Source organism: Cellulosimicrobium sp. PMB13 (genome assembly GCF_051294865.1).
Taxonomy (GTDB): domain Bacteria; phylum Actinomycetota; class Actinomycetes; order Actinomycetales; family Cellulomonadaceae; genus Cellulosimicrobium.
Genome location: NZ_CP145910.1, coordinates 4,130,955 through 4,361,640, shown reverse-complemented (window position 1 = coordinate 4,361,640; position 230,686 = coordinate 4,130,955). Strand labels below are relative to the sequence as shown.

Below are 230,686 nucleotides of genomic sequence, written 5' to 3'. Positions count from 1 at the left end.
GATCGCGCTGCCCGGGAAGCGGTACGTCGCGCTGTACGGGTCGCCCGGTGCTCCCGTGCTCGGCGTCCTCGGCGAGCAGGACGTGCCCGCGACGATCGCCCGCGCGCAGGAGCACGCGGCGCGCTACGAGGCGCTGACGGGCGAGCCCGTGGTCCCGACGCTGGAGATCATCACGACGGTGGCGTCCGGCTCGGCGGGCGGCGACGGGAACTACTCCAACGAGCGGTCGGCCGACCTCGTCCGGCCCTACGTGGACGCCGCGCGGGACGCGGGCGTCTACGTGGTGCTGGACTTCCAGCCGGGCCGGACGGACTTCCTCACGCAGGTCCGGGCGTACGAGGACCTGGTCGTCGAGCCGCACGTCGGCGTCGCGCTGGATCCCGAGTGGCGGCTCGGGCCCGACCAGGTGCACCTCGCGCAGATCGGCTCGGTGGGCGTCGACGAGGTGAACGCCGTGGGCGACTACCTCGCCGGTCTGGTCCGCGAGCGGCGTCTGCCGCAGAAGATCTTCCTGCTGCACCAGTTCCGCCTGTCGATGGTCGCCGACCGCGTGCGGCTCGACACCGCGCACCCCGAGCTCGCGACCGTGATCCACGCCGACGGGCAGGGCGGCCAGGAGGCGAAGGCGGCGACGTGGGCGAACCTGCACCGGGACGCGCCCGCGGGCGTGTTCTGGGGCTGGAAGAACTTCTACGACGAGGACGCACCGATGCTCACGCCGGAGCAGACGTGGGTGGTGCGGCCGACGCCAGACTTCGTCAGCTACCAGTGACTCAGATCCAGCTCGGCAACCACATGTGCAGGTGCCAGAACCAGTACGGCACCTGCATCCCGGTCCAGACCGGGTAGAAGAACACGCTCACGGCGGCGATCGTCGTGAGGAGCACGGTGATGCCGACGCGGACGCGCGACCGCGCCGCGCGCGAGTGCTCCGTCCGTTCGAGCGCGACGGTGAGCACGTACACGAGCGTCAGCACGACCCACGGCGTGAAGGCGATCGAGTAGAAGGTGAAGATCGTCCGCTCGGGGTACGCGAACCACGGCACCCAGCCGGCGAGGAGCCCGCTGAGGACCGCGAGCGCGCGCCAGTCCTTGAGCCGCAGCAGCAGGACGACGGTGACGACCACGGCGAGCGCCGCCGCCCACCACAGCACCGGGTTGCCGAGCGACGTGATCGCCCGCGCGCAGCGCTCGACCTCGCAGCCCGCCTCGCCCGCGTCCTGGGAGCGCCAGTAGAACGACGTGGGGCGCCACTGCACGATCCAGCCGAGCGGGTGCGACTCGTACGGGTGCTCGGAGGAGAGACCGGTGTGGAAGTCCCACATCTTCAGGTGGTACTCCCACAGCGAGCGCAGCGCGGGCGGGAGCCACGGCACGCCCTCGCCGGGGTTCTCGAGCGCCCACTGCCGCATGTACGACGCGGGCGTGCGGAACCACGAGGTCCACGTCGCGAGGTAGGCGAGGGCGGCCGTCGGGAGCATGACGAGCGCCGCCGGGATCGCGTCGACGAGCAGCGCGTCCTCCCACCAGCGCCGGATGCCGACCGTCCGGCGCGCCGTCGCGTCCCACAGCACCGAGAGGAGCGCGAACACCGCGAGGAAGTACAGGCCCGACCACTTGACGCCGCACGCGAGGCCCAGCGACACGGCCGCCGCGAAGCGCCACCAGCGCCAGCCGAGGTGCGGCCCGTACCGGCCGATGCTGCCCCCGGCGTCGAGGATCGCGCCGCACCGCTCGGCGAGCCGTCGCCGCGCCTGCTCGCGGTCCAGGAGCAGGCAGCCGAACGCGACGAGCACCCAGAGCATGAGCATGTTGTCGAGCAGGCCGGTCCGCGCGTGGACGATCGCCACGCCGTCGACGGCCATCAGGCCGCCCGCGACGATCCCCATCGCCGTCGACGCGAAGAGGCGGCGGGCGATGCGCGCCACGAGCACCACGGCGAGCACGCCGACGACCGCCGACGCGATGCGCCACGACCACGGGTTCTCCGCGCCGCCGAACGCCTTCATGCCGAGCGCGATCATCCACTTGCCGAGCGGCGGGTGGACCACGTAGTCGGCCGTCGGGAGGAAGGTGTCGACGTCGCCGGCCTCGAAGGCCGGGTTCGGCTCCTCCGGCCAGTCGGCCTCGAACCCGACCCGCAGGAGCGTGTACGCCTGCTTGACGTAGTAGGTCTCGTCGAACACGAGCGTTCCCGGGCGGCCCAGGTTCCACAGGCGCAGCACCGCGGCCACCACCGCGACGATCGCGACGCCGAGCCAGCCCCACAGCCGGTCGTGCGCCGTCGCGCCGAGCGCCAGACGACGCGGGCCCAGCAGCGCGAGCAGGAGGCGCTCGCGGTGCGTCAGCTCCGGGGCGTCGCCGGCCTCGCCGGGGCCGGCAGGGTCACCGACGGCCCCGGGAGCTCCGTCGTCTTCGTGTCGCGGGGCGTCGTCGGGCACGGGTGCGGGGGACGTCGACCCGGGGTGCGCGTCGACGGGCGGCTGGGACACGACGCCATGGTAGGGGTTCCGCGTGTGGAACCCTGGACGTCATGACCCCCGCGACCGACCTGCCCGACGACGCAGCCGCACCTCGCGAGGCGGGTCACCTCGTGCTCGCGGGCACGCCGATCGGCAACGCCGAGGACGCGAGCCCGCGCCTGCGTCGTCTGCTGGCCGAGGCCGACGTCGTCGCGGCCGAGGACACGCGCCGACTGCACGGCCTCGCGGGCCGGCTCGGCGTCCAGGTCACCGGACGCGTCGTGAGCTTCCACGAGCACAACGAGTCCGAGCGCGCCGACGACCTGCTCGACGTGGTCGAGGGCGGGGGCACCGTGCTCGTCGTGTCCGACGCCGGCATGCCGAGCGTCTCCGACCCCGGGTTCCGCGTCGTGGCGCGCGCGGTGGAGCGTGGCGTCCCGGTGACCGCCGCGCCCGGGCCGAGCGCCGTGCTCACCGCGCTCGCGCTGTCCGGGCTGCCGACCGACCGGTTCTGCTTCGAGGGCTTCCTGCCGCGCAAGGCGGGGGACCGGTCCCGCACCCTGGCCGCGCTCGTCGACGAGCCGCGCACGCTCGTGTTCTTCGAGGCGCCGCACCGCGTGGCGGAGGCGCTCGCGGCGATGGCCGACGCGTTCGGCGCGGACCGGCCCGCGGCCGTCGCGCGCGAGCTGACGAAGACCTACGAGGAGGTCCTGCGCGGGACGCTCGGCGAGCTCGCGGAGCGGGCGGGGGCCGAGCAGCTGCGGGGCGAGATCTGCGTCGTCGTGGGCGGTGCCCCCGCGCGGGGCCCGGTCCCCGTCGTCGAGCTCGTCCCGGCCGTGCTCGCGCGCGTCGACGGCGGGGAGCGGCTCAAGGACGTCGTCGCGGACGTCGCGACGGGCTCCGGGGTGCCCAAGCGCGACCTGTACGCCGCGGCGCTCGAGGCCCGCAAGGGGTGAGCGCCGCGGCGTGGGTCCTGCGGGTGATCAGCGTGACCGACCGCTGATCAGCCCGCGATGCCCTCGAGGGTGCCGGTGACCGGCTCGAGCTCGCCGTGGTACACGAGGCAGAGCACCTCGCGGTCGCCCTGCGCCCAGCTCTCCGACGTGGGGTACATCGGCCAGTAGTCGTAGACCGAGTCCTCGTACGCCGTCCCCACGAAGCCCGCGAACGCGTCGTAGCAGTGCGTGTCCGCGGACTCCAGCACGGCGTCCTCGCCGGGGTAGTCGCCGTCGGGGAGCATCGTGGACGCGTAGACCTCGTTGTCGTGCGGCTCGGCGCAGGGCACCACGGGGACGGTCGTGACCTCCGCGGCCTCGGTGCCCACGTCCTCCGGGTCCGTGGTGCAGTCGCCGACGGTCAGGCTGAAGACGTCCGCGTCCGTGTCGGCCTCCGTGATGGCGCCGGAGTCGTCGCGCACGGGCTCCGAACCGGGAAGGAGCCCGCACGCGCTCGTGCCGAGCACGGCGAGACCGAGGAGGAGGGCGGCGGGGGTGCGCAGGGACAAGCGCGGCATGAGGTCGCTCCGGTGATCAGGGGCGTCGGCACGGTGCCGACGACAGCACGCCGAAGAGTAGCGGTACCCGCCGACGCGCCACGACGGGAATGTTCGCCACGTGCTCAGGCCGCGCCGCTCTCCTCGAGCGTGACGCCCGCCGCCGCGAGCTCCTCGCGCGCCGCCGCGCCGAGCTCGGGCGTCACCGGCACGGTGAGGTCGGTGATCACCCGCGTGCCCAGGCCGAGCGCGTGGGCGTCGAGCGCCGTCGCGCGCACGCAGTGCGACTCGGCGATGCCCACGACGTCGACCGCGCCGATCCCGGCGTCGCGCAGCACGTCGGCGAGCGCGCGACCCGCGTCGTCGACCCCCTCGAAGCCCGAGTACGCGGCCTGGTACTCGCCCTTCTTCACGGACACGTCCGGCGCGAGGTCGGCGAGCGCCGGGTGGAGCTCGGCGTTCGCGGACCCCGCGATGCCGTGCGGCGGCCACGTGTCGACGAAGTCGGGCGCAGCGCTCCAGTGCTCGCCCGGGTCGACGTGCCAGTCCTGGGTCGTGACGACGAGGTCGTAGCGGTCGCGGTGCTCGCGCGCGTGGTCGGCGATGCGCTGCGCGACGGCGTTCCCGCCCTCGACCCCCAGCTCGCCGCCCTCGCAGAACGTGGGCTGGACGTCGACGACGATCAGGGCGCGGCGCGGCGCCCGCGTGCTCTCGCTCATGCGCCCACTCTGCCACCGTCCGCACCGCTGCGGGACGCCGGGCGCCGCGTGCCCGGTGGTGCCACAGTGGGAGGACGCCCGAGCACCGCGTGGAGGACCGCATGACGACCGACCGCCCCATCGGCTACTGGCTCAAGCTCGTGGACCGGCTCATCGACGAGAGCTTCGACGAGGTGTTCCAGCACACCGGTCTCACGCGTCGGCACTGGCAGGTGCTCAACACCATCCGCGACGGCGTGAGCGAGGAGACCGCGGTCGACGGCGTGCTCTCGCCGTTCACGGGCGCGGGCGTTGGCGGGCACGCGGCGTCGGTCAGCGCCGAGGTCGAGGACCTGGTCCGGCGGGGCTGGGTGGCGCGCTCCGACGCCGGGCTGTCGGTCACGCTCGCCGGCAACCACGCTTACCACGACCTCCTCGACGCGGTGTCGCGGTCGCGCGAGCGCGTCGCCGAGGGAATCTCGCCCGAGCGGTACGCGACGACGGTCGCGACGCTCCAGCAGATGGCCCGCAACCTCGGGTGGTCGTCCGGCGCGTGAGCGCCGCGCCGGAGCGCATCGCCCTGTCGGGCGTCGGCGCGCGGCGGTCAGCGGACCGGCGACTCGAGCGCCCACCGGTGGCCGAACGGGTCGACGATCCAGCCGCGGCGCTCCGCGCCCTGGTCGCTCGGCTCGCGGTCCGGCGTCGCGCCCGCGGCGACGGCGGCCGCGTAGGTCGCGTCGACGTCGTCCACCCCGAGGACGACGGCCACGGTCGAGTGCCCGACCGTCGCGGGGGCGTACGCGCCCACCTCGCGGTACTCGTCGGAGACGAAGAACGGGTCGCCGCCGACCTCGAGCGCGGCGAAGCCGACGCGGCCGTCGTCCTCGACGTAGCGCTCGCCGGTCTCCCGGGCGCCCAGCGCGCGGGCGTAGAAGTCGATCGCGGCGGCGGCGTCGTGCACGGTCAGGTAGGGCACCAGCATGGGAGCTCCTCGGTCGTGGGTCGTGGGTCGGGCGTCCTCGACGACGTCGCCGTCGCGACTGCTCTCCACGGTAGGGCCCGCGCGACGCGAGCGACAGGGCGGCCGACGGCGTGGACGCGGGAGCAGCCTCGCGGCGCACGGGCGTACGCTGCCGGGACCCGAGTCCCGCGCACCGCGGGCACGCCCGAACGAGCAGGAGCACTGCGATGGAGTTCCGCCGGATCCCCGGTCTGCCGCCCTACGTCTTCACGATCATCGACGGGCTCAAGATCGAGGCACGCCGAGCAGGGCGCGACGTCGTGGACCTCGGCTTCGGCAACCCGGACCTGCCGAGCCCGCAGATCGCCGTCGACAAGCTCGCCGAGGCGGCGCAGAACTCCCGCAACCACCGCTACTCCGCGTCGCGCGGCATCCCCAAGCTGCGCGAGGCCGTCGCCGGGCTCTACCAGCGCCGGTTCGGCGTGAGCCTCGACCCGGACACCGAGATCATCTCGACGATCGGCGCCAAGGAGGGGTTCAGCCACCTCATGTGGGTGCTGCTCCAGCCGGGCGACGTCGCGCTCGTCCCCACGCCGAGCTACCCCATCCACATCTGGGGCCCGTACTTCGCGGGCGCCGACGCACGCCAGGTCCCCATCGGCGACGGGACCGACGCCGCCGGGTACATCGACCGGATCATCGAGGCCTGGGAGCTGGGCTGGCCCAAGCCGCGCGTCGTCGTGCTGTCGTTCCCGCACAACCCGACGACCACGGTCGCCACCAAGGAGGACCTGCAGCGCCTGGTCGACTGGGCCCGCGACAAGGACGTCGTGCTCGTGCACGACCTCGCCTACGCGGACATGACGTTCGACGGGTTCCGCCCGCCGTCGATCATGGAGTGCGACGGCGCGCGCGAGGTCGCGGTCGAGCTGTACTCGATGACGAAGTCGTTCTCCATGGCGGGCTGGCGCGTCGCGTTCCTCGTGGGGCGCCGCGACGTGGTGGGCGCGCTGGCGAAGCTCAAGAGCTACCTCGACTACGGCACGTTCCAGCCGATCCAGATCGCGGCGACCGTGACGCTCAACGAGGCGACCGAGTTCCCGCAGGAGATCTCGTCCGTCTACGCGTCGCGCCGGGACGCCCTCTACGACGGCCTGCAGCGCATCGGCTGGGACATCCACAAGCCCGGCGGCACGATGTTCGCCTGGGCGCGCATCCCCGAGCCCTACCGCGACATGGGCTCGATCGAGTTCGCGACGCACATCGTCGAGGAGTGCGACGTCGCCGTGTCGCCCGGCGTCGGCTTCGGTCCGGGCGGCGACGAGTTCGTCCGGTTCGCGCTCATCGAGAACGAGCACCGCATCGGCCAGGCGGTCCGCGGCCTCAAGCGCGGCCTCACCCGCCTGCAGTAGCACCTGCGAGATCGACCCGTGCGTCGTGACGTCGACCTCCTGAGGGTCGACCTCGGCGCGTACGGGTCGATCTCGCGGGCCGACGACGCGCGTGCTGGCCTCCCGGCCGCGACCATGGGGTCATGGCGGCTTCCCACGGCACGACGACGCGGGCGCACCGCGCCGCGGCCGTGGCGGTGCTCGTCGGGCTCCTCTGCGCCTGCACGGGTGACGACCCCGCGCAGCCCTCGCCCGCGTCGTCGGGCACGCCGAGCACGGGACCGACGACCCGGGAGCCCGCGCCCGAGCCGACCGCGTCCGACGCGCCCGCGCCCGCCCGTCTCGTCGTGCTGCCCGAGGTGGGCGTCCAGGTCGCCGAGGTCGCGACCGGGCTCGACGCGCCGTGGGGCCTCGCGCCGCTGCCCGACGGGACGCTGCTCGTGTCGCTGCGCGACGAGCGCGCGCTCGTCGTCGTGGACCCTGCGACGGGTGAGGTCTCGCCCGTGGGCGGTCCCGGGGCGGACGAGCTGCGGGACGGCACGGTGACCGGGGGAGAGGCAGGGCTGCTCGGCGTCGCCGTCGGGCCGGCCGACAGCGACGCGCCGGGCGAGGTCTTCGTGCACCGCACCGCGGGCACCGGCAACGAGGTGCTGCGCGGCACGCTCTCCGGCGGGCAGCTGTCCGGGCTGACGCCCGTCGTCCAGGGCATCCCCGCCGCGTCGACGCACGACGGCGGCCGGCTCGCGTTCGGGCCGGACGGCCTCCTCTACGTCGCGACGGGGGACGCCCAGCAGCGTGGTGCGTCCCAGGACCCGGCGTCGCTCGCCGGCAAGATCCTGCGCGTGACCGTGGACGGCGCCCCCGCGCCCGACAACCCCGACCCGGCGTCGCCCGTGTGGAGCCTCGGGCACCGCAACGTGCAGGGTCTGGCGTGGGACGCGACGGGACGGATGCTCGCGAGCGAGTTCGGGCAGGACACGTTCGACGAGCTGAACGTCGTGGAACCGGGCGGGAACTACGGCTGGCCGGACGTCGAGGGCACGGGCGGCGCGGGCGCCGGGTTCGTCGACCCGGTGACGACGTGGTCGACCGACGAGGCGTCGCCGAGCGGGCTCGCGGCCACCCGCGAGGGTGTCTACCTCGCCGGCCTGCGGGGCGAGGCGCTGTGGCGCGTCCCGTTCGCGTCGCCCGACGGCGGGGCGTCGCCCGACGCGTTCGGCGCACCGCGACGGGTGCTCGCGGACGTGGGCCGGTTGCGGACGGTCGTCGTCGACCCGGCGACACCGCCCGGCGACGACGGGAGCTCCGTGCTGTACGTCCTGACGAACAACACCGACGGACGAGGCGAGCCGCGCGACGGCGACGACCGGCTGCTGCGCGTGACGATCACGCCGGCAGGCTGAGCACGAGATCGACCCGGGCGTCGCGAGATCGACCTTCAGAAGGTCGACGTCGCGACCGACGGGTCGATCTCGCGAGTCCCGTGCGACGACGTAGCCGCTCACGGCGAGGTGGCCTGCGGGTTTGGTCCCTGATAACGAATCGGTTACGGTCGGGTGTCCCGTTGTGCGGTCGACCCCTCCTGGGTGTATGCGGCCAGACCGGGACGCGGCCGTCGCTCAGCTGTTCGTGAGCGACGACGCCGGAGGACCGCCGGATCGGCGGGTCGACCTCGGTGACGCCCGTGCCACGGCACGCCGGTGCCCGAGAACGCGCTGCCTGCGCACCGTCGACCGCTCGTGCCCGGGACCCCTGACGACTGGACCAGCGTGCAGAACCCCTTCCGCCCGCGCACGAGCGCGCCCGCGAACCCGACCGACCCGACCGAGAGCCCGAGCGCGTCGCCCTCGCCCGACGCCCCCCGTCCCTCCCGGACGGCCGCCCGCGCAGCGCGCACGCAGCGTGCCACGCGCCGCCGCCGCCTGACCACCATCTCCGCCGTGACCGCCGTGACCCTCGTCGGGTCCGGCGCCGTCGCGTACGGCGAGGCGCAGAAGACCGTGACGCTCGACGTCGACGGCGAGATCCGGACGGTCACGACCGTCGCCGGGTCCGTGCAGGGCGCGCTCGACGCCGCGGGCGTCGACATCGACTCCCGCGACCTGGTCGCCCCCGAGGCCGACGCGTCCCTCGAGGACGGCGCCGAGGTGGTCGTCCGCCTCGGCAAGCAGGTGACCGTCCAGACCGACGGCGAGCAGTCCGACGTCTGGCTCACCGCCCTCGACGCCGACGAGGCGCTCCAGAGCCTCTCGGAGCGCGGCGGCGACGTGCGGCTCGTCGCGTCCCGCTCGGGTGACCGCGCCTCCCTCGACCTCGACCTCGACACCGACGGACCGGTGAACGTCGTCGCCGACGGCAAGACCACGGTCGCGCCCGACGGCGGCGTCGGCGTCGACGCCCTCCTCGCGGACCGGGGCATCGAGCTCGGAAAGCTCGACCGCGTGAGCGTGCAGCGCGTGTCCGCACAGAGCGCGGACGCCGACGCCTCGGCGACACGCGACGCCGCCGCCGAGGCACCCGCCGCCGACACTCCCGCGGTGTCGCTCGTCGTGCAGCGCGTCGTCGTCGAGCGCCAGGAGAAGACCACGCCCGTCGCGCACAAGACGGTCGAGAAGACCGACGCCGCGCGCTACGTCGACGACCCCGTCGTGGTCGAGCAGGAAGGTCGCGACGGCGTCATGACCACGGTCACCGACGTCACGCTCGTCGACGGTGCCGAGTGGCTGCGCGAGCCCGTGTCGGAGGAGGTCACCACGGCCCCTGTCGACGCGGTCGTGGTCCGCGGCACCAAGGAGCGTCCGAAGGACCCGCGCACGATCGGCCAGCTCATGGCGGCCGAGCGCGGGTGGACCGGCTCGCAGTGGCAGTGCCTCAACTCCCTGTGGACCAAGGAGTCGAACTGGAACCCGTCGGCGGACAACCCGACATCGAGCGCCTACGGCATCCCGCAGTCCCTCCCGGGCTCGAAGATGGCGAGCAAGGGCGCCGACTGGGCCACCAACCCCGCGACCCAGATCGCGTGGGGCCTCGACTACATCGCGGGCTCCTACGGCACCCCGTGCGGCGCCTGGTCGCACTCCCAGGCCGTCAACTGGTACTGAGCCGGTACTGGGCCGACGCACGGCTCCTCGCGGGCCCGCGACCTCTCCGGAGGTCGCGGGCCTGCCGTCGTCTGCGGCGGAGTCCGCGCGGTCGTGGTCGCGTCCGCGATCCTGCACCGAGGGGGCGCGGTCTTGGTCGCGCGATCGTGGTCGCGTCCGCGGTCCTGCCCCGAGGGGGCGCGGGTCTACCATCCGCCGCTCGTTCCTCGCGGCTCCCGCCAGACCCGCCACGACCCGCGCCCCCTCGGCTCCGGCCCGCTCGTCCCGCACCTCGCCGAGGCGACCCGGCCGCACGAGCCGCCAGACGGCGTCGGGCACGACGGAGCGCGCGGGGTACGCGGGGGTGACGCGACCGCCGAGGTCGGGACGGGGGATGAGGCGGCGGGCCGTGGTGGGTCTGGCGGGAGCCCGCGAGGAACGAGCGGGCGGATGGTAGGCCCGCCGCCTCATCCCCTGGCACGACCGGACGTGACCGGTCGAGACGACGGACGCCTGACCGACCCTCTGGAGCGGCCGACTAGGATCGGGCCCCATGACCCACATCCTCTCGGCCGTGGCGTGGCCGTACGCGAACGGCCCGCGCCACATCGGTCACGTCGCAGGTTTCGGTGTCCCGTCGGACGTCTTCAGCCGGCACATGCGGATGGCGGGTCACGACGTCCTCATGGTGTCGGGCACCGACGAGCACGGCACGCCGATCCTCGTCCAGGCGGACAAGGAGGGTGTCAGCGCGCAGGAGCTCGCGGACCGGTACAACCGCGTGATCGTCGAGGACCTCCAGCAGCTCGGGCTGAGCTACGACCTGTTCACGCGCACCACGACGCGCAACCACTACGCCGTCGTGCAGGAGATGTTCCGCACGGTGCACAAGAACGGCTACATGGTCGAGCAGACGACGATGGGCGCCATCTCGCCGTCGACGGGCCGCACGTTGCCGGACCGCTACATCGAGGGCACGTGCCCCATCTGCGGGTACGACGGCGCGCGCGGCGACCAGTGCGACAACTGCGGCAACCAGCTCGACGCGATCGACCTCATCAACCCGAAGAGCCGCATCAACGGCGAGACGCCGAAGTTCGTCGAGTCGAACCACTTCTTCCTCGACCTGCCGGCGTTCGTCGACGCGCTGGGGAACTGGCTGCGGACCCGGACCGCGTGGCGCCCGAACGTCCTGAAGTTCTCCCTCAACCTGCTCGACGACGTGCGCCCGCGCGCCATGACGCGCGACATCGACTGGGGCATCCCCGTCCCGCTCGAGGGCTGGGAGGACAACCCGAGCAAGCGCCTCTACGTGTGGTTCGACGCGGTCATCGGGTACCTGTCGGCGTCGATCGAGTGGGCGCGCCGGACGGGCGACCCGGACGCGTGGCGCGCGTACTGGAACGACCCGGAAGCCCGCTCGTACTACTTCATGGGCAAGGACAACATCACGTTCCACTCCCAGATCTGGCCGGCCGAGCTGCTGGCCTACGACGGGCGCGGGAACAAGGGCGGGGCGCCGGGCCCGTACGGGAACCTGCAGCTGCCGACCGAGGTGGTGTCGAGCGAGTTCCTCAACGTCGAGGGGCAGAAGTTCTCGTCGTCGCGCGGCGTCGTCATCTACGTGCGCGACATGCTCGCGCGCTACCAGCCGGACGCGTTCCGCTACTACGTGGCGTCGGCCGGTCCGGAGACGCAGGACGTCGACTTCACGTGGGCCGACTTCCAGCGCCGCACGAACGACGAGCTCGTCGCGGGGTGGGGCAACCTCGTGAACCGCACGGCGAGCATGGTGCACAAGAACTTCGGCGAGATCCCGACGCCGGGGGAGCGGCACCCGATCGACGAGGGCGTGCTCGCGACGACGACCACGGCGTTCGGCCGGGTCGGCGACCTCATCGCGACGCACCGCCAGCGCGCCGCCGTGGCCGAGGCCATGAAGACCGTCGGCGAGGTGAACAAGTACGTCTCGGACACCGAGCCGTGGAAGCTCAAGACGGACCCGGAGCGCCTCGGGACCGTGCTGCACACGGTGACGCAGGCCGTGAGCGACCTCAACACGATCCTCTCGCCGTTCCTCCCGCACTCGGCGCAGCAGGTGCACGAGGCGTTCGGCGGCACCGGCACCTTCGCGCCGCAGCCGCGCATCGAGGAGGTCACCGACCTCGACGACGACTCGCGGCACTACCCGGTGATCACCGGGGACTACCGGAGCGGGCAGGGTGGTGAGGGCGTCCCGTCGTGGGAGCCGCGCGCCGTCGTGCCCGGGACGCCGGTCGGCAAGCCGACGCCGATCTTCACGAAGCTCGACGAGTCGATCGTCGAGGAGGAGCTCGACCGCCTGCGCGAGGACGCCTGACCCGTGGCGAAGCAGCGTGAGCGGGGGTGGCCGCCGGACCCGGAGGCGCTGCCCGTCCCCGTCGTCGACAACCACACGCACCTGGACTCGATCGCGGACGTCCTGCCCGACGACGTCCCGCCCCCGAGCGTCGCGGCGCACCTCGAGCGCGCGGCCCGGGTGGGCGTCGAGCGCCTGGTGCAGGTCGGGTGCGACCTGCCGTCGGCACGCTGGACCGACGCTCTCCTGCGCGGAGACGCGGCGGACGGTGGGGCGGCCGATCTGCGGAGCCTGCTGGGCGCCGTCGCGATCCACCCCAACGAGGCGGTGCTGCACGGCGGCGTGCGAGAGGTCGGGCCGGACGGGCTGGAGCCCGACCCGCGGCCGCACCACGCGACGTCGCTCGACGACGCGATCGCCGAGATCGCGCGCATCGCCCGGGACAACGAGCGGGTCCGGGCGATCGGCGAGACCGGGATGGACCTGTTCCGTACAGGTCCGCAGGGTGAGCGTGTACAGCGCGAGTCGTTCCGGGCCCACGTCGCGCTCGCGAAGGAGCTCGGGCTCGCGCTCCAGATCCACGACCGCGACGCGCACGCCGAGGTGCTCGAGGTCCTGGCGCGCGACGGGGCCCCCGAGCGGACGGTCTTCCACTGCTACTCGGGCGACGCCGAGATGGCGCGGTTCTGCGCCGCGCAGGGCTGGTACCTGTCGTTCGCGGGCCCGGTGACGTTCCGCGCCAACGACGAGCTGAGAGCGGCGCTGCGGGAGGTCCCGCTCGGCCAGGTCCTCGTCGAGACGGACGCGCCGTACCTCACGCCGCACCCGTACCGCGGTCGCCCCAACGCCCCGTACGTGCTGCCGGCGACCGTCCGTACCGTCGCCGAGGTGACCGGCGTACCGCTCGCCGACCTGTGCACCCGGGTGGCGGCGACGTCGGTCGAGGTCTACGGGCCGTGGTGACGGGCTCATGACACCTGTCGTCGGCTCTTCGGCACGAACGGGAGGTTTCGCCCACGGTCACGTTTCGGCTACGGTCGGGTCCGTGCGTCGTCCGCGCTCCGCCGACGACGCCCCGAACCTCGTGCCCGGCGCTCGCCGGACGCCCGGCCCGCCGAGAAGGGACCGCCCGCGTGCTCGCACCTGACGGAACGACACGCCGCCGCGTGCAGCGGTTCGTCGCCCGGGGAGTGGTCGTGGTGGGCCTCGTGGGGGTGACCGGCGCGTTCGCGACGCTGCACAAGAGCGTGACCCTCGACGTCGACGGCACGCTCTACGACGTCTCCGCGTACGGGCGGACGGTCGGCGAGGTGCTCGACTACCAGGACGTCGGTGTCGCGCCGGAGGACCTCGTCGAGCCCGCGCTCGGCTCGTCGGCGCCCGACGGTGGGACGATCGTCGTCCGCACGAGCCACGACGTCGTGGTCGAGATCGACGGCCAGGAGCAGACGATCGCGACGACGGCGCGGACGGTGGGCGAGCTGCTCGCCTTCCTCGGACCGCGTGCCGAGGGTGCGGTGACGGACGTGTCGCGCTCGGCGTCGCTCGGGCGTCAGCCGGTGCGCGTGTCGACGCTCAAGACCGTGCACATCGCGGTCGACGGCGTGGTCATGCCCATCACGACGGCCGAGGCCACGGTGCGGGGCGTGCTCCAGACCGCGGGGATCGTGCTGGGCGAGGAGGACGACACGTCCGTCCCGCTCGACGCCGCCGCGGTGGACGGGATGCTCGTCCTCGTCAGCCGGGCGGCCGCGACGTCGGACACGCTCACGGAGGTCCTGCCGTTCACGACCGAGGAGGTCGAGGACCCCAACCTGCCGAAGGGCCACCGGGTCGTCGTGCAGTCGGGACGCGTGGGCGAGGCGGTCACGACGTACGCGGTGCAGACGCTCGGCGGCGCGGAGGTCGCGCGCACGGTGCTGACGCGCACCGTGACGACCGAGCCGCGCAACGAGGTCATCAAGATCGGGACGATGGACATCTCCGTCTCGGTGGACCCGGGCTCCGCGCGCGCGATCGGGCAGTCGCTCGCCGCGCAGCGCGGGTGGGGTGACGACCAGTTCGTCTGCCTCGACAAGCTGTGGACCAAGGAGAGCAACTGGCGCGTCGACGCCGACAACCCGAGCTCGTCCGCCTACGGGATCCCGCAGGCGCTGCCGGGGTCCAAGATGGCGACCGCGGGCGACGACTGGCGCACGAACCCGGCGACCCAGATCACCTGGGGCCTCGGCTACATCGAGGGCCGGTACGGCACACCGTGCTCGGCCTGGTCGCACTCGGTCGCCAAGGGCTGGTACTGACCGGCCGGGTCACCGGCGGAGCATCTCCAGGTAGTGCGGGTTCTGCATGATGCCCAGGACGTTGCCGAAGGGGTCCACGACGGACGCGGTGACGAAACCCTCGCCGTTCCCGCGCTCGACGACGCCCTCGTACTCGGTCGCGCCGAGCTCGAGGAGCCGGGCGAAGGCGGCGCGGACGTCGTCGACGTGCCAGTTCACGATCGCGCCGCCCGGTGACGCGGGCTGGGGCCGCGGCGAGTACGAGCGCGCGATGATCCCCAGCTCGTCCTCGTGGTCCCCGACGCGGAACTCCACGTAGCCGCCCGGGACCACGTAGTAGGGCTCGGTCCCGAGCACGGTGGTGTACCAGGCCGAGGCGGCCTCCAGGTCGTCGGCCCACAGGTTCAGCGTCGCCATACCTCGCAGCATGATGGTCGTCCTCTCGATCGGCGGAGCGGTCGTCGGGCGGTGCCCGGCGTCCCGTCGTGCGCGACCCCGGTGGGGCCGACACGAACGACGCTACGGCGCATCGAGGAACGTCCGGTTCCGCATTCGCCGCCGAGCGCGCAAGACTGGGGCGGTGCTCGACACCTCCGTCCGCCTCCTGCGGCTCCTCGCCCTGCTCCCGGCGCGCGCGACCTGGACGGGCAGGGAGCTCGGGGAGCGGCTCGGAGTGACGACGCGCACGGTGCGCAACGACGTCGAGCGGCTGCGCCTGCTCGGGTACGAGGTCCGCTCGACGCCCGGCGTCGCGGGCGGCTACCGCCTCGGGGCCGGGTCGGCCTTGCCGCCGCTCCTGCTCGACGACGAGGAGGCGACCGCCGTCGTCCTCTCGCTGCGCGCGGCGAGCGGGACCGTCGCGGGGAGCGAGGAGGCCGCGCTGCGCGCGCTCGTCAAGCTCGACGCCGTCCTGCCCGCACGTCTGCGCTCGCGTGCCGACGCGCTGCGCGCCGCGGTCGTGAGCGTCCCGGCGGGCGGGCCGACCGTCGACCCGCAGGTCCTCGCCGACGTCGCGGCGGCGGTGCGCGACCGGACGGGGCTGCGGATCGAGTACCGCGGCCACGACGGGGCGACCAGCCGTCGCGCCGTCGACCCCTACCGCCTCGTCCACGTCGGCAGGCGCTGGTATCTCCTCGCGTTCGACACCGACCGGGACGACTGGCGCACGTTCCGCGTGGACCGGCTCCGGCTGCGCACACCCGGCGGTGCGCGCTTCGTGCCACGGGAGGTCCCGGGTGGCGACGCCGTCGCCCACGTGCTGCGCGGCGTGGGGGCGACGGCCTGGCCGCACACCGCGCGCGTGCGCCTGCACGCCCCTGCGGCGGTGATGGCGGAACGGCTGACGCCAGCCGCGGGGGTGCTGTCCGACGACGGCCCCGACGCGTGCGTGCTCGAGACCGGTGGGTCGTCGATGGCGAACCTGGTGGGCATGCTGCTGTCGCTCGAAGTCGACCTCACGGTGCTGGACCCGCCCGAGCTGCGAGCCGTGCTGGCGCGAGCGGGGGAGCGGGCCGCGCAGGCGGCGGCGCGGAGCGCGTGAGGCCCGTCGGGTCGTGGGTCCCGCGCGTGAGGACTGCGTGGAGGGCCCACCGACATTCATGGAGAAATTCGGACAGAGCCTCCCATCCTAGATCCGTTCTGCTTGGAGTTCGATAACAGATCGGTTACGGTCGATCGTCGCTCGTGCGTCAGCCGTGCCGTCGTCCGTCCCTCTCGGGTCGGGTCGGGGCCGGCCGACGCCCGGGCGGTGCGCCGCCGTCGGGCCCTGGGGAAGGGGTGTCGAGGAGGCGCCGGCAGCCGGATCGGCCGCTCGAGACCTGCGGGTCGCACCACGGTGCGTCCGCCGTGAGGTCGCACGCCCGCGTGCGCCCCGCGCCCGCAGGTGGTGCACCCGCGCCGTCGAGCCTCCGTGCCCGGGAACCACGACGACTGGACCCGAGTGAACAACCCCTTCCACCGGACCGCTGACGTGGCCGGAGCGCCCGACAGCGCCGACACCACCCAGCCCTTCGACCTCTCCGACACCTCTGCCGCCGAGGGCTCCACGAGCCCCGCGGCCACGACGGCCCGGCGCCGTCGCCGCTGGCCCCTCGTGGCCGGCGCGACCACCACCGTCCTCCTCGCCACCGGCGCCGTCGCGTACGGCACCGCGCACAAGACCGTCGAGCTCGACGTCGACGGCAAGATCACGACCGTCAGCACCTTCGCCGGCTCGGTCGACGGCCTGCTCGAGGAGCAGGGCGTGACCGTCGGCGAGCGCGACCAGGTCGTCCCCGCCGCCGACGCCGCGCTGCGCGGCGGGAGCGACGTCGTCGTCCGCTACGGGCGCGAGGTCCCCGTCCAGGTCGACGGCACCCAGTCCTCCGTCTGGCTCACCGCGCTCGACGCGGACGAGGCCCTGACGACCCTCGCCTCGCGCGGCAGCGACGTGCGCCTCGTGGCGTCCCGCTCCGGCGAGCGCGCCTCGCTGCCCATCCGCCTCGACGCGGACGGCCCCGTGGCCGTCGTGGCCGACGGCGAGACCAAGGTCGCGCCCGACGGCAGCATCGGCATCGACGCGATCCTCGACCAGCAGGGCGTCGTCCTCGGCGAGCTCGACCGCGTGCACGTCGCCCAGACCGACGCGGTCGCGGCGACCGACGAGAAGGCTGCCGACGAGAAGGCTGCCGACCAGAAGGCTGCCGACGAGAAGGCCGCCGACGAGAAGGCGACCGATGACGAGGTGGCCGACGCCGAGGTCTCGCTCGTCGTCCAGCGTGTGAAGGTCGAGGAGGTGCCCACCACCAAGGGCGTGCCGTTCGAGACCACCACGGAGCAGGACCCGAACCGCTTCGAGGACCTGGACCCGGTCGTCAAGCAGGAGGGCGTGGAGGGCGTGCACACGACCGTCCACCGCGTCACGACGGTCGACGGCAAGGAGGAGTCGCGCGAGCTCGTCTCCGACGGCGTCACGACCCCGCCGGTGACGAAGATCCTCGTGCAGGGCACGAAGGAGCGCCCGGCGCCCGAGCCGGAGCCCGCGGCGACGCCGCGGTCCTCCGGGTCGCGGTCCTCGGGTGCGGCCCCGGCCCCGGCGCCGGCCCCCGCTGCCGACCTCGGCTCGGCGCCCGCGGGCGTCTGGTCCGCGCTCGCCCAGTGCGAGTCCGGCGGCAACCCGGCGACGAACACGGGCAACGGCTACTACGGCCTGTACCAGTTCTCGCTGCCGACGTGGCAGGCGATGGGCGGCTCCGGCCTGCCGTCGGAGGCCTCGGCCGCCGAGCAGACGCAGCGCGCGCAGGCGCTCCAGGCCCAGTCGGGCTGGGGCCAGTGGCCCGCGTGCGCCCGCAAGCTCGGTCTCCTCTGACCGACCTGCGCTGACCGGCCCGCGGCCGGTGCGGCATGACGACGCCGGAGGGCGGGGTGCGCGAGCGCCCCGCCCTCCGGCGTGTCGGTAGGCTCTGGGCTCATGAACGACACCCGAGGCGCCCTGCTGGGTCCGGCCGAGATCCGTGACCTGGCAGGGCGCCTCGGCGTGCGTCCCACCAAGACGCTGGGCCAGAACTTCGTGCACGACGGCGGCACGGTCCGCAAGATCGTCCGCGCGGCCGACGTGCGGGCGGGGGAGCGCGTCGTCGAGATCGGGCCGGGGCTCGGGTCGCTGACGCTCGGGCTGCTCGAGGCGGGCGCGAGCGTCGTGGCCGTCGAGATCGACCCCGTGCTCGCGCGCCAGCTCCCGACGACCGTCGCGGCCCACGTGCCCGACCTCGGGGACCGGCTCGAGGTCGTGGGCGCCGACGCGCTCGACGTGACGTCGCTGCCCGGCGAGGCGCCGACCGCGCTCGTCGCGAACCTCCCGTACAACGTGGCGGTCCCGGTCCTCCTGACCTTCCTCGAGCGCTTCGACTCGCTCGAGCGTGTGCTCGTCATGGTGCAGGCCGAGGTCGCGGACCGCCTCGCGGCGCCGCCCGGGAGCCGGACCTACGGCGTGCCGTCGGTGAAGGCCGCCTGGTACGCGTCGGCGCGCCGCGCGGGCACCGTGGGGCGCGCGGTCTTCTGGCCGGTGCCCAACGTCGACTCGGCGCTCGTCGCGCTCGACCGTCGCGAGCCCCCCGTCACGACGGCGACGCGCGAGCAGGTGTTCGCGGTCGTCGATGCCGCGTTCGCCCAGCGCCGCAAGATGCTGCGCTCCGCCCTCGCGGGGATCGCGGGCTCGTCGGCGGCGTCGGCGGCCGCGCTCGAGGCGGCCGGCGTCGACCCGCAGGCGCGAGGCGAGACGCTCGACGTCGTCGCGTTCGCGCGCATCGCCGAGCACCTGCCCACCGTCACCGGCGGTCGCACCTCGCCGCGCGCGGCCGGCGGGCGACCTGGCACAGTGGACGCGTGAGTCCCCCGCCCCCGACGAGCATCGCGCTCGCGCCGCCGCCCCGGGTCCGGGTGCGTGCGCCGGGGAAGGTCAACCTCTCGCTGCGCGTGGGCGCGCTGCAGGACGACGGCTACCACCCGCTCGTGACCATCTTCCAGGCGGTCGGGCTGAGCGAGGAGGTCGTCGCGCACGAGGCTCCGCGCGGCTCCGGGATCTCGGTGTCCGTCGAGGGCCTGCAGGCCGACGTCGTGCCGACCGACGCGACGAATCTCGCGTGGCGGGCGGCCGAGGCGCTCGCGCAGCACGCCGGGGTGGACCCCGACGTCCGTCTCCAGGTCGTCAAGGGCGTGCCGGTCGCGGGCGGCATGGCGGGCGGGTCGGCGGACGCCGCCGCGACGCTCGTCGCGTGTGACGCGCTGTGGGAGACGGGCCTGTCGCGGGCGGAGCTGGTGCGGCTCGCGTCGGGGCTCGGCGCCGACGTCGCGTTCGGTCTCGTGGGGCACACCGCGGTCGGGACCGGTCGCGGGGACCAGCTCACCCCCGCGATGACGCGTGGGGAGTTCCACTGGGTGTTCGCCGTGCAGGCCGAGGGGCTGTCGACGCCCGAGGTCTACCGTGCGTTCGACGAGACGGTCGGCGGGCCGGCCGAGCTCGACCTCGCCGACGACACCACGCTCATGCAGGCGCTGCGGGCCGGTGATCCCGTGGGGCTCGGGCAGGCGCTGCGCAACGACCTCGAGGGTCCGGCGCTCGCGCTGCGGCCCGAGCTCGAGCGCACGCTCGCCGTCGCGCGCGAGGCGGGCGCGCTCGGCGCGGTCGTCTCCGGCTCGGGGCCGACGGTCGCGGCCCTCGCGCGCAGCCGCCAGCACGCGCTCGCGATCGGCGCGACGTGGACCGCGGCCGACGCGTGCGACAGCGTCTGGTGCACGACGGCGCCCGCGGGCGGCGCGCGCGTCGTCGCCCACTGAGAGTCGGCCGGTCAGGCGCCGGCGTGCGCGCGGAGCCAGGCGCGCTGCTGCGCGAACCGGTAGCCCTGGCCGCCCTCGTGGTCGTTGTACCGGTAGACGTCGATCTGCCGTGCGACGGGACCGGCCTGCGCGTCGGCGGCCGCAGCCTTCGCGCCCCAGCCGTTGAACGCCGCGTACACCGTGGACGGCGGGCACGTCGCGTCCATGAGCGCGACGGAGAACAGCGCGGGCGCCGTGGCGCGGCGGGCCAGCAGGGCGACGTCGAGGTAGGACAGCGTGCGGAACACGGTGTCCTCCGCGTCGCGGTGCACCGCGAGGTACTGCCGGATCTCGCCGTACGGGTCGCGGTCGGTGATCTCGACCGCGCGGCGGAAGTGCGAGAGGAACGGGACGTCGGGCATCGCCGCGACGAGACCGTCGGCGAGCCCCGCGACGGCGATCGTGATGCCGCCACCCTGGCTCACGCCTGCCACGGACACACGCTCCGGGTCGATGCCGGGGATCGCGCGCACGGCGTCGACGGCGCGCACCCCGTCGGTGTAGACCCGCCGGTAGTAGTGGTCGTGGGGGTCCTCGATGCCGCGCGTCATGAAGCCCGGCGTCGCCGGACCCGAGCCGACCGGGTCCGGCGTCCCGCCGCCCGTGCCCCAGCGGCTGCCCTGGCCGCGCGTGTCGACGACGAGGTGCGCGAACCCCGCGGCGGCCCACACGAGGTGCTCGTGCGCGAGCCCACGGCCGCCGCCGTACCCGATGAACTCCACGACGGCGGGAAGCGGGGCCTCGGTGCGGGCCGGCCGGACCAGCCACGCCTTGATCGGGTGGCCACCGAACCCGGGGAACGTCACGTCGTCGACGACGACCAGGTCGAGCCCCGTGTCGACCCGCTCGAGCCGCACCGTCTCGGCCAGGTCGCCGCCGGCCTCTCGCGACTCCGCGAGCGTCGTGGCCCAGAAGGCGTCCAGGTCGTCGGGCTCGTCGAGGGTCGGCGCATAGGTCTCGAGCTCGGCGAGCGGCAGGTCGAAGAGCGACATGCGGGCACCCTACCGCCCGCCCGAGTCCGGGATGTCCGCTGTCTCGAAGCGCTTCGACGGCCCGTGTTTTCCGCACCCGCGACGCGGCGCCTACGCTCGGTGCGTGGCTCATCTCCTCGGGGCCGACGGTATCGCGCTGACCGTCGGCACCCGCACCCTCCTCGACGACGTCTCGCTCGGCCTCGACGACGGCGACCGCGTCGGCATCGTCGGCCCCAACGGCGCCGGCAAGTCGACCCTCCTGCGCCTGCTCGCGGGCACGCAGCAGCCCGACGGCGGTCGTGTCACCCGCGTGGGCGGGCTGCGGGTCGGACTGCTCGACCAGCGCGACGACGTCGGCACGGGCGCGACGATCCGCGACCTCGTGCACGGCGACGCCGCGACGCACGCGTGGGCGTCCGACGCTGCCGTCCGCGGCGTGCACGACGGCCTGCTCACCGACCTCGACCTCGACGAGCCCGCCGACACGCTGTCCGGCGGGCAGCGGCGGCGCGTGGCGCTCGCGGCCCTGCTCGTCGCCGACCACGACGTGCTGTTCCTCGACGAGCCCACCAACCACCTCGACGTCGAGGGTGTGGCGTGGCTCGCGGAGCACCTGCGCGAGCGGTTCGCGCGGCCGGGGGCCCGGGGCGCCCTGGTGGTCGTGACCCACGACCGCTGGTTCCTCGACGCCGTGTGCTCGCGCATGTGGGAGGTGCGGGGCGACGGCTCCGGCGAGGTCGAGGGCTACGAGGGCGGGTATGCCGCCTACGTGCTCGCGCGCGCCGAGCGGCAGCGGACCGCGGCCGTCGCGGCGGAGAAGCGCGACAACCTGCTGCGCAAGGAGCTCGCGTGGCTGCGCCGGGGCGCGCCCGCGCGGACGAGCAAGCCCAAGTTCCGGCTCGACGCCGCGGCCGCCCTCATCGCCGACGTCCCGCCGCCGCGCGACTCGATGGAGCTCACGCGCACGGCGACGAAGCGGCTCGGCAAGGACGTGCTGGACCTCGAGGACGTCACCGTGAGCGTGCCGGGCCGCCCGGGCGACGACGACGGGCCGCGCCGCGTGCTGCTCGACGACGTCACGTGGCGCCTCGGGCCGGGCGACCGCTACGGGGTCGTGGGCGTCAACGGCGCGGGCAAGACGACGCTCCTCGCGCTGCTCGCCGGGCGGCGCGAACCCGACTCGGGCCGGGTCAAGCGCGGCAAGACGGTGGCCGTCGCGGAGCTGACCCAGGACGTGGACGAGCTCGACGACATCGCCGGGCTGCGCGTCGTCCAGGTGATCGAGTCCGAGAAGCGGTCGGTCGTCGTCGACGGCAAGGAGCTCACGGCGTCGCAGCTCGTCGAGCGCCTCGGCTTCACGCGCGAGCGCTCGCAGACGCTCGTGCGCGACCTCTCCGGTGGCGAGCGGCGTCGGCTCCAGCTCCTGCGCCTGCTCGTCGCCGAGCCGAACGTGCTCCTGCTCGACGAGCCGACCAACGACCTCGACACCGACACGCTCGCCGCGCTGGAGGACCTGCTCGACGGCTGGCCGGGGACGCTGATCGTCGTCTCGCACGACCGCTACCTGCTGGAGCGCGTCGCCGACCGTCAGGTCGCGCTGCTCGGCGACGGGCGGATCCGGGACCTGCCGGGCGGGGTCGAGCAGTACCTCGAGCTGCGCCGAGCGGCGATCGCGAGCGGGGAGACCGGTTCGGCGCTGCGCGCGCCGGCCGCGGCCGCCGCCTCGGGCGGATCGTCGGGCGCGGCGTCGAGTGCGGCGTCGGGCACAGGTGGCGACGGCGCGCCGGCCGGTCCCGCGGCGCCCAGCGCCGCCGAGGTGCGGGCGGCGAAGAAGGAGATCAACAGGATTGAGCGCCGGCTGAGCAAGATCGCGGAGCTGGAGGCGCGGCTGCACGACAAGCTCGCGGCGCAGGCGACGGACTACGCCGCCGTCGCCGGGCTCGACGCCGAGCTGCGGGTCCTCGCCGCCGAGAAGGACGAGCTCGAGGCCGCCTGGCTCGAGGCCGCGGAGGTCGCGGGCTGACGAGGGCCGCACGGGGTCGGTGGGGCCCGCGGACGGCGCGCTGCCGCACGGGCCTCAGCGGCGGCGGAAGCCCATGCGGTCGTCGGGGTCGACGCGCTCGAGGATCGCGCTCGCGATGTCGTCGAGCTGGGTGACCTGCTCGTCCGTGAGCGCGTCGACGACGTGGTCGCGGACGGTCGCGACGTGTCCCGGGGCGGTCGCGACGACCTTCTCCCAGCCGTCGTCGGTGAGGTGCGCGTTGGTGGCGCGACGGTCCTCGGGGCAGGGCAGGCGCTCGACGAGCCCGCGCTTCTCGAGCCGCGCGACGACGTGCGACAGGCGCGGGAGCGTCGCGTTGGTCGCGGACGCGAGGTGCGTCATGCGCAGCGTGCGGTCCGGCGCCTCCGAGAGCATCGCGAGGACGTAGTACTCGAAGTGGCTGAGGTCGGCGTCGCGCTGGAGCTGCGCGTCGAGGACCCCGGGCAGGAGCTCGACGACGGCGACGAGACGCTTCCACGCGTCGAGCTGGGCCTCGTCGAGCCAGCGGGGCTCGCTCATGGTCTCCTCCTCCGGGACGTGACCGGGAGCACTCCGGCAACAGTTGACGCTACAAGTATACCGGTCTAGATTGTTACTTGTAGCAACAACCAATGCCGACCGTCGGCCGGCGTGCGAAGGGAAGTCACCATGAGCAGCATCACCATCATCGGCGCCGGGAAGATGGGCTCGGCCATCGCGTCGCTCGCCCTCGCGGCGGGCAGCTCCGTGCAGGTCCTCACCCGCGAGCCCGTCGAGGTCGACGCACGGACCACCGCCGGCACGATCGGCGACACGATCACGGGCGACGTCGTCGTGCTCGCGCTCCCGTACCCGGCCGTCGCCGAGGTGCTCGACGCGTACGCCGGCCGCCTCGACGGCACCGTCCTCGTCGACATCACCAACCCGCTCGACTTCGCGACGTTCGACGCGCTCGTCGTCCCGGCGGGCTCGTCGGCCGCGGCCGAGATCCAGCAGCGCGTGCCGGGCGCCCGCGTGCTCAAGGCGTTCAACACGAACTTCGCCGCGACGCTCACCTCCGGCCAGGTCGGCCCGCTCCCGACGACGGTCCTCGTCGCGGGCGACGACGCGGACGCCAAGGCCACCCTCGCCGGAGCGGTCGCGGGGGTGCGCGTCGTCGACGCGGGCTCGCTGAAGCGCGCGCACGAGCTCGAGGCCCTCGGCTTCCTGCAGCTCACGCTCGCCGCGGCCGAGAAGACCTCCTGGACGACAGGGTTCGCGCTCGCGGAGTGAACGACCCTCGCGTGATAGCGATCAGCCGCGCGCCTTCTCCACGGCGGCCCGCGCCGTGTCGCGCTCGGCCCGCTGCGCCTCCCGCAGCGCCTTCTCGAGCTCGCGCACCTTCTTCTGCGCCTCGCGGAGCCGCCGCTCGGCGTCGCGCCGCTTGAGCGTCGCCTTCTTGACCTTCGGGTCGCGGACGTGGACGGCCACCTCGACCGGCACGGCGCCCGTGTCACGGGCCGGGGCGTCCTCGACATCCCCCTCGGCGCCGGCCGCTCCTGCCACGGCGCCGTCGGCCGCGGTGCCGCCGGGTGCGGGACGGAAGTCGCGCCCTGCTCCGGGGGCGCCCGCCAGTCGCGCGTCGACGTACACCTCGAGGCCGTCCAGGATGCGCTCGAGGCCCCATGCCGTGTCGTCGATCTGCCCCTCCGCGCCGTACGCGCCCGAGACGACGAGCGGACGCAGGTAGGGGAAGCGGACCTCGTCGACGAGGCCGCGCAGCGCCACGGCGAAGGGCGAGCCCTCGACGGTGGCGCCCCCACCGCCCTCGCCGACCGCCCGCGCGAGGTCGGACTCGAGCCGGGCCGCGTTCCGCGCGTACCCGCTGAGGAGCAGGATGACGGACATGCTCTCCTCCTCGTCGAGCGGCGTCGAGCGCAGCGCCCGGAGCCCGGCGTCGGCGCCGCGGAGGTTGTTCGGCGTGAGGGGTGCTCCGGTGATCGGGATGTCGAGGAACCACGGGTGGGAGAGGAACACCGCCGTCGTGAACTGGGCCCACTCGCGCAGCTCGGCGCGCCAGTCCGCCGGGTCGTGCGGCGGCGGGTACTCGACGTCGAGGACCGCCTCCTGCATGAGCAGGAGGAGGTCGTCCTTGCTCGTCACGTACCGGTAGAGCGACATCGTCGTGAAGCCGAGGCTCTGCGCGACCTTCGCCATCGAGACGGCGGCGAGCCCCTCGGCGTCCGCGATCTCGATCGCCGCGTCGACGATGCGCTCGATGCTCAGCTCGCGCTTCGGCGCGCGCTCGGGGCGCTCGGCCACACCCCATGCGAGGGCGATCCTGGCCGGGAGGTCGGGTGCGTCCGTCATGCCCTCATCCTCCCCGAGATTCCCGTCCACCGGGCCATGGGTCCTGCGCGCGCCGGCCACCCGGGGCCGAGCATGCGGACGCCGCCCGACCTGGCACCAGGACGGGCGACGGCCGCATGCTCGACACGTGGGTCAGCGGGCGGTCCGGCGGCGGTAGAGCACCGCGCCGGCGACGCAGCTCACCACGAGGAAGCCGACCAGCCAGGCGATCGCGGTGAGGATCGTCGTCGCGTCCGGGGTGCCGCTGAGCAGGCCGCGGAACGACTCGATGATCGGCGTGAACGGCTGGTTCTCCGCGAAGCCGTGCAGCCACGACGGCATCGTCTCGATCGGCACGAAACCCGAGCTGAGGTAGGGGACGAACAGGAAGATGAAGTTCACCGACTGCGACGCCTCGACGCTCAGCACGAGACCGAGGACCACGCTGAGCCACGTGAAGGTCAGCACGGAGAGCACCGCGAAGGCCACGAGCCCGATCCAGTCGCCGAGGCCGGCGTCCGCCCGGAAGCCGAGCGCGTAGGCGACCCCCACGACGACGACCGCGGACGCGAGGTTGCGGCCGATGCTCGCGACGACGTGCCCCCACAGGGCGGACGGTCCGAAGATCGGCATGGTCTTGAACCGGTCGATCGTGCCCGACGTCATGTCCTGCGCGACGCCGACGGCGGCCGTCGCGGACCCGAAGCCGAGGCACATGACGAGCACGCCGGGGACGACGTAGTCGATGTAGTCGTCGCCGGAGATCGCGCCGCCGAAGATGACGACGAACACGAGCATGATCATCACCGGCAGGACGAAGGCGGTGATGAGCCCGTCGATGCTGCGCAGCTGGCGCCGCGTCTCGCGCACGACCATCGTGCGCACGTCGCGCACGGCGGTCGCGGGCGACTGCCCACCGCGGACGGCCGGGTCGCGCCGGGCCGGCCGCGCGGGCAGCGTGGTGGTGGCTGTCGTGGTCATCGTGCGGACTCCTTCGAGGTCAGGGCGAGGAAGACGTCGTCGAGCGTGGGCTTGACCACGCTGACGCCGCTCACCGCGAGGCCGTTCGTGTCGGCCGCGGCCAGGACGTCGCGGATCGTGCGGACCGGGTCGTCGCTCGCGGCCGTGAGGGAGAGGTCCTTGTCGTCGGTCCCGGTGGTGGTGATCCCGAGCTGGGCGGCGAGCCCGACGGCGGTCGCGAGGCTCGCGTGGTCCTCGAAGGCGACGCGGACGTGGTCGCCCGCGACGAGCGCCTTGAGCTCCGTGGCGGTCCCGCGCGCGGCGACACGACCGTCGTTCAGGACGGCGATCGAGTCGGCGAGGCGGTCCGCCTCCTCGAGGTACTGCGTGGTGAGCAGGACCGTCGTGCCGTCGGCGGCGAGCCCGCGCACGACGTCCCAGAGCTGGGAGCGCGACGCCGGGTCGAGGCCCGTGGTCGGCTCGTCCAGCACGAGGACGGACGGGTCCGCGACGAGGCTGATCGCGAGGTCGAGCCGACGACGCATGCCGCCGGAGTAGGTCCCGACGCGGCGGTCCGCCGCGTCGGTCAGGTCGAAGCGCTCGAGGAGCTCGGCGGCGCGGCGGCGCACCGAGCGGGGCGGCAGGTGCGCGAGGTTCCCCATCATCACGAGGTTCTCCGCACCGGTCTGGAACTCGTCGACCGAGGCGTACTGGCCGGTCAGCGCGATGACCTCGCGCACGCGGCCGGGGTCGCGCAGCACGTCCGCCCCGGCGATCGTCGCGCTCCCGGCGTCGGGCCGGACGAGCGTCGTGAGGATGTTGACCGTCGTCGTCTTGCCCGCGCCGTTGGGCCCGAGCAGCGCGAAGATCTCGCCGCGCCGCACCGTGAGGTCCACGCCGCGCAGGACGTGGTGGTCGCCGTAGGACTTCTCGAGCCCGCGGACGGCGATCATCGGTTCGTCCATCGCCTTCTCCTGTCGTTCGGTGTGCGTCGCACACGAGGTGTAGACCGCACGCGCTGTGTATGAAGCAAACTGTGTGTACACCATAAACACCTGGTGGCGACGAGGTCAACAGGTCCGGCGAGGTCGGTCGCTAGCTCGCGCGCGGACGCGGGGCGCCCGTGAGGACCGCACCGATCGCGGTCATCGCGAGCAGGCCGCCGAGCACGACCGCGACGGGCGTGGTCCACGTGCCGGTCGCGGTCTGCAGCGCCCCGGCCGCCGTCGGGGCGGCGGCGGCGAAGCAGTAGCCCACCGACTGCACGGTCGCCGACGCCTGGCGGCCCTGCCGGACCGTCGGGAACCGCTGCGCGACGAGCGTGAAGATCACGACGAAGTTCGCCGCCTGCGCGACGCCCGCCGCCGACGCCCACACGACCCACGCTCCCGGCGCGACCAGGAGGCCGACGGGCAGCGCCAGCCACAGCACGGCGACCACGACGAACGTCGTGCGCATCGACAGGCGGCGCGTCGCGAGCGGGACGGCGAGCCCGCCGAGGATCGCGAACCCCTGGAAGAGCGACGCGGCACCCCCGGAGGCGCTGCGCGGGATCCCCGCGAGGTCCTCGAGGATCAGGGGGAGCCACGCGGTGAGCGCGTAGAAGCTCGACGACTGCAGCGCGAACATCGCGCACAACCACCACGTGAACGGGGTCGCGAGCACGTGGCGCTCGCGGGCGGCCGTCGGGTCCGTCCCCGTCACCCCCTCGGCCGCCGCCGTCGCCAGGGCCGGGTCCTCCGCGGGCGCGCCGAGGTCCCGTTCGCCCGGGGACGTCGTCGTGCCCGACGGCGACCCGGCCCGCGCACGGGCGGCTCGCCCCGCGGCCTCGCGGGGGACCGCGCGGAGCCACCACACCAGCGCGACGACCGCGAGGACGCCCCACGACGCGAGCGCCCAGCGCCAGCCCACCGCGTCCGCGAGCGGCGCGGTGAGCGCCGTCGTCGCCACGGTCCCGACGTTGATCGCCGCGGTGTACAGGCCGGTCACCGTCCCCACGTGCCCGGGGAAGTCGCGCTGGGCGATCATCGGGACGGCGAGGTTCGCCGTCGTGATGCCCAGCCCGAGGAGCACCGTCCCCGCGAACGTCCCCGCCGCGACCGGCCCCGCGACGCCCGACAGGTCGGCCGAGCGCAGGAGCGTCCCCGCGAGCACGAGCAGCAGCGCGACGCCGATCGCCGTGCGCAGCGACGAGCGGCCGAGGATCCCGGCCACGGCGGGCGTCGCGAGGGCGAAGCACAGGACGGGGATGCCGGTGAGCAGCCCTGCCGCGGCGGCCGTGAGGTGGAGGTCGGCCGCGACGTCGGACACCACCGGCGGGAGCGCGGTGAGCGGGGCCCGCAGGTTGACGGCGACGAGGAGGACGGCGACGAGCAGCACCCCGTCGATCCCGCCGCGGAACGCGCGAGCGGGCGTGGCCATGTGTCCTCCGGGTCCTGGGGTGGCCGCGCGCGAGGACGCGTCAGGGTCGCCCGGCCCGCGGATCAGTCGTCGAACTGCCCCACGACTGTACGCAGGAGCGCGGCGAGCGCGGGTCGTTCGGCCGGCGCGAGCGTGTCGAGGATGCGGGCCTCGACAGCGAGCAGGTCCGTCATGGCGGTGTCGACCCGGTCGAGGCCGTCCGGCGTCAGCTCGACGAGGATCCCGCGGCGGTCGTCGGGGGAGCGCCGGCGCTCCACGAGACCGCGCGACTCCAGCCGGTCGATCCGGTTCGTCATCGTCCCGCTCGTCACCAGGGTCTGCGTGACCAGGGCGCCGGGGGAGAGGCGGTAGGGGTCTCCCGCGCGGCGGAGCGCGGAGAGGACGTCGAACTCCCACGTCTCGAGGTGCGCGTGCGCGAACGCGGTCCGCCGGGCGCGGTCGAGGTGGCGCGCGAGGCGGTCCACGCGCGAGAACACCGTGAGCGGCTCGAGATCGAGGTCCGGCCGCTCGCGCTGCCAGGCCGCGACGATGCGGTCGACCTCGTCGCGCCGCGCTCCGGGCCGCGCGCCGCGCCGCGCGGCGTCGTCCCCGGACGGGCGCGCGTCGTCGTGCTGCTGCTCCATGACGCGAGGGTACTCGACGTGTCTCGACGTCAAGACTCTTGACGTGCGCAACCTGCCGAACCCCGGGTCGTGCGCCGATCGTGCGGTCGATCGGACGACAACCCGGGGTTCGGCGGTATCAGGAGGCGCGCAGCGCGTCCTTGAGCTTCACGCGGGCGCCCGTGCGCAGGACCGCGTTGGAGTAGATCTTCGCCGCGAGCCACACGAGCACCGGGACGAGCGCGACCGAGAGGCCCAGCGCGAGCAGCACCTCCCACGTCTCCGCGCTGCCGAGCGCGATGCGCACCGGCATGAGCAGCGGCGAGCACAGGGGGACGTACGACAGCCACACGACGAGCGGGTTGTCGGGCGCCCACGGCGCGACCGAGACGCCGACGATGTACGGGACGACCATGAGGAAGGTGACCGGGGTGGTCACCGCCCCCACGTCCTCCTGCCGCGAGACGAGCGCACCGAGCCCCGCCATGAGGAGCGCGTAGCTGACGAACCCGACGACGAACCACACGAGAGCCCACGCCGCGGCCGCGCCCAGGTCGATCGTCGCCGTGTCCACCAGCCCCAGGCCGAGCGCCGTCCCGACCCCCGCCACCACGACGAGCGCCACCTGACCCAGCCCGACGAGCCCGATCCCGAGGACCTTGCCCGCCATCAGCTGCCACGGGCGCACCGTGGACAGCAGCAGCTCGACGACGCGGCTCGTCTTCTCCTCGACGACGCCCTGCGCGATGAGCTGGCCGCTGATCATGATGGACATGAAGAGCAGGACCCCGGTGACGAGGCCGGTGACGTAGCGGGTCGGGTCGAACTCGCTCGGCTCGCCGATCGTGCGCACCGTCGGCTCCGCCGTCGCGACGTCCCCCGCGACCTGCGCGGGGTCGCCGCCGAGAGCGGTGACGGCGTCGGCGAGCGCGGACTGCTGCGCCAGCGTGGTGAAGACCGCGGTGAGCCCTGTGGAGAGCTCCGACTCGACCACGACCGTGAGGTCGTCGGCGGAGCCGGTGACGAGCGCGTCGAGGTCGCCGTCGCGGACCTGCTGCTCGCCCGCGGCGTCGTCGGAGACCTCGACCGTCTCGATCTCGGTGCCGAGCGCCTCACCGGTCGCCTCGAGCGCGTCGGCGAGGCCCGCGGTGGACGACGTCACGCCGACGCGCTCGGCGGTCGGTCCCGAGGAGCTCGCCGCGTTGAGGACGACCCCGCCGAGGACGACCGCCGCGACGAGGATCACGGTCAGCCACACGAACGACTTCGAGCGCAGGCGCGTCGTGATCTCGCGGCCGGCGACGAGGCGGATCGCGCCCCACGACGACAAGGAGGTCGCGCCCCGCTCGGCGACGGCGCCCTCGGCCCGGTCGGTCGGTCGGCTGGTCCGGGTCGTGGTCATGCCGGCACCTCCTGGCTGGTCGACGCGGAGGCCTCGTCCGCGGGTGAGCTGACGACGTCGCGGTAGAGCTCCGTGAGCGACGGGCGGACGAGGGAGAACTCACGGACGGGTCCTGCGGCGAGCGCGGCGCGCAGCACGGCCTGCTCGCGCCCGGCGTCGCCGCCTGCACCCGCGGTGCCGTCGGTCCAGGCCGCGCCCTCGGTACCCGTGAGGCCCGTGAGCTCGATGACCGTGCGCGACCCCTCGAGGCTGACGGCCCGCGCGTCGGGCACCGCGCCGATCCACGTGGCGCCGGGTGGGCCGTCGACCACCCATCGTTGCGTCTCGGTCCGACGCAGCTCGTCGATCGTGCCGACCTCGACCATCGCGCCGTCCTTGATGATCCCGACCCGGTCGCACAGCCGCTCGACGAGGTCGAGCTGGTGCGACGAGAAGACGACGGGGACTCCCGCGGCGGCGCGGTCGCGCAGCACGCCGCTCATGACGTCGACCGCGACGGGGTCGAGGCCGGAGAACGGCTCGTCGAGCACGAGGAGGTCCGGGTCGTGTGTCAGCGCGGCGGCGAGCTGCACGCGCTGCTGGTTGCCGAGCGACAGCTTCTGCACCTCGTCGTCCCGACGTCCCTCCACGCCGAGCGTCTCGGTCCACCGCTCCATCGCGTCGTGGGCGTCCCGGCCGGACAGCCCGTGCAGGCGTGCGAGGTAGGTGAGCTGGGAGCCGACGGGCATGCGCGGGTACAGGCCGCGCTCCTCGGGCATGTACCCGATGCGGCGTCGCGCCGCCAGGTCGATCGGGCGGCCGTCCCAGCGGACCTCGCCGCCGTCCGCCGCGAGCACGCCGAGCACGATCCGCATGGTCGTCGTCTTGCCGGCCCCGTTGGAGCCGACGAAGCCGAAGATCTCGCCGTCGCGCACGTCGAACGACGTGCCGCGCAAGGCGTGGACCGTGCCGTACGACTTGGTCAGGGAGTCGATCTCGAGAGTCGGCATGGCACCAGACAACCACCGGTCACCAGGTGTCGCCCGGGACATTCGTCACGACCTGGCCCCGCGGCGCGTCACGCGTCGTGGGCGCGCAGGAAGGCCGTGACGCGGGGGAGCACCACCTCGGGAAGCTGCCACAGGAGGCCGTGCCCGCCCCCCGGGACGAGGTCCACGACGGCGTCCGGCACGTTCTCGGTCACGCGTCGGCCCGCAGCGACCGGGTCGCCGAGCCGGCTCTGCGCGCCGAAGAGGGCGAGGGTCGGCGTCGTGATCGCGCGGAGCTCGGCGTCCGTGAGGGGGCTCGGCCAGGGCGTGCGACGGCGGAACCGCATCGCGGCGCGGGCGACGGCGCGGTCCTCCGCGGTCGACGCCGCACCGGGGCTCAGCCAGGCCTCGAGCCGTGCGAGGCGTCGGTCCGTCGGCAGGGCGCCGGCCGCGAGGATCCGTGCGAGCGCGCCCGCCGACGGCCTGGTCAGGGCGGTGATGCCCTCGCCCAGCGTGAGGCTGGCGAGCCGGTGCGGCACCCGGGCGGCGACGAGCGCGGCGAGCCAGGCGCCCTCCGAGTAGCCGAGGAGGTGGGCGCGCTCGAGGCGCAGGCCGTCGAGCAGCGCCTCGCCCCACGCCGCGTAGTCGGCGGGTCCCGTCAGCGGGGCGGTCTGCCTGCTCCGACCGGCCGTGCCCACGACGTCCGGCGCGAGCACCACGCGGTCCGCCGCGAGCTCCGAGACCACGGCGTGCCAGCTCAGGCCGTTGCCGTTGAGGCCGTGGAGCAGCACGAGCGGGGTCCGGTCCCCGGTCCCGGAGCGCCGGACGGACGTCGGCCCGTACGGCGTCGGCACGTCGAGGACCGTGGACGGGAGCGGCCACCGCGCCTCGAGCGCGCGGTCGGCGCGCTCGTACGCCTCCCGTGCGGCGTCGTCGAGAAAGTCCCCGGTCTTCGTCGGCATGATGCCCTCCTCGCCATGGTGATATGACCGTACCATCAACGTGGTATGGGCATATCATCGTCCGACGGCGGACGCCCCGCCGACAGGGAGGAGGTGACCGTGCCACGACTGGTCGACCACGACGAGCGTCGGCGGCAGATCACGGGTGCCGCCCGCCGCGTCGTCGCGCGCGACGGCCTCGAGGCCGCGACGTTCCAGGCGGTCGCCGCGGAGGCCGGGGTCTCGGTGCGGCTGGTCCAGTACTACTTCGGGAACAAGGAAGGGCTGCTCCTCGCGACCCACCGCGCGGTGATCGAGGACGCGGCCGCGCGCTTCGGCGGCGGTCCCGGACAGCGGCCCGCCGGCGGCCCGCGCGACGTGCTCCGCGGGATCCTCGCCGCGCTCCTCCCGCTCGACGCCGAGCGCCGCGCCGACGCCGTCGTCCTGGCGGCCTTCCACGCCGCGGCGCTGACCGGCTCCACGGTGGAGGCCCGGGCGATGCTCGGCGCGCCGCGCGCTCTCGTCGACGTCGTCGCGGCGCTGCTCCTTGGCGCTCGGCCGCCGGGCGGGGACACCCAGGACCCCGCCGAGGACCCCGCGGAGGACGACCGCGCGGGGACGGCGCTGGACGCCGAGCTCGTCCTGGCCACGGCCGCGGGCCTGGTGCAGGGCGTGCTCGCCGGTCACTACACGCCCGACGCCGCCCTCGCGCTCGCCGACCACCTGCTCGACCGGGTGCTGGGCCCGGTCAGTCCGTCTTCGTCAGCGTCGGCTTCTTGACCATCCCGGAGAGCCCGTTCCACGCGAGGTTCACGAGGTGCGCCGCGACGTCGGTCTTCTTCGGGCTGCGCGCGTCGAGCCAGTACTGGCCGGTGAGGGCCACCATCCCGACGAGCATCTGCGCGTAGAGGGGCGCCGTCCTCGGGTCCAGGCCGTTCGAGCGGAACTGGTCCGCGAGGAGGTGCTCGACCTGCGTCGCGACGTCGCCGATGAGGCTCGAGAACGTCCCCGTGGCCTGCGCGACGGGCGAGTCGCGCACGAGGATGCGGAACCCGTCCTCCGACGCCTCGATGTACGACAGGAGGGCGAGCGCCGTGTGCTCGAGCAGGACCTTCGGGTGCCCGCCGCGGTCCAGCGCGCCGGACAGCGCGGCGGTCAGCGCCTGCACCTCGCGGTCGACGACGACCGCGTAGATGCCCTCCTTGCCACCGAAGTGCTCGTACACGACCGGCTTCGACACCTCCGCACGGGCGGCGATCTCCTCGACGCTCGTCCCCTCGAACCCCTTCTCCGCGAAGAGCCCGCGGCTCACGGCGAGCAGCTGCTCGCGCCGCTGGCTCGCGGTCATGCGGGAACGGGGGGTGCGTCTGGACTCGGCCACAGGGTCCATCATGCCGTGCCACGCCCTCCGGCCTGCGGCGCCGCGTCTCTGCTGGACCGTCCCCGTGTGGCGCGGCCCACGCCAGGCCGCGGGTGCGGAACGCCACGAGTCGGGCACGGGCGGCGTCGGGCACGACCGCCGACCTGGCAGACTGTTCCCGGACCACCTGCCGCCGCGGCCCCGGGCGCGATGCCCGGACCGGTGCCCGACCGGCAGGCGACCGGCAGGCGACCGGTACACGACCGGCACTGCCTGACGGTCCGTTCCGCCTTGGTGTAATCGGCAGCACAAGGGTTTTTGGTGCCCTTGGTCCAGGTTCGAGTCCTGGGGGCGGAGCTCGAGCCACCGATCCCGAGGGGTACATCCATGGAAGCTCAGCAGGGCACCGACACGACCGTCGCCCCCGCTGCCGTGATCGTCCTCGCCGCCGGCGAGGGCACGCGGATGAAGTCGTCCACCCCGAAGATGCTGCACGCGATCGCGGGCCGCAGCCTGCTCGGTCACGTGCTCGTCGCGGCCCGCTCGCTCGACCCGGAGCTGCTCGCGGTCGTCGTGCGGCACGAGCGCGACCGTGTGGCCGAGCACGCGCTGGGCGTGGACGCGGGGGTGCTCGTCGTCGACCAGGACGAGGTCCCCGGGACCGGCCGGGCGGTGCAGTGCGCGCTCGCCGCGCTCGACGCGAAGGCGCACGCGCTGGCCCTCGTGCACGGCGTGCCCGACGGCGAGGAGGGGCGCGGTCTCGGCGACGGGCTCGAGGGCCCCGTCGTCGTCACCGCGGGCGACACCCCGCTGCTCGACGGCGGCACGCTCGCCCAGCTCCTCGCCGCGCACGTCGCGGACGGCAACGCCGTCACGATGCTCACGACGGAGCTCGCGGACGCCACCGGGTACGGGCGCGTCGTGCGCGACGCCTCGGGCGACGTCGCGCGGATCGTCGAGCACAAGGACGCGTCCGCGGACGAGCTGGGGATCCGGGAGGTCAACGCGTCGATCTACGTGTTCGACGCCGGGGTGCTGCGCCGCGGCCTCGGCACGCTCGGGCGCGACAACGCGCAGGGCGAGGTCTACCTGACGGACGTCGTCGCGGCGGCGCGCGCCGAGGGCGGCGTCGTGCGCGCCCTGCTGTCGGACGACCCGGCAGTCGTCGAGGGAGTCAACGACCGCGTGCAGCTCTCGGTGCTGCGCGCCGAGCTGAACCGCCGCATCCTCGAGGACTGGATGCGCGAGGGCGTGACGGTCGTCGACCCGGCGACCACGTGGGTCGACGTCGACGTGGAGCTCGCGCGCGACGTGACGCTCCTGCCGGGGACGCAGCTCCACGGCGCGACGGTCGTCGCGGAGGGCGCGACGGTCGGGCCGGACACGACCCTCACGGACACCGAGGTCGGCGCCGGCGCGACGGTGACCCGCACGCACGGCACCCTCGCGGTGCTCGGCGCCGGCACGAGCGTCGGCCCGTTCGCCTACCTGCGCCCCGGCACGGTCCTCGGCGCGCAGGGCAAGATCGGCACGTTCGTCGAGACGAAGAACGCCGAGATCGGCGAGGGCTCGAAGATCCCGCACCTGTCCTACGTGGGCGACGCGACGATCGGCGACCACACGAACGTCGGGGCGGCGTCGGTGACCGTCAACTACGACGGCGTGCACAAGCACCGCACGGTGATCGGCTCGCACGCGCGCACCGGCGCGGACAACATGTTCGTCGCGCCCGTGACCGTGGGCGACGGCGCGTACACGGCCGCGGGCTCCGTGATCCGTCGCGACGTGCCCGCGGGCGCCCTCGGCGTCAGCGGCGGGCAGCAGCGCAACATCGAGGGCTGGGTCGAGCGTCGCCGACCGGGCACGGCGGCGGCGCAGGCCGCGGCCGCCGCGCGCGCGACCGACCCCGAGGCACCGCCCGTCGGCGCCCAGGCGCAGGCTCAGCTCGCGGACCACTCCGCGGCCGCGACGGCGGACCGCCCGACGCCGCCCGCACCCGGCCCCGACCTCGAGAGCGCGCTCGACGCGCTGCGCAGCGCGCGCCCCACGGACTGACGCGGCAGACTCAGCCGCACGAGCGTCCGTCCCCGCACCCCGCCCGACCCCACCCGGACACCGAAGGAACGCACCGCATGAGCAGCACGATCGCCGGAAACGGGGACAAGTCCCTCGTCCTCGCCTCGGGACGCGCACACCCCGAGCTGGCCAACGACGTCGCGCGCGAGCTGGGGATCGACCTGCTCCCCACCACGGCGTACGACTTCGCCAACGGGGAGATCTACGTCCGGTTCGGGGAGTCGGTCCGCGGCGCGGACGTCTTCATCCTCCAGAGCCACACGGCGCCGATCAACCAGTGGATCATGGAGCAGCTGCTCATGGTCGACGCCGCCAAGCGCGCCTCGGCGCGCACGATCACCGTCGTGCAGCCGTTCTACGGGTACGCGCGCCAGGACAAGAAGCACCGCGGCCGCGAGCCGATCTCGGCCCGCCTCATGTCCGACCTGTTCTCGTCCGCCGGGGCCGACCGCCTCATGAGCGTCGACCTGCACGCCGCGCAGACGCAGGGCTTCTTCGACGGCCCGGTGGACCACCTGTGGGCCATGCCGATCCTCACGGACTACGTCCGCACGCGCGTCGACACGTCGAACGTCACGGTCGTCTCGCCGGACGCGGGCCGCATCCGCGTCGCCGAGCAGTGGGCGGCGAAGCTCGGCGGCGGACCGCTCGCGTTCGTGCACAAGACGCGCGACATCACGCGCCCGAACCAGTCGGTCGCCAACCGCGTGGTCGGCGAGGTCGAGGGGCGCGACTGCGTGCTCGTCGACGACCTCATCGACACGGGCGGCACGATCGCCGAGGCCGTGCGCGTCATCCTCGCCGCGGGCGCGAAGTCGGTCATCGTCGCCGCGACCCACGGCGTGCTGTCCGACCCGGCGGCGCAGCGCCTGTCCGAGAGCGGTGCGAGCGAGGTCGTCATCACCGACACGCTCCCCATCGTCGCGGAGAAGCGGTTCCCGCAGCTCACGGTCCTGTCCATCGCGCCGCTCGTCGCGCGCGCCATCCGCGAGGTGTTCGACGACGGGTCGGTCACCTCGCTCTTCGACGGCAACAGCTGAGCGCTCCGCGGAGCGAGGGCGGGAGACGGGCATGGGCACCTCCGGCGTGACGACCACCGGCCAGGGCGCGGCGACGGCGGCGCCCGACGTCGCCGTCGTCGAGCTCGGCGCGGAGGCCTCGGCGACCGGCGTCCAGGAGGCGCTGGACCGCGCGAACGCGGGCCTCGGCGCTGCGCGCGACGCCCTCCTCGCGGCGGGCGTCGCGGCCGCGGACCTGCGGACGTCGCAGACCTCCACGTGGACCGAGCAGCGCGAGGACGGCCTGCGCACGACGGCGCGGCTCACCCTCCGCGCGACCGTGCGGGACGTCGCGGCGTCGGGAGAGGTCGTGCGCGCCGCGCTCGACGCGGCCGGTCCCGTCGCGCGGCTCGACTCGACGAGCCTCGCCGTCGGCGACCCCGGCCCGCTCGCCGCCGCCGCGCGCGACGACGCGTTCGCCGACGCGCGCGCCCGCGCCGAGCAGTACGCGCGCCTCGCCGGGCGGTCGCTCGGGCCCGTCGTCGAGATCCGCGAGGACCTCGGCGGACCGGCACCCGTGCCCCGGCTGATGGCCGCGAAGGCGACCGGCGACGCGCTCGTCGTCGAGCCGGGGACGCTCGAGGTCCGCGCGAGCGTGACCGTGCGGTGGGAGCTCGCGGACTGACGCAGGGGCCGTGGCACACGGATGACATTCCGCACCTGCCGCCCGCGACGCGACCCTCCTACCGTGGAGGCATGCTGATCCTCGAGGACTACCTCCTGCTGACGCTGGACGACGAGACGGGCAAGACCGTCGTCGGCTCCGCCTCCCGCGAGCACGTCGCAGCGGGTGCGCTGCTCGTCGAGCTGGCCCTGCTCGGGCGGGTGGACCTCGCGGGCGACGGCGAGGGCGGCCGCGTCGGGCGGATCGTCGTCCGGGACACCACGCCCACGGGGAACGACCTGCTCGACGAGGCGCTCGACGTCGTGCGGTCCAAGGAGGGGTCGAAGCCGAAGACGCTCGTCCCGCTCCTCGCGAAGCGCAGGCCCGCGGAGCGGGCCGTCGCCGCGCTCGCCGGCCGGGGTGTGCTCCGGCGCCAGCCCGGTCGGATCCTCGGCATCTTCCCGACGACCCGGTGGCCCGCCGCCGACAGCCGGCACGAGGACGCGGTCCGCAGGCTGCTGTGGCGGGTGCTCGTCGACGGTGGGCGGCCCGACGAGCGCACCGCGGCCCTCGTCGGCATCCTCTCCGCGACCGGCCAGGCCGGGCAGGCGCTCGCCGCGGGCGGGGCGCGCGGGGCCGGGCCCGTGGTGGAGGGCGACGAGCGCTGGACGCTGCGCCGGCGGGCCGACGTCGACCGGCGGGCGCAGGAGGTCGCCGCGGGCAGCTGGGGGAGCGCGGCGCTCAAGGCGTACCTGGACGAGGTCGTCGCGGCGGCGGTCGTCGGGGCCACGGTCGCCGCGACGACGGCAGCGGTGACGTCGGGCTGAGCGCGACGAGGTCGGCGGCCCACCGCACGGTGCGGGTTTCGTCGAGGCCGGAGACCCGGGTACAGTAGCCAGGTTGCCTCGGCGAGGGACGTCTGACGGCCGGCGAACGCGCACCACCCGCGAGGGGGAGCGCGAACCGGAGAGTCAGCCAGACCTGTTGGATCTCCGTAATCGACTGGGCGGTCGTCCTTCGCGCGCCCGTCACGTGTCCCGCGCCGACGCAGCCGCCCGTCCGGGAGGCCCTCTCACCGTCCGGACAGCCGACCGCTCCCCACTGGTGGCCGGCCCGCAACGTTCTTCCAGGAGTGATCCACGTGTCCGAGATCAAGCTCGTCGCCGAGGCCCGCACCGAGTTCGGCAAGGGTGCCGCTCGCCGCATCCGCCGTGCCGACAAGATTCCCGCCGTCCTCTACGGTCACGGCAGCGACCCGCTCCACGTGACCCTCCCGGGCCACGCGACGATGCTGGCGCTCAAGCACTCGAACGCGCTCTTCTCCATCGAGTTCGAGGGCACGTCGCAGCTCGCCATCACCAAGGACGTGCAGCGCGACCCGGTCCGCAACGTCATCGAGCACGTCGACCTCCTCATCGTGAAGAAGGGCGAGAAGGTCGCCGTCGACATCCCCGTCGTCGTGACCGGCGAGTCCGCCCCCGGCACGATCCACCTCGTCGACCTGCAGACCCTCGCGGTCGAGGCCGAGGCGACGCACCTGCCCGAGTCGATCGAGGTCTCGATCGAGGGCCTCGAGGCGGGCTCGCAGATCCTCGCGGGCGACGTCCCGCTCCCCACGGGCACGACCCTCACCGCCGACGCCGAGCTGCTCGTCGTCTCCGTCACCGAGCCGCAGGCCGAGGCGACCGAGGGTGAGTCCGCGGAGTCCGCCGAGGAGGCGCCGGCCGCCGAGGCCGCCGCGGAGTGACCCTCCCCGTCGCGGGCTGACGCCCGGACGACCTCTGCCGGACGCCCGGTACCGTGACGGTGCCGGGCGTTCGCGCGCCCGCAGGGCTCCACAGACAGGTGAAGGACGAGGTGACATGACCGACCAGCCCTGGCTCGTCGTCGGGCTCGGCAACCCCGGGGACCGCTACGCCGCCAACCGGCACAACCTGGGCCACATGGTCCTCGACGTGCTCGCGGGGCGGGCGGGCGTGCGCTTCGCGCGGCACCCGCGCGCGCAGGCCGCCGTCGCCGAGGGCCGGATCGGCATGCTCCCCGGCGGTCGGCCCGGGCCGCGCGTCGTCCTCGCCAAGCCGTCGACGTACATGAACGTGTCCGGCGGGCCCGTGTCCGGCCTGGCGTCCTACTACGGCGTCGACCCGGACCACGTGCTCGTCGTGCACGACGAGGTCGACATCCCGTTCGGCGCCGTCAAGCTCAAGATCGGTGGCGGCGAGGGCGGGCACAACGGGCTGCGCGACATCACCAAGGCCCTCGGGACCAAGGACTATGTGCGCGTGCGCGGGGGCGTCGGCCGCCCGCCGGGACGCATGGACACCGCCGACTACGTGCTGAAGAACTTCTCCGGCGCGGAGGCGAAGGAGCTCCCGTTCCTGCTCGACGACGCCGCCGACGCGGTCGAGATGGTCCTCACGGACGGGCTTCTCGCCGCCCAGGGGAAGTTCCACACGAAGGTCTGACGGGTCCCGTCGCGCCTGTTTCACCCGGGTGATGTCCCGATTCGCCCCCGTTGTCCCCGCAGTGCCGACCTAGGCTGGTCGAGCCGGGCCGAGCCAAGCACGGCCACGGCGGGGAGGTGCCATGACGGAGGGTGTCGCCCTCGCGCACGACTACGCGACCCAGCGTGGCGGCGCCGAGCGGGTCGCGCTGCTGCTCGCCGACGCGTTCCCCGGCTCACCGATGTACACGACGCTCTACGACCCCGCCGGGACCTTCCCGGAGTTCGCCGACGTCGACCTGCGCACGTCCGGGCTCGACCGCGTGGGGCTGCTGCGCCGGCACCACCGGGTCGCGCTCCCGCTGCTCGCGCCCGCGGTGGACCGCCAGCGCGTCGTCGAGGCCGACGTGCTGCTCGCGTCGTCCACCGGCTGGGCGCACGGCTACCGCGGCGCAGGCCGGACCGTCGTCTACTGCCACGCGCCCGCGCGCTGGCTCTACCAGCGGGACCGCTACCTCGGGCCGGACGCCGGGAGCGTCGTGGACCGGGCCCGACGCCGCGTGGCGGGCGCCGCGCTCGGCCTCGTCGCCCCGGCACTGCGCCGGTGGGACACCGCCGCGGCGTCGCGCGCCGACGTCTACCTCGCGAACTCGACCGTGACGCAGCGCGCGATCCGCGACGCCTACGGGATCGACGCCGAGATCCTGCCACCGCCCCCCGCGATGCTGCCCGCCGGCCCGGAGCGCCCGGTGCCGGGCGTCGAGCCCGGGTTCCTCCTGTGCGTGGCGCGCCTGCTCCCGTACAAGAACGTCGACGTCGTCGTCGAGGCCGCCCAGGAGACGGGCCGCGAGCTCGTCGTCGTCGGCGACGGCCCGGACCGAGGGCGCCTCGAGGCGCTCGCCGCCCGCTCCGCGTCGTCCGGCGGGACCGCAGGACGCGTCCGCCTGCTCGGCCGGGTCGACGACGCGACGCTGCGCTGGCTCTACCGGAGCACGGCCGCCCTCGTCGCGGCGTCGTACGAGGACTACGGCCTGTCGCCGCTCGAGGCCGGGGCCTTCGGGCGACCGAGCGTCGTCCTGCGCGACGGCGGGTACCTCGACACGGTCGTCGACGGCGTCACCGGGGTGTTCTTCGACGCGCCGGAGGTCGCCGCCGTCGCAGCGGGAGTCGAGGACGCCGCCTCGCGTGCGTGGGATGATGACGCCGTGAGGCAGCATGTGGCGGGCTTCGGACGGGAGCGCTTCGTCGAGCGGCTCCGCGACGTCGTCGCGGTCCACCGCGACGCGGTCCGGAGCGTCTCGACCGCGAGCCGGACCTTCACGGAGAGGGCCGAGCGATGACGATCCGCGAGTTCCTGCGCACGGTGTGGGCCGGCAAGTACTACGTGCTCGTCGCCGTGCTCGTCGTGATGATCGGGGCAGCGCTCTACGTCGAGCGCCAGGACCCCGTGTTCGAGGCGACGGCGACCGTGCAGATCGTCGCCGCGGAGTCCGTGCCCGGGGCGAACCAGCAGGCCGCGTCGGTGACGGTCGACACGGACCCGGAGGCGGTCCGCGCCCCCGACGTCGTCGAGCCGGCCGCGGCCGCGCTGGCCGACGGGACCGACCCCAGGACGCTGGCGGGTGCGGTCCAGGGCTTCTACAACGCGGACCTCCTGACCATGGACGTCATCGCGCAGGCCGGGGACGAGGCGAGCGCCGTCCGGCGCGCCAACGCCGCCGCCCAGGCCTACATCGCCTACCTCCCCACGATCCTCGACACCCAGATCGCGGCGCTCGACGAACGCCGGGACGCGCTGCGCGCGCAGCTCGACGCGATCCAGGGCGGCCTCGCGGCCACACCGGACGACCCTCTCGCGCAGGCGGAGCGCGACACCATCGTGGGGCAGTACCAGGCGATCTCCGCGCTCCACAGCACGTACGAGTCCATCGTGACGCCCGGGGTCCTCGTCGACCCCGCGACGTCCGCCGTCCCGCTCGGGATGCCGACACCTCTCGTCCTCGCGATCGCCCTGCTCGCGGGGCTGGTGGCCGGGGTCGGGCTCGCGTTCGCGCGCCGGGGGCTCGACCTGCGGGTCCGCACGACCGCGGAGGCGGCGGTCCTCGCCGGCACCCCCGTGCTCGCCGAGCTGTTCGACGTGCGAGGCGCCGACAAGGAGTTCCGCCGGACCGGCAACCTCCCGGTGTCCAGCCGGCACGCCTCGCCGTTCACCGAGTCCGTCCGCGAGCTGCGGACCGCCGTGCGCGTCTCGCTCGGCGACGCGCCGCACGCGGTCGCGGTCGTCACGGCCGCGGACCCGCACGCGCCGCGCGCGTTCATCACCGCCAACCTGGCGGCGTCGTTCGCGCTCAGCGGGCGCCCCACGATCGTGCTGTGCGGCGACCTGCGCCGCCCGCAGCTCGCCGACCTCCTGCCGGCACCGGCGGGCTGGGACGGGTCGCCGCGCGAGCTGCGGCCGACCAGGATCCCCAACCTGCGCCTCATGCCCGTGCACGACGACGAGATGGACCCCGCCGACTTCCTCGCCACCGCACGCGTCCGCGCGCTCGTGGAGGGTCTGCGCGAGAAGGCGGCGATCGTCGTGATCGACGCACCCCCGGTGCTCGCCGCCGCCGACGCGACGATCCTCGGCGGCTACGCCAACGGCGTGGTCCTCATCGCCTCGGTCGAGAAGACCGATCGCGCCGTGCTCCAGGAGGCCGCGGAGCGGCTGCGGATCAACAACGTCCCGCTGTCGGGGATGGCGCTGTCGGGCGTCAAGGGCGACCGCCGCATGACGTACGCGTCGTCGTACGGGACCGACGCGCCGCTCACCGCGGCCGCGGAGCAGGAGCGCGCCGACGAGTCCTTGGAGAGCGCCCCGCCCGCGGTGGCGACCGACGCCGCCGCGCCGGAGAACACCGCCGACGTGACGGAGAACGCCGCCCCGGAGAGCCGCGCGGCCACGCGGACGCGCAAGGAGAGCACGCGCGAGGCCGCCCGGCGGCTCGAGCCGCAGTGGGCGAAGGTCCCGCCGTCGGATGCCGAGAGCATCGACGGCGAGGACGCCGAGGAGGACGCGCCGAACATCCGCCGCCGACCGTTCCGCTGGTGAGCCCGGGCGAGCGTCCGGTGCGCGTGCTCGTCCTGGACCACACCGCGAAGCACAGCGGCGCCGAGCTCGCGCTCGTCCGGCTCTGCGAGGCGCTCGACGCGTCGGTCGACGTGCGCTGCGTCCTCTTCGAGGACGGGCCGCTCGTCGCGGCGTTGCAGGAGCGCGGCGTCCCGACGACGGTCCTGCCGCTCGACCCGGCGGTCGCCGGCGCGTCGCGCGACGCCGTGGCCCGACCGGCGGGCGGGCTCGTGCGGTCCGTCGTCCGCACGCTGCGCTTCGAGCGGGACCTCGCACGCCTCGTGCGCCGGGCGGCGCCCGACGTCGTGCACACGACGTCGCTCAAGGCGGACCTCCTCGCGCTCGTGCCCGCGGCCCTCACCCGACGACCGCTCGTCTGGTACGTGCACGACCGCATCGCGGAGGACTACCTGCCGCGGCCGCTCGTGGCGCTCGTCCGGCTCGCCGCCCGGCTGCCCCGTGCGGTGATCGCCAACTCGGAGGCCACGGCGGCGACGCTGCCGCGCGCGGCGGTCGTCGCCTACCCGGGGCTGGCACCCGCTCAGGTGCTCACGACGCGACGGGTCCCGCCGGCCGGACCGCCCGTCGTCGGGATGGTGGGTCGCATCGGCCCGACGAAGGGGCAGCGCGAGCTCGTGCGCGCCGCGCCGGAGATCCTGCGGTCGCACCCGGACGCGACGTTCGTCGTCGTCGGGGCGGCCACGTTCGGCGAGGACGTGTACGCGGCCGAGGTGCGCGGCGAGGCCGAGCGGCTCGGTGTCGCGTCGCGCTTCACCTGGACCGGCGCCGTGCCCGACCCGACGCCGCAGGTCGACCGCCTGAGCGTCGTCGTGCACGCGTCACCGGTGCCCGAGCCGTTCGGTCAGGTCGTCGCCGAGGCGATGGCGCGCGGCGTGCCCGTCGTGGCGACGGACGCGGGCGGCGTCCCGGAGATCGTGGGGCGTGGTCCCGACGCGCTGGGCACGCTCGTGCCGCCGGGCGACGTGGCCGCGCTCGCCGCGGCGGTCGTCGGCGTGCTGGACGACCCGGCCGGTGCTGCCGAGCGCGCCGAGCGCGCGCGCGTCGCGGTCGCCGACCGCTTCTCCGCGACGCGGACGGCCGCCGTCGTCACCGGGGTGTGGCGACGTGCCGCGCGGTCCGGTCGACGACCGCGGCCATGAGCGCCGCCTGACCGCGCCAGGTCGGCACGTCCTGCCGGTCGGACGCGGGCACGGGCTGTTCGAGGGCGTCGTGGACCGCCCGGGCGAACGCGGTTCCCTCGGCCACCACGACGCGGTCGTCGTCGACGTCCCGGAACCCGGCGACCGGCGTCGCCACGACGCGGCGGCCCACCGCGCGGTACTCGTAGGCCTTGATGGGGTCGAGGCTGTCGGTGAACGCGTCGAGCACGTGCGGGACGAGCAGCACGTCGGCGTGCTGGAGGTACGCGGGGACCTCCGACCACGGTCGCGCACCGAGGACCACCACACCGGCGGCGTCCAGGGCCAGCAAGGAGTCCTGGCCGACGTCGACCACGGGGCCGACCAGGACCACCGTGCCGGTCCCTGCCGCGGCGCGCGCCGTGTCGAGGAGGAGCGGCACGTCGAAGCGGTCCGGGTGGACCGTGCCGGCGTAGAGCGCGACGCGACCCTGCGGCAGGTCGACCGGTCGTGCGTGCGGTGTCCGGTAGCGCTCGAGGTCGACGCCGTTCGTCACCAGCGTCACGTCCCGCCGGGCGCCCTTCGTGCGCTCGAGCCCGGGCGAGCACACCACGACCTCGGCGCACCGGGACAGGAGCAGCTCCTCGTCGTCGACCAGGCGCCGGTGCTCGTGCGGGCTGCGGTCGGCGGCCAGCCAGTCGTCCGTGACGTCGTACAGGGACGGCCAGGCCGTCCGGTCGAGGACGCTCGCCGCCGACGGGTCGTTGATCCACAGCACGGGCCGGTCCATGCCCAGCCGGCGCGCCGCGCGCGTCGTCGCGCGTGCGAGGCGGCGGTCCGCCCACGGGTCGACGCGACGGGGGAGAGCCTTCGTCGGCTGGAACAGCCAGAGGCGGCCGTCGGGGAACCCGGGCAGGGACGGGCCCGGTCGGAGGCCGCGTCCGCCGCGCGGCACCGCGCGGCGGCTCAGCGTGTGCAGCGGGTCGGCGGCCGGCTCGACGAACAGCACCCGGAGGGTGGGGTCCGCGCGGAGCAGCTCGGTCACGAGGTACTGGTTGCGCCGCCAGACGGCGTCCCACGCCTCGAGCGACATCACGACGAGGTCCGTCACGCTCCCTCCAGGACCCGGCGGTAGACGTCGCGCGTCGCGGCGACCTGCGCGGCAGGCGTGTAGTGCGTGCGCTGACGCTCCTGCTCTCCCCGGGCGACCTCGTCCCGACGTGCCGGGTCCGCGGCGAGCGCGGCGAGCGACCGCCCCGCCGTCACGGCGTCCGTGGGCGCGTAGAGCTGGTGCGCGTCGAGGCCCCCGAGCAGCTCGGCGTGGCCGCCCGCGTCGGCGGCCACGACCGGCAGCCCGGCAGCCATCGCCTCGAGCACGCTGAGGCCCAGCCCTTCGACGGGGCACGGCGCGAGCAGCACCGCGGCAGACGCCATGAGGTCGGGGACGTCGTCGCGGCGCCCGAGGAACCGCACCGAGCCGTCGAGGCCGAGCTCGGCGCTGAGCGCCTCGAGCTCGGGGCGCAACGCGCCGTCGCCCGCGACGTCGAGACGCCATCCGGCCGCCGCGAGGCCCGACGCCTGGAACGCGCGCACGGCGACGTCGGTGCGCTTCTCCGGCTCGAGCCGCTGGGCGACGAGGACGACCTGGTCACGGTCGGCGGCGGACCGCGGAGCGTGCGGCCCGTCCGCCACGCCGGGAGGGACGACCACCGTCGGGCCGTCGACCGCCTCGGCGACGTACCGGCTGATCGCGATCTGCGCGGCCAGCGGCCGGCGCGCGAGAGCCGCCACGACCGGGCCGAACCGGCCCGTGCCACGACGCCGGGCGAAGTGACGGGTCGTGACGACGGGACCGACACCCGGCCTCAGCACGGTGGCGACGGAGGCTGCGAGCTCTGCCGCCGTCATGTGCACGTGGACGACGTCGGCACCCGGGCCGAGGCGCACGAGGGCCGCGAGCACGTCCCGGGTCGTCGCCGCGGGCACGTGGCGGACCGGCTCGGGCGCGAGGTCACGGCGCACCGGGCCGGCCGCCCCACCGACCACGACGACCTCGTCGCCCTCCGACGACTGGGCGCGCGCGAGGCGGGCGACGTGCCGCTCCACGCCGGCGAACCCGTCCGAGCGGACCGCGTGCAGGACCCTCATCGAGCCTCTTCTCCGTGACGTCCGCGCAGGATCTCGTCGAACAGGTCCAGGTAGCGCGCCGCGACGACGTCCCAGTCGTGGGCCTCCGCGGTGGCGCGGGCAGCGGCGGACAGTCGCGCCCGCCCGGCCTCCGTCTGCGCCCCGTACCGGTCGAGCGCGTCGCCCACCGAGCCGGCGTCGCTCGCGACCACGAACCCGTTCTCGCCGTCGACGACGATGTCGGGGACGTAGCCCACCGGGGTCGCGACGACCGGGAGCCCGCAGGCCAGGGCCTCGAGCACGACGAGTGCGTTCGCCTCGTACGCGCTCGGCAGGGCGAGGAGGTCGGCGGCGCGGAACCACGGCGTCGGGTCGTCCACGGTCCCGGCGAGGTGCAGCCGGCCGGACGACGTCAGCTCGGCCGCCTCGCGCCGGAGCTCCGCCAGCATCTCCGGGCTCCCGCCCACGACGGCGACGTGCACGTCGGCACGGGAGCGCGCGGCCGCGACGAGGAACCGGAGGCCCTTGCGGCCGAACTCGTGGCCGACGAACAGCGCGACGAGCGCGTCCGCGGGGATGCCCAGCGCGTCCCGGGCGTCCTGCCGCTCGCGCTCGCCCGCCGGGCGGAAGCGCTGGGTGTCGACACCGTTCGGGATGACGACCGTCCGCGGCCGGACCCTGCCGTAGGTGCGGCGCAGCGTGGCCTCCTCCGCCCGGGTCAGGCTGGTGACCACGTCGTGGACCCGGGTCGTGTAGCGCAGCCGGTCGCGCGCCGCCGTGAACAGGTGCAGGGGGTTGCGCACCATCCGCCAGGCGTATCCCCCGCGGGCGCGCATGGCCTCGCTGAGGATGCCGTGGTTCACGTAGACGTCACCGAAGAGGACGTCGTTGTGCGTGACGACGACGCTGCCCCGGCCGTCCCGGCGCGACGCCGCGCGCGCCCGCCAGGTGCCGACGGTCGTGAACCACACGACCCGGACCGCCAGGACGACCTTGCCGCGGACCCCGCCCTCGGGACGCGGCAGCCAGGCGCCCGCTGCGTCGTCCATCGTGAAGCGGCCGGTCTCGACCCCTCGTCGCCGCCACGCCTGCTCGAGCGCGTACGCGACGCCTCCGACGCCGGAGCCGGGCGCGATCTCCGGCGCGATCTGGACGACTCTCATCGACGCGTCGCCTCCATCTCGCGGATCGAGGGCAGGTCGCGGTCCGGGTCGAGCCCGACCAGACCCTCCCGGAACGCCTCGCGCGAACGGGCGTACGCCTCGGCTCCCACACAGATCCCGACGACGACGAAGGGCACGGAGACCACGATCGACGTCCAGAACAGGTCGAACTGCCCCTGGACGAACCGCGCCAGGATCACGGCGAACGCGAGGGTGCCGAAGCGCGGGTTCAGCCGCCACAGCACGACGAGGGTCCCGCCGAACAGGACGAGGAAGCCGAACAGGCCGACGACTCCCGCCGACGACAGGACCTCGAGCTCGGCGTTCGGTGGCTGGAAGACGTAGTCCGTGCGTCCTGCGGTCCACCACCGCAGCCCGACGCCGAACCACGGGCTGGTCCGCCAGACCTCCAGCGCCTGCTGGTACCAGGTGAGGCGCTGGTTGGCCGAGTTGAACTCGTTGTCCGACGAGAGCTGCTCCTGCACGGCCAGCCAGACGAAGTACACGGCGGGGATCGCCGCGAGCAGGATGAGCTTCGAGCGCTTGCGGTCCGGGTCGGCGCGCAACGTGATGAGCATGATGCCGATGGCGAGACCGACGAGCGCCTGCCGCGCCTGGGAGGCGACCACGGCGACGGTGCAGAGCCAGAACGACGCGTAGGCGAACCACCGCGGCCAGCCCACCCACCACGGGCGCGCGTAGGCGACCAGGGCTGACGTGCCGAGCAGGCAGCCGATGAGGTTCTTGTGCATGGCGATCGGCCAGTCCAGGTAGACCGGGCCGGTGTTGCCGGACGAGAGCTGTTCGACGGCGCCGACGCACGTGAGGACGGCGATGAAGAGGCACGGGATCATGAAGAGCGTCAGGCCCACCCGGGCGCGCCCGGCTCGGCCGACGGCCCATCCCAGGACGAGCGCGCCGGCCGTCGACAACCACGCGTGGAACCACTCGACGGTGTTCGCCAGGTAGGGGTTCGCGACGACGGTGAAGAGCGTGGCGACCTGGTAGAGGGCGGTGAGCCAGAGCAGCGCGCGCAGGGGCGGCGAGAACGGCCGCGGACCGAGCACGAGGGCTGCCCAGAACGCCGCGAAGAGCGCGAAGTCGCTCATCGAGAGGTCGACGCTCCCGCCGCCGACGCGCTGGACGACGACGAGTGCCGGCATCGCCAGGATGGGCAGCGCGACGGGCTCGTAGACCGTCATCCCGACGACCAGCACGGCCGCGGCGGCGCCCACCGCGAAGGGCGTGTACACAGGGACCAGGAAGCCGATCAGCGCGAGGACCGCCGTGACGGCGACGGTCCCGACGAGCCACGCGGCGGAGCGCCGGATCACGGCGACCCCGTGGGCCGCAGGCGTCGCTCGGCGGCGGCGGGCCCGGCGAGGTAGAGCCGGAGCCGGGAGCGGGCGGCGCGGCGCGCGTCACCGCGTGCCGCGACCGACCGGGCCGCGGCCCCCACGACGGCGCCGGTCCGCGCGACCGACCAGCCGAGCGTGCCGAAGTGCTTGCGCTGGAAGTGCTCCTGGGAGGCGTAGAAGTGGGTGTCGCGACGGGTCGCGTCCGCGCTCGTCGCCCCGCCGAGATGGACGGCGACCACGTCGTGGTCCACCACGTGCCGCCAGCCCACCACGTTCGCGCGGTACGCCCAGTCGGTCTCCTCGGCGTAGAGGAAGAACCGCTCGTCGAACGGTCCGACGACCGCGAGCGCGTCGGCGGACAGGAGGAGCACCGAGCCGACGACGAAGCTCTTGTCGGCCGGCGTGCGGCGCAGGCGGCCGAGCCCGACGGCCTCGACCCACGTCGCGAGCGGGGACGGGTACGGCCAGACGACGCGCGCCGGGTGGCCGTCGCCGTCGACCTGGACCGGTCCGACGCTCGCCGTCCTGGGCTCTGCGTGGAGTGTGCGCTGGAGGTGGAGGACGTCGTCCGCGCTCACGACCGCGTCCGGGTTGAGCAGCAGGACGTCGCTGCCCGGCGCCTGCCGGTGCGCGAGCGCGTGGTTGACGCCCGCGGCGAACCCGCCGTTGCGGCCCGGGTCGAGGTAGCGCCCCCCGGAGAGCTCGACGATCTCGCGGATCTCGGCCAGGGAGGAGTTGTCGACGACGGTCAGCGGGAACTTGCCCACCAGGGGTTCGAGAGCCGTGCGCACGAGGTCCGGGGACCCGTACGCGACGAGCACGACCTCCGGCACGGCCACGTCCTGCGAGGCGTCGGCGTCCTGCGTGACGGCCGCGTACACGTCGAGGTACCGGCGGGCCACCTCGGACCACGTGCACCGCGCGGCACGACGCAGCCCCGCCTCGCGCAGGGACCCGGCGAGACCCGCGTCCGACGTCACGCGCACGAGCGCGGCGCGCAGGGCGTCGGCGTCGTCGGGCGGCACGAGCACGCCGGCGTCCGCGACGACGTCGGGCAGCGCGCCCGTCCGGGTGGCGACGACGGGGACGCCGCACGCCATGGCCTCGACCGCGACCCGGCCGAACTGCTCGACCCATCCGGCCGTCTCCCTGGAGGGCACCGCCAGGACGTCGAGCGTCCGGTAGAAGTCGGCCAGGGCCTCGCCGTCGAGCGTCCCGACGAAGCGCACGCGGTCGCCGAGCGGCTCGGCACGCGCGCGCAGCTCGTCGCGCTCGGGCCCGTCGCCCGCCACGTGCAGCTCCAGCCGGTCGTCGTCGGCGATCGCGTCGAGCAGGACGCTCACGCCCTTGTGCGGCGCGAGCCTCCCGACGTAGCCGACGACCGCGCGACCCGTGCGCGGGTGCCCGGCCGTCTCGTCGGTGGATCCCGGGCCGGGGGAGAAGGCGGTCGGGTCGATCCCGAGCGGGATCGTCTCGACGGTTCCCCGTGCTCCCTTGCGTCGCACGATGCGACCGGCCTCGTCGTTGCACACGGAGACTGCCGCGGCGTGCCGCAGTGCCAGGGCCTCGAACCAGCGGAACGGCCACGGGTAGCGCTTGTCGAGGTTCTGCGCGGAGTACAGGACGTAGGGCGCGAGCGGTGCGACCTCCCGGCCGCGGACCCGGTCGACGGCACGGCGCAGCCGACGCAGGGCCAGGATCTCCGCCGTCGCGAGCGCGAACGGTTCCTCGTGGAGGTCGAGCACGTCCCACGGCTCGCCCAGGGCACGCCACAGGGGGCGCGGGTCGTAGAGGAACAGCGCGGGGTGGGTGCCGAGCGTCGCGACCCCGGCGACCGGCTCGCCCGGCCGGGGGTCCAGCCGGACGCGGGCACCGCCCTCGTCCCACGCACGCGCCGAGAGGAGGCGGACGTCCACGCCGGCCCTGCGCAGGTGCCGCTCGCGCTCGCGCCACGCCGTCACGACGGCGCTGTGGGAGACACGGAGGACCTTCACGCTGCGATTCTTCCCCAGGCCACCCCTGCTGCGGTCGCCTGCGGGCGGATATCACCCGGTCGATCTGCGCCGCTCCGTGCGATTCCGCCGCGCTCGTGTGAATTCCACCCGCTCGGGGGCTTCCGCCGCGCTCCAGGGTGAGTAAGTTCGGTCCCGACCTGCCAGTGCGATGCCAAGAAGACTGCAGTGAGATGGGGGAGTGCCGTGCGCGTGCTCGTCGACGGTGACCGCGGGTATGTCGGAGCGGTACTCGTGCCGTTCTTCCGGGCCGCGGGCCACGAGGTGGTGGGGCTGGACGTCGGCTGGTACGACGGCTGCGACTTCGGGGCGCCGGTCTCGGGCTACGAGCAGCGCACCGGGGACATCCGCGACGTCACGCCGCAGGATCTCGAGGGCTTCGACGCCGTGGTGCACCTCGCGGCGATCTCGAACGACCCGCTCGGCCACCTCAACCCCGACGCGACGTACGCGGTGAACGCGCACGGTGCCGTGCACATGGCGCGCACCGCCAGGGCGGCGGGCGTGGGGCGGTTCCTCTTCTCGTCGTCGTGCTCCCTGTACGGCGCGGGCGGCGACGCGCCCGTCGCCGAGGACGGCGCGTTCCACCCGGTCACGCCGTACGGCGAGAGCAAGGTCATGGCGGAGGAGGGCATCTCGGCGCTCGCCGACGACACGTTCTCGCCCAGCTACCTGCGCAACGCGACCGCGTACGGGTCGTCACCGCGCCTGCGGGCCGACATCGTCGTCAACAACCTCACCGGCACCGCGTTCACCCGCGGCGAGGTCCGGCTGCAGTCCGACGGGTCGCCGTGGCGGCCGCTGGTCCACGTGGAGGACATCGCCCGGGCGTTCCTCGCGGTGCTCGAGGCCCCGGCCGACGTGGTCCACGACCAGGCGTTCAACGTGGGCCGCGACGAGGACGTCGTCCAGGTCCGGACCATCGCGGAGCAGGTCAGCGAGATCACCGGGGCGCCCGTGTCGTTCGCCGCGGGGGCCGGTCCCGACAAGCGTGACTACCGCGTCGACTTCACGAAGGTCCGCGAGACGCTCCCGGCGTTCGAGCCGCGATGGACGGTGCCCGACGGCATCCGCGAGATCTGGGCGCACGCCGGTGAGCGCGGGCTGACGGTCGAGGACTTCGAGGGCCCGCGGTTCGTGCGTCTGCGGCGCATCGAGGAGCTCGCGGCGACGGGGCGGCTCGACGTCAGCACGCTGCGCCTCACCGACCCCGCGGAGGTGCCGGCATGACCGTGCGCCGCTGCCGCCTCTGCGACGCCGAGCTCGTCACGACGTTCGTCGACCTCGGCATGAGTCCGCCCGTCCAGAGCTTCGTCCCCGCCGAGCGGGTCGACGAGCCCGAGACGTTCTACCCGCTCCACGTGCGCGTGTGCGACCGGTGCCTGCTGGTGCAGCTGCCCACGTACGTGCCGGCCGAGGACATCTTCACGGACTACGCGTACTTCTCGTCGTTCTCCGGCTCGTGGGTCCGGCACGCCGAGACGTTCGTCGAGGGTGCCGTCGACCGGCTCGGTCTGGGCGCCTCGTCGTTCGTCGTCGAGATCGCGAGCAACGACGGGTACCTCCTGCAGCACGTCGTGGACCGTGGCATCCGGTGCCTGGGCGTCGAGCCCGCGGCGAACGTCGCCGAGGCGGCGGTGGCCCGGGGCGTGCCGACGGAGGTCGAGTTCCTCGGCCGCGAGACGGGCGCGATGCTCGCCGAGCGGCACGGGAGGGCCGACCTCGTCGTCGCCAACAACGTCATCGGCCACGTCCCCGACGTGCGGGACTTCGTCCAGGGTCTGCGCGAGCTGGTGGCCGACGACGGGTGGCTGGCGATCGAGATCCCGCACCTGCCGCGTCTCATCGCGGGCAACGAGTTCGACACGATCTACCACGAGCACTTCCAGTACTACACGCTCCTGACGATGCAGCGCGTGCTCGCGGTCGCAGGGCTCGAGGTCGTCGACGTCGAGGAGCTGCCGACGCACGGTGGCTCGTTCCGCACCTGGGCCCGTCCCGCGGAGAGCGCGGGCCCGCCGTCCGCCGCGGTGGACCGTGTCCTCGCGGCCGAGCGCGAGGCGGGCCTGCACGAGCTGTCCGGCTATGCCGGGTTCGCGTCGCGGGTCTCGCGCGTGCGCGACGACCTCGTCCGGTTCCTCCTCGACCGTTCGGCCGAGGGCGCGACCGTCGCCGCGTACGGCGCGGCGGCGAAGGGCAACACCCTGCTCAACTACTGCGGTGTGCGCCAGGACCTGCTCGCCTTCTGCGTCGACCGGAACCCCGTCAAGCAGGGCACGTTCCTGCCCGGCACGCGGATCCCCGTGCTCGCCGAGGAGGCGCTCGCCGACGCCCGGCCGGACTACGTGCTGATCCTCCCGTGGAACCTGCGCGACGAGATCGTGCAGCAGCTCTCCTACGTCGAGGACTGGGGCGGCCGGCTCGTGGTCGCGCTGCCCCGGCTCGAGGTGCTCGACCCCGTCCGCGCATGACCGCGGCGCCCCCGGTCAGCGTCTGCCTCCCGGTCTACAACGGCGAGAGGTACCTCGAGGAGACGCTGCTGTCCGTGCGCGAGCAGACCTTCGGGGATCTCGAGATCGTGCTGAGCGACAACGCCTCGACGGACGCCACCACGGAGATCTGCCGGTCCCACGCCGCCGACGACCCGCGCATCCGGTACGTCCGCCACGACGTGAACCGCGGCGGGCTGTGGAATTTCAACGACGCGATGCGGCGCGCCCGGGGACGGACCGTCAAGCTCGCCGCCGCGGACGACGTCTTGCGGCCCCGTTTCCTCGAGGCGTGCGTCGACGCCCTCGAGGCCGGCGGACCGGGCGTCGTGCTCGCGTACCCGCGCACGCAGATCATCGACGGCGACGGCCACGTCACGGAGGACCTGAACGACGCCGACCTGCGGGGGGACCGCTCGACGCCGCACGAGCGGATCGCCGAGTTCCTGCGCGCGCAGGCCGCGCACCTCGTGTTCGGCCTCTACCGGGCCGACGTGCTGCGCACCACGCGCGGGCTGCGGCCGACGATCGGGAACGACGTCGTGATCCTCACGGAGATGGCGTGCCGCGGACGGTTCGCCCTGGTGCCGGAGCAGCTGTTCCTGCAGCGCCGGCACGCGACGCAGTTCTCGGCGCAGGGCGCGCGGCAGGTCCAGTTCCACGCGCCCGGCAAGGACGTCCGGTTCGACTTCCCGCACGCGCGCCTCGCGGGCGAGCTGTGGTCCGCCGTGACCACGTCCCGCCTGCCCGCCGGCGAGGCCGCGCGGTCGCTCGCCGCGGTGACGACGACGTGGGTCGTGCCGCGGTGGCGCGGGGTCGCCGGCGACGTACGGCGGGCCGTCACAGGTCGCTGACCCGCGGTTCGGACGGGGCGGCTCAGACCGTGGCAGGCAGGGCGGTGCGTCCGGACTGTGCCGAGCGCAGCGTGTCGGCCAGCCGCCCCGTCGGGACCACGACGTCCGCGTACGACACCACGGCGTCCCGTGCGACCGGCCGCACGAGCGTGCACCCCTCCGCGAGACCGACGGGCAGGAGCGCGTCGCGCGCGGTGACGTCGGCCCGCTCGCACTCGCCGAAGTAGTGGTAGCCACCGAGGCCGTCGAGCACCGTCCCGGCCGGGAGGTCCGTCTTCGCGACCGTCACGACCTCGACCGTCGGAGGACCGGCGGGGTGCAGTGTCGTCTCGCCCAGCAGCGCGGCGCGGGCGATCGTGTCCGGGACCTCGAAGTGGCACAGGTGGTAGGGCGTGTAGAACGAGTAGAGCGGTCCCGTGCCGAGCTTGTAGAGCTCGAGGTAGTGCCGCTGGCGCGGGTCGTCCATCGCGCCGAGCACGTAGACCCCGGGTCCGGGCCGTGACCCGACGACGTAGTCCACCGCCCCGCCGAGCGCGCGCAGCTCGTCCACGTCGTACATCGTCGTCAGCTCGTCGATGTGGCCGTCGTGGTCGCGGCCCAGCAGACCCCGGCGGTGCACGGACATCCCGGTCGCGTTCGCGACGAGAGCCTGCTCGACGTTGACCTTGGTCCCGTCGGCGAAGCTCGACACCATGCGCGGGTCCTGGCCCCAGCGCGCGGCGAAGCCCTGCTGGGTCGTGGGGTTGCGGAACCGGTCCTGCAGACCCTTGACGTTGCCGCACACGAGCGGGGTCAGGCCGATGCGCTGCACGAACCGGTAGAGGTTCAGCTGCACGCCGGGCTGGTCGCCGTCGGACCCCGTGTAGACCACGCCGGCGGAGGCCGCGCGGCACGCGAGCTCCCACCCCAGCGTCGCGTCGAGCTCGGCGTTCATCAGCACGACGTGCTTGCCGTGCTCGAACGCGCTCAGCGCGGCGACCGCCCCGAACTCGACCGCGCCCGTGACGTCGACGACCACGTCGACCTCGTCCGCCGCGGTCAGCGCCTCGACGTCCTGCGTGAGGGCGACCCGGCCGGCGCGGGCGCTGCGGTCGACGGCGCTCGCGGACCCGACCACGTCGACGTCGGTCACGCCCGCCCACTCCAGGGCTGCCCGAGCCTTCTCGACGTCGCGGCAGTGCACCGCGGTGACGACCATCCCGGGCGTCGTGCCGGCGATCTGGAGGATCAGCGCCTTGCCCATGAACCCGGGACCGAGGACGCCGACGCGGATCGGCCTGCCCTCGGCGGCGAGGTCTGCGAGACGCAGGTCGGTGGTGATGGTCACGTGGTGGTTCTCTCTCGGTCGGCGAGCAGGGGCCAGGCGGCGTCCTTGGGGGAGACGAGGCGGACGGGGAGGGGCCAGGGGACGGCGAACGCGGGGTCGTCGTGGCGGTACCCGTCCTCGCCGTCAGGGGCGTACGGGACGGAACAGAGGTAGAGCATCTCGACGTCGTCGGTCAGGGCCTGATACCCGTGCGCGACGTGGGGCGGGACGAACAGGGCGCGCCGGTTGTTCGCGGAGAGCTCGACCATGACGTGCTGGCCGAACGTCGGCGAGCCGGGCCGGACGTCGACCGCGACGTCGGCGATCGCGCCCGCGACGCAGCGCACGAGCTTCCCCTCGGCATACGGGGGCGCGAGCCGGTGGAGCCCGCGCACCGTGCCGGCGTGGCGGTTGAAGGACATGCTCGCCTGGGCGACCTGCGAGGTGAGGCCCGCCGCGGCGAACTCGGCGCCGTCGAAGACGCGCGCGAAGAAGCCGCGCTCGTCCGACAGCAGGTCGAGGTCGACGACGGTCACGCCCTCGATCTCGGTCGGGGTCAGGCGCACCTCAGGCCCACACCTTCCACGGCGCGTCGCCGGTGTCCCAGCGACGGTTGAGCTCCGTCCAGTCCCGGAACGTGTCCATGCCCATCCAGAACCCGGTGTGCTCGAACACCCCGAGCCGTCCGTCCCGCGCGAGCTTCTGCAGCGGCCGGTGCTCGAGCATCTCGTCCGGGTCGTCGACGAGGTAGTCGTCGAGGAACGAGCGCTCGAAGAGGAAGAACCCGCCGTTGACCCACCCGGTGGCCAGCGTGGGCTTCTCGTTGAACTCGGTCACGCTCTCCCCGGTGACGTGCATCTCGCCGTACCGGCTGCTCGGGTGCACGCCCGTCACGGTGCCGATCGCCCCGGACCGCTCGTGCTGGGCGAGGAGCTCGTCGATGCGGACGTCGCCGATGCCGTCGCCGTACGTCACGGCGAACCGCGGCGCGTCGAGGTACTGCGCGGCGCGGTGGATCCGCGCGGCGGTCGCGGTCGTCAGGCCGGTCTCGGCGAACGTCACGCACCAGTCCTCGACCTCGTTCGTGTGGAAGACCGCCGGCTCGCCGGCACCGAGGTCGAGCGTGAAGTCCGCGGTCAGGGTGCGGTAGTTGAGGAAGTACTGCTTGATGAGCTCGGACTTGTAGCCGAGCAGCAGCACGAACTTGCGGAAGCCGTAGTGCGAGTACGTCTTCATGACGTGCCACAGGATGGGCCGCCCGCCGATGTCGACGAGGGGCTTGGGCAGCCGCTCGCTCGCCTCGCGGAGCCGGGTGCCCATGCCTCCGCACAGGATGACGACGGGGATGTCTGCCGGGTCGGTGCTCATCTCACGCTCTCTCGGCCGGGACGGCGGGGGACGTCGCCGCGGCGGCGGCGGACGGGCGGGCAGGAGCCCAGCGGTGCGGGACGGCCCGGGCGGGCCACTCGAAGAGCCAGCCGACGGCGGCGTACCGGCGCAGCCGGATCAGCACGTAGCCGACGCCGACCGCGAGGAGGAACCCACCGACGACGACGAGCACGGCCGCAGGGCCGGGGAGGTCTGCCACCCCGGCCCGTTCGAGGACCGTCGCGACGACGAGGAGCAGCGGGAAGTGCGTGACGTACACGACGACGCTGCTGCGCCCGAGGGTCTCGACGCCTCGCGTGCGGTCTCCCACCACCCCGGTGGTCAGGGCGATCGCCCCCAGGACCCCGAGGCAGGACGCGAGCGCCCACAGCCCCTCGTGCTCGAAGCTCCCCGTGGAGACCGCGACGACACCGGGCACCACCGCGAGCACCGCCGCGGCGGGCCGCCAGCGCCTCGACGTGACGACGTCGAGCACCGCCGGCAGCCGGGTGAGCAGGTAGCCGAGGACGAAGAAGGCGCCGAGGTACAGCAGGGCCTTCGTCCGTCCGTCGGCGGCAGCGTCGAGCGGGGTCGAGACGACGACGAGGCCCACGGCGACGGAGGCGACGGCCCAGCTCGGGGCCCGGCGCAGCACCGGAGCGACGGTGAAGTACACGAGGAGGTAGAAGACGAACCACAGGTAGCTCGTGGCGTACCAGGTGCGCGGGTCGAGGACCGGTCCCGGCAGGCCTCCGACGGCTGCGAGCACCAGCACCCACACCACGTAGGGCCACAGCAGGGTCCGTGCCTTGCCCAGGTAGTAGGCCGGGAGGGGCTTCGCGAACGCCCGGGGCAGGAGCATCCCCGACAGCACCATGAGCGCCGGCATGCGGTAGGGGGCGAAGAAGAGGTCGACCGTCTCCACCCAGGCGGGCGCCCCGACGACGCCGCCGAGGATCGACGACGCGTGGCTCAGGACGACGAGAAGGATCGCGGAGCCGCGCAGCACGTCCATCCAGCGCGCTCGGCCCGACCCGTCGCTCGGGACGGTGACGTGCGGTGCGTCCTGCTGCGTGCCGGTCACACCCGTCCACCCCCAGAGTCCCTCGTCGATCGGGCTGCTCACGGTCTTCGTGGATCGTATCGACGGCGTGCTCGGCCCCAGAAGGGCCGTGGCGGGTGAAACCCCGCCGGGACGCCAGGAGCGGGTCTACCGCCGGGTGAAATGCGGCCCGCGGACCGATCTCAGCCTCCGTGAGCCTCGCCGCTGCTTCCCTCCACCGACTACCTTCGCCCTAGACGGGGCCGCGCCGGGGCCCGTCCGCGGACGGTCGACGGAGGGGACGCTGTGGTCGAGGTGGCACGTGAGACCGCCGGGGCGGTCGCCGACTCCCCGGCGAGCGCTCCCGCGACGTTGGGCGAGCTGGTCCGCCTCGTCCGCGAGGACCACCGCGTCAACAGCGAAGGGCTCTGGACCCCCGGCTTCTACGCGGTCGCCGCACAGCGGCTCGGTGCGTTCGCGTCGGGGCCCGGCTGCCCGCGGCCGCTCCGTGCGGTGCTGCGCCCGGTCGCCGACCTCGCCTACCTCGTGGTCCGCAACGTCTTCGGCATCCAGCTGCCCGCGACGGTGCGCCTCGGTCGCAGGGTGCGCATCGCGCACCAGCACGGCATCGTCATCCACCCGCACGCCACGCTCGGTGACGACTGCATCGTGCGACAGGGCGTCACGGTCGGCGCGGGCAGCGACGAGACCCAGGCCTTCCTGCGCCAGGCGCCGGTGATCGGTGCCCGCGTCTCCCTGGGCGCGGGGTGCGTCGTGGTCGGCGCGGTGCGGGTCGGCGACGACGCGAAGATCGGCCCGAACGCCGTCGTCATGACCCACGTGCCGGCCGGTGCGACCGTGCTCGCGCAGCCGCCGCGGATCGTGCGCGCGAGGTCCGCGACGTGAGCGCCGACCTCCTCGCGGAGGCCCGGCGGCGGGTCGACGACGGCGACGCCGCCGGCGCTGCGGCGGTCCTCGGTCGCGTCGCCGAGGACGCGTCGAACGCCGGCGCCTGGATGGCGGCGGACCGCCTCGCGGCGCGACTGCCGCGCGGGGAGGACGGCTCGGCGCCGTGGGCGCGGCGATCGGTCCGGCTCGCGCTCCTCGCCTCGCACACGAGCGGTCCCCTCGCGTCCGCGCTGCGCGTCGCGGCGCTCGCCCACGGGATCGCGCTCGACGTCCACGAGGCGCCGTACCACGCGTACGAGCAGGAGATCGCCGACCCGACGTCAGGCACCTACGCGTCCCGTCCCGACGTCGTGCTGCTCGCGGTCGACCAGCGCGAGGCGCGCCTGCCGGACCTCTCGGCGTCTCCCGAGGAGGACGTGCGGCGCGAGGTCGACCGGTGGCGCGCGCACTGGGAGCTGATCCGTTCGCGGAGCCGCGCGCTCGTGCTCCAGACGTCCTTCGTCCCGCCGTCGGCCGACGCGCTCGGCGACGTCGCACTGCGCACCCCCGGCGCGCGGCGTCGGCTCCTGCGGCAGGTCAACGACGAGCTCGCGCTCGCCGGGGACTCCGGTGCGTACGTCGTGGACGCCGAGGCGGTCGCCGCGGAGGTCGGTGCCGGTGCGTGGGCGGACCCGCGCTACTGGTTCGCCGCCAAGCAGGCGGTCGGACCGGGCGCGGTGCCGCACCTCGCACGCCGGGTGGTCGACGTCCTCGCAGGGGCGCTGGGCCTCGGCCGCAAGGTGCTCGCGCTCGACCTCGACAACACCCTCTGGGGCGGCGTCGTCGGCGAGGACGGCGTCGGGGGGATCGTGCTCGGCGACGGGCCGGCCGGCGAGGCGTTCGCCGAGTTCCAGGCGTACCTGTCGTCCCTGCGCAGCCGTGGCCTGCTGCTCGCCGTGTGCTCGAAGAACAACCCCGCCGACGCGCGGCTGCCCTTCGAGCAGCACCCCGAGATGCGGCTGCGGCTCGAGGACCTCGTCGCCTTCGAGGCGTCGTGGGACACCAAGCCGGAGGCGCTGCGGCGGATCGCGAAGCAGCTCGACGTGGGCCTCGACGCGCTCGTGCTCGTGGACGACAACCCCGCGGAACGGGAGATCGTCCGCCAGCTCCTGCCCCAGGTGGGCGTCGTGGAGCTCCCCGCCCAGCCGAGCGGGTACGTGCGCGCCGTCGCGTCTTTCCCGGGCCTCCAGTCGGCCGCGCTGACGGCCGACGACGCGCGCCGGACCGAGCGGTACCACGCCCGCCGCGAGGCCGCGGACCTCGAGGGCTCGGCCGCGACGCGGGAGGACTTCCTCACGAGCCTGCGCATGACGGCCCGCATCGAGCCGCTCGACGAGGTGAACCTCGCGCGGATCGTCCAGCTCGTCGGGAAGACCAACCAGCTCAACCTCACCGGACGGCGGCACCAGGCGGCCGACGTGCTCGACCTCGCCGCACGGCCGGGCGCGGTGGTGTGGGGGCTGCGCATGTCGGACCGCTTCGACGACCACGGGCTCGTCGGTGTCCTCGCCGCCGTCCCGTCCGGAGGCGACCTGCGGATCGACACGTTCGTGCTCTCGTGCCGCGTGCTGGGCCGCACGGCCGAGCGGGCGATGCTCGACGCGCTGCACGCGTTCGCCGTGACCGAGGGGCGGGCTCGCCTCCTGGGCGAGTTCGTCGCGACCGACCGCAACGCGCCCGCGCGCCCCATCCTGCCGGAGGCAGGCTTCCGCCCGGCGCACGCGCCGCCGGACGGCGACCTGGCGGCGCAGTGGTGGGAGCTCGTCGTCGACGAGCAGCGGATCGGGTCGCCGTTCGTGGCGTGGACGGGACCGGACGGTTCCGGAGGAGGAGAGGTCGGCACGCCGACCCAGGACGAGGAGGTCGCCCGTGGATGACGTGGAGCGCGGCGTGGTCGAGGTGCTGCGCGAGGTGTTCGCCCAGCCGGACCTGGAGGTGACGCCCGCGACCACCGCGGGGGACGTCGAGGGCTGGGACTCGCTCGCGCACCTCAACGTGCTGTTCTCGCTCGAGAGCCGGTTCGGCGTGCAGTTCACGGACGGCGAGATGGGCTCGATCCAGGACGTCGGCGAGCTCACCGAGTCGATCCGCACGAAGCTCGGCTGAAGGCGAACCGCCATGGCGACGCCCGCTCCACGCGTCTCGGTCGTCATCCCCGCGCGCGACGCGGCGGCCACGCTCGGGGAACAGCTCGCGGCGGTGTGTCCGCAGGTGGCCGACGCCGACGGCGAGGTGGTCGTCGCCGACAACGGCTCGCGCGACGCGACGCGCGAGGTGGCGACCGCCACCGGACGTCGCTGGCCCATGGTGCGGCTCGTCGATGCCCGCTCCGGTCGCGGACCGGGCGGTGCGCGCAACGTCGGAGTCGCCGCGGCCCGCGCGCCGGTCGTCGCCTTCTGCGACGCCGACGACGTGGTCGCCGAGGGCTGGCTCGACGCCCTGGTCGGCCGCGTCGCCGCCGACCGGCTCGTCGCCGGGCGGTTGGACCGGACGCGGCTCGACGGCGGGCAGTCCTGGCAGCAGCAGCAGGACGGGCTCATGCGCAACCCGATCATGCCCGGCCTGTGGTGTGCCGGGGCCGGGAACCTGGCGGTCCGACGAGACTTGTTCCTAGCAGTGGGGGGCTTCTGCGAGGACCTGTGGGCAGGGGAGGACGTCGACCTGTGCTGGCGCGCCCAGCTGGCCGGCGTCGAGATGGTGCTCGCGCCGGACGCGGTCGTCTACGTGCGGAGCAGGTCCGCGCTGCGGGGCGTCTACCGCCAGATGTACGGGTGGGGAACGGGGTCGCGCGTCCTGGAGCGGCGCTATGCGCGGCTGCGTGCTGAAGGTCTCGGCGAGACGCTCGCGGACGAGGAGCTCGAGGTCCCGGCGCACGAGGGCGAGAGCGGGCCGAGCGAGCGCATGCCCGACACCGTGCGCAAAGCCGTCGGGGCCGGGTCGACCGCGGCGCGACGCGCGCTGCGACTTCTGAGCGCTCGGGGGCGAGCCGACGCGGCGTCCGCGCTCGGCGAGCGGCGAGGCCGGGCGCGTGGGACGTTCGGCGCAGAGGTCCCGGTGCTCTCGCCGGATGATGTCGCAGACCTGCGCGAGCGCTTGCGCCATTCGCGTGAGGCCGGTGCCTCAGGTTCGTCGCAGTCATGACGGTGCCCCGACGAGGCGTGGTTCAGCGGACGAGGTCCGGGCCGTAACTGCGCAGCACGCCGTCGCCCCGAAGGTCGCCGACGACCACGGGACGCAGCCCGGTGCCCACCATGCCGTCGAGGATCCGACGCAGGACGTCGGCCCGGTCGAAGCGCGGCAGCTCAGCCGGGTCGTCGGCGAGCTCGGGGTCGGCCCGGTCGTCGTGAAGCAGGAGGAAGGCGCCGGGGCGCAGCGTGCCGAGGGCGTTCTCCGCGATCCGACGCTCGTCGTCGTGCATCCAGTCGCGTGCCTCCGCGGTCCACAGCACGACCTCGAGACCGCACGCGTGGAGCGTCGCGTTGACGCGCAGCGTGCTCGCGCCGTAGGGCGGGCGGAAGAGCCGTACCGGCACCTGGGCGACGTCCTCGACCGCGTGCCGGGCGCCGAGCACGGACCCGACGGCGGCGCGTGTCCCGAGGCGCGTGAGGCGTCGGTGATCGGCGCCGTGCACCGCCACCTCGTGGCCCTCCGCCACCATCCGAGACACGATCCGCGGGTGCCGGCGCGCCGGTTCGGCGAGGACGAAGAACGTCGCCCGCGCGTCGTGCTCGGCGAGGACGTCCAGGACGCGCGGGGTGTGCTCCGGGTGCGGGCCGTCGTCGTACGTCAGCGCGACGCAGTCGGTCGCCGGGTCCGCCCGGAACGCGGGGAGCACCGGCCCGAGGACCGCGCGCGCCGCGACGGCGATCGTGCGGTCGATCACCCCGGCCGGCCCGGGGACGGACTCGTCGTCCAGCACGCGGCGGCGCACGACCCGGTCCCGGCGGGAGACCTGCAGGATCCTCACGCCAGCTTCTCCAAGGCGTCGTCGAGCTCGTGCCGCGCCCGCCGCCACGTGTTCGCCTCGGCGTGCGCACGGGCGCGTGCCCGCGCCGCGTCGAGGGCGGCCCGGTCGTCGGCGAGGTGCTCGATCACGGTGGCGAGCTCGTCAGGATCATCGGGCCGGACGAGGGTCGCGGCGTCGCCTGCGAGCTCGGGGATGCCTCCCACGGCGCTCGCGACGACGGCAGCGCCCGAGGCCATGCCCTCGAGCACCGTGAGACCGCTCGGCTCGGCCCACACCGACGGCACGACGACGACGTCCGCGTCCCGCAGGAGCGTGGCGACGCGTGGACGCTCCTGGAACGGCAGGAACGTCACCCGGTCCCCGAGGACAGCGGCCCGCGCGCGCAACGACTGCTCGTATGAAGAGGGTCGTGCCCGCACGTCGAACCCCTGCGAGCCGACGACGGTCGCACGGACGTCCGGGCGGTCGAGACGCGCAAGGGCCTCGACCAGCACGTGCACGCCCTTCTCCGGCACCACGCGACCGATGAAGAGCACCCGGAGCTCCACGTCGTCGCGGTCGTGCTCGCGCGGACGGAAATGTTCAACGTCGACCCCGTTGCGCACGACGACCACCCGTGCGGCGAGCCGGCCGCCGATCTGGGCGCGTAGCCGGTCCGCGAGGAAGGTGCTCACGCACACGAGCGCCGCGGCGCGTCCGAGCGTGCGTCGCGTCTCGGCTGAGCCGTAGCTCCGGAAGAGGTCGTTGTGCGCGTAGAGCACCGGGACGTGACGCCCGTCGACGAGGGGGACGAGCTGGGGAACGTTGTGCGCGAAGACGACGGACGGCTCCCAGTCCCGCTGACCGGTCAGCGTCGCGCGCAGGGGACGGCGCGTGCTGAGGCGTGGCGCGCCGAGCCTTCCGAGGCCCGCGTCGGCATACCGCCACGCCCGGCCGGGCGCCCTGGCGGGCGAGTACTCGAAGACGTCCGCGCTGTCGTACCGGTCCAGGTAGGTCCCGCGCGCGACGAGCACGGCCGGACGCCGCGGGGCGGCCGTCGCGAGACCGTGGACGACCGTGGGCACGGCCGAGCCCGTGCGCGGGGAGAAGTGGTCACCCGGTGTAACGACGTGGACCTCACGCCGTCCCTCGTCGCTGTCGTCGACGTTCACGCGCCCAGTCAACCGTGCCGGCGCGCCACGGGTCCCGTGCTCCAGCGGGTGAACTGTGGTCGGGGGCCTAGGTGGGCACGGTCCCCCACCGAATAATGGGCCGCATGCCTCAACCAGCCGGGACCAGTGCGTCCGTCGTGGTGCCGACGTACAACCGGCCCGACCACGTCCGCACCTGTCTCGAGCACCTGTCGCGCCAGTCGTTCGCGCCGGAGCGGATCGTCGTCGTCGACGCGTCGCCGACCACGGCGACGCGGGACGTCGTGCGCGACGTCCCTGGCGTGACGTACCTGCGGAACGACCGAGGCGCCGGGAGCACGGCGACCTCGCGGGCGATCGGCGTGCGCGAGGTGACGAGCGACGTCGTCGCGTTCCTGGACGACGACGCGTTCGCCGCCGAGGACTGGCTCGAGCAGCTCGTCGCGCGGTACGACGACCCGCGCGTCGGCGCGGTCGGCGGCCGTGCGCTCAACGGGCAGCCAGGGGAGGAGGCCGAGGGGGCGGACCGCGTCGGGCTGCTGCTCGACGACGGGTCGCTCACCGGGTTCTTCGCCGCCGACCCGGGTCGCGACGTCGCCGTAGACCACCTCCTGGGCGCGAACATGTCGATGCGCCGCGCGGCGCTGGAGTCCGTGGGCGGCATCGAGGACCACTACCCGGGAACGTGCCTGCGGGAGGAGACCGAACCCGTGCTGCGCCTGCGGCTCGCGGGCTGGCACGTCGTGTACACGCCTGACGCGGTCGTACGACACGTCGCGGGACCGTACGCCAAGGGGAGAAGGTTCGACCTGCGGTACACCTACTACGGCCGGCGCAACCACGTCGTGCTGCTGGCACGGACCGTCGGTGTGGGTGATCCTCGTTTTCGCCGGAACTTCGGAGCGGTCGCGCGTCAGACCGGCGCCGAGATCGCCTATGCAGGACGCTCCGTGACCAGGCTGTGGACGCGGCAGGGGTCCGTGACGCGAGGAGTCGGCAACGGGGTCCTCCGCGCCGGGACGAACGTCGCGGGCACGCTGGGCGGACTCGGGGCGGTCGCGCTCCTCGGGGTCCGCGACGGACTGCGTCCGACCGAGGTCAGGGGCGACTGATGAGCGGGCCGCTCGGGGCCAAGAGGGTGCACGTCCTCTGCGCGCCACCTGGCGGTCGCAACACCGGGATGACGACGGTCGACCTGTCCTTCGAGGCCGTGTCGCGGTCACTCGGGCTCGACGACGTCGTGTACTGGCGGCTCTGGGACCAGAGCGAGTGGCGCACACCCGTCGGTGGCTCCTCCGTTCTCGACGACGGGTCGTTCGCTGACGAGGGCACCGGTCTCGTGTACCGCAACCTGCGCGGTCGCCTCGACGAGTTCCTGGACGCCGACGCGGTCGTGTACTGGGGCGACTTCCTGCACATGGCCTTCTACCTCGAGGCGAACGTCGACACGCTGTCGAGACGGATGGGGATCACCTCCCGGGCGCAGGCTCGCGAGATCGCTGACCGTACGCTGCTCCTGGCAGGGCAGTCCGACGACGTGCTGGCGCGCGTCATGTCGTTCGGGACGACGCTGAGCTTCAACACGGCGGACGACTACCGCAGCGACTACGGCGATGCCCTGCGGTCGTTCGCCGGGCGCGCACACCGCGTGTGGTTCCGCGACACGTACTCGGCATGGATCGCGCAACTCGCCGGGGCCAACGCGGGAGCCTCCGCCAAGGGCGTCGACGCCGCGTTCCTCCTCCCGCCGGGACCGAGCGTTCCCTCGTCCGGTCGCCTCGGGGTGTTCTTCGGGCGCTCGGCGCTCTCCCCGGAGACGCTTGCCAGGCTCGGGAGGCAGCTAGCCACGTCGCTCGACCTGCGCCCGCGGTGGATCCCGTGGGGCCACGAGCCCGCCTTCTGGCCCGTGGCCGACCGGCGCCGGTTTCGCCTCGCGTGGCCCGGGCTCGAGCTCGAGGAGCTCTCCGTTGGTCTCGGGACGCGGCTGCGGCACGCCCGCGCCGTGGTCGCGCGTACGCCCGCGGAGCACACCGCGAGGCTCCCGTTCGACGGGCTGGTCGCGCGTGTCGCGGCGTGCGACGTCGTCGTCACCGACACCTATCACCTCGCAGTGAACGCGTGGCGGCTGGGCATCCCCGCCGTCTGCGTCGTCGACCGCCCGCCCCGCATCTGGAGCGTCAACTCGGGCTCGCAGGGGACTCGTCGTGACAAGCGCGAGGAGCTGTACTCACAGCTCGACGCGTCGGAGCTCCTCGTCTCGGTGGAGGACCTGGCGTCGCACGTTCGTGAGACGGTAGCGCGGATCGCGGACCGGTTGGCCGACCGGGCCGCGATGGACTTCGTCCTCGGCAGGGTGCGACAGGTCGTGACGCTCGGTCACGAGCTCGCCGGCAGCGGGATCCGCTCGATCCTCTCAGCGGCCCGCGTCTGAGCGCTGTGCCGTGCACAGCCGCAGGAACGGGCCCGCGATCCGGGCTATCGTGCGCGGCAGCGATCCCGTGATCGCCGAGCTGTCCTCCGGCGTCAGCCCGGCGCGGACCAGGTGCAGGAGCAGCACCAGCAGGACCAGACCGAGGGTCGCGGCGACCACCGCAGCCGCCACGCTCGGGAGTCCCAGCAGGGACACGGCGTACCAGCTGCCGCCGCCCGCGACCGCTCCGAGGGCGAACGGCGCGACCGCGCGGAGCACGTCGCGCCCGCCGACGCCGAAGATGCGGCTCTCGCTGACGAGCAGCATGGTGACCTGCAGGAGGGCCGCCGCGACGTTCCCTAGCACCGCTCCCCAGACGCCGAGGACGGGCACCAGGGCGAACATCGTCCCGACGTTCACGACGAGGGCGCACAGGTTGACGACGAGGAGGCGGTTCCCCGACAGCCGGGCCATCACGAACGCCTTCACCGGGCTGACGATCACCATGAGACCACCGGACACCCCGAGCACGAGGAGCACCTCCGGCACCCCGGCGTACTGCTCGCCGTAGATCACCGGCACGAGGAAGGCCAGCAGCGGGAGCGCGCTCGCGAGGAGCAGCGCCATGACCGTCGACGAGGCGCGCACGGTGCGTGACAACGCGCGCCCGACGGACGCGCGATCGATCTCGTGAAGTCCCGACACCGCGGGGATGAGCGGGCCGACGAGCGCCTGAGCCGGGCTGAACAGGTGCGTGGCGAGACCGAACGCGAGCGCGTAGACGCCGGCGGCCTCGGGCTCCGACATCCAGGTGAGCACGACGACCTCGACGCGAGACGAGAGCATCGTCGCCGTCATCGTGGCGAGCCCGGCGGGGAGCGCGAACCTCCAGAACCCGGGCGGGAACCGGCGGAACCGCGGGACGAGCGCCGCGCGTCGGTAGGCGGGGGCGACGTAGAACAGGGCGAGAACGACCCCGATGCCGCCCATGACGAGTCGCGCGGCCCAGACCGCGTCGGCCGTCTGGACGGTGAAGATCGCGACGAGGACCAGCCCCTGCGTGAGCGCGTTGACGAGCATCGCGTTCTTCGCGCCCTCGGCCGTCTTGTTCTCGATGCCGAAGCAGTAGAGCGCGCTGCCGAAGACGGACGGCAGGAGCACGCCGAACATCACCGTCACCGCGAGCATGGCCGGGCTGACGTCGACCACGCTGATGACGACGAGCGTGAGCACCGGTGCGGCGACGAGCAACCGGATCGCCTGCGAGGTCGACAGCAGGTTCTTGACCTCGTCGGTGCGGCCGGCCGCGTGCGCCTTGGACCCGAACTGGATCACCCCGGTGCCGATCCCCATCGAGATGATGCTGTCGACGATCGCGAGGATGGAGGTCAGGTAGGCGAGGCGACCGTAGTCCTCGACGCCGAGGACGCGGGCGAGCACGATGTTGACGGCGAAGGCGAGCGGCATCGAGACGGCGGTGTGCAGGAGCGTCCAGTACGCCCCGCGGATGGCCAGGCGTTGCAGGCTTCCGCGGGTGAGCGTCGGGGTGGCCGGTCCCTCGGTCCCGTCGGGCGGCGGCACGTCGGGTGCGGTCATGCCCGACCGGCCAGGACGGCGTCCCACACCGCGGCGTGCGCGGTGGCGGACGCGTCCCACGTGAAGGTGCGGGCACGTGCGCGCCCGCGTGCGATCCCGTCGCGCACCTCGGGACCACGTCCGAGCGCGTGCACCAGACCCTCGGCGAGCCCGTCGCCGTCGGGCTCGACGAGGATGCCTGCGTCGCCGCACACCTCCGGGAGCGACGAGCGCTCCGCAGCGACGACAGGGACGCCCGCGGCCATCGCCTCGAGCGCGGGAAGGCCGAACCCTTCGTAGAGCGAGGGCACGACGACGGCCCGCGCCCCGGCGACGAGACCCGGGACGAGCGCGTCGGGGACGAGGCCGACCCGCAGCGTGCCGTCCAGAGGGTCGAACAGCCGGTCCCGTCGCTCGGACGGCGGACCACTGAGGACGAGCGTGACGTCCGGGTGCGCGGACCGGACCGACGGCCACGCCGCGGCGAGGCCGTCGAGGTTCTTGCGCAGGGACGACCCTCCCGCGTGGAGCACGTACGGCCCGTCGACGCCGAGCGCGCGCAGCTGCTCGACGGCGAGGGGCCGAGCGTCGAAGAACCGCTCGTCGACACCGTTGTGGATGACGTGCACGTGGTCGAGGCCCAGCCGCTCGGCCACGTCGTCGGCGGCGAACCGGGACACGGAGATCACCGCTCGCGCCCTCTGCGTCTCCTGCGCGGCGAACGGCTCGGGCGGCGACTCGTCGGGGAAGCGCCAGGCGACGGTGTCGTGCACGGTGACGATCTCGGGGACGCGCGCCGGTGGGAGCGACAGCCCCATCCGGTGCACGGCGTCGGCGCCGGGGTACATGAGCGCACCGACGGCGCGGCGGACGCCCGCGGGTGCCTCGCGCAGCACCCAGTGCGGGAGCCGCGCGGTGCCGGGCAGCGGCGAGCGCAGGGAACGCGTCACCGACCGGGACACGTCCACGTCCGGCCCGAGGGCAGACCCGGCGCGGCGCGACACCTCGCGCTCGTAGACCTGCTGTCCCATCGGGACCCCCACCGCGATGGTCGCCAGCGTCAGTCGCGGCACCCGTACCTCCGGTCGCTCGTCGCTCGTCGCTCATGACCTTGTCGCCGTCGCCTGACCGTGCGGGACACCGGACCTGCCACGTGGGACTCCTCATTGTCGGGGCAGCGCGCGTCCCGTCCCAGACCTCCGGCCCCGCATTCACCCGCTCCCGGACCTCATGCGCGCGGATTTCACCCTGTGGGGGTCGGGTGGTGCGCCTACTCTTCCTGGAGCCGACAACCGCCGAGGAGGTTTCGTGACTGCTGTCGCGCTCGTCGCGAGCTCCTTCCTGCCGCGCACCGGCGGTGTCGAGGAGCACGTCCTGCACGTGGCGCGCCGGTTGCACGCCGCGGGTCACCGGGTCGCGGTGTGGGCCGTCGACCAGGAGGACGAGGGCACCCCGTCCGTGCTCGACGGCGGCATCCCCGTCCGCTACCTGCCCGCGCCGCTCCCCGCGCGCAACGTCTCCTCGCTCCTCTCGTTCGCGCGGTCCTCGCCCCGTGCGTGGCGCGCGTGGCGGACGGCCTTCCGGGCGGACCGGCCCGACGTCCTGCACGTGCACTGCTACGGACCCCAGGGACCGTGGACGCACGCGCTGGCGCGTCGGACCGGTACGCCGCTCGTCGTGACGGGGCACGGCGAGACGTTCGGGGACGCGCACGACGTCTTCGGCACCTCCGCGCTGCTGCGTTCCGCCCTGAGGCGGTCGCTCGCCGACGCCCGGGCCGTCACCGCGTGCTCGAGCTACGTGCTCGCCGACCTCGAGGCGCGGTTCGGCCTCGCGTCCGGTTCCGGGACGGTCGTCCCCAACGGGATCGACCTCGACGAGCCGGGCGGGCCCCGCCCGGCGTGGCTGCCGCAGCGCTACGTGCTGGCGATCGGGCGCGCGGTCCGCACCAAGGGCTTCGACCTGCTGCTCGAGGCGTTCGCCCGCGCGGACCTGCCCGACGACGTCCGGCTCGTCATCGGAGGCGACGGCCCGGAGGTCGAGGCGCTGCGCGCCCAGGCCGAGCACGCCGGGATCGCGGACCGGACGGTCCTTCCCGGGCGCCTGTCGCGGCCCGAGGTGGTCACCGCCGTCTCCGGCGCTCTCGCGCTCGTCGCGCCGAGCCGGGTCGAGGGTTTCGGGATCGTCGTGCTCGAGGGCTGGCGCGCGGGCGTGCCCGTCGTCGTCACCTCGCGCGGTGGCCCGCCGGAGTTCGTGGACGACGGCCGCACCGGGCTCCTCGTGGACCCGGAGGACGTGGAGGCGCTCGCGCGGGCCGTGGAGCGCGTCGTCGGCGACCGCGAGCTCGCGCGGGACCTGGGCGCCGCCGGACGTGCCGAGGCCGCGGCGTACTCCTGGGAGCGCGTCGCCGAGGACTACGCGGCGCTCTACCCGTGACGGGTGCGACCGGGCGCCCGGGTGAACTTCGACCCGACAGGGCCGTGCGGCCGGGCCGTGCGGCTAGCCTGACGCCGTGGTGCTGAGAGCCGGGGCGGGCGACGCCGAGCGTGAGCACGTCCGGCTGTACGGGCTGCACGTGGCGTCGGAGCTGCCGCTGCACCAGGACCGCCCGGCCGACCCCGCCGAGCCCGTGGACGTCACGGTCCTGTGGGGCGAGGGCGCGGGCGACGCGTCCGAGCCGACCGGGGCCCGCGTGCTCCTCGACTACGCCGACGGCGACCGGGCGTTCTACACCTTCTACGAGCTCGAGAACGGCGGCTACCTGCTGCGGTTCCACCGCACGTGCGACGTCCGGGTCTCGGCCGACCTCGCCACGGTTCACGTCCACCTGCGCGACGGGGCCGACCCGGGCGTCGCGGCGATCCTCGTGACGGGCGCGGTGCTGTCCTTCCAGCTCTACCTGCGCGGCGTAGCGGTGCTGCACGGCAGCGCGGTCGACGTCGGCGGGCGGGCGGTCGCGTTCGTCGGCGCGTCCGGCATGGGGAAGTCGACCATGGCGACGCTGCTGTGCGCCGCCGGTGGTTCGGTCATCACGGACGACGTGCTGCGCGTGGACCTCGACGGCGTCCCGTCCGTCCGGCTCGGGGCCAGCGAGCTGCGGCTGCGCAAGGGGGCGGACGAGCTCGTCGGCCGGTTCGAGGGACAGGACCCGGCGGTGCGCGTGAGCGCGGACGAGCGGCAGGTCCTGCGCCTCGGCGCAGGCGCCGACGACGCGCTGCCGCTCGCGGCGATCGTCGTGCCGTGGCCGGACCGCGAGCACACCGAGCTCGACGTGGAGCGGATCGAGCCGACCGTGGCCGTGTTCGCGCTCATCACCTACGCGCGGCTGCTGGGCTGGCGCGACAAGGCCGTCGTCGACCGCCACTTCGCGCAGGTCGCGCAGATCGCGCGGAGCGTCCCCGTCTTCCGGGCGCGCGTCCCCTGGGGGCCGCCGTTCGCCCCGGACCTCGCCGAGCGGCTGCTCGCGGAGATCGACGTCCGCGCCTGACGCTCCGCCGACGCGTCGAGGCCGGGATCAGGGAGTCGACCGGCCCGGGTCGAGATAGGCGTCCGCCTGCAGCGTGAAGAGGTCGGCGTACAGGCCGCCGTGCGCCATGAGCTCGTCGTGCGTGCCGTGCTCGGCGACGCGGCCCTCGTCGAGCACGTAGATGCGGTCCGCGGACCGGACCGACGAGAAGCGGTGCGAGATGAAGACGGCCGTGCGCCCGGAGAGCACGTCCCGCAACGACTCGAAGAGGTCGTGCTCGCCGCGGGGGTCGAGGGACGCCGTCGGCTCGTCGAGGATGATGAGGGGCGCGTCGCGGTAGAACGCGCGGGCGATCGCCACGCGCTGCCACTGCCCGCCGGACAGGTCCCGCCCGTCCCGGAAGAGCCGCGACAGCATCGTGTCGTACCCGTGGGGGAGCCCGGACAGGAAACTGTCGGCACCCGCGCGGCTCGCGGCCGCACGGACCCGCTCGTCGTCGCCGGGCGTCTCCACGTCGCCGACCTCGACGTTGTCGCGCGCCGAGAACGCGTACCGGACGAAGTCCTGGAAGATCGGCGCCACACGCTCGCGCACCGTCGCGCGGTCCAGCGTCCGCGTGTCGCGGCCGTCCCACCGGACCGCGCCGTCGTCCGCGTCGTAGAGCCCCGCGAGGATCTTCGCGAGCGTCGTCTTGCCCGACCCGTTCTCGCCGACGAGCGCGACGACCTCGCCGCGCCGGATCGTCACGTCGACGCCGCGCAGCGCGGGCACGTCGCTGCCGGGGTAGGTGAAGGCCACGCCCTGCGCGCTGATCTCCCCGAAGGTCGCGGGGGCCGGGTCGCCCGCCTCCAGGGCGTCCGCCGACGGCCCGAGCTCCATGAAGGCGTCGACGTCGTCGAGGAACAGCCCTGCCTCGAAGATGGCTTGCACGGAACCGAGGAGCGTCGCGACCTGCCCCTGGAGCATGCGGATCGCGACGATGGCGGCACCCGCCTGGGCCACCGTCATCTCGCCCTGCGCGATGAGCCACACGACGAAGAACAACGTCGCGGCCAGGACGAGGGCCGAGGCGAGGTTCCCGATCACGCTGAGCGCGGTGCGGCGTCGCAGGTGCGCGGCGAGGTCGCCCTGGTACCGCCCGTACAGCCCGTCGAACCGCTCGCGCAGCGTGCGACCGAGCCCGAAGGCGCGGATCTCCTTCGCCTCGTTGCGGCCGGTCAGGATGATCGACAGGTAGCCGCGCTCGCGCGCGGGATAGGTCTGGCGGACGGAGAAGTCGAACTCGAGCCGGCTCTCGCGCCGGTTGGTGAGCAGCAGGGGGAGTCCGCCGAGGACGAGCAGACCGAGGAGCGCGGGATGGATCGACGCGAGGGTCGCCCCGACGGTCACGGTGACCGCCGCGCTGCCGAACGCGCCGAGCAGCGCCTGGGTGACCTGGAGCGGCCGGCTCGCGGCGTTGGCGCTCACGCGCTGCAACGAGTCGTAGAACGCGGGGGACTCGAACTGCCGCAGGCTCACCCGCGTCGCGACCGCGAGGACCTGCTGCCAGGTCCGCCGGGCGACCGAGTCGGAGAGGAACCGGCGGATCGAGCCCTGGACGGTGCCGACCAGCGCCGCCGCCCCCATGAGCGCGGCCAGCGCGGCGACCGGACCGACGAGGTCCTGCATCCCTCCGCCCCCGGACAGGCCGACGACCGCGTTGAGGAAGCTCTCGACCACCAGCACCTGGCCCGCGAGCAGGACCGCCCCCACGAGCTGGAGCGCGGCGAGCGTGAGGAACAGCCACCGACCCGACTGCCAGACGAGGGAGGTGCAGCGCGCGACGAGCGTGGCGCCTCGCCGGAACGAGCGTCGCTGGTTGCGCTCGCGCACCCGCAGGTCGAGCGGGTCGACGAACGTCTCGCCGTCGCCGGCCATGGCACCTCCTCGTCGCGTCGCCACGGTCGCCGCCGACCGCCCCGCCAGTGTCTCAGCGTCCCGCCACCCGCAGGAGCGCGGCATCGGGTGAATCTCGCCCCCCGAGCCCCGCATCGCGGACGGTGCGCGGTACTGTCGCTCGCGCCGGTGCGGCAGCGAGACGGGTGGACCGAGAAGGGCTGGACGGCGGTGACGATGCAGGACGACTCGACGCTGAGGCCGCTCGCCCGGCTCCTGCTCGACGCCGTGCGCGGAGACGCGGGGACGGCGTGCCCGCCCGGCCTGCGGGACACCCCGGCGGACGACGTGGTCGCCGCCGGCCGGCTGCACCGGGTGACGCCCGCCGTCGAGCGCGTGACCCGCGCGTGGTCGGACGAACCGGCGGGATGGCGCGAGGCGCTCGAGCGGGCCAAGCACGACCAGCTCATGCGTCACCTGCGGGCGCTCGCGGACGTGCGTGGCGCCGCCGCCCTCCTGGACGAGGCGTCCGTCCCGTGGGTCGTCGTCAAGGGGCCGGTGCTCGCCGGGGCGATCTGGCCGGTCGTCAACATGCGGGAGTACTACGACGTCGACCTCGTCGTCGCGGCGCACCGGTTCGAGGACGCGGTGGAGGCGCTCCAGGAGCGAGGGGTCGTGCTCCTCGACCGCAACTGGCCGGAGATCCGGCGCACCGGCCGGGCCGAGCTGGCGATGGTGACGCCCGCCGGGACACCGCTCGACCTGCACTGGCACGTGGCGGTCCCCGCGGAGCTGCGGCGCGCGTTCCCGATCGACATGGACGCGATGCTCGACCGCCGGCGTCGCGTCGAGGTCGGGGGGCAGGCGCTGACGACGCTCGACCCGGTCGACACGGTCCTGCACCTCGCGTTCCACGCCGCGCAGTCGGGCGCGAACCGGCTCATGTGGCTCGCGGACGTGCGGTTCGCCCTCGAGCACGGGGAGGTCGACGTCGCGGAGCTCGAGCGGCGGTCGCGCGCGGCGGGCGCCTGGCTCGGTGTCCGGTCGGTGCTCGAGCGCGCCGACCGGGTCCTCGGCCTCGCGCCCGACCAGGCACCGCGCGGTCACGCGCCGACGTGGGTCCGGCTCGCGCGGCTGCGCGACACCCGGCACTCCTTCCCCGGCCTGCCCGGTGACCCGTCGCTCGGGGGCAACGAGTACTCCGCGGCGCGCCGCGGGGTCCTCGACAGCGCGGGCGTCCTCGTCCACCACCACCTCGCCGCGCGGCGGGCGGGCCGACGGCACGACGCGGGGCTCGACGAACGGCGGCCGCTCCAGGTGGACGTCCCCGACGAGCGGGCCCGGCGCGAGTATTTCGAGGGTGTCTCCGCTGCCTCCCGGAAAACCTGAGACTGGACGGGCGTCCAGTCCTTTCGGGTGAAGTTTTCCGTGCACCGGGTGAGAAGTTCTGGGAAAGCCCTCGCCCCGGGGTCGGGGTCGGTATCTTCGTCGGGTCGGGCGCGTCCGCGTCCGACGGTCCCTCGCCTCCGGGCGACCGGAAAGAAAGGTCGGTGGCTCATGTCGTACGCACCGCCTTCGATCACCTCCGTGGGAACGGTCCGGGGTCTGACCCTCGGCTACCCGCAGAACTGCAAGTACGGGCACGGCAGCGACAACGCCATGCCCAACCAGGAGCCCGGCCTCGGCCAGGACCTCAGCGGTCAGTGGAAGGACGGCTGCGGTCCTGGCGACCCGCTGTCCTGACATGGCCCTGCCGGATCCTTCCGCCGGCAGGACGCCGCGACCGGCACCGTCGCCGGGTCCCGCGGACCTCCTCCGCGTCGACGACCTCGAGGCCGCCGCCGGGTGGGTCTTCGGACGCCGCCCCTCCCCTCCGGCTCGCCGGACCGGAGGGGCGCGCGGCGTCCTGGAGCAGGTCGTCCGCGAGTCGCTCGCCTCCGCCCCGACGTTCGTCGGCTTCTCGGGCGGACGCGACTCGTCGCTCGTCCTCGCGGTCGCGGCCCACGTCGCCCGGCGCGACGGCCTGCCGCTCCCCGTGCCCCTCACCCTCACGTTCCCGGGCGTCGAGGGTGCCGACGAGAGTGCGTGGCAAGAGCTCGTGCTCGCCCACCTGGGCCTGCACGAGCGCGTGGTCGTGCGCGTCACCGACCAGATGCGCCTCCTCGGCGACGCCGCGCGCGCGGGGCTCGAGCGTCGCGGCCTCGTGTTCCCCGCCGTCGCGCAGGCCGACGGCGTACGGCTCGCCCAGGCCGCCGGCGGGCACGTGCTGACCGGAGAGGGCGGCGACGACGTCCTCAACCGGCGGCGCGGCACGCCCCTCCTCCTCCTGCGACGCCGCCTCGCGACCCCGGCCCTGCCGTCCCGGCGTCTGCTCCGTGAGGCGACGGTCGCCCTGCGGCCGAGCTGGACGCTCCCGCGCGGTCGGTACCGCGACGTCGTGCCCGGGTGGTTGCGGGAGGACGCGGCACGCGAGGCCGCCTCGCGGCTCGCCGCGGACGACACGTCGCCGTTGCGCTGGGACCGCGCCGTGCACCGCCTGCTCGGCTCGCGGGCGACGCACCTCGTGCTGAACAACCTGGGTGTCGTGGCGCGCGAGCACGACGTCACCTACGTCCACCCGCTGCTCGACCCACGGTTCGTCGGTGCGGTCGCTGCCGACGGTGGCGCCTGGGGCTTCGCCGGTCGCACCGACATGATGCGGCGGCTGGCGGCCGACCTGCTTCCCGAGCCGGTGCTCGCCCGGACCTCCAAGGCGTGGTTCAACGCGACGCGGTGGGGGCCGGACGAACGGGCGTTCGCGCGGGCGTGGGACGGTTCCGGGATCGACGGCGACCTCGTCGACCACGACCTGCTGCGCGCGGCCTGGACGGCACCTGTGCCACCCGCTGCCGCCGAGCTCCTCCTGCACGCCGCCTGGCTCGGCGCACGGGGGCTGCGTCGATCACCCGGGTGAAATCGCCAGGGAAAGAGATCGCCGGTGCCTGTCGCCCCCTACTCTCACGAATGCTGGAAACGATCGCCGCTGGCGAGGTGAATGGCCGTCCGGGATGGCACCGCGACGACGACGACGACACCGCGAGAGGAGGAATGACGATGGCATACGAGGCACCCAAGATCTCCCGGGTCGGCTCCGTGCGTGGACTCACGCTCGGGCTCGACACCTGGAAGGAGTGGGAGGACGAGGTCTACTTCTGGGGTCACAAGATCCCGCTCCCCGGCTCCGGCGACGACCTGAGCTGACACCGGTGCTGCGCGGCGCCGTCCCGCACGGCGTCGCGCAGCGCCTGCTCCGACGAAGAGGTGGACCCGTGGACGACCGTCCCGACCCGTTCCTGCGGCTCACGCCGCTCGAGGTCGCGCTCGCGGCTCCCGTCGGCGCGTCGCCGCGTGCACCGCGGCTGCCCCGTGGCGGCTCCGCACGTGCGGAGCTCGAACGGGCGGTGCTGCCTGCTCTCCGCAGCGGTCGCTGCCACGTCCTGTTCTCCGGCGGTCGCGACTCGTCGCTCGTGCTCGCCGTGGCGACGGCGGTCGCACGCCGAGAAGCTCTTCCGCTGCCCGTGCCCGTCACGGCGGTGTACCCGGGGGTCCCCGAGTCCGACGAGAGCGAGTGGCAGGACCTCGTCCTCGCCCACCTCCGCCTGACCGAGCGCGTCGTCATCGAGGTGCGCGACGAACGCAGCCTCCTGGGCGATGTCTCCGTCACCTCCCTCGCGCGTCGCGGCCTCGTGTGGCCCGCCGCGGTCCAGAGCCAGCCGAGGCTCCTCGACGGGCTGGGCCCGGGGGTGCACGTCCTCACCGGCGAGGGGGGCGACGGGATCATCGCGCCGGTCCGCGGGACGCCCCTGCACCTCCTCGCCTCGTCGCGGCGCCGTCCGTCGCGCGCACTCCTGCGTGCCTGCGTCGAGGCGCTCGAGCCGTCGGGGCTCGCACGGCGACGTCTCCGGCGGGGGACGGACCTGCTCACGGCCGTTCCGTGGCTCTCCTCGCGGGCTCTCGACGCGCTCGCTCAGGAGACTGTCGACGCCAGGGGGCCGCTGCGCTGGGACGCGGCGAAGCGGGCCCTTCTGGAGCGCAGAAGCACGGTGCTCGCGCTGCACAACACCGTCGCCGGCGCCGCGGAGCTGGGCGTGACGCTCAGCCATCCCCTCGCCGACCAGGCGTTCGTCGAGGCCCTCGCGTCCGACGGCGGAGCACGCGGCTACCGCGGCCGGACGGACACGTTCCGCCGCCTCGGGGCGGACCTCCTGCCCGAGGCCGTGCTGGCACGGACGACCAAGGCACGCTTCAACTCCTCGCGGTGGGGCGACCGCGAGCGGGACTTCGCCCTCTCGTGGGACGGTACCGGTGTGGACCCCGAGCTCGTCGACGTCGAACGCCTCCGCCGTGAGTGGCTGGGATCACCCCTGCCCGCGTCGCGGTTCCTGGTGCACGTCGCGTGGCTCGCGGCGTCGCCCCGCACCACCCGGGCCGCGGCGTGAGCGCTCGGTCCCGGATCGGGGGGCTGCTCCGCCGAGCGCGGCGGGTGCCGTTGTCCCGATGGCCCGGCCTCGTGCGGACGGCGGTCCTCGTGGTCGCGATCGAGCTCGGGCTGCGCACGGTACGGCTCCCGCGCATGGCGCGGTGGTTCGGTGTGCCGCTCGCGGACGCGACAGCCGTGCCCCCGTCGTCGGGGCCGGCGGCGGAGACCGCGGACACCGACGTCCTCGACCTCAGCCCTCGCGAGCGGGCCCGTGTCCAGGACGCGCGCCGGATCCTCTCCGTCCCGGGCGTCGACGGGACGTGCCTGCGCCAGGCCCTGGTCGTCGGGCACGCCCTGCGACGGCGCTCCCCGCGGCTGGTCCTGGGCGTCGCCAAGAGGGACGGTACGGTGGCCGCGCACGCGTGGGTCGAGGTGCAGGGCTGGACCGTCGACGACTTTCACGTCCTGTCGCGGCCGCCCGCCGGGTTCGAGCGGTTGCCCGCCCCCGTCTCCTGACCCGCGGCGCCGCCCGCGGTCAGCGGAGCAGCTGGTGCGCGACGAGCTCGTCCACGAAAGCCTGCGCGTCGCGGAGCGCGTCGTCGCGGTCGATCGAGAACTCGGCGACGAGCGCGTCGGCGAGGTCGTCGAGGGTGCGCTCGTCGACGAGGAGCTTGGTCAGCAGCGCGCCGCTCCCGTTGGTGGTGAGATAGACGGAGCGCTCGAGGTCCAGGAGGACCAGCTCGCCGTCGATCTCCTGCCAGGTCACGCCGTCCGTGCGGATCTGCATGTCGTCCTCCGTCTGCCGGCATCCCCGGCCGGTACAGGCTAGCGGTGCTCGTGCTGGGGGGCACGGGTGAAAGTGGTGGACCGCGCCGGCACCGACGGCACGTCCAGCACGGCGACCACGACGCCCGTGACGATCCCGACGAGCAGCACGGAGGCGATCGTGTCGCTGGGCCGGTGCGCGTGCCCGACCACGGAGGCGAGGCACGCGAGGACGACCACGACGAGGGCGACCCGCGCGGCGTGCCGCCGGGTTCGCTCCGGCCAGAGGAGGACCGCGGCCGCGGCGAGACCGACCGCCGCGCTCACGTGGCCGGAGGGCATCGTGTTGTAGGAGTAGCCGAAGTCGCCGAGGTAGGGGCGGGAGAGCACGCCGTCGCGCAGCCAGGTCGACGCGGCGAACGGCACCACCGCGACGGCGAGAGCCCCGACGACGTCCCGGAACCGGCGCGTCCAGAGCGCACGAGCCCCGAGCGCCAGGCACAGCAGCACGAGGACGGCCGGCAGGGCGGCGCGCGTCCACGTCGCGGCGAGCGCGACGGGGTACCCCCCGCGCTGCAGCTCGGCGAACCCGCCGACATCCATCGCCTGGCCGGCGGTCGTGCGGACGGCGAGGAGATAGACGCCGACCAGCGCCGCGGCGCACAGCGCCGCGAACACCGCTCCCCAGGAGCGCCGATCTCGCACGGGCGCCTCCCGACGTCGTCCGGCCGTGCCGCACGAGGCGGCACGGCGAGCCTATGGCCGACCGGGTCGCGGGGGGAGTGCCCCGGACGTCGACGGGAGGGTGAAACGTGGAGCCTCGGCCGCCGGGAGGGTGAGTCGCGAAGCCGCCGGACGCGAGCATGTGGGCGCCCCGGCGTACCCTGGTTGCCGTCGTCCCGCCTCGGCTCCTGTGGGCTCTTGTGGGGTCCTGGGGTCTCCTGGGAGCCCTGCGGGCTCCTGAGGAGGGCGCGACACCGCACGTCCCAGCCTGGACCACCGCGCTCGTCCCCGACGGCCGCCGGTCCGGGCCGCTCGTGCTGCCCTCTCGTCCAGCTCCTCGCACGTCCAGCTCCTCGACGCTCCGAGCCGCGCACGCACTGCAGGGCTCGCCGTCGCCCGACGTCGTCCTCGGAAGGACCCGCACCCGCATGAACCTCACCGGCATCCTGCCCACGCTGCTCGCCGACCCGGCCGCGTCCGCCGCGGTGGAGCACGTGCGCGCCCGCGGTGAGGCCGACGTCGTCGGCCCGGCGGGGGTGCGCCCCCCGCTGCTCGCCGCGATGGCCGGCGCAAGGGCGACCGGCTCGGACGGCGACGGAGCGTCGAGCCGGTCCGCGGACGACCTGCTGGCCCGGGCCGCGTCGGGGTCGCGCCCGCTCGTCGTGGTGACGGCGACGGGCCGTGACGCGGACGAGCTCGCGGCGAGCGTGCGCGCGTACCTCCCGGACGACCTCGCGGACCTCGTGGCGGTCCTGCCGAGCTGGGAGACCCTGCCGCACGAGCGGCTGAGCCCGCGTGCGGACACGGTCGCGAAGCGCATCGCGGTGTTCCGGCGCCTCGCGCACCCGGACGCCGAGGTCGGCCCGTCAGGTCCGGTGCGGGTGCTCGTCATGCCGGTGCGCGCGCTGCTGCAGCCGGTCGTGGCCGGGCTCGGGGACCTCGTGCCGGTCGCGCTCCACCCGGGTGACTCGGCCGACCTGACCGACGTCGCCGACCGCCTCGTCGCCGCGGCCTACACGCGCGTGGACATGGTCGAGCGGCGCGGCGAGTTCGCGGTGCGCGGCGGCATCCTCGACGTCTTCCCGCCGACGGAGGACCACCCGCTGCGCGTCGAGTTCTGGGGCGACGAGGTCTCCGAGATCCGCTGGTTCGCGGTCGCGGACCAGCGCAGCCTCGAGATCGCCGAGCACGGCCTGTGGGCGCCGCCGTGCCGCGAGATCCTGCTCACGGACGCGGTCCGCGCCCGTGCCGCGGCGCTGGTCGACGAGCTGCCGGGCGCCACGGAGATGCTCGACAGGCTCGCCGCGGGCATCGCCGTCGAGGGCATGGAGTCGCTCGCGCCGGTGCTCGTGGACCGCATGGTCCCGGTGCTCGAGCTCGTGCCCGACGACGCGCTGCTCGTCCTCGACGACGCCGAGCGCGTGCGTCGGCGCGCCCACGACCTCGTGGCCACGACCGAGGAGTTCCTCGCCGCGGCGTGGACGGGCGCGGTGGCCGGGGGCAAGACGCCGCTCGACCTCTCCTCGGCGTCGTTCGCGACGTTCGCCGACGTCCGGGCCGTCGCGCAGCGCCGCGGTCTCGGCTGGTGGACGCTGTCCTCGTTCGCGCTCGACAACCCGGACCTGGACGAGGCGATCGACCCGACGGCCCTGCCCGTGGCGGGCGGGCCGGGTGCGCCCGGCGACCGGGCGGCGTCGGGCACGACGGGCCCGCACGTGGGGGAGAGCGCCCACGGCGTGCCGACGTTCACGATCGGCGCGCGCGACGTCGAGTCGTACCGCGGCGACGTGGCGCGCGCGCTCGACGACATCCGCGGGCTCCAGCACGCGGGATGGCGCCTCGTCCTCACGACGGAGGGCCACGGCCCCGCGAAGCGCATGGTCGAGCAGCTCGGCGCCGCGGACACCCCCGCGCGGCTCGTGGCACGACTGGACGACGAGCCCGAGGGCGGCATCGTCCTCGTCACGCCGGCGATGGTCGGGAAGGGCTTCGTCGTCCCGGAGCTGCGGCTCGCGGTCTTCTCGGAGTCCGACCTCACGGGCCGTGCCGGGTCGAGCACGCGCGACATGCGCAAGATGCCGAGCCGGCGGCGCAACGTCGTCGACCCCCTGCAGCTCAAGGCGGGCGACTTCGTGGTCCACGAGCAGCACGGCGTGGGGCGGTTCGTCGAGCTCGTGCAGCGCACGCTCGGAACGGGCGGCAACGCCGCGACGCGCGAGTACCTCGTCATCGAGTACGCGAGCAGCAAGCGGGGGCAGCCGGGGGACCGGCTCTTCGTGCCGATGGACCAGCTCGACCAGGTCACGAAGTACACCGGCGGCGAGTCCCCGAGCGTCAACAAGATGGGCGGCGCGGACTGGGCGAAGACGAAGTCGCGCGCGCGCAAGCACGTCCGCGAGATCGCGAGCGAGCTCATCCGGCTCTATTCGGCGCGCATGGCGACGCAGGGTCACGCCTTCGGCGCGGACACGCCGTGGCAGCGCGAGCTCGAGGACGCGTTCGCGTACGTCGAGACGCCCGACCAGCTCGCGACGATCGACGAGGTCAAGGCCGACATGGAGAAGACGGTCCCCATGGACCGCCTCGTGTGCGGCGACGTCGGCTACGGCAAGACGGAGATCGCGATCCGTGCCGCGTTCAAGGCGGTCCAGGACGGCAAGCAGGTCGCGGTGCTCGTGCCGACGACGCTGCTCGTGCAGCAGCACTTCGAGACGTTCTCCGAGCGGTACGCGGGCTTCCCCGTCACCGTGAAGGCGCTCTCGCGCTTCCAGACGGCCAAGGAGTCCCAGGAGACGATCGAGGGACTGCGGCTGGGGAAGGTCGACGTCGTCATCGGCACGCACCGCCTCATCACGGGCAGCATCCGCTTCAAGGACCTCGGTCTCGTGATCATCGACGAGGAGCAGCGGTTCGGCGTCGAGCACAAGGAGACGCTCAAGCAGCTGCGCACGAACGTCGACGTGCTCGCGATGTCCGCGACCCCGATCCCGCGCACGCTCGAGATGGCGGTCACGGGTATCCGCGAGATGTCGACGCTCGCGACGCCGCCCGAGGAGCGCCACCCCGTGCTCACGTACGTCGGCGCGTACGAGGAGAAGCAGATCGCCGCCGCACTGCGCCGCGAGCTCCTGCGCGAGGGCCAGGTCTTCTACGTGCACAACAAGGTCGAGACCATCGAGCGGCAGGCTGCGCGCCTGCGCGAGCTGGTGCCCGAGGCCCGCGTGGGCGTCGCGCACGGCAAGATGAACGAGAACCAGCTGGACCAGGTGATCCGGGCGTTCTGGGAGAAGGAGCTCGACGTCCTCGTCTGCACGACGATCATCGAGACCGGGCTCGACATCTCCAACGCCAACACGCTCATCCTCGAGCGCGCCGACATGCTCGGCCTGTCCCAGCTGCACCAGCTCCGCGGCCGTGTGGGCCGCGGGCGCGAGCGCGCGTACGCGTACTTCCTCTACCCGCCGGAGCGCCCGCTCACGGAGACGGCGCACGACCGCCTCGCGACGATCGCGGCCCACACCGACCTCGGCGCGGGCATGCAGGTCGCGATGAAGGACCTCGAGATCCGCGGCGCGGGCAACCTGCTCGGCGGCGAGCAGTCGGGGCACATCGCGGGCGTCGGGTTCGACCTGTACGTGCGCATGGTCGGTGAGGCCGTCGCGAACTTCCGCGGCGACGGCCCGGAGGAGCAGCCCGACATCTCGATCGAGCTCCCGGTCGACGCGCACCTGCCCGAGTCGTACATCGCGACCGAGCGGCTGCGGCTCGAGGCGTACAAGAAGATCGCCGCGGCGACCGACGCGCCGCAGCTCGCCGAGGTCCGCGCCGAGCTCGTCGACCGGTACGGCGCGCTGCCCGACGTCGCGTCCGCGCTGTTCGACGTCGCGGACTTCCGCAACCACGCGCGCCGCGCGGGGCTCACGGACGTCACCGCGCAGGGCAAGCTCATCCGGTTCGCGCCCGTCGACCTCCCGGAGTCGGCGCAGCTGCGCCTCAAGCGGCTCTACCCGGGCACGATGCTCAAGCCCGCGATCCGCGCGTTCCTCGTCCCGTACCCGACGACGGCCCGCATCGGCGGTCGCCCGTTGCGCGGCACCGAGGTGCTCGACTGGGCGCGCCAGCTCATCGACGCCGTCGTCCTCGGCGAGGTGAGCGCGGCGGCGACCGTGGGCACGGCGGCGCGTCGCTGACGTAGCCCACCTGCCAGAGTGGCCGCTCGCAGCTCAGCCGATCCATGGGATGGGTCGAACAAGCACCTCGCGCGGGGTCACATTCCCGGTGCGCCCGACGCTGATCGAAAGTCCCTGGATGGGCCGTTCATGACGCGGAGCGGTCGATCAGCCTGGACGGATCCCAACAGCCGCGTGGGACGAAGTCGGCGATCGCTCCTGCCTCCCTTGCTCGCTCTCAGGAAGTTGAAGTTTCACCCGTTCCGAACACTGGAATCGGCAGGTGGGTGAACGGACGTGTCTTACTGTGCGATGACCTTTGAGAGAGGAAGCACATGCGCATCGCACTGGTGACCACCTCCGTCGCGCCAGAAGGCAGCGGTCTCGGCGGCCACGTCTTTGCAGTTGCACAACATCTGGTGCGTGCTGGATGCGAGGTCGTCGTATGGGTCGCAGCGCGGCGCAATGACGAGCAAGACGCCCCTGAGGGTGTCGTCGTCCGTTACCTACCGAGCCCGCTGCCCGAACGGGGCGCGCGAGAGGTCGCCGCTTTCGTTGCGGCATCTGTCATGGCGTCGAGCCGATGGATACGCGCGATGAGGATCGACAGGCCGGACGTAGTCCATGTACACGGCTTCGCCGAGAATGGCGTGTGGGCCCTGCTGTGGACATCCCTGTTGCGGAGGCGTCTCGTTGTCACCTCCCATGGCGAGACGTTGGGTGACCTGGACGAGGTCTTCCGGTCGTCGATGATCTTTCGTCATTCGCTCCGGCGTGCCATGGTCCGCGCCTCCGCCGTCACAGCGCCGTCGCGCTACGTCCTTGACGATCTTGAAGGAAGATTCGGGCTCGTTGCTGGTGCGGGACACGTGGTGCCGAACGGTTCCCAGGCCGTGAGCGAACGGACCGATCCACCGGTGTGGGCACCGCAGCGTTTCGTCCTCGCCGTCGGCCGCCTGGTTGACGTGAAAGGTTTCGACCTGCTTCTGGACGCCTTCGCGTGCGCAGATCTCCCTTCCGAGATCCAGCTCGTGATCGTCGGCGACGGTCCCGAGCGTGAGTCACTGGAAAAGGCTGTAGCGAGTCACGGGCTGACAGATCGAGTGCACCTACCCGGCCGACTGAGTCGTCTCGAGGTCGACTCGCTGATGCACGCGGCGCGTGCTCTCGTCGTCCCGAGTCGATCCGACGCCTTTCCGCTGGTCCTCCTCGAGGGGTGGCGGTCGGGCAGCGCCGTCATCGTCACCGTCCACGGGGGTGCGGCGGAGATCGTCGAGGACGGCGTCGACGCCCTCCTGGTCGATCCGTTCGACATCGCAGCGCTCGTCTCGGCGATGCGCGCAATGGTTCTCGACAATGAGCACCACGCGAGGGTGAGCGCTGGCGGTAGTCGTGCAGTCCGACGCTTCTCGTGGAACGTTGTCGCACATCGGTACGAGGCCATCTATCGGCAATGACCGTCTGTGCGATCGACCGGAGACGGAAAATGGGGGCTGGTCAGCCCTTGCGGCCGTCGAGGAAGTAGGCGATCGGCCCGACCCAGTTGACGAGCAGCGCGATGCCCCACGCGAGTTTCGTCCCGTTGACCTGGTCCGCGGGCCGTCGCGCGAGGTCGCGGTACGCCGCGGCCGTCAACGTGATCTGGACGGCGCCCACGACGCCGACCGCGACCTTCTGGCCCCGGCTGAGGTCGGCCCAGCGTCGGTGCGTACCCATGGTGGTGTGTTCCTCTCGTCGTGCGGTGGCGGTCGCTCGGCGCAGGTGCCGGCTCCGTACCGACGCTAGTCCTCACGCTCGCCGGCCGCACGGGTCGCGGGTGCCTGGATCGGCTGTGGGCGACCGATATTTGTTCAACCGTTGTCTCTCCGGTGCCGTCGCGCCTAGGGTGAGGGCGGGCGCGCCGGCGCGCCCGACGGGCGTACCGCCCGACTGAGCGATCGCAAGGGAGCGATGATGCGAAGGACCTGGAAGACCGTCGTGGCGGGGGTGGCTGCGGCCCTCGTCATGGGCGGGGGAGCGGGTGGCGCGATGGGTGCCGAAGCATCCGCGGGAGAGACGTCTGTGCAAGTCGATAACGATATCGATATCGTTCTGGAGAACGATTTTGAGGAGTCGGCGGCGCCGTGGGGGCCCCGCGGTCCGGTGGCGCTCGCCCTCACGGACGCCGAGTCGCGCGGCGGTGCGAGCAGCCTGCACGTCAGCGGGCGCACGGGGGAGTGGAACGGTCCCGCCACGTCGGTCGCGACGCTCTTCGAGCCGGGCGCGACGTACGACGTCGAGGCCTGGGTCAAGCTGCCCACCGGGACGGCGGGCGCGTCGGGGATGCACTTCACCGTGCAGGAGACGAGCCCGTCCGGCGACGCCTACACCTGGGTGGGCGGGGCGGTCACCGCGACCGCCGACGGGTGGGTCCGCATCGGCGGCGCGTACACGCTGCCCGACGCGCTGACCGCCGCGACGCTCTACGTCGAGGCGGCCCCGATCGACGGCACCCACCCGTCCTTCCTCGTGGACGACGTCCTGGTGACCGCGCGCGACGCCGTCGACCCGGGCGACGTCGTGCCCGGCGGAGCGGTGAACCCCGTGCCGACGCCCGTGCGCCTCGCCGAGGGCAGCGGCGACGTCGCCGCCCTGACGTTCGACGACGGCCCGAACCCGGGCACGACGCCGGCGCTCCTCGACTTCCTCGCCGAGCACGACCTGCACGCGGTGTTCTGCGTGATCGGCCAGAACGTCGAGGCGCCCGGCGGCGCGGAGATCCTGCGCCGCATCGTCGACGAGGGCCACGTGCTGTGCAACCACTCGACGGGCTACGCCGACATGGGCTCGTGGACGGCGGACGAGGTCCGCGCCGACCTCGTCGAGAACCTCCGGATCATCCGGACCGCGCTGGGCGACCCTACCTACCCCGTGCCGTTCTTCCGGGCGCCGAACGGCTCCTGGGGCGGCACACCGGCGGTCGCCGTCGCGCTCGGGATGCAGCCGCTCGCGGTCACGAACACGATCGCGGACTGGGAGACGCAGGACGTCCCGACGCTCACCGCGAACCTGCGCGCCGCGATGAAGCCCGGAGAGGTCGTCCTGGCGCACGACGGCGGCGGGGACCGGTCCGGCACCCTCGCGGCGGTCGAGACCGTGGTGAGCGAGCGGCTCGCGGACGGCTGGACGTTCACGTTCCCGCAGGGCACACCACCCCCGCTCGGGCAGGCGCTGATCGAGACGTCCTTCGAGGACGGGCTGGACGGCTGGGTCCCCCGCGCGGGCGACGCGACGACGCCGACGCTCGGCCTCACGACGGTGGCGCACGGTGGCACGCAGGCCGCGATCGTCTCCGGCCGTGACGGCCAGGGCGACGGCATCGGTCACGACGTCACCGGCCTGCTCGCACCGGGCACGACGTACGAGCTGAGCGCCTGGGTGCGCTTCGCCGAGGGGCAGCCCGCGGACGACGTGTGGCTGAGCATCGCGCGCACGGTCGACGGCGCGACGTCGTACTCGACGCTCGCACAGTTCTCCGGGATCACGAACGACGGCTGGACGCAGGTCACCGCGACGTTCCAGGGCGCCGAGGCCGACGAGGCGCTGCTCTACCTCGAGACGGACTACAACGGCGACAACACGAGCGACCTCCTCGTCGACGACGTCGTGCTGCGCGTCCCGCCGCCGCCCGTGGTCGAGAACCTCACGGGTGTCAAGGAGACGGTGGACGTCCCGGTGGGCGTCGCGATCGACTCGCGCGAGACCGCGGGCGCGGCGTCCGAGCTGCTCCTGCGGCACTTCGACCAGATCACGGCCGAGAACCACATGAAGCCCGAGGCCTGGTACGACGCCGAGGGCACCTTCCGTCCCCACCCCGAGGCCGTCGCGCTCATGGACTTCGCCGCGGACCGCGACCTGCGCGTCTACGGGCACGTGCTCGTGTGGCACAGCCAGACGCCCGCGTGGTTCTTCCAGGGCGCGGACGGCACGCCGCTCACGAGCTCGGAGGCCGACAAGCAGGTCCTGCGCGAGCGCCTGCGCACGCACGTCTTCGACGTCGCCGGCGCGCTCGCCGAGGAGCACGGCGCGTTCGGCGGCGGCAACCCCGTGACGGCGTTCGACGTGGTCAACGAGGTCGTCTCCGACGGCGGGGAGAACCCGGACGGGCTCCGGCGCTCGGAGTGGTTCCGGATCCTCGGCGAGGAGTTCATCGACCTCGCGTTCGAGTACGCCGACGAGGCGTTCAACGACGTCTACGCGGACCCCGCCGCGAAGGACCGGGGCGAGCGGCCGGTCGCGCTCTTCATCAACGACTACAACACCGAGCAGGGCGGCAAGCAGGACCGCTACCGCGCGCTCGTCGACCGCCTCCTGGCGCGGGGCGTGCCCGTCGACGGTGTGGGGCACCAGTTCCACGTGAGCCTCGCCATGCCCGTCTCGGCGCTCGAGGGCGCGATCGACCGGTTCGCCGACCTGCCCGTCACGCAGGCCGTGACCGAGCTCGACGTCACGACGGGGACCCCGGTCACGCAGGCGGGCCTCGTCGAGCAGGGGTACTACTACCGCGACGCGTTCCGGGTCTTCCGCGAGCACGCCGACGACCTGTACTCCGTCACCGTGTGGGGCCTCACGGACGGGCGGAGCTGGCGCGCGAGCAGCGGCGCCCCGCTCGTGTTCGACGACGCGCTCAAGGCCAAGCCCGCGTACCACGGCGTGGTGGACGGTGACCTGCCCGCGCGGCTGCGCACGGCCGACGTGTTCGCGGGCGACGTCCCCCTCGACGGCGACGCGTCCTCGGCGCTCGCGTGGAGCCAGCTCCCGCTGCACCGGTTCGCCGCACCCGACGGGGAGGCAGGGTTCCAGCTCCGCTGGGCGCCCGACCACCTCACGGCGTTCGCGAGCATCGAGGACGCAGGCGGCCCGGGCGACGCGACGGACGCCGTGACCTTCGAGCTCGAGGACGTGGAGCACGTCGTCCGGCGCGACGGCACGACGACGGCCGGTGCGACCGCGGTCGTGACCGAGCGGGAGGGCGGGTACGACGTCGTCGCGCACCTCCCGCTCGACGCCGCCGCGGAGGGCGGCACGCTCGCGCTCGACGTGCGCGTCACCGACGGCGAGGCGACCACGTCGTGGAACACCCCGGGAGCGACCGGCACGCTGCGCCTCCTGGAGCCGCTGTCGTACCTCGAGGTCGCGCCGGCGTCGTCGGCTCCCGAGATCGACGGCGCGGTCGACACGGCGTGGGACGCGGCGGGCGAGCCCGTGACCACGGCCAAGGAGGTGCAGGGCAGCGGCGGCGCCGTCGCGACGGTCCGCACGCTGTGGCGGGGGCAGACGCTCTACGTGCTGGCCGAGGTCGCGGACCCGGTGGTCGACGTCTCCGGCTCGGACCCCTGGGTCCAGGACTCCGTGGAGATCTACGTCGACGCCGGCAACGCGAAGAACGGGTCGTACCGGTACGACGACACGCAGATCCGCATCAGCGCGGCGAACGCTGTGTCGTTCGGCACGGGCGACGAGGCGTTCCAGCGCGGTCGCGTGTCGAGCGCCGTCGCGCGGACGGCCGACGGGTACGTCGTCGAGGCGGCCGTCAGCCTCCTCGAGCACGGCGGCGAAGGCACGTTCCACGGCCTGGACCTGCAGGTCAACGACGCCGCCGACGGTGCGCGCACGGCGATCCGCAACTGGGCGGACCCGTCGGGAGCGGGGTACCAGTCGACGGCCAGGTGGGGTGTCGCTCGGCTCGTGGGTGCGGCCGCTCCCGAGCTGCCGGTGACGGTCGAGGCGCAGGCCCGCTGCCTGGCGGGCAAGGCCTATGTGGCGGTCCGCGCGACGAACGGGGCGGACGTGCCGCTCGACGTGTCGCTCGCGACGCCGTACGGGACGAGGGCGTTCACGGGCGTCGCGCCGGGCGGGTCGGCGTACCAGTCGTTCGCGGTCCGGGCGACGTCAGTCCCGGCGGGCACGGCGACGGTCACGGTCACGGGCACCGCCGCCGGCAGCGACGGGGGCGAGCGCATCGCCGAGGTGTCGAGGACGCTCGACGTGCCGTACGACGCGCACACCTGCGGCTGACCACCGCCGCGCCGACCAGGTGATCGTGGCTCGTCCGGACACGAGGCGGGCCACGGTCACCTGGTCGACGGTCGGCAGGACACGCTCGGCGGGCGGAGAGCGAGACCTGTCCGCCACAGCCCTCCCTACGATGGGCCGATGAGCGCCCACGCCCCGGAACCCCGCACCGGACCTACGACCGACGGGCTCCGCGCCGCCGTCGACGTCATGGACCGTCTGTACTCGCCCGGCGGGTGCCCGTGGGACCGCGAGCAGACGCACGAGTCGCTCGTGCACTACCTGCTGGAGGAGGCGCACGAGCTCGCCGAGGCGATCGAGACGGGCGACCACGCGGGCATGCGCGAGGAGCTCGGCGACCTGCTCCTGCAGGTCCTGTTCCACGCGCGCATCGCGCACGAGGAGCCGGACCCGTTCACCGTCGACGACGTCGCCGACGACCTCGTCGCGAAGCTCGTCCGACGGCACCCGCACGTGTTCGGGGCCGGGACCGACGCCGCCGCGACGACGGACCTGCACGCCCAGTGGGACGCGATCAAGAAGGCCGAGAAGCAGCGGTCGTCCGTCCTCGACGGCATCTCCCACACGCAGGGCGCGCTCGCCCGCGCGCAGAAGGTCCTCACGCGCGCCCGTCGCGGCGGGCTCGGCGAGACGCTCACGTCGGCGCTCGCGGGACCGGTCCCCGGCCCGACGGCGCACGAGCGGCTCGGGCGCGAGCTGCTCGCCCTCGTCGTGCAGGCCGACGCGGCCGGTGTCGACGCCGAGGCGGCGCTGCGCGCCGAGCTGCGCCGCGTCGAGTCGGCGATCTCCGTGGCGGAGCAGGAGGCCGGGGCGCCGGGTGCCGGTCCCGCGAGGTAGGACGCCGGTCCTCGAGCGAGGACGCGCCGACCGGGGGCGTGGAGGACGTTCGTCCTTCGTCGCGCGTCCGAGGTCATGGCCGCACGCCCGAGGGGCGGACGGAGCGGCGCGGGTCACATCCGGGCACTAGGGTGGGGTCGTAAACCCCACCACCGTCGCGGGCGCACGCGGTGCCCCGGGTTTTTCCTGCCCGGGTCGGCCGCCGTCGGAGCGCCTGCGCGCCCCCTGCCTGAAGGAGCACCTGTGGCCAGCATCGAAGCCGTTGGAGCGCGCGAGATCCTCGACTCCCGCGGGAACCCGACCGTCGAGGTCGAGGTCGTCCTGGACGACGGGACGTTCGCCCGCGCCGGCGTGCCGTCGGGCGCGTCGACCGGTGCGTTCGAGGCCGTCGAGCGTCGTGACGGCGACAAGTCCCGCTACCTGGGCAAGGGCGTCGAGGGCGCCGTGAACGCCGTCATCGACGACATCGCCCCCGAGCTCATCGGCTTCGAGGCCGAGGACCAGCGCCTCATCGACGCCGCGCTCATCGACCTCGACGGCACGCCCAACAAGGGCAAGCTCGGCGCGAACGCGATCCTCGGCGTCTCGCTCGCCGTCGCGAAGGCCGCCGCGAAGAGCGCCGGCCTGGACCTGTACCGCTACGTCGGCGGCCCGAACGCGCACGTCCTGCCCGTGCCGATGATGAACATCCTCAACGGCGGGTCGCACGCGGACTCGAACGTCGACATCCAGGAGTTCATGGTCGCCCCGATCGGCGCGTCGTCGTTCCGCGAGGCGCTGCGCACCGGCGCCGAGGTCTACCACGCGCTGAAGTCCGTGCTCAAGGAGAAGGGCCTCGCCACCGGCCTGGGCGACGAGGGCGGCTTCGCCCCGAACCTCGCCAACAACCGCGAGGCGCTCGACCTCATCCTCGTCGCGATCGAGAAGGCCGGCTTCACGCCCGGCACCGACGTGACGCTCGCGCTCGACGTCGCCGCGACAGAGTTCTTCAAGGACGGCGCGTACCAGTTCGAGGGCGGCGCGAAGACGCCGGCCGAGATGATCGCGTACTACGAGCAGCTCGTGCGCGACTACCCGCTGGTCTCGATCGAGGACCCGCTGTCCGAGGACGAGTGGGACTCGTGGTCGCAGCTCGTCTCCGAGGTCGGGGACCGCGTCCAGATCGTCGGCGACGACCTGTTCGTCACGAACCCGGAGCGCCTCGCCAAGGGCATCGAGCTCAAGGCCGCGAACTCGCTGCTGGTCAAGCTCAACCAGATCGGCACGCTCACGGAGACGCTCGACGCCGTCGAGCTCGCGCAGCGCAACGGCTTCACGGCCATGACGTCGCACCGCTCCGGCGAGACCGAGGACACGACGATCGCCGACCTGTCCGTCGCGACGAACGCCGGCCAGATCAAGACCGGTGCGCCCGCCCGCGGCGAGCGCATCAACAAGTACAACCAGCTCCTGCGCATCGAGGAGGCCCTGGACGACGCCGCGCGCTACGCCGGGCGCTCGGCCTTCCCGCGCTGGTCTGCCTGACGCTCTCGCGCCGGTCGGCCTGACCGGTCCGGACCCGCACAGCGGGACCAGCGCCTGCACCCGCACGCCGAGGCCCGGCGGACCGTCACGGTCCGCCGGGCCTCGGCGTTCTCCCTGCGGCGGGTGAAGAGATCGTGTCGATCGGCTCACGTTGGTGCGGCCCCGCGCGTACTGCCGAGTCGGGACGCGGGACGGCGGCACAATCAGGGCATGCCGTCCTCGCGTCGCCCTCCGCGCCCCGGTGCGCCCGCGCGTCCTGGGGCTTCCGCACGCCCTGCGTCGGGGTCGCGGACGGGCCCGTCGAAGGCCTCGGGCGGGGCTCCCTCGTCGGGGAAGAAGCGTTCGACGGCGTCGGGCTCGACGGCCGCGAAGGGCTCAGGGCGGTCGTCCCCGACGGCCTCGGCACGGTCTGACGGTGGCTCCTCGGGCGCGTCGTCGAAGCGCACGGCGTCCGGAGCCGGGTCCTCGACGGGCTCGTCGACGCGTCGTCCGGCGGCGCGCCGTGCCCCCGCCCGACGGCCGGCGGGTCCCGCCCCGGAGGACCGGCGGCGCAGCAGGCACGGCTTCCTCCTCCCGGAGGTCGTGACCGTCCGGGCCCTCGTCCTGTCGGTCGTCGGGCTCCTCGCCGTCGTGCTCCTGCTGCCGACGGTGCGCGCCTACGTGACCCAGACGAACGAGCTGCGCGCCCTCCGCAGCGACCTCGTCGACGCGCAGGGGCAGCACGACGAGCTCGAGGCGGAGCTCGAGCGCTGGGACGACCGCGCGTACGTCGAGCGGGAGGCGCGCGACCGGCTCAACTACGTCATGCCGGGGGAGCGGCCCTGGCGCGTGCTCGACCCGGAGTCCGTCCCGGACGACCTCGACCCGCAGACGGGCCAGGCCATCACCGACGGACCCGTGGAGAGCCGCGACGGGACGCCGTGGTACCAGGCGATGTGGGAGTCGGTGCAGGTCGCGGGCGAGCAGCCGACGCCCGAGGAGGGCGACGAGGGGGCCGGCGGCAGCGCGCCCGGAGCCGACGACGTGCCGGCCGGCGGGACGGAACCCCCCGCGACGGACGAGCCGGGTGCTGCGACCGGGGAGAATGGGTGAGGCGTCGCCACCGGTGACGCCGCGGCCGCGTCGGCCGCGCGCCGTCGGGCACGTGTCCGCGACGCCGGACCTGTACGCGCTGACCTGACGCCCTGACCCCGATCCCATCCCGAGGACCCGCCGTGACCGACGCCCGACTGGCCATCCCCGCCGACGACCCCGCCGCCGTCGTGACGCCGCACGACCTCGAGGTGCTGGCCGAGCAGCTCGGCCGGACGCCGCGCGGTGTCGTGGGCATCGCGGCACGGTGCGCGTGCGGGCGACCGCTCGTCGTGCGGACCGCGCCCCGGCTCGAGAACGGCACCCCGTTCCCCACGACGTTCTACCTCACCCACCCCGGCGCGGTCGCCGCGGCGTCGACGCTGGAGGCGAACGGCGTGATGACGGAGATGTCGGACCGCCTCACGGAGGACGAGGACCTCGCCGCGGCCTACCGGGGAGCGCACGAGCACTACCTCGCGCAGCGCGAGACGCTCGGCCACGTCGACGAGATCGACGGGATCTCCGCGGGCGGCATGCCGACGCGCGTGAAGTGCCTGCACGTGCTCGTCGGGCACGCGCTGGCCGCAGGGCCGGGCGTCAACCCGCTCGGCGACGAGGCGCTCGAGCGCGTGCGCGACGTCTGGCGCCCCGACCGCTGCACCTGCTGAGCAGCGGCCCGAGCAGCCCCCGGCGAGACCGTCGCGGCGCCGCCTCAGGTCCCCGGGTGGAGCGGGTCCACGAGGTCCTCGGGCAGCACCTCGGGCCCGGCCTCTGCCGGTCGCGGCTCCTCCGCCGTGAACGCGCGCATCGCGAGCAGCGCGATGTCGTCCTCGCGCGTGGGCGCGAGGTCCGCGATGAGGCCGTCGCACAGCTCGTCGAGGGACAGACCCTCGAACTGCTCGGCGCTGCTGCGCAGGCGCTCGAGGCCGACCATGAGCGACTCCCCGCGGCGTTCGACGAGACCGTCGGTGTAGAGCAGGACGGTCGACCCGGGACGGATGAGCTGCGTGTGGTCCTGGCGCTCGGTGTGCACGCGCACGCCGAGCGGCAGGTCGGCCTGCCGGTAGAGCAGCTCGGCCGTCCCGTCCGGATGGATGAGGAGCGGTGGCAGGTGGCCGGCGCTCGACCATCTCAGCCTCCGCAGGTCGCGCTCCTCGAGGTCGTCCGGCTGCTCGACGCGCGCGAGGATGCCGGTGCTGATCGTCCCGACCGCCAGGTCGTGCATGGCCCAGTCGAGGGACTCGAGGATCGCGGCCGGCGGCTCGATGACCGCGTGCGCGCCGCCGCGCAGCAGGTTGCGCACCTGGGCCATCGAGACCGCGGCCCGCAGGTCGTGGCCGGTGACGTCACCGATGACGAGGCACGTGCTGCCGTCGCGCACGAGGAACGCGTCGTACCAGTCGCCCCCGATCTGCGCCCCGGAGGTCGCGGGTGCGTAGCGCGCGACGAGGTGCAGGTGGTCGGGTTCCGGCAGGGGCGTGAGCAGGCCGCGCTGGAGCTCCTCGGCCAGGCCGCGCTGGACGGCGTGCAGGTGGGCGTTGTCGAGCGCGAGGCCGATCTGCGCCATGACGTCGCGCAGCGCGGTCAGGTCCGGCTCGGTGAAGTCGCCGCGCTCGGCTCCTCGGACGAGCGTGATCAGCCCTCGCACGTGCCCGCGCCCGCGCAGCGGCATGACGACGAACGCGTGCGGCGCGAGGCTCACGAGCAGGTCGTGCGCGGGACCGTCCTCGACCAGGTCCCCGGGGCGCGGCGTCCCCGACCGGAGCGCGTGCGGCGCGCCGGCGAGCGTCTCCGCGATGAGCGACGTGGCGGTGAGGGCGGGGACCCGGATCGTCCGGTACCGGTCGAGGACGGGCTGCACCGCAGGGTCGGCGTGCAGCGCCGCGACGTCGTGCAGCCGCTCCTTCCACGGACCCTGGCCATCGTCGAGGGTGCTCGCGATGGCGAAGTCCGCCATGCCGGGCACCAGATGGGGCAGCACCGCCTCCAGGGCGCGGACCGGGTCGAGGGTCTCGGCGAGGTCGGTCGCGACGGCGACGAGGAGCGCCGAGCGCGCCTGCGCCTCCTCGGCCAGCTCGAGCGCGCGCCGCCGCTCCGTGATGTCCGTGAAGTACGCGGCGACGCCGCCGCGCTCCGGCACGGCCCGCACCTCGTACCAGCCGTCGAGGGGCGCGGGGTAGTACGCGTCGAAGACCATCGGCTCCCCGGTGCGCGCGACCTCGCGATAGCCGTCCCCGAACGTCGAGCCCGAGGCCGCGGGGAAGAGGTCCCACACCACGCCGCCGAGGAGGCGTTCGCGCGGGCTGCCGAGGATGCGCTCCGCCTCGGCGTTGACGTAGCCGAACCGCCACTCGGGGTCGAGCCAGTAGTAGCCGACCGTCATGTCCTCGAGGATCTGCTGCACGCGTTCCTCGCCGGCACGCAGCGCCGTCGTGTCGGTCGTGACGCCGACGACCTGCTCGGCGGTGCCCGACGGCCCGGCGAGCGCCCGACCGCGAGCGGTCAGCCAGCTCATGGTGCCGTCAGGCCGCAGCACGCGGAACTCCGCCTCGTACACGCCGCACGTGGCGATCGCTCGGTCGAGCGCGGCCGTCACCGGCGCGACGTCGTCCGGGTGCACGCGCGCGTTGAACGCGTCGATCGTGCCGCCGAAGGTCTCCTCGTCATAGCCGAACACGTCGAGCAGCGCCGCGTCCCAGCGCAGCGCGCCCGTGACGAGGTCCCACTGGAACGTCCCGAGCCCTGCCGCCCGCGCGGCCGCCTCGAGCAGCGCCGGCCGGTCGACGTCGGCGTGGTCGATGCCGTGCGTCGCCGTCTCCGACCGCCTGGCCCGGTGTGCGGGCGCCGCGCCCCCGGGATCGTGCATGGTTCCTCCGTGCCTCGTGGGCGCCGAGTGGCGTCGCAGCGCACATCATGCCCTGAGGGGACGACGTTCGCCCTCGCACGCGATCACGCCCGCCAGGCGTCTGGGGACGCGTGCCGGGCGCGCGGGGTGGCAGGCTTGGCGCATGACCTCCGGCTCCACCCCTGCTCCCGCCGCGCAGCGCGTCTCCCCGGCGCCCGCGCCTCCTGCTCCCGGCACCACGCGGGTCGCCGCGATCGACTGCGGCACCAACTCGATCCGCCTCCTCGTCGCCGACGTCGACCCCGTCGCGGGCACCCTGACCGACCTCGACCGGCGCATGGAGGTCGTCCGCCTCGGGCAGGGGGTGGACCGCACGGGTCGGCTCGCCCCCGAGGCTCTCGAGCGCACGCTCGACGCCGTGCGTCGCTACGCCGCGGTCGTCACCGAGCTCGGTGCGACGCGCACGCGGTTCGTCGCGACGTCGGCCACGCGCGACGCCGAGAACCGTGACGATTTCGTCCAGGGCGTCCTCGACGCGCTCGGCGTCGAGCCCGAGGTCGTGTCGGGCCAGGAGGAGGCGGCGCTGTCCTTCCGGGGAGCGACGTCGACCGTCGCGGGGCTGCGTCCCGGACCGTACGTGGTCGTGGACCTCGGCGGCGGGTCCACGGAGCTCGTGCTGGGCACGGCCACCCCCGACGCCGCGCACTCGATGGACGTCGGCTGCGTGCGCCTCACCGAGCGCCACCTGCGCAGCGACCCGCCGACCGCCGCGGAGGAGGCCGCTGCGCGCGCCGACGTGCGCGCCGCGCTCGACGAGGCGGCGCGCGTCGTGCCGCTCGGCCGGGCCGCGACGCTCGTCGGGCTCGCGGGGTCGGTCACCACCGTGACCGCGCACGCGCTGCGGCTCGCGGCGTACGACCGCGACCGGATCGACGGCGCGGTCCTGTCCGTGGAGCAGGTCCTCGCCGCGTGCGACGACCTGCTGCACCGCTCGCGCGCCGACCGCGCCGCGCTCGGGTTCATGCACCCCGGACGCGTGGACGTCATCGGCGCCGGGGCGCTCGTCTGGTCGGAGGTCGTGGCGCGCGTGCGCGACGACGTGGCCGCCGCGGGCGGCGAGCTCACCGACGTGGTGACGAGCGAGCACGACATCCTCGACGGCATCGCGTGGTCGGTCGCCTGACCGGTCCCCTGACCCCGCCTGCGGCGACGCCGACCGCCGAGACGTGACTCTCCGCCCCTGATTCGCGCGCCTCAGGGGCGGCGGTCACGACTCGGCGGTGGTCTTGCGCGACGCGCGCCGACGGCGGACGACCGCGACGACCACGTACGTGAGCGCGGCGTAGAACATGACTCGGCCGACCCACAGGAGCACCGGGCTCCGGACGTCGTAGCCCAGCGGGACGCCGAGCAGCGCGAGGACGACGCTGCCCCAGGCCGCGCGGCCGCTCGTCCCGAAGTTTGCGCCGGCGCCGACGACCAGCACGAACGTCGTGAGCGCCCCGATGCCGAACGCGCCCCAGAGGTAGCCGGTTCCCTCTCGTCGGTCCGCGGCGCTCCGGGCCGCGACGAGCGTGGCGACGCCGCGCAGGAGCATCTCGATCGGCGCGAGCACCGTCGGGACCGCGAGCAGGCCGAGCCCGGCGGCCATCAGGAACAGGAGGAAGAGCAACCACAGGTCCATGGCGATGGACTCCTTGGTGCCGAACGTGCCGTCGAGGGCCCACGGCAGCGCGAGCACGACGGCGAGGAGCGGCGTGGACGGGGTGAACCACCAGCCGCGGAACGGGGCCTTGCGCCGGAGGGCCCTGCTCGCCGGCTGGTCGTACACGCGCCAGCCGAGCCGGAGCGTGAGCGCCCACTGCAGGCCGATCAGGACCATGATCGCGGTGATCGCGCCGGTGACCTCGTCGGTGTGCTGGTCCGCATCGGGGGGCAGAGCGAGGAGTGTCGCCAGGACGAGGGCGAGCGTCAGCGCGGCGACCAGGGCCTCGGTGCGGCGGAAGCGCCGCTGGGTGCGCAGCCGTGCCCGGAGCAGGTCGGCCTCCGTCGGCGGGTCGGTGATCGGCACGGCAGCAGTATGCCCGGGGAGAGACTGCGGGACCGGAGTGTCGCCGTGCCGGAGTGTCGTGGTGCGCAGTACTACGCACAGCGCGGTAGTGTGCACAGCACGACCGCGGCCGCGGTCGACCGGTGACAGGGGAGAGGATGCGGTGGACGCCACACAGCTGCTCAAGGGGGTGCTCGACGCCGCGGTCCTCGCGGCCGTCGCGGACGAGGACGGGTACGGGTACGACGTCGTGCGCCGACTGCGCGCGGCCGGTCTGGAGGACGTCGGCGACGCGTCGGTGTACGGGACGCTGCGCCGTCTGTACGCCAACGGCGCCCTGACGACGTACGTCGTCCCGTCCGACGCCGGCCCGCACCGCAAGTACTACGGGATCAACCCGCAGGGCCGGGCGATGCTCGACCTGCACCGCAAGGAGTGGCAGACGTTCGCGGGCACGGTCTCCGCGATCCTGCGCACGCGAGAGGTGGCTGCCTGATGAGCACGACGACGCCCGCCGGGCCGCCCACCGGCCTCGCCTTCTACGACCTCGTCCGCGCCTACGCGGACGAGGTGCGCAGCCACCTCGCGGACCTGCGACCCGACCAGGTCGAGGAGCTCGCCGACGGGCTCGAGGCCGACCTCGCGGAAGCGGTGGTCGACGCCCCGGGCGCCCTGCCGCGTGCCGCCGTGTCGCCGGAGGGCGCCGACGACACGACCCTCGACCTGGTGGCGCTCTTCGGCCCTGCCGAGGCGTACGCCCACGAGCTGCGCGAGGCGGCCGGGCTCCCGCCCCGTGCACCGGCCCCCGGACGGCGTCCCCGCATCGGGGTTCGTGGCGGCCTCCTCGTGCTCGGCGGCATCCTCGGCTCCGGCTGGCGCTCGCTGTGGCAGCCGGTGACCTCGACGCCGCAGTGGGCGACGGTGCGCGAGTTCTTCCGCGCGCTCACGCCCGTGTGGTGGGTGCTGCGTGGCTGGGTCGCGGCGACGGCCGTCCTCTGGGCGTTCGGTGGCTACGCCGTCGCCGTGCTGCCGCCGGACCTGTCCGCACGGCTGCTGCTCCTCGCCGCGGTCGTCGTGAGCGTCCAGTGGGGCCGGGGCCGTTGGCTCCCGCTCGCCTGGATGCCTCGCGCCGTGCGGTACGTCTCCGTCGCGGCGGCCGTCCTGGCCCTCCCCTTCGCGGCCACCGCGAGCGCCGGTCCCGCGAGCCACGTCTCGTACGAGCAGGGGTACCAGCAGGGCGTGCAGGCGGCGACGGGCGGATCGTGGGGAGGCCAGCCCGTGTCGTACGACGGCGGCGTCGTCCCCGAGGGGGCGGACGGCGTGTGGGTCGACGGCGTCCAGGTCTCGAACCTGTTCGTCTACGACGCGGACGGCAACCCGGTCCGGGACGTCCAGGTGTTCGACGACCGCGGTCGTCCGGTGCGGACGGTCGGCGTGGACGCCGCGTACCAGTCCTGGTCGGTGCCGGAGGTCGACGGGTCGTGGTACTTCCAGCCCACGCTCTCGACCGACGGCCGTGAGCGCTGGAACGTGTACCCGCTGCGTGCGGTCGCGGAGGAGGACGTCGAGTACGCCGACGACGACGGGCGGCCTGTCCCCGCGACCGGTACCCGGACGCACGACATGCCGTGGCCGTTCCTCAAGGCGCCCACCGAGATCCCGGCGACGCGCGGCACGGACGACGGCGCGCCGTCGGGCACGGACGAGCGTGACGAGCCGGCCGCGCCGGGCGACGACGAGTCCGAGGCCCCGGCGGCGGGGACGCCGGGCGGCGAGACCCCGGTGACCGACGCCCCGGCCGGCGTCGTCCTGCCCCCGACGGCGACGCCCACGCCGGTCGTCGAGGCCGTCGGCTGAGCCTGCCGAACCCCGGGTTACGTCGCGATCAGCGGGTTGATGCGCGCGTAACCCGGGGTTCGGCAGGTCAGGTTCCGCACGATTTCACCCGCTCCGACCGCTCTGTTCGCCCGCTCCGACCGCTCTGCGCGGTCCGGCGTGCGCGGGATCACGCCCGTCTGACGGACGCCCGGGCTCGCGTGGTCCGGGAGCAGTAATACTCTGGAACCATGCCTCAGAATGACCTGACCTCGGTCAGCCGTGCCCAGACCGCTTCGCCGCGGCCCCGCAAGGTGCCGCGCGTCGTCGTGCTCGGCGGCGGTTCCGTGGGTCTGTACGCCGCTCGTCGCCTGCGCAAGAAGCTCGGCCGCCGCGAGGCGGCGATCGTCGTCGTCGACCCGCGCCCGTACATGACCTACGCGCCCTTCCTCCCCGAGGCCGCCGCCGGGTCGATCGACGGTCGCGACGTCGTCGCGCCGCACCGCCGCGCGCTCAAGGGCGTCGACGTGCTGCAGGGCAAGGTCGTCGGGATCGACCACGGCAACCGGCGCGTGACGATCCACCCCGAGGAGGGCGACGACTACTCGGTCACCTACGACCACCTCATCGTGGGCCTGGGCTCGGTCTCGCGCACGCTGCCCATCCCGGGTCTCGCGGAGACCGCGATCGGCTTCAAGAACGTCGAGGAGGCCATCGCCGTCCGCAACCACGTGCTCAACCGCATGGACGTCGCGTCGTCCACGTGGGACGAGACGCTGCGTCGCCGCATGCTGACGTTCACGTTCGTCGGCGGCGGGTTCGCGGGGATCGAGGCGCTGGCCGAGATCGAGGACATGGCGCGCTACGCGACGCGCAACTACGCGACGATCGAGGAGCGCGACCTGCGCTTCGTGATGATCGAGGGCGCCGGGCGCATCTTGCCGGAGCTCAGCGAGCCGATGGCGGAGTACGCGCTCGAGGAGCTCAAGAAGCGCGGCATCGAGTTCCACCTCAGCACGTTCCTCTCGTCGTGCGTCGACGGCCACGTCGTCACGTCCACGGGCGTGGAGTTCGACTCGGACACGATCGTGTGGACCGCGGGCGTCAAGGCGAACCCGGTCATCAAGGAGGCCTCGGACCTCCCGGTCGACAAGCTGGGCCGCGTCACGGTCCTGCCGACCCTGCAGGTCGCGGACGCCGAGGGCGAGGTCGTGCCGAACGCGTGGGCCGCGGGCGACTGCGCCGCCGTGCCGGACGTGCTCAACCCCGGCAAGTTCTGCCCCCCGAACGCCCAGCACGCGATCCGTGAGGCCACGCGCCTCGCCGACAACCTCGCGCTCGAGCTGCACAGCGAGCCGCCGGTCGAGTACCGCCACAAGAACGTCGGCACCGTCGCCTCGCTCGGTCTGTACAAGGGTGTCGCGGAGCTGTTCGGCGTGTTCAAGCTCCGCGGCGTGCTTGCGTGGCTCATGCACCGCAGCTACCACGTCATGGCGATGCCGACGGGCAACCGCAAGATCCGCATCTTCATCGGCTGGATGGGCCAGTTCCTCATGGGCCGCGAGCTCGTGTCCCTCGGCTCGCTGCACGACCCGCGCGCCGAGTTCCGCACGGCGTCGGTGCCGCCGAAGAAGGACGGCGAGCCCGTGAAGCAGACCGCGCAGGGTTCCGCCGCCGCGGCAGAGTCGGGTGCGGGGACGATCGACTCGGACTCCAGGACGCCGGCGGCCAAGGCCTCCTGACGCGCACCTGACGGGTACCGGGCGCACAGCCCACGTGCCCGACGACGAGGGGCGGGCCGCGCGTGCGGCCCGCCCCTCGTGGCGTCCCCGGCGACGACCGCGGACCGTACGTGCCCCGGGGTGGCCGGGACGGTCCGGGTAGTCTCGGGCCAGCGCCCCCATAGCCCAACTGGCAGAGGCGGCCGGCTTAAACCCGGCGCAGTGCGGGTTCGAGTCCCGCTGGGGGCACGCTCACGAGAGCCCCGTCGGTCCGTCCGGCTCGGCGGGCGGCGCGGCCTCCTGGCCGAGGACCACGACGTTGCCGTCGGGGTCCTGCACGCGCGCGACACGCTCGCCCCAGGGCTGGTCGGTCGGCGGCTCCACGACGGTGACCCCCGCCGCGGCGAGGTGCTCGACGGCACGGTCGCAGTCGTCGACGTACACCCACAGCGTCGCGCCGCCGCGGACGTCCGCGGTGTCGGCGAGCCCGATCCCGAGCGGGGACCCGCCCACGTGCACGTTCACGTACACGGGCGGGCCGTCGTCGGGGAACGCGTACGCGACGCTGCCGCGCAGGAGGTCGCGGTAGAAGCCGAGGGACCGCTCGACGTCGGCCACCGTGAGGATCGGGAAGAGGCTCCGGAACATGCGTCCATGGTCGACCCGCCCGGACGCTCGCGCTCGCCGGACCGTCCGGCGGGCGCGGCGAGGGGGCTGCTAGGGTGCCGACGAACCACGCGGGGTGTCCCGCCCGGGCGACGAGCGCCGGGCCGAGGGACTGAGACGAGCGGTAGACCGCCCGGACCCGTCGAACCTGATCTCGCTAGCACGAGCGGAGGAACGTGGGCATGACGACGTCTGCCATCACCACCCTGACCAACCCGACCACCGGGAACCCCGGTGCTCTCGTCGCCGACGACGAGGACGGCTTCACCGCCGGGCTCGGCCGTCGGTACGCGCACCTGTTCACCGAGTTCTACGACCACCCGTTCCTCGCCGGGCTGCGGGACGGGACGGTCGAGCCGGCCGCCGTCCGGCACTACGTCGGCCAGGACCACCAGTACCTGACGGCCTACCTGCGCTGCTACGGGCTCGGCATGGCGCTCGCGCCCGACCGCTCGTGGGCCGCGTGGTTCCACGGCAAGGCAGGCTTCCTGCTCGACGACGAGTCCCACGCGCACCACGCGATGTGCGACTTCCTCGGCGTGCGCTACGAGGACGCGCAGGTCTCGCGGCTCGCACCCAGCGCGCAGGCGTACGTCGACCACATGCTCGCCGCCGGTCGGGACTCCCTCGGCGTGCTGCTCGCCGCGCTGCTCCCGTGCCCGTGGACGTACATCTGGTCGGCGCGGCGCTTCTGGCTCGACGAGCGCGCGACGACGCCGGGCGCGATCGCCGCGGACCACCCGCTCGCGGGATGGTGGGAGTTCTACGCGGCGGAGCGCACCGAGGGCGTGCTCGCGGACCTGCGGGCACGCCTCGACGCCCTCGCCGCCGACGCCGGGGAGGCCGAGCGCGCGCGCATGGAGCGGGCGTTCGAGCTGAGCTGCCGGCACGAGACCCGGTTCTGGCAGATGGCGCAGACGCTCGAGGACTGGTGAGCCTTACGCCGACAGCAGATCCGTGCCCCGGTCCGGCGACGACCGGACCGGGGCGCGGGTAGCGTGACCGGCATGGACGGACAGGCGGTCGCGACCGGGCACGCAGCCACGTCACGGCCGGGGGCGGCACGGCGTGCCGAGCCGCTCCTGCGCCACGTGATGGGCGGGATCCTGCGTCGTGCGCGGCTCGCGCAGGGGCGAACGCTCGTCGACGTCGCCACCGCGGCGCGGGTCTCGACGGCGTACCTGTCGGAGGTCGAGCGCGGTCGCAAGGAGGCGTCGTCGGAGGTCCTCGCGGCGGTCTGCGCGGCGCTCGGGATCCGGCTCGTCGACCTCGTCGCCCGGGCGGGGGAGGAGCTGCGTCCCGTGGGCCCGGTGCTGGTCCTGTCGTCCGCCGGCGCCCGACCGTCCCCGCGCGCGGCACTGGGGGCGCGGCCGCGCGGCGCGAGGACCGGTGGCGCCGTGTCTGCGCGCGTCGCGCACCATCGGGCGCTCGTCGCGGCCTGATCCCGCGAGCGTTCCGTGCGGCCCCGTGTCGCTGCCCGCCGGGGCGCACCGGACGGCGCTACGTTCGAACCATGACCGAGCCGCCCGTCCTCCAGGACCTCGTCGACGACGCCGCGTTCCTGTCCCACGAGCACATGCTGCACCTCGCGGACCTCTACGGTGAGGACGCGTGGCACGCCGACCTGACGACGGGCGCGTTCACGTTCACGTCCGCCACCGGCGTCGTCACCGAGTGCCGGCTCCAGCTCCTCGGGACGTCCGCGCCGGGACCCGGGACCTGGATGTGGGCCTGGCAGAACATCAACGGCTTCCCTGACGAGGTCCTCGTGGCGGCGGAGAAGACGCGGGGCGCCGGGCTGCCGGAGACGACGACCGCCGAGGTCTCGCTCTCCGCGGAGCTGCCGCACCGCCTCACGCTCGCGGCCAAGACGACGACCGGGTCGTTCACGCACTACGGCGCACCCGTCGGTGGCGGTACGCGCGCCTGGTTCCTCCTCGAGCACGAGACCCTCGAGCTGCCCCCGCCGAGCGTGCCGCGGGTCGTGCGCGCGCTGAGCGAAGGGTTGCTGTCGGTGACGGTCGTCGACCACCGCCGGGCCGTGCTCGCCTACGCGGACGGCCGCGGCCTCGAGGTCGAGTCGCACGACGACGGGTCGCTCGCGCTCGTCGTACCGGGCGGTGCGGTGACCGTGGCGTTCGACGACGCCGGCCGGATCGCGCAGATCCAGGCGACGGCGCGACCCGCCGTCGAGCCTGCGCTCGCCGCGCGGGCCGACGCCGACCCGGCCGACGCCCACCGGACTCCTGCCGACGCGGACGCGGCCAAAGCACACCCGACTCCTGCCGACGCGGACGCGGCCGACGCCCACCCGACTCCTGCCGACGCGGACGTCGGTCCGGCCGACGCCCACCCGACTCCTGCCGACTCGCCCGCGGGCGAGGCCAGCGCCGGCACCGCGCATGCCGCGGTCGGCGCCGGCACGCCGAGCGAGCCGCCGCGCCGGCGCTGGTTCCGCCGGCACGGCTGAGGGATCAGCCCCAGGTCACGCTGCGGGAGTCGCCGAACGCGTTCGTGCGGATCCACACCTGCGCGCCCGGCTGCCCGTAGTGGCACCACATCCCGGTCCGCGGGAAGTTCCCGTTCGCGTCGGTCCGCAGCGGGCGGTTGTTGCGGTCGACGGAGTACGTGCGCGTGCCCTCGAACATGTGGTCGCCGTTGTGGCTCGTCCAGCACGACGCCGTGAACGGCGTGTTGGGCTCCGCACCGGAGATCGAGAGGTCGACGATCGCGCACGACGAGTGGATGCACGTGACGGAGGGGTAGTTCGATCCCTTGTACGCCTGGAGGACGGGCTCGGGCCTCTTGTCGGACGTCGCACTCCGGCAGGTCTGGTTCGTCGCGCCCTCGGTCGGGGTGACGGTCACGCAGATCTCCCGGGTCTCCGAGTAGCCGACGCTCAGCGTCCCGGACCCGGACGTGCTGTTCGAGCGCACGGCACCGGTGACCGACGTGGTGTACGGGCGACCGTTGTCGGACGTCGACCAGCTGTAGGTGATCGCGCGGTCGCCACCGGCCATCGTCAGGGCGGGTGCGGGGATCGGTCCGTACGGGGTCGCGCTCGCGCTCGCGGCCGGTCCCGGCTCGTCGGCGCCGTCGACACCGGCGACGGCGCGGACCTGGATCGTCGCCTCGCGGCCGTCGGTCAGGCCACCGACGACCTTGTCCGCGCCGAGGGCGGCCCAGCCGCCGCCCGCGTTGTACTCGTACCTGATCTCGTCGGAGCGCACGCCGCTTCCGGTCGCCGCGCCGAACGAGAGCTGGACCTGTCCGTCGGACCCCGTGGCGCGTGCGCTGAGGCCGGAGACGGCGCCGGGCGCGGCGAACGCGCGGACCGCGTTGGACGCGGGGGAGGACTCGGCGTCGCCGAACTTGTCGGTGGCCTTGTTGTGCGCCCGGACCCGGAACGTGTACCCGGTGGTGTCGGCGGGCAGACCCACGGTCGTGCTCGTCGCACCGCCCCCTGCGGTCACCGACCGCACGACGGAACCACCCTGGAGCACGTCGACCGTGTACTGCGAGATCGCGGCACCGTTCGGGTCGGGCGCCGTCCAGGTGACCTCCATCTGCGACGTGGCGCCGATGGACGTGCGCCGCGCCGTGGGCGCGGCGGGCGCGGCGGGCTTGCCCGCGGGGGTCTCGGACGCGGACGGCTCACCCCACTCGGACGGGTCGGGGGCGCGGTTCTCGGCCTGGACCTGGACGGTGTAGGCCTGGCCGTTGGTCAGTCCCTCCCACGTGGTCGTGGTCTCGGTCAGGCACGTCTTGTCGCTCGCGCCGCCGGCCGGCGCCGGGGAGATGCGCAGGTTGACGCACTCGATCGCGGAGCGGTCGGTGTAGGTCGCGTTCTTCCACGTGACGGTGAGGGACTCGTCGCCGAACTCGAGGGTCGGGGCGGCGGGCGGGTCGGGCTTCTCGTCGGGGCGCGCGACGGCCGAGGGCGGGGACGCGGGGCCGTCGTCGACGGCGTTGGTCGCGAACACGGTGAACGTGTACTCGACGTCGTTGGTCAGCCCGTCCAGGGTGCAGGTCGTGGTCCCGCACGCTTTCTCGTACCCGTTCTGGGAGCGCACGGTGTACCCGGTGATCTCGGCGCCGTTGTTGTTCGGCGGGTCCCAGGACAGCACGACGGTCTTCGACCGGACCTCCTCGACCTGGGGCGTCGGCGGGGCCTCGGGCTTGCCGAGCACGGTGAGCTGGACGCGGCCCTCGACCTCGCGGTCGGGGTCCTTCGTCGCGTCCTGCACCCGGTAGCGCACCACCATGACCCCCACGAAGTCCTCGCGGGGCGTCACGACGACGGAGTCCCCACGGACGACGGGCGGAGTGCCCTGACCGGTCTCGATCACCGCGTCCAGGAGCGTGAGCGGGGTGTCGGGGAACGGGTTGGAGTCGTTCGCCAGGACGTCGACCGTCGTCTCCTTGCCCTGGTGGGCGTCGGCGACCGCGTCGTCGTTCGCGCGGGTCAGTGGCCGCGTGGACGCCACCACGGTGAGACGGGCCTGCGTCGCCACGGGCGGGTTGTTCTCGTCGGAGACCGTGACCGGGACCTCGACGACGGTGCCCTTGGGGACCTCCGGCGTCGCCTGCGCGTGCAGCGTCGAGCCCTCCACGGAGACCGAGATCCCCTGGCCGGGCCCGGTGGCCTTGAACGACAGGGTGTCGCCGTCGGGGTCGGTCGCGAACCGGGCGAGGTCGACCGACGCGTCCTCGCCCGCCGCGACCTCGAGGGTCGCGTCCCGCAGCTCGGGCGGCAGGTTCTCCGGCGGCAGCACGGTGATCGGGACGGTCAGCAGAGCGACGTTGCCGTCGGGGTCGTCGGGCCCCGACCCGTCGGTCACCTCGAACGTGACCGAGGCCGGTCCGTGGTACTCCGGGCTCGGGGTGTAGGTGATCTGCGTGACCGACCTGACCTCGCGCGAGCCCTCCGTGGCCTTGACCGTCTTCTCGGTCGTCAGGCGCGGGGTCCGGCCCTCGACCACCAGCACGTGCTCGGTGATGTCGATGTCGAGGGACTGACCGGCGACGACCTCGAGGGACGTGCCCGGACGCAGCGTCGGGACCTGGTCGGTCAGGCCGGGCACCTTGACGAACGCCTTGGCGGTGAGCCCGTCGACGTCGGTCACGGTGTAGGTCAGCACCTGACGCTGCTCGGTCAGCGTCACGACGAGGTCGCCGTCCTCGCTCACGGTCGCCGTCTGCGCGTCGGTACCGACCTCGAGCTCGGTCGCCGCGCCGTCGGGGTCCTCGTCGTTGTCCAGCACGGGCACGCTGACCTCGGTCTCGCCGAGGATCTCCTCGACCTGGACCGCGTCGTCGCGCGCCACGGGGGGCAGCAGGGGCGCGTCCGCGGCCACGTTCACGGTGATCGCTCCCGTGGCGCGCGCGCCGTACGTGTCCTGGATGCCGTAGTAGAACGTGTACGCGCCGTCGTCCTGCGGGGACGTGATGACGACGCGGTCGGCGACGACCTCGGCGTCCAGCCCGTGCTCGTCCTCGACGGCGGACGGGACGAGGGCGACCTGGTCGCCGTCGGGGTCGGTGTCGTTGCGCAGCGCCGCGACGGAGACCGTCCGGTCCGGCCGGACGGTGATCTCGTCGTCGACCGCGACCGGTGCCTGGTTGGTCTCGGCCGGGCGCGAGATGCCGACCCGCACGGTCCCGGTCGCCGTCGCGCCGCGCGCGTCGAGCACCGAGTACGTGAACGTGTCCAGCCCGGTCGAACTCTTCGACGCGCTGTACTCGAGGCTCCCGTCGACCACCCGGGCCGTGCCCTTGCTCGGTGCGGAGGCGACGCCCGTGACCTGGACCGAGTCGCCGTCGGGGTCGATCCCGTGGAGGGGCACGTCGACGCGCACGGCCGCGCCGGACAGGACGCGGGCCTCGATGTCGCGGGGCTGCGGCGGCTCGTTGTCCTCGTCGTCGCGGATGCGGATCGTGACCTGGGCGGAGTCCTCCTGCCCGTTCGCGTCACGCACGCGGTAGATCGCGTGCGCGGTCCCGGCCTCGGCCCCTGCCCGGAAGCGCAGGGTGTCCTCGGAGACGAAGGCCTCGCCCAGCGTCGGGTCGACGTCCTGCTCCAGCTCCGGCTGCAGGAACAGCTCGAGACCGTCCGGGTGCGTGTCGTTCTTCAGCACGGGGATCGTCACGACGTCCCCGGTGTGCACCATGACCTCGTCGGCGACAGCGTTCGGTGGCTGGAGCTTCGTCGGCGCGGGCACGGCGACGACACGCACCTGGCCGGTCGACGTCTGCGTCCCGTTCGAGACCGTGTACTCGACCGTCACCGGACCGTCCAGGCGGCGGATCTCCGTGATCCGCAGCATCTGGTGGGCCAGCACGGCGACCGACACGCCCGCGTCGTCGGGCACGCTGACGGACTGCACGACGAGCACCCCGCCGGCCGGGTCGGTGTCGTTCGCGAGCACGTCGACGAGCGTCGTGCCGCCGGTGGGGAGCAGCGCGGTGTCGGCGACGACGATCGGCGGGCCGCTCGCGGCGTCGGGGGGCAGCACGTCGACACGGACGAGGCCCGTGGTGACGCCCGGGCCGTCGGTCACCTGGTACGTGAGGTCGTACGAGCCGGGCTCGTCGGCCACGAACGCGAAGGTCCCGGCGTCGAGGTTCGGCGTGATGAGCGCCCGGTCGTGCTCGGAGACGGTCGTCAGGCGGAGCGCGTCCGAGTTCGGGTCGGTGTCGTTGCGCAGCGGCTCGACCGTGACGGACTGCCCGGCCGGGACGACCACGTGGTCGTTCACCGCGATCGGCGGCTGCTGGCCCGCGACCACGTCGACGAGGAGCTTGCCCTCCGCGATGCCGCCCAGGCCGTCGGCCACCGTGAGCGTGACGATCTTGCGACCGGTCGACCCGCCGCCGTCGCGGAGCTCGACCGTCCCGTCGGGCCGTGAGCGGACGTCGTCCCCGGCGACCGTCGCGTCCGCCGAGGCGAGGTACAGGTCGTCGCCGTCGGGGTCCTTGAAGAACGGCAGCACCTTGATCGTGGCGGTCCCGCCCTGCGCGACCTTGAGCACCGGGTCACCCGTCTGCTCGGGGATCTCGTTCTCGTCCCACGGGGACACCTTCAGCGAGACCCCGGCCTCCGCGGTCCCGCCGCGACCGTCGGCGACCGCGTACCGGAAGCCGTGCGTGCCCTCGGCGTCCTCGGGCACGGTCGCCTGGAGGGCAGCACCGCCGAGGATCTGCTCGACCGTCACCCCGTCCGGTCCGTCGCCGCCCACGGTCGCCGTCATGACGTCACCGTCCGGGTCGACGTCGTTCCCGAGCACCGGCAGGATGGTCGTGCGGCCGGGTCGGACGCCGAGCACGTCGTCCTTCGGCTGCGGCGGCTTGTTCGGCTGCGACCGGTCCGCGATGAACTGGTCCACCTGCTCCGGGTTGGTCAGCTCCGCGTCGGACTCCTCGCCCTCGGCCTCCTCCGGGATCTGCACGTCCCAGTCGTCGACCTTCTCGTACTCGTCGGCCGCCATCCACAGCGTCCCGGCCGCCAGGTCGTTGAGCACGATCACGTGCCGGTTCACGCGGTACTCGAGGCGCGCCTGCGGGTCCACGCCCTCGAGCCGCTTGTCCAGGTCGCGGTCGGTGCCGGCGCAGTCGCGCACGACCTGTCCGGTGGAGCCCCACGCGCCGTACGTGCAGCCGTCGAGCTGCACGGGAGCAGACGGCGACCCCTGCGCCGACCGGGTCAGGGCGTCGCCGCCGTCGAGCGGCTGGGTGACGAGCCCCGACGACGTCGCGACGACCACGTCGGCCGACGCCGCGGACGGCTGCTGCAGGCGCGCGCCCTCGCCGTCCTCGACCGGCACCGTCCTCCCGCCGGGGAGCACGAGCGTGGACGCGGACCGGTCCAGGACCACGGGCTCGTCGCCGACGGAGGTCACCGCGAGGTCCGCGCCCGGGCTCACCGGGAGGTCCGCGGTGCCGGGCGCGCCCTCGACCACACCCTTGCCGGACGTCTCCACCGTCCACAGCGTCCCGGTCGACGGGACCGCGACGAACACCGTGCCGTCGCCCGAGACCGTCAGCGCGCCGTCACCCTCGAGCTCGGCGACGGGTTCCGTCTCCTCGGGGTCGAACGCCGTCGCGCCGTCGAAGGGCAGGACCCACAGCAGGCCCTCCTCGCCGTCGAGCACCGCCGTCGTCGCGCCGCCCGACGCGACCTGCGCCCCCGCCGGCACGCGCACCTGCCCGCCGAGCGTCAGGTGCGCCACCTCGACGGGTGACGCCGTGCCGGTCCCGTCGTCGTCGAGCAGCACCCGACCCTCGTCCTGCTGCACGTCGAACGACGCCGAGCCCGCCACGAGCACGCCGTCGATCGCCTGCGACGCGTAGTTGAACCGGCCCAGCTCCCCGGACGACGTCTTCGTCACCCACACGCCCGAGTCGTTCAGCTCGACGTCGGCCGTGGCCTCGCCCTCGTACCACAGCGCGAGCCCCACCACGGCGGTCGAGAACACCGACACGGTGCTCACGGACGCCACGGCGCGACGGTTCTCGTACAGACGTGACAGGAAACCCACGGAACTCCCCCGGTCGGAACCTCGGCTCGGTGCGCACCGACGGAGCGAGGTGCGGGCACGGCGCGAGCGGCCCGGACGAGCATAGCCGGGAGGGGAGAACGGGGGACAGGCCCTGGAGTGGGCAGAAGTCCCCGCCGGGCGTCGGAACCGTCAGCGCAGGAGCAGGGGGTGGGTCTGCGCGGCGTTGTCGTCGAGCCGCTCGAGGTGGCCGCGAGCGAGCTCGTCCAGCTCGCGGACGCCCGCCTGGGCGGTGCGCGCGGCGAGCGCCCGGGCGCGGGCTGCGGCGCGGCGTCGGCCCAGCGAGGTCAGGTGCGAACCGACCCGGACGAGGAGCCGGTCGAGCCCGCGCAGGTCGGCGGTGCGAGGCAGGGTGGGGGAGTACGCGCTCATGAGGGGTTCTCCGTGCCGTCGACGAGGGGGAAGAGGTTGAAGTGGACCTGCACGGGTCGGGCGCCCGGCGTCTGCTCCTGGTGGGAGAAGCGGTCGAGGGCGTCGGAGAACTGCTCCCACGCCGCACCGACCTCGGCCATCTGCTCGGCGGTCAGCCAGAGGGCCGTCGTCGTGAGCCGGGTGACGTCGAGCCACTCCCGGTCGAGCGTCTGCGAGTTCTCCAGGAGCGACTGGATCTTGCGTGCGCGCGCCTTCTCGAACTCGAGGGCGACCGTGAGGGACGTCGCGATCGCCGCGACGTCCTCCGGGTCCTCGGGGAGCCCCAGTCGGAACCCGCCGGGCCGCCGCTCCCACCAGCGCTCGCGGCCCGTGCCGCGGTCCGCGACCTCCTGGATGAAGCCGTGGCGAGCGAGCTGGCGCAGGTGGTAGCTCGTCGACCCGCTCGACTCGCCGACGAGCTCGGCGATCCCGCTTGCCGTGAGGGCGGAGTGCGCGGAGAGCAGGTCGAGGATCTGGATCCGCAGGGGGTGGGCCAGGGCCTTGAGCTGTGCGGGCCCGAGGGACTGCTCGGTGTCCTCGACGTCCTCGGAGGTCGTCACGGCGTCGTCTGTGCTCATGACGACGACGCTACCGATCCAAAGAACTCTTTGCAAGGGTTTCTTTGCAGCGAGTTCTTTGGACCGGTGGCGTCGTCCCGACGGGCCGCGTCAGGGAGCGGGCCAGGTGGTCCTCTCGTAGTGCGTCCCGTCGATCACGACCCACGCCTGGGCCAGTCCGCCGTTGATGTACGCGTTGCCGAGCACGCACGGCAGGTCGACGAAGCCGTTGGCGTTGAGCGTCCGGGTGTACGAGTTGCCCGAGATGTTGTGGTCGTACCCGTTCGCGTTGCTCCAGCACTGGAAGGAGTGCGAACCCGACGGGAAGTCCGCGTTCGCGTACACCCGGTACTGCGTGCACATGTAGCCCGAGCAGCCGGAGACGTCGCTTCGCGGCCCGCGGACCACCCACGCGCGTGGGTTCGGCGGCGGCGGCGGCGCGTCGGTCGCGCCGGACGCCGAGACGTACCCCGAGCAGCCGGCGGCGTTGCACGCGCGCGCCTGCACGGTGTAGTTCCGCGAGTAGCCGCCCGCGAGGTCGATGCGCCCCGTCCCGGTGCCGCTGTTGCTCTCCGACCCGGACAGCGACCACTCGACGCGCGCGGCGTTGCCGCCGTCCGAGCTCGGCCCGCTCACGGTGAAGTAGCCGTCGGTCGCCGACGTCTTGGTCCACGAGACCCCGGGCGTGCTCGGCGTCGTGTACGGCGTCACGGAGCCGGACCGCCCGGTGAACGCCGAGCACCCGGCGGCGTTGCACGCCTGGACGTCGAACGTGTAGGGCTGCGCGTTCGTCAGCCCGGTGAAGGTGAGGGTCGTGGCGGTCGTCTGGACGCTGCGGCCGCCGGAGCCGTTCGCGCGCACCGTGTACGTCACCGCGTTGCCGTTGGCGTCCGCCGCCCCGAAGGTCACGCGCGCCTTCCCGTTCGTGTCCCCGGAGATGAGCGCGGCCGACGGCGTCCCCGGCGCGCCGGGCTGGCCGTAGGGGATCACCGCGGCCGACGCGGCGCTCGCCGCGCCCTTGCCGGCCTTGTTCTCCGCAGTGACCGTGAACGTGTACGACGACTCGTTGTCGAGCCCGGTCGCCGAGTACGAGGTCTTCCCGGCGACGGGCACGGCGGCGCCGTCGCGGGAGCCGTTGCGGAAGCGCTGCACGTGATAGGTCTTCACGGCGTCACCGTTCTCGAACGGTGTGCTCCACGTCAGGCCGATCACACCGCCGTTGACGGCACTGTCCGTGCGCTTCGCGCTCGGCGCGGCGGGCGCGTCCGGCACGCCGGCGGGAACCTCGGGGTCCGACGCCGCGCCCCAGTCCGACGGCTCCGGGGCGTCGTTGACGGCCTGGACGGTCACCGTGTACGGCACGCCGTTGTCGAGGCCCGACCACACGGTCTCGGTGCCGGCGACGCACGTCTTGCGGAACACGCCGTCGTCCGGGGCGGGGACGATCTCGAGGTTGACGCACCGGATGGGGGAGCGGTCGGTGTAGGTCGCGTTCTCCCACGTCACCGTGAGCGACCGGTCGCCGAAGGTCAGGATCGGGGCCGCCGGCGGGTCCGGCTTCTCGTCCGGCCGTGCGGGCGGTGACGGGGGCGACGCGGGCGACGGGCCGACCGCGTTCTCCGCGACCACCGTGAACGTGTACTCGACGTCGTTCGTCAGGCCGTCGAGGGTGCAGGTCGTCGTCGAGCACGCCTTCTCGTACCCGTTCTGCGACGTCACCGTGTAGCCCGTGATCTCCGCGCCGTTGTTGTTCGGCGGGTCCCACGTCAGCACGACGGTCTCGGAGCGGACCTCCTCGACCTGGGGCGCGGTCGGCGCCTCGGGCTTGCCGAGGACGGTGACCGTGATGCTGCCCTCGACCTGCCGCTCGACGTCCTGCGTCGCGTCCTGGACGCGGTACCGGACGACGAGCACGCCGACGAAGGACTCGTCCGGGGTCACGAGGACCTCGTCGCCGTCGATCTGGGCGGATCCGTCACCGGTGTCGACCGCGGCCCCGAGGAGCTCGAGCGGCCCGACCTCCTCGAACGGGTTCTTGTCGTTGCGCAGCACCGGCACCGAGATCTCGACCCCCTGGTGCGCGTCCTCGACGACGTCGTCGACGAGCGTCGCGAGCGGACGGGTCGACGCGACGACGGTCACGGCGAGCTCGCCGTCGACCCCGGGGTTCTCGCCGTCGCTCACCTGGACGGGGACGGCGAGCGTCGTGCCCCGCTCGACGTCGGCCGAGGCGCGGACGGTGACGGTGGAGCCCTCGACGGTCGTCGTCAGGCCGGGCGCGGACCCGGTGACGGTGAACGTCAGGGGGTCCTCGTCGGGGTCGGTCGCGAACCGGGCGAGGTCGATCGAGGTCTCCTCACCGGCTGCGACCTCCACCGTCGGCGCGCCCAGCTCGGGCGGCAGGTTCTCCGGCGGGAGCACGCGGATCGGCAGGGTCAGGACGGCGGTCGCGCCGTCGGGGTCGTCCGGGCCGGTGCCGTCGGTGACCTCGAAGGTCACCCCCGCGGCCCCGGCGTACTCGGCGCGCGACGTGTAGACGATCGTCGTCGCCCCCGTGACCTCGCGCGTCCCCTCGAACGCGGTGACCGCCGACTCCTCCGTCAGGCGCGGCGTGCGGCCCTCGGCGACGACGACGTAGTCGGCGACGTCGATCGTCAGGGGCTCGCCGCTGAGCACCTCAAGGGGGGTGATCCCGGCGCGCAGGACGGGCTTGCGGACGGGCTCCTCCGTCGTGCCGAGCCCCGGCACGCGGACGAAGGCGCGCGTGCTCAGCCCGTCGACGTCGGTCGCGCTGTACGTGATGACCTGGGAGTCGGTCGTCAGCGGGACCGTGAGCACGCCGTCCTCGTCGACGACCACGTCCTCGTCCGCGACCTCCACCGTGAGCTCCTGCGCCGTCCCGTCGGGGTCGACGTCGTTCTCGAGCACCGCGACGTCGACGCTCTCGCGGCCCAGCACCGCCTCGAGCGGGACGACGTCGTCGTGGGCGACGGGGGGCAGGAGCGGCGCGTCCTGTCGCACGACGACCGTCACGGCCGCCGACGCTCGCGCCCCGAAGGCGTCCTGGACGGCGTAGTAGAACGTCGACGTCCCGTCGTCGGCCGGCGTCGTGACGACGACGCGGTCGCCCACGACCTCGGCGGGCAGCTCGAGCGCGCCCTCGACCTCCGACGCGACGAGCGACAGCTGGTCGCCGTCCGGGTCGCTGTCGTTGTCGAGCACGTCGACGGCGACCGTGCGCCCCGGCCGGACCGTGATCTCGTCGTCGACCGCGACGGGCGGCTGGTTGGTCGGCGGCGGGACCGAGATGCCGACGCGCACCGTGCCGGTCGCGGTCGCGCCGCGCGCGTCGACCACCGCGTACGTGAAGGTGTCCGTGCCGACGGCCGTGGCCGTCGCGGTGTACTCGAGGTAGCCGTCGACGAGCTCGGCGGACCCCTTGCCCGGCGGGGACGCGACGCCCGAGAGGGTCACCCAGTCGCCGTCGGGGTCGACGCCGCCGAGCGGGACCGCGATCCGGACCGTCGTCCCGCTGAGCACGCGGGCGACGACCTCGGGCGGGCGCGGGGCCGCGTTGTCCTCGTCCGCCCGGACCCGGATCGTCACCTGGGCCGAGTCCTCCTGGCCGTTGGAGTCGCGGACGCGGTAGATCGCGTACGTCGTCCCCGCCTCGGTGCCGGCACGGAACCGGACGAGGTCCTCGGAGACGAACGCCTCCCCGACGGCCGGGTCGACGTCCTGCTCGAGCTCCGGCTGGAGCGTCAGCTCGAGCTGGTCCGGGTGCACGTCGTTGCGCAGCACGGGGATGTCGACGACGTCGCCCGCCTGGACCGTCACCTCGTCGGGCAGTGCCGTGGGCGGCCGCAGCTCGACCGGCGGCGGGACGGGCACGACGCTGACCTCGCCGACCGCGGTGCGGGAGCCGTTGGACGCCGTGTAGCGGAACGTCACGGGCTCCGACTGGCGGCGCACCTCGGTCACGCGCAGCACCTGGTGCGCCAGGACGGCGACGGAGATCCCGGAGCCGTCCGGCACCTCCACCGACTGGACGACGAGCACGCCGCCCGCGGGGTCGGTGTCGTTCGCGAGCACGTCGACGAGGGTCGATCCGTCGGCCGGGAGCAGGGCCCGGTCGGACACGACGACGGGCGGTTCGTCGTCCTCCGCCGGGGCCACGACGTCGACGCGCACGAGACCTGTCGTGACGGACTGGCCGTCGCTCACGTCGTAGGTCAGGTCGTAGGACCGCGCCTCGGTGGAGCGCACGTCGAACGTCCCCGCCTCGAAGCTCGGCGTGATCTCCGCGGGCGCCTGCTCGGCGACCCCGACGAGCCGCAGGGCGTCGCCGTCCGGGTCGGAGTCGTTCCGCAGCGGCGACACCGTGACGGTCTCGCCGACCGGGACGACCACGTGGTCGTTGACCGCGGTCGGGGGCTGGTCCGCGGGGACCGAGTCGACGAGGAGGCGTCCCTCGGCGGTGACGCGACCGTCCGAGACGAGCAGCTCGACGATCTTGCGCCCCGGCGAGGCCCCCGCGTCGCGGTACTCGACCGTGCCGTCGGGAAGGGTGCGGACCTCGTCGCCCGCACCCGACGTGCTCGCCGAGGACAGGAAGAGCTCGTCGCCCTCGGGGTCGCGGAAGTAGGGGAGGACCTTGATCGTCGCCGTGCCGCCCTGCACCACCTTCAGCACCGGTTCACCGGTCTGCGCGGGCGGCTCGTTGACGTCCCAGCCGAAGACCTCGAGCGAGACGTCCGCCTCGGCGGTCCCGCCGGCCCGGCCGTCGCTCACCCGGTACGTGAACGACGAGCGCCCCTCGGCGTCCGCCGGGACCGTCGCCTGGAGCGCCGCGCCACCCAGCACGGGCTGCACGAGCACCCCGTCCGGTCCGGCACCGGCGAGGGCCGCCGTCATGACGTCGCCGTCCGGGTCGACGTCGTTCGCGAGCACGGGCAGGATCGTCGTGCGGCCGGGGCGCACGCCGAGGACGTCGTCGTTCGGCAGCGGCGGCCGGTTGGGCTTCGACCGGTCGGTGAGGACCTGGTCGACCTGCTCCGGCGAGCTCTCCTCGCTCTCGGACTCCTCGCCCTCGGCGTCCTCGGGCTTGACCTGGTCCCAGTCGTCGACGACCTCGAACTCGTCCGCCGCCATCCACAGGGTGCCGGCCGCGAGGTCGTTGAGCACGATCGCGTGCCGGTTGACCCGGTACTGCAGGGTCGCGCGCGTGTCGACGCCGTCGAGCGTGCGCTGCAGGTCGCGCTCCGTCCCGTCGCAGTCGCGCACGACCTCCCCGGACGACGACCAGGCGCCGTACGTGCAGCCGTCGAGCTGGACGGGCGGCGCCGGGACGCCGCTCGCGCGCCGGACCACGGCGTCGCCTCCGCGCAGGGGCTGGGTGACGAGCCCGGTCGCCGTGGCGACGACGACGGATCCCGACTCGGCGGACGGCTGCTGGAGCCGCGCCTCGGACCCGTCGGCCAGGCTCACCACATCGCCGGAGGGGAGCACGAGCGTGGAGGCCGTCCGGTCGAGGACGACGGGGACCTCTCCGACCGTCGTGAGCTCGACGTCCGCGCCCGGCGCGACCGAGAGCGCGGACGACGTCGGCTCCTCGGCCGTGCCGTCGGGACCGGAGCGGACCTCGTGCAGCAGGCCCTCGGCGGGGTCCGCGACGAAGACCGTGCCGTCCGTGGAGACGGCGAGAGTGCCGCCCTCCCCGACGGTGGTGACCGGCTCGGTCTTCTCGGGGTCGAGGCCGGTGGCGGCGTCGAACGGCATGACCCAGAGCGTGCCCTCGTCGGTGTCGAGCACGGCGACGGTGCCGCCGCCCGAGCGGACCTGGGACCCCGCCGGCGCGCGCACGGTGCCGTCGAGCACGAGGTGGGCGACGTCCACCGGGCTCGCGGTGGACGTCGCGAGGTCCTCGACGAGCACCCGGCCCGCCTGCTGCTGGACGTCGAAGGACGCGCTCCCGGAGAGCAGCGAGCCGTCGAGCGCCTGCGACTCCGCGTTGAACCGGCCGACGAGGCCGGTCGACGTCTTGGTCACCCACACGCCCGAGTCGTTGAGGTCGACCTCCGCGGACGCCTCGCCCTCGGACAGGGCGGCGACGGCGACGAGCGTCGTCGCGAAGAGGGCCACGACGGTCGCCGAGGCGACGGTCCGGCGGTTCGCCGCAACGCGCGACCTGATTCCCACGACGTCCTCCGAGCACGTCCCGGACGACCTGCCGGCCGGTCCGGAGGCGCGCCCACGGGCGCCGCCCGCCAGCACAGGATAGGGCCGCGACCACGCGGTCGGAGGTGCGTGCCCACGGGAGGGTGGGACGATCGGGACATGCTGGACGCCCTTTCACCCGTACGGCGCTCCGCGGGCGCGGCGATCCTGGCGCGCGTCGCCGGTCCCGACGCCGCGGCGACGCGCGCACGCATCCACCACGCTCCCGGCCCGCGCTGGTTCGCGCGGTCCTCTCCGGTCCGTCGCGTCCACGGCGACGCCTCGATGTTCGTCGGCGGTCTGCGCGCGCTGCTGCTGCAGAGCCTGCACCCCCTCGCGATGGCCGGCGTCGCCGCCCACTCGGGGTACCGCGGCGACCCGTGGGGCCGGCTCCAGCGCACCTCGACGTTCATCGCGACGACGACGTTCGGCACCGCGGACGACGCGCAGCGCGCCGTCGACGCCGTCCGGGCCGTGCACCACCGCGTGCGGGGGACCACCCCGGACGGGCGACGGTACGCCGCGGGCGACCCGCACCTGCTGCGGTGGGTGCACGTCGCCGAGACCGAGAGCTTCCTCGTCGCGCACCAGTTGTTCGGCGCGGAGCCGCTCGACCGTGCCGGGTGCGACGAGTACGTGGCCCGGGCGGGCGACGTCGGGAGGCGGCTCGGGGTCGAGGACGTGCCCGGCACGTGGGCCGAGCTCCAGGCGTCGATCGCGAGCTACCGGCCCGAGCTCGCCGTCACGCCGGCCGCGCTCGACGCCGCGCGCTTCCTCCTCGTCGAGCCGCCGCTGCCCGCCGCGGTCCGACCGGTCTACGCCGGCCTCGCGGCGGCGGCCCGCGCGTCGCTGCCGCCGTGGGCGCGCGACGGGCTGCCGCCGGTGCGGCTCGTGCCGCCGGCGCTGGCCGGTCCTGCCGGCGCGGTCGTCACGCGCGCGATCCGGTGGGCGCTCCCCGCCCCCTGAGGTCTTCGGCCGCCGTCGCGCTCAGCCGTCGTCGCGGTGCCGGCGGAAGTCGTCGAGGTCGGCGTTGAGGCGTCCGAGGAGCTCGGCGAGCAGCGACCGGTCGAGTCGTGACCACCCACCCAGCACGTCGGCGTAGAGGGTCGCTCGCGTCGCGCGGTGCCGCGCGAGCTCGTCGAGGCCCTCGGTGGTCGGCTCGACGAGGACGGCCCGGCCGTCGTGCGGGTCGCGCACGCGTCGGACGTGGCCCGCACGCTCGAGGGCGACGACCTGGCGGGTCACCGTCGACGCGTCGAGCCCCAGCCGCGCGGCGAGGACGTTGACGTTCTGGGGTCCGTGCGTCGCGAGGCCGTGCAGCAGCAGGTACCCGGACCTGTCGAGCGTCCCGGTGCGCGAAGGACCGTGCGCACCGGTGGTCGGGGTGCCGGTGGTCGGGGTGCCGGACGCACGGGTGCGCTCGGCACGGCGCAGGAGCTGCGCGAGCTCGAGCTCGATCACGGCGACCACATCGCGCGCGGCGCTGTCGCCGGCCTGATCGTTTCCCCGAGCAACGGACATAGGTGTAGCCTACAGGAAAGTAGCTGCTAGATACAGTTAAATCCGACGGGAGTGAGCACCACGTGGCCTCGACACGCGACGAGCCGAACCGCACCGCCATCTACGCCACCGCCCTGACCGCGTTCTTCGCGATCGCCGGCATCGCGGTCGTCGACCCGATCCTGCCCGTCATCGGCGAGGAGATCGGGGCGTCGACCTGGCAGATCGAGCTGCTCTTCACCGCGTACATCGCGGTCATGGCGGCGGGGATGATCCCGGCTGTCCTCGCGACGGGTCGCTTCGGCTACAAGAAGATCCTCGTCGCGGGGGTCTCGCTCGTCGCGGTCGCCGCAGTCCTCGCTGCGCTCAGCACGACGATCGGCCAGCTCGCCGCCCTCCGTGGGCTGTGGGGCCTCGGCAACGCGATGTTCTTCGCGACCGCGATGGTCCTGCTCGTCTCCCTCGCGAACGACCGCGAATGGGTCGTCGCGCTGTTCGAGACGTGCGTGGGGCTCGGCTTCGCCGTCGGGCCGCTGCTCGGCGGACTGCTCGGCGGCATCTCGTGGCGTGTCCCGTTCCTCGCGTGCGGCGTCTTCATGGTCGTCGCGCTGCTCGTCTCGGTGACCCGGCTGAAGGACCCCGTGGAGAAGCCGGCACCGCTGCGCGTCGGCCAGGTGTTCCGGCTCTTCCGCAAGCCCGGGTTCCTCGCCCTGTCCGCCGTCACCGCGGCGTACAACTTCTGCTTCTTCGTCGTGCTCGGCTACACGCCCGTGTTCCTCGGCCTCGACGTGATCCCGCTCGGCCTCGTGTTCACCGCGTGGGGCGTCGGGCTCGCCGTCGGCATCCTCGTCGTCGGGCACCGCCTCGCGCACCGCGTCGGAGCCGTGCAGACGCTCGGGATCGCGATCCTCGGGGTGCTCGTCGCGCTCGTGCTGCTCGCGCTCGACCTCGGCACCGCCGCGTCGATCGCGGTGCTCGTCCTCGCGGGCGTGTGCATGGGCATCGCGAACGCGAACCTCACCGACCTGTCCCTCGCGCTCGGCGACCCCGACCGGCGCGTGACGACCGGAGCGTTCAACCTCGTGCGCTGGGGCTTCGCCGCTCCTGCCCCCGTCATCGCCGGGCTGCTGCACCCCGTCTCGCCGACGGCGCCGTTCTGGGTCGGTGCGGGCGTCCTCGTCGTCGGGATCGTCGTGTTCCTCGCGACGGCGCACCGCATGGCGGGCGAGCTGGGGGAGCGCGTCCTGTGGTCGCGCTGGGACCGTCGCGCCCGCGCCGTCGAGGGGACGCCGGAGGAGGCGCTCGGCGAGGTGTGACGGCGGAGGTCAGCCGGGAGAACCCGCCTCCGCGCGCGCGGCGTCGGCCAGCGCGGCGATCCCGCGCACCAGTGCGCGCAGGTCGTCGAGGTCGAGGCGCTCGAGCAGGTGCTGCGTCGGCTCCTCGCGCGCCGCGAGACGTCGGACGGCGTCCGCCCCCCGCTCCGTCGCCGCGACGAGGCGGACGCGCCCGTCGCTCGGGTCCGGGCGGCGCTCGGCCATCTGCGCCGCGACGAGCCGGTCGACGATGCCCGACACCGTCGCCGCCGTGACGCCGAGGACCTCCGCGAGGTGGTGGGCGCCCGACGGCCCGTCGAGCTGCAGGACCGCGAGCGCGCGCAGCTGCTGCACGGTGAGCGGGGTGGTGAGGATCGGCTCGAGCCGCTGCGCGAGGAAGATCTCGCTGAGCACGTTCCCGGCCTCCTCGACACGGTCGACGAGCAGGCGGCGTTCGTCGTCCTGCTGCGTGTCCCGGGCCGCCGTCCGGCGCTCGCTCCGCCGCTCGCCAGGGCGGTCTTCGTGCTGCTCTCCCACGCTGGGACCGTACCCGGAACTCACCGCGGATGCTTAGCGTTAGGCTAACGATCGACGACGGCGTCGAAGTCCTCACTCTCCCTCGCTGCCTGGAGGCACCGTGTCCCGACTCGCCCGGACGTCGCTCGCGAACCGAGCCGTCGTCGCCCTCGTCACGGTCGCGGCAGCGATCTTCGGCGTGGTCAGTCTCGGCTCGCTCAAGCAGGAGCTCATCCCGTCGTTGCAGATCCCGGCCGCGGCCGTCGTCGCCGTCTACCCAGGGTCCGCACCGGAGATCGTCGAGGACCAGGTCACCGAGCCGCTCGAGGCGGCCGTCCAGGGCGTCGACGGCATCGCGGGCATCAGCTCGACCGCGTCGACGAGCCTGTCGGTCACCACCGTCGAGCTCGACTACGGCACCGACATGGACGCGGCGGCCCAGCAGCTCCAGACCGCGGTCACCCGCATCCAGTCCCAGCTCCCGGCCGACGTCGAGCCGCAGGTCGTCACCGGCTCGGTGGACGACCTCCCGGTCATCCAGCTCGCGGCCGCAGGGGCCGAGGGCGGCGACGAGCTCGACGCGGCGGAGCTCGGCTCCGTCGTCGAGTCCGTCGTCGTGCCGCGGCTTGAGGAGATCGACGAGGTGCGTTCCGTCGCGGTCACGGGTGTCGCGGACCGCGAGGTCCACGTCGACCTCGACCCGCAGGCGCTCGCCGCCGCGGGGGTCTCGTCCGCCGACGTCTCCACGCTCCTCGACGACAACGGGGTGCTGATCCCGGGCGGCACGGTGACCGAGGGCGTCACCGAGCTCACGGTCCAGATCGGCTCGCAGATCACGAGCGTGGACGAGCTCGCGGCGCTCCCGCTCCGTGGGGCAGCGGGCGTCGTGCCGCTGGGCGACGTCGCCGAGGTCGCCGAGGTCGACGCCGACCCGTCGTCGTACTCCCGGCTCGACGGCGAGCCGTCGCTCGCGATCGCCGTCACCAAGACCCCCGCGGGCAACACCGTCGAGATCTCGCACGCCGTCCAGGACGCGCTCACCGACCTCGACGAGGCGCTCGCCGACCAGGGCGTGCGCGTCGCCGTCGTCTTCGACCAGGCGCCGTTCATCGAGGAGTCCATCGAGGGCCTCGCGACGGAGGGCGGGCTCGGCCTGCTCTTCGCCGTCGTCGTCATCCTCCTGTTCCTCGCGTCCCTGCGCTCGACGATCGTCTCCGCGATCTCCATCCCGCTGTCGCTGTGCGTGACGTTCATCGTCATGAACGCGACGGGCTACACGCTGAACATCCTCACGCTCGGCGCGATGACGGTCGCGATCGGCCGCGTGGTCGACGACTCCATCGTCGTCATCGAGAACATCAAGCGGCACCTGTCGTACGGCGAGCCGAAGCGCGAGGCGATCCTCACGGCCGTGCGGGAGGTCGGCGGCGCCATCACGTCCTCGACGATCTGCACCGTCGCGGTGTTCGCCCCGATCGCGCTCGTCGGCGGCATGGTCGGCGAGCTGTTCCGGCCCTTCGCGGTCACCGTCGCCATCGCGATGCTCGCGTCGCTGTTCGTCGCGCTGACCATCGTCCCGGTGCTCGCGTACTGGTTCATCAAGGCCCCGAAGGGCGTCCTCGAGCACGACGGCTCCGACGAGTCCGTCGCGCGCGCAGCCGAGATCGCCGAGCGCACGCGCGCCGAGGCCGAGGCGAAGGAGCGTCGCGGCATCTGGCAGCGCGCCTACATGCCGACGCTGCGCGCCTCGCTGCGGCGCCCGGTCGTCACGCTCGCGGTCGCGGTGCTCGTCCTCGTCGGGACGTTCGCCCTCGTGCCGCGCCTCGAGACGAACTTCCTCGGCGACTCCGGGCAGGACACGCTCACGGTCACCGAGTCGTTCGAGCCGGGCACGACGCTCGCCGCTCAGGACGAGGCGGCGCGCACCGTCGAGGACGCGCTGCTCGGCCTCGACGAGGTCGAGACCGTCCAGACGACCGTCGGCCAGGGCGACGCCGCGGCGGCCGCCTTCTTCGGTGGCGGGTCGACGCCGCAGGCGACCTTCGCCGTCACGCTCGCCGCCGACGCCGACGGCACCGCCGCGCAGGACACGATCCGCGACGCGGTCGCCGACCTCGGCACCGACGCGACGACCGAGATCACGGTCGCGGGCGGCGAGGCGCTCATGGGCTCGTCGACGGTCGACCTCGTCGTGCGGACGACCGATCCCGACACCCTGGCCGACGCCGCGCAGCAGGTCCAGGAGGCCGCCGCCGCGACCGACGGCGCGATCGAGGTCACCAACAACCTCGCCGCCGAGCAGTCGACGGTCCAGGTGAGCGTCGACCGCGACGCCGCCACCGCCGCGGGCCTCACCGAGACCCAGCTCTCGGGCCTCGTCGCGTCGGTCATGTCCCCGATGCCGATCGGCAGCGTGGACCTCGGCGACGGCCCGGTCGACGTCGTCGTGTCGCAGGGCGAGGGTCCGGCGACCGTCGCCGAGCTCGAGGCGCTCGTCGTCCCGAGCGCCACGGGCCCCGTGCCGCTCACGTCCGTCGCGACGATCGAGGAGGTCGCCGTCCCGACGTCGATCACGCGACTCGACGGCGAGCGCAGCGCGACCGTCTCCGTCACGCCGGCCGGACAGGACCTCGGCTCGCTCACCGCAGCGCTCACCACGACGGTCGACGAGCTCGACCTCCCCGCGGGCGCGTCGGTCGAGATCGGCGGCGTCGTCGCCCAGCAGGAGGACGCGTTCGCCGACCTCGGCCTCGCGCTGCTCGCCGCCATCCTCATCGTCTACGTGGTGATGGTCGCGACGTTCCGCTCGCTCGTGCAGCCGCTCATCCTGCTCGTCTCGGTGCCGTTCGCCGCGACCGGCGCGCTGCTCCTGCTGCTCGCGACGTCGACCCCGCTCGGCGTGCCGTCCCTCATCGGGATGCTCATGCTCATCGGCATCGTCGTGTCGAACGCCATCGTGCTCATCGACCTCATCAACCAGTACCGCGAACGCGGGCGCTCGCTCGACGACGCGGTGCTCGAGGGATCCCGCAAGCGCCTGCGCCCCATCGTCATGACGGCGCTCGCGACGATCTTCGCGCTCACCCCGATGGCGCTCGGCATCACGGGCGGCGGCGCGTTCATCTCCCAGCCGCTCGCGCTCGTCGTCATCGGCGGCCTGATCAGCTCGACGCTGCTCACGCTCGTCGTCGTGCCGGTGCTCTACCTGCTCGTCGAGCGCCGCGGCGAGAAGCGCCGGGCGCGTCGGGCCGCGAAGCAGGAGGCGTCCGCGCAGGCCGAGGCCGACAAGCTGGTCCCCGCGCAGGCCTGACACCCTCGACCGGACCGCGGGCCCGTCGGGTCCGCGGTCCGGTCCGGTCGGGTTCCGGTCGGGTCCGGTCGGGTCCGGTCGGGTCCGGTCGGGTCCGCGGGCGGTGCGGCGTCGGTGCTCGGGCTGTCCGCGCCGTCACCACGCGTGGTCGGCCGTCCGTCTCAGGAGCGCGGCCTTGACGCCCTTCGCATCCGACGCCGCACCGCCCGCTCGTCCTGCCCCTCGCCCTGGCCTCGCGGCATGGGGACGTCAGACCCTCGTCGCGACGTAGAGCCGTGGTCGCCGAGGTAGATCCGTGGTGGCCGAGGTAGAGCCGTGGTCGCCGAGGTAGAGCCGTGGTCGCCGAGGTAGAGCTCTGGTATCCGGCAGGAGCCGCCGGTGGCTGACGGTGTCCTGCCGCGGCCGACCCGCGTCCGACCTCGCGTGCCGCCGGCAGGCGGCGGAGGTGACGCGCTGGGAGAGGTCGGGCGGGGGTGGGACGACGCCGGGTCGTGGCGGGCCTGGCGGGAGCCGCGAGGCACGAGCGGCGGATGGTAGACCCGGCGTCGTCCCACCCCCGCACGGCCGGACGCAACCACGACCTCGCGCCGAGCCGGACGCAACCACGACCTCGCGCCGAGCCGGACGCAACCACGACCTCGCGCCGAGCCGGACGCAACCACGACCGCTCGACCGACGCGAGCACCGCGTCAGGAGGGGCGAGCGACGCCCGTCTCGTACGCCAGCACGACGGCCTGGACGCGGTCGCGCAGGCCCAGCTTGCCGAGGACGCGGCCGACGTGGGTCTTGACGGTGGCCTCCGAGAGCACGAAGCGGCCGGCGATCTCGGCGTTCGTCAGGCCCTCGCCCAGCGCCTCGAACACCTCGAGCTCGCGGGCCGTGAGGTGAGCCAGGCGGGGGTCGTCGCGGCCGGTCGCCGCCGCGGCCGGTGCCCCGCCGTCCTGCGGGAGCTGACCCGAGAACATCTCGAGCATCCGCCGCGTGATGCGCGGGGACATGGCGGCGTCGCCGCTCGCGACGGCGCGGATCGCCCCGACGAGCTCGCCCGGCTTCGCGTCCTTGAGGAGGAACCCGCTCGCGCCCGCGCGCAGCGCGGAGAACGCGTACTCGTCGAGGTCGAACGTCGTGAGGATGATGACGCGCGACGACGGGGTCTCGGCGACGATCCGCTCCGTCGCCTCGATCCCGTTCGTGCCCGGCATGCGCACGTCCATGAGCACGACGTCGGGGCGCAGGGCCGACGCCTGCGCGATCCCCGTCGCGCCGTCCCCGGCCTCTCCGACGACCTCGATGTCGTCCTCGGCCGCGAGGATCATGCGGAACCCCATGCGCAGGAGTGCCTGGTCGTCGACGAGCAGCACGCGGATCGTGCTCGTGCTCGGCGTCCCGTCGTCGTGACCCACCGGTGCTCCCGTTCCCGTCATCGATGTCCTCCGTCGAGGCGCAGGCGCGCCACCACCTCCCAGCCGTCACCGACCGGCCCGGCCGTCACGGTACCGCCGTGCACGGCGGCGCGTTCACGCATCCCGATGATCCCGCGCCCGGTGCCGAGGGGCACGCCCTCCGGGTGCGCCTCGGCGACCGACGGCGGCAGGTCGCGGACGTCGACGCTGTCGCCCTCGCCCGGGCGCCGTCCGGCACGGTTCACGATGCGGAGCTCGAGCCAGTCGCCCTCGCCGTAGGCGGAGCGGTCCCACCGCACGACCTCGAGGAGGACGATCGGCGCGAGCGGCGCGTAGCGGAGCACGTTCGTCAGCGCCTCTTGGACGATGCGGTGGGCGGCCTGGCGCACGGTCGGCTCGAGCGTCGGCTGCGGGCCGCGCCGCACGAGGCGGACGGGCAGGCCCGCGGTGCGGAACCGTTCGACGATGTCCTCGAGCTCCGCGACGTCGTCGGCGGGGGCGAACGGGACCGTCCGACCCTCCTGGCCGGGTTCGCGCAGCACGCCCAGGACCCGGCGCATGTCGGCGAGCGCCGCACGCCCGGTCGCCGTGAGCTCGTCGAGGGCGTGCGCGGCGAGCTCGGGGTTCTTCGCCCCCGAGGCGCGGGCGCCGTCGGCCAGGGCGACCATGACGGTGATGGAGTGCGCGACCACGTCGTGCATCTCGCGCGCGATGCGCGTGCGCTCCGCGGCGGCCGCGAGCTGGGCCTGCTGGTCGCGGTCCCGCGCGAGCGAGTTCGCCCGGTCGACGAGGTCGGTGACGTGCTGTCGGCGAGCCCGCACGTTGGAGCCGATCGCCATCGCGACGAGGCACAGGATCGTGGTGACGAGGATGCTCATGACTCGTTCGGCGGTGACCTGTCCCGCGTCGGCCGCCTCGCGCACGAGCACGCCGTCCGCGTCGAGGATGACGTCGTACCAGAGCAGCGTCGCCGTGGTGAACGGCACCACGAGAGCTGCGAGCACGGGCCACGCGACGCGCGGCGGGCGGGCGGCGGCGACGGCGTAGATCGCGAACATCGACGCGACGTCGTACCCGACCGTGTCGCCCGTCGTGGCGATGGCGACGACGCCGAGCACGGCGACGGCGAGCGCGACGAGGACGGGACGCCGACGACGCCACAGGAGAGCGGTACCGCCGGCCAGGACGAGGAGGACCGCGACGACGTCGGGCAGGCTCGCCGTCTCGGGTGACAGCAGGACGTAGAAGAGGCCGGGGACCACGAAGATCGCGCTGACCACCCAGTCCATGACGACGGGGTGGCGGGCGAAGTAGCGGCGCACGGGACCAAGACGCCGCGCGTCGAGCTCCGTGAACGGCTGGGGGGCCGGACGCATGGCCAGCGTGCGTGGCGACGGCGGAGCCTGTGCCGGGGGAGAGCCCTGCGGACGCGCAGCGGCCGACGCCGGACGAGCGGTGGGCTCGTCCGGCGTCGGCGGGGTGGTGTGCGGGGTGCTCACGCGTCCCGACGCTTGAGCACGAACGCCGCGACAGCGAGCGAGACGACGGCCCAGGCGGCCATCGCGAGGCTCGCCGCGCCGGGGGTGAGGATCTCGACGCCTCCGGCGTCCGCCTCGGTCACGGCCATCATGGCGGTCGCGAGGTTCATCGGCAGGAACTTCGCGACGTCCTGGACCCAGTCCTGTGACAGGAAGCTCGCGACGAGGGGCAGCACGAAGAGGAACGCGACGAGCGTGAAGATGCTCCCGGCCGAGTGGCGCATGATCGTCCCGACGCCGACCGCGAGGAGCGCGACGAGCGCGAGGTAGCCGGCGCACGCGAGGATAACCCGCTGGACGACGGAGTCGCCCAGGTCGGGGACGAGGTCGTTGCCGGAGAGCATCGGCGCGGTCGCGAGGTAGGAGAGCGCGATGCCGACGAGGGCGACGACGAACGTCACGACGCCGATGATCCCGGCCTTGGCCCACAGGGCCGGCAGCCGGGTCGGGACGGCGGCGAGCGTCGAGCGGATCATCCCCGTCGAGTACTCGCCCGTCACGACGAGGGCACCCAGGACGGCCACGGCGAGCTGGGCGAAGATGAAGCCGAGGACGATCGCCTGGACGGTCGAGATGTTCCCCATCTCGGCGGCCATCTCGGGGTTCTCGGCGGAGAAGTTGAACGACGCGGCCATGGAGAGGCTGAACAGCACCATCACGACGATCGTCGTGCCGATCGTCCACCAGGTGGAGCGCAGCGAGCGGAACTTGATCCACTCCGAGCGCAGCACGTGGCCGAAGGTGAGGCGGTAGGGCGTGGCGCGGGTCGCCGTCGGGCTCGTGGAGACTGCGGTGGCGGTCATCGGTGCGCTCCTTCGGGGGTCTGGACGGGCGCGTCCGGCGTGGCACCCGCGGCGCCGTGCCCGACGTGGATCTGCGCGGACTCGGTCTGGTACTCGACGGAGTCGGCGGTGAGTGCCATGTAGGCGTCCTCGAGCGTGGACGCGACGGGCGTGAGCTCGTGCAGCACGAAGCCCTGCGCGGCGGCGAGCTCGCCGATGCCCGCGGCGTCCGCGCCGGAGACGACGAGCAGGCTGGGCTCGTCGCTCGTGACGGTCGAGCCGTCGCGCGTGAGGAGCTCCGCGAGCTGCGTCGCGTGCGGGGTGCGGACGCGCACGGTGCGCTGCTGGGAGCCGTTGACGATGTCGCCCACGGGAGCGTCCGCGATGATGCGGCCCTTGCCGATGACGACGATGTGGTCCGCCGTGACGGCGACCTCGCTCATGAGGTGGCTCGAGAGGAAGACCGTGCGTCCCTCTGACGCGAGGTACTTCGCGAGGTTGCGGACCCACAGCACGCCCTCGGGGTCGAGGCCGTTGACGGGCTCGTCGAGGATGAGCGTCTTCGGGTCACCGAGCAGCGCCGAGGCGATGCCGAGGCGCTGCCCCATGCCGAGCGAGAAGCCGCCGACGCGCTTCTTCGCGACCGACTGGAGGCCGGTCATCTCGATGACCTCGTCGACGCGCTTCGTCGGGATGCCGTGCGTCGCGGCCATCGCGCGGAGGTGGTTGTAGGCGGACCGTCCGGTGTGGACGGCCTTCGCGTCGAGCAGCGCGCCCACCTCGGTGAGGGGAGAGCGGTGCTGCGCGTACGGGCGTCCGTTGACGGTGACGGTCCCGGCGGTGGGGCGGTCCAGGCCCATGATCATGCGCATGGTCGTGGACTTGCCGGCGCCGTTCGGACCGAGGAAACCGGTGACGGTCCCGGGGCGGACGGTGAACGAGATGCCGTCCACCGCCGTCTTGGGCCCGTACCGCTTGGTCAGGCCGCGTGCTTCGATCATGGCTCGCCCCTTCCAGGGTGCTGCGCGGGCCTCCTCGGCCCGCTCGGGTGATGTGTCGTGGGGTCGTCGTCGAGCCTAGGTCCGGTGCCCGACGCCGGGCAGCCACCTTGCGGCGTATGTTCGGCGCCCGGTGGGTCGTGCGGCGTACTCCGTGCGGGGTACGCCGATCAGGGTCCGTGGTCCTCGCGGGGCAGCGGTCCCGCGACGGGATGGTCCGCGGGAACAGTGACCGGGACTCGCACGTTCCGTAGGATGAACGTCAGGCCAGCGACACCCGACTCGAGGCAGGAACGCCGATGACGAGGCCCGCTGCAAGAGTGGACGCCGCGACCAGGAGGAGCTCATGAGCAACCCCGTCTTCAACAACAGCGCGGTCTTCGGTGATCCGAAGAACCAGCGCGGAGGGGCCGCCACCCAGGCGGGGCCCGCGTACGGCACGCCGCCGGCGCAGGGCCAGAACCCCGCCTACGGCACGCCGCCCCAGGCGGGCCAGTGGGGGCAGTACGGCGCCCAGGCCGCCGACGCGGCCACGCTGAACCAGATGTACGACGCGCCGGCCGCCACGACCGCGGACACCAAGCGCCTCACGTACGACGACGTCATCATGAAGACGGGCGGCCTGCTGGCGCTGCTCGTGATCGTGGGTGCGGCGACCTGGCTGCTCGCCCCGAACATCTGGCCGGTCGGCGCGATCGCCGGCCTCGTGCTCGGTCTCGTCAACGCGTTCAAGCGCAACCCGAGCCCGCTGCTCATCACGCTGTACACCGTCGCCCAGGGCGTGTTCCTCGGTGGCATCAGCGCGTACTACGAGAGCTTCTACGACGGCGTCGTGCCGTCGGCCGTCGTCGCGACGGTCGCGACCTTCGCCGCGGCGCTCCTCCTGTTCCGCTCGGGCAAGGTCCGGGTCACGCCGAAGTTCACGCGCTGGCTCATCATCGCGATGGTGGGCTACCTCGCGTTCTCGCTCGTCAACGTCGTCCTGCTGATGTTCGGTGCGCTCGACGGCTGGGGCCTGCGCGGCGGCACGCTCGGCATCGTCATCAGCCTCGTCGCCGTGGGACTCGCGGCCGCGTCGCTCATCGTCGACTTCGACTCGATCAAGCGCGGCGTCGAGGGCGGCGTGCCGGCCAAGTTCGCGTGGTCGGCGGCGTTCGGTCTGCTCGTGACGCTGATCTGGCTCTACCTCGAGTTCCTGCGCCTCTTCGCCATCCTGCAGAGCAGCGACTGACGGTGGCGCGAGACTCACGTGGACCGGCACCCGCGGCGGAGACCCTTCCGCCGCGGGTGCCGGTCTTTGCGGCCGGGCTCGTCGTCGCCGCGGCGGCGATGCTCGGCGTCCAGGTGCTCTACATGGTGCTGTCCGGTGCGCCGCCCGCATGGCTGGCGTTCGCCGCGCTCCTCATCCTGCTCAGCGTCCCGACCGCCGGTGCGGCCGTCGCGTGGCTCGGCTCGCGGGTCACGAAGGACGCGACCGACGGGCGGGCCGCGCTCGTCTTCGCCGCCCTCGGGCTCGTCGCGGGCGCCCTGTGGGGGTCGCTCCTCGCCGGTGGCCTCGCGAACCAGCTCTCCGGCGCCGGCGCGAGCGGCGGGGGAGCGCTCATCGCCGGTGCCGCCGTCGTGGTGGGGATCACCGCGGCGGTCGGTGCGGGGCTCGGCCGGCTCACGGCGCGCGAGGCGTCGGACCGCCCGCTCCTCGTCGTGGTGCTCGGTGTCGTGGTCGTGCTCGTCGCCCTGCTGGGCCTCCTCGGCTGACCCCGCCTGGGCTGACCCCGCCTGGGTTGTGGGCTTGAGATGGGCCCGGTTCTTCGCCGAGAACCGGGCCCGTCTCATGCCCACGACCCCAGGCGGGCGGTGAGTCAGGTGGGGAGACCGTGACGCGAGGCCGCGGAGGCGAAGCCGAGCCACGTGTGGCGGTTGCCCGCCCAGCACCAGCCGACCTTCGGGGCGCCGCGGCGCTCGCGGCCGTCGCGGCCCGTGCCGTTCGAGATCCAGATCGCGGGCGTCCGGGTGTCGAGCGTCCCGCCGGGCTTTCGCAGGCGGGAGCCGACCGTCATGTAGCAGTGGTTGCGCGCGACGACGCCCGGCACCTGGAGCGCCCAGTGGATCCCCTCGGCGAGCAGGAGGGGCGAGCGACCGCGGCCTGTGATCTCCGGCAGCGCCTCGTCGGGCGACCAGTTCGCCATCTCGTCACCGCGCTCGACGGCGGTCACGGCGTACACCGCACCACCGGGGGTGTCGAGCCCGTCGATCGGGGCGAACCGGTCGACGTCGGCCATGTCGACGACGACGAAACCCTCCTTCTCGCCGCCGCGGACCGGCAGCCGGAGCAACGGAGCCAGCACCGACGGCGGTGCGAGCGAAGGGTCGACGACGAGCAGGGAGCCGGACGGCGTCGTCGCCGCGAGCTCGGCGGCCGCGACGCGCACGGAGTCGTCCGTGAGCCCGGCGAGCGCGGGCACGCCGAGCGCGACGAGCCGCTCGGCCTGGTCGGCGAGCGACGGCAGGGACGGGACGGCGGTGGTCGCAGGAGCGGTGGAGGGAGCGGTCGCGGTCACGGAGCACCTCTCGATCGTGGGCAGGCAGACGGACCAACGTTCTACACCGTACGGAAATTCCCGGGGGTGAAGGCGATCTTCACGACGACCGCGGTACCGGCCCGCCGTACCGGCACTCCGACGGCAGGGCTCGCCTCGCGGTCGGTGCCACGTCCCGGGATCGGCGATGATCAGGGGATGAGATACGCAGAGCACATCTCCGAGCTCGTCGGCGGCACCCCGCTCGTCAGGCTGACCCGCGTCACGGAAGGGCTGTCGGCGACGATCCTCGCCAAGGTCGAGTACGTGAACCCCGGCGGCTCCGTGAAGGACCGGATCGCCCTGAAGATGGTCGAGGCCGCCGAGGCGTCGGGAGAGCTGAGGCCGGGCGGCACGATCGTCGAGCCGACGTCCGGCAACACCGGGGTCGGGCTCGCGCTCGTCGCCCAGCGCAAGGGCTATGAGTGCGTCTTCGTGTGCCCCGACAAGGTGAGCCAGGACAAGCGCGACGTCCTGCGCGCGTACGGGGCGCGCGTCGTCGTGACGCCCACGGCCGTGGCGCCGGACCACCCCGACTCCTACTACTCCGTCTCCGACAGGCTGGTGCAGGAGATCCCGGGCGGGTGGAAGCCCAACCAGTACGCCAACCAGAACGGGCCGCTGTCGCACTACGAGTCGACCGGGCCCGAGATCTGGTCGGACACCGACGGCAGGGTCACGCACTTCGTCACCGGTGTCGGCACGGGCGGGACGATCACCGGGACCGGACGGTTCCTCCACGAAGCCTCGGCCGACCGCGCGGAGTCCGACGGCGGGCGGGTGCGCGTCGTCGGCGCGGACCCGGCCGGCTCGGTGTACTCGGGCGGCGACGGACGGCCGTACCTCGTCGAGGGCGTGGGCGAGGACTTCTGGCCCGACGCGTACGACCCCGCGGTGCCCGACGAGGTCATCGCCGTGAGCGACGCCGACTCCTTCGCCATGACCCGACGGCTCGCGCGCGAGGAGGGGCTGCTCGTCGGGGGCTCGTGCGGCATGGCGGTCGAGGCGACGCTGCGGCTCGCGCGCAGGCTCCAGGACGAGGACCCCGAGGCCGCGGCGCGTGCGGTGATCGTCGTGCTGCTGCCCGACAGCGGCCGCGGCTACATGTCGAAGATCTTCAACGACGCGTGGATGCGGTCGTACGGGTTCCTGCCTGCGGAAGAGGGCGTCACGGCGGGCGACGTGCTGCGGGCGAAGGACGGGCGCCTGCCCGACCTCGTGCACACCCACCCCAACGAGACGGTGCGCGACGCGATCGAGATCCTGCGCGAGTACGGCGTCTCGCAGATGCCGGTCGTGGGTGCGGAGCCGCCCGTGAAGATCGGCGAGGTCGCGGGGTCGGTGAGCGAGCGCGAGCTGCTCGACGCCGTCTTCTCGGGGCGTGCGTCGCTCGCCGACCGCGTGGACAAGCACATGGAGCCGCGGTTCCCGCTCATCGGGGCGGGCGAGGGCGTCGAGGCGATCCGCGAGGCCCTGCACGACGCCGACGCGCTGCTCGTCGTCGAGGACGGCGACCCCGCGGGCGTGCTCACGCGCCACGACCTCCTGGGCTTCCTCGCGACCTGACGCACCGTCGACCACGGGGCTGTCCACCCTCGAGCACGGGGTCTGCCACCGGATCCGCAGGGAATCGGTGGCGAACCCCGTGCTCGACGGTTGCCCAGAGGGGTCAGGGACGACCGCGCAGGTGCTCGAGGCCGGTGAGGATCATCGCGACGTGGGTGGTGAAGCTCGCGTCGAGGTCGTCCGGGAGGCGGTAGCCCCCGCCGAGCTCGAGGTGGACGAAGCCGTGCACGCTCGCACGCAGCGAGCGGATCGCGTCGATCGTGCGGTCGGGCGGCAGGTCGAAGCCGCGCAGCACGGCGGCGACGACCTGCACGCTCCGGGCCGCCGCCTCGGCGAGCGGTGCGGCGGAGGGGTCGTCGGGGTCGGGCGCGACCTGTGACGCCGCGTACCGGCCCGGGCGGGCGCGTGCGACGTCGCGGATCGCGTGGGCCAGCGCGACGACGGCGTCGGCACCGGAGAGCCCGACCGTCGCGTCGGTCATCGCCCGGGTGAGGTCCTCGACGCACACGACCGAGACCTCGCGCCGCAGCTCGGCCAGCGACGCGACGTGCTTGTACAGGCTGGGCGTCGCGACGCCGGCCTGCGCCGCGACCTTCGCGAGCGAGAGGTCGGCGAACCCGGTCGTGCCGCCGCCGTCGACGAGGTCGAGCGCGATCCGGACCACCGCGTCGCGCGACAGCCCGGCCCTAGCCACGGTCGCCGCTCCGCGCTTCCCGCGCGCCGGCAGTGCGCTCATCCTCCTGGCCGGCCGCGCGCACGGCCGCCGTGCCGGGCAGCCCGGCGAGGAACGGGAGGACGGCCGCCACGACGTCCTCGGGCGCCTGGAGCTGGGGGTAGTGGCCGACGTCGGGCAGGACGAGCGTCGTCGCCCCCAGGGACTCCTCCGCCCACGCGGCCTCGGCCGCCGGGTCGGTGTAGTCGGGGTCGAGCGCGCCGAAGATCGCGAGCGTGGGCGCCTGGACGCGGGCGACGTGCGGCTCCACGACCGAGTGGTCGAGCTGCAGGGTCAGGTGCCGGAACGAGCGGAGCCGGCCCGGCTCGGAGAGGTTCGCGCGGATCGCGGCCTGGTGCGCGGCGAGCCGTGCGGGACGACGGCCCTTGACGAGCGTCCCGTAGAAGGAGGCCCAGACCGCGGCGCCCCACGGTCGCGCGAACAGCGCGCGGTACAGGAGGCGCATCGCACGCTGCTTCGCGGGCCCAGCCGGCTCGCGCAGGAACCCGTCGAGGAGCACGAGCCCGCGCACCAGGTCCGGCCGCTCCGCGGCGGCGATCACGGCGGCCGAGGCCGCCATCGAGCTGCCCAGGAGGACGGCAGGCCCGGCGTCGAGGTGCTCGACGAGCGCGACGTAGTCCGACGCGGTCGCCTCGTCACCGTGCGTCGCGAAGGTCGTGTCGCTGTCGCCGTGCCCGCGCAGGTCCATGACGACGACGCGATGGCCTGCCGCGACGAGGGCGGGCACGACGTCGTCGTACGTGGCGCGCAGGTCGCCCATGCCGGGGACCGCGACGACGAGCGGGCCGGCGCCCTCGTCGGTGTAGGCGAGCTGTCCGGCGGGTCGCGGCAGGTGGCGGACGACCGGTGATGCGGGGCGCAGTGTCATAGCCTTCAGGCTAATACCGTTAGCCACGGTTGGCAAGGGCCTGTTCCGCCGGCTTCCCGAGCCGCCCCACGACAGCGCCGCGTAAGGTGGACGGGCCGCGTGCACGCGGCACACCCCAGCTCACCGACGAGAGGCATCCTCGTGACCGACCAGCCCGCCGAGCAGACCGCTCTGCCCTCCGCCTCGGGTTCCTTCGGCGACAAGCCGACCCTGACCTTCCCGGAGACCGGAGCGCCCGACGGCCTGCAGGTCGTCGTGCTCTCCGAGGGCGACGGCCCCGCCGTCACCTCCGGGCGCAACATCGTCGTCCACTACCTCGGCCAGACGTGGGGCGGCCAGGTGTTCGACAACTCCTACGACCGCGGTGACACCATCGCGTTCCCGATCGGCGTCGGTGCCGTCATCGGCGGCTGGGACAAGGGCCTCGTCGGGCAGAACGTCGGCTCGCGCGTGCTCCTGTCCATCCCGCCGGAGCACGGCTACGGCCAGCGCGGCGTGCCGCAGGCAGGCATCGGCGGCACGGACACGCTCGTGTTCGTGGTGGACGTCGTCGACGTCCAGTAGGCCTCCGCGAGAGGGCGACGAACCGGGCGAGACGGCGACGTCTGGCGCACTGCGGTGCCGGGCGTCGCTATCTCGCGGTGTTCCGGAGCGACCGCGTGACGGTGAAGCGCCGGTCACGCCCGACCTGGACGGTCGGGCCGACCGCGCGCTCGAGCGCCGGCCGGTGGCGCAGGTGGGAGTTCGCGACGCACCACAGCTCGCCGCCCGGCCGCAGCACGCGGCCCGCCGCCGCGAACATCCGGTGCGCGGCGTCCGTCCGCAGTGCCGCCCCCTCGTGGAACGGCGGGTTGAGCAGCACGACGTCGGCGCTCGCGTCCGCGAGGGAGGCGCCCGCGTCATCCCGGACGACGCGCACGCGGTCGCCCACGCCGTTCGCGTGCGCCGTGAGCGCGGCCGACCGCACCGCCGCGTCCGAGCGGTCGGCCGCGACGACCTGCGCGTCCGGCCAGCGCCGCGCGGCCCAGACCGCAAGGATCCCCGTCCCGCAGCCCAGGTCGACGACGTCCCGCGGCTCGCCCGCTCGGTTGACCGCCGCGCCGCCCGACGTCGCGGACGTCGCGCCGCCCGCCGCAGCGCCGCCCGAGAACGCCTCGTCGAGCTGGGCGAGCAGGAACCGCGTGCCGAGGTCGAGGCTCGCGCCGGCGAACGCCGCGCCGTACGCAGCGACCGCGAGGCCGATGTCGGACAGGTCGACGGTGACGGGGTAGGTGAAGGGGGTCCCGGCGTCGGGCGCCCGAGGGGACCGCGCGACGAGGACGCGGGACTTGCCGCGCGCGAGGCTCGCGCGCACGTCGGCGAAGGACTCGCCGAGCACCGCGTTCATGGCGGGCGTCATGTGCTTGACGCGACCGCCCGCGAGCAGGACGACCCCGGGGTCGGCCTCGCGTGCGACGTGCTCCGCGACCTCGCGCAGGGCGGCGAGCCCGCGGGGGAGTCGCAGCAGGACGACGCGCGCCCCCGCGAGGAGCCCCGGACCCAGCGCGTGCTGCTCGAAGGTGCCGTGCCGCCCGGTCGCCGCCGCGTTCGCCACGAGCGCCGCCTCGGCGGTGCACGCGTCCTGGTGCACGCGCACGACGCCGGCTGCGCGCCCCGGCTCGTCCGCCGTCACCCCTGCGGACGGCCGCCCGACCAGGGCACCGGCGCCGAGCGTGAGCGCCCCGAACCGGTCGTCGACGACGGCGACCTCGCCCGCACCCGCCGCCGCGAGCCACGGGGCCGCCTCGTCGAGCAGGAGTCGGTCCGCGGCGTCCACGGCGACGGGGGAGTCCTCGCGGCGCGGCCCGTCGTCGTCGGTGCGGAGCCGGGCGAGCAGGTCGTCGAGGTCGGAAGGGTCCACGGGCGAGGTCGTCACGACGCCCAGTCTCGCGCACTGCCGACCTACGCAGCGCGGCGCGGCGCGTCCCGCGCTAGCGTGCGTGCAGGTCCTCAGGAGGAGGCGACCCATGGACGTGCCGAGGACGCTCGCCGAGTCTCGCGCTGCTGGCCAGGCGCTGCGTGACCGCGCCCCGCGTCGCAGCCAGGGCACGCTCGTGCTGCCGGAACGTGACCCCGTCGCGATCCTCGAGGAGCAGAACCGCGACCGGCTGCAAGAGCTCGTGCCGCTCCGCATCGGACGCATGCTCGAGTCGCCGTTCGCGTTCTACCGCGGCACGGCCGCGACCATGGCGCACGACCTGCGCGACGGCCCCCGGTCGGGCGTCCACGTCGTCGCGTGCGGCGACGCGCACGTGTCGAACTTCGGCCTGTTCGCGTCCCCCGAGCGGCGGGTCGTGTTCGACCTCAACGACTTCGACGAGGCCTGCGACGCGCCGTGGGAGTGGGACGTCAAGCGGCTCGCCGCGAGCCTGTACGTGGGCGGCCGGGACAAGGGCATGTCCGAGGAGCAGTGCGGCGAGGCCGCGCGGCAGTCGGTGCGGGGCTACCGCGAGGCGCTCTCCGACCTGTTCGCGCGCAGCGCCCTCGAGCGCTTCGCGTTCCAGGTGGACACCGACACGATCGAACCGCTCCTGCTCAAGGAGGGGCGGGAGGAGATGCGTCGCACGGTGCGCAAGGCCCGCCGGCGCACGTCGGAGCAGGTGGTGCAGAAGATCACCGCCCGCACCGCGGACGGCCGTCCGCGGATCGTCGACCAGCCCCCCGTGACGCAGCATGTCGACGTCGCGACCGTCGAGGAGCTGACCACCCTCTTCGAGGCCTATCGCGACCCGCTGCGCGCCGACGTGCGGCTCCTGCTCGGGCAGTTCGAGCTGGTCGACTTCGTGCTGCGCGTGGTGGGCGTCGGCAGCGTCGGCACGCGCTGCTACATCCTCCTGCTCGAGGGACCGTCGGGGGAGCCGCTCATCCTCCAGGTCAAGGAGGCGGCGACCTCCGTCCTGTCCCGGTACGGCGGGATGCCGGACGCGTTGCCGTCCGGTCTCGCCGCCGCCGCCGGGGCCGTGCACTCCCAGGGGCGGCGTGTCGTGGCCGCGCAACGGATCCTCCAGGCGCACTCGGACCCGTTCCTCGGCTGGGTCGCCGTCGAGGCGCCCGAGCGCACCGGGCGGCCACGCATGGACTTCTTCTGGCGGCAGTTCCGCGACATGAAGGGGTCCGTCGAGCTGGACCGTCTCGCCCCGCACCAGCTCACGCGGTACGGCGAGCTGTGCGGTCGCGTCCTCGCGCGCGCCCACAGCCAGTCCCCGGGCGCACGTGTCGCGCTCGGCTACCTGGGCCGCTCCGACGCGTTCGACGACGCCATGGCGCGCTGGTCCCGCGCGTACGCCGACGTCGTCGAGAAGGACTACGCCGCCCTCGAGACCGCGGTCGCGTCCGGCCGGCTGCCCGCCGAGCGCGGCACGTGACGACGCGGCCCCGTGCCTAGGCTGGGCGCCATGACGGACGCCGCCGCCCCGCCCCTGCCTGCCGACGAGCCCGTAGAGCCCTCCATGGTCGTGCCGCGGGGGACGGCGCGCGTGGCGGTCGAGTACTGCACGCAGTGCCGCTGGCTGCTCCGTGCCGCGTGGGTCGCGCAGGAGCTGCTCCAGACCTTCCGGACCCGGCTGGGCGAGGTCGCCCTCGTGCCGGGGACGGACGGCGTGTTCCGGGTCACGCTCGACGCCGGGGACGGCCCGGTCCTGCTCTGGGACCGCAAGGCCGACGGCGGGTTCCCGGAGATCCCCGACCTCAAACGCCGCGTGCGGGACGCCGTGGCCCCGGACCTGTCGCTCGGCCACACGGACCGCGCGGCGGGGAGCGCCTGACGGTCGAGAGGACCGGCGATCGACGCCGCCCGCGTCGACGGGCGGACCTGGCCGACAGGTGTGCCGACCCGGACGCGGTGGTGACCGGGCTCAGGCCTTGCGGGACTGCTGCGCGGCGAGACGCTCCTCCTCGGCGCGCACCTTCTTCAGGATCTCGCGCTCCTGGGCGAGCCACGCCGGAGGGTCCTGGCGCAGCTCGTCGATCTGCTCCGTGGTCAGGGGCTCCGTCAGCCCGCCGCGCGTCAGACCCGAGATGGAGACGCCGAGGCGCCCGGCGACGACGGGCCGAGGGTGCGGGCCGTTGCGGCGCAGGTCGGCGAGCCACTCCGGCGGGTTCTTCTCGAGCTCCTCGAGCTCGGCGCGCGTGGTCTCCCTCGCCCGGAACTCCTCGGGCGTCGCGGGCAGGTACACCCCGAGCTTCTTGGCCGCCGTGGCGGGCTTCATCGACTGCGCGGAGTGCTTCGGGCTCATGCGCCCAGGGTATGTCCTCCGGGCGGGTCGGACCGCCCGGTCGAACCCGCTCCGGTCTCGTCGTCGCCTGGGTGGTCGCCTGGTCGTCGGCAGGTCGCGCGCCCGGTACCAGCTCGGTCCGGTCGCAGGTCGCCGTCGGACCTAGGGTGGTCGGGTGGACGACGACACCGGCGTGACGCCTGCGGACGACAGCGGAGCGCTCCCCGAGGGCGACAGCGAAGCAATTTCCGAGGGTGACGGCGGAGCGGCCCCCGAGGGCGACGACGGTGCGGAACGCGAGCACGACGCCGCCGCGCAGGGCCGCCCCCGCTTCCGGCTCGCGTACGTCCCGGGGGCGACCCCGGCGAAGTGGGTGCGCACGTGGCGCGAGCGGCACCCCGACGTGCCGCTCGACCTCGTCGCGGCCGAGGCGGGCGACGCCGAGCGCGTGCTGCGGGACGGCGAGGCCGACGCCGCGCTCCTGCGTCCGCCGGTCGACAAGGACGTCCTCGCGGCGATCCCGCTCTACGAGGAGACGCCCGTCGTCGTCGTCTCGCGCGACCACCTGCTCGCAGCGCTCGACCCCGACGAGCCGGTCGCGCTCGACGACCTCGCCGACGACGTCCTGCAGCGGCCGCTCGACGACGTCGTCCCGTGGGCGGGCGAGCCGGGGGCCGCGGTCGACGCCCCCTCGCCGCCCGGGGTCGTGGCGGTCGAGCGCCCCGCCACGACGGCCGACGCCGTGGTCCTCGTGGCGGCCGGGGTGGGTGTCCTCGTCGTCCCGCAGTCGCTCGCGCGGCTGCACCACCGCAAGGACGTCGTGCACCGGCGGCTCGACGGCGCGCCATCGGCTCCCGTCGCGCTCGCCTGGCTGGCGGAGCGGGACGACGACCTCGTCGAGGAGATGGTGGGCATCGTCCGCGGCCGGACCGTCAATAGCTCGCGGGGCCGCTCCCCGGTGCCCGACGCCGCGTCGTCGGACCACGCGGCCGGGGACAGCGGGACGCGCGGCGCGTCCCGGGGCGGCGGGAAGACCGGCTCGGGTGCGCGGAGTGGCGGGAAGGCCGGCTCCGGTACGCGGAGCGGCGGGAAGGCCGGCGCGGGGAGCGGCGGAAAGCGTGCCCAGACCAGGGGCGGTGGTCACGGGAAGGGCGGCTCGGGCAAGGGCGCAGGAAAGGGCGGCTCGGGCAAGGGGGGCGGCGGGAAGCGCGGGAGCAGTCGAGGTCGCTGACCTCTGGTCGCGGCGCCGAGCGACGCACTCCCGTCCGAGAGGTGCACGGAGGAGTGCATCGTTCGCGCGGGCGTGCATCACTCGGCAATCCGATCGCATAGGGCTTGACTTATATAAGCAACCGCTTCCATAGTGGAGAGGTGGAAGCGTTCGACGTCCTGGGCGACCCTGTCCGCCGCCGCATCCTCGAGCACCTCGCCGAGGGTGAGCGGTCCGCGGGCGAGGTCGTCGCGCTCGTGGGGCAGGAGTTCGCCATCAGCCAGCCGGCCGTCTCCCAGCACCTGCGGATCCTGCGCACGAGCGGGTTCGCGACAGTACGCGCCGAGGGGACGCGACGCCTCTACGCGCTCGACCCCGAGCCGCTCGGTGAGGTCGAGGACTGGGCCGCCGGGCTCCGGCGGTTCTGGGAGCAGCGGCTCGACGCGCTCGGCACCGAGCTCGCGCGCGGCGCTCGCGCACGGCGGGCCGTCGACGAGAAGCACGACACCGACACCACCGGGAGGACAGGATGAAGGACCTCATCGCCGAGCTGGAGACGGTGCGACGCACCGTCGGGAGCGGGACGCTCCCCGCGGGGGAGGCGCGCGTCGTCAGCCTCACGCGGTCGTACCGGGCCGCCGTCGACGACGTGTGGGACGCCGTGACGAACCCCGAGCGCGTCTCGCGCTGGTTCCTGCCCGTGAGCGGCGACCTGCGCGTCGGGGGCACCTACCAGACGGAGGGCAACGCGGGCGGCGAGATCCGCGTGTGCGACGCCCCGCGTCACCTGCAGCTCACGTGGGTCATGGGGCCGGCGGGCCCGGACGACTCGTCGATCGTGGACGTCCGCCTCGAGCCCGACGGCGACGGGACGCGGCTCACGCTCGAGCACACCGCCGTGACCCCGCCGGAGATGTGGGACCAGTTCGGCCCGGGCGCGGTCGGCGTCGGCTGGGACGGCGCCCTCCTCGGCCTCGCCCTCCATCTCGAGGGTGTCGAGGGCGCGATCGACCCCGAGACCCTCGCGACCGACCCCGCCGTGCGGGCGTTCAACACCGCGAGCAGCGAGTCGTGGGGCGCCGCCCTGGCCGCGGCGGACGGCCTGGACGAGAAGACCGTCGCGGCGCGCGTCGCGGCGACGACCGCGTTCTACGTGCCGCCGCTCGACCCGCAGGAGTAGCACCGCGACGGTCCGCCCTCGGTCGTGCGGCGACACGTCCGACGTCCGACCGAGGGCTGATGTTCATCTCCTGTTCACCTGTCTACCCTCGACCGGTGATCCCGCCCGACTCGTCCCGTCCCGCGTCCGTCCTCGACCGTGTCCTGCACCCGGACGACACACCGCCCGACGCCGGCGCCCCCGGCCCGCAGCACGTCGCCCCCCGGGCCCTGGCGTGGCTGGGTGGTGCGGCGCTCGTCGTGGTGGTGGCACTCCTGCTGCGCGGCCCGAGCGAGGCCCTGTACGTCGCGCTGACCGCCCGGACGGGCGACCTGCCGTGGACGGGCCTCGTCGCGGAGGGCGGCGTGCTCGTGCTCCTCGCGCTGTGCGGCGTCGTGCTCCTGCGCTCGCGGCACGACGGTCACGCCGCCGTGGCGACGACGCTCACGGCAGGCGTGGGCGCCGTCCTCGCCTACGGGGCGAGCGAGCTCGTGAAGTCCGTGGTGCGGCAGCCGCGCGGGTGCTGGGAGCTCGTCGAGGTCGCGCACTGCCCGGCGCCGGGGGACTGGTCGTTCCCCAGCAACCACACGGCGATCGCGTTCGCGCTCGCCGCGGCGGTCGTCGTCGCGGGGGCACCGGCCGTGCGCTCCCTCGGCGGGCGGACGCCACGCCACGCGGTCGTCGCGCGACCGGTCGACGTCGTGGTGTGGGTCGTGCTGCCGGTCGTCCTCGCGGTGTCCGTGGGCGTGGCGCGCGTCGCCCAGGGCGCGCACTTCCCGCACGACGTCGTCGCGGGCGCCGCGGTCGGCGTGGCCGTCGTGGTCGCGACGACGCTCGTGCTGGGAGGCCCGGCGACGGCCGCCGTGCACGCGGCGTGCCGGGTCAGCGGCGTCCGGCGCCTGCTCGTCGCGCGCCCCTGGTGAGCACCGGCCGCCGAGCGCGGGTCCTCAGCGGGGCGCGGTGACGAACACGTCGAACAGCTCGGGGTGGTGGGCGTGCACGAGCACGGCGAACACCACGAGGTCGAACAGGAGGTGCACGGCGACGACGTACGTGAACGACTTGCTCCAGGAGAAGATCCAGCCCTGCACGAGCGCGAAGGGGATGGTCAGGAGCGGGCCCCACTCGCGGTAGCCGAGCTCCCAGAGGAACGAGACGAACACCGCCGCCTGGAGCAGGTTCGCCGTCCACAGCCCGAAGTGCTTGCGCAGGAGGGCGAAGACGACGCAGATGAAGAACAGCTCGTCCCAGATCCCGACGGCGTTCACGCCGACGAACAACCGCGCGATCTCGGCCCCGCCCGTCACCTCCGGCCAGTTCCGGTAGGCCCCCGAGCCGATGAAGTAGAACGGCAGGATGAGGTAGCCGGCCACGACGACCACCGCGAGGTACACGATCTGGCCGCGCGACCAGCGGCGCCCGGTCGCGACCGGGAAGGTGATCGTCCGGTCGTGGAACGCGAACCGCGACAGCGCCCACGGCACGAGCACGGCCAGCGACAGCGCGACGGTGAACCGCGCCATGCCCGCGTCCGACAGGTCCGCCTCGAGCGAGATCGCCGAGATGATCGCCAGACCCACGCCGATCAGCGCGAGGTCGCGCCCGAGCACGCGGTCGACCGCCCAGCCCAGCGCGACGCCCAGCACGAGCGGGACGTAGCCGAGCGGGCGCACGTGGACCGCGAAGAGCAGCACCGCGGACAGCGACACGAGCGCGGCGGCGAGCAGCCGCGCGGGTGAGCCGACGGCCCAGGGCGGCAGGGCGGCGTCGGGCACGGCAGCGCTGCTGGTGGACGGGCCGGGGCCGGGGGAGGACGTCACGTGCACACGGTGCCATGATGCGACGTGTGGAGCGACGCCCGGTCCGGCGCGGCGAGCTCGACGCGGTGCGCGCCCTCGTCGTGGTGGGCCTGGTGCTCTTCCACGCGGCGCTCGTGTTCGACGCCTCCGACGACTTCTACGTGAAGAACGACGACACGACGAGCGTGACGACGTACCTGGCCGCGCCCGTCGTCGTGTGGGCGATGCCGCTGCTCTTCGCCGTCGCGGGGGCCGGTGCGTGGTACTCGCTGCGCAGCCGCACCCCGGGAGCGTTCGCGCGCGAGCGCCTCCTGCGCCTCGGCGTGCCGCTGCTCGTGGCGCTCGTCCTGCTGGTCCCCGTGCCGCAGTGGCTGCGGCTGCGCGCGGACCCGGACGCGGACCCGGTGCTCGCCGAGAGCTACCTCGCCTACTGGCCGCACTTCTTCGCCGTGCGGTTCGAGCCCGGCGACGTCCCGTTCCTCCTCGACGGCGAGCACTTCGAGACGGGACACCTGTGGTTCGTCGTCCTGCTGCTCACGTGGTCGTTCACGCTCGCGGCCGTCGTGCGCCTCGTGCCCGACGACGTCGCGCGCCGCACGCGCGAACGGCTCGCCCGGGCGTCGCGACGCCGGGGCGCGGTGCTCGTCCCGGGCGTGCTCGTCGCCGCGGTGTGTGCGGTGCACGAGCTCGAGGAGGGGTTCGCCGCGTGGAGCCGCTGGGCGTACCTCGTCTTCTTCCTCGCCGGGTTCGCGATCTCGTCGGACGAGCGCTTCCGCGCCGCCGTGCGCCGCGACGCGGGGCTCGCCGGGCTGGTCGGCCTCGGCGTCTTCGCTCTGGGGATGGCGCTGTTCCTCGGACCTGCGGACGAGATCGCGGCGTTCACCGCGCCGGGCCGGCCGGCCGTCCTCTTCCGCGCGCTCTACGGTCTCGCGGGGTGGTGCTGGGTCCTCGCGATCCTCGGCCTGCTCGACCGGTGGGGGACACGCCGGCGCCTCGCTCGGGGCCTGGAGCAGCCGGAGAAGCTGGGACCCGCGGCACCGGCGGCACCTACGGCGCCGATGGCACCGGTGGGCGAGGGCGACCCGGCCGCGGGGGCCGGCTGGCGGCGTCGGGCCGGGGCGTACCTCGGCGCGGCCGTCCTCCCGCTCTACGTGCTCCACCAGCCGATCGTCGTCGCCGTCGCGTATCCCGTGGTCGGGTGGCAGGCACCCGCGGTCGTGAAGCTCGGCGTGATCGTCGCGGTGTCCCTCGGCCTGCTGCTGGTCGTGTACGACCTGGCCGTGCGCCGCACGCGCGTCACGCGCGTGCTCTTCGGCATGCGGGCCTGAGCGGTCCGGTCGCGGAGCAGCGGCGGATCGACCGTGCTGCCTCGAACGGCTCGGCTCAGAGCTCCTCGTAGGCCGCCGGGTCCTGGCCGTTGGTGCGCCCGTCGACGCGCGCGAGACCCGTGAGCGCGTTCATCTCGTGCGTCGACAGCTCGAAGGAGAAGACGTCGAGGTTCTCGCGCTGCCGCTCGGGCGACGACGCCTTGGGGATCGGCACGACGCCCAGCTGCACGTGCCAGCGCAGGACCGCCTGCACCGGAGAGACCCCGTGGGCCGCGGCGACGGCGAGGACGACCGGGTCGGTGAGGAGCTCGCCCGCCCGGGCGAGCGGGCTCCACGCCTGTGTGACGACGCCGCGCTCCGCGTCCGCGTGGCGCTGGTTCGCCTGCGGGAAGTAGGGGTGCAGCTCCACCTGGTTCACGACGGGTGTCACGCCCGTCGCCGCGATGACCGTGTCCAGGTGGTCGGGCAGGAAGTTGGACACCCCGACGTGACGGACCAGCCCGCGCTCGCGGCACGCGACGAGTGCCTCGTAGGCCTCGACGTAGCGCCCGGACCGCGGGTTCGGCCAGTGGACCAGGTAGAGGTCGAGCTGGTCCAGACCCGTGCGGAACAGCGACTCCTCGACGGCACGGACGGCGTCGTCGTAGGCGTGGTACCGCCCGGGCAGCTTCGACGTCACGAGCACCTCGTCGCGCGGCACCGACGACTGCCGCACGGCGGCGCCTACCGCACCCTCGTTCTCGTAGCTGAACGCCGAGTCGATCAGCCGGTATCCCGCCTCGATCGCCCGCACCACCGTCTCCGCGCCGCCCGCCCCCCGCAGCGAGTACGTGCCGAAGCCGATCGCGGGGATCGTGGTGCCGTCCTGGGACGTGAGTGGGGGGAGGGAGGTCATGCCCTCCATCTAGTCACGGCTCCGGACAGCCGGCATCCGCTCGGCAGGTCTCAACCGCGCGCCGCCGTCGTGGGCGCTGACCGGCCCTGCGCACGACGGTCACGCTGTCGAGAAGTGAGAAACCGCTCCGGATCCGTACGGATCCGGAGCGGCTTCTCAGGTCTGGGTGACCGCGCGGCATCGACTACGCGGCGTCGGGGAACGGGACCCCGGTGGTCGCGTGGCAGCGGTAGCCGTTCGGGTTCTTATCGAGGTACTGCTGGTGGTAGTCCTCGGCGTAGTAGAACGGGCCCGCCTCGGACGCGGGGCGCATCTCGGTCGTGATCGGGTCGTAGCCCTTCGCCTCGAGGACCTTCCCGTAGCGCTCGGCCGTCCCGCGAACCGCGGCCTCCTGCTCGGGCGTCGTCCAGTACACGGCCGACCGGTACTGGGTGCCGACGTCGTTGCCCTGGCGGTAGCCCTGCGTCGGGTCGTGGCGCTCCCAGAAGATCTTGAGGAGCTCCTCCTCGGAGACCTTCGCCGGGTCGTACGCCACGAGCGCCGTCTCGGTGTGGCCCGTGCGGGCGCTGCACGCCTCCTCGTAGGTGGGGTTCGGCGTCGTGCCGCCCATGTACCCGACGGCGGTGCTCACCACGCCCGGCACCTGCCAGTAGATCTCCTCGGCACCCCAGAAGCAGCCCATCGCGAGGTAGAGCACGCGTGTGCCCTCGGGCCAGGGGCCGGTGATCGACGTCCCGAGCACGGTGTGCGGGCGCGGCGTCTGCAGGACGGGGGACTGACGCCCGGGGAGCGTCTCCTCCGGGGCGACCATCGTCGTCTTGCCGGACGAGCCGAAGATCGCGTCGAAGATCGAGTTCATCGCTTACCTCCTGAAAAGACCGGGACGACCGGGGCGCTGGCCCACGACGCATCGTCCTGGCACGGGGTAGAACGCGGCGCGGCCGGAGAGTGTTCCGGCCCCGGCGGCGCGCCCTGAGCACTCCGCCGGGCGTCTCACGGGACGATCGCGTCGATGTACCCGCCGTCCACGCGGACGGCCGCGCCCGTCGTCGCGGACGCGAGCGGCGACGCCAGGTACGCGACCATGTGCGCGATCTCCTCGGGCTCGATAAGCCGCTGCAGCAGGGAGCTCGGCCGGTGCTCGCGCATGAAGACGCGCTGCGCCTCGTCCCAGGGCAGGTCGTCCCCGACGAGACTCCGGGCGAAGGTCTCGACCCCGCCCGTGTGCGTCGGCCCGGCGAGCACGCTGTTCACCGTCACGCCCGTGCCCGCGGCCGCCTTGGCGAACCCGCGCGAGACGCCGAGCAGCGCCGTCTTCGTCACGCCGTAGTGGATCATCTCCGCCGGGATCGCCACCGCGGAGTCGCTCCCGATGAACTGCACGCGACCCCAGCCGCGGTCCATCATCCCGGGCAGGTAGGCGCGCGTGAGGCGCACGCCTGTTAGGACGTTCACCTCGAGGAAGCGGCGCCACGTGGCGTCGTCGATCTCCAGCGGGTCTGCGCTCTCGAAGATGCCGAGGTTGTTCACGAGCACGTCGACGCGCGGCACCGCCTCGAGCATCGCCGCGGTGCCCTCGTCGGTCGCGAGGTCCGCCGCGACGCCCAGCACGTGCGCGCCGGGCACGTGCTCGCGCACGTCGTCCGCGGCGCGCTCCGACGTCTCCGGCGACCGCCCGTTCACCACGACGCTCGCGCCGCACCCCGCGAGCGTCCGGGCGATGGCCAGCCCGATGCCCTGCGCCGAGCCGGTGACGAGCGCCGTCCTGCCGTCGAGGTCGATCCTCATCCGTGCCTCCGTCCACGTCGCGGGCACCACCGGTCGCGACCGGTCGGTGCCCTGGTGCTCCCACCGTGCCGCGCGCCGTCGGGCCGCGCCACCGCGGGCCGCGGCCACCGCGGGGCCGCCCCTGGGCGACGACCGTAGTCTGGGACGGTGAGCACCCCGACCGAGCACCCCGACTGGACCACGACCGGCTTCTCCACCCGCGCCATCCACGCGGGCCAGGACCCGGACCCGACGACGGGCGCCGTCGTCCCGCCCATCCATCAGGTGTCCACCTACAAGCAGGACGGCGTCGGCGGCCTGCGGGGCGGCTACGAGTACTCGCGCTCCGCCAACCCGACGCGCACGGCGCTCGAGGAAGCGCTCGCGGCCGCGGAGTCCGGAGGTCTGGGCCCGACGGCGGACGGGTCGCCCGCCGCGCGCGGGTTCGCCTTCGCGTCCGGGCTGGCCGCGGAGGACACGCTCCTGCGCGCCGTGCTGCGCCCGGGGGACCACGTCGTGTTCCCGAACGACGCGTACGGCGGCACGTACCGGCTCGTCCACCGGGTGTTCGGCCCGTGGGGGATCGAGCACACCCCTGTCGACCTCACGGACCTCGCGAACCTCGACGCGGTGCGTGCCGCCGTGCGGCCGGGGGCGACGAAGGTCGTGTGGGTCGAGACGCCGACGAACCCGCTGCTCGGGATCTCGGACATCGCTGCGCTCGCGGAGATCGCGCACGAGGCCGGCGCGCTGCTCGTCGTGGACAACACGTTCGCGACGCCGTACCTGCAGCAGCCGCTCGCGCTCGGCGCGGACGTCGTCGTGCACTCGACGACCAAGTACGTCGGGGGGCACTCGGACGTGGTCGGGGGAGCGCTCGTCGTCGCCGTCGGCGCGCAGCTCCCGGGCGGCCTCGTGTCGCCGGCGGGCGGGACCGACGTCGCGGGCGCGGTGGGCTTCCACCAGAACGCCTCGGGAGCCGTCGCGGGACCGTTCGACGCGTGGCTCACGCTGCGCGGGCTCAAGACGCTCGCGGTGCGCATGGACCGGCACCAGGCCAACGCCGCGGCCGTCGCGGCGTTCCTCGAGCAGCACCCCGCCGTGACGCAGGTGATCTACCCGGGCCTCGCGTCGCACCTGGGCCACGAGGTCGCGGCGCGCCAGATGAGCGGGTTCGGCGGCATGGTGTCGTTCCGCGTGGGCAGCGAGGCGAAGGCGCTCGACGTGTGCGGGCGCACGCAGGTGTTCACGCTCGCCGAGTCGCTGGGCGGCGTCGAGTCGCTCGTCGAGCACCCGGGGCGCATGACGCACGGCTCCGTCGCCGGCACGGCCCTCGAGGTGCCGGACGACCTCGTCCGCCTCTCCGTCGGCATCGAGGACGTCGAGGACCTGATCGCCGACCTCGACCGCGCGCTGTCCTGACCCGTACCGCCGCCCGCCCCGCACCCGCACCGTCGAGCGGGAGCCCGGGCTGCCGAGACAGAGCCCTGGTCGCCGAGGTAGAGCCATGGTCGGATGACCAGGGCTCTACCTCGCGGACCAGGGCTCTACCTCGCGGACCAGGGCTCTACCTCGGCGGGATTCCCCTCGCTGGTGGAGATCGTGGCGACGCGCGGTGCGGTCGACGGCATCGGGCGGAGCGCTCACCTAGTGTTGCGCTGTGAGCGCGCAGACCGACCAGCACGACCGTCCGGCCGGACCCGACCCGGCGCCCCTTCCGCCCGGCCCCGTCGGCGCGGATGCCGTCCCGGGTTCCGTCCGCTCGGCCGCGGCCTGGTCCTGGCGGCTGCTGCTCATCGGCGCGCTCGTCGCGGCGAGCCTGTGGGTGATCACGCAGCTCAAGGTGATCGTCGTGCCGATCGCCGTCGCGCTCCTGCTCACGGTGCTGCTCACGCCCGTGCAGCGGTTCTGCCAGCGGCGGCTCGGCATGTCGCGCGGGCTCGCGTCCGGGGTCGCGCTCCTCGGGCTCCTGCTCGTCGTCGCGGGGCTCGTGACGCTCGCCGGGCAGCAGATCGTCAGCGGGTTCCAGGAGCTGCGCGACCAGGCGGTCGAGGGCTTCCAGCAGTTCACCGCGTGGCTCGCCGACGGCCCGCTGAAGCTCGACTCCGTGACGCTCAACTCCTACCTCGACCAGGCGCAGTCGGCGCTCTCCGAGAACCAGAGCAGCATCGTCTCCGGCGCCCTGGGCGCCGCGACGACGGTGGGCCACGTGCTGGCCGGCGCGCTCATCGCGCTGTTCTGCACGTTCTTCTTCCTGCTCGACGGCCGCACGATCTGGTCGTGGGCGGTCGGCCTGCTCCCGCTGCGCGCGCGGGACAGCGTGCACCAGGCGGGACGGCGCGGCATCGTCACGCTGTCCGCCTACACGCGCACGCAGATCCTCGTCGCCGCGGTCGACGCCGTCGGCATCGGCATCGGGGCGGCGTTCTTCGTGCCGTCCCTCGCGCTGCCGCTGGCGATCCTCGTGTTCGTCGGCTCGTTCATCCCGATCGTCGGTGCCATCGTCACGGGCTCGATCGCGGTCCTGGTCGTCCTCGTCGCGCAGGGCTGGCCGCAGGCCTTGATCATGCTCGCGATCGTCCTGCTCGTGCAGCAGATCGAGGGCCACATCCTCCAGCCGTTCCTCATGGGCCACGCGGTCTCGCTGCACCCCGTCGCGGTGCTGCTCGTCGTCGCGGCGGGCAGCTTCGCGGCCGGCATCGTCGGCGCGCTGTTCGCGGTGCCGATCGCCGCCGTCCTCAACACCGTGGTCCTCTACCTGCACGGGCACGACAAGTTCCCCGAGCTCGGGACCGACGACCGCGTCGTCGTGCGGGGGAGCCCGCAGCCGCCCGTGATCGCGCGCGCCGAGGCCGACCTGGGCGAGCCCGACCGCCGTCGGGCGGGGGGCCGGCACGAGGACCGCCGGACGGACGAGGACTCGCCCGTCACGAGCACCGACGACGCGGGTGGCGCGCCCGCATGAGCGGTCCGGTCCACGTCACGCTCGACGGCGTCCGGGACGCGGCACGCCTGCTCGACGGCGTCGCGACGGTGACTCCTGTCCAGACCTCGCGCGCCATCAGCGAGGCGGCCGGTGTCCGCGTGCTGCTCAAGTGCGAGAACCTGCAGCGCGCCGGGTCGTTCAAGGTGCGCGGCGCGTACGTGCGCATGGCGCGCCTGACCGCGGACGAGAAGGCACGCGGCGTCGTCGCCGCGAGCGCGGGCAACCACGCGCAGGGCGTCGCGTTCGCCGCGGGGCTGCTGGGCATCCGCGCCGTGGTGTACATGCCGGTCGACGCCGCGCTGCCGAAGGTCGCGGCGACACGGCAGTACGGGGCCGAGGTCCGGCTCGTGGGAGAGGACGTCGACGCGACGCTCGCCGCGGCGCGGGCCGAGGCGGAGCGCACGGGCGCGGTGCTCATCCACCCGTTCGACCACCCCGACGTCGTCGCCGGCCAGGGGACGATCGCGCTCGAGATCCTCGAGCAGGTGCCCGACGTGCGGACCGTCGTCGCGCCCCTCGGCGGCGGAGGGCTCGTGGCGGGGATCGCGGCGACGCTCGCCGAGGCCGCCCCGCACGTGCGCGTCGTCGGCGTGCAGGCGGCCCGTGCAGCGGCCTACCCGGCGTCCCTGGCAGCGGGTGAGCCCACGACGTCACGCGTCGCGACGACCATGGCGGACGGCATCGCCGTCGGCACGCCGGGCGTCGTCCCCTTCGAGATCCTCGCCCGTCACGGCGTCGAGGTGCGCACCGTCACCGAGGAGGAGATCTCCCGCTCGCTGCTCATGGTGGCCGAGCGCGCGAAGCTCCTGGTCGAGCCGGCCGGGGCGGCGGGCGTGGCGGCGCTGCTCGCGGCGTCGCGCGCGCTCGACGTCGCCGACCCGTCCGCGGCGGCCGCGCCGCTCGAAGGGCCTGTCGTCGTCGTGCTCTCCGGCGGGAACGTCGACCCGCTCGTCCTGCTGCGCGTCGTGCGCCACGGCCTCGCCGCGGCGGGCCGGTACATCCAGCTCCAGGTGCTCCTCGACGACCGGCCCGGCGCGCTCGCCGGGCTGCTCGAGGTCGTCTCCGCGCTGCGCGGGAACGTCATGCACATCGACCACGACCGGACCGACGTCGGGCTCGCGATCGGCGAGGCGTGGGTGCGCATGCAGGTCGAGACGAAGGGGCCGGAACACTGCGACGAGCTCGTCTCTCGCCTGCGGGCCGAGGGCTACCGCGTCGAGCGGGCGGAGCGGACGTCGCCCGCCTGAGCCGTGGCATCTCGCGCGCCCGGCGAGAGCCGCCAGCGGTTCACGACCGCGGCCAGGACGGCGTCACGACGCACGGCGCGAGCGACACGAGCCGCATCTCGGGGGCGTACTGCGCGGCCGAGGTATGACGACGGCCCGGCACCCGAGCGGGGTACCGGGCCGTCGTGGCGATCCCGTGACGTCGTGGGAGGTCGTCAGCCCTCGAACGGCTTCGCGCCGGTGATCTTCACCGCGATCTCGTTGCCGTTGGGTGCGGTGTAGCTCGTCGAGTCACCGATCGACTTGCCGTCGATCGCGGCGCCGAGCGGCGACGTCGGCGAGTACACGTCGAGGTCCGTGGTCCCCGCGATCTCGCGCGATCCGAGGAGGAACGTCATCTCGTCGCCCGCGACCTCGGCCGTCACGACCATGCCGGGCTCGACCTTGCCGTCGTCCGGCGGCGTGCCGATCTGGACGTTGCGCAGCTTCTCGGTGAGCTCGCGGATGCGGGCCTCGTTCTTGGCCTGCTCCTCGCGCGCGGCGTGGTAGCCGCCGTTCTCCTTGAGGTCGCCCTCGTCGCGCGCGGCGGCGATGCGCTCGGCGATCTCGGTGCGGCCCTCGCCGGACAGGTGGGCGAGCTCGGCCTGCAGCCTGTCGTGCGCCTCCTGGGTCAGCCAGGTGACGGTGGTGTTGGTCACGGTTCGCTCCTTCCTTTCCATGGTCGACGGCCGCAACTGGGCGGCCGTGCAGATACGGGCAGCCGAGGCGCGAGCTCTCGCGGTGCGCCTGCCTGCCCGGGTCGGTGACGCTGCCCGGGTGGCAGCGCATGTGGCTGGTCTTCCGCGCGGTGCTCCGGTGCCCGACGGCGGCCGTCGCGTCGGTCTCGACGGGCACGGCTCGTCCGGGCGCAGTCCTGCGCAGGAATCCCTCAGGATAGCAAAGGGCACCCACGGTCCGACGCCGACGAGGTCACGACCTCCGGACCGGCGGTCCGGGCGCCCGCCCCGGACCGGCGACACGGGTCCGAGGGAACCGGGTGCCTCGGGTCAGTCCACGACCCGGCACGACTCGACGACGCCCGTCGTCGCGAGCTCGGACGTGGCGACGCTCACGGTCCACCGCGACTCGAGGGAGTCCACCGGGCCGACCGTCACGTCGAGGGCGCCCACCTGCGCGTGGCTCTCCGCGAGCGCGTCGACGGTGCACACCGCGGTCGTGCCGGGCTCCATGGAGACCTCGAACGTCACGTCGACGCGCTCGGAGCTCACGACGTCGAACCCGACGAGCTTGTGCCGGACCGGCTGGCTCGCGAACCGGACCCCGATGGCGACGACGATCGCGAGCCCCACGACGGCGAGCGCGGCGATCGCCGCGATCGCGAGGCGTCGTCGTCGCTCCGTCGGCTCCGGCCCGTACCGTCCCGCGGGCGGCCGCGCGGGCGTGCCGGGAGCGGGCTGGGGGGCGGTGGTCTCGTTCGTCACGTCGCGTGTCCTGGTTCGGTGGCCCGCCCGTCCGCTGCCGTCGCGGTCGTCCTGCTGACGGCCGGGCCGCGGCCGCCGGGTGGTTCGTGGCGGTGGGCGGGGTGGGGGATCATGGTCCTCGACCATCTTCGCAGAGCCCGGCGGGTGCCGTGGCACGGCCGGGACCCGGCCGTGGCGCGCGACGTCGCGCGTCTGCGGGAGACGCACGAGGTATCCCGGGAGGACCAGTGGCCGATCCCACGGCCGGACCGACGCCCCGCCGCGACCACGGCGAGCAGGAGCCGTTGCGGCTCCTCGCCGTGCACGCGCACCCGGACGACGAGTCGAGCAAGGGCGCCGCGACGACGGCCCGCTACGCGGCGGAGGGCGTCGACGTGCTCGTCGCCACGTGCACGGGCGGTGAGCGCGGCGACATCCTCAACCCGAGCTTCGGGACGGGCCCCGCGGACGTCGAGGGGATGCGGGCGCTGCGGCGCGAGGAGATGGCGGCGGCGGCGCGGGCGCTCGGCGTCCGCCAGCAGTGGCTCGGCTTCGTGGACTCCGGGCTGCCCGAGGGCGACCCGCTCCCGCCCCTGCCGGAGGGGTGCTTCGGGCTCGTGCCGCTCGAGGAGGCAGCCGCGCCGCTCGTCGAGCTGGTGCGCGAGTTCCGCCCGCACGTCATGACGACGTACGACCCGTCGGGCGGCTACCCCCACCCCGACCACGTGATGTGCCACCGGGTCGCGTTCGAGGCCTTCCACGCGGCGGGAGACCCCGACCGCTACCGCCGCGAGGGCGGCGCGGCGCCGTGGGCACCCCTCAAGCTGTACTACAACCACGACTTCTCGATGAACCGGATCCGGACGCTGCACGAGGCGATGCAGGGCGCGGGCCTCGAGTCGCCGTTCGGCGACTGGGTCGAGTCCCGGTCGGCGCGCGAGATCCCGGAGCGCCAGGTCACGACGCGCGTGCCCGTCGCGCGCTACTACGCGCAGCGCGACGCCGCGCTCATCGCGCACGCGTCGCAGATCGACCCGGACGGCTTCTTCTTCGCGATCCCGCGCGACCTCGAGGTCGACGTGTGGCCGTTCGAGGAGTACGAGCTCGCCGAGTCGCGCGTTCCGGTGAACCTTCCCGAGGACGACCTGTTCGCGGGCGTGCGCGAGCACGTCGGCACGTCGGGGAGCGCGGCATGAGCGCGGCGACCGGGACCCTCCACGTGGAGGTTCTCGACGCCGGTTCTCTCGGCCTGAGCGTGCCGGGTGCCGGTGCGCACGCCGGTGCGGGTGGCCCCGGGTGGGCGGCGGAGGTCGTCGCCGAGACGGCGACCCCGAGCCCGTCCGACGACCCGCTGCGCGAGGACCTCGAGCCCACCGACGTGTCGCCCGGGCTCGCGGGGTTCCTCGCGATCTTCGCCGTCGCGCTCGCCGCGGTCGGGCTGTTCTTCGCGCTCTCGCGGCAGCTCCGCCGCATGCGGCACAACGCGGAGGTGCAGGGCATCGGTCCCGACGGCCCGGCCACGGGTGCGTCCGGCGGCACCACGCCGGACGACGGCGGTCCCGGACCTGGCACCGGGTCCGCGCCCGGCGGCGCACCCGGTGACGGGCGCGCTCCGGGCGACGACGCGACGTCGGGCACGCCGCGGCGGGACGTCTGACGGTGACCGACGGCGCGCGCGTCACCCTCGGCCAGATCGAGGTGTCGACCGACCACGCGGCGAACCTCCTCGCGGTGCGCTCGGCGTTCCGCGAGGCCGCGCGCGTCCACGCCGACCTGCTCGTCCTGCCCGAGTACGCCGCGGCGTTCGACCCGGGCGGGACGGGGCCCGAGCACGCAGAGCCGCTCGACGGACCGTTCGTCACGGGCCTGCGACGCCTCGCGCGCGAGCACGGCGTGGCGGTGGTCGCCGGGACGCTCCTGCCCGCGGCCGCTCCGGGGAAGGCCGTCAACGCCGTCGTCGCGGTCGACGCGCAGGGCGAGCTCGCTGGCGTGTACCGCAAGGTCCACCTGTACGACGCGTTCGGCCACCGCGAGTCCGACCGGCTCGAGGCGGGCGACCCGTCAGCGGAGCCGCTCGTGCTGCGCCTCGGGGGCCTCGCCTTCGGCGTCATGACGTGCTATGACCTGCGGTTCCCCGAGAGCGCGCGTCGCCTCGTCGACGCGGGCGCGGACGTGCTCGTCGTCCCGGCCGCGTGGGCCGCAGGCCCGCTCAAGGCCGACCACTGGCGCACGCTCGCGCGGGCCCGCGCGATCGAGAACACGGCCGTCGTGCTCGCGGTCGGTCAGGCAGGCAAGGGCGTGACGGGCCGCTCTCTCCTGGTCGGCCCCGACGGCCAGGTCGGCCTCGAGCTGGGCGACCAGGCCGAGCTGCGCAGCGCCGACCTCGACCCGGCCGCCCTCGCCGCCGTGCGCGAGCGCAACCCCTCCCTCGCGAACCGCCGCTACGCCGTCGTCCCGCGCCCCTGACACCCCGAGCCCACCGCCCCTGACGCCCTGAGCCGCCCTTGGCTGGCCGGGACGGGCCCGACGAGGGCCACCGGGCGCGCGCCCCGTGCCCCAGGGTGCGATGCACGACGAGGGGTGGTGCCGGACGAGGGGCGGCGGCGGGTCGTGGTGGGTCTGGCGGGAGCCCGCGAGGAACGAGCGGGCGGATGGTGGACCCGCCGCCGCCCCTCGGGAGGCACCACCCCGAACCCGCGCCACGACCGACCACGGAACCGCACGCCGCGACCGGGTTCAGCGCGACCGGGTTCAGCGCGCGGCGAGCGCCGCCAGCATGATCGCCGCGTAGTGGCACCCGAACCCGACGACGGTGAGTACGTGGAAGATCTCGTGGAACCCGAACCAGCGCGGGCTGGGGTTCGGCTTCTTGATGCCGTAGACGACGGCGCCCAGGGTGTAGGCGAGGCCTCCGATGGCGACGAGCCAGACGATCGCGGGCCCGTTCGTGGTGGTCCAGAACTGCGGCATGTAGCCGACGGCGACCCAGCCGAGCGCGACGTAGATCGGGACGTAGACCCAGCGGGGCGCGTCGAGCCACAGGATCCGGGCGAGGAGGCCGAGGAGCGCCCCGCTCCACACGATGGCCAGGAGGATCGTGGCCGTGCGCTGGGGCAGGAGGAGGACGGCGAGCGGTGTGTACGTGCCCGCGATGATGAGGAAGATGTTGGAGTGGTCGGCGCGGCGCAGGATGCCGGCGACGCGTGGTGACCAGGTCCCGCGGTGGTAGACGGCGCTCGTCCCGAACAGCAGGCACGCGGAGAGCCCGAAGATCGCGCACGACACCTTGCCCGCGACGGGTGGCGCGATGGCGACGAGCACGATGCTGGCGACGAGGGCGAGCGGGAAGGTCCCGGCGTGGATCCAGCCGCGCAGCCGGGGCTTGACCGCCTCGGCGACCTGCGCGACGGCGTCGGTCACGGCGTCGCGCGCGTCCTCCAGGGGGCCCGTGGTCGTGTCGTCGGGCTGCGCGCCGCGAGGCGGGTGCGCGCCGGAGCGGGGTGCGGGGTCGCGGTCGGACGTCGCTCGTGCCACCGGTCCTCCAGGGTGTGGGTCAGCGGTCGGTCGGGTGGTGCGGACGTGCTCGCCGCAGACCTACGCCATCGTAAGTTACGCAAGCGTAGGTTGATGCCCGGGGGTGCGTCCGCCGGTGTGAAGATCCTGGGCAGGGGGCTGTCGCCCGAGACCCGACGGCCGTGGGCCCGGCGCGCCGAGGAGTACCGTGTGGCAGTCCGGTCGGCCGGGCCGGCGCGCCACGTGCCGCCCTGCTGCCGACCATGACCAGACCACCCACCGAGCCCACCGCCGAGGAACCGTCGTGCGACTGCCCCATCCCGTCTACGGACTCTACGAGCGTCGGCTGGCCGCGTCGCTCTCACGCGAGGGGTTCCCGCGTCACGTGGGCGTCATCCTCGACGGCAACCGGCGCTGGGCCCGCTCGTTCGGCGAGACGGCGGCCACGGGCCACCGCCGCGGTGCGGACAAGATCGACGAGTTCCTGGGGTGGAGCGAGGACCTCGGCATCGAGGTCGTCACGCTGTGGATGCTCTCCACGGACAACCTCTCGCGCTCGCAGGAGGAGCTGTCGGCGCTCCTCGACATCATCGAGGACGCCGTGCGCGACCTCGCGCAGTCCGGTCGGTGGCGCCTGCGCGTCATGGGCCGGCTCGACCTCCTGCCCGAGCGGCTCGCGGCGGCGCTGCGCGAGGCCCAGCAGCGGACCGCCGCGGTGGACGGGCTCCAGGTCAACGTCGCCATCGGCTACGGCGGGCGGCACGAGATCGCCGACGCCGTGCGCTCGTACCTGCGCGAGCAGGCCGACGCCGGGGCGCGGCTCGAGGACCTCGCGGAGAACCTCGACGTCGAGCACATCGAGGAGCACCTGTACACCAAGGGGCAGCCGGACCCGGAGCTCGTCATCCGCACGTCGGGCGAGCAGCGCCTCGGTGGGTTCCTCCTGTGGCAGAGCGCGCACTCGGAGTTCTACTTCTGCGAGGCGTACTGGCCCGACTTCCGACGCGTCGACTACCTGCGCGCCCTGCGCTCCTACTCCCAGCGGGAGCGACGGCTCGGCCGGTGAGCCCGCGCCCCTCCCGGTAGGGTCGATGCGTACGCATCGACCGGAGGTGTCATGAGCGAGTCCGCCCGGGACGTGGGCAGTGCACGCCTCGCCGTCGAGACGTGGGAGTCGCTGTTCCGCGCCCAGGTCGCGCTCATGCGTCGCCTCCAGTCGGACCCCGTCTGGGACGACCTGACGATGCGCGAGTACGACGTGCTCTTCTCGCTCACGAAGGGGCCGCCCGACGGGATGCGGCTGCGCGACCTCAACGCGCTCATCCTCCTCAGCCAGCCGTCGCTCAGCCGCATGGTCGAGCGGCTCGAGCGCCGAGGCCTCGTGGACCGCTCGGCCGACCCCGGCGACGCGCGCGGCACGCTCGTGCGGCTCACGCCGCTCGGCGCCGAGCGGCAGCGGGCGATCGGCCGCGCCCATGCGCGCGCGATCGCGACCTACGTCGGCGGAGCGCTGGACGACGACGAGCTCGAGACCCTCGGCGCCCTGCTCGAACGGCTCCGCGCGGCGCAGGCGCACATCGCGCCGGTCGCTCCGGGGCCGGAGCGCGGGGGAGGGGGTGTGGCGGGAAACACGGCGGACGTGGGCCCCGCCGACCCGGCCCCGGCCGTACCGCCCGCATAGGATCGCGGCGTGTCCTCAGCGCCGAGCACCGAAACCGTCCGTCCCGCCGCGCGCGGGGAGAGCCCGCTGCGCGTCGTCGTCGCGCCCGACTCGTTCAAGGGCAGCCTGAGCGCGATCGACGTCGCGCACGCCGTCGCGACGGGGGTCCGTACCGTCGTTCCCGACGCGCACGTCGTCGAGCTGCCGATGGCCGACGGCGGCGAGGGCACGCTCGACACCCTGCTCGCCGTGTGGGGCGTCGCTGCGCGCGAGGTCCCCACGGTCGACGCGATCGGCCGGCCGCGCACCGCGCGCTACGGCGTCTCGGCCGACGGCCGTGTCGGCGTCGTCGAGCTCGCGGAGGCGAGCGGGTTGCCGCAGGTCAGCGACGTCGCGCTCCAGCCGTTGCACGCGCACACGCTCGGCACGGGCGCCGCGGCCGCGGCGGTGCTCGACGCGGGGGTCGAGGAAGTGATCCTGTGCCTCGGCGGGTCGGCCTCGACCGACGGCGGCGCGGGGATCCTCACGGGCCTCGGCGCGCGCCTCCTCGACGCCTCGGGAGAGCAGGTGCCAGACGGCGGCGAAGGGCTCGCCCAGGTCGCGCGCCTCGACCTCGCCGGCCTGCACCCGCGGGCGCGGGCGGTGCGGTGGCGGCTCGCGGTGGACGTGACGAACCCGCTGCACGGGGAGCGGGGGGCCGCCCACGTGTTCGGCCCGCAGAAGGGTGCGAAGGACGCCGACGTCACGTTCCTCGACGACGCGTTGCGCCGCTGGGAGGGTGTGCTCTCCCGGGAGACCGGCGCGTCGGTCGGGGAGCTCCCCGGCGCCGGGGCGGCCGGGGGCGTGCCCGCCGGTCTGGTGGCGGTGGTGGGCGCGGAGCTCGAGCCCGGCGCGCGGCTCGTCGCCGAGGCGATCGGGCTGCCCGAGGAGATCGGCCAGGCGGACCTCGTCGTGACCGGGGAGGGGTCCTTCGACTCGCAGTCCGTCCACGGGAAGGTCGCCGACGCGATCGGCGCGCTCGCCGCGGAGGCGCCCGGGCGACCGCCCGTCGTCGTGCTCGCCGGGCGCGTGCTGCTGCCCGCCGACCAGACGAGGGCCGCCGGGATCTCCGCGGCGTTCAGCATCGCGCCGGGCCCCATCGCGCTCGACGACCTGCTCGACCGCACGGCGTCGCGGCTCACGGACCTCGCCGCGACGGTGACGAGCCTCGTGCTGGCCGCGCGCGGCTGACGCACGGCCGCAGCGCGAGCGGTGGCGGTCAGCGCTTCGGCCAGTGCCACGCCGGCTGGTCGAGCAGCCCCTCACGGCCCGCGACGACCGTCTCGCCCGCGGCCTTCTCCAGCGCGACCTCCTGGAGGTCGTCCGCGCCGGCCAGGCCGGTGGTGCCCGACGTGGTGCCCGACGCCGTGGCGCGGCGGAGCGCGTCGACGAGCGTCGCCGAGTGGGTCACCACGACGACCTGCGTGTCCCGCGCCGCGGAGTGGACGAGAGCACCGAGGGCGGGCAGGAGCTCGGGGTGCAGGCTCGTCTCCGGCTCGTTGAGGACGAGCAGCGCGGGCGGCCGCGGGCTGAGCAGGGCGGCGACCCACAGCAGGTAGCGCAGCGTGCCGTCGGAGAGCTCGGCCCCGCCGAGCGGGCGCAGGAGGCCGCGCTGGTGGAACGCGAGCTCGAACCGGCCGTCGTCGGCGCGGACCTCGACCCGGGCCCCGGGGAACGCGCCCGAGACCGCGGCGTCGAGCTCGTCGGCCCGGCCGAGGTCGCGGATGGTCTCGAGCGCGGCGGCGAGGTCAGCGCCGTCGTGCGCGAGGACGGGCGTGCGCGTGCCGACCTGGACGGCGCGCGCGGGGGCGAGGGGGTCGGTGCGGAACTGGTCGTAGAAGCGCCACGACCGCAGCGTCTCGCGCACGGCGACGACCTCCGGCGCCCCCACGGGGTCGACGTGCTCGGTGAGCATGCTGTCGAACGTCCGCAGGCGCGCGGGCGACGTGACCCACGCGCCGTCGTCGTCCCGGAGCCGGACCGCCGGCCCGCGTCGTTCTGCCTGGAGGGTCGCCGGGCGCAGCGTCGGGCCGGACCAGACGGCCTCGACCTTGATCTCGGGGTCGAGCGCGAACGCCGACCCGCCGTCCTGCGGGAGCCCGAGGTCGACGGCGTAGCCCAGGTCCGCGTCAGCGCCGCCGGCGAAGCCCAGCCGCACCGCGACCGGACCGGTGCGCAGCCTGCCCGTCAGGTCGCCGTCGCGCGTGGCGCGGGCGCCGTGCTCGGGTCCGGCCCACAGCGTCGAACGCAGTCCGCCCTCGCGCGCGAGCGCCCCGACGGCGCCGTCGAGCGCGCCCTCGGCGAGCAGGCGCAGCGATCGGTAGAGGTTCGACTTGCCCGTCCCGTTCGCCCCCGTGACGACGGTGACCCGCCCGAGCGGCAGCACGACGTGCCGCAGCGAGCGGTACCCCTCGACGGCGACGGTCCTGATCATGCCGCTGCTCCGCTCATGCGCACGACCCTAGGCCGCCCCACCCACCATGCCTCCCGCTGAGTGCTGGGTATTTGTCGTCACACGGGTCCTGGGACGACAAATACCCAGCACTCAACGGGGAGAGGCGTCAGTCGGTGATCGCGAAGGCGTCGATCTCGACGAGCATCTCCTCGCGCGGCAGGCCCGTGAAGACCGTGGTCCGGCTCGGCAGCACGCCGTTCGTGGTGTGCGCGGAGACGAACGCGCCGTACGCCTCGTTCATGACGGGGAAGTCCTCGCGCTTCGTGAGGTAGACGCGCAGCATGACGACGTCGTCGAACGTCGCGCCCGCCGCCTCCACGATCGCCCGGACGTTCTCGAGCGTGCGCGTCGTCTGGGCCGCGACGTCGCCCGGGTGCAGGTACTCGTTCGTCGCGGGGTCCACCGGGCCCTGGCCCGACACCTGGACGAACGGGCCCTTGCGCACGCCCTGGTGGAACGTGTGGGCCGGCGCGGGGGCGTGGGGGGTCGAGACGGCGGTCTTCGGGGTGCTCATGCGGGTCCTCCGGAGGTCGTGGCTGTCGGGCGTGTGTCGTGGGTGCGGGGGCGCGACGGCCCGGGTGCCGGGCCCGCCTCGGTCGGAAGTCGGTCGGAAGTCGGTCAGAAGTCGGTCGTGACGAGGTCGACGACCTCGTCGCCGCGCACGACGGCGGCGACGTGCCAGCGGTCGAGCGTCGTGCACGGGTGGGAGATGCCGAACCCGATCACGTCGCCCGGCCGCACGTGCGCCGTCGCGGGCGAGTCCACGGACGGGTCGAGCGTCAGGTACAGGTGCTGGTCGTTGAGCGCGGTGACCTGCGCACCGGCGAGGTCGCGCGCGGGCCGCAGCTCGCCGTCGTCGCCGAGCGAGCGCAGCACGAGAGCGACGGGCAGGTCGATATCGAACGACACGTCCCGGCGCCCGACGCCGCAGATCACGAGGCCCGGTTCCGGCACGGAGAGCACCTGCCCCCAGACCGTCGCCGCGGCGTGCAGTGGCTCGGCCCCGGGGATGCGGCTCCACGGGTCCATGCGCGCGCAGAACCCGTGGTCGTGGGTGACGTAGGCGCCCGAGCGCACGACGACGCGCACGTCGCGTTCGGAGACGCCTGCCTCGTCGGTCCCGCCGCCGGCCTCGGCGGACGAGAGCGGACCGGGCAGCTCGGCGAGCACGACGTCGAGGAACGAGCTGCCGCCCGCCGACAGCACGAGCGGCTCGTCGATCCCTGCCAGCCCGGCGCGCACGAGCGCGGTCCCGACCTCCCGCAGGTGGCGGCACCACGCGGCGACGGCGTCGAGCTGCTCGGCGCTCGTGCCGCCGGCGACGGAGCCCTCGTAGCCCGCGGCGCCGAGCAGGCGCAGCCCGGTGGCGTGCACGGCACGCGCCACGTCGAGCGCCTCGACGTCGTTGCGCACACCGGTGCGGCCACCGGCGACGCCGATCTCGACGAGCACGCCGAGACGCGAGAGGACCTCGGCGTCCGCGCCCGCGAACGCGCGCGCGAGGAGGTCGACGCCGCGGGTCGAGTCGACGTACAGCCACACCTCGAGCGAGCCGACCGTCTCGAGCTCGTGGCGCAGCCACGCGAGCTCGCGCGGGTCGACGAGCTCGTTCGCGAGGAAGACGCGCTCGCTGCCCCAGTCGCGCACGGTCCGGAGCTGTCCCGGCGTCGCCACCGTCGCGCCCCAGGCGCCCGCCGCGACCTGGCGCGCGTACAGTGCGCGGGACATCGCCGTCTTCACGTGCGGCGCGTGCTCGACGCCGCGCTCCGCGCACAGGCGCGCCACGAGGCCGACGTTGTGGTCGAGCGCCGCGTCGTCGAGCGTGAGGAGCGGCCACGAGAAGCGGTCGTCCGTGATGCGGGGGCCGCGCGGTGCACTGCTGCCGGAGTCGGCGGCGGTCACGGGCGTGAGCACCTCGGCGACCGTGGCCGGCGCGTCGAGCCGCAAGCCCTTGGTCCGCGGCCCGACGACGTCGCCCGCCCACGCGCGCAGGTCGCCCGGTGCGGGGGTTCCGGTGGTCATGCGGTGCTCCTCTGCTCGGCTTCGCGGTCGTGGACGGCTCGGCCCGGACCCGAGCCCGGGCGCCGGCCCGGACGCAGCGGCCGTCCTGGGGTCGCGTCCGTCAGAGCACCATCCACCAGGACGGGCACGCCCGCCACGAGCACGTCGTCGACGCCCGACGCCGGGACGCGCGGCCGCTCGTACGTCGCCTCGTCCTGCACCCGGTCCGGGTCGACGAGCGCGACGTCCGCGACCGCGCCCGGCGCCAGGGTCCCGCGGTCCGCGAGACCGAAGCGTCGCGCGGGGCCGTCGGACAGGTGCGTCGCCGCGTCGTGCCACGTCCAGTCCCCGAGCGTACGCACGTGCTCGGCGAGGAAGCGCGCGAAGGCGCCCCAGCCGCGCGGGTGCGGGCGACCCCCGCCGCCGAGCGGCGCGTAGATCGCGTCCGACCCGCCGACGTGGGCCGGGTGCCGCAGGAGGGCGCGCACCGACTCGGGGGAGTTCGTCGGCGGCTGGGCGAACACGCAGCTCGCGCGCAGGCGCGTGGCGACGAGGAGCCGGACCGCGGCGTCGGCGGGGGAGAGGCCGAGCCGGGCCGCGACGTCGGGCAGGGCGAGTCCCTCGGTCCAGGCGAGATCCTCCGCGGCCCCGGTGGGGACGGCGGCCATCGTCACGCGCGGCCACAGGTCCACCAGGCCCGGGAAGTGCTCGCGGTGGAGGCGGTCCAGGACGGCCGGGTCACGCAGGGCCGCGACGGTCGCGTCGGGGTCGGCGATGGGGAGCCACGTCGGCAGCGACACCATGGACAGGATCGAGCATCCCCGCAGGTAGGGGTAGGAGTCGAACGTGACGTCGAGCCCGGCCGCACGCGCGTCGTCGACGTAGCCGAGGAGCTCGTCGGCGGGGCCGTGGTAGTGCGACACGTGCGTCGCGACGCCCGCCGCGTGCGCGATGCGCACGAGCTCGGCGAACGCCGGTCCGGCCCGGTCCTCGTACCCGCGCATGTGGGACACGTGCGGCAGCCCGCGCGCCGCGACGACGCGGGCGAGCGCGACGAGCTCGTCCTCGTCGGCAGAGGCGGCCGGGACGTACTCGAGGCCGGTCGACATCCCGAGGGCGCCGTCGTCGAGGGCCGCGCCGAGCAGCGCGACCATGCGGTCGAGCTCGGCGGGTGTCGCGGCGCGCGCCTCGGGCCCCAGGACGGCGTACCGGATCGTGCCGTGCGGCGCGAGGTACCCGACGTTCACCCGGGTCGTGCCGTCGTACGTGGCGAGGAGCTCGGCCACCGACCCGCCGGGGAACGTCGGGTGCTCGCCGTCGATCGCCGCGAAGTACGCGCCGGCCCAGCGGTGGGCGTCGTACGCGGCGTCCGGCGGCGAGGGCGCGGGGCCGACACCGTCCTGGCCGACCACGATCCCCGTGACCCCCTGGCGCAGCATCGCGCGCTGGACGTCGTCGTCGAGGACCGCCGCCGCGCCGTGCACGTGGGCGTCGAGGAACCCGGGGAGCGCGAGCCGCCCGTCGGCGTCGAGGGTGCGCGCGCCGTCGGTCACGGCCGCCGCGCGGCCGGCCGGTGCGACGGACCGGACGCGACCTCCGGCCAGCGCCAGGTCGACGGGTCCGGAGAACCCGCCGTCGACCGCCGGGAGGCGGGCGCCGCGCACGACGAGCGGCGCGCCGACCGCGGCCGCGGGACCCGACGCCCGGCTCACGCCGGGCCTCCCGCGTCCTCGTCGCGGTCCTCGACCCAGCCGCCGACGCCGCGGAGCCCGCCCGCGGCGAGCTCGGCCTCGAGATCACGCGGCCAGCCGTGCACACCCGGTCGCGTCTGCCACGGGCGCGGACCGTCGAGCGGTCGGTACTCCACGCCGTACGCGTCGAGCCGTGGCAGGTGGTGCGTCTCCAGGCGCCGGCGGAACGCGCGCGAGGCGTCGGACCCGACCGTCCGGTCGACGGCCGGGGACCACAGGACCTCGGCGAACGCCGCGAGGCGCGGGAACGCCGCGTAGTCGACGCGGCGGACCGAGTCGAGGTGCTCGCTCCACACCTGCGCCTGTCCGCCGAGCAGCGTGCCCGGTCCGGCGGGCAGGCCCGCGGGGAGCGGCTCGAACGCGTAGACGTCCTCCAGGGTGCGCAGGAAGCCGACGGGGATCGGTTCGTCGGGGCCGTCGCCCTCGCGGTGGTCGAGGTACACGACCTGCTCGGGCGCCATGACGACGTCGTGGCCCGCCGCGAGCGCGTCCGCCCCGACCGCCCAGCCGCGCCACGACGTCACGACGACGTCGCGGGGGAGAGCAGGGCCGAATGCCTCGTCCCACACGACCGCGCGGCGGCCGCGCGACGCGACGTGCTCCGCGAGGCGCGCGAGGAACCAGCCGTGCAGGTCGGCGACGTCGTCCAGCCCGAGCGCTGCGGCGCGCGCGACGATCGCCGGGTTCTCGCGCCACAGGGTCGTGGGGACCTCGTCGCCGCCGAGCGCGACGAACGGGGCGTCGAACACGTCGAGGACCTCGTCCAGCACGTGCCGGAAGAACGCCAGCGACTCCTCCGACGGGTCGAGCACCTCGGTGCTCACCCCCCACGTCGTACGGACCTCGTGCGGCTGCTTGCGCGTCCCGAGCTCCGGGTACGCGGCGACGGCGGCCTCGACGTGACCGGGCACGTCGATCTCCGGGACGACGGTGACGCCGCGCTCGCGGGCGTACGCGACGATCTCGCGCAGGTCGTCCTGCGTGTAGGACCCGCCGTGCGGTCGGCCGTCGAAGACCCCTGCGCGCCACGTCCCGACGCCCGACTCGCGCCGCCACCCTCCGACCTCCGTGAGCCGCGGGTAGCGGCCGATCTCCAGGCGCCAGCCCTGGTCGTCCGTGAGGTGGAGCTGCACCACGTTGAGCTTGTGCATCGCCGCCAGGTCGACGAAGCGCAGGACGGCGGCTTTCGGCAGGAAGTGCCGCGCGACGTCGAGCAGCACCCCGCGCCACGCGAAGCGCGGGTGGTCGGTGATCGTGACGTGCGGGAGCTCGAGCACCTCCGGGTGGACGACGGCGCGGCGGAAGGCGTCCGGGCCCGCGAGCTGGCGGAGCGTCTGCGCGGCGGCGTGCGCGCCGTCGAGGTCGGCGGCGTCGACCCGCACGCCGGCGTCGTCCACCGTGAGCCGGTAGCCCGACGGCGGCAGGTCGTCGTCGACCGCGAACCGCACCACCGCGGTGGTGCCGTCCGGGTCCGGTGTCCCCGCGCCGTCGGGCCGGGGGACCAGGTCGAGGTCGAACGCGTCCTGCGTGACACGCCGCCACCACCGGGCCGCGGGCCGCAGCGAGGGGTCGTGCACGACGACGCTGCCGGAGGCGAGGACCGTGCGGCCGGGCGCCGGGGCCGTCGAGACCGGACGCGGCACCACCCCGTGCGACATTTGGAAGGACACTGAACGAGCGTAGCCGGACCCTCCGGACCCGGCGAAACCGCGGGTCGGCCGAACCCCGGGTTGTGGGCCGATCAGGGCGGTTCGTGCCGCACACACCGGGGTTCGGCACGGTTTCCGACACGGCCCGGCGCGCGACACCGACGACGACCGCGCAAGAATGCGTCACTGCGCGGTCGTTCACGCAAGCGGTTTGCGTACCGGCGTATAGTCGGCGACATGTCGAGACGTCTCGCGGAGGTCGCCACCAAGGTCGGGGTCAGCGAGGCCACGGTGAGCCGCGTCCTCAACGGCAAGCCGGGGGTCTCGCAGGCCACGCGCGACGCGGTGCTCACCGCGCTCGACGTGCTCGGCTACGAGCGACCGACCAAGCTGCGCGGCGAGCGCGGCCGACTGGTCGGGCTCGTGCTCCCGGAGCTCGTCAACCCCATCTTCCCGGCGTTCGCCGAGGTCATCGGGGGTGCGCTGGCCCAGCAGGGGTTCACGCCCGTGCTGTGCACGCGCACCGCGGGCGGCGTCACCGAGGCCGAGTACATCGACCTGCTCCTCGGGCAGCACGTCTCAGGCGTCATCTTCGCCGGCGGGTTCTACGCCGAGCGTCAGGCCGACCACGCGCACTTCCGCCGGCTCGAGACGCTCGGCCTGCCCGTCGTGCTCATGAACGCGTCGATCGAGGACCTCGACTTCCCGCGCGTCTCGTGCGACGACCTCGTGGCCATGAACCAGGCGCTGGGGCACGTGTTCTCCCTCGGCCACGAGCGCGTCGGGCTGCTGCTCGGGCCGGCGGACCACGTGCCGTCGGAGCGCAAGCTCGCGGCCGCGCAGTCGTTCGCCGAGCGCAACGGGTTCCTCCTCGACCCGACGCTCGTCGTGCACAGCCAGTACTCGCTCGAGAGCGGGCAGGCGGCGGCGAACCGGCTGCTCGAGTCCGGCGCGACGGCGATCGTGTGCGCGAGCGACCCGTTGGCGCTCGGTGCGATCCGTGCCGTGCGCCGCGCGGGGCTCGACGTGCCGACCGACGTGTCGGTCGTGGGCTACGACGACTCGAACCTCATGAACTCGACCGACCCGGCGCTGACCACGGTGCGCCAGCCCATCGAGCCGATGGGCCGCGCTGCGGTGGACCTGCTCGCGAGCATGATCGCCGGCGCCGACGTGTCCCGCGACGAGCTGCTGTTCGAGCCGGAGCTCGTGGTGCGCCGGTCGACCGCGGCCGCGCGCTCGACCGGCCGCGAGCCGATCGCGCCGTAGCGCGCCGGCGCTCTCCCCGTACCCCCACGCACGAGGCGACCGGTCGCGGACCGGACGCCTCGTCGTCGACCCGTGCGCCCCGTCCGGTGGTACGGGCTCCCTCGCGAACCCCGGGTCGTGTCGCGCTCAGCGTCGGGAAGGGCGCGTAACCCGGGGTTCGGCACGCTGCGCTTCGTTCCGGAGGAGCGGAGCGGAGCGCACCGCCCGGACCCGTAGCCCTCTCGACGTCGAGAGATCGCATTTCGATAACAAGGCTGTTTGGTTCTTGCGTTGATCTTGTCGTCTAGTTACTGTCGGCCTCGACGACGCAGTCACCGCCCCGCGGACGACGGTCGTCCGACGCCGGGAGACCGGCGGACGGCGGCACGCAGCACGGCACCCGCACGGACGCGGGAGCGCCGACCAGGAGGAGAGGACCCGGTGAGCATGGATCAGCCCGGCCAGGAGTGGTGGCGCAGCGCGGTCATCTACCAGGTCTACGTGCGCAGCTTCGCGGACGGGAACGGTGACGGGACGGGCGACCTCGCGGGGGTCCGGAGCCGCCTGCCGTACCTGCGCGACCTCGGTGTCGACGCGATCTGGTTCACGCCCTGGTACGTCTCGCCGCTCGCCGACGGTGGGTACGACGTCGCGGACTACCGCGCGATCGACCCGCAGTTCGGCACCCTCGCGGAGGCCGAGCAGCTCATCGCCGAGGCGCGCGGGCTCGGGATCCGCACGATCGTCGACGTCGTCCCCAACCACGTCTCCGCCGAGCACGAGTGGTTCCGGGCCGCCCTCGCCGCCGGGCCCGGCTCGCCGGAGCGCGAGCGGTTCTGGTTCCACCCCGGCCGGGGCGAGGACGGGGCGGGGATCCCCACGCACTGGGTCTCCGAGTTCCAGGGCTCGACCTGGACCCGCACGACGAACCCCGACGGCACGCCCGGCGAGTGGTACCTGCACGTGTTCGCCCCCGAACAGCCCGACCTCAACTGGAACCACCCCGACGTGCGCCGCGAGCACGAGGAGATCCTGCGCTTCTGGTTCGACCGTGGCGCCGCGGGCATCCGCATCGACTCGGCCGCGCAGCTCGTCAAGGACCCGGCGCTGCCCGTCGTCGTCCCCGCCCACACCGCGCCGGGCGAGCACCCGCACGTCGACCGCGACGAGCTCCACGACATCTACCGTGCGTGGCGCGCGGTCGCGCAGTCCTACGACGAGCCGCGCGTGCTCATCGGCGAGGTGTGGCTCGCGGACCGGGCGCGCTTCGCGCAGTACCTGCGCCCCGACGAGATGCACACGGCGTTCAACTTCGACTTCATGGCCCGCCCGTGGGACGCCAAGGCGCTGCGCGAGTCGGTCCAGACGACGCTCGACGCCCACGCGCCCGTCTCCGCACCGGCGACGTGGGTGCTCTCCAACCACGACGTCACCCGACCCGTGACGCGCTACGGGCGCGAGGACAGCTCGTTCGCCTTCCTCAGCAAGCGCTTCGGGACGCCGACGGACCTGGCGACCGGGCGCCGTCGGGCACGGGCTGCGGCCCTGCTCACCGCCGCGCTGCCCGGCTCGCTCTACGTCTACCAGGGTGACGAGCTCGGCCTGCCGGAGGTCGAGGACCTCCCGCTCGACACGATCCAGGACCCGATGCACTTCCGCTCGGACGGCGTCGACCCCGGCCGCGACGGCTGCCGCGTCCCGCTCCCGTGGACGCGCCGCGGGACCACGTTCGGGTTCGGGCCCGACGGCGGCGCCCCGGCCTGGCTGCCCCAGCCCGTCGGCTGGGGCGAGGCGTCCGTCGAGGCCCAGGAGCACGACGACGCGTCGATGCTCTCCCTCTACCGTCGCGTGCTCGCGGCCCGCCGGGCCGAGCGCGCGCTGCACGGCGAGACGTTCCGCTGGCTCGACACCCTCGGTGGCGTCGTGCTCGGCGACGACGTGCTCGCCTTCTCCCGGGGTGACGTCGCGTGCGTCGTCAACCTCGGCACCGAGGACGTGCCGCTGCCCGCCGGCGCGCACGTCCTCCTCCGCAGCGATCCGGACGGGGGCGACGACGCACCCGCCCGGCTCGTGACCGACACCGCGGCGTGGCTCCGGCTCTGAGCACCCGGCCCCGGCGGGGTGCCACCGCACCAGCACCACACCCACCCGCGCAGCACACCCAGCACACCCAGCACCACCGGACACAGGAGTGACGATGAAGTCCACACGTCAGGCGATCGCCCTCACCCTCGCAGGGGCGCTCGCGATCAGCACGCTCGCCGCGTGCTCGAGCAGCGGCTCGGGCGACACGGACGGCGACGAGGGCACCGACGGGGACGGGCAGGTCACCCTCAAGGTGGTCTCCCTCCTGCCGGGTTCCGAGCAGGAGGCGATCGACGCCTTCAACGCGCAGGTCGAGGAGTTCGAGGCCGCGAACCCGGACATCGACGTCGTGCCGGAGGAGTACGAGTGGAAGGCGACGACGTTCGCCCCCCAGCTCGCCGGCGGCACGCTGCCCGACGTCTTCGAGATCCCGTTCACCGACGCCAAGACGCTCGTCGAGAACGGCCAGCTCGCGGACCTCGACGAGCAGTTCCGCACCCTGCCCTACGCGGACAAGTTCAACCCGGCCATCATCGAGGCGGGCACGGGCTCCGACGGCCACGTCTACGCGATCCCCGCGAAGAACGTGTACGGCGTCGGCCTGCACTACAACCGCCAGCTGTTCGAGTCGGCCGGCCTCGACCCCGACGAGCCGCCGACGACCTGGGACGAGGTCCGCGAGTACGCGAAGAAGATCGCGGCCGCGAACCCGGGCGTCGCGGGCTACATGCAGATGTCGCAGAACAACACGGGCGGCTGGCAGCTCACCGTCAACTCGTACGCGCGCGGTGGCCGCGTCCAGGAGGTCGCCGACGACGGCACCGCGACGTCGACCCTCACGAACGACGGCACGAAGGAAGCCCTCGAGTGGCTCCAGGCCATGCGCTGGGAGGACAACTCCCTCGGGAGCAACTTCCTCCTCGACTGGGGCACCATGAACCAGGCGTTCGCGGCCGGCCAGGTCGCGATGTACACGTCCGGCTCCGACGTCTACACCGCGCTCGTGCAGACGAACGCGATCGACCCGGCCATGTACGGCCTCGCCGCGCTCCCGCTCGAGGGCGACGACGCCGGTGTGCTCACGGGCGGCACGCTCGCCGCGATGCCGGCGGACGTCGCGGAGGAGAAGAAGGCGGCCGCGATCAAGTGGATCGACTTCTTCTACCTCGCGAAGCTCGTCGACGAGGACCGCGCCGTCGCGGACGCCGAGACGCTCGTGGCGAACGACCAACCCGTGGGCACGCCCGTCCTGCCGATGTTCTCCCAGGAGCAGTACGAGCAGAACCAGGAGTGGATCGCGGACTTCGTCAACGTGCCGCTCGACCAGATGACGGGCTACACCGACACGATGTTCGACCTCCCGCTCGTCGGCGAGCCGTCGCAGAAGACGCAGGAGATCTACGCCCTGCTCGACCCCGTGGTCCAGGCCGTCCTCACCGACGAGAACGCCGACGTCGACGCGCTCCTGGAGGGCGTGAACGACGAGGCCCAGGCCCTGCTCGACCAGGGCTGACCCGCCGGACCGCACCCCGCCGGTGCCCGACGACGGGACGCACCTCCCGTCGTCGGGCACCTCCACCGCACCCGAAGGACACCTCGTGACCGCCACCACCGCACCGCCACCACGGCCCCGCGCGACGCACGCGCGGACCGAGAGCGCCCCACCCGCCGGCCGTGCCGGCCGGCGTCGCAGCCCCGCGACGTGGCTGCGCGGCGGCGGCCTGCACAACCTGGTCTTCCTGCTCCCGCTGCTCGTGATCTTCGGGCTCTTCTCGTGGTTCCCCATCGTGCGTGCGGTCGTCATGAGCGTCCAGGAGACGAACCTCGTGAGCGACCCGACGTTCGTGGGGCTGGACAACTTCCGCCAGGTGCTCGCCGACCCGCTGCTGTGGAAGGCGGTGCGCAACACGCTGTACTTCGCGTTCCTCGCGCTGCTGTTCGGCTACCCGATCCCGCTCGTGGCGGCGGTCCTCATGCGCGAGGTGCGCCGCGCGCGCGGCCTGTACTCGGCGCTCGCGTACCTCCCGGTCGTCGTGCCGCCCGTCGTGGCGGTGCTGCTCTGGAAGTTCTTCTACAACGGCAGCCCGACGGGCGTGTTCAACACGATCCTCGGCTGGGTCGGCCTCGGCCCGTACCCGTGGCTGCAGGACGCGTCGACGGCGATGCCCTCGCTCGTGCTCGCGGCCACGTGGGCGGGCGCGGGCGGGACGATCATCATCTACCTCGCCGCGCTGACGAGCGTGCCGCCCGAGCTCTACGACGCCTCGGAGGTCGACGGCGCGGGGCTGTGGCGCAAGATCTGGCACGTGACGCTGCCGCAGCTGCGCGGCGTCCTGTTCATCACGCTCATCCTGCAGATCATCGGCACCGCGCAGGTCTTCCTCGAGCCGTACCTCTTCACCGGCGGCGGGCCCAACAACGCGACGCTGACCGTGCTGCTGCTCATCTACCGCTACGCCTTCCAGAACAGCCTCGGCGGCGACTACGGCGCCGCGACGGCCCTGTCGCTCATGCTCGCGGCCGTCCTGGCCGTCTTCTCGCTGATCTACTTCCGGCTCACCCGGTCCTGGAGCACGTCATGACCCTCTCGCCCACCGACAACCCGAGCGAGATCGGCGTGGTCTCCCAGGACTCCGTCGTCGCCGCGACATCCCCCGGGCCCGAAACCACCGGCGCCGACCCCGACGACGCGGGCCGCCGCGCGGCCGACGCGAGCCGCTCGCGCCGCGAGGCGGAGCAGCGCCGCCTGCGGGTCCGGCGGCGCAGGGCGCTCGACGGCGTCGAGGACCGCGGGGCGCTGTCCGCGGCGGACTGGCGTCGTCCGGGCATCCGGTGGGGGATGGGATCGACCCACGTGCTGCTGCTCGTCGTCCTCGTGGTCGCGGGCCTGGGGCCGATGCTGCTCCTCGCCAAGTTCGCCGTGACCCCGACGCAGGACATCCTGCGCACCCCGATGGCGATCTTCCCGAACGGCATCGCGTGGGACAACCTCGACAAGGCCTGGAACGACGTCCAGGTCAGCCGGTACTTCCTCAACACGATCTGGCTCGCCGTGGGGTCGTGGGCGTCGCAGATCGTCGTCGCGACGACGGGCGGGTACGCGCTGTCGGTCCTGCGGCCCCGGTACGGCAAGGTCGTCCAGGCGCTCGTGCTGTCGACGATGTTCGTCCCGGCGATCGTGCTGCTGGTCCCGCTCTACCTGACGATCCTCGACCCGCCGCTGCTCGGGCAGTCGCTCGTCAACAGCTTCTGGGCGGTCTGGCTGCCCGCGGGCGCGAGCGCGTTCAACGTGCTGCTCGTCCAGCGCTTCTTCGACAGCCTGCCGCGCGAGGTGTTCGAAGCCGCGCGCGTCGACGGCGCCGGTCCCTACCGGCTCTTCTGGTCGATCGTCCTGCCGATGTCGCGGCCGATCATCGGCGTGGTGTCCGTGTTCGCGGTCATCGCGGCCTGGAAGGACTTCCTCTGGCCGCTGCTCGTGCTCAAGGACCCGAACATCCAGCCGCTGTCTGTGCGCCTGCCGTCCATCGAGGCGACGACCGACCTCGGCGTGTTCCTCGCGTCGCTCGCGATCTCGACGCTCATCCCGGTGGCGCTGTTCGTCGTCTTCCAGCGCATGTTCCTCCAGGGCGCGGGCCTCGGGGGAGCGGTCAAGGGCTGACGCGGACGGTCTGCAGCCGGCCCGCCAGCCCGGGGACCGGATGCCGGGCCCCGCGGGCCGGCTGCCGAGCACGGGTTTGGCGACCGGTCTGACGAGAATCCGGTCGCCAACCCCGTGATCGGCGGTCGCCAGGCCCGTGCTCGGCAGGTCCACGCGCCGTGCCCGACGGCGGGGCTCGCCGACGCGGGTGGCTCGCCTCACGGTCGGCCCGGCCGAGCAGGGGGACGAGCCTCAGCCGCGGCCCCTGCCCTGCATCGCCCGCAGGACCGCGTCGTGGACGTCGGTGTTGCGCTGGGCGCCGGTCATGCGCTCGGCGCCGGGCCCCTGCGCCGTGAGCGGCGTCGCCTCGCCCGTGTGGCCGCCCGTCGTCCAGTCGACGGTGAACTGCAGGTCGGAGCCCGCGAGGTCGAACGGGCCGTCCTCGGCCGTCGCGCCCTCGCCGCCCTCGTCCTCGTCGTCGACGTTCTCGATGGCGAGGCCGCCGGTGGCGTGGTCGCCGACGACGAGCACGAGCGTCCCGCGGTTCCTCTCGGCGAAGTCGATCGCGAGCGCGACCGTCTCGTCGAGCGCCTGCCCCGCCTGGATCGTGCGCGTCGCGTTGCTGCGGTGCGCGAACTCGTCCACGGCCTCCTCCTCGACCACGAGGAAGAACCCGTCGCGGTCGCGGGAGAGGGTGTCGAGCGCCTTGGCGGTCATGTCGACGAGCGGCACCTCGGGCTCGTACAGGTCGCCCTCGCCCTCGTTGCGCTGCTCGAACATCTCCTCGTTGGCGAACAGGCCGAGGAGCTTGCCCCGACCCGCCGCGTCGAGGCCCTCCGCGTCGCTCACATACGTGTAGCCGAGCTGCTGCGCGCGCGCGACGAGGTCACCCTCGGTGCCCTTGCTCTGCTCGGTCGGGTCCTTCGGCGGGTTGTCGGGCCAGGCACCGGGGTCGCCCGCGGGCAGCCACCAGTCCTCGCCACCACCGAGGATGACGTCCGGCCGCGAGCTCTCGAGGAACTGGCGCGCGATCTCGCTCTGGTCGCCGCGGTCGGGCACGTGCGCGCCGAACGCGGCGGGCGTCGCGTCGGTGACCTGCGCCGTCGTGACGAGACCGGTCGCCTTGCCGCGCTCGCGGGCCCGCTCCAGGAGCGTCGGCACGGGGTTCCCGGCGGCGTCGACCCCGACCGCGCCGTTGTACGTCCGCACGCCCGACGCGAACGCGGTCGCGCCGGCGGCCGAGTCGGTCACGGCGTCCTCCGGGTCGGCGGAGTCGGTCGTCGTCCAGCCCGCGTGCTCGAGCGTGTCCATGGCGAGCTGCCCGTCCTTGCCGACGGTGGCGAGCCGGATCACCTCGCGGTGCGACAGCCCGAGGCCGTCGCCCTGGATGAAGATGACGTTGCGAGCCCGGTCGTTCCCGCCGCGGTCGTCGGGACGGCCGTGGCCGCCTCCGCGGTCACCGTCGCCGCCCAGGGGCAGGACCGCGGCGAGCGCGATGCCCGCGGCGATCCCTGCGGCGCCGGACCTCATCGTGGTGCGTCGTGCGTCCATGAGCTCTCCTTCGAGACTCTCGGCGTCGTCGGCCCGTGCTGCCGTCGGGGTCCCCGACGGGTACGCGGCGGTGGGAGGCACCGTCGCGGGCCGGCGCCGACGGCGTCGTCGCCGTCGGACCCGACCCACGGTAGGTCCGGCCCGCGCGCCCACAACTCGGGACGACCTGGAGCTCGGCACGACCCCGCCCCGGCACGCCCACGCCCCGGGGCGCGCGACGCAGGCGCCGGTGACAGGGCCGGTTCCGGAAGGTGACACGGTGTCTGGTCAATGTCACGTCCGTCGCGTCCGCTTCCCGGCGGGCGGGCCCGGCTCCAGGTGCCATGATCGAGACCATGCCCCCGTTCTCCCACCAGGACGCCGCTGCCACCCCCGCCGACGTCACTTCCCCCCGTGCCGATGCCGCCGCGACCGCGGCGCCCGATCTCCGCCCGTACGACGCGCTCCTCCTGTACTCCTTCGGCGGGCCGAACCAGCCCGAGGACGTGGTGCCGTTCCTGCGCAACGTCACGGCCGGCAAGGGGATCCCGGACGCCCGGCTCGAGGAGGTCGGCGAGCACTACTACGGCTTCGGTGGCAAGAGCCCGATCAACGAGCAGAACCTCGCGCTCAAGGCCGCGCTCGAGGACGAGCTCGCGCGCCGCGGCGTCGACCTGCCGGTCGTGTGGGGCAACCGCAACTGGGCGCCGTACACGGACGACGCCATCACCGAGCTCGAGGCGCTCGGCGCGGAGCGTGCCGTCGCGCTCGTGACCTCGGCCTACTCGTCGTACTCGGGCTGCCGCCAGTACCGCGAGGACCTCGCGGTGGTGCTCGAGAAGCGCGGTCAGCTCGGCCCTGAGGGCTCGACGGGTGTCCAGTTCGACAAGGTCCGCTCGTACTTCAACCACCCGGGCTTCGCGCAGGCCAACGTCGACGCCGTGCTCGACGGCTTCGCGGCGCTCGCCGCGAAGGGCGGCGACGGCACAGTCGCGCGGCTCGTGTTCGTCACGCACTCCATCCCGGACACGATGGAGGCGGCGTCGCGCATCGCGTTCGCGACGTACTCCGAGCAGCACCTCGACCTCGCGCGCGTCATCGCCGCGCAGGTGTCCGAGCGTCTGGGCCACGAGGTGGCCTGGGACCTCGCCTACTGCTCGCGCTCCGGCCCGCCCAGCCAGCCGTGGCTCGAGCCGGACGTCAACGACCACCTCGAGGCGCTCGCGGCCGACGGCGTGCGCGACGTCGTGCTCTCGCCGATCGGCTTCGTGTCGGACCACATGGAGGTCGCGTACGACCTCGACACCGAGGCGCTGGAGACGGCAGCGAACCTCGGCCTGACGGCCGTGCGCGCCGGGACCGTCGGCACGCGCGAGCCGTTCGTGCGCGGGCTCGTCGACCTGCTGCTCGAGCGCGCGGCCGTCGCGCGCGGCGAGGACGTCGCCGAGGCGACCGTCGGTACGCTGCCCGCGTTCCGGTCCGTGTGCGCGCCCGGCTGCTGCCTGCGTCGCGACGGCGAGCCGAGCGGCGTCCCGGCGCTGTGCAGCACCGACCTGTACTCCTGAGCACGTCCCGCAGCGCGCATCCCCACCCCCACGAGGAGCCTGGCATCCCATGAGCACCGTTCCCGCCGGCGGCGAGCCCGCCGCGCGCGTCCCCGCCGACCACGACGAGATCAACGCGACGATCCGCTACGCGATGTGGTCGGTCTTCGCCACGGCCGCACCGCTGCCGTCGCACCCCGAGGAGCGGGCGGCGCTCGTCACCGAGGCGCTGGACGCCGTCGGCGGTGGCGACGACCCGGCCGCGACGGACGGTGACCTGGTGGTGCGCGGCTGGTACGACGTCGCGGGCCTGCGCTCGGACGCGGACCTCATGGTGTGGTGGCACGGCCCGACGGTCGAGTCGGTCCAGGGTGCCTACCAGCGCCTGCGCCAGAGCGGGCTCGGCGCCCACCTCGAGCCCGTGTGGTCGAACGTGGCGCTGCACCGCCCGGCCGAGTTCAACCGGGGGCACGTCCCGGCGTTCCTCGCGGGCGAGGCGCCGCGCGACTACCTCAGCGTGTACCCGTTCGTGCGCTCCTACGACTGGTACCTGCTGCCCGACGCCGAGCGCCGCACGATGCTGCGCGACCACGGCCTCGCCGCGAAGGACTACCCGGACGTGCGCGCCAACACGGTCGCGTCGTTCGCGCTCGGCGACTACGAGTGGATCCTCGCGTTCGAGGCCGACGAGCTGCACCGCATCGTCGACCTCATGCGCGAGCTCCGCGCGACGGAGGCGCGCCGCCACGTGCGCGAGGAGGTCCCGTTCTTCACCGGGCCGCGCACCGCGCTCACCGCGTGGGCGGACCGTCAGCCGCTGGCCTGACCCCCGCACCGCCGAGAACGACCTGGCGGTCGTCGTCCGCGGGATGACGACCGCCAGGTCGTTCTCGGCGGCGGGTCCGGACGTCCTCGCGCCCGCGCCCGCCGTGCGCGGTGCCCGACGGCGCGGGCTCAGCCCGCGGTGACGGCGTCCGCCTGGTCCTCGCGCACGTACGGCCCGACGAACGCGAGGAGCGCCTCGTCGGAGTCCTTGGTCAGCCGCTCGCCGGACCAGGTCTCGTGCAGCGCGACGACGGTGCCGTCGTGCAGCGTGAGGTCGACGCGCACCGGCGTGACCTTGCGGACGACCGCGGACGCGATCTGCTCGTAGGGGAGGAAGCGGTGGGCGGCCGCGAGCCGTTCCACGGGGGCCGACTGCACGAGCCCGACGAGCCGGCCCTTGCCGCCCTCGGTCTTCTTCGGGCACGGGACGAGGATCAGCCCGTTGTCGAGCACGAGGACGTCGTGGTACGCGCCGTCCACCTTGACGTTCGCGAGGCCGCCGACGACGTCGCCGCCGTGCGCGGTGGCCTGGGCGCCCTCCTGGACCGCCGCCACGACGTCGATCCCGAGCGCGTCCAGCCGCTCGCGGGCCACCGCCGTCGTGGCAGGGTCGACGGCGAGCCGTGCGACCTCCGCGAGGTCGATGACCGTGCCGTCCGGGGTCGTGAGCGCCGCCGGCCCGGTCCACGACAGCCGCCACGTGGCGACGCGCGACCGCACCGCGGCGGCGTCGAGCGCCGAGTGCACGGCGCCGAGGATCGCGGCGCGTGCCTCGTCCGCGGGCGCCCTGGGCACGAGGTCGCGGGCGAGGACGTCGGACCTGCCCGCGGCGAGCAGGGCCAGGAGCGTGGCGAGGTCGCCCTGCGGCTGCCCGGCCGCGCGTCCGACCGCGCGGTAGAGCGTGTCGGCGGTGCGCTGGTCGTGGACCGGCATCGCCGCGGCGACGAGCGCCTCCCAGGGAAGCTGTGCACGCGTGCCGAACGCGATCTCCACCTGTGCGACGCGCTCGGCCCAGGCGGCGAAGCCGGGGACGAGTGCCGTGGCGGGCCGGTGGTCCGTGGCGACCGCGCCGCCGTCGGGCATGGCGTCCATGGCGGCGACGCGCGCGGCGATCGACGGGTGGGTGTCCCAGGGGGACTGCTCGGCAGGTGCTCCCTTCGCGCGGATCCCCGCCAGGTCGTCGGCGCGTCCGCGCAGGACCTCGCCGAACCCGCCGAAGACGCCCGCCGGGGTCGGGGCGAGGCCGTGCTCCCAGCCCATCCCGATGTACTGGTCCGTGTAGAAGCCCCACGCGGCGTCGACCACCGGGATCTCGCGCAGCGCGGCCTGGGCGGTCTCGCGCCCCGCGACGCGCACGGACAGCTCGTCGGCCTCGAGCTCCTGGCGGCGGCTCACCGCGGCCGAGACGAGGACGTAGAGCTTCGCGTACTGCTTGAGGAGCCAGCCCACGAGGTTGCCCTGGAGCTGGCCCACCGTCGCCAGGATCGCCTGACGGCCGCGGTACGTGAGCGGTCCGAGGCGCGTGTGCGAGCGCGAGTAGTGGCCGAGCTCGTGCGCGAGCACCGAGCGCAGCTGGGCCGCGGAGAGTCCCTGAAGGAGCGGCACGCCGAGGAACAGCCGACGCGTGCCGCCGACGAGCCCGAGGAACCGCGTGTCCTCGCTGACCGCGGCGTTGACGTCGGCGACGAGGCGGATCTCGTCGGGCGCGCGCGTCTGCGCCACCTGGGCGAGCTCGCGGACCGTCGCCCACAGCTCCGGTGCGTCCGCCTCGGCCAGGAGGGTGCCGTCCGGGTCGTGCTTCTCGGCGCGGGCGACGCGCCACAGCGCGACGACCAGCCCCACCGCGACGGCGACGGTGAAGAAGCCGAGCTTGGCCGCCCCGGCTCCGGCGTGCTCGGAGAACGCCCAGACGGTGGCGGCGCCGAGCCCGACGACCGCGCCGAGCGCGAGGACGTAGAAGCCGACGAGGAGGAGGACCGAGAGCGCTGCGCGCAGGGTCGTGGTCACGGGCTTGCCTTTCGCGTGCGCCGCGCCTGTGCGGCGATCTGGCGCCGGAGCCTAGCGGTTCCCGGACCGTTGCGGGAGACCCGTCCGGACGGGAGGCGTCCCGAGATGCTCAGCATGCTGAGTGATGTCACGCTGGAGGCATGACGACCGCCGCCGCACACCCGCCCGCCGCCACCTCGCCAGCGCCCTCGGACCGCGTCCGCCAGGTGGTGGTGCTCGTCGGGTCGCTCGTCGCCGCGGGCGCCGCGGCCTACGGCTCCGGGGCGTTCGGCGGGCAGGCCATCCAGGACGCCGCCGGGGGAGCGCTGTCCGCGACCGCCACGCCCGTCGCGCCCGACAACCCCGCGTTCCGCATCTGGTCGGTGATCTACCTCGGCCTCTTCGTCTTCGCGGTCTACCAGGTCCTGCCGCGCCGCGCGACGAACGCGCGGCTGCGCGCCACGGCCTGGTGGGTCCTCGCGTCCATGGTGCTCAACGCGGCGTGGATCGGCGTCGTGCAGGCGGGGTCGCTCGCGGGCAGCGTCGTCGTCATCGCCGCCCTGCTCGCGGTGCTGAGCGTGCTCGTCGTCCGGCTGGTGCGCAGCGCCCCGGACAGCACGGGCCAGGCCGTCGTGCTGGACGGCACGATCGGCCTGTACACCGGCTGGGTGAGCGTCGCGACGCTCGCGAACGTGAGCGCCGCGCTGGCGGACGCGGGGGTGGGCGAGCTCGGTCTCGGCGCGACGGGCTGGTCCGTCGTCGTCCTCGCGCTGGCCGCGGCGCTGTCCGTGGCGTGGGCGGTGTTCACCGCCCGACGTCGCGCGCTCGCCCTCGGGATCGGCCTCGCCATGTCGTGGGGGCTCGCCTGGGTCGCCGTCGGGCGGTTCACCGGCCCGCTCGAGGACACGACCGTGGCGTGGGCGGCCGTCGTCGCGTCGGCGGTCGCGCTCGTCGCGGCGCTCGTCGCGGTCCTGGTGCGCCGCCGCGGCTGAGCCCCGCCCGGGCCCGGCCCGTCGACAGGACCGGTCGCCGACCACGGGGTCGGCCACCGGAACGCGCGAGATCCGGTGGAGAACCCCGTGCTCGGTGGTGGAGAACTCCGTGCTCGAGGACTACGGGTACAGACCCCGGATCTGGTGCGCCTCGGCCACGCGCTGGACGCCGATGACCAGCGCGGCGTCGCGCAGGCTCAGCTCCTCGCGCCGCGCGAACGACGACACCTCGTCGTACGCGTGCTGCATGCGGTGCTCGAGCTTCTCGCCGATCTCCTGCGCGGTCCACCAGTACGCCTGGTTGGCCTGGACCCACTCGAAGTAGGAGACGACGACGCCGCCCGCGTTCGCGAGCACGTCCGGCACCACGGTGACGCCGTTCTTCGCCAGGACACGGTCGCCCTCGGCGGTCGTGGGCCCGTTGGCGCCCTCGACGACCCACCGCGCGCGGACGCGCCCGGCGGCCTCCTCGTCGAGCACGCCGCCCACCGCGGCCGGCACGAGGACGTCGACGTCGAGCGCCAGGAGCGCGTCGTTGTCGATCGCCGCGCCTCGCTCGAAGCCCACCACGCTGCCCGTCGCGGCCACGTGCTCGAACAGGCCGCGCACGTCGAGGCCGTCCGGGTCGTGCACCGCGCCGTACTGGTCCGACACGGCGACGACGCGTGCCCCGCGGGCCGCGAAGATCGCCGCGGCGTGCGACCCGACCTTCCCGAAGCCCTGGATCGCGACGCTGACCTCCGAGAGGTCGGCGTCCTCCTCGGCGAGCGCCGCGCTCGTGACGTGCACGACCCCGGCGGAGGTCGCCGTCGTGCGCCCGAGCGACCCGCCGACCGTGATGGGCTTGCCCGTGACCACACCGGGGATCGTGTACCCCTGGTTCACCGAGTACGTGTCCATGACCCAGGCCATGGTCTGCTCGTTCGTGCCCATGTCGGGCGCCATGATGTCCCGCTCCGGCCCGATCACCGGCATGATCTCCGACGTGTAGCGGCGCGTGACGCGCTCGAGCTCGGCGTCGGAGTGCTCGCGCGGGTCGATCGTCACGCCCCCCTTGGCGCCGCCGTACGGCAGGTCGACGAGCGCGCACTTCCACGTCATCCACATGGCCAGCGCGCGCACCTCGTCGAGGTCGACGCCGGGGGAGTAGCGCAGCCCGCCCTTGCCGGGGCCGCGCGACACGTTGTGCTGGACGCGGTAGCCGTGGAAGAGGACCGTCCGGCCGTCGTCGCGGCGCAGGGGGACGGCCACGTTCACCTCGCGCCGCGGTGTCGCGAGCATCTGGTGCAGGCCGTCGTCGTACCCGAGGAAGCCGACCGCGCCGGCGAGCTGCGCGTGCGCGGTCGCGAGGGGCGAGCCGGCACCAGGCACGCGCCCCGCGTGCGGTGCGTCGTCGCGCGGGCCGGGCGCGGGCGGGGCCGCGGTCTCGGTGGGCAGGGTCGTCTGGGGTGCTGACGTCGTCGTCACTGGTCCTCCGGTTCGAGGTGGTCCCGGGCGCGGCGGGGGTGTGCCGAGCCCGGGGCCACGCTACCGCGACGCGGGGGACACGCAGCGCGTCGGGTCAGGGGACGCGCTCACTGCCCGAGGGCGTCGACCGCTGCGAGCTCCTCAGGCGAGAGCGAGAACCCCGTGACCTGGAAGTTCGCCTCGATGCGCTCGGGCGTGACGGACTTCGGGATGACGACGAACCCGTGGTCGAGGTGCCAGCGCAGCACGACCTGCGTCGGCGTGACACCGTGCGCCGCGGCGACGTCGGCGAGGACCGGGGCGTCGAGGTCGGTCCGCTTGAACGGGCTGTACCCCTCGAGCACCACGCCGCGCGTCGTGAGCTCCGACGCGACCTTCCGGTCGTAGTCCGCGGGGCTCCACGGGATCTGGTCCACGGCGGGCGTCTCGCCGACCTGCGCGGAGAGGATGTCGACCTGCTCGACGGAGTAGTTGCTCACCCCGATCGAGCGGACCTTGCCCTCGTTCCGCAGCTCGACGAACCGCTCCCAGACCCACGGCGACGCCTCGCCCGACGGCGGCCAGTGGATGAGCCACAGATCGACGTACTCGGTGCCGAGGTCGCGCAGCGACGCCTCGAGCGTCTCGCGCTCCTTGCCCGCCGCGTCCGGCGGGAGCTTCGTCGTGACGAACACGTCGGCGCGGTCCACCGACGACCCGGCGAGGGCGCGGCCGACCTGCGACTCGTTGCCGTAGCCCGTCGCGGTGTCGACGTGCCGGTAGCCCACGTCGAGCGCGTGCCGCACGGAGCGGTAGGCGTCGTCGCCCTCGGACTGCCACGTGCCGAGGCCGAGGAGCGGGATGTCCCCGCCGGGGAGCGCCGCGGTGGGGATGCCGGAGAGATCGGGTCGTGAGGTGTCGGGTCCTGTCGTCATGGGCACCAGTCTTCGTGCCCGACGCCGTCCCTCGCCACCCGACGCCGGGTCAGCGCGCGGTGCGGCGGCGGTACTGCGCGGGCGTCTCGCCCGTGAGGCGCGCGAACGTCCGTGTGAACGACGGCTGGTCGTAGAACCCCGACGCCGCCGCGACCTCCGCGATCGTGCCCTCGCGCGCGGCGAGGAGCCGGGTCGCGCGGTCGACGCGCGTGCGCAGCACGAGCTGGCGCGGGGTCACGCCGTAGACGCGCCGCACCCGCCGCTCGAGCGTCGCCGGGGTGCACCCCGCGGCGTCGGCGAGGCGCGCCGTCGTCCAGCGCGCGCCGAGGTCCGCCTCGACCGCGGCGACGAGCGCGGACAGCGAGGCCATGGTCTCGTCGTCGGCCGCACCGGCCCGGAGGTCGTGCGAGACGGACACGAGCCCGACGAGCCGGCCCGCGTCGTCGTGCACCGGGAGCTTCGCGGTGAGGAACCAGCCCGACGTGCCGCCGAGCCGGCGGATGCGCTCGAGCTCGCCGCGCAGCGGGCGACCCGTGCGCAGCACCTCGGCGTCCTGCTGCTCGTAGCGCTCGGCGAGCTGCGGCACGAACAGGTCTCCGGCCCTCCGGCCGAGGACGGCGCGGCGCGAGCGCTCGGTCGTCCGCGCGACGAACACGGGGTTGACCGCGACGTAGCGGCCGGTGACGTCCTTCGCGCAGAACATGGTGTCGGGCAGCTCGTCCATGAGCGCGACCATCGCCGGGCTGAGCGCCACGAGGAGCGCGTCCGCGGTCGCCGTGCCCGCGGGCTGCGGGAGCGGGTCGGCGTTGTCGCGAACGGGTGCCATGTCGTCCCGGATCGTACAAGACAGGGCGCGCGCGGCGAGGCACGCTGGAGGGATGAGCGACGACGCCACGACGCGGCCTCTCCCCACCCCCGGAGCCGCCGCCGACACGACCATCACCTCGCCGGAGGCCCTCGTCGACGAGGCCGTCGCGCTCGCCCGCCGCTGGCTCGCGTCGAGCGAGAGCCCGGGCGACGCGCGGGCGCAGTCCCGCGAGCGTCGGACGGCCGAGCGCCTGGGCGCTCTGGTCTCCGACCCGGCCGGGCTGGAGCTCGCGGTCCGGTTCGTCGACGACGTCGCGCGCCCGCAGGACGCCGGTGTCGCCGCGCGCGCCCTCGCCCGGCTCGGCGAGCTCGCCGGGAGCGCGGGCTCGTTCCTCGGCCCGGTCGACCGCACGCTCCTGCGCGTCGGGGCGGGCGTGGCACCCGTGCTCCCGTCGGTCGTCGTGCCGGCCGCACGGTTCCGCCTGCGCCAGCTCGTCGGGCACCTCGTGGCCGACGCCGGGAAGGGGCTCGGCGCGCACCTCGCCCGGACGCGGGCCGAGGGCTACGCGCTCAACGTCAACCTCCTGGGCGAGGCGGTGCTGGGCGAGGACGAGGCGCGCGCACGTCTGGAGCGCACGATCGCGCTCGTCGAGCGGCCCGACGTGGACTACGTGTCGGTCAAGGTGTCGTCGGTCGCGTCGCAGCTCGTCACGTGGGACCTCGACGGCTCGCGCGACCGCGTCGTCGAGCGCCTGCTGCCCCTGTACCGGGCCGCGCGCGACCACGGCGTCTTCCTCAACCTCGACATGGAGGAGTACCGCGACCTCGCGCTGACCACGGAGGTCTTCCGGGCGATCCTCGGTCGCGACGAGCTCCGCGACCTCGAGGCCGGGATCGTCCTCCAGGCGTACCTTCCGGACGCTCTCGGAGCGCTCGACGAGCTGACCGCGTTCGCGACCGAGCGTGTCGCGGCGGGCGGGGCGCCCGTCAAGGTGCGGCTCGTCAAGGGCGCGAACCTCGCGATGGAGCATGTCGAGGCCGAGCTCCACGGATGGCCCCTCGCGCCGTACCCCACGAAGCCCGACGTCGACGCGAACTACGTCCGCCTGCTCGACCACGCCCTGCGCGCGCCCCGCACCGACGCCGTGCGGATCGGGGTCGCGAGCCACAACCTGTTCCACGTCGCGCTCGCCGTGCTGCTCGGCAGGGCCCGCGGCGTGAGCCACGCGCTCGACGTCGAGATGCTCCAGGGCATGGCTCCGGGGGAGGCGCGCGCGGTCCGCGACGAGGTCGCCCGCGACCGCGTGGAGGCCGGACCGCACGCCGGGAGGGGCGGACGGGTCGTGCTCTACACCCCGGTCGTGCGCGACGAGGACTTCGACGTCGCGATCTCCTACCTCGTGCGGCGCCTCGAGGAGAACGCGGCCGAGCAGAACTTCCTCCACGCGATGTTCGCCGGCGACGGCCGCAGCGCGATGGAGCGCCAGGAGGACGCGTTCCGCGCGTCGGTGCGCCACGGGGTGCACTACGCCGAGACCGACGTGACGCCGCGCCGCCGCCCGCGCGTGGAGGCGACGTCCGCCGTCGGGCACCCCGCGGCCGCCGCCGGGCACCCCGCGGCTGCCGAACCCCGGCTTGTGCGGCCGTCAGGGGCCGGATCGGGTGACAACCCGGGGTTCGCCAACGCGTCCGACACCGACCCGGCCGTCGCCGCGCACCGCGACTGGGCGGCGCGCGTCACCGGCCCGGACAGCGGGTACGTGCCCGTCCGGACGCCCGAGCTCGCGTCCACGGCCGAGGTCGACGACGTCGTCGCGCGTGCCGGGCGGGCGACCACCGCGTGGGCGAAGGTCGCGCCGGCGGCCCGGGCCGCGGCGCTGCGCGCCGTCGCACGACGCCTCGAGGAGGCGCGCACCGACCTCGTCGTCGCCATGGTGCACGAGCCCGGCAAGACCGTCGCCGAGGCCGACCCCGAGGTGAGCGAGGCCGTCGACTTCGCGGCCTACTACGCGGACCGGGCCGCCGAGCTGGACCCCGCGTCCGGCGCGTACCCGGGGGCCCGGTTCACGCCCGACGGCGTCACGCTCGTCACCCCGCCGTGGAACTTCCCCGTCGCGATCCCGGTCGGCGGCGTCCTCGCGGCGCTCGCGGCCGGGTCCGCGGTGATCGCCAAGCCGGCACCGCCGACGCCGCGCTGCCTCGAGGTCGCGGTCGACGCGATCCACGCGGGGCTGCGCGACGCCGTCGCGGCCGATCCCGCCGCGTTCGCGGCCGCCGGGCTCGTCGACGGGGCGGGTCCTCGAGCCGGCGGGCTGACGACCGACGACGTCGTGCAGTACGTCCGCGTGCCCGACGACGAGCGCGGCACCCACCTCGTGACGCACGACGGCGTGGCCCGGGTCGTGCTGACGGGCTCGATCGAGACCGCCCAGCTCTTCGCGCGCTGGAAGCCGGGGCGTCCCGTCCTCGCGGAGACGTCGGGCAAGAACGCGCTCGTCGTCACGCCCTCGGCGGACCTCGACCTGGCCGTCGCGGACCTCGTGCGCTCGGCGTTCGGCCACGCGGGGCAGAAGTGCTCCGCGGCGTCGCTCGCGATCCTCGTCGGTTCCGCCGGCGACCCGCGCACCGAGACCGGCCGGCGCGTGCGGCGCCAGCTCGTGGACGCGGTGCGCTCGCTCGCCGTCGGTCCGCCGACCGACCTGTCGACGACCATGGGCCCGCTCACGGAGCCGGCGTCCGGCAAGCTCCTGCGCGCTCTGACGACCCTCGAGGAGGGCGAGTCGTGGCTCGTCGAGCCCCGCTGCCTGGACGCGGGCGAGGACGGGACGGGACGCCTCTGGACGCCCGGCCTCAAGGAGGGCGTGCGGCCCGGGTCGGCGTTCCACCTCACCGAGTACTTCGGGCCCGTCCTCGGCCTCATGACGGCCGCGACGCTCGACGACGCGGTCGCGCTGCAGAACGCCGTCCCGTTCGGCCTCACCGGCGGCATCCACAGCCTCGACGACGACGAGGTCGCGCGCTGGCTCGACGCGGTCGAGGTGGGCAACGCGTACGTCAACCGGCACATCACGGGCGCGATCGTGCAGCGCCAGTCGTTCGGCGGCTGGAAGCAGTCGGCCGTCGGACCGGGGGCCAAGGCGGGCGGGCCGAACTACGTGGCGCAGCTCGGCCGGTGGGACGACGAGGTCGCGCGCGACCCCGCGTCGTCGCAGGACGCGTCCGACGGCGGTCTCCCGCCCGCGCGCGACGTCTCGCCCGAGGCGTGGCTCGCGTGGGCGAGGGCGGACGACGCGCGGTGGTGGGCGCGGGAGCTCGCGGTCGACCACGACCCCTCGGGTCTGCAGGCGGAGTCGAACGTGTTCCGCTACCGGCCGGTCGAGCTCCTCACCGTGCGCGTGGGATCCGACGCCCTGGCCGTGGAGGTCGAGCGCGTGCTGCACGCCGCGCGCACCGCGGGCGTTCCCGCGGTGGTCGTCCGCGCGCCCGGTGCACCCGGGGCGGCACGCGCGACGGAGGTGACCGACGAGGACTTCGCCGCGCGCGTCGCGGACGGCCGCGTGCGCGGGCGGGTCCGCGTCGTCGGCTCCGCGCCCGGTCTGCACGACGCCGCGGCGCGCCGCGTCGGCGACGTGACGGTCCTCGACCACCCCGTCGTCGCGAGCGGTCGGCGCGAGCTCCTCGCGCTGCTGCACGAGCAGGCCGTGAGCCGCACGACGCACCGGTACGGCCACGTCCGGCGCTGACGACGCGCCCGGTCGCGACCCGGCGATGCCGACGGAGGACGGGGCTCGTCGGCGAGGCCTCAGTCGGCGCGCCCGACGTCCACCGTCGACGCCCCGCGGAAGGCGGCGAGCCGCTCGGCCTGGGCGACGACGGCGGCGTCGAGCGCGGCGTCCCACGCGGTCCAGGGGTCGGTGACGACGGTGAGGCGCCGGCCCGACGCCCGGGGCCGCCACGTCCCGACCACCTCGGACCCGGCGAGCACCGCGCCGGGACGACCGAGGGTGCGCCACAGGTCCTGCGCACGGGACGCGTCCGGGACGAGCAGACGGCGGTCCCGGAGCTGGAGGTAGAGGTCGTACGGGCCGAGAAGCCGGACCCGTGAGGCGCCGTCGGAGAGTCCGTCCGCCGCATCGGCGAGCGCGTCCGCGTCGTCGGCGAGGACCCACCGCTGCGCGCGCCGGCCCTCGCCGGAGGCGTCCCCGTCCACCACGTCGACGGCGACCGCGTCCTCGGGCCAGGCGGCGCGCACGTCGCGGACCGGCGCGTCGAGGAACGCCGCGACGTCCTGCACGCTCGCGGGCCCGAGCAGGCGCAGGTAGCCGCGCACGACGTCGAGCCGCGGGTCCGCCTCGTCGGCCAGCCGCCCGTAGAGCGGAGCGTCGAGCTCGGCCGCGCGCTGCAGGACCGGCGGCGAGGTGCCGGGCTCGAGCTCGAGCCCGGCCTGCAGGGCAGCGAGGCGGAACGTCATCTCGTAGCTGTGCGTCGCCCCGCACGGGCGGCACCAGCGCAGGAAGGGCTCGTCGAGCCGCTCGGTGAGCCGGGTGGACAGGTCGCCCTTGACGGTCGGTGCCGTCACGATCGAGCGCTCGTCCTCGGCGACGGTGCGCAGCGCGTCGAGCACCGAGATCCCGGCTGCGCGCAGGGGCCGGCTCGCGTCGTACACGCGCTTCGCGGCGTCGGCCTCCGACAGCGGCGCCGTGGCGACGGCGACGGAGGCGAGGTCGGTGCGACGGTACACGTGCGGCGCGCCGCGCAGCGTCCAGGCGAGCGCGAGGTCCCCGGGGGCCGCCGGGGGCGCTCCGCGCAGCTCGAGGGCCCAGCGCGCGCCGTCGGGCCCGGTGTCCTGCACGCCCAGGTCGAGGACCGCCGCGTCGAGCGCGGAACGGGCGGACCCGGCGTCGCGGTCCAGCTCCTGCGCGTGCCGACGGAAGGCGAGGACGGCGGCACGCGTGACGCGCAAGGGCGCGTCCGTGCGCGAGGCGGGTGCGTTCCTGGTCACGTCCCCACGCTACGACCGGCCGCCCACGGGAGGTCCGGTCCCGGTCCGACACGGCCGCCTCGTGCGCGGCGAGGGAGCGTCGGACCGGGGCGTCGTCAGACGGAGGCGCGCTCCACGAGCTCCGGCGAGAGCACGCACGAGCTGACCTCGTCCGACCGGTGCGCGACGAGGTCCAGCAGGAGGTCCGTCGCGTTGCGCACCATCTCGACCATCGGGTTCTGGACCGTGGTCAGCGGCGGCGAGGTCGTCGCGGCGTTCGCGAGGTTGTCGAAGCCGACCACGGAGACGTCGCCGGGGACGCTGCGCCCGTGCTGGGCGAGGACGCGCATCGCGCCCTCGGCCATGAGGTCCGACGCGGCGAACAGGCCGTCGACGTCCGGGTGGTCCGCGAGGATCCGCTCCATCGCCGCGGCACCCCCGGAGGCGGCGAAGTCGCCCACCTCGACGGCGTCGTCGGGCAGACCGGCGTCGCGCAGGACCTCGCGCCACCCCGTGAGCCGGTCGACACCAGCGGTCATGTCCTGCGGGCCGGCGATCGTGGCGATCCTGCGGCACCCCGCCTCGACGAGGCGCCGGGCGGCGAGCCGTCCACCCTCGACGTTGTCCACGTCCACGTAGACGAGGTCGGGCGTGGGACGGAACGGGCGACCGACGAACACCGCGGGCAGGCGCGTCGCGAGCAGCGCCTCCTCGAGCTCGTCGTCGCGGTGGTGCGACGCGACGATCGCGCCGTCGACGTGACCGCTGCGCAGGTAGCGCACGATCCGGCCCGGCTGCTCGTCCGGGCGGGCGAACAGCAGGACGAGCTGGAGGTCCGTCCCGCCGAGCGCCGCGCTCACACCCCGCATCGTGCCGGCGAGGAACGGGTCGGTGAGGATGCGCTCGTCCGGCTCGGGGACCACGAGGGCGATCGAGTCGGTCCGGCGCGTCACGAGCGACCGCGCGGCACGGTTCGGCGTGTAGCCGAGCTCGGCGACCGCCGCGTCGACCGCGGCCTGCGCCTCGGGGGAGACGCGCAGACCACCGTTGATCGCGCGCGACGCCGTCGACCGGGAGACCCCCGCCGCCTGGGCCACCTCGTCCAGGGTCGGGGCGGTGCTCGGAGTGCTCATCCGACCAGTATCCCGCGTCCCGCCCCTGACCGACCCGGGGACGGGACGCGACGGCGTCACGGCGCTCATCAGGGCCTCGCGTCGCCCGTCGAGTCGTCCTGCGCGTCGTCCCGGGCGGGTACGGCGTTCGCCTGCGCGACGCGCGCGTACCACCGGCCGCTGGCCTTGACCGTGCGCTCCTGCGTCTCGTAGTCGACGCGGACGATGCCGAAGCGCTTGGTGTAGCCGAGGGCCCACTCGAAGTTGTCCATGAGCGACCACGCGAAGTAGCCGCGCACGTCGGCACCGGCGTCGATCGCGTCCTTCGTCGCGCGCAGGTGGGCGTCGAGGAAGTCGAGCCGGTCCTGGTCGTCGACCGAGCCGTCGGCCTCCACCGTGTCGGGGTAGGCGGCGCCGTTCTCCGTGACGTACATGCTCACGCCGAGCGGGCCGGTGTACTCCTCCTGCAGCCGGATGAGCAGGCGGGTCAGGCCCTCGGGCTGCACCTCCCAGCCCATGTCCGTGAGCGGCAGGCCGCGCGAGTGGCCGTGGACGCCGTCCGCGGCGGGGTAGGGCGAGGAGGTCTCGCGCACCGGGACGCCGTCCGACGCCTCGCCGTCCTCCTGGCGCACGCCCTCGGGGCGCGTGCCGCCGTCCGCCGAGCCGGTCTCCTGCGGGCGGGCGGAGAACGCGCCGCCGTTGTAGTAGTTCACGCCCAGCGTGTCGATCGGCGTGGAGACGATCTCCAGGTCGCCGTCCCGGACGTGGTCGAGCAGCCCGTAGGGCGCGACGTCGTCGAGGAGGTCCTGCGGGTACGCGCCGCGGAACAGCGGGTCGAGGAAGACGCGGTTGAACTGGCCGTCGATCCGGCGGGCGGCGTCGACGTCGGCAGGGTCCGTCGGGTCGACGGGGTCCGCGACCGTGAAGTTCAGGGTGATGCCGAGGTTCGCCTGCGGGGCGCGCTCGCGCAGCGCCTGCACCGCGAGGCCGTGGCCCAGCAGGAGGTGGTGCGCGGCGGCGAGCCCGTCCGGGCGCGACCGGCGGCCGGGGGCGTGCGCGCCCGCGGTGTACCCGAGGAACGCGGAGCACCACGGCTCGTTGAGCGTCGTCCACACCCCGACGCGGTCTCCGAGCGCCTCGTGCATCGTCACGGCGTACTCGGCGAACAGGAAGGCGGTGTCGCGGTTCGTCCACCCGCCCTTCTCCTCGAGCGCCTGCGGGAGGTCCCAGTGGTAGAGCGTGATCCACGGGAGGATCTCGGCGTCCAGGAGCTCGTCCACGAGGCGGTCGTAGAACGCGAGGCCCTTCGGGTTCACCGCTCCGCCGTCCGGACGGACGCGGGCCCACGAGCTCGAGAAGCGGTACGCACCGAGGTTCAGCTCGCGCATCAGCGCGACGTCCTCGCGGTACCGGTGGTAGTGGTCGCACGCGACCAGGCCGTCGTCACCGTTCACCACGGCGCCGGGGACGCGCGCGAAGGCGTCCCACACCGAGTCCTTGCGGCCGTCGGTCTGCCCGGCGCCCTCGATCTGGAACGACGCGGTCGCGGCGCCCCAGAGGAATCCGTGCGGCATCTCGACGCGGCCGGTGGCCGTTGCCGGGTTGGGCGCGAGCGGCGTGGACGGGACGAAGAGGCTCATGGGTCGATTGTCCTTCGAGAGGTACGGGTGGACCCCCGGGCGGGCTCCGGTCAGGAGCCCGCCCGGCGGTCGGGTACGGGGTCGGGCGAGGCGGGTCAGCCCTTGACGGCGCCCTGCATGATGCCCGCGACGAGCTGGCGTCCCGTGAACATGAAGATCACGATGAGAGGCAGGGTCACGAGGAAGATGCCCGCCATGACGAGCGAGTAGTCGACGAAGAAGTTCGACTGCAGGGACCGGACGACGAGTGGCAGCGTCGGATTGCTCTGGTTGAGCACGATCGACGGCCAGAAGAAGTTGGTCCATTGCTGCACGAACGTGAACAGTCCGAGCATCGCGGCGGCCGGGCGGGCCGCGGGCAGCGCGATCGACCAGAACGTGCGGAACATCGACGCGCCGTCGACGCGCGCGGCCTCGATGAGCTCGTACGGCAGCGCCTCACCGAGGTACTGGGTCATCCAGAACACGCCGAACGCGGTGACGAGGGCCGGCACGATGACGGCCTGCAGCTTGCCGATCCAGCCCAGGTCGGACATGAGGATGTACATCGGGATGACGCCGAGCTGCGTCGGCACCGCCATCGTCGCTATGACGAACACCAGCAGCGGGCCGCGCCCCTTGAACCGGAGCTTGGAGAACGAGAACCCGGCGAGCGTCGAGAACAGCACGACGGACAGCGACGTGATCACCGCGATGACGACGGAGTTCCACGCCGCCTTCCAGAAGTTGATCGCGTCCGAGCTGATGACCGCGCCGAACTGGGTGAACAGGCTCGCGTCCGGCAGGAGCTGGGGCAGTCCGCTCCGCGAGATCTCCTCCGGCGTCGACGACCCCAGGATGAGGGTGAAGTACAGCGGGAAGACCGAGATCAGGATGACGATCCCGAGCAGCGTGTAGGTGACCCAGCGCGGGCGACGCTGGGTGCCGCCGACGTTCTTGCCTGCGGAACGGCGGCGGGCGGCGGCGCGTGCGGCGCCCGGCCCGGCGGTCTGAGCGACGACGGGGACGGAGCTCATCGCTTCCTCCGATCGGTGGTGCTGGGCGTGGGACCGCCTGCGGACGGTCCGACGTGACGGGCGGGGGCGGACGACTGCGACGACGCGAGCTCGGCGCGCGCGCGAGCGGCGCGTCGGCGGCGATCTCGGCGGGAGTCGCCCGTGGGCGCGCCCGAGGTCGAGATGCGCCGCGTCACGAGGAAGTTGACCATCCCGATGAGCAGGATGAGGAGGAAGAGCAACCAGGCGATCGCGGCCGCGCGGCCGAAGTTCTTCTGGTTCCCCCACGCGACGTCGTAGAGGTAGAGCACCGTGGTCATCCACTGCCGGTCGGCGCCGCCGAGGCCCTGGGCGTCGTACATGCGCGGCTCGTCGAAGATCTGCAGGCCGCCGATGGTCGACGTGATGACGACGAAGATGATGGTCGCGCGGATCTGCGGGACCGTCACGGAGAAGAACTGGCGGACGCGACCGGCGCCGTCGATGATCGCGGCCTCGTAGAGCTCGCGCGGGACGGCCTGCATCGCGGCGAGGAAGATCAGCGCGTTGTAGCCGGTCCAGCGGAAGTTGACCATCGAGGAGATGGCGACGTGGCTCGCGAAGGTGTCGGCGTGCCAGCGGACCGGGTCCACGCCGATGACGCCCAGCAGCTCGTTGATGAGTCCGTACTGGTCGGCGAAGAGGCGGCCGAAGATCATCGAGACGGCGACCGGCGCGACGACGTAGGGGAGCAGGACGCCCATGCGCCAGAACGTCGCGGTACGCAGGTTCTGGTCCAGCAGCGCGGCGATCCCGATCGCGGCGATCACCTGCGGCACCGACGAGAGGATGAAGATCGACAGCGTGTTGCGCAGCGACTTCCAGAACGTGGGCTGCGCGAGGACGTCGGAGTAGTTCTGGAGCCCGACGAAGTCGCCCTGGCCACCCAGGAGGTTCCAGTCGTACACCGACACGACGGCCGTGTAGACGAGCGGGAACAGGCCGGTGATCGCGAAGATGACGAAGAACGGCGAGATGTAGAGGTAGGGGGACACCTTGACGTCCCAGCGGCTCATGCGCTGGGAGAAGCCGAGGCGGCGCGGTGCGCGCTCGTTCGGCCCGCGGAGCCCCGGTGAGGGCTGGGTGGGGGTGAGGACGGCCATGTGAGTTCCTGTGCTGCGGGTGGCGTCGTCTGCAGGACGAGCGACGCGGTGCGGTGGACGGGCGGGTGCGCCCGAGGACGCACGGCGGGGGCCGGGCCGGCGCGTGCGCGCCGGCCCGGCCCCGTCAGATCACAGACCCAGGTCCTGGAAGGCCTGGAGCGTCTTGTCCCACGAGGACGCGGCGTCGTCGGTCTTCTCGACGTCGACGCGCTTGATGCCGTCCTGCACCGTCGTGTGGATCGCGAAGTAGTTCGCACCCTTGAACGGGGCGCCGTCGATCGCGAGCGCACGGTTCACGAAGATCTCACCGACCGGAGCGGCGTTGAAGAACTCGTTCGTGAAGGACTGGACCGCCTCGGACTCCTGCGCCTCGACCTGCGACGGGAAGGTGCCCGCGTTCTCGAAGGCCGTGGTCTGCTGAGCCGGGTCGGTCAGCCACGCGGCGAGCTCCTTGGCCGCCTCGGCGTTCGGGCCCGTGGCCGGGACCGTGAGGAACGAGCCACCCCAGTTGAGACCGCCGCCGGGGAACACGTCGGCGACGTTCCAGCCGGTGACGCCGCCCGAGCGCTCCTCGACCGGACCGGTCATCCACGCGGGGCAGATCATCGTGGCGAAGCCGTTGTTCTGGAACGCGGCGTCCCAGTCGGCGGACCACTGCTCGAGGCCGGCGGACAGGCCGTTCGTCGTGGACTGCTCGAGGACCGTGTCGTAGATGTCACGGATCTCGGTGTTCTCCGCGAGGTCCTTCGGCGTGCCGTCGGACTCCTCGTAGGCGTTGTCGATCTGGTTGACCATGCCCTGCGAGATCGACATCGCCGAGTCGTACCAGGCGGCGTCGCTCGCGGCGACGAACTGCTCACCGGCCGCGAAGTAGTCGTCCCACGTCGCGTCCTCGCCACCGAGGAGCTCCGCGACGGCGGCAGGGTCGCTCTCGAGGCCCGCGGCCTCGAAGAGGTCCTGGCGGTAGCAGATCGCGCTCGGGCCGATGTCGGTGCCGTAGCCGATGAGCTTGCCGTCGGTCGTCGTCGCCTGCTGGACCTTCCAGTCCACCCAGCGGCCCTCGAGCGCGTCGTCGCTCAGGTCCTCGAAGAGGTCCGGGTACTGCATGAGCTCGGGCAGCCAGTCGACCTCGATCGCCTCGATGTCCGCGAGGCCCTCGCCACCGGCGGCGAGCTTCGTCGTGAGGTTGGTGCGCGCGTCCTCCGACTTGGCGGCCTTCGTCTGCTTGACCGTGACGTTGGGGTGCTCCTCCGAGTACGCCGCGAGCAGCTCGTCGGTGTAGCCGAAGTCGTTGAACGTCGCGACGGTGAGGGTGATCTCCTCGTCGCTCGATCCGGTCGTCTCGTCGTCCTCGGAACCCGAGCCGCTCGCGCACGCGGTGAGGGTGAGGGTGATGGCCGCGAGGCCCGCAGCGGCGGAGATCGCCTTGCGGGACCGGCGGGTCGTACGGGTGCTGCTCAGCACGGTGACTCCCTTGTCGGTGGGACGGGATGGCAGCGCTCCCACATCAGAGTGGTAGCGCTTCCATGAACGTGGGTCGATGGTGCTCGGACCGGGTGGGGCGTGTCAAGCGCCGCCCGGCGAGGGATCGCGGTGGTCGCGCTCCCATTGCGGCATCCTTGCAGGTCAACGAGGCGGTGGTGTCACGCGAGCCGACGATGCGGCCGAAATTGTTACCGGTTCGAGACCGCTCGACGGGACGTCACCTGGCGAGCCACTCGCGCCCTGCGCGCTCCTCCGCGGCGAGCGCGCCGCGCACCGCGTCCGCCGCGGCCTCCTCGATCGCGCCGCCGAACAGCGGGACCGACGCCTTGATCTCCCCCGAGTACGTCTGCACCGTCCACGTCGGGTCCCCGGGGTCCGCCGCGAGCCGGACGGTGCCGGTCAGCCGGACGGGGGCACCGGTGATCTCGAGCGACACCGTGCCGGCACGCGCGCCGTCCCGCTCCGGCTCCCACGCCTCGGCCTGGCGGATCTCCAGCCTGCCGCCGACGAAGGCCCGCACGTGCGCGGGGATCTGGTCCGTCGGCAGCTCCCGGCGCACCGCGACCGTGAACCCCGTCGCGGCGCTGCCCGTGACGTCGACCTGCTCGACCGCCCCACCCGGGCCGCCCGACCGCTCGGCACGCCACCGGACGAACGGCTCGTCGGCGAGCATCGCGCCGACCGCGTGGACGGGAGCGGGATAGCGCAGCTCGACGCTCAGGTGCACGGGACCTCCTCGGGGTGCACCCGGGGCGCGGGCGCTCATCGGGACTCTAACGGGCCGCGCGCAACTACGCTGGGGTGCGTGTCTGCCATGAGTGACCTCATCTCCCGCCACGCCGACCTCAGCGCCGGTGACAACGAGTGGCTCCATCTGCTCGTGGGGGACTGGCAGGTGATCTCCGACCTCGCCTTCGCCGACCTGGTGCTCTGGCTCCCCGTGCAGGACGGCAACTTCCTCGCCGTGTCCCAGTGCCGTCCCTCGACCGGCGCGACGGTCCACTACGACGACATCGTCGGCTCGCTCGCCCCGGACGGTCAGCGCCCGCAGCTCGAGCGTGCCCTCACGGAGGCGCGCTCCCAGCGCTCGCGGGAGCCCCGCTGGTTCGGGGCGTACGCGGTGCGCGAGGAGGCCATCCCCGTCGTGCACGAGGGCCGGGCCATCGCCGTCGTCGCGCGCCAGACCAACCTCGGCAGCGGGCGCACCCCGAGCCGGCTCGAGCTCAACTACGTCGAGGCGGCCGACGACCTCATCGCGATGATCTCGCGCGGCGAGTTCCCCTTCCCGAACGCCGCGACGGGCCCGCGCCGCGGGGCGCCGCGCGTCGGCGACGGGCTGATCCGCCTCAACTCCGAGGGCGAGGTGCTCTACGCGAGCCCCAACGCCCTGAGCTGCTTCCACCGCCTGGGCGTCATCGGTCCGCTCGTCGGCCGGTCGCTCGTCGAGGTGACGGCCGACCTCATCGAGCACGAGCGGACCGTCGACGAGTCCCTTCCCCTCGTCGTCATGGGCCGCGCGCCGTGGCGCACCGACATCGAGGCGCACCGCGTCGCGCTCTCGCTGCGGGCGCTCCCGCTCACGGAGTCGGGCCAGCGCATCGGTGCGGTGCTCCTGTGCCGTGACGTGTCGGAGCTCCGGCGCAGGGAGCGCGAGCTCATCACGAAGGACGCGACGATCCGCGAGATCCACCACCGCGTGAAGAACAACCTCCAGACCGTCGCGGCGCTCCTGCGCCTCCAGGCCCGGCGGATGGACATCCCCGAGGCGCGCGCCGCGCTCGAGGAGGCGATGCGCCGGGTCGCCACCATCGCCCTGGTGCACGAGAGCCTCTCGCAGACGCTGGACGAAGAGGTCGAGTTCGACGACATGGTCGGCCGCGCGCTGCGCCTCGCCGCCGACGTCGCGTCCGCCGACACGAGCGTGCGCACCGTCCGCACGGGCAGCTTCGGCCTCGTCCCCGCCGAGGACGCGACACCCCTGGCGCTCGTCCTCACGGAGCTGGTCACGAACGCGGTCGAGCACGGCCTGGCGAAGCGGGAGTCGGGCACGGTCGAGGTGGCGGTCGAGCGCGAGGGGTCCGCGGTGCGCATCGTCGTCGCCGACGACGGGGCGGGCATGCCGGACGGCGGCGTCGCCTACGCGGGCAGGGTGGCGAAGAGCGGCCTCGGTTCGCAGATCGTCCAGACCCTCGTCACGAACGAGCTCGGCGGGTCGATCGAGTGGGGCTCGCGCCCGGGCGGAGGGACGCAGGTCGTCCTGCAGCTCGTCCTGCGCGACGGCGCGGGGTCGCGTCACGCCTGAGGGCCGGAGCCGGACTCCTGCGCCCGCCGTCCTGCGCCGCCGTCTGCGGCGCTCGGTGGTCCCGGCATCACAAAGGGCCGCCACCCGGTCGGGTGGCGGCCCTTCGTGAAGGTGCTGCGGGATGACCTGCGACGCGCAGCTGCTGCTCTGCGTCGCCGCGTGACGACGAGCGTCAGCCGGCGCGGCGGGCGCGGGCCGTGCGGCGCTTGAGCGCGCGACGCTCGTCCTCGGACAGGCCGCCCCAGACGCCGGCGTCCTGACCGGACTCGATCGCCCACTTGAGGCACGTGTCGACGACGTCGCAGCGACGGCACACGGCCTTCGCCTCCTCGATCTGCAGCAGGGCCGGGCCCGTGTTGCCGATCGGGAAGAACAGCTCGGGGTCTTCGTCCAGGCAGGCTGCGCGGTGGCGCCAGTCCATGGTGGTCTCCTTGATACGGGGGGAACCTGGACGCAGGTGATGACGCTGCGCGGTGGGCGCCGCAAGGCCAGGTTCCGAGCGGGGGGTAATTGATGCTTGAACCAGGTTCACACCTCGTGAAGACGAGCACAAGGGGTTACGAGGAAGTTTCCTCCGGATGAATCGTGAGGTGTGCGTCACACGCGAGTGAAGGTGCAGGTGGCGGCGTACGCTGGGTGATCGTGCCCCCTCGACCCGCCCCGCAGGACCGTCCGGAGACCGGCCCCGGGGACCGCCCGGCAGCCCTCGTCGCCCTCGTCGTCGGCGTGCTCGTCGAAGCCCTCGCGCTCGCCGTGGGCGGGGTGGTCGTGCTCGTCGAGCTGGTCGCCGGCGGCTCGCAGTCCGTCGGCGTGAGCCTGTTCCTCGTGGTGTTCGCCCTCGGTGTCGCGGCGCTGCTCGTCCTGAGCGTCCGCGGCCTGCTGCACGGCCGCCGGTGGGCCCGGTCCCCGGTCGCCACCTGGCAGATCCTCCAGCTCGTCGTCGCGATCAGCACGTTGCAGTCCGGGGCGACGGCGTGGGTGGCCGCGGCCCTGGTGCTCGCCGTGGTCGTGCTCGTGCTGCTCATGCTCCGGCCGGTGGTCGAGGCGACGACGCGCGACGCCCGACCGGCTGCCTGAGCCGCGCGGCGTCCGCCCCGCTGCCTGAGCCGTGCGGCGTCCGCCCGGCCGGTCGGAGCGCTGATCCGGCTCGGCCGTCCCGGCTGCCCTCACTCCCCGTCCGGGTGGGCGACCTGCACCGGTGCCAGCCGCGCACCCCGGACGAGCACGCCGCGCCCCGGTCGCGGGCGCCCCGGGTCGGTGAGCCACGACAGGTCGTGCCCGAACACCTCGCCGCTCCCGCGCTCCGCGGGCGCGAGCACGATCCCTGCGCGGCGCGCACGCAGCTCGGCGAGCGGTCCGCGCATCGCCATCACCGCCGACCCGGTGGTCGCGGACGCCACGAGGCGCACGTCCTCACGGCACAGCGCCGCGACGCGGTCGGCCTCGAGCACGCACAGCTGGGCGAGCTGGTCGACGTCGTCGACGACGAGGACCGGAGGCCCGGCGGCTCCCGACGTCCCGACCGACGCGGCGACCTCGTCGAGCACGCGCCCGACCTCGGCCGGCGAGAAGCGTCCTGCGACCGCGACGCCCGGCCCCGCGACGTCGTGCAGCGCGGCGTCGCGCGCGAGGACTCCGCGCAGCACGCCCGCGGTCTGCGCCTGCCGGGCGATCAGCGCGAGAGCGGTCGTGCGCCCGCTGCCGGGCGGACCGACGACCAGCGCGCCGCGAGACGTGTCCAGCGTGAGCACGCCCGCGTCGTCGCCACCGATGCCCACGGTCACCTCCGACGGCCCTGGACCGCGGGCGCGGTCGGCCGCGCGGAGCGCGCGCTCGCCGACCGTCGCCGGAAGAGCGGCGAGACGCAGCGGGGCCGCCACCGCGGCGCCCGCCATCGGGCCGCCACCCGTCTCTTTCGGGGCCGCGTCCGGTGGGTCGGCGTCCGGGAGGACGACCTGGCAGACCAGAGGTTCCCCGGGACCGATCCACACGGCCCGGCCGGGCGGGCCACCGCGGCCCGCCAGGGGCGCGGGGACGCCGAGGGACACGTCGTCGTGACGGTCGCGCGACGACAGGACCGCGCGGACCCCGACGCACGCGGCCAGACCGGCGACGGTCGGCCCGGACCCGGCGACCGCGAACGCCGCACCGGACTCGGTGAGCGCCTCGGTGAGCAGGTCGGCCCCCGCACCGCCGGCGAGCGCCGAGAGCGTCGCACGGACCGCCTCGACGTCGTCGACGAGGACGAGCGTCGGCGTCGTGCCGGACGCCCCCGCGGGCCGGGTCTGACCGTCGTCGTGCCGCGCCAGGAGGCGCAGGAGCCGTGCGACGCGTCGTGCGTCGGAGCGGTCGACGACGGTCCCGGCGGCCGGGTGCACCGCGATCGGCCCGAGCCGCGCCCCGATCGCGTGGACGTGCCACCCCCGTGCGAGGGCGGCGTGCGCGAGGGCGAGGAGGGACGTGGTGCGTCCGGAACGTGCGCGCCCGAGGACGACGAGGTGGCCGTCGCGCGGGTCCCAGCTGACGACGACGCGGCGCTGACGCTCCGGGTCGTCGCCGAGGGCCAGGGGCAGCGTGGCGCGCGCGTCCCTCCCGAGGTCGTCGAGGTCCCGCGCGCGGACCTGCTCCGGCAGCGCGGGCAGCCAGGGCGGGCTGGGCGTCGAGATCCCCGCACCGGCGGCGACGGTCCGCGCCGCGTCGACGAGGTGCGCCAGGGTGTCGGGCGCCGAGGCGGCCCCGGTGCCGCCCTGCGCGCGAGCGTCGTCTCCCGGCAGGGTCGCCGCGCCCCAGGCCGGGGCGGAGCGGATCCCGCCGGTCGGCGGCGGGACCGGTGCCCCCGCCCGGGCGCACTGCAGCGCGACGGGCGGTGCGGCGCCGCGCCGCAGCACGAGCCGGCCCGGGGTCCCGGCGGGGATCAGCGCCGCGTGCGGCGACTCGACGACGTCGCGCGAGTCCGCGGCGTCGACGACGCGCAGCGCGAGCCGCAGCGTGATGTTGGCGCGCACGTCGGCGCTCACCGCACCCGCGGGGCGCTGCGTCGCGAGCACGAGGTGCACGCCCAGCGAGCGGCCCTGGGCGGCGAGGCGCAGCAGGCCCGGGAGGAAGTCGGGCAGCTCGTCGGCCAGCGCGCGGAACTCGTCGATGACGACGACGAGCCGGGGCAGCGTCCCGGCGGTGAGGTCGTCGATGCTCGTGGCGCGCGCCGCGGCGAGGACGTGCTCGCGACGGCGGAGCTCCGCGCGCAGGCCAGCGAGCGCGCGCCCGGCGAGACCTGCGTCGAGGTCCGTCACCAGGCCGACGACGTGCGGCAGCCTCCCGCACGCGCCGAAGCTCGCACCGCCCTTGAAGTCGACGAGCGCGAAGGTCAGCTCGGCGGGCGAGCGTCCGAGCGCGAGGCCCGCCACCAGGGACTGGAGGAGCTCGGACTTGCCCGCACCGGTCGTGCCGGCCACGAGCACGTGCGGCCCGTCGGCGACGAGGTCGACCACCACCGGCGTCCCGCCGGGCCCGACGCCGAGCGGGACCGGGAGCCCTCGCCCGTCGCGCGCGGCGGCGGACCGCCAGCGGTCGGCGACCCAGGCGACGGTCGTCGCGACGTCCGGCCCGGGCGCCGCCGGTGCACCGAGGAGAGCGGCGAGGGAGACGTCGTCGGGGAGGCCCGGCGCGGCGGGGTCGCAGCCGTCGGGGGGCGTCGCTGCCCCGGCCGGGCGGAGCCGGCCGAGGTGCTCGGCCGCGGCGAGGTGTCGGGCGAGCTCCTCGGCCCATGCGACGTCCACGCCGACGTACGGGGCCGCCGTCCCGACGCCGTCCGCGCCGGTGAGCACGGCGGCGTCGCCCTCGACCGTCAGGACGGTGCGGCACCACGCGGGCACGGCCCTCACGTCGTGCGCGACGAGGACCAGGCGCGCACCCGCAGGGCTGAGGCGTTCCCACGCGGCGGCGAGCTCCCCGGGCGCGAGGTCGCCGTCGACGACGAGCAGCCTCGCGGCCGCCGGCTCGGCGTCGTCCAGGCTCCGCACGAGCGCGCTCCGCGGCAGCCACCGGCACCAGGACCAGTCCGCCGCCGCGCCGACGGCGTGCCGCACCGTCAGCGCGGCGCCGGAGGTGAGCAGCTCGGCGATCACCGCGCGTGCCGCCGCGAGGGCCGCGGCCCGCGGGCCGACCACCGCGATGCAGCCGTCCGGCAGCCGGGCGCCGGGCCCGTCGTCCGGCGTGGTCCCGGGCGCCGGACCGGTCGGTCGGCCCGCCGCGCCGTCGGGAGCGGCTCGTACCGCGTCGTCGGGGGCGAGGTGGGCGACCGCGGCCCACGTGAGCACGTCCGCGGGGCGCGGGCGCAGGGGGTCGGGGGGCCGTAGGCCTTCCGCGGCCCGACCGGCGGCCGCGTCGTGCGCGCCGCCCGGGCCCGGGACGCCGACGGGACCGGCCCCGGTCGGACCGGTCGTCGCGCGCGCGGCGGTGCGACGGCGTCGGGCGTCGAGGAGCACCGGCAGGAGCAGGGCGAGCGGACCGACGAGGGCGAGCAGCGCGTACAGCGGCTGGCGGAACGTCACCGCGAGCGCGATCGACGCCACGGCCGGGGTCAGCGCCGTCGTGAGATGGGTGCTCCACCGGCGCGACGGCTCGGGGTTCGGAGGGGTTGCGGCGCTCGCGTCCGACGACGGCACCCGCGGTGCGTGCTCCAGGCGCGGACGGGACCGCAGCGCGTAGGTCGAGGAACCGTGCACGACGACGTACCCGTCGCGCCAGCGCGCCGCCCGCCGCGGTGAGAGGCGCCGCCGTCGTCCCGACCCGACGGTCCCGGCACCGGCAGGCCCGACCTGGACGGCGTCGGTGGCCCGCACCCGGTAGGCGTCCCGCGGGCCGCGGACCCGTACCGCTCCGCCCCGTCGGGTGCGCGTCGCCCACACCTGGAGGGCGTCGACCGCCACGGCCGCGTGCTCCTCGCCCGGTCCCGCCCGCCGGGCGTGACCGCCCGGGGGCACCGCAGGCCACGGGCCTCGGGCCGGTCGGCTCGGACGCTCCGGTCCCCTCGGCGCGACCGGCACCAGCCGTCCGGCGCGCGGACCGCTCAGCACCGCGACGTGCCACGTCGCGGCGAGGACGTCGACGGTCCGCGGCCGCGCGGCGCCCTCGCGGGCGTCGTCCGCCGCCAGCGTGGCGCCGGGCAGCAGGGGCCGGGTGCCGCACCGCTGGTCGTCGTCGACGCGGACGCCGTCGACGCGCAGGGTAGCGGTGAGGAGCTCGGGCCGGCACGTCAGGTCGGCGAGGGCCTGCCGTGCGTCGCCGAGGCGGACGCCGACGTCGAGCAGCACGTCCGTTCCCGGCCGCAGCGTCACGCGCACTGCGGCGGCTGCCGCCCTGGGAGCCGGGAGGGCCGTCCGCGCACGAGCGGGCTGCGGCAGGGCGGGAGCGGTCGGGGCGGGCACGTGCCGATCCTGCCGCGTCGGACGCCTCCCGCGCCGGGACGACGGACGCCCCTGTGGACAACCGTCCACAGGGGCGTCCGCCGGGCTCCCGTCCGGTCACGGACCGGAAGGTCCGTGGTGCGTCAGTCCACCGCGAGCGCCGCGACCGGCGACGTGCGGGCCGCCGTCCGGCCGGGGACCACGGACGCCACGAGCCCGGCGACGAGCGCCACGACGAGCACGAGCACGATGTCCCGCCACGGGACGGTGAGCGACACGTCGCCCATGATGCTCAGCGCGGCCGCCGACCCCGCCCAGCCGTAGAGCACGCCGAGCACGATCCCGAGCAGCGCGCCGACGCCTGCGATGAGCATGCCCTCGAGCGCGAGCATCCACCGCAGCTGCGAGCGGCTGAGCCCGATCGCGCGCAGCGTCGCGGACTCGCGGCGGCGCTCGATGACGGACAGCGAGAGCGTGTTCGCCACGCCGATGAGCGCGATGACGACCGCCACGGCGAGCAGACCGACGATCACCGCGAGGATCGTGTCGATGACCTGCTGCATCGTGGCGCGCTCGACGGCGACGCCGATCACCTCCACGGGCGCGTCCGTCCCGACGATCGCGTCCTGGATCGCCGGCACGACCTGCATCGCGTCGTCGGGCGAGTCCAGGCCGACCCACAGCCGCGAGACCACGGCGGAGGGGTCGATGGCCAGGGCGTCGGTCGTGGTGACCAGCCAGCGGTCTCCGACCGCCCCGACGTGGGCCGTGAGCTCGACCGTCTCGCCGGTCGGTCCTGTGAGCGTCAGCTCGTCGCCGTCGGTGACGCCGTACGACTCGGCGGAGTACTCGGGCACCATGACCGTGCCGTCGCCGAACGCCTCGAGCGTCTCGGGCGAGCGGACGACGCCGAGCGCCTCCGCGGGCTCCACGCCGTGCACCGAGGCGTAGCTGCCGTCGGACAGCGTGACCTCCGTCCCGCTGAGCCCGACGACGTCCGCGACGCCGTCCACCTCGGACACCGCCCGCACGACCGTGTCGGGGACGGGCTGGTCCGTCGACCCGTAGTTGTCGGCGGCGACCATCACGTCCACCGGGTACTGGTCGTCGAGGGCCGAGTCGAGGCTGGACCGGGCGCTCGCCGCCCCCGTGGACATCATCGCGACGAGCGTGACGCCGATGAGCAGCGCGGTGCTGGTCGCCGTGGTGCGCCGAGGGTTGCGCAGGGTGTTCGCGGCGGCGAGGCGCGCCGTCGACCCGGTGCCCGCGAGCAGCCGCCCGACGAGCGCGACGACCTTCGGGAGCCAGAACACGGCGCCGACGAGCACGCCGACGAACGACACGGCGCCGCCGACGACGCCGACGAGGATGCCCACCTCGGGGCTCTCGGTGCCCAGCAGGATCCCGCCCGCCAGGAGCGCTGCGCCGCCGAGCGTGAGCAGGGTCGCGAGCACGAGGCGCACCCGTCCGCCGCCGCGCACGCTGGGTGCGTCGGCCGGCCGCAGCGCCTCGAGGGGCGCGACGCGGGTCGCGGCGCGGGCCGGGGCCAGCGACGCGACGAGCGTGACGAGCGTGCCCACGACGAGCGGCACGAGCACGACGAGCGGGGTCACGGCGATGGTCGCGGGGATGGGCACGCCGAGGTCGGCGCCCCGTGCGACGAGCAGCGCGACCTGGGTGAGCAGCGCGCCGAGCAGGATGCCGCCCACGGACGACGCCACGCCGAGGATCGTCGCCTCCGAGAGCACGGAGCGCGCGAGCTGCGCCTTGTTCGCCCCGACGGCGCGCAGCAGCGCGAGCGTGCGGGTGCGCTGCGCGACGAGGACCTGGAACGTGTTCGCGATGACGAGGGCGGCGACGATCAGCGCGACCGCGGCGAACCCGAGGATCACGAAGGTGAACACGTCACGGTCGCCCGTCATCATGCGCGCGCGGTCCTGCGCGTGCTCGTCCGGTGTGACGGCCTGCGCCCCCTCGGGTCCTTGCGCCACGAGAGCGGTTCGGGTCGCCTCGAGGTCCGCGCCGGGCGCGAGCGCGACCATCGCACCGGAGTAGGTGCGGCCCGGCTCGTCCGGGGTCCGCTGCGCCTCCTCCCAGGCGGACAGGTCTGCGGCCGACAGGACCGCCGCGCCCCCCATCTGCGCGTAGGCGCCGTACGGGTCGTCCGTCGTGCCGACGAGGGTCAGCTCGTCGCGGACCTCCGTGAACTCGTTCCCCTCGGTCGCGGTGTCGTCCCACACGTTGCGCAGGTTCGTGACGGTGTCGCCCACCTCGACGTCGAGGCGTTCCGCGACGCTCTCCGGGAGCGCGAGCTGTCCGGGAGCGCTCGGGAGCGAGCCCTCGACCACGTCGAGCGCCTGGAAGCGCGGGTCCGACGGCGTCGGGACGCCCATCTGGAAGACGCGCTTCGACCCGTTCGAGAGGTCGAGGTAGGTGAGCTGTACGGCGTCGACGGCCTCTACGCCGTCGACGTCGGCCATCGCGTCGACGTCCGCGGCGGTGAGGTCGGCCGGGGCGGACACGACGAGGTCCGCGTCCGCGAACTGCGCCGCGATCGAGTCGTTCGTGGTCCGGGTGATGACGTCGCCCGCGATGAGCGTCGCCGTGACGAACGCCGTCCCGATGACGATGGCGATGCCGGCCGCGACGAGGCGGCCCAGGCTGCGGCGCATCTGCGCCAGGGTGAGGCGGAGCATCAGGCGCGCACCGTCCCCGTGGCCGCACCGGCTGCCGTGACGTCGCCGCGCTCGTCCGGTGCGGCGACCTCGAGCGTGCGCAGCGCGTCGAGGCCGGCGAGCACCGACTCGGGCGTCGGGTCCGCGATGTCGCCCGCGATGCGGCCGTCGGCGATGAGCACGACACGGTCCGCGTACGCGGCGGCCGCCGGGTCGTGCGTGACCATGATGATGGTGCGGCCCAGCTCGCGGACGCTGCGGCGCAGGAAGCTCAGCACCTCCGCGCCGGACCGCGAGTCGAGGTTGCCCGTCGGCTCGTCGGCGAACACGACCTCGGGGGCGGCGATGAGCGCACGGGCGATGGCGACACGCTGCTGCTGACCGCCCGAGAGCTCGCTCGGCCGGTGCGTGAGACGCGACTGGAGGCCGAGGGTCTGGACCAGCGTGTCGAACCAGGCGCGGTCGACCTGGCCGCCCGCGAGCTCGACCGGCAGCGTGATGTTCTGCTCGGCCGTGAACATCGGCAGGAGGTTGAACGACTGGAACACGAACCCGACGCGGTCGCGGCGCAGCTGCGTGAGCGCGTTGTCGTTGAGGCGCGTCACGTCGGTGTCGCCGATGAACGCGTGGCCGTCCGTCGCCGAGTCCAGCCCCGCGAGCAGGTGCATGAGCGTCGACTTGCCCGAGCCGGACGGGCCCATGATCGCGGTGAAGTGCCCGCGCTCGAAGTCCACGTCCACGCCGTCGAGCGCGCGCACGACGGCCTCGCCCGTGCCGTAGGTCTTGCGCAGCGCGCGGGCGCGCACCGCGGGGCCGGCCGTCCTCGCTCCGGGGCCGCCGTCGGGTGCGGGCTCGGCGGGTCGGTACACGGTCGTGTCCACGTCGTCTCCTGGTGTCAGTTGCTGTGTCAGTTGCTGTGCGGATGTCTCGAGGAAGCTGCGCCCGGTGCGTCGCCCGGGGAACGTCCTCGACGCTACGGACCGGAGCGGCGACGTCGCGTCCGGCGTCGGTCGGGACCTCGGGGGCGCGCCGTCATCCCGTAGTCGTACGCGACGCCCCGCGGTCGTCAGCGCGCAGGAGGTACGGAGACCCGTGGGCGGCTGACAGGTTCGCGGGTCATCCCCCTGTCAGCGCTGAGCGGGCTCCGAGGCCGGGGGAGTGCTGACAGATCCGGTGCCCGACGGCGCCCGCTGGCCAGGGCGCTCGCGTCACCGCGGAGGACCGCCCGACGGCGGGATGCCGCGGGCCGGCGCCGTCCACAGGAGCGGTCGGCGACCTTCTTCTCCACAGGGCCGCCCCGGCGGCGCGGCCGGGGACGTCGAGCACCGGCACGATCGCGCCCATGAGCGGACGAGCGAGCTTCCTCGACGACGTCACCGGGCTGCGCGGGCTCGCGTCCCGGCAGCACGGGGTGGTGGCGCGGGCGCAGCTGACGCTGCTCGGCGTGACGTGCGACGAGATCGCCCACCAGGAGCGTGCGCGCAGGTGGCGACGCCTCAGCCGGGACGTGCTCGTGCTGCACCGCGGCCCTCTCGTCCGGGAGGCCCGGCTGTGGGCCGCCGTGCTCGGTGCGCCACCGCACGCGGCGATCGGTGCGTGGACCGCCCTGGCGCTGCGCGGCCTGACGGGTTGGGACCGCGCGCCGGTCCATCTGGTCATCGCGCGGGGTCAGCGGGCGGACCGCGCACCATGGCTCGTCGTGCACGAGTCGCGGCGCCCGGCGATCGCCGAGGTCGGTGACCTTGACGGCCTGCCCGTCCACGTCGTCGAGCGTGCGGCGGTCGACGCCGCGGCGTGGCAGCCGTCGTGGCGGACCGCCGCGGGGTTGATGGCGGCCGTCGTGCAGCAGCGCCTCGCGACGCCCGGTGCGCTGCTCGAGAAGCTGGAGGAGGTGGGCGCGGTGCGGCACCGACGGACGATGCGGCACGCGCTCGTCGACGTCGCGGGCGGGGCGGACTCGCTCGCCGAGATCGACTTCGCACGGCTGTGCCGCCGGGCAGGGCTGCCGGAGCCGGTCCGCCAGTCGCGCAGGCGCGACGCGAGCGGCCGGTGGCGGTTCCTCGACGTCGAGTGGAGGCTGCCCGGTGGGCGGCGGCTCGTCGTGGAGATCGACGGCGTGGGGCACCTGGACCGCCGACGCTGGTACGACGACCTGTTGCGCGACGCCGAGCTCGGCGGCGACGCGCGCACGGTCCGTCTGCGTCTCCCGGCGATGGCCGCGCGACGAGAGCCCGAGCGCGTGCTCGCGATCGTCCGGCACCACCTCGCACGGCTGGCGCTCGCGGCGTAGCGAGCTCGTGAGTTGTCAGCAGCCCACCGACGCGGAGACCGGTGGAGTGCTGACCGGCGGAGAGCGCCGCGACCTGTCAGCACCGGGCCGGTCCTGGGGCCGGGGGATCGCTGACAGGCGCAGGTGGCGTCAGGCCCCGGGGCGCACGAGCCCCGTCTCGTACGCCGTCACGACCGCCTGGACCCGGTCGCGCGCGCCGAGCTTGGCGAGGATCCGGCCGACGTGGGTCTTGACCGTGGCCTCGGCGACGAACAGGTCGGCCGCGATCTCGGTGTTCGACCGGCCGCGCGCCATGAGCAGGAGGACCTCGCGCTCCCGCTCGGTCAGGCCCGCCACGGCCACGTGCGCGGGGGAGTCCGCCGCCTGCTCGGCCGGGAGCGCCGTGACGAGGTGCTCGAGGAGGCGCCGCGTCGAGGAGGGCGCGATCACCGCGTCCCCCCGGTGCACGGTGCGGATCGCCGCGAGCATCTCCTCCGGCGGCGCGTCCTTGAGCAGGAAGCCGCTCGCGCCCGTCCGGATGGCCTCGAGGACGTACTCGTCGAGGTCGAACGTCGTCAGCACGATGACCCGGGGCACGTGCGCGCCCTCCGCCGCCGTCGCGGTGAGCCGCGCCGTCGTCTGCAGGCCGTCGAGGTGCGGCATGCGCACGTCCATGAGGACCACGTCCACCGGGTGGTCGGCGAGGAGCCGCAGCGCCTGGAGGCCGTCGCCCGCCTCGACCGTCACCTCGAGGTCGGGCTGGGAGTCGATGACCATCCGGAACCCGGCGCGCACGAGCTGCTGGTCGTCGACGAGGGCGACGCGCACGGGCGCGTCCCCGGGCTCGTCGGACGGGAGGGTGGCGGCGTCGGTCATGGTGTCCTGTCGGTCGTGGGGGCGGGCGCGGTGCTCGCCGGACGGGTCGCGTTCGGCGAGGTCGGTCTGGTGGGCTCGGGGGGCTCGGTCGGTCTGGTCGGCACGGTCGGCTGGGTCGGCACGGCGGGCCCTGCCGACGTGGGCGGAGACGTCCGCGGCGCGGGGAACGGCGTCGTGCCCGACGGCGCGGCGCCGGGGGCCGCGCGGGTCGCCGGGGGCACGGGGAGGGTCAGGAGCACGCGGAACCCGCCGCCGGGCCGCGGGCCGACCGTCACGCTGCCGCCGAAGAGGGCGGCACGCTCGCGCATGCCGAGCAGGCCGTAACCGCCGGACCGCCCGGGCGCAGCGCCCGGCGGTGCGGCGGCCGCGCCGCGGCCGTCGTCCTCGACCCGGAGCTCGAGCGCGGTCGCGTCCCAGCGCACGACGACCGTGACGGTCGGGTCGGGCCCCGCGTGCTTGAGGACGTTCGTCAGCGCCTCCTGGCACACGCGGTAGACGGTCAGCCCGGCGCCGGGCGGCAGGGGCCGCGCCTGGCCCACGCGGACGAGGGACACGCGCAGGCCGCTGTCGCGCACCTGCGCGACGAGGGACTCGAGGTCGGCGGTGTCGGGCTGCGGCGTCGTCTCGAGCGCCGCGACGGCCGCGGGCGACGCCCCGCCGGCAGACGTCGCGTCCGCGGCCGGGAGGGCGCCCGGGGGCGCACCCTGCCCCGCGACCGTGGCACCGGGCGGGCGTGGTGCCTCGGTCCGCAGCACACCGAGCAGTCGGCGCATGTCGGCGAGGGCGGCCCGACCCGTCTCGGAGACGGTCGTCAGGGCGCGCTGGGCGGCGGTCGGGTCGGCCGCCGCAGCGTACCGGCCGCCGTCGGCCTGGGCGATGATCACCGAGAGGGAGTGCGCCACGATGTCGTGCATCTCGCGCGCGATGCGCGCCCGTTCTGCCGACGTGGCGATGCGTGCCTGCTGGTCGCGCTCGACCTCGAGCCGCTCCGCCCGGTCGACGAGCGCGGCGATGGTCTCGCGCCGGGAGCGGCGCACGAGCCCGAACGCCCACACGGCGAGGAACGTCATGCCGCCGAACGCGGACGTGAAGAAGACCATGGTCGCGAGGTCCGCGAGGCTCCCGGAGCGCAGCCCGAGCGCCAGACCGAGGGCGACCGCACCGACGAGCGCCGAGGCGATCGCGGTGCGGTGGGCCCACCGCGGCCCGTAGACCGTCACGGAGTACAGGGCGACGAGCACGGCGAAGTCGGCGGGCAGCAGGAGGAGGTAGCCGGCGAGCAGGTGCAGCAGCGCCACGGTGAACACCGCGACGGCCGACCCCACCGGGTGCACGCGCCGCCAGGGCAGCGGCGCGAGGAGCAGGGTCGCCCAGACGGCACCCCATCCACCGCTGAGGGTTGCCCCGACCGCCCCGGCGTTGGGTGCGAAGGCGGCGGAGGAGGGGATGAAGACCACCGCCACGAGCAGCGTGAGGGTGAGGTCGACCCCGAAGCGGTGCTCCTCGTTCCACTGCCCGAGCCGCGCGTACCATCCCATGCGACCAGCCTAGGCAGGAGGCGTCGGTGTGACGTCCGACCACGGTCGGACAGGAGTCGCCGCACGAGGGGACCGAAGTCGTACTGATGCCCTAGCATGAGCGAATGACCCACGTACTGCTAGCGGAGGACGACCCGGCGATTGCCGAACCTTTGGCGCGTGCGCTGACACGTGAGGGTTACAACGTCGTCGTCCAAGGAACTGGTCAAGGGGCGATCGACTCCGCGAGCGGCGCAGACATCGTCGTGCTCGACCTCGGCCTGCCGGACATGGACGGGCTCGACGTCGCACGCGAGATCCGGCACAAGGGTCTCAGCACTCCCGTCCTCGTGCTCACTGCACGGGCCGACGAGGTGGATCTCGTCGTCGGCCTCGACGCCGGTGCGGACGACTACGTGACGAAGCCTTTCCGGCTCGCCGAGCTGCTCGCGCGCGTGCGGGCGCTGCTGCGCCGCAGCCACGGTGAGACCGGCGACGAGGAGGAGCTCGGCGCGCAGGACGTGCGGGTGGACGTCTCCGCGCACCGGGCGTTCCAGGGCGAGCGCGAGCTGCACCTGACGACCAAGGAGTTCGAGCTGCTGCGCGTGCTCGTCGCGAACGCCGGCTCGGTCGTCGTGCGCGACGCGCTCATGCGGGACGTGTGGGGTTCCGAGCCCGTCGGCTCGACCAAGACGCTCGACATGCACGTGTCCTGGCTGCGGCGCAAGCTCGGCGACGACGCCAACTCGCCCCGCTACATCTCGACGGTCCGCGGGCTCGGCTTCCGCTTCGAGACCGGCGAGAGCTGACCCCCACCGGATCGAGGAGGGCAAGGAGCAGCGTGCGGCGCCGGATGCTGCAGGCCACGGTGGCGGCGGTCGCCGTCGCCGTCATCCTGCTCGGCTTCCCTCTCGCGTTCTTCGGCGCGCAGTTCGTCCTGCAGGGCGAGGCCGACGACGTGCAGGCGCGCGCCGACCGCCTCGCGACCCGGGTCGACCGGCGCGTCGACGCGGGCGAGGAGATCCCGGACGTCACGATCGAGGAAGCGGTCCAGGGGGCCGGCAGCGACATCCCCGCGTCCGTCTACGTGCAGCTCCCGGACGGCACGATCCTGCGTGCCGGCGAGGAGGTCACCGGACGCGCGATCCGCACGGCGACGTCGTCGGAGTCCGGTGCGCTCGTGGTCGTCGAGATCTCCTACTGGGAGGCGTACCTGCGGGCCGCGCAGATCGTGGTCCTCGTCGTCGCGGCCGCCGTCGTGGCGTTCGCGGCCGGGATCGTCATGGCCGTCTGGCAGGCGAACCGGCTCTCCGCGCCGCTCGTCTACCTCGCCGCCTCGGCGGAGCAGCTCGGCTCGGGACAGGTGCGTCCGCGGCTCGAACCCTCGGGTGTCGAGGAGATCGACCTCGTCGCCGCGGAGCTCGCGCGCAGCTCCGACCGGCTCGCCGGGCGGCTCGCGGCCGAGCGGCAGTTCGCCGCCGACGCCTCGCACCAGCTCCGGACGCCGCTGACCGCGCTGAGCATGCGCCTCGAGGAGATCTCGCTCGCGTCCGACGACCCGGCCGTGCAGGAGGAGGCGCGGATCTCGCTCGAGCAGGTCGAGCGGCTCGTCGGCGTCGTCGACGACCTGCTGCAGTCGTCGCGCCAGGCCCAGGGCGGCACGACCGAGGCCGTCAACCTCCTCGAGGTCGTCCACCAGCAGGAGGAGGAGTGGGTCCCGACGTTCGAGAAGGCGGGCCGCCGCCTCGTCGTCGACGTGCCGCCGGACTACCAGGTCCTCGCGACCCCGGGCGCGCTCGCGCAGGTGCTCGCGACCCTCATCGAGAACTCGCTCAAGCACGGGGGCGGCACGACGACGGTCCGTGCGCGCCCGTCCGGCACCAGCGGGGCGGTGGTGACCGAGGTGTCCGACGAGGGCGCGGGCGTCCCCGACGACCTCGCGCCACGGATCTTCGAGCGCGAGGTGACGTCCGGCGCCGGTACCGGGCTCGGGCTTGCGCTCGCGCGCGACCTCGCAGCGTCGGACGGCGGGCGGCTCGAGCTCGCCCAGCGCCGCCCGCCGGTCTTCGCGCTCTTCCTCGCCGGCGTGCCGCGCCGGCTCGACCCGCGCATCGTGCTGCCGACAGGGACCGCCGTGCCCTCGCGGCGCCGTCGGCGCAGGCGCTGACGGCGCACCCTGCGCCGTCGTGCGTGGGGTCCTCCGCGGTCAGCCGACGCGAGCGGGGGCGGCGTCCTCCTCCACGGGCTCGCCCGTCCCGGTGAAGACGAGGTGCCGGTACGCCAGGTAGCGGAACGCCGTGCCGAGAGCCAGGCCCACGACGTTCGCGGACACGTTCTTGGCGAGCGGCGACGTGAGGCCCAGGACGTAGGTGGAGAACGCGAGGCACCCCACGGCGATGAGCATGCCGCCGACGTTCACCACGACGAACGCCGTGAGCTCGCGGCCGCGCGTCTGCGTGCGGCGCGCCGAGAAGGTCCAGTAGCGGTTGCCCAGCCAGGAGACCAGCGTGGCGACGGCGACCGAGACGACCTTCGCGGTCAGGGGCTTGTGGCCGAGCACCTCGCCCGGGCCGAAGCTCAGGAGGTTGAACAGCCCGAGGTCCACGACGTACGCGAGCGCGCCGACGGAGCCGAACTTCGCGAGCTCGCGCACGCGGTCGGCGAACCGCTGTCGCGGGGCGCTGGTGCCGGAGGACATGGACCGAGGCTACCCGTGGTGCCTGGGAGCGTGCGGGGCCTGTGGACGTCGGTGGGTGCGGGCGCGCGCAGGCACTAGGGTGGGTGCACGTGGCAGCACCAGTGATCGCCGTGGTCGGCGGCGGACAGCTCGCACGGATGATGGCCCCGGCAGCGGGGGAGCTCGGCGTGCACCTGCGGGTGCTCGTGGAGGCACCCGGCACGTCGGCCGCGCAGGTCGTGACCGACGCCCCGGTGGGCGTCGCGTCGGACGAGGCGGCGATCCGCTCCCTCATCACCCCCGCCGAGGGCGAGCCCGCGGCCGTGCTCACGTTCGAGCACGAGCACGTGCCGAACGCCCTGCTCACCGACCTCCTGCAGCACGGCACCCCTGTGCGTCCGGGACCGGACGCGCTCGTGCACGCGCAGGACAAGATCGTCATGCGGCGCCGCCTCACCGAGCTCGGGGTCCCCTGCCCGCGCTGGGCGGCGCTCCCGACCGAGCCCGACGCCGCGCGCGACGCTCTCGCCGGCTTCCTCGCCGAGGTCGGGGGCGAGGCCGTCGTCAAGACGTCGCGCGGGGGATACGACGGCAAGGGCGTGCGGGTCGTGTCGGTGGCCGCCGGCGGGGCCGACCAGGTCGCGGAGTGGATCGACGCGGCGGCGGCCGGCGGGCCGGCGCTCCTCGTCGAGGAGAAGGTCCCGTTCGCGCGCGAGCTCGCCGTGCTCGTCGCGCGCCGGCCGTCCGGCGGCGAGGACGGTCGCGGCGAGGTCCGCACGTGGCCCGTGGTCGAGTCGATCCAGCGCGACGGCGTGTGCGCCGAGGTGATCGCTCCGGCACCGGGCCTGTCGGCCGAGGACGCCGAGCGGGCCCGGGACGCCGCCGTACGCATCGCCGAGGGGCTCGGCGTGACCGGCGTGCTCGCCGTCGAGATGTTCGAGGTGCCGGCCGGCACGGCGGGAGTCGGTGGGACCGACGGCGCAGGCGACGCCGCGCCGTCGCGCATCCTCGTCAACGAGCTCGCGATGCGCCCGCACAACTCCGGGCACTGGACCATCGACGGGGCCGTGACGAGCCAGTTCGAGCAGCACCTGCGCGCCGTCCTCGACCTGCCGCTCGGCGACACGGCGCCGACCGCCCGGTGGACCGTGATGGCGAACGTGCTCGGCTCCACGCTCGACGAGCTCACCGACGCGCTGCCCGCCGTGCTGGGCGCGTCCCCGGACGCGAAGGTGAACCTCTACGGCAAGGGCGTGCGGCCCGGCCGCAAGCTCGGGCACGTCAACGTCAGCGGCGACGACCTGGACGACGTGCGGCGTCGCGCGCTCGCCGCCGCCGCGATCCTGCGCGGTGAGGACCCCGGGCCGCAGACCGCGAACCCTTCGGACGAGGAGCACCGACCATGAGCGAGAACCCGATCGTCGGCATCGTCATGGGGTCCGACTCCGACTGGCCCGTCATGCAGGCCGCCGCCGACGCCCTGGCCGAGTTCGACGTGCCCGTCGAGGTCGAGGTCGTCTCGGCGCACCGCATGCCGGTCGAGATGATCGACTACGGGCGCTCCGCGTCCGAGCGCGGCCTGCGCGCGATCGTCGCCGGCGCCGGGGGAGCGGCCCACCTCCCGGGCATGCTCGCCGCCGTCACACCGTTGCCGGTGATCGGGGTCCCCGTGCCGCTGAAGCACCTCGACGGCATGGACTCGTTGCTGTCCATCGTGCAGATGCCCGCGGGGGTCCCCGTCGCCACCGTGTCGATCGGCGGGGCCCGCAACGCCGGCCTGCTCGCCGCGCGCATCCTCGCGTCGGGGACCGACGACGCCGCGGCGCACCTGCGCGAGCGGATGGTCGCGTTCCAGGAGGAGCTGGCCGACCAGGCGCGGGCCAAGGGTGCGCGGCTGCGCGAGTCGCGGGCACGATAGCCGGTCGTCCCGGACACCACGGCGGTCGACGGCAAGATCGAGCCGTCCGCCGACACAAGAGGGTATGAGCGTGCAGCAAGCCCTCCAGCTCTCCGCATCCCGCGCGCGCGCGCTCGCTGCCGCGGGTCTGGTCGCCGCGGTGATCGCCGGCTGCGGGGGAGCTGACGGTGCCGCGGACGATGCGACCGAACCTCTCCCGTCGGTGTCGCAGGGCGGGACGTCGGCGCTCGAGGTCACGGTGGTCGACCGTGAGGACCCCCGCTACGAGGAGACCGTGGACCGGGCCGTGGCCACCACGACGGTGGACGACCCCAGGCCCGTCGTGCTGCGGTCCGACGGGGAGGACGAGCTCCTCGTCGTCACGCGGGGCAGCTCGTCCTGTCCCGTCACCCCTCGGGGGGCCCGATGGGTCGGGGACACCTTGGTCGTCGAGGTGGCGTCGTTCACCGCCGAGGACGCCGAGCGCGACGGCGGCACGGAGAGGGTGTGCACGGACGACCTGGCGCCGGCGGTCTTCAGGGTCTCGGTCGGCGACCTGCCCGACGACGAGCTGCACGTGGTGGTCGAGCAGATCGAGCTCGTCGCGTCGTACGAGCTGCCCGGCCGGGCCACGCCCCGTCCGGAGGGCTGAGGCGGAGCGCCGACGAGCCTCTCGGCGGCGGGAGCGGGTTCCCGCTACTGAGGGAGCCCACCCACCTGTCCCGGCGGAAGCGTGCCGTCGCGGATGTCCTCCCAGAACTGCGGGGCGAGCTCCGGGTCGAGCTGCACCGTGGAGCCGATGTTCCCGGGACGGTAGTCGGGGTTGCCGATGGGCGGCGTGCCCGTGATGCCGTCGGGACCGTTCGCGGCGCGGAACGCGAGAGCCATCTTGCCCAGGTCGACGATGCCCGTGCTCTCGTCGACCGTGAGCGCCCCGAGGCCGGCGTCGAGGAGCGAGACCTGGTCGGCCGGTCGGAAGAGGAGGCCGGGATCGGCCGCCTGGGAGGACACCGCACCGATCACCTGGCGCTGGCGTTCCGCGCGACCGATGTCGCCCTTCGGGTCGGAGTAGCGCATCCGGGAGAACGCGATCGCCGTCGTGCCGTCGGCGACGTGGCATCCGGCGGTCCAGACGAGGCCGCTGTTCGGGTCGTTGACGTCGTAGTCGAGACACAGCTCCACACCGCCCACGGCGTCCACGACACCCTGGACCCCGCCGAACCCGATCTCCACGTAGTGGTCCACCGTGAGGCCGGTCAGCTCCTCGACGGTGCGGACCAGGAGCGGCGGCCCGCCCCAGGAGTAGGCCGAGTTCAGCTTGCTGGCCCCGTTGTCCGGGACCTCCGCGTACGTGTCGCGTGGCAGGCTGATGAGGGCCACCGGACCGCTCGACGGCGCGTGCAGGAGCAGGATCGTGTCCGTCCGGGCGCCCTCGGTGCCGTCTTCTCCGACGACCTCCCCGCGCGCGTCGGAGCCGGCGAGCAGATAGGTGTTCCCCGAGGTCCCGGCCGCGCCCGACAGCGCCTCGACGTGCTGGATCTTGCCGTTCGCCCACACGAGCAGACCGATCGGCCACGCGAGCAGGCCGACGAGCACGACGCACGCCACGAGAGCGGCGACCCGGCCCTTGCGGACCCGGATGGTGCCGCGACCGCGCGGAGCCCCCGCGGGCGCCGTCGGTCCGGGCCTGCCCGCTGGCGGACGGCCCGGAGGCGTCGGGCCGGCGCCCGCGCGCCGAGGCGGCGCGACGGCGCGGCTCGAGGCGTGCGGCGAGGACGAGACGCGGGGCGGCGACGTCCGCTGCTGGGGGGCTCGCGCCGGCGCGACGGACGGTGGAGGCGTGGACGTCGCCACCGGGCCGCGGACGGGGCGCGCCGGCCGGGCGGGCGGCGGTGTCGAGGCACGCGCCGGGGTCACGGGGATCTCGCGCGACGACTGCCGCCGGATGCGCGGCTCGGACCGCACGGCGTCGTCGTCGGCGGGCCGCCGGCGCGGTGCGGGGCGCTGCCCGCTGTTGCCGATGGTGATGGCGTCGTCGACCGAGGACGGGCGCGGAGACCGTCCGCCCTGCGGCGTGAAGCTCGGCGGGCGTCGCCCCGGATCAGTACCGTCGTGCGTCATCGGCGCTCACCCACAGACCGACGTGACGTCCTGCGCGGAGAACGCCTCCTCGCCGGCGTCCTTGGTCTCGGCCGGGGTCGGTGCCGCATCGGCTGCGTCCTGCGAGCCCTCGGGTTCGGTACCGGCCTCGGGCGCTCCCTCGGTCGAACCGGCGTCCGGCAGGGTGTCTGCGGGCTGCTCGCCGGCCTCCTGCTCGGTCGCGCCCGCCGGGCGGTCGTTCTTCAGGTTGTCCCAGAGCTGGTCCGCGTCGGACGTCCACACCACGTTGTTGGGATTCGTCGGGTCGGTGCCGTTCGGGACCGTCATGAAGGTGATGCTGCCAAGGTCGATGCCCTTGGCGCTGTAGGCCAGTCCGGCGAGTCCCGTCACGGACGACAAGTTGTCGCTCATGGTCAGCGACCTGGTCACCGCGTCGAGGAACTGCACCAGGGCACCGGCGTCGGTCAGGAGGTTCTTGCCGAGCACGGTGCGCACGAGGGCCGCCATGAGCTCCTGCTGACGACCGATCCGGCCGAGGTCCGAGCCGTCGCCGAGGCCTTCCCCGGTGCGAGCCCGCGCGTAGCTCAGCGCGGTCCCGCCGTCGAGCCTCTGCACCCCGGCGGGAAGCGTGAGGTTGTTGGCCTTCGGCGAGTGCACCGCCTCGGGGATGCACAGCTCGACGCCGTCGAGCGCGTCGATCATCGCCTGGAACCCGGCGAAGTCGATGACGACGAAGCCGTCCATCCGGACGTCCGTGAGGCTCTCGATCGTGCGCATCGTGCAGAGGGCGCCCGACGCGACGTCGCCGCCGAGGTCCGCGCCGGCCGCGAACGCGGAGTTGAACTTGGTGCCCGAGACCGGGTTGGTCGTCGTCCCGGCGGTCGTCGGGCACGAGGGCAGGTCGACCGTGGAGTCACGCGGGATCGACACGAGCTCCACGCGTGACCTGTCGGCGGAGATGTGCAGGATCATCGTCGTGTCCGAGCGCATGCCCTCGGTGTCGTCGGCCACGAGCCCCCCGTTGGCCCCCGACCGGTCGTCGCTGCCCATGAGCACGATGTTCAGCGGGGTGCCGGCGTTCGGGTCCTCAGGATCGGGCGTGCTGGCCTCGGGGCGGTCGTCGCCGAGCAGGGTGTCGGCGTCCACGTCGTCGATGTTGCCCGTGAACCGCGAGAGCGCGGTCGCGCCGCCGACCCCGGCGAACGCCACGCAGGCCGTCACGCACAGCGCCAGCACCCGCAGCACGGACCTCGACGGGAGGCGTCGCGCGTGCGCCGGACCGGTCGCGGTCCGGGGTCGGTGCGGTGCGGACGGTCCGCCATGCCGAGAGCTCACGACGGACGAGCATAGGCGGTGGAGGTCACCGTTCTGCGTGGCCGGAGGACCCGGCGGGTAGAGGAATCGTGGAGAACGACGACGTCGTCCGAACCCGGTGGGGCCGCCGGAGCGGACCCACCGGAGGACCTCACTGGCCGACCGCGGCGTACTTCGCCTCGGTCGCGGCCTTGGCCGGACGCCACCACGCCTCGTTCTCGCGGTACCAGGCGACGGTGGCCTCGAGCCCGTCGCGGAAGTCCGTGTACCGCGGGGACCACCCCAGCTCGTCGCGGAGCTTGGAGGCGTCGATCGCGTAGCGCAGGTCGTGCCCCGGGCGGTCGGTGACGTGCTCGAAGTCGTCGGCGTCGCGCCCGAAGATCTCCAGCAGCGTCTGCACGACCTCGAGGTTGTTCTTCTCCCCGTCCGCGCCGATGAGGTAGGTCTCGCCCGGCCGACCCTCGTCGATGATCGTCCACACGGCGGCGTTGTGGTCCTCCACGTGGATCCAGTCCCGCACGTTGAGGCCGGCGCCGTACAGCTTCGGACGCACGCCGTCGATGAGGTTGGTGATCTGGCGCGGGATGAACTTCTCGATGTGCTGGTAGGGGCCGTAGTTGTTGGAGCAGTTCGAGATCGTGGCCTGCACGCCGAACGACCGCGCCCACGCCCGGACGAGGAGGTCGCTGCCCGCCTTCGTCGAGGAGTACGGGCTCGAAGGGTTGTACGGGGTGCTCGCCGTGAACTTCGCCGGGTCGTCGAGCTCGAGGTCGCCGTAGACCTCGTCCGTCGAGATGTGGTGGAAACGGGTGCCGTGCTTGCGCACCGCCTCGAGCAGCGTGAAGGTGCCGACGACGTTCGTCTGCACGAAGGGCGACGGGTCGTCCAGCGAGTTGTCGTTGTGCGACTCGGCCGCGAAGTGGACCACGAGGTCCGACTCGCCGACGAGGCGGTCGACCAGCGGCGCGTCCGTGATGCTGCCCTCGACGAGCGTGACCGCCTCGGCCACGGGAGCGAGCGACGTGCGGTCGCCCGCGTACGTCAGCGCGTCGAGGACGGTCACCTGGACGTCCGGACGCTCACGTACCGTCTGGTGGACGAAGTTCGAGCCGATGAAACCGGCTCCGCCGGTGACGAGCAGACGCATGGGACGGTCCTTCGAGAGGGGCTGCGGGCGGCACCTACTGTACTGAGGTTCGTCGGACGAGATCACGCCGCGCCGCTCGTCCCACCTTGCCGAGGGTCAGGACCTGGCGTTGACTTCGTGTACAGACCGTTCCCGTCGAGGAGTGCCGATGGTGTCGCTTGCCGTGGTTCCTGCGTTCGTCGCCGTCGCGTCGCTGATCGTGCCCTTGGTGGGGCCACCCACGGTCGCGCCTGCCGAGCGTCAGAGCGCCTCCGCTCGGTCCCTGCCCGTTCCGGTGTCGGCCCCGTCCCTTCCGGCGACAGCCCTCCCCACGGCGGACGCCTCCGTGGAGCCCCGGATCGACGAGTACCCGCTCGCGGTGGACGTCTCCGTCCCCGAGCCGCAGGCGCGGGTGCGGAGCGCTCCGCCCGCAGGCGAGACCGCCGAGAGCGTGGCACCTGACGGTGAGGTACCCGACGGTGAGGCTCCGGACGGTGAGACGCCTGAGAGCGCGAGCCCGGAGAGCGAGACACCGCAGAGCCAGACACCGCAGAGCGAGACACCGAGCGGGGACTCCGGCGAGAGCGGGGCCACCGACGGACCGGAGGACGGCACCGCGACCCCGGACGCGCCGGCGCTCGCGGATCCGCCGGACGAGCCGGACGAGCCTGTCGCTCCCGGTGACGAGCTCGAGCTCGAGGTCGTGGACGACGTCGCGGCGGGACCGGTCGTGGAGAACGAGGGCTTCCAGACGGTCGCCGTCTCGTGGCCCGACGACCTGACCGCGGAGGTGCCCGAGCTCCAGGTGCGGACCCGGTCGGACGACGGGACGTGGACCGACTGGCAGCACCTCGAGGTCGCGGACGAGCAGCCGGACGCGGGCACGGTCGACGCGGAGGTCGAGACCCGGTCCGGGACGGGGACCATGTACGTCGGCGAGTCCGACGCCGTGCAGGTGGCCACCGTCGACGCCGTGCAGGAGCTGCCCGCCGACGTCCGGCTGACGCTCATCTCCACGCCCGAGCCGACCGAGGTGCCCGAGGCCGAGGTGGCCGGCGCCACGTCCACGGGCGAGGCGGTCACGACGAACGCGCTCTTCGTGGAGAGCGCCGGCGCCGCGGTCGCGACCGCTGCGGCCGGGCCGGCGGTCATCTCCCGGGCCGGGTGGGGAGCAGCCCCGCAGGCCTGCACGCCCGACACCGCCTCGCGGCTGGTGGGCGCCGTCATCCACCACACGGCGAACCCCAACTCCTACACGAGCGTCGCCCAGGCGATGCAGGTCATCCGCAACGACCAGGCGTACCACATCAACACCCGCGGCTGGTGCGACCTCGGGTACAACTTCGTCGTCGACAAGTGGGGGAACGTCTACGAGGGCCGTGCGAACAGCCTGACCAAGCCGATCATCGGCGTGCACGCCGGCGGCTTCAACACGTCCACCGTGGGCGTCGCGTTCCTCGGCGACCACTCGAGCGTCGCACCGAGCAGCGCCGCGGTCCAGGCCGTCGCGAACGTGGTCGGGTTCCGGCTCGGCGCCTACGGGGTGCGTCCCGACGTGTTCATGAGCTACACGACACGCGGCGGGGAGAACTCCCGCTACGCGGCGGGGACGACGGTGACCCTGCCCACGACGTTCGGTCACCGCGACGTCGCGTACACCGCGTGTCCCGGTCAGGTGGGCTACTCGCACCTGCAGTCCATCCGTGACCGCGCGACCGCGTACGGCTACGGCGGGGCGTTCTCTCGGGCACGCTCCGTGGTTCGGGCGTTGTACGAGGACCTTCTCGACCGGCCGGTGGATGCGTCAGGGCTGAGCACGTGGTCGACGAAGCTCGCGTCCGGGACGAGCCAGAGCGCTCTGGTGGGGTCGTTGACGCGGTCGGAGGAGTATGTGCGGCTGCGGGTGCGGGGGGCGTACGTGGACGTGCTGGGTCGTCAGCCGGATGCTGCGGGGTTGAACGGCTGGACGCGGGGTGTGATGTCGGGGGACATCTCGGTGGATGCGGTGGCGTTGTTGTTCTACCGGACGGCGGAGTTCTACCAGCGGTCGGGTGGCAACGACGACGCGTTCGTGCGGCGGTTGTACGAGGTGATGCTGGGTCGGTCGGCGTCGGCGTCGGAGGTGGCGCACTGGCGGGGGGTGATCGCGTCGTCGGGTCGTGCGGCGGTGGCGTCGGGGGTGTGGCGGTCGCGTGAGGCGGCGAACGCTCGGGCGGCCGGGTACTACGAGGTGTTCCTCGGGCGTGCGCCGGACTTCGGGGGCGCGTCGTACTGGGGTGGTGTGCTGCTCGCGCGTGGTGAGGGCGCGGTGCGGGAGGGGATCGCGGGCTCGGTCGAGTATCGCAACCTCGCGCTCCGCCGGTTCCCCTGACGGTCATGCGTACCCGGTCGGTCGTCCAGGCGCTGGTGCTCACCATGGTGGGCCTCCTCGCCGTGGTCGTGCCGCCCGCACCACCGGCCGCGGCGGCCGACGGGACGTTCACGTTCGCCGGCCGTGGCTACGGGCACGGCCGAGGCATGGGCCAGTACGGGGCTCTCGGGTACGCCGTCGACCACGGGTGGTCCCACTCGCAGATCCTCCAGCACTTCTACGGCGGGACGAGCCTGCGGGCCGACGCCGGGAACGGTTCCCTGTCGGTCGAGCTCCTCCGCAAGACCGGGACGGACACGATCGTGAGGGGTCCGTCGCTGCGCGTGAACGGCGCGGCCGCCGGCGCCGCCGCCGTGCGGCTCGTGCGCGTCGCGGACGGTCGCCTGCGCTACCACACGGGCCCTGGGTGCGCCGGTCCGTGGTCCGACCGGGGAGAGGTGGCTTCGGGGGCGGTCGTGTCGACGACGGCCGACCCGGCGAACCCGGCGAACCTGCTACAGCTCTGCGAGGCCGGTGTGGACCACGGCTACCGCGGGACGCTGCGGGCCGTCGCGACCGGGGGAACGCAGTTCACGGTCAACACGCTCCCGGTGAACTCCTACCTGCGCGGCGTGGTGCCCCGCGAGATGCCGGCGTCGTGGGGTGCGCTCGGGAGCGGACGTGGCGCCCAGGCGCTGCGGGCGCAGTCCGTGGCCGCGCGCTCCTACGCCCTCGCGCCGCGCGGCGTACGGGCCTCGGGCGCCCAGACGTGCGACACGACGGCGTGCCAGGTCTATCTCGGCGCGACGACGGTCACCGACGCCGGAGCGCGCGCCTCGCTCGAGCACGCGCTGTCGGACGCCGCGGTCTCGGCGACGTCGGGGCAGGTCATGCGGCACGGCGACGGCAGGATCGCGCTCACCGAGTTCAGCAGCTCGACCGGCGGGTACTCCGCGGGCGGCACGTTCCCGGCCGTCGCGGACGCCGGCGACGCGACGGCGAGCAACCCGCACCGGTCGTGGGTCGTGTCCTTCACGCCGGAGCAGCTCTCGGCACGGCTCGGCGTCGGCGCCGTCGCGAGCGTGCGCGTGGCCGCGCGCAACGGCCTGGGGGATCTCGGGGGCAGGGCGACGCGGGTCGACGTCACGACGACGGGCGGGCAGGTCGTGCCACTGACCGGGAGCCAGGTGCGCACCCGGCTCGGGCTGAAGAGCGACTGGTTCACGATCTCGGGGGTGTCGCCGGCCGAGGCGCGCTCGGTGGTGCGGGCGTTGTACGAGGACCTGCTGAACCGGCCGGTGGACCCCGCGGGTCTGTCGACGTGGTCGTCCGCGCTGGTCTCCGGGACGAGCCGTGCCGCTCTGGTGGGGTCGTTGACGCGGTCGGAGGAGTATGTGCGGCTGCGGGTGCGGGGGGCGTACGTGGACGTGCTGGGTCGTCAGCCGGATGCTGCGGGGTTGAACGGCTGGACGCGGGGTGTGATGTCGGGGGACATCTCGGTGGATGCGGTGGCGTTGTTGTTCTACCGGACGGCGGAGTTCTACCAGCGGTCGGGTGGCAACGACGACGCGTTCGTGCGGCGGTTGTACGAGGTGATGCTGGGTCGGTCGGCGTCGGCGTCGGAGGTGGCGCACTGGCGGGGGGTGATCGCGTCGTCGGGTCGTGCGGCGGTGGCGTCGGGGGTGTGGCGGTCGCGTGAGGCGGCGAACGCTCGGGCGGCCGGGTACTACGAGGTGTTCCTCGGGCGTGCGCCGGACTTCGGGGGCGCGTCGTACTGGGGTGGTGTGCTGCTCGCGCGTGGTGAGGGCGCGGTGCGGGAGGGGATCGCGGGCTCGGTCGAGTACCGCAACCTCGCGCTCCGCCGGTTCCCCGAGTGACGAAGCAGCCGCCGTCCGGCCCGTCAGACGGAGTGGACGGGGCTCACGGCGCGGCCGGTGGCGGGACGACGCTGCCGTCGGGCTGCACGTGTCCCACCCACACCTCGGACCGAGAGCTCAGGGCGTCGTGGGGCGACCGTTCGAGCGTGCGCTCCCAGAGCGTCTCGGTCGTCGCGCGGAGCGGAGCGGGGACCGTCCCGGCCCACGGCAGGGCATCACCACGGAACGCGACGACCGCGACCTCGACACCCCACGCGTCACGGACACGGGCCAGCGTCTCCGGCGCTCCGGACGAGACGGCCACGGCGTCCGTCCCGCAGATGCTGAGCAGGGTGGCCTCGTACGGAAGAGCGGAGCCGACCACCGCGATGGGCCGACCGTCGGCGGCGGCGCAGACGGCGCGTGCCTCGCCGTACCGACCGTCCTGCTCGACGGCGGTGAACAGGTTCCCCCACGTGAGGAGGGGCCAGCAGACGACCGCCACGGCTCCGAGGACGGCGACGGAGCGTGTCCAGCGCCGGGCGAGCTCCCAGAGCACCACGAGGGCGAGGGTCGCGGCGACGAGAAACCCCGGAATGGTGACCGGCAGGAAGCGGCGCATCGCCCACACCTGGTCCGGCGTGATGCTGACGCGCCATAGGTAGAGCGCGCTCGGTGCTGCGACGACCCCGACGAACACGAGGAGTCGAGGGTCGCGTCGGCGGATCGCCCGGTACGTCGCGATCGCGAGGCCGACGAACGCAAGGATCACCATCGGAATCCCGAAGTACCACGTGAGCCAGTTGACGGACATCTCGTCGTAGGACTTGGTCCCATCGAGCGGGAGGCCCTCCAGCGCCTGGATCTCTTCGACGGCCCGGGCGTACGCCGTTCCCGCCAAAGTGTGGTGCTTCTCCATCCACAAGGGCCGGCTCGCGAGGAGCACGGCAAGGGAGCCGACGGTGCTCGCCGTTCCCCAGGCGAGGCCCCGCCGGCGACGGAGGACGACTCGTGCGATCGGGGACCAGACGCGTGGCACGTTGAGCACCGCGGCCACGGCAATGGTGAGGGCCAGCGCCCGGGCGAGCATGGTCACCTGCCCACTGAGGTTCGACAGGTACGTAGGGCTGTGGACGGCGAGATCGAGGAAGCCCAGTCCGACGAGAAGGAGACCGGCGGCGGAGGCGCCGACGAGGCCGAGAGCGAGGCGCCGGCGCACCACAGGGAGGAGCGCGCACGCGGAGGCGAGCCCGAGCGCCGCGATGAGACCGATGATCTGCGCCGCGCCGTCGACGCGCGCGAGCGCCGTGGCACCGATGAAGGCGCCGGCCCCCGCATACTGCACCAATGATCGTGCGGTGACCGCGGACCACACCATCGTCAGGCCGGCGAAGCCGAGCGCGACGGTGAGCGGCTCGGTGTAGGCAGCACGGGTGAAGGCGGCGAACGGCACGCTCGCTGCCAGCGCGGCGAGAGGGACGAGGGCCCAGAACGGTCCGACCAGGCGACGAGCGAACGAGTAGACGGCCAGGAGCGCCACGCCCCCCACGACGAGATTGCCCACCAGGATGCCGAGGTCGCCGCCGGCCCACCCCCCGACAGCAAGGATGCCGGGGAGCAGCTTGGCTCCCTGGACGTTGAGGACGTCACCGTTGACCGAGTACGCGGCCGACGCGACACTCACCCCGTCGATGGCGGCCAGAAGGTCGGCGGAGCTGGTGAGCGGGAGGTCCGGCGACTCGTTGCGCGAGAGCCAGAACGCCTCGAGCGTGAGGAAGCCCGGGTCGCGCGTCACGACGACGAACCGTGCGGCGAACGGAACGTTGACGACGAACCACGCCACGACGATCCCGAGGGCCGTAACGGTGCCCGCCACCGCCGGCCGGGTCGGCGCGAGGGCGGAGGGCACGACCTTCCACGTGGCGGCGACGAGCACGAGCGTCAGGGGGGCGACGACGAGCGGGCGGAACGCCTCGAGCAGGACCGAGACCGAGACCGCGATGCTCAGCATCAGCAGAACGGTGGCGATCCGCTCCGGCGCTGCGACGAGCATCGACGCTGCGCGTCGTCGTCGTTCCGAGGTCCGGATGTCGGTGCGGTCCACCAACCCATCGTGGGAACGTTCATCGGCGGGCGCGAGCCGGGCGGCTTGCGGCGGTCGCCGCGCACCGATCTTTCACAGCGCGCCAGGTGCGCCGCGCCCGACGCTCTCCCGACCGCTTCTCGTGGGTTGCGTCGACCGACCCTGAGCAGGACGCCTCAGCTGTCGCAGTCAGCAGGGGCGAGCGTGGGTTCGCCGGTGATCTCCACCGTCCACACGTCGAACGTGTAGTCGACGTCGATCCAGCCCGAGCTGGCAGGTTGGTGCAGCAGCTCCACGACACCGGAGACCTCTGCCAGGTGAGAAGCCGCGAGATCTGAGTCGGCGAGCCTCGCATCGAGGTCTGTGCCGCCGGCGTCGGCCTCGATGACGGTGAGCGTGCGATTGCCGGAGCACGCTGCATATCGGTCGAGGGATGCCGCCGATGCCACTTCGTCAGGATCGAAGTCGCCCGCGGCGGGATCGTTGAGGACGTCACGGCCGAACGTGTACTCGAGCGGACGTGCGAAGGCCATGCGGGTGTTGGGGAAGAAGTGGCCCTCGGGGACGCCTGGCCCGTTGGCGGACCAGACGACGGGCGCGTCTGCGTCTCCGACATCGTCGAGCGCCTGGATGAGTTCGAAAGACCCCTCCAGGGTCGTGCCCCTCATGATCGGGGGAATGGCGGACAGCCCCGGTGCTGCGACTGCCACTGCCGTGACGGCGGCGATCGCCGGGAGGCGCCACCCTCCCTCTGTGCGGAGACCAGACGTCGTCAGGGCCCCGGTGTGGTCGGAGAGGTCGGCGTTCGCCGTACCGGGACGGCGGCGGGAGGAGACGAGATAGGCGGCCCCCCAGCCGACGGTTGCGAAGACGAAGACATAGAGCGTGGGGAGCAGCTCGCTGACGAGGTATCGGTCCCAGTAGAGGAAGAACGTGTGCGCGCGCTGACCGCCGAGCCGATGATCGTGGAGGACGAGGAACTGGAGCGACGACAGCGCGGCGACGACGACGACGAGCTGGACTCGCGCAGACCGGAAGGCGGAGGCGAGTGGCGCCAGTCCGGCGATGAGCACACCGGCCCAACCCATGCGGCCCAAGATGGCGGAGACGTCCCCGGCCTTCGAGGCCATCCAGGCGACGAGCGCCAGCCAGAGGATCGACAGCGCTGCCCCGAGGGCGACCCGTAGGCGTGGTGTCGCTCCTGTGAGCTCGGCTGGGCGCATCCATCGGCCGACCGCCCAGAAGAGGGCCGGGACGAGGACCAAGCACGCGTACGTCTGCGGCGTCAGGTCGAAGAGCCCCGCAGCGGAGAGACGTTCCCACACGCGCCCTGGAAGCATCTCGGTGAGCTGCATGTCGACGTAGTACCCGTGGATCTGCGAGATCCCGTACGCGTACGACACAGAAGCCGCCGTGGTCGCGCCGGCGACGACCAACCACGCACTGCGACGAGACGCCCGGAACGATGGGACGAGCAAGGTGAGCAGCCACACGGCGAGCAGCGGCAGCATGAGGAGGGGGGCGCTCCCGCGAAGCAGGCACATCGCCAGGAACAGCAGGCCCAGGACGGTCGTGAGTGGGACGTCGTCGCCGGGCGTGCCCAGGATCTTGAGCAAGAGCACGAGCCAGAGCACGAAGAGCGGGGCCGCCAACGACTCCGACGCGGTGAACGACGAGTACCAGACGGCGTGCGGACTGACGGCGACGGCAGCCAGGGCCGCGACGGCAAACCACCGATTGACGCCGAGAGCGAGGAGCAGTCTCGGCACGGCGACCAGCAGAAGGACCCCTGCGAACAGCACAGCCGACGCGGCGTGCTCTGGTCCGAAGAGGAAGGACGGGACGGCGAGGTAGGCCGAGAACAGGGGAGGCCAGCTCGCGTCGAGCGAGCCCGTCCGGACGAGCTCGTTAGCCCAGTTCACATAAGCGCCCATGTCGCCGAGCCAGGGCAGGAAGGAGACGTCTCGCAGTCGGAGGAGAACTCCCGCCGCGACGATCACCACCACGGCAGCGGTCAACGGCACGCCCAGGAATCGAGCGCCCTTGAAGGGCAAAGGTAGCCGTCGCCGCTTCGCGTAGACGATCACAGCCGCCCACAACCCGACGGCGAGCGCGGCACCGAACACCCCGAACCAGTCCCACAGGACGATCGCGAGGGGCAGGAAGGTAGCGCCGAGCGCCCCTGAGTCGATGGTCGTCGCGACGACGCCGTCGCGGCCGGAGCCGATCGCGACAGCCAGCGGGAAGCCGACGACGAGGAAGATCAGCGCCAGGACGCTCGTGAGCAGCAGCAGCTCAATCATCGAAGGCACCCAGTGCGGTCCGTGCCGAACCGCGCGCCGGCTGCGATGCTGAGCCGGTCTCGGTGGACCAGGTCGTGCGAGCGTCGAGCCATGTCACGCCGATGGCGGAGCCGTCGGTCTGGACGTGCAGCGATCCCGCGTCACGCAGGCGGTGCAGCTCGGCGCCGCTCTCGGCTGCTACCGCGCCGTGGACCGTGTACGCCCCCTCTCCGAGATGGACGTCGGAGAAGTGGAAGTCGACGCTGAGCTCACCGGAGAAGTCAGGGAGTCGCGAGCCGAGAAGGTCGGTGTTCGTACCGTAGACGTTGACCCCGAGGACCGTGTCGAAACCGGTACCCACCACGATCCCGCTCACGAGGCCGGTGGACTCGACGGTCACTCTGATGGAGACGTCGTCGCCCTGATCGACCGAGGTCACCGGCCGACCGTCCCGGTCCAGGATCGCTACCGAACGCACGAGCACCCGGTCGGCTACGGGCTCCGTCCCGTCACGGTCCGCGCTCTCGCGCTGCTCCTCGCGGCGGCTCTGCTCCCTCTGGACGTCGTCCTGGCGGATCTGGTCGAACTCGGTGCGGAGAGTGCGAAGCGCCTCACGAGGCTCGCCGTCTGCGATGACGTGCCCGTGCTCGAGCACGACCGCACGGTCGCACAGGTCGGCGACCTGGTCGAGCGAGTGGCTCACGAAGACGATCGTCCGGCCGTCGTGCTGGAACTGGCGGATGCGGTCCATGCACTTGCGCTGGAACGGCTCGTCTCCGACGGCGAGGACCTCGTCGACGAGCAGGATGTCGGGGTCCACGTGCACGGCGACGGCGAACGCCAGACGGACGTACATGCCGGAGGAGTAGAACTTCACCTGCGTGTCGATGAACTTCTCGATGCCCGAGAAGTCGACGATCGCGTCGAAGTAGCCGTCCGTCTGCTCCCGGGACAGGCCGAGGATCGACGCGTTGAGGTAGACGTTCTCCCGGCCGGTGAGGTCGGGGTGGAACCCGGCCCCGAGCTCCAGGAGCGCCGCGAGCCGGCCACGCAGGCTGACGGTGCCCGTCGTGGGCTGCAGGATGCCGCCGATCATCTTGAGCAGCGTGCTCTTCCCGGATCCGTTCGGGCCCACGAGACCGACCGTCGAGCCGGACTCGATCTCCATCGACACGTTCCGGAGCGCCCAGAAGTCGTCCTTGTGCGTGTTGGACCGGCCGAAGTTGACGAGCCGTTCCTTGAGGGACTTCTCCTTGCGGATGACGAAGCGCTTGGAGAGGTCGTCGATGCGGATGACGGGGGTGCTCATCACAGCTCCTGCGCGAAGTTGCTCTGGAGGCGGGCGAACGTGCGCTGACCCAGCCAGAGGAGGACGACCGAGACTCCCAGCGTGATGAGCAGGTTCGTCCCGAGGTTCTCGGGGACGGGCTGCCCGTCGCCGGCGACCCAGAAGGTCTGCTGGAACGCGAGGACCACCTGCGTCATGGGGTTGGCGAGGTAGATCGTCCCGAGGATCCCGTCGAGGTACTGGGACACCTGGCTCCAGGAGTAGACGATCGGCGACGCCCAGAACAGCAGCATGAGCGAGATGTCGACGAGGTACTGCACGTCCCGCAGGTACACGTTCACGGCCGACAGGAACAACGCGACGGCGGTCGCGAACGTGACGAGCACGGCGAGCGCGAGCACGAAGTACAGCCAGCGGGCGCCGACGGGGAACTGCCCTCGCACGACGGTGAAGGCGATGAGGATCCCGAGCTGGATCACGAAGTTGAACAGCGCGGAACCGACCGCCGAGAGCGGGTAGACCTCGCGCGGGACGTAGACCTTCTTGATGAGGCCGGAGTTCGCGACGATCGAGCCCGTACCGGTGAGGACGATGTCGGAGAACAGCTGCCAGGCCGTCAGGCCGGTGAAGATGTAGATCGCGAACTCGGGGATCTGACGCTCGGCTCCGAGGAACTTGCCGATCGCGACCCAGTAGACCATGAGCATCGCGAGGGGCCGGGCGAGGCTCCAGAAGAAGCCGAGCACGCTGTCCTTGTAGCGCGCCTTGATCTCGCGGCGGGTCAGCAGCCCGAGGAGCTCCCGATGCGACCAGATGTCGCGGATCGACTGGACGGTGCCGCCGAGGAAGCCGGGGCGGGGCCCCGCAGGGCGGAAGGGTTCAGCCTCGAGAGTCGAGGCGCGCGCGGAGCGCTGGTCGTTCATCGCCGTCCTGATCGGTCGGGGGTTTCCGGGAGGGTCGCCCAAGAGTAGTCGTGCCGTCCGGCGTCAACGGGCCGGGGGAGCGCCCTCCACGAGGAAGCGCCACACATCCTCCGCATACTCGTCCCACGTGCGGATCGGGCGCGCGGCCGCCTCGGCACGGAGCCGGAGGAGCGTGGCGTCGTCGGCGAGCAGGGCCCGCATGCCGTCTCGCAGCGAGACGTCGTCGCGAGGGTCGACCAGGAGGGCCCCGCCACCGTCGGCGATCTCGGCCATGCTACCGAACGCCGAGGTGACCGCCGGCGTCCCGACGGCGAGCGACTCCGCGACGGGCAGCCCGTAGCCCTCGTTGAGCGAGGGGAACACCGTGAAGCGGGCGAGCCGGTAGGCGGCCCAGAGGAGCCGGTCCGGAATACGGGACGCCGACTCCACCGGCAGTCCCTGCTCCTGGAGGCGGCGCAGCCGCTGGGTGAAGTCCTCGCTGCGCCACGCGTTGCCGCCGATGAACGTGAGCGAGAACTCGTTGCCCTCGCGCCACAGGACCTCGGCCGCGTGCAGCACCGCCCGGTGGTTCTTGCGCGGTTCGTGGCTCCCGACGACCAGCACGAGGGGCAGCGTGCCGACGACGAAACGCTCGGACGCGTCCGCGAGGTCGCTCTCAGTTGACGGCGGCGCCTCAGCCGGCAGGGGCACGGGCTCGATCGCCGGTCCATCATGGCCCGCCGCAGCGAGCATGGTCCGCCACCCCGCGTACTCCACGGCAGCAGCGCGCGAGATCGGTGCGACCCGCGCGCCGTGCCGCAGCACGGTCATCGCGCCGGCAAACGCACCCGGCATGCCTGGCGCCGTCGTCTCCCCGGTGGTGAGCGGGATGAGGTCGAAGCCGATGGCCGTGAACTCGCCGCCCGAGAAGCGTGCCAGCGTCCGCAGGCGCTCGGTCCTCGCCTGGTCGATCGCGAGCTCGGGCAGGACGTAGGTGGTCCGCCACGGTACGACGAAGGTCAGTTCTGTGTCGGGGTGGTCGTCCTCCGTGGCGGCCGCCGCACGGACGATGCGGTCGTGCTCCGCAGGCGTCAGCTCTCTGACGGCGTC

Annotated in this window: 189 protein-coding genes, 2 tRNA genes, 1 pseudogene and 1 riboswitch (2 of these 193 only partly in view); of the genes and pseudogenes, 101 read left to right on the top strand and 91 right to left on the bottom strand. The window is 74.0% G+C overall.

Annotated elements, in window-relative coordinates; genetic code table 11:
- Positions 1-772: the final stretch of a hypothetical protein gene (locus tag V5D56_RS19400; protein WP_435736901.1), read on the top strand. 974 nt of this gene lie to the left of the window's left edge; 772 of the gene's 1,746 nt are visible here — the last part of the coding sequence; the start codon falls outside the window, past its left edge; the stop codon is at positions 770-772.
- A gap of 1 nt (position 773) precedes the next feature.
- Here the strand turns inward: V5D56_RS19400 and V5D56_RS19395 are convergent, their stop codons facing one another.
- On the bottom strand, positions 774-2,492 hold the full coding sequence (locus tag V5D56_RS19395) for a dolichyl-phosphate-mannose--protein mannosyltransferase (RefSeq protein WP_435736900.1): 1,719 nt from the start codon (positions 2,490-2,492) through the stop codon (positions 774-776).
- Positions 2,493-2,533: 41 nt separating this feature from the next.
- Here V5D56_RS19395 and rsmI point away from each other — a divergent pair, with 41 nt between their 5' ends.
- Positions 2,534-3,418, top strand: coding sequence for a 16S rRNA (cytidine(1402)-2'-O)-methyltransferase (gene rsmI / locus V5D56_RS19390; protein ID WP_435736899.1), 885 nt, complete (start codon positions 2,534-2,536; stop codon positions 3,416-3,418).
- Positions 3,419-3,465: 47 nt separating this feature from the next.
- Here rsmI and V5D56_RS19385 read toward each other — a convergent pair whose 3' ends face one another.
- Positions 3,466-3,975, bottom strand: a complete 510-nt coding sequence (locus V5D56_RS19385; RefSeq protein ID WP_435736898.1) for a septum formation family protein — start codon at positions 3,973-3,975, stop codon at positions 3,466-3,468.
- 104 nt (positions 3,976-4,079) lie between these two features.
- Positions 4,080-4,673 carry an isochorismatase family protein gene (locus V5D56_RS19380; RefSeq protein WP_435736897.1) on the bottom strand — a complete coding sequence of 198 codons (594 nt, stop codon included), beginning with the start codon at positions 4,671-4,673 and terminating at the stop codon, positions 4,080-4,082.
- A gap of 101 nt (positions 4,674-4,774) precedes the next feature.
- Here V5D56_RS19380 and V5D56_RS19375 point away from each other — a divergent pair, with 101 nt between their 5' ends.
- Complete coding sequence (locus V5D56_RS19375) at positions 4,775-5,209, top strand: MarR family winged helix-turn-helix transcriptional regulator (RefSeq protein WP_435736896.1); 435 nt, start codon at positions 4,775-4,777, stop codon at positions 5,207-5,209.
- Between the two features lie 47 nt (positions 5,210-5,256).
- On the opposite strand, the gene V5D56_RS19370 is transcribed toward V5D56_RS19375, so the two are convergent.
- Entirely contained in the window at positions 5,257-5,634 is a 378-nt protein-coding gene (locus tag V5D56_RS19370) for a VOC family protein (protein WP_435736895.1), read from the bottom strand.
- 206 nt (positions 5,635-5,840) lie between these two features.
- Between V5D56_RS19370 and V5D56_RS19365 the strand changes: the two genes are divergently transcribed.
- From V5D56_RS19365 to V5D56_RS19340, 6 genes are all read left to right on the top strand, one after another.
- A complete protein-coding gene (locus tag V5D56_RS19365; protein WP_435736894.1) occupies positions 5,841-7,025 on the top strand; it encodes an aminotransferase class I/II-fold pyridoxal phosphate-dependent enzyme in 1,185 nt (394 codons plus the stop codon).
- Positions 7,026-7,147: 122 nt separating this feature from the next.
- The gene (locus tag V5D56_RS19360; RefSeq protein ID WP_435736893.1) at positions 7,148-8,407 is read left to right on the top strand and encodes a PQQ-dependent sugar dehydrogenase; all 1,260 of its coding nucleotides are present in this window, start codon (positions 7,148-7,150) and stop codon (positions 8,405-8,407) included.
- A 336-nt stretch (positions 8,408-8,743) separates the two neighbouring features.
- Positions 8,744-10,105, top strand: coding sequence for a ubiquitin-like domain-containing protein (locus tag V5D56_RS19355; protein ID WP_435736892.1), 1,362 nt, complete (start codon positions 8,744-8,746; stop codon positions 10,103-10,105).
- 532 nt (positions 10,106-10,637) lie between these two features.
- On the top strand, positions 10,638-12,443 hold the full coding sequence (metG, locus tag V5D56_RS19350; protein WP_435736891.1) for a methionine--tRNA ligase: 1,806 nt from the start codon (positions 10,638-10,640) through the stop codon (positions 12,441-12,443).
- Positions 12,444-12,446: 3 nt separating this feature from the next.
- Positions 12,447-13,385, top strand: coding sequence for a TatD family hydrolase (locus V5D56_RS19345; protein ID WP_435736890.1), 939 nt, complete (start codon positions 12,447-12,449; stop codon positions 13,383-13,385).
- Positions 13,386-13,555: 170 nt separating this feature from the next.
- Positions 13,556-14,722: a ubiquitin-like domain-containing protein gene (locus tag V5D56_RS19340; protein WP_435736889.1), complete on the top strand. Its 1,167-nt coding sequence runs from the start codon at positions 13,556-13,558 to the stop codon at positions 14,720-14,722.
- A gap of 9 nt (positions 14,723-14,731) precedes the next feature.
- On the opposite strand, the gene V5D56_RS19335 is transcribed toward V5D56_RS19340, so the two are convergent.
- Complete coding sequence (locus tag V5D56_RS19335; RefSeq protein WP_435736888.1) at positions 14,732-15,118, bottom strand: VOC family protein; 387 nt, start codon at positions 15,116-15,118, stop codon at positions 14,732-14,734.
- A gap of 163 nt (positions 15,119-15,281) precedes the next feature.
- Between V5D56_RS19335 and V5D56_RS19330 the strand changes: the two genes are divergently transcribed.
- The 4 genes from V5D56_RS19330 to V5D56_RS19315 all read left to right on the top strand — a co-directional run bounded on the left by V5D56_RS19330 (position 15,282) and on the right by V5D56_RS19315 (position 20,014).
- Entirely contained in the window at positions 15,282-16,241 is a 960-nt protein-coding gene (locus V5D56_RS19330; RefSeq protein WP_435736887.1) for a helix-turn-helix transcriptional regulator, read from the top strand.
- 369 nt (positions 16,242-16,610) lie between these two features.
- On the top strand, positions 16,611-18,047 hold the full coding sequence (locus V5D56_RS19325) for a transglycosylase family protein (RefSeq protein WP_435736886.1): 1,437 nt from the start codon (positions 16,611-16,613) through the stop codon (positions 18,045-18,047).
- A gap of 102 nt (positions 18,048-18,149) precedes the next feature.
- Entirely contained in the window at positions 18,150-19,067 is a 918-nt protein-coding gene (rsmA, locus tag V5D56_RS19320) for a 16S rRNA (adenine(1518)-N(6)/adenine(1519)-N(6))-dimethyltransferase RsmA (protein ID WP_435736885.1), read from the top strand.
- Positions 19,064-20,014 carry a 4-(cytidine 5'-diphospho)-2-C-methyl-D-erythritol kinase gene (locus V5D56_RS19315; RefSeq protein WP_435736884.1) on the top strand — a complete coding sequence of 317 codons (951 nt, stop codon included), beginning with the start codon at positions 19,064-19,066 and terminating at the stop codon, positions 20,012-20,014. Before rsmA ends, V5D56_RS19315 begins: the two co-directional genes overlap by 4 nt.
- 11 nt (positions 20,015-20,025) lie before the next feature.
- Here V5D56_RS19315 and V5D56_RS19310 read toward each other — a convergent pair whose 3' ends face one another.
- Entirely contained in the window at positions 20,026-21,045 is a 1,020-nt protein-coding gene (locus V5D56_RS19310; RefSeq protein WP_435736883.1) for an acetylxylan esterase, read from the bottom strand.
- Here V5D56_RS19310 and V5D56_RS19305 point away from each other — a divergent pair.
- Positions 21,044-21,640 (top strand): annotated as a pseudogene (locus tag V5D56_RS19305) (ATP-binding cassette domain-containing protein); the annotation flags it as partial. The gene V5D56_RS19310 and the pseudogene V5D56_RS19305 sit on opposite strands and share 2 nt — an antisense overlap.
- Positions 21,641-21,730: 90 nt before the next feature.
- Positions 21,731-23,050, top strand: coding sequence for an ATP-binding cassette domain-containing protein (locus V5D56_RS19300; protein WP_435739081.1), 1,320 nt, complete (start codon positions 21,731-21,733; stop codon positions 23,048-23,050).
- Between the two features lie 54 nt (positions 23,051-23,104).
- On the opposite strand, the gene V5D56_RS19295 is transcribed toward V5D56_RS19300, so the two are convergent.
- Positions 23,105-23,587, bottom strand: coding sequence for a MarR family winged helix-turn-helix transcriptional regulator (locus V5D56_RS19295; RefSeq protein WP_435736882.1), 483 nt, complete (start codon positions 23,585-23,587; stop codon positions 23,105-23,107).
- A gap of 129 nt (positions 23,588-23,716) precedes the next feature.
- Between V5D56_RS19295 and V5D56_RS19290 the strand changes: the two genes are divergently transcribed.
- Positions 23,717-24,319, top strand: coding sequence for an NADPH-dependent F420 reductase (locus V5D56_RS19290; protein WP_435736881.1), 603 nt, complete (start codon positions 23,717-23,719; stop codon positions 24,317-24,319).
- A 21-nt stretch (positions 24,320-24,340) separates the two neighbouring features.
- On the opposite strand, the gene V5D56_RS19285 is transcribed toward V5D56_RS19290, so the two are convergent.
- The 8 genes from V5D56_RS19285 to V5D56_RS19250 all read right to left on the bottom strand — a co-directional run bounded on the left by V5D56_RS19285 (position 24,341) and on the right by V5D56_RS19250 (position 32,690).
- A complete protein-coding gene (locus V5D56_RS19285; RefSeq protein WP_435736880.1) occupies positions 24,341-25,396 on the bottom strand; it encodes a TetR/AcrR family transcriptional regulator in 1,056 nt (351 codons plus the stop codon).
- A gap of 132 nt (positions 25,397-25,528) precedes the next feature.
- Complete coding sequence (locus tag V5D56_RS19280; protein ID WP_435736879.1) at positions 25,529-26,356, bottom strand: ABC transporter permease; 828 nt, start codon at positions 26,354-26,356, stop codon at positions 25,529-25,531.
- Positions 26,353-27,300, bottom strand: coding sequence for an ATP-binding cassette domain-containing protein (locus V5D56_RS19275; RefSeq protein WP_435736878.1), 948 nt, complete (start codon positions 27,298-27,300; stop codon positions 26,353-26,355). Before V5D56_RS19275 ends, V5D56_RS19280 begins: the two co-directional genes overlap by 4 nt.
- Before the next feature lie 130 nt (positions 27,301-27,430).
- Complete coding sequence (locus V5D56_RS19270) at positions 27,431-28,756, bottom strand: MFS transporter (RefSeq protein WP_435736877.1); 1,326 nt, start codon at positions 28,754-28,756, stop codon at positions 27,431-27,433.
- 62 nt (positions 28,757-28,818) lie between these two features.
- Positions 28,819-29,379, bottom strand: a complete 561-nt coding sequence (locus V5D56_RS19265; protein ID WP_435736876.1) for a MarR family winged helix-turn-helix transcriptional regulator — start codon at positions 29,377-29,379, stop codon at positions 28,819-28,821.
- A gap of 118 nt (positions 29,380-29,497) precedes the next feature.
- Positions 29,498-30,760: an ABC transporter permease gene (locus V5D56_RS19260; RefSeq protein ID WP_435736875.1), complete on the bottom strand. Its 1,263-nt coding sequence runs from the start codon at positions 30,758-30,760 to the stop codon at positions 29,498-29,500.
- Positions 30,757-31,749, bottom strand: coding sequence for an ABC transporter ATP-binding protein (locus V5D56_RS19255; RefSeq protein ID WP_435736874.1), 993 nt, complete (start codon positions 31,747-31,749; stop codon positions 30,757-30,759). The genes V5D56_RS19260 and V5D56_RS19255 overlap by 4 nt, the downstream gene beginning before the upstream one ends.
- A 68-nt stretch (positions 31,750-31,817) precedes the next feature.
- Positions 31,818-32,690, bottom strand: coding sequence for an alpha/beta fold hydrolase (locus V5D56_RS19250; protein ID WP_435736873.1), 873 nt, complete (start codon positions 32,688-32,690; stop codon positions 31,818-31,820).
- 99 nt (positions 32,691-32,789) lie between these two features.
- On the opposite strand from V5D56_RS19250, the gene V5D56_RS19245 reads away from it, so the two are divergent.
- Positions 32,790-33,449 (top strand): TetR/AcrR family transcriptional regulator, encoded by a 660-nt coding sequence (locus V5D56_RS19245; protein WP_435736872.1) that lies wholly within the window; start codon positions 32,790-32,792, stop codon positions 33,447-33,449.
- On the opposite strand, the gene V5D56_RS19240 is transcribed toward V5D56_RS19245, so the two are convergent.
- Positions 33,418-34,017 (bottom strand): TetR/AcrR family transcriptional regulator, encoded by a 600-nt coding sequence (locus V5D56_RS19240; protein WP_435736871.1) that lies wholly within the window; start codon positions 34,015-34,017, stop codon positions 33,418-33,420. The two genes, V5D56_RS19245 and V5D56_RS19240, sit on opposite strands and share 32 nt — an antisense overlap.
- Before the next feature lie 297 nt (positions 34,018-34,314).
- Here V5D56_RS19240 and V5D56_RS19235 point away from each other — a divergent pair.
- The 10 genes from V5D56_RS19235 to V5D56_RS19190 all read left to right on the top strand — a co-directional run bounded on the left by V5D56_RS19235 (position 34,315) and on the right by V5D56_RS19190 (position 44,482).
- Positions 34,315-34,386, top strand: a tRNA-Gln gene (locus tag V5D56_RS19235).
- A 30-nt stretch (positions 34,387-34,416) separates the two neighbouring features.
- Positions 34,417-36,084: a bifunctional UDP-N-acetylglucosamine diphosphorylase/glucosamine-1-phosphate N-acetyltransferase GlmU gene (gene glmU, locus V5D56_RS19230; protein ID WP_435736870.1), complete on the top strand. Its 1,668-nt coding sequence runs from the start codon at positions 34,417-34,419 to the stop codon at positions 36,082-36,084.
- A gap of 77 nt (positions 36,085-36,161) precedes the next feature.
- A complete protein-coding gene (locus tag V5D56_RS19225; RefSeq protein ID WP_435736869.1) occupies positions 36,162-37,145 on the top strand; it encodes a ribose-phosphate diphosphokinase in 984 nt (327 codons plus the stop codon).
- Positions 37,146-37,176: 31 nt separating this feature from the next.
- The gene (locus tag V5D56_RS19220; protein WP_435736868.1) at positions 37,177-37,788 is read left to right on the top strand and encodes an SIMPL domain-containing protein; all 612 of its coding nucleotides are present in this window, start codon (positions 37,177-37,179) and stop codon (positions 37,786-37,788) included.
- A 71-nt stretch (positions 37,789-37,859) separates the two neighbouring features.
- A complete protein-coding gene (locus V5D56_RS19215) occupies positions 37,860-38,594 on the top strand; it encodes a GOLPH3/VPS74 family protein (RefSeq protein ID WP_435736867.1) in 735 nt (244 codons plus the stop codon).
- A 314-nt stretch (positions 38,595-38,908) separates the two neighbouring features.
- Positions 38,909-39,514: a 50S ribosomal protein L25/general stress protein Ctc gene (locus V5D56_RS19210; protein ID WP_435736866.1), complete on the top strand. Its 606-nt coding sequence runs from the start codon at positions 38,909-38,911 to the stop codon at positions 39,512-39,514.
- Between the two features lie 115 nt (positions 39,515-39,629).
- Complete coding sequence (gene pth / locus V5D56_RS19205) at positions 39,630-40,232, top strand: aminoacyl-tRNA hydrolase (protein ID WP_435736865.1); 603 nt, start codon at positions 39,630-39,632, stop codon at positions 40,230-40,232.
- 121 nt (positions 40,233-40,353) lie between these two features.
- Positions 40,354-41,550 carry a glycosyltransferase gene (locus V5D56_RS19200; RefSeq protein WP_435736864.1) on the top strand — a complete coding sequence of 399 codons (1,197 nt, stop codon included), beginning with the start codon at positions 40,354-40,356 and terminating at the stop codon, positions 41,548-41,550.
- Entirely contained in the window at positions 41,547-43,304 is a 1,758-nt protein-coding gene (locus V5D56_RS19195; RefSeq protein ID WP_435736863.1) for a hypothetical protein, read from the top strand. The genes V5D56_RS19200 and V5D56_RS19195 overlap by 4 nt, the downstream gene beginning before the upstream one ends.
- On the top strand, positions 43,301-44,482 hold the full coding sequence (locus V5D56_RS19190) for a glycosyltransferase (protein WP_435736862.1): 1,182 nt from the start codon (positions 43,301-43,303) through the stop codon (positions 44,480-44,482). Before V5D56_RS19195 ends, V5D56_RS19190 begins: the two co-directional genes overlap by 4 nt.
- On the opposite strand, the gene V5D56_RS19185 is transcribed toward V5D56_RS19190, so the two are convergent.
- From V5D56_RS19185 to V5D56_RS19165, 5 genes are read right to left on the bottom strand one after another with little or no spacing between them, the layout of a single operon-like run.
- Positions 44,430-45,572: a glycosyltransferase gene (locus V5D56_RS19185; protein ID WP_435736861.1), complete on the bottom strand. Its 1,143-nt coding sequence runs from the start codon at positions 45,570-45,572 to the stop codon at positions 44,430-44,432. The two genes, V5D56_RS19190 and V5D56_RS19185, sit on opposite strands and share 53 nt — an antisense overlap.
- Positions 45,569-46,609: a glycosyltransferase family 4 protein gene (locus V5D56_RS19180; RefSeq protein WP_435736860.1), complete on the bottom strand. Its 1,041-nt coding sequence runs from the start codon at positions 46,607-46,609 to the stop codon at positions 45,569-45,571. The genes V5D56_RS19185 and V5D56_RS19180 overlap by 4 nt, the downstream gene beginning before the upstream one ends.
- Entirely contained in the window at positions 46,606-47,751 is a 1,146-nt protein-coding gene (locus V5D56_RS19175; RefSeq protein WP_435736859.1) for a glycosyltransferase family 4 protein, read from the bottom strand. Before V5D56_RS19175 ends, V5D56_RS19180 begins: the two co-directional genes overlap by 4 nt.
- Entirely contained in the window at positions 47,748-49,085 is a 1,338-nt protein-coding gene (locus tag V5D56_RS19170; RefSeq protein WP_435736858.1) for an O-antigen ligase family protein, read from the bottom strand. The genes V5D56_RS19175 and V5D56_RS19170 overlap by 4 nt, the downstream gene beginning before the upstream one ends.
- Positions 49,082-51,103 carry a glycosyltransferase gene (locus tag V5D56_RS19165; protein WP_435736857.1) on the bottom strand — a complete coding sequence of 674 codons (2,022 nt, stop codon included), beginning with the start codon at positions 51,101-51,103 and terminating at the stop codon, positions 49,082-49,084. The genes V5D56_RS19170 and V5D56_RS19165 overlap by 4 nt, the downstream gene beginning before the upstream one ends.
- 186 nt (positions 51,104-51,289) lie before the next feature.
- Between V5D56_RS19165 and V5D56_RS19160 the strand changes: the two genes are divergently transcribed.
- The 3 genes from V5D56_RS19160 to V5D56_RS19150 are packed head-to-tail and all read left to right on the top strand — an operon-like array spanning position 51,290 to position 54,464.
- Positions 51,290-52,351, top strand: coding sequence for an NAD-dependent epimerase/dehydratase family protein (locus tag V5D56_RS19160; protein WP_435736856.1), 1,062 nt, complete (start codon positions 51,290-51,292; stop codon positions 52,349-52,351).
- Positions 52,348-53,592 (top strand): class I SAM-dependent methyltransferase, encoded by a 1,245-nt coding sequence (locus V5D56_RS19155; RefSeq protein ID WP_435736855.1) that lies wholly within the window; start codon positions 52,348-52,350, stop codon positions 53,590-53,592. Before V5D56_RS19160 ends, V5D56_RS19155 begins: the two co-directional genes overlap by 4 nt.
- A complete protein-coding gene (locus V5D56_RS19150; protein ID WP_435736854.1) occupies positions 53,589-54,464 on the top strand; it encodes a glycosyltransferase family 2 protein in 876 nt (291 codons plus the stop codon). Before V5D56_RS19155 ends, V5D56_RS19150 begins: the two co-directional genes overlap by 4 nt.
- A gap of 22 nt (positions 54,465-54,486) precedes the next feature.
- Here the strand turns inward: V5D56_RS19150 and V5D56_RS19145 are convergent, their stop codons facing one another.
- Genes V5D56_RS19145 through V5D56_RS19130 form a run of 4 tightly spaced genes read right to left on the bottom strand, consistent with a single transcriptional unit; the run spans position 54,487 to position 58,264 of the window.
- Positions 54,487-55,791, bottom strand: a complete 1,305-nt coding sequence (locus tag V5D56_RS19145; protein WP_435736853.1) for an NAD(P)H-dependent oxidoreductase — start codon at positions 55,789-55,791, stop codon at positions 54,487-54,489.
- The gene (gene rfbC, locus V5D56_RS19140) at positions 55,788-56,336 is read right to left on the bottom strand and encodes a dTDP-4-dehydrorhamnose 3,5-epimerase (RefSeq protein ID WP_435736852.1); all 549 of its coding nucleotides are present in this window, start codon (positions 56,334-56,336) and stop codon (positions 55,788-55,790) included. The genes V5D56_RS19145 and rfbC overlap by 4 nt, the downstream gene beginning before the upstream one ends.
- A gap of 1 nt (position 56,337) precedes the next feature.
- Positions 56,338-57,138 (bottom strand): glucose-1-phosphate cytidylyltransferase, encoded by an 801-nt coding sequence (locus V5D56_RS19135; protein WP_435736851.1) that lies wholly within the window; start codon positions 57,136-57,138, stop codon positions 56,338-56,340.
- A gap of 1 nt (position 57,139) precedes the next feature.
- Positions 57,140-58,264 (bottom strand): acyltransferase family protein, encoded by a 1,125-nt coding sequence (locus V5D56_RS19130; RefSeq protein WP_435736850.1) that lies wholly within the window; start codon positions 58,262-58,264, stop codon positions 57,140-57,142.
- A 231-nt stretch (positions 58,265-58,495) separates the two neighbouring features.
- On the opposite strand from V5D56_RS19130, the gene V5D56_RS19125 reads away from it, so the two are divergent.
- From V5D56_RS19125 to V5D56_RS19110, 4 genes are read left to right on the top strand one after another with little or no spacing between them, the layout of a single operon-like run.
- A complete protein-coding gene (locus V5D56_RS19125) occupies positions 58,496-59,086 on the top strand; it encodes a serine acetyltransferase (RefSeq protein WP_435736849.1) in 591 nt (196 codons plus the stop codon).
- Entirely contained in the window at positions 59,083-61,005 is a 1,923-nt protein-coding gene (locus V5D56_RS19120; RefSeq protein WP_435736848.1) for an HAD-IIIC family phosphatase, read from the top strand. The genes V5D56_RS19125 and V5D56_RS19120 overlap by 4 nt, the downstream gene beginning before the upstream one ends.
- Positions 60,998-61,234 carry an acyl carrier protein gene (locus V5D56_RS19115; protein WP_435736847.1) on the top strand — a complete coding sequence of 79 codons (237 nt, stop codon included), beginning with the start codon at positions 60,998-61,000 and terminating at the stop codon, positions 61,232-61,234. The genes V5D56_RS19120 and V5D56_RS19115 overlap by 8 nt, the downstream gene beginning before the upstream one ends.
- A gap of 12 nt (positions 61,235-61,246) precedes the next feature.
- The gene (locus tag V5D56_RS19110; RefSeq protein WP_435736846.1) at positions 61,247-62,269 is read left to right on the top strand and encodes a glycosyltransferase; all 1,023 of its coding nucleotides are present in this window, start codon (positions 61,247-61,249) and stop codon (positions 62,267-62,269) included.
- Positions 62,270-62,291: 22 nt separating this feature from the next.
- Here V5D56_RS19110 and V5D56_RS19105 read toward each other — a convergent pair whose 3' ends face one another.
- Positions 62,292-63,095, bottom strand: coding sequence for a polysaccharide deacetylase family protein (locus tag V5D56_RS19105; protein WP_435736845.1), 804 nt, complete (start codon positions 63,093-63,095; stop codon positions 62,292-62,294).
- Positions 63,092-64,246, bottom strand: a complete 1,155-nt coding sequence (locus tag V5D56_RS19100; RefSeq protein WP_435736844.1) for a glycosyltransferase family 4 protein — start codon at positions 64,244-64,246, stop codon at positions 63,092-63,094. Before V5D56_RS19100 ends, V5D56_RS19105 begins: the two co-directional genes overlap by 4 nt.
- A gap of 104 nt (positions 64,247-64,350) precedes the next feature.
- Between V5D56_RS19100 and V5D56_RS19095 the strand changes: the two genes are divergently transcribed.
- Both V5D56_RS19095 and V5D56_RS19090 read left to right on the top strand, forming a co-directional pair.
- Complete coding sequence (locus V5D56_RS19095; protein WP_435736843.1) at positions 64,351-65,337, top strand: glycosyltransferase family 2 protein; 987 nt, start codon at positions 64,351-64,353, stop codon at positions 65,335-65,337.
- Positions 65,338-65,405: 68 nt separating this feature from the next.
- Positions 65,406-66,656, top strand: a complete 1,251-nt coding sequence (locus V5D56_RS19090) for a hypothetical protein (RefSeq protein WP_435736842.1) — start codon at positions 65,406-65,408, stop codon at positions 66,654-66,656.
- Here the strand turns inward: V5D56_RS19090 and V5D56_RS19085 are convergent.
- Positions 66,639-68,231: an oligosaccharide flippase family protein gene (locus V5D56_RS19085; protein WP_435736841.1), complete on the bottom strand. Its 1,593-nt coding sequence runs from the start codon at positions 68,229-68,231 to the stop codon at positions 66,639-66,641. The genes V5D56_RS19090 and V5D56_RS19085 overlap by 18 nt on opposite strands.
- Entirely contained in the window at positions 68,228-69,283 is a 1,056-nt protein-coding gene (locus V5D56_RS19080) for a glycosyltransferase (RefSeq protein WP_435736840.1), read from the bottom strand. The genes V5D56_RS19085 and V5D56_RS19080 overlap by 4 nt, the downstream gene beginning before the upstream one ends.
- 235 nt (positions 69,284-69,518) lie before the next feature.
- On the opposite strand from V5D56_RS19080, the gene V5D56_RS19075 reads away from it, so the two are divergent.
- The gene (locus V5D56_RS19075) at positions 69,519-70,646 is read left to right on the top strand and encodes a glycosyltransferase family 4 protein (RefSeq protein ID WP_435736839.1); all 1,128 of its coding nucleotides are present in this window, start codon (positions 69,519-69,521) and stop codon (positions 70,644-70,646) included.
- 76 nt (positions 70,647-70,722) lie between these two features.
- Positions 70,723-71,697: a hypothetical protein gene (locus tag V5D56_RS19070; protein ID WP_435736838.1), complete on the top strand. Its 975-nt coding sequence runs from the start codon at positions 70,723-70,725 to the stop codon at positions 71,695-71,697.
- Between the two features lie 27 nt (positions 71,698-71,724).
- Here the strand turns inward: V5D56_RS19070 and V5D56_RS19065 are convergent, their stop codons facing one another.
- Positions 71,725-73,593, bottom strand: coding sequence for an ABC transporter ATP-binding protein (locus V5D56_RS19065; protein WP_435736837.1), 1,869 nt, complete (start codon positions 73,591-73,593; stop codon positions 71,725-71,727).
- Between the two features lie 147 nt (positions 73,594-73,740).
- On the opposite strand from V5D56_RS19065, the gene V5D56_RS19060 reads away from it, so the two are divergent.
- The 6 genes from V5D56_RS19060 to V5D56_RS19035 all read left to right on the top strand — a co-directional run bounded on the left by V5D56_RS19060 (position 73,741) and on the right by V5D56_RS19035 (position 78,526).
- Positions 73,741-74,940 (top strand): nucleotidyltransferase family protein, encoded by a 1,200-nt coding sequence (locus V5D56_RS19060; protein ID WP_435736836.1) that lies wholly within the window; start codon positions 73,741-73,743, stop codon positions 74,938-74,940.
- Between the two features lie 198 nt (positions 74,941-75,138).
- Positions 75,139-75,294, top strand: coding sequence for a hypothetical protein (locus V5D56_RS19055; protein WP_435736835.1), 156 nt, complete (start codon positions 75,139-75,141; stop codon positions 75,292-75,294).
- 1 nt (position 75,295) lies between these two features.
- Complete coding sequence (locus tag V5D56_RS19050) at positions 75,296-76,504, top strand: asparagine synthase-related protein (RefSeq protein ID WP_435736834.1); 1,209 nt, start codon at positions 75,296-75,298, stop codon at positions 76,502-76,504.
- Between the two features lie 140 nt (positions 76,505-76,644).
- Positions 76,645-76,791, top strand: coding sequence for a lasso RiPP family leader peptide-containing protein (locus V5D56_RS19045; RefSeq protein WP_435736833.1), 147 nt, complete (start codon positions 76,645-76,647; stop codon positions 76,789-76,791).
- Between the two features lie 68 nt (positions 76,792-76,859).
- On the top strand, positions 76,860-78,029 hold the full coding sequence (locus tag V5D56_RS19040; protein WP_435736832.1) for an asparagine synthase-related protein: 1,170 nt from the start codon (positions 76,860-76,862) through the stop codon (positions 78,027-78,029).
- Positions 78,030-78,073: 44 nt separating this feature from the next.
- Positions 78,074-78,526 carry a lasso peptide biosynthesis B2 protein gene (locus V5D56_RS19035; protein ID WP_435736831.1) on the top strand — a complete coding sequence of 151 codons (453 nt, stop codon included), beginning with the start codon at positions 78,074-78,076 and terminating at the stop codon, positions 78,524-78,526.
- Between the two features lie 19 nt (positions 78,527-78,545).
- Here V5D56_RS19035 and V5D56_RS19030 read toward each other — a convergent pair whose 3' ends face one another.
- Together V5D56_RS19030 and V5D56_RS19025 are read right to left on the bottom strand one after the other, a co-directional pair.
- Positions 78,546-78,797: a PqqD family protein gene (locus tag V5D56_RS19030; protein WP_435736830.1), complete on the bottom strand. Its 252-nt coding sequence runs from the start codon at positions 78,795-78,797 to the stop codon at positions 78,546-78,548.
- 38 nt (positions 78,798-78,835) lie between these two features.
- A complete protein-coding gene (locus V5D56_RS19025) occupies positions 78,836-79,480 on the bottom strand; it encodes a phosphatase PAP2 family protein (RefSeq protein ID WP_435736829.1) in 645 nt (214 codons plus the stop codon).
- 446 nt (positions 79,481-79,926) lie between these two features.
- Between V5D56_RS19025 and mfd the strand changes: the two genes are divergently transcribed.
- Together mfd and V5D56_RS19015 are read left to right on the top strand one after the other, a co-directional pair.
- A complete protein-coding gene (gene mfd / locus V5D56_RS19020; RefSeq protein WP_435736828.1) occupies positions 79,927-83,688 on the top strand; it encodes a transcription-repair coupling factor in 3,762 nt (1,253 codons plus the stop codon).
- Between the two features lie 314 nt (positions 83,689-84,002).
- Positions 84,003-85,124 (top strand): glycosyltransferase family 4 protein, encoded by a 1,122-nt coding sequence (locus V5D56_RS19015; RefSeq protein WP_435736827.1) that lies wholly within the window; start codon positions 84,003-84,005, stop codon positions 85,122-85,124.
- A gap of 40 nt (positions 85,125-85,164) precedes the next feature.
- Here V5D56_RS19015 and V5D56_RS19010 read toward each other — a convergent pair whose 3' ends face one another.
- Positions 85,165-85,383 carry a PLD nuclease N-terminal domain-containing protein gene (locus V5D56_RS19010; RefSeq protein WP_435736826.1) on the bottom strand — a complete coding sequence of 73 codons (219 nt, stop codon included), beginning with the start codon at positions 85,381-85,383 and terminating at the stop codon, positions 85,165-85,167.
- A gap of 234 nt (positions 85,384-85,617) precedes the next feature.
- Between V5D56_RS19010 and V5D56_RS19005 the strand changes: the two genes are divergently transcribed.
- The 3 genes from V5D56_RS19005 (at position 85,618) to eno (ending at position 92,103) form a co-directional block, all read left to right on the top strand.
- Entirely contained in the window at positions 85,618-89,724 is a 4,107-nt protein-coding gene (locus V5D56_RS19005) for an endo-1,4-beta-xylanase (RefSeq protein WP_435736825.1), read from the top strand.
- 138 nt (positions 89,725-89,862) lie between these two features.
- Complete coding sequence (locus tag V5D56_RS19000; protein ID WP_435736824.1) at positions 89,863-90,579, top strand: MazG family protein; 717 nt, start codon at positions 89,863-89,865, stop codon at positions 90,577-90,579.
- A 243-nt stretch (positions 90,580-90,822) separates the two neighbouring features.
- The gene (gene eno, locus V5D56_RS18995; RefSeq protein WP_435736823.1) at positions 90,823-92,103 is read left to right on the top strand and encodes a phosphopyruvate hydratase; all 1,281 of its coding nucleotides are present in this window, start codon (positions 90,823-90,825) and stop codon (positions 92,101-92,103) included.
- A gap of 203 nt (positions 92,104-92,306) precedes the next feature.
- On the opposite strand, the gene V5D56_RS18990 is transcribed toward eno, so the two are convergent.
- Positions 92,307-92,549: a hypothetical protein gene (locus tag V5D56_RS18990; protein WP_435736822.1), complete on the bottom strand. Its 243-nt coding sequence runs from the start codon at positions 92,547-92,549 to the stop codon at positions 92,307-92,309.
- Positions 92,550-92,685: 136 nt separating this feature from the next.
- Here V5D56_RS18990 and V5D56_RS18985 point away from each other — a divergent pair, with 136 nt between their 5' ends.
- Both V5D56_RS18985 and V5D56_RS18980 read left to right on the top strand, forming a co-directional pair.
- Positions 92,686-93,195 (top strand): FtsB family cell division protein, encoded by a 510-nt coding sequence (locus V5D56_RS18985; protein WP_435736821.1) that lies wholly within the window; start codon positions 92,686-92,688, stop codon positions 93,193-93,195.
- Between the two features lie 122 nt (positions 93,196-93,317).
- Entirely contained in the window at positions 93,318-93,845 is a 528-nt protein-coding gene (locus tag V5D56_RS18980) for a DUF501 domain-containing protein (RefSeq protein ID WP_435736820.1), read from the top strand.
- 44 nt (positions 93,846-93,889) lie between these two features.
- Here V5D56_RS18980 and V5D56_RS18975 read toward each other — a convergent pair whose 3' ends face one another.
- On the bottom strand, positions 93,890-96,043 hold the full coding sequence (locus tag V5D56_RS18975; RefSeq protein WP_435736819.1) for a SpoIIE family protein phosphatase: 2,154 nt from the start codon (positions 96,041-96,043) through the stop codon (positions 93,890-93,892).
- Between the two features lie 142 nt (positions 96,044-96,185).
- On the opposite strand from V5D56_RS18975, the gene V5D56_RS18970 reads away from it, so the two are divergent.
- Complete coding sequence (locus V5D56_RS18970) at positions 96,186-97,205, top strand: Ppx/GppA phosphatase family protein (protein ID WP_435736818.1); 1,020 nt, start codon at positions 96,186-96,188, stop codon at positions 97,203-97,205.
- A gap of 84 nt (positions 97,206-97,289) precedes the next feature.
- On the opposite strand, the gene V5D56_RS18965 is transcribed toward V5D56_RS18970, so the two are convergent.
- Entirely contained in the window at positions 97,290-98,093 is an 804-nt protein-coding gene (locus tag V5D56_RS18965; protein ID WP_435736817.1) for a hypothetical protein, read from the bottom strand.
- A gap of 142 nt (positions 98,094-98,235) precedes the next feature.
- Between V5D56_RS18965 and V5D56_RS18960 the strand changes: the two genes are divergently transcribed.
- The 4 genes from V5D56_RS18960 (at position 98,236) to V5D56_RS18945 (ending at position 101,857) form a co-directional block, all read left to right on the top strand.
- Positions 98,236-98,568 (top strand): PadR family transcriptional regulator, encoded by a 333-nt coding sequence (locus tag V5D56_RS18960; RefSeq protein WP_435736816.1) that lies wholly within the window; start codon positions 98,236-98,238, stop codon positions 98,566-98,568.
- Positions 98,568-99,929, top strand: coding sequence for a hypothetical protein (locus V5D56_RS18955; protein ID WP_435736815.1), 1,362 nt, complete (start codon positions 98,568-98,570; stop codon positions 99,927-99,929). The genes V5D56_RS18960 and V5D56_RS18955 overlap by 1 nt, the downstream gene beginning before the upstream one ends.
- A gap of 209 nt (positions 99,930-100,138) precedes the next feature.
- Positions 100,139-101,629 carry an NAD(P)/FAD-dependent oxidoreductase gene (locus V5D56_RS18950; RefSeq protein WP_435736814.1) on the top strand — a complete coding sequence of 497 codons (1,491 nt, stop codon included), beginning with the start codon at positions 100,139-100,141 and terminating at the stop codon, positions 101,627-101,629.
- 154 nt (positions 101,630-101,783) lie between these two features.
- Positions 101,784-101,857 (top strand) — tRNA-Leu (locus tag V5D56_RS18945).
- A gap of 3 nt (positions 101,858-101,860) precedes the next feature.
- Here the strand turns inward: V5D56_RS18945 and V5D56_RS18940 are convergent.
- Entirely contained in the window at positions 101,861-102,256 is a 396-nt protein-coding gene (locus V5D56_RS18940) for a VOC family protein (RefSeq protein WP_435736813.1), read from the bottom strand.
- 80 nt (positions 102,257-102,336) lie between these two features.
- A riboswitch (TPP riboswitch) is annotated at positions 102,337-102,466 on the top strand.
- On the opposite strand from V5D56_RS18940, the gene V5D56_RS18935 reads away from it, so the two are divergent.
- The 3 genes from V5D56_RS18935 (at position 102,457) to V5D56_RS18925 (ending at position 104,744) form a co-directional block, all read left to right on the top strand.
- Positions 102,457-103,209 (top strand): TenA family protein, encoded by a 753-nt coding sequence (locus V5D56_RS18935; RefSeq protein ID WP_435736812.1) that lies wholly within the window; start codon positions 102,457-102,459, stop codon positions 103,207-103,209. (Overlaps the previous riboswitch by 10 nt.)
- 72 nt (positions 103,210-103,281) lie before the next feature.
- The gene (locus V5D56_RS18930) at positions 103,282-103,716 is read left to right on the top strand and encodes a helix-turn-helix domain-containing protein (RefSeq protein WP_435736811.1); all 435 of its coding nucleotides are present in this window, start codon (positions 103,282-103,284) and stop codon (positions 103,714-103,716) included.
- A gap of 71 nt (positions 103,717-103,787) precedes the next feature.
- Positions 103,788-104,744 carry a DUF6882 domain-containing protein gene (locus V5D56_RS18925; RefSeq protein WP_435736810.1) on the top strand — a complete coding sequence of 319 codons (957 nt, stop codon included), beginning with the start codon at positions 103,788-103,790 and terminating at the stop codon, positions 104,742-104,744.
- 4 nt (positions 104,745-104,748) lie between these two features.
- Here the strand turns inward: V5D56_RS18925 and V5D56_RS18920 are convergent, their stop codons facing one another.
- The 4 genes from V5D56_RS18920 to V5D56_RS18905 all read right to left on the bottom strand — a co-directional run bounded on the left by V5D56_RS18920 (position 104,749) and on the right by V5D56_RS18905 (position 117,995).
- Positions 104,749-110,763 carry an Ig-like domain-containing protein gene (locus tag V5D56_RS18920; protein ID WP_435736809.1) on the bottom strand — a complete coding sequence of 2,005 codons (6,015 nt, stop codon included), beginning with the start codon at positions 110,761-110,763 and terminating at the stop codon, positions 104,749-104,751.
- 198 nt (positions 110,764-110,961) lie between these two features.
- Positions 110,962-111,201, bottom strand: coding sequence for a hypothetical protein (locus tag V5D56_RS18915; protein ID WP_435736808.1), 240 nt, complete (start codon positions 111,199-111,201; stop codon positions 110,962-110,964).
- On the bottom strand, positions 111,198-111,818 hold the full coding sequence (locus tag V5D56_RS18910; protein WP_435736807.1) for an ArsR/SmtB family transcription factor: 621 nt from the start codon (positions 111,816-111,818) through the stop codon (positions 111,198-111,200). The genes V5D56_RS18915 and V5D56_RS18910 overlap by 4 nt, the downstream gene beginning before the upstream one ends.
- A 90-nt stretch (positions 111,819-111,908) precedes the next feature.
- Positions 111,909-117,995: an Ig-like domain-containing protein gene (locus V5D56_RS18905; protein WP_435736806.1), complete on the bottom strand. Its 6,087-nt coding sequence runs from the start codon at positions 117,993-117,995 to the stop codon at positions 111,909-111,911.
- A 138-nt stretch (positions 117,996-118,133) separates the two neighbouring features.
- Between V5D56_RS18905 and V5D56_RS18900 the strand changes: the two genes are divergently transcribed.
- Positions 118,134-118,979, top strand: a complete 846-nt coding sequence (locus V5D56_RS18900; RefSeq protein ID WP_435736805.1) for an oxygenase MpaB family protein — start codon at positions 118,134-118,136, stop codon at positions 118,977-118,979.
- A gap of 21 nt (positions 118,980-119,000) precedes the next feature.
- Here V5D56_RS18900 and V5D56_RS18895 read toward each other — a convergent pair whose 3' ends face one another.
- On the bottom strand, positions 119,001-119,474 hold the full coding sequence (locus V5D56_RS18895) for a MarR family winged helix-turn-helix transcriptional regulator (protein WP_435736804.1): 474 nt from the start codon (positions 119,472-119,474) through the stop codon (positions 119,001-119,003).
- A 122-nt stretch (positions 119,475-119,596) separates the two neighbouring features.
- Between V5D56_RS18895 and V5D56_RS18890 the strand changes: the two genes are divergently transcribed.
- Positions 119,597-120,829 (top strand): MFS transporter, encoded by a 1,233-nt coding sequence (locus V5D56_RS18890; RefSeq protein ID WP_435736803.1) that lies wholly within the window; start codon positions 119,597-119,599, stop codon positions 120,827-120,829.
- A gap of 9 nt (positions 120,830-120,838) precedes the next feature.
- On the opposite strand, the gene V5D56_RS18885 is transcribed toward V5D56_RS18890, so the two are convergent.
- A complete protein-coding gene (locus tag V5D56_RS18885; protein ID WP_435736802.1) occupies positions 120,839-121,363 on the bottom strand; it encodes a MarR family winged helix-turn-helix transcriptional regulator in 525 nt (174 codons plus the stop codon).
- A 100-nt stretch (positions 121,364-121,463) separates the two neighbouring features.
- Between V5D56_RS18885 and V5D56_RS18880 the strand changes: the two genes are divergently transcribed.
- Positions 121,464-124,652: an efflux RND transporter permease subunit gene (locus V5D56_RS18880; protein WP_435736801.1), complete on the top strand. Its 3,189-nt coding sequence runs from the start codon at positions 121,464-121,466 to the stop codon at positions 124,650-124,652.
- 689 nt (positions 124,653-125,341) lie between these two features.
- On the opposite strand, the gene V5D56_RS18875 is transcribed toward V5D56_RS18880, so the two are convergent.
- The 4 genes from V5D56_RS18875 to V5D56_RS18860 form a co-directional block, all read right to left on the bottom strand.
- The gene (locus V5D56_RS18875; RefSeq protein WP_435736800.1) at positions 125,342-126,076 is read right to left on the bottom strand and encodes a response regulator; all 735 of its coding nucleotides are present in this window, start codon (positions 126,074-126,076) and stop codon (positions 125,342-125,344) included.
- Positions 126,073-127,431, bottom strand: a complete 1,359-nt coding sequence (locus V5D56_RS18870; protein WP_435736799.1) for a sensor histidine kinase — start codon at positions 127,429-127,431, stop codon at positions 126,073-126,075. Before V5D56_RS18870 ends, V5D56_RS18875 begins: the two co-directional genes overlap by 4 nt.
- A gap of 119 nt (positions 127,432-127,550) precedes the next feature.
- On the bottom strand, positions 127,551-128,396 hold the full coding sequence (locus V5D56_RS18865; protein ID WP_435736798.1) for an ABC transporter permease: 846 nt from the start codon (positions 128,394-128,396) through the stop codon (positions 127,551-127,553).
- On the bottom strand, positions 128,393-129,376 hold the full coding sequence (locus tag V5D56_RS18860) for an ABC transporter ATP-binding protein (RefSeq protein WP_435736797.1): 984 nt from the start codon (positions 129,374-129,376) through the stop codon (positions 128,393-128,395). Before V5D56_RS18860 ends, V5D56_RS18865 begins: the two co-directional genes overlap by 4 nt.
- Before the next feature lie 343 nt (positions 129,377-129,719).
- Between V5D56_RS18860 and V5D56_RS18855 the strand changes: the two genes are divergently transcribed.
- Together V5D56_RS18855 and V5D56_RS18850 are read left to right on the top strand one after the other, a co-directional pair.
- Positions 129,720-130,604: a Bax inhibitor-1/YccA family protein gene (locus tag V5D56_RS18855; RefSeq protein ID WP_435736796.1), complete on the top strand. Its 885-nt coding sequence runs from the start codon at positions 129,720-129,722 to the stop codon at positions 130,602-130,604.
- Between the two features lie 56 nt (positions 130,605-130,660).
- Positions 130,661-131,128, top strand: coding sequence for a hypothetical protein (locus tag V5D56_RS18850; protein ID WP_435736795.1), 468 nt, complete (start codon positions 130,661-130,663; stop codon positions 131,126-131,128).
- Positions 131,129-131,232: 104 nt separating this feature from the next.
- Here the strand turns inward: V5D56_RS18850 and V5D56_RS18845 are convergent, their stop codons facing one another.
- Entirely contained in the window at positions 131,233-131,931 is a 699-nt protein-coding gene (locus V5D56_RS18845; RefSeq protein ID WP_435736794.1) for a DUF5701 family protein, read from the bottom strand.
- A gap of 177 nt (positions 131,932-132,108) precedes the next feature.
- On the opposite strand from V5D56_RS18845, the gene V5D56_RS18840 reads away from it, so the two are divergent.
- Positions 132,109-133,515 (top strand): cystathionine beta-synthase, encoded by a 1,407-nt coding sequence (locus V5D56_RS18840; protein ID WP_435736793.1) that lies wholly within the window; start codon positions 132,109-132,111, stop codon positions 133,513-133,515.
- Positions 133,516-133,618: 103 nt separating this feature from the next.
- Here V5D56_RS18840 and V5D56_RS18835 read toward each other — a convergent pair whose 3' ends face one another.
- Both V5D56_RS18835 and V5D56_RS18830 read right to left on the bottom strand, forming a co-directional pair.
- Positions 133,619-134,209 (bottom strand): TetR/AcrR family transcriptional regulator, encoded by a 591-nt coding sequence (locus V5D56_RS18835; protein WP_435736792.1) that lies wholly within the window; start codon positions 134,207-134,209, stop codon positions 133,619-133,621.
- A complete protein-coding gene (locus V5D56_RS18830) occupies positions 134,202-135,116 on the bottom strand; it encodes an alpha/beta fold hydrolase (protein WP_435736791.1) in 915 nt (304 codons plus the stop codon). Before V5D56_RS18830 ends, V5D56_RS18835 begins: the two co-directional genes overlap by 8 nt.
- Before the next feature lie 141 nt (positions 135,117-135,257).
- Between V5D56_RS18830 and V5D56_RS18825 the strand changes: the two genes are divergently transcribed.
- Complete coding sequence (locus tag V5D56_RS18825; RefSeq protein WP_435736790.1) at positions 135,258-135,680, top strand: FKBP-type peptidyl-prolyl cis-trans isomerase; 423 nt, start codon at positions 135,258-135,260, stop codon at positions 135,678-135,680.
- A 67-nt stretch (positions 135,681-135,747) separates the two neighbouring features.
- Here the strand turns inward: V5D56_RS18825 and V5D56_RS18820 are convergent, their stop codons facing one another.
- Positions 135,748-137,031: a class I SAM-dependent methyltransferase gene (locus V5D56_RS18820; protein ID WP_435736789.1), complete on the bottom strand. Its 1,284-nt coding sequence runs from the start codon at positions 137,029-137,031 to the stop codon at positions 135,748-135,750.
- Between the two features lie 91 nt (positions 137,032-137,122).
- Here V5D56_RS18820 and V5D56_RS18815 point away from each other — a divergent pair, with 91 nt between their 5' ends.
- Positions 137,123-138,520 (top strand): DUF2252 domain-containing protein, encoded by a 1,398-nt coding sequence (locus V5D56_RS18815; protein ID WP_435736788.1) that lies wholly within the window; start codon positions 137,123-137,125, stop codon positions 138,518-138,520.
- A gap of 30 nt (positions 138,521-138,550) precedes the next feature.
- Positions 138,551-138,919 (top strand): SelT/SelW/SelH family protein, encoded by a 369-nt coding sequence (locus V5D56_RS18810; RefSeq protein ID WP_435736787.1) that lies wholly within the window; start codon positions 138,551-138,553, stop codon positions 138,917-138,919.
- Positions 138,920-139,009: 90 nt separating this feature from the next.
- On the opposite strand, the gene V5D56_RS18805 is transcribed toward V5D56_RS18810, so the two are convergent.
- Complete coding sequence (locus V5D56_RS18805; protein WP_435736786.1) at positions 139,010-139,390, bottom strand: DUF5997 family protein; 381 nt, start codon at positions 139,388-139,390, stop codon at positions 139,010-139,012.
- 154 nt (positions 139,391-139,544) lie between these two features.
- On the opposite strand from V5D56_RS18805, the gene V5D56_RS18800 reads away from it, so the two are divergent.
- From V5D56_RS18800 to V5D56_RS18785, 4 genes are all read left to right on the top strand, one after another.
- Positions 139,545-140,600, top strand: a complete 1,056-nt coding sequence (locus V5D56_RS18800) for a LysR substrate-binding domain-containing protein (protein WP_435736785.1) — start codon at positions 139,545-139,547, stop codon at positions 140,598-140,600.
- A 140-nt stretch (positions 140,601-140,740) separates the two neighbouring features.
- Positions 140,741-141,112 carry an ArsR/SmtB family transcription factor gene (locus tag V5D56_RS18795; protein WP_435736784.1) on the top strand — a complete coding sequence of 124 codons (372 nt, stop codon included), beginning with the start codon at positions 140,741-140,743 and terminating at the stop codon, positions 141,110-141,112.
- Complete coding sequence (locus tag V5D56_RS18790; RefSeq protein ID WP_435736783.1) at positions 141,109-141,759, top strand: SRPBCC family protein; 651 nt, start codon at positions 141,109-141,111, stop codon at positions 141,757-141,759. Before V5D56_RS18795 ends, V5D56_RS18790 begins: the two co-directional genes overlap by 4 nt.
- Before the next feature lie 95 nt (positions 141,760-141,854).
- A complete protein-coding gene (locus tag V5D56_RS18785) occupies positions 141,855-142,661 on the top strand; it encodes a phosphatase PAP2 family protein (RefSeq protein WP_435736782.1) in 807 nt (268 codons plus the stop codon).
- 24 nt (positions 142,662-142,685) lie between these two features.
- On the opposite strand, the gene V5D56_RS18780 is transcribed toward V5D56_RS18785, so the two are convergent.
- On the bottom strand, positions 142,686-143,513 hold the full coding sequence (locus tag V5D56_RS18780; RefSeq protein WP_435739080.1) for a CPBP family glutamic-type intramembrane protease: 828 nt from the start codon (positions 143,511-143,513) through the stop codon (positions 142,686-142,688).
- A 62-nt stretch (positions 143,514-143,575) separates the two neighbouring features.
- On the opposite strand from V5D56_RS18780, the gene V5D56_RS18775 reads away from it, so the two are divergent.
- Complete coding sequence (locus tag V5D56_RS18775) at positions 143,576-144,865, top strand: acyltransferase family protein (RefSeq protein ID WP_435736781.1); 1,290 nt, start codon at positions 143,576-143,578, stop codon at positions 144,863-144,865.
- A gap of 55 nt (positions 144,866-144,920) precedes the next feature.
- On the opposite strand, the gene V5D56_RS18770 is transcribed toward V5D56_RS18775, so the two are convergent.
- From V5D56_RS18770 to V5D56_RS18760, 3 genes are all read right to left on the bottom strand, one after another.
- Positions 144,921-145,760, bottom strand: a complete 840-nt coding sequence (locus tag V5D56_RS18770) for an aldo/keto reductase (protein ID WP_435736780.1) — start codon at positions 145,758-145,760, stop codon at positions 144,921-144,923.
- A 184-nt stretch (positions 145,761-145,944) separates the two neighbouring features.
- On the bottom strand, positions 145,945-146,619 hold the full coding sequence (gene msrA, locus V5D56_RS18765) for a peptide-methionine (S)-S-oxide reductase MsrA (protein ID WP_435736779.1): 675 nt from the start codon (positions 146,617-146,619) through the stop codon (positions 145,945-145,947).
- A 134-nt stretch (positions 146,620-146,753) separates the two neighbouring features.
- On the bottom strand, positions 146,754-147,548 hold the full coding sequence (locus tag V5D56_RS18760; RefSeq protein ID WP_435736778.1) for an SDR family NAD(P)-dependent oxidoreductase: 795 nt from the start codon (positions 147,546-147,548) through the stop codon (positions 146,754-146,756).
- A gap of 147 nt (positions 147,549-147,695) precedes the next feature.
- Between V5D56_RS18760 and V5D56_RS18755 the strand changes: the two genes are divergently transcribed.
- The 3 genes from V5D56_RS18755 to ilvA all read left to right on the top strand — a co-directional run bounded on the left by V5D56_RS18755 (position 147,696) and on the right by ilvA (position 151,760).
- On the top strand, positions 147,696-148,949 hold the full coding sequence (locus V5D56_RS18755) for a cystathionine gamma-synthase (protein ID WP_435736777.1): 1,254 nt from the start codon (positions 147,696-147,698) through the stop codon (positions 148,947-148,949).
- A gap of 238 nt (positions 148,950-149,187) precedes the next feature.
- Positions 149,188-150,492 (top strand): AI-2E family transporter, encoded by a 1,305-nt coding sequence (locus V5D56_RS18750; protein WP_435736776.1) that lies wholly within the window; start codon positions 149,188-149,190, stop codon positions 150,490-150,492.
- Positions 150,489-151,760, top strand: a complete 1,272-nt coding sequence (gene ilvA, locus V5D56_RS18745; protein ID WP_435736775.1) for a threonine ammonia-lyase — start codon at positions 150,489-150,491, stop codon at positions 151,758-151,760. The genes V5D56_RS18750 and ilvA overlap by 4 nt, the downstream gene beginning before the upstream one ends.
- 194 nt (positions 151,761-151,954) lie before the next feature.
- Here ilvA and greA read toward each other — a convergent pair whose 3' ends face one another.
- Both greA and V5D56_RS18735 read right to left on the bottom strand, forming a co-directional pair.
- Entirely contained in the window at positions 151,955-152,437 is a 483-nt protein-coding gene (greA, locus tag V5D56_RS18740; protein ID WP_435736774.1) for a transcription elongation factor GreA, read from the bottom strand.
- Between the two features lie 348 nt (positions 152,438-152,785).
- The gene (locus V5D56_RS18735) at positions 152,786-153,220 is read right to left on the bottom strand and encodes a DUF4307 domain-containing protein (RefSeq protein ID WP_435736773.1); all 435 of its coding nucleotides are present in this window, start codon (positions 153,218-153,220) and stop codon (positions 152,786-152,788) included.
- Positions 153,221-153,447: 227 nt separating this feature from the next.
- Between V5D56_RS18735 and mca the strand changes: the two genes are divergently transcribed.
- Genes mca through V5D56_RS18720 form a run of 3 tightly spaced genes read left to right on the top strand, consistent with a single transcriptional unit; the run spans position 153,448 to position 155,665 of the window.
- Positions 153,448-154,395 carry a mycothiol conjugate amidase Mca gene (gene mca / locus V5D56_RS18730; RefSeq protein WP_435736772.1) on the top strand — a complete coding sequence of 316 codons (948 nt, stop codon included), beginning with the start codon at positions 153,448-153,450 and terminating at the stop codon, positions 154,393-154,395.
- A complete protein-coding gene (locus tag V5D56_RS18725) occupies positions 154,392-154,856 on the top strand; it encodes a hypothetical protein (RefSeq protein WP_435736771.1) in 465 nt (154 codons plus the stop codon). The genes mca and V5D56_RS18725 overlap by 4 nt, the downstream gene beginning before the upstream one ends.
- Positions 154,857-154,858: 2 nt before the next feature.
- The gene (locus tag V5D56_RS18720; RefSeq protein WP_435736770.1) at positions 154,859-155,665 is read left to right on the top strand and encodes a carbon-nitrogen hydrolase family protein; all 807 of its coding nucleotides are present in this window, start codon (positions 154,859-154,861) and stop codon (positions 155,663-155,665) included.
- Positions 155,666-155,950: 285 nt separating this feature from the next.
- Here the strand turns inward: V5D56_RS18720 and trhA are convergent, their stop codons facing one another.
- Complete coding sequence (trhA, locus tag V5D56_RS18715; RefSeq protein ID WP_435736769.1) at positions 155,951-156,733, bottom strand: PAQR family membrane homeostasis protein TrhA; 783 nt, start codon at positions 156,731-156,733, stop codon at positions 155,951-155,953.
- Positions 156,734-157,016: 283 nt separating this feature from the next.
- On the opposite strand from trhA, the gene V5D56_RS18710 reads away from it, so the two are divergent.
- Genes V5D56_RS18710 through V5D56_RS18700 form a run of 3 tightly spaced genes read left to right on the top strand, consistent with a single transcriptional unit; the run spans position 157,017 to position 159,602 of the window.
- The gene (locus V5D56_RS18710) at positions 157,017-157,778 is read left to right on the top strand and encodes an isoprenyl transferase (RefSeq protein WP_435736768.1); all 762 of its coding nucleotides are present in this window, start codon (positions 157,017-157,019) and stop codon (positions 157,776-157,778) included.
- A 51-nt stretch (positions 157,779-157,829) separates the two neighbouring features.
- Entirely contained in the window at positions 157,830-158,393 is a 564-nt protein-coding gene (locus V5D56_RS18705) for a MarR family winged helix-turn-helix transcriptional regulator (protein ID WP_435736767.1), read from the top strand.
- 9 nt (positions 158,394-158,402) lie between these two features.
- Positions 158,403-159,602, top strand: coding sequence for a glycerate kinase (locus V5D56_RS18700; RefSeq protein ID WP_435736766.1), 1,200 nt, complete (start codon positions 158,403-158,405; stop codon positions 159,600-159,602).
- Between the two features lie 28 nt (positions 159,603-159,630).
- Here V5D56_RS18700 and V5D56_RS18695 read toward each other — a convergent pair whose 3' ends face one another.
- From V5D56_RS18695 to V5D56_RS18675, 5 genes are all read right to left on the bottom strand, one after another.
- On the bottom strand, positions 159,631-160,845 hold the full coding sequence (locus V5D56_RS18695; protein WP_435736765.1) for an AAA family ATPase: 1,215 nt from the start codon (positions 160,843-160,845) through the stop codon (positions 159,631-159,633).
- Between the two features lie 127 nt (positions 160,846-160,972).
- Positions 160,973-161,380, bottom strand: coding sequence for a RidA family protein (locus V5D56_RS18690; RefSeq protein ID WP_435736764.1), 408 nt, complete (start codon positions 161,378-161,380; stop codon positions 160,973-160,975).
- 104 nt (positions 161,381-161,484) lie between these two features.
- Positions 161,485-162,888: an alanine racemase gene (locus V5D56_RS18685; RefSeq protein ID WP_435736763.1), complete on the bottom strand. Its 1,404-nt coding sequence runs from the start codon at positions 162,886-162,888 to the stop codon at positions 161,485-161,487.
- Positions 162,885-164,579: an N-acyl-D-amino-acid deacylase family protein gene (locus V5D56_RS18680; RefSeq protein ID WP_435736762.1), complete on the bottom strand. Its 1,695-nt coding sequence runs from the start codon at positions 164,577-164,579 to the stop codon at positions 162,885-162,887. The genes V5D56_RS18685 and V5D56_RS18680 overlap by 4 nt, the downstream gene beginning before the upstream one ends.
- On the bottom strand, positions 164,576-166,288 hold the full coding sequence (locus tag V5D56_RS18675) for a beta-N-acetylhexosaminidase (protein WP_435736761.1): 1,713 nt from the start codon (positions 166,286-166,288) through the stop codon (positions 164,576-164,578). Before V5D56_RS18675 ends, V5D56_RS18680 begins: the two co-directional genes overlap by 4 nt.
- A gap of 216 nt (positions 166,289-166,504) precedes the next feature.
- Between V5D56_RS18675 and V5D56_RS18670 the strand changes: the two genes are divergently transcribed.
- The 5 genes from V5D56_RS18670 (at position 166,505) to V5D56_RS18650 (ending at position 173,258) form a co-directional block, all read left to right on the top strand.
- A complete protein-coding gene (locus V5D56_RS18670) occupies positions 166,505-167,536 on the top strand; it encodes a LacI family DNA-binding transcriptional regulator (RefSeq protein WP_435736760.1) in 1,032 nt (343 codons plus the stop codon).
- Between the two features lie 426 nt (positions 167,537-167,962).
- Positions 167,963-169,618, top strand: a complete 1,656-nt coding sequence (locus tag V5D56_RS18665; RefSeq protein ID WP_435739079.1) for a glycoside hydrolase family 13 protein — start codon at positions 167,963-167,965, stop codon at positions 169,616-169,618.
- 94 nt (positions 169,619-169,712) lie between these two features.
- A complete protein-coding gene (locus V5D56_RS18660; RefSeq protein WP_435736759.1) occupies positions 169,713-171,113 on the top strand; it encodes an ABC transporter substrate-binding protein in 1,401 nt (466 codons plus the stop codon).
- 85 nt (positions 171,114-171,198) lie between these two features.
- Positions 171,199-172,182 (top strand): carbohydrate ABC transporter permease, encoded by a 984-nt coding sequence (locus tag V5D56_RS18655; RefSeq protein ID WP_435736758.1) that lies wholly within the window; start codon positions 171,199-171,201, stop codon positions 172,180-172,182.
- Positions 172,179-173,258, top strand: a complete 1,080-nt coding sequence (locus tag V5D56_RS18650; protein WP_435736757.1) for a carbohydrate ABC transporter permease — start codon at positions 172,179-172,181, stop codon at positions 173,256-173,258. Before V5D56_RS18655 ends, V5D56_RS18650 begins: the two co-directional genes overlap by 4 nt.
- Before the next feature lie 231 nt (positions 173,259-173,489).
- Here the strand turns inward: V5D56_RS18650 and V5D56_RS18645 are convergent, their stop codons facing one another.
- Positions 173,490-174,788, bottom strand: a complete 1,299-nt coding sequence (locus tag V5D56_RS18645; RefSeq protein ID WP_435736756.1) for an alkaline phosphatase — start codon at positions 174,786-174,788, stop codon at positions 173,490-173,492.
- Between the two features lie 335 nt (positions 174,789-175,123).
- Here V5D56_RS18645 and V5D56_RS18640 point away from each other — a divergent pair, with 335 nt between their 5' ends.
- A complete protein-coding gene (locus tag V5D56_RS18640) occupies positions 175,124-176,332 on the top strand; it encodes a ferrochelatase (protein ID WP_435736755.1) in 1,209 nt (402 codons plus the stop codon).
- A 49-nt stretch (positions 176,333-176,381) separates the two neighbouring features.
- Positions 176,382-177,137, top strand: coding sequence for a hydrogen peroxide-dependent heme synthase (gene hemQ / locus V5D56_RS18635; protein ID WP_435736754.1), 756 nt, complete (start codon positions 176,382-176,384; stop codon positions 177,135-177,137).
- 128 nt (positions 177,138-177,265) lie between these two features.
- Here hemQ and V5D56_RS18630 read toward each other — a convergent pair whose 3' ends face one another.
- Positions 177,266-179,143, bottom strand: coding sequence for a M48 family metallopeptidase (locus V5D56_RS18630; RefSeq protein WP_435736753.1), 1,878 nt, complete (start codon positions 179,141-179,143; stop codon positions 177,266-177,268).
- Between the two features lie 140 nt (positions 179,144-179,283).
- On the opposite strand from V5D56_RS18630, the gene V5D56_RS18625 reads away from it, so the two are divergent.
- Positions 179,284-180,114: a tryptophan-rich sensory protein gene (locus V5D56_RS18625; RefSeq protein ID WP_435736752.1), complete on the top strand. Its 831-nt coding sequence runs from the start codon at positions 179,284-179,286 to the stop codon at positions 180,112-180,114.
- 120 nt (positions 180,115-180,234) lie between these two features.
- On the opposite strand, the gene V5D56_RS18620 is transcribed toward V5D56_RS18625, so the two are convergent.
- From V5D56_RS18620 to V5D56_RS18610, 3 genes are all read right to left on the bottom strand, one after another.
- On the bottom strand, positions 180,235-181,581 hold the full coding sequence (locus V5D56_RS18620; protein ID WP_435736751.1) for a Glu/Leu/Phe/Val family dehydrogenase: 1,347 nt from the start codon (positions 181,579-181,581) through the stop codon (positions 180,235-180,237).
- A 107-nt stretch (positions 181,582-181,688) separates the two neighbouring features.
- Positions 181,689-182,495, bottom strand: coding sequence for an aldo/keto reductase (locus V5D56_RS18615; protein WP_435736750.1), 807 nt, complete (start codon positions 182,493-182,495; stop codon positions 181,689-181,691).
- A 49-nt stretch (positions 182,496-182,544) separates the two neighbouring features.
- Positions 182,545-183,321, bottom strand: coding sequence for a helix-turn-helix domain-containing protein (locus V5D56_RS18610; RefSeq protein WP_435736749.1), 777 nt, complete (start codon positions 183,319-183,321; stop codon positions 182,545-182,547).
- A 52-nt stretch (positions 183,322-183,373) separates the two neighbouring features.
- On the opposite strand from V5D56_RS18610, the gene V5D56_RS18605 reads away from it, so the two are divergent.
- Positions 183,374-187,045 (top strand): proline dehydrogenase family protein, encoded by a 3,672-nt coding sequence (locus tag V5D56_RS18605; protein ID WP_435736748.1) that lies wholly within the window; start codon positions 183,374-183,376, stop codon positions 187,043-187,045.
- Between the two features lie 59 nt (positions 187,046-187,104).
- Here V5D56_RS18605 and V5D56_RS18600 read toward each other — a convergent pair whose 3' ends face one another.
- The 7 genes from V5D56_RS18600 to V5D56_RS18570 all read right to left on the bottom strand — a co-directional run bounded on the left by V5D56_RS18600 (position 187,105) and on the right by V5D56_RS18570 (position 195,384).
- Entirely contained in the window at positions 187,105-188,304 is a 1,200-nt protein-coding gene (locus tag V5D56_RS18600) for a DNA glycosylase AlkZ-like family protein (protein WP_435736747.1), read from the bottom strand.
- A gap of 95 nt (positions 188,305-188,399) precedes the next feature.
- The gene (locus tag V5D56_RS18595; RefSeq protein ID WP_435736746.1) at positions 188,400-189,416 is read right to left on the bottom strand and encodes a LacI family DNA-binding transcriptional regulator; all 1,017 of its coding nucleotides are present in this window, start codon (positions 189,414-189,416) and stop codon (positions 188,400-188,402) included.
- 68 nt (positions 189,417-189,484) lie between these two features.
- The gene (locus V5D56_RS18590; protein ID WP_435736745.1) at positions 189,485-191,035 is read right to left on the bottom strand and encodes a glycoside hydrolase family 1 protein; all 1,551 of its coding nucleotides are present in this window, start codon (positions 191,033-191,035) and stop codon (positions 189,485-189,487) included.
- A 95-nt stretch (positions 191,036-191,130) separates the two neighbouring features.
- Positions 191,131-192,051, bottom strand: coding sequence for a carbohydrate ABC transporter permease (locus tag V5D56_RS18585; protein WP_435736744.1), 921 nt, complete (start codon positions 192,049-192,051; stop codon positions 191,131-191,133).
- The gene (locus V5D56_RS18580) at positions 192,048-193,172 is read right to left on the bottom strand and encodes a carbohydrate ABC transporter permease (protein ID WP_435736743.1); all 1,125 of its coding nucleotides are present in this window, start codon (positions 193,170-193,172) and stop codon (positions 192,048-192,050) included. The genes V5D56_RS18585 and V5D56_RS18580 overlap by 4 nt, the downstream gene beginning before the upstream one ends.
- Before the next feature lie 129 nt (positions 193,173-193,301).
- A complete protein-coding gene (locus tag V5D56_RS18575; protein ID WP_435736742.1) occupies positions 193,302-194,636 on the bottom strand; it encodes an ABC transporter substrate-binding protein in 1,335 nt (444 codons plus the stop codon).
- A 238-nt stretch (positions 194,637-194,874) separates the two neighbouring features.
- Positions 194,875-195,384, bottom strand: coding sequence for a DUF2505 domain-containing protein (locus V5D56_RS18570; protein WP_435736741.1), 510 nt, complete (start codon positions 195,382-195,384; stop codon positions 194,875-194,877).
- Positions 195,385-195,471: 87 nt separating this feature from the next.
- Here V5D56_RS18570 and V5D56_RS18565 point away from each other — a divergent pair, with 87 nt between their 5' ends.
- Positions 195,472-196,959 carry a sensor histidine kinase gene (locus V5D56_RS18565; RefSeq protein ID WP_435739078.1) on the top strand — a complete coding sequence of 496 codons (1,488 nt, stop codon included), beginning with the start codon at positions 195,472-195,474 and terminating at the stop codon, positions 196,957-196,959.
- Positions 196,960-197,131: 172 nt separating this feature from the next.
- Here V5D56_RS18565 and V5D56_RS18560 read toward each other — a convergent pair whose 3' ends face one another.
- Entirely contained in the window at positions 197,132-197,380 is a 249-nt protein-coding gene (locus V5D56_RS18560) for a WhiB family transcriptional regulator (RefSeq protein WP_021481972.1), read from the bottom strand.
- A gap of 221 nt (positions 197,381-197,601) precedes the next feature.
- Between V5D56_RS18560 and V5D56_RS18555 the strand changes: the two genes are divergently transcribed.
- The gene (locus tag V5D56_RS18555; RefSeq protein WP_435736740.1) at positions 197,602-198,036 is read left to right on the top strand and encodes a hypothetical protein; all 435 of its coding nucleotides are present in this window, start codon (positions 197,602-197,604) and stop codon (positions 198,034-198,036) included.
- 89 nt (positions 198,037-198,125) lie between these two features.
- On the opposite strand, the gene V5D56_RS18550 is transcribed toward V5D56_RS18555, so the two are convergent.
- The 3 genes from V5D56_RS18550 to V5D56_RS18540 all read right to left on the bottom strand — a co-directional run bounded on the left by V5D56_RS18550 (position 198,126) and on the right by V5D56_RS18540 (position 205,920).
- Positions 198,126-202,385, bottom strand: coding sequence for an FtsK/SpoIIIE domain-containing protein (locus tag V5D56_RS18550; RefSeq protein ID WP_435736739.1), 4,260 nt, complete (start codon positions 202,383-202,385; stop codon positions 198,126-198,128).
- Between the two features lie 122 nt (positions 202,386-202,507).
- Positions 202,508-205,060 carry an ABC transporter permease gene (locus V5D56_RS18545; protein WP_435736738.1) on the bottom strand — a complete coding sequence of 851 codons (2,553 nt, stop codon included), beginning with the start codon at positions 205,058-205,060 and terminating at the stop codon, positions 202,508-202,510.
- Positions 205,060-205,920: an ABC transporter ATP-binding protein gene (locus V5D56_RS18540; RefSeq protein WP_435736737.1), complete on the bottom strand. Its 861-nt coding sequence runs from the start codon at positions 205,918-205,920 to the stop codon at positions 205,060-205,062. The genes V5D56_RS18545 and V5D56_RS18540 overlap by 1 nt, the downstream gene beginning before the upstream one ends.
- A 461-nt stretch (positions 205,921-206,381) precedes the next feature.
- On the opposite strand from V5D56_RS18540, the gene V5D56_RS18535 reads away from it, so the two are divergent.
- On the top strand, positions 206,382-207,329 hold the full coding sequence (locus tag V5D56_RS18535) for a hypothetical protein (protein WP_435736736.1): 948 nt from the start codon (positions 206,382-206,384) through the stop codon (positions 207,327-207,329).
- Between the two features lie 129 nt (positions 207,330-207,458).
- On the opposite strand, the gene V5D56_RS18530 is transcribed toward V5D56_RS18535, so the two are convergent.
- Together V5D56_RS18530 and V5D56_RS18525 are read right to left on the bottom strand one after the other, a co-directional pair.
- The gene (locus V5D56_RS18530; protein WP_435736735.1) at positions 207,459-208,184 is read right to left on the bottom strand and encodes a response regulator; all 726 of its coding nucleotides are present in this window, start codon (positions 208,182-208,184) and stop codon (positions 207,459-207,461) included.
- Entirely contained in the window at positions 208,181-209,722 is a 1,542-nt protein-coding gene (locus V5D56_RS18525) for a sensor histidine kinase (RefSeq protein WP_435736734.1), read from the bottom strand. The genes V5D56_RS18530 and V5D56_RS18525 overlap by 4 nt, the downstream gene beginning before the upstream one ends.
- A 104-nt stretch (positions 209,723-209,826) precedes the next feature.
- On the opposite strand from V5D56_RS18525, the gene V5D56_RS18520 reads away from it, so the two are divergent.
- A complete protein-coding gene (locus tag V5D56_RS18520) occupies positions 209,827-210,510 on the top strand; it encodes a response regulator transcription factor (protein WP_251150375.1) in 684 nt (227 codons plus the stop codon).
- A gap of 32 nt (positions 210,511-210,542) precedes the next feature.
- Positions 210,543-211,868: an ATP-binding protein gene (locus tag V5D56_RS18515; protein ID WP_435736733.1), complete on the top strand. Its 1,326-nt coding sequence runs from the start codon at positions 210,543-210,545 to the stop codon at positions 211,866-211,868.
- Positions 211,869-211,907: 39 nt separating this feature from the next.
- Here V5D56_RS18515 and V5D56_RS18510 read toward each other — a convergent pair whose 3' ends face one another.
- Positions 211,908-212,399, bottom strand: a complete 492-nt coding sequence (locus V5D56_RS18510) for a GtrA family protein (protein ID WP_435736732.1) — start codon at positions 212,397-212,399, stop codon at positions 211,908-211,910.
- An 89-nt stretch (positions 212,400-212,488) separates the two neighbouring features.
- On the opposite strand from V5D56_RS18510, the gene V5D56_RS18505 reads away from it, so the two are divergent.
- From V5D56_RS18505 to V5D56_RS18495, 3 genes are all read left to right on the top strand, one after another.
- On the top strand, positions 212,489-213,784 hold the full coding sequence (locus tag V5D56_RS18505; RefSeq protein ID WP_435736731.1) for a 5-(carboxyamino)imidazole ribonucleotide synthase: 1,296 nt from the start codon (positions 212,489-212,491) through the stop codon (positions 213,782-213,784).
- Entirely contained in the window at positions 213,781-214,296 is a 516-nt protein-coding gene (gene purE, locus V5D56_RS18500; RefSeq protein ID WP_435736730.1) for a 5-(carboxyamino)imidazole ribonucleotide mutase, read from the top strand. Before V5D56_RS18505 ends, purE begins: the two co-directional genes overlap by 4 nt.
- Before the next feature lie 64 nt (positions 214,297-214,360).
- Positions 214,361-214,927 (top strand): hypothetical protein, encoded by a 567-nt coding sequence (locus tag V5D56_RS18495; protein ID WP_435736729.1) that lies wholly within the window; start codon positions 214,361-214,363, stop codon positions 214,925-214,927.
- A 44-nt stretch (positions 214,928-214,971) separates the two neighbouring features.
- Here V5D56_RS18495 and V5D56_RS18490 read toward each other — a convergent pair whose 3' ends face one another.
- From V5D56_RS18490 to rfbB, 3 genes are all read right to left on the bottom strand, one after another.
- Positions 214,972-216,396: an LCP family glycopolymer transferase gene (locus V5D56_RS18490; protein ID WP_435736728.1), complete on the bottom strand. Its 1,425-nt coding sequence runs from the start codon at positions 216,394-216,396 to the stop codon at positions 214,972-214,974.
- 6 nt (positions 216,397-216,402) lie between these two features.
- Positions 216,403-217,620, bottom strand: coding sequence for an LCP family protein (locus V5D56_RS18485; RefSeq protein WP_435736727.1), 1,218 nt, complete (start codon positions 217,618-217,620; stop codon positions 216,403-216,405).
- Between the two features lie 220 nt (positions 217,621-217,840).
- Positions 217,841-218,836, bottom strand: coding sequence for a dTDP-glucose 4,6-dehydratase (rfbB, locus tag V5D56_RS18480; RefSeq protein ID WP_435736726.1), 996 nt, complete (start codon positions 218,834-218,836; stop codon positions 217,841-217,843).
- Positions 218,837-219,161: 325 nt separating this feature from the next.
- On the opposite strand from rfbB, the gene V5D56_RS18475 reads away from it, so the two are divergent.
- Both V5D56_RS18475 and V5D56_RS18470 read left to right on the top strand, forming a co-directional pair.
- Positions 219,162-221,186 carry a DUF4214 domain-containing protein gene (locus V5D56_RS18475; RefSeq protein WP_435736725.1) on the top strand — a complete coding sequence of 675 codons (2,025 nt, stop codon included), beginning with the start codon at positions 219,162-219,164 and terminating at the stop codon, positions 221,184-221,186.
- A gap of 5 nt (positions 221,187-221,191) precedes the next feature.
- Positions 221,192-223,042 (top strand): DUF4214 domain-containing protein, encoded by a 1,851-nt coding sequence (locus tag V5D56_RS18470; protein ID WP_435736724.1) that lies wholly within the window; start codon positions 221,192-221,194, stop codon positions 223,040-223,042.
- Between the two features lie 43 nt (positions 223,043-223,085).
- Here V5D56_RS18470 and V5D56_RS18465 read toward each other — a convergent pair whose 3' ends face one another.
- The 5 genes from V5D56_RS18465 to V5D56_RS18445 all read right to left on the bottom strand — a co-directional run.
- A complete protein-coding gene (locus V5D56_RS18465) occupies positions 223,086-225,125 on the bottom strand; it encodes a hypothetical protein (RefSeq protein WP_435736723.1) in 2,040 nt (679 codons plus the stop codon).
- 155 nt (positions 225,126-225,280) lie between these two features.
- Entirely contained in the window at positions 225,281-227,191 is a 1,911-nt protein-coding gene (locus V5D56_RS18460; RefSeq protein WP_435736722.1) for a hypothetical protein, read from the bottom strand.
- Positions 227,192-227,399: 208 nt separating this feature from the next.
- On the bottom strand, positions 227,400-228,695 hold the full coding sequence (locus tag V5D56_RS18455; protein WP_435736721.1) for an ABC transporter ATP-binding protein: 1,296 nt from the start codon (positions 228,693-228,695) through the stop codon (positions 227,400-227,402).
- Positions 228,695-229,597, bottom strand: coding sequence for an ABC transporter permease (locus tag V5D56_RS18450; RefSeq protein WP_435736720.1), 903 nt, complete (start codon positions 229,595-229,597; stop codon positions 228,695-228,697). Before V5D56_RS18450 ends, V5D56_RS18455 begins: the two co-directional genes overlap by 1 nt.
- A 63-nt stretch (positions 229,598-229,660) precedes the next feature.
- A protein-coding gene (locus tag V5D56_RS18445) for a glycosyltransferase (protein ID WP_435736719.1) crosses the window boundary here: on the bottom strand, positions 229,661-230,686 show its 3' portion. The gene runs 492 nt beyond the window's last position; 1,026 of the gene's 1,518 nt are visible here — the last part of the coding sequence; its start codon lies beyond the right edge, outside the window; the stop codon is at positions 229,661-229,663.

What these genes read in the sequence shown, in the direction of transcription:
- V5D56_RS18725 (WP_435736771.1), top strand. Translation starts at nt 154,392, where the DNA reads ATGAGCGCGGCGACCGGGACCCTCCACGTGGAGGTTCTCGACGCCGGT.
- V5D56_RS18580 (WP_435736743.1), bottom strand. Translation starts at nt 193,172, where the DNA reads ATGGCCGTCCTCACCCCCACCCAGCCCTCACCGGGGCTCCGCGGGCCG.
- V5D56_RS18605 (WP_435736748.1), top strand. Translation starts at nt 183,374, where the DNA reads ATGAGCGACGACGCCACGACGCGGCCTCTCCCCACCCCCGGAGCCGCC.
- V5D56_RS18565 (WP_435739078.1), top strand. Translation starts at nt 195,472, where the DNA reads ATGAGTGACCTCATCTCCCGCCACGCCGACCTCAGCGCCGGTGACAAC.
- V5D56_RS19365 (WP_435736894.1), top strand. Translation starts at nt 5,841, where the DNA reads ATGGAGTTCCGCCGGATCCCCGGTCTGCCGCCCTACGTCTTCACGATC.
- V5D56_RS18685 (WP_435736763.1), bottom strand. Translation starts at nt 162,888, where the DNA reads ATGACCACCGGAACCCCCGCACCGGGCGACCTGCGCGCGTGGGCGGGC.
- V5D56_RS19285 (WP_435736880.1), bottom strand. Translation starts at nt 25,396, where the DNA reads ATGACGGACGCACCCGACCTCCCGGCCAGGATCGCCCTCGCATGGGGT.
- V5D56_RS18495 (WP_435736729.1), top strand. Translation starts at nt 214,361, where the DNA reads ATGAGCGTGCAGCAAGCCCTCCAGCTCTCCGCATCCCGCGCGCGCGCG.
- metG (WP_435736891.1), top strand. Translation starts at nt 10,638, where the DNA reads ATGACCCACATCCTCTCGGCCGTGGCGTGGCCGTACGCGAACGGCCCG.
- V5D56_RS18690 (WP_435736764.1), bottom strand. Translation starts at nt 161,380, where the DNA reads ATGAGCACCCCGAAGACCGCCGTCTCGACCCCCCACGCCCCCGCGCCG.
- V5D56_RS19270 (WP_435736877.1), bottom strand. Translation starts at nt 28,756, where the DNA reads ATGGCCACGCCCGCTCGCGCGTTCCGCGGCGGGATCGACGGGGTGCTG.
- V5D56_RS19265 (WP_435736876.1), bottom strand. Translation starts at nt 29,379, where the DNA reads ATGGAGCAGCAGCACGACGACGCGCGCCCGTCCGGGGACGACGCCGCG.
- V5D56_RS19250 (WP_435736873.1), bottom strand. Translation starts at nt 32,690, where the DNA reads ATGCCGACGAAGACCGGGGACTTTCTCGACGACGCCGCACGGGAGGCG.
- V5D56_RS18640 (WP_435736755.1), top strand. Translation starts at nt 175,124, where the DNA reads ATGCCCCCGTTCTCCCACCAGGACGCCGCTGCCACCCCCGCCGACGTC.
- V5D56_RS18520 (WP_251150375.1), top strand. Translation starts at nt 209,827, where the DNA reads ATGACCCACGTACTGCTAGCGGAGGACGACCCGGCGATTGCCGAACCT.
- V5D56_RS18900 (WP_435736805.1), top strand. Translation starts at nt 118,134, where the DNA reads ATGCTGGACGCCCTTTCACCCGTACGGCGCTCCGCGGGCGCGGCGATC.
- rfbB (WP_435736726.1), bottom strand. Translation starts at nt 218,836, where the DNA reads ATGCGTCTGCTCGTCACCGGCGGAGCCGGTTTCATCGGCTCGAACTTC.
- V5D56_RS18930 (WP_435736811.1), top strand. Translation starts at nt 103,282, where the DNA reads ATGGACGGACAGGCGGTCGCGACCGGGCACGCAGCCACGTCACGGCCG.
- rsmI (WP_435736899.1), top strand. Translation starts at nt 2,534, where the DNA reads ATGACCCCCGCGACCGACCTGCCCGACGACGCAGCCGCACCTCGCGAG.
- V5D56_RS18455 (WP_435736721.1), bottom strand. Translation starts at nt 228,695, where the DNA reads ATGAGCACCCCCGTCATCCGCATCGACGACCTCTCCAAGCGCTTCGTC.
- msrA (WP_435736779.1), bottom strand. Translation starts at nt 146,619, where the DNA reads ATGAACTCGATCTTCGACGCGATCTTCGGCTCGTCCGGCAAGACGACG.
- V5D56_RS19295 (WP_435736882.1), bottom strand. Translation starts at nt 23,587, where the DNA reads ATGAGCGAGCCCCGCTGGCTCGACGAGGCCCAGCTCGACGCGTGGAAG.
- V5D56_RS19220 (WP_435736868.1), top strand. Translation starts at nt 37,177, where the DNA reads ATGGGCACCTCCGGCGTGACGACCACCGGCCAGGGCGCGGCGACGGCG.
- V5D56_RS19110 (WP_435736846.1), top strand. Translation starts at nt 61,247, where the DNA reads ATGGCGACGCCCGCTCCACGCGTCTCGGTCGTCATCCCCGCGCGCGAC.
- ilvA (WP_435736775.1), top strand. Translation starts at nt 150,489, where the DNA reads ATGAGCGGTCCGGTCCACGTCACGCTCGACGGCGTCCGGGACGCGGCA.
- V5D56_RS19215 (WP_435736867.1), top strand. Translation starts at nt 37,860, where the DNA reads ATGCTGATCCTCGAGGACTACCTCCTGCTGACGCTGGACGACGAGACG.
- V5D56_RS18490 (WP_435736728.1), bottom strand. Translation starts at nt 216,396, where the DNA reads ATGACGCACGACGGTACTGATCCGGGGCGACGCCCGCCGAGCTTCACG.
- V5D56_RS18530 (WP_435736735.1), bottom strand. Translation starts at nt 208,184, where the DNA reads ATGACCGACGCCGCCACCCTCCCGTCCGACGAGCCCGGGGACGCGCCC.
- V5D56_RS18925 (WP_435736810.1), top strand. Translation starts at nt 103,788, where the DNA reads ATGACCGAGCCGCCCGTCCTCCAGGACCTCGTCGACGACGCCGCGTTC.
- V5D56_RS19290 (WP_435736881.1), top strand. Translation starts at nt 23,717, where the DNA reads ATGAGCAGCATCACCATCATCGGCGCCGGGAAGATGGGCTCGGCCATC.
- V5D56_RS18670 (WP_435736760.1), top strand. Translation starts at nt 166,505, where the DNA reads ATGTCGAGACGTCTCGCGGAGGTCGCCACCAAGGTCGGGGTCAGCGAG.
- V5D56_RS18560 (WP_021481972.1), bottom strand. Translation starts at nt 197,380, where the DNA reads ATGGACTGGCGCCACCGCGCAGCCTGCCTGGACGAAGACCCCGAGCTG.
- V5D56_RS18535 (WP_435736736.1), top strand. Translation starts at nt 206,382, where the DNA reads ATGAGCGGACGAGCGAGCTTCCTCGACGACGTCACCGGGCTGCGCGGG.
- V5D56_RS19010 (WP_435736826.1), bottom strand. Translation starts at nt 85,383, where the DNA reads ATGGGTACGCACCGACGCTGGGCCGACCTCAGCCGGGGCCAGAAGGTC.
- V5D56_RS18470 (WP_435736724.1), top strand. Translation starts at nt 221,192, where the DNA reads ATGCGTACCCGGTCGGTCGTCCAGGCGCTGGTGCTCACCATGGTGGGC.
- V5D56_RS19030 (WP_435736830.1), bottom strand. Translation starts at nt 78,797, where the DNA reads ATGCAGATCCGCACGGACGGCGTGACCTGGCAGGAGATCGACGGCGAG.
- V5D56_RS19380 (WP_435736897.1), bottom strand. Translation starts at nt 4,673, where the DNA reads ATGAGCGAGAGCACGCGGGCGCCGCGCCGCGCCCTGATCGTCGTCGAC.
- V5D56_RS18870 (WP_435736799.1), bottom strand. Translation starts at nt 127,431, where the DNA reads ATGCGTCCGGCCCCCCAGCCGTTCACGGAGCTCGACGCGCGGCGTCTT.
- V5D56_RS18665 (WP_435739079.1), top strand. Translation starts at nt 167,963, where the DNA reads ATGGATCAGCCCGGCCAGGAGTGGTGGCGCAGCGCGGTCATCTACCAG.
- V5D56_RS18775 (WP_435736781.1), top strand. Translation starts at nt 143,576, where the DNA reads ATGCGACGTGTGGAGCGACGCCCGGTCCGGCGCGGCGAGCTCGACGCG.
- mfd (WP_435736828.1), top strand. Translation starts at nt 79,927, where the DNA reads ATGAACCTCACCGGCATCCTGCCCACGCTGCTCGCCGACCCGGCCGCG.
- V5D56_RS19005 (WP_435736825.1), top strand. Translation starts at nt 85,618, where the DNA reads ATGATGCGAAGGACCTGGAAGACCGTCGTGGCGGGGGTGGCTGCGGCC.
- V5D56_RS19015 (WP_435736827.1), top strand. Translation starts at nt 84,003, where the DNA reads ATGCGCATCGCACTGGTGACCACCTCCGTCGCGCCAGAAGGCAGCGGT.
- V5D56_RS18705 (WP_435736767.1), top strand. Translation starts at nt 157,830, where the DNA reads ATGAGCGAGTCCGCCCGGGACGTGGGCAGTGCACGCCTCGCCGTCGAG.
- V5D56_RS18585 (WP_435736744.1), bottom strand. Translation starts at nt 192,051, where the DNA reads ATGAGCTCCGTCCCCGTCGTCGCTCAGACCGCCGGGCCGGGCGCCGCA.
- V5D56_RS18855 (WP_435736796.1), top strand. Translation starts at nt 129,720, where the DNA reads ATGAGCAACCCCGTCTTCAACAACAGCGCGGTCTTCGGTGATCCGAAG.
- V5D56_RS18950 (WP_435736814.1), top strand. Translation starts at nt 100,139, where the DNA reads ATGCCTCAGAATGACCTGACCTCGGTCAGCCGTGCCCAGACCGCTTCG.
- V5D56_RS19095 (WP_435736843.1), top strand. Translation starts at nt 64,351, where the DNA reads ATGCCTCAACCAGCCGGGACCAGTGCGTCCGTCGTGGTGCCGACGTAC.
- V5D56_RS18915 (WP_435736808.1), bottom strand. Translation starts at nt 111,201, where the DNA reads ATGAGCGCGTACTCCCCCACCCTGCCTCGCACCGCCGACCTGCGCGGG.
- V5D56_RS18615 (WP_435736750.1), bottom strand. Translation starts at nt 182,495, where the DNA reads ATGACGACAGGACCCGACACCTCACGACCCGATCTCTCCGGCATCCCC.
- V5D56_RS19375 (WP_435736896.1), top strand. Translation starts at nt 4,775, where the DNA reads ATGACGACCGACCGCCCCATCGGCTACTGGCTCAAGCTCGTGGACCGG.
- V5D56_RS19385 (WP_435736898.1), bottom strand. Translation starts at nt 3,975, where the DNA reads ATGCCGCGCTTGTCCCTGCGCACCCCCGCCGCCCTCCTCCTCGGTCTC.
- V5D56_RS18860 (WP_435736797.1), bottom strand. Translation starts at nt 129,376, where the DNA reads ATGATCGAAGCACGCGGCCTGACCAAGCGGTACGGGCCCAAGACGGCG.
- V5D56_RS18610 (WP_435736749.1), bottom strand. Translation starts at nt 183,321, where the DNA reads ATGGCACCCGTTCGCGACAACGCCGACCCGCTCCCGCAGCCCGCGGGC.
- V5D56_RS19300 (WP_435739081.1), top strand. Translation starts at nt 21,731, where the DNA reads ATGTGGGAGGTGCGGGGCGACGGCTCCGGCGAGGTCGAGGGCTACGAG.
- V5D56_RS18545 (WP_435736738.1), bottom strand. Translation starts at nt 205,060, where the DNA reads ATGCTCCGCCTCACCCTGGCGCAGATGCGCCGCAGCCTGGGCCGCCTC.
- V5D56_RS18955 (WP_435736815.1), top strand. Translation starts at nt 98,568, where the DNA reads ATGAGCACGACGACGCCCGCCGGGCCGCCCACCGGCCTCGCCTTCTAC.
- V5D56_RS18770 (WP_435736780.1), bottom strand. Translation starts at nt 145,760, where the DNA reads ATGACCTCCCTCCCCCCACTCACGTCCCAGGACGGCACCACGATCCCC.
- V5D56_RS18970 (WP_435736818.1), top strand. Translation starts at nt 96,186, where the DNA reads ATGACCTCCGGCTCCACCCCTGCTCCCGCCGCGCAGCGCGTCTCCCCG.
- V5D56_RS19255 (WP_435736874.1), bottom strand. Translation starts at nt 31,749, where the DNA reads ATGCCGACTCTCGAGATCGACTCCCTGACCAAGTCGTACGGCACGGTC.
- V5D56_RS18840 (WP_435736793.1), top strand. Translation starts at nt 132,109, where the DNA reads ATGAGATACGCAGAGCACATCTCCGAGCTCGTCGGCGGCACCCCGCTC.
- V5D56_RS18450 (WP_435736720.1), bottom strand. Translation starts at nt 229,597, where the DNA reads ATGAACGACCAGCGCTCCGCGCGCGCCTCGACTCTCGAGGCTGAACCC.
- hemQ (WP_435736754.1), top strand. Translation starts at nt 176,382, where the DNA reads ATGAGCACCGTTCCCGCCGGCGGCGAGCCCGCCGCGCGCGTCCCCGCC.
- V5D56_RS18940 (WP_435736813.1), bottom strand. Translation starts at nt 102,256, where the DNA reads ATGTTCCGGAGCCTCTTCCCGATCCTCACGGTGGCCGACGTCGAGCGG.
- V5D56_RS18625 (WP_435736752.1), top strand. Translation starts at nt 179,284, where the DNA reads ATGACGACCGCCGCCGCACACCCGCCCGCCGCCACCTCGCCAGCGCCC.
- V5D56_RS19090 (WP_435736842.1), top strand. Translation starts at nt 65,406, where the DNA reads ATGACGACGGTCGACCTGTCCTTCGAGGCCGTGTCGCGGTCACTCGGG.
- V5D56_RS19280 (WP_435736879.1), bottom strand. Translation starts at nt 26,356, where the DNA reads ATGACCACGACAGCCACCACCACGCTGCCCGCGCGGCCGGCCCGGCGC.
- purE (WP_435736730.1), top strand. Translation starts at nt 213,781, where the DNA reads ATGAGCGAGAACCCGATCGTCGGCATCGTCATGGGGTCCGACTCCGAC.
- V5D56_RS18645 (WP_435736756.1), bottom strand. Translation starts at nt 174,788, where the DNA reads ATGGACGCACGACGCACCACGATGAGGTCCGGCGCCGCAGGGATCGCC.
- V5D56_RS19225 (WP_435736869.1), top strand. Translation starts at nt 36,162, where the DNA reads ATGAGCAGCACGATCGCCGGAAACGGGGACAAGTCCCTCGTCCTCGCC.
- V5D56_RS19360 (WP_435736893.1), top strand. Translation starts at nt 7,148, where the DNA reads ATGGCGGCTTCCCACGGCACGACGACGCGGGCGCACCGCGCCGCGGCC.
- V5D56_RS18790 (WP_435736783.1), top strand. Translation starts at nt 141,109, where the DNA reads ATGAAGGACCTCATCGCCGAGCTGGAGACGGTGCGACGCACCGTCGGG.
- V5D56_RS18875 (WP_435736800.1), bottom strand. Translation starts at nt 126,076, where the DNA reads ATGACGGGAACGGGAGCACCGGTGGGTCACGACGACGGGACGCCGAGC.
- rsmA (WP_435736885.1), top strand. Translation starts at nt 18,150, where the DNA reads ATGAACGACACCCGAGGCGCCCTGCTGGGTCCGGCCGAGATCCGTGAC.
- V5D56_RS19335 (WP_435736888.1), bottom strand. Translation starts at nt 15,118, where the DNA reads ATGGCGACGCTGAACCTGTGGGCCGACGACCTGGAGGCCGCCTCGGCC.
- V5D56_RS19065 (WP_435736837.1), bottom strand. Translation starts at nt 73,593, where the DNA reads ATGGCCGGCGACGGCGAGACGTTCGTCGACCCGCTCGACCTGCGGGTG.
- pth (WP_435736865.1), top strand. Translation starts at nt 39,630, where the DNA reads ATGACCGACCAGCCCTGGCTCGTCGTCGGGCTCGGCAACCCCGGGGAC.
- V5D56_RS18910 (WP_435736807.1), bottom strand. Translation starts at nt 111,818, where the DNA reads ATGAGCACAGACGACGCCGTGACGACCTCCGAGGACGTCGAGGACACC.
- V5D56_RS19150 (WP_435736854.1), top strand. Translation starts at nt 53,589, where the DNA reads ATGACCGCGGCGCCCCCGGTCAGCGTCTGCCTCCCGGTCTACAACGGC.
- V5D56_RS19085 (WP_435736841.1), bottom strand. Translation starts at nt 68,231, where the DNA reads ATGACCGCACCCGACGTGCCGCCGCCCGACGGGACCGAGGGACCGGCC.
- V5D56_RS18810 (WP_435736787.1), top strand. Translation starts at nt 138,551, where the DNA reads ATGACGGACGCCGCCGCCCCGCCCCTGCCTGCCGACGAGCCCGTAGAG.
- V5D56_RS19175 (WP_435736859.1), bottom strand. Translation starts at nt 47,751, where the DNA reads ATGAGAGTCGTCCAGATCGCGCCGGAGATCGCGCCCGGCTCCGGCGTC.
- V5D56_RS18935 (WP_435736812.1), top strand. Translation starts at nt 102,457, where the DNA reads ATGACGACGTCTGCCATCACCACCCTGACCAACCCGACCACCGGGAAC.
- V5D56_RS18525 (WP_435736734.1), bottom strand. Translation starts at nt 209,722, where the DNA reads ATGGGATGGTACGCGCGGCTCGGGCAGTGGAACGAGGAGCACCGCTTC.
- V5D56_RS18830 (WP_435736791.1), bottom strand. Translation starts at nt 135,116, where the DNA reads ATGACACTGCGCCCCGCATCACCGGTCGTCCGCCACCTGCCGCGACCC.
- V5D56_RS19240 (WP_435736871.1), bottom strand. Translation starts at nt 34,017, where the DNA reads ATGACCGCGAGCCAGCGGCGCGAGCAGCTGCTCGCCGTGAGCCGCGGG.
- V5D56_RS18510 (WP_435736732.1), bottom strand. Translation starts at nt 212,399, where the DNA reads ATGTCCTCCGGCACCAGCGCCCCGCGACAGCGGTTCGCCGACCGCGTG.
- V5D56_RS18660 (WP_435736759.1), top strand. Translation starts at nt 169,713, where the DNA reads ATGAAGTCCACACGTCAGGCGATCGCCCTCACCCTCGCAGGGGCGCTC.
- glmU (WP_435736870.1), top strand. Translation starts at nt 34,417, where the DNA reads ATGGAAGCTCAGCAGGGCACCGACACGACCGTCGCCCCCGCTGCCGTG.
- V5D56_RS19275 (WP_435736878.1), bottom strand. Translation starts at nt 27,300, where the DNA reads ATGGACGAACCGATGATCGCCGTCCGCGGGCTCGAGAAGTCCTACGGC.
- V5D56_RS19195 (WP_435736863.1), top strand. Translation starts at nt 41,547, where the DNA reads ATGACGATCCGCGAGTTCCTGCGCACGGTGTGGGCCGGCAAGTACTAC.
- V5D56_RS18695 (WP_435736765.1), bottom strand. Translation starts at nt 160,845, where the DNA reads ATGATCAGGACCGTCGCCGTCGAGGGGTACCGCTCGCTGCGGCACGTC.
- V5D56_RS18650 (WP_435736757.1), top strand. Translation starts at nt 172,179, where the DNA reads ATGACCCTCTCGCCCACCGACAACCCGAGCGAGATCGGCGTGGTCTCC.
- V5D56_RS18760 (WP_435736778.1), bottom strand. Translation starts at nt 147,548, where the DNA reads ATGAGGATCGACCTCGACGGCAGGACGGCGCTCGTCACCGGCTCGGCG.
- V5D56_RS19135 (WP_435736851.1), bottom strand. Translation starts at nt 57,138, where the DNA reads ATGAGCACCGACCCGGCAGACATCCCCGTCGTCATCCTGTGCGGAGGC.
- V5D56_RS19050 (WP_435736834.1), top strand. Translation starts at nt 75,296, where the DNA reads ATGGCCCTGCCGGATCCTTCCGCCGGCAGGACGCCGCGACCGGCACCG.
- V5D56_RS19045 (WP_435736833.1), top strand. Translation starts at nt 76,645, where the DNA reads ATGGCATACGAGGCACCCAAGATCTCCCGGGTCGGCTCCGTGCGTGGA.
- V5D56_RS18805 (WP_435736786.1), bottom strand. Translation starts at nt 139,390, where the DNA reads ATGAGCCCGAAGCACTCCGCGCAGTCGATGAAGCCCGCCACGGCGGCC.
- V5D56_RS19310 (WP_435736883.1), bottom strand. Translation starts at nt 21,045, where the DNA reads ATGTCGCTCTTCGACCTGCCGCTCGCCGAGCTCGAGACCTATGCGCCG.
- V5D56_RS19370 (WP_435736895.1), bottom strand. Translation starts at nt 5,634, where the DNA reads ATGCTGGTGCCCTACCTGACCGTGCACGACGCCGCCGCCGCGATCGAC.
- V5D56_RS19180 (WP_435736860.1), bottom strand. Translation starts at nt 46,609, where the DNA reads ATGAGGGTCCTGCACGCGGTCCGCTCGGACGGGTTCGCCGGCGTGGAG.
- V5D56_RS19155 (WP_435736855.1), top strand. Translation starts at nt 52,348, where the DNA reads ATGACCGTGCGCCGCTGCCGCCTCTGCGACGCCGAGCTCGTCACGACG.
- V5D56_RS18595 (WP_435736746.1), bottom strand. Translation starts at nt 189,416, where the DNA reads ATGAGCACTCCGAGCACCGCCCCGACCCTGGACGAGGTGGCCCAGGCG.
- V5D56_RS19200 (WP_435736864.1), top strand. Translation starts at nt 40,354, where the DNA reads ATGACGGAGGGTGTCGCCCTCGCGCACGACTACGCGACCCAGCGTGGC.
- V5D56_RS18865 (WP_435736798.1), bottom strand. Translation starts at nt 128,396, where the DNA reads ATGACCGCCACCGCAGTCTCCACGAGCCCGACGGCGACCCGCGCCACG.
- V5D56_RS19000 (WP_435736824.1), top strand. Translation starts at nt 89,863, where the DNA reads ATGAGCGCCCACGCCCCGGAACCCCGCACCGGACCTACGACCGACGGG.
- V5D56_RS19260 (WP_435736875.1), bottom strand. Translation starts at nt 30,760, where the DNA reads ATGACCACGACCCGGACCAGCCGACCGACCGACCGGGCCGAGGGCGCC.
- V5D56_RS18975 (WP_435736819.1), bottom strand. Translation starts at nt 96,043, where the DNA reads ATGCACGATCCCGGGGGCGCGGCGCCCGCACACCGGGCCAGGCGGTCG.
- V5D56_RS18590 (WP_435736745.1), bottom strand. Translation starts at nt 191,035, where the DNA reads ATGAGCCTCTTCGTCCCGTCCACGCCGCTCGCGCCCAACCCGGCAACG.
- V5D56_RS18815 (WP_435736788.1), top strand. Translation starts at nt 137,123, where the DNA reads ATGGACGTGCCGAGGACGCTCGCCGAGTCTCGCGCTGCTGGCCAGGCG.